Here is a 230,686-nt window from a genome sequence, read left to right as displayed (position 1 = left end):
CGCCAGGGTGTCGCGAACGGCATCGTTGTGAAAACGCCGTGCGATCAGCACGCGGGCCTCGGCGTCGGCGAGTTCGGCCACCAGTTGCGGGGGCAACGCGTTCGGTTCGACGACGGCCAGAGCCATAGACACCGCGTTCTCGGCCTCTTCGCGCTGCGACCGGTCTACGCGCTCGGCCCGATCGGCCAGTGCGGCAAGTTCTCTGCTCGACGGGGCCGAGTCTCGGGTGGCAGCGGACACCGCTCGCGCGACGACGGCACGGCGGGCGAGCGCTGCGTCGAGAGCCTGCCAGGCGAGGTCGGTGCGCACGTGGAGGCGGTCGAGTCGGTTCGCCGTTCCGTACGCCCACAGGCCGACGACGAGGATCAGTACCGCGACCAGCCCGAGTACCAGGATCGTAAGCGCCGAGAGGGTCATCAGTTCGCCGCCCGCACTTTCTGGCCCCCGAGGGTGACGGTTTCGTAGACGCGCAGGATTTGCTCGGCAACGACGGGCCAGTCGTAGGTGGCCACGGCCACCGAGGCGGCGTCGACCAGGCGCGCACGAACGGAGTCGTCGGAGAGGATCGAGGTCACTGCGGCGGCAACGGCATCGGAATCGTCGATCGGGACCAGCAGCCCGCAGGTGCCGTCCCGCAGAACTCGACGGAATGCGTCGAGTTCGCTCGCCACCACCGGAGTTCCGGCGGCCATGGCCTCGACGAGGACGATGCCGAAGCTCTCACCGCCGAGGTTGGGTGCACAGTAGACGTCGGCGCTGCGCATCGCGGATGCCTTGGTCGCGTCGTCCACCTGCCCCAGGAACGTCAGGTGCGACGCGAGTGCGCCTGCGTCCTTGCGTAGCTTGTCCTCGTCGCCGCGCCCGACGATGAGGATCTCGATGTCGGGATGGGATTCGACGAGCGTGGGAAGGGCACCGAGCAGGACGGCCATTCCCTTGCGCGGTTCGTCGAAACGGCCGAGGAAGAGCACCGTGCGACCGGCGCGTGGATAGCCTTCCAGCACAGGGGCATCGGCGAACGCGGGCACGTCGACTCCGTTGGGGATCTCGACGGCGTCGGAGCCGAGGGCCTCGACCTGCCAGCGTCGGGCGAGTTCGGACACGGCGATTCGGCCGCTGATCTTCTCGTGGTACGGACGGAGCACACCCTGAAAGGTGCTGAGCACCAAGGACTTCGTCGTCGAGGTGTGGAAGGTTGCCACGATCGGGCCGTCGGCGGCCTTGAGCGCCAACATCGACAGGCTCGGCGCGTTCGGTTCGTGGATGTGCAGCACGTCGAAATCGTTGTCGGAGATCCACTTACGGATTCGAGAATAAGTGACCGGTCCGAATCGCAGGCGCGCGACGGATCCGTTGTACGGAATGGCGAGTGCCTCGCCCGCCGACACCACGAAGTCCGGCAACTCGACGTCCTCCGACGCCGGAGCCAGCACGCTGACGCGATGTCCGCGTTCGATGAATACCTCGGCCAACTGCTGAACGTGCGCCTGCACTCCACCGGGAACGTCGAACGAGTACGGGCACACCATGCCGATCTTCACGCGCCCTCGATTCGGGCGCGTCGCTCGGCCGACCAGTCGCTCATCCACAGGGGTTGCAGCATGTGCCAGTCCGCCGGATGGGCTCGGATTCCGGCAGCGAAATGGTCGGCCAACGTCTGGGTGGCGGGCCCGACTCCGGCCGAGACGTCCACGGCGGGCGAGATGTCGAAGCCCCAGCCGTCGCCGTCGAAATAGCCGTGCACCGGCAGCAAAGCCGCTCCGGTGTCGATCGCGAGTTTCGCGGCGCCCGCGGGCATCCGGGTCGGTTCGCCGAAGAAGGTGACCGGTACTCCGTGCTTGGCGAGGTCTCGCTCGCCGAGCAGGCAGACGACCTTGTTCTGGCGCAGCCTTTCGGACAGCGCGAGAAGAGGCGGCTGCTCACCGCCGCTGAGTGGAAAGATCTCGAAGCCCAGGCTCTCCCGATAGGCGACGAATCGCTGGTACAGGGACTCCGGCTTCAGCCGTTCGGCAACGGTCGAGAGCCCACCGTGCGTGCGCACCAGCCACATTCCGGCCATGTCCCAGTTGCCGCTGTGCGGCAGCGCCAGCACCACTCCCTTACCGGCTGCGAGCGCACCCTCGAGATGTTCCTTGCCGTTCACGCACCGATCGATGACGGCGGCCTGCGCAGCCAGATCCATCGACGGCAACCGAAACGCCTCACGCCAGTACCGGGCGTAGGAGCGAACACTGTCGCGTATCAGCTCGTCGGGCACCTCGGCTGGAGTGGTCCCGAGGACACGAGCGAGATTGCGGCGCAATTGGTCCGGTCCACCGTTTCGGGTGGACGCAAAATCCGCGCCTCGATCGAAGAGACTTCTCGCCACACCCTCGGGCAGCGATCGGACAAGTCGCCACCCGGCTGCGTACCCGAGGTCGCTGGCTCTTTCCGAGACGTTCACGACGCGGCCACGTCGCCGTCGTCGGATGCCGGTGCCACCGGAGGCACGATGATGTCGCGAGCACCCTCGGATCCACGGACTGCCAGAACGCGCTGGAACACGGTCACGATGCTCAGGGCGGCGAGAATCCACATCGCCGGGTAGATCACGCTGTCCAGCCACGGGATGTCGAAATGCCGTCCGACGCCGGTGAATCCGGCACCGACGAGAACGATGACCAAGCGATCCGGGCGTTCTATCCAACCCCCGTCGGCCGAGAGTCCGCTGGCCTCGGCGCGCGCCTTGGCGTAGGAGATCACCTGGGAGGTGACCAGGCAGATCAGGGTGGCAACGAGCAGTAGCTTGTCCTGCTCGGAGTACACCGCCCACCAGGCCAGGCCGCCGAAGATCGCACCGTCGGCCACTCGATCGCACGTCGCATCGAGGACGGCACCGTACTTCGTGCCACCGCCCCGAGCCCGCGCCATGGCACCGTCGAGCATGTCGAACAACACGAACAGGGTGATGACGACCGAACCCCACCACAGGTAGCCGGCGGGGTACATCGTGACCGCGGCCGTGATGGTGACGACGGTGCCGATGATCGTCACGGAGTTGGGGGTCAGCCCGGTGCTGTTGAGGGCACGCCCGAGCGGGGCGGTCACCTTCGAGACCGGCGCACGGCCGAAAATGCTCAGCACGGCGCGTGCTCCTCTCGCCTGTGGTTCATTCGTTCCAGGCCGACGCGAGCAGGGCCCGAGTGTCGCGGAGCAACTGCGGCATGACTTTTGCGCCGCTGATCACGGTGATGAAGTTCGCGTCGCCGCCCCACCGGGGCACGATGTGCTGATGCAGGTGCTCGGCCAACGACCCGCCCGCGGCTGCGCCGAGGTTGAGTCCCACGTTGAAACCGTGCGGACGTGACACCCGCTTGATGACGCGAATCATCTGCTGCGTGAATGCCATCAACTCGGCGCTCTCTGCGGGCGTGAGGTCTTCCAGTGCTGCGACGCGGCGATACGGCACGATCATCGCGTGGCCGGGGTTGTAGGGGTACAGGTTGAGGACCGCGTACACCGACTCGCCTCGTGCGACGACGAGACCGTCCTCGTCGCTCATCTTCGGAATGTCGGTGAAGGGCTCGTTCGACTTCGCCGACCCCTGGGGAGCCTCGGCGATGTAGGACATCCGGTGCGGTGTCCACAGTCGCTGCAGCCGATCGGGCTCACCGGCTCCGGTGACGACGATCGACTCGTCCTGTTCCGACATGATCAGCTCACTCCTGCGGGTTCGGTCTGCACGAGCTCGGCGGTCGGTGATGCGTTGTTGCGCTGGGAGATCCAGTCGGTGACGAGAGTGATGGCCTGTGCCACGGGGACGCCGTTGACCTGAGTGCCGTCCCGGAATCGGAAGCTCACGGCACCGGCTTCGACGTCCCGTTCGCCGGCGAGCAGCATGAAGGGGACCTTCTGGGCGGTCTGGTTGAAGATCTTCTTCTGCATCCGGTCGTCACTGGCATCGACCTCGGCGCGCACTCCGCGCTTCTTGAGCTCGTTCACCACCGCGAACAAGTGGTCCTGGTAGACCTCGGCAACCGGGATTCCGACGACCTGGACCGGTGCGAGCCAGGCCGGGAAGGCACCCGCGTAATGCTCGGTGAGCACTCCGAAGAAGCGCTCGATGGAACCGAACAGCGCGCGGTGAATCATCACCGGGCGTTCCTTGGTTCCGCCCGAGCCGGTGTATTCGAGCTCGAAGCGTTCGGGCAGGTTGAAGTCGAGCTGAATGGTCGACATCTGCCAGGTGCGCCCCAGAGCATCCTTGGCCTGCACCGAGATCTTCGGTCCGTAGAACGCGGCACCACCCGGATCGGGCACCAGGTTCAGGCCCGACGCCGCCGCTACCTCGGCGAGGGTGTTGGTCGCTTCTTCCCAGACCTCGTCGCTGCCGACCGACTTCTCCGGGTTGCGAGTGGAGAGTTCGAGGTAGAAATCGTCGAGGCCGTAGTCCTTGAGCAGCCCGAGAACGAATTCGAGGGTGCTGGTGAGCTCGCCGCGCATCTGCTCACGGGTGCAGAAGATGTGCGCGTCGTCCTGGGTCATGCCGCGCACGCGGGTCAGACCGTGGATAACGCCGGACTTCTCGTAGCGGTAGACCGAGCCGAACTCGAACAGGCGCAACGGCAATTCGCGGTACGAGCGGCCGCGGGAACGGAAGATCAGGTTGTGCATCGGGCAGTTCATCGGCTTGAGGTAGTAATCCTGGCCGGGCTTGCGCACGTCGCCGTTCTCGTCGACTTCGGCGTCCAGGTGCATCGCCGGGAACATGCCGTCCCGGTACCAGTCGAGGTGACCGGAGACCTCGTAGAGATGGCCCTTGGTGATGTGCGGGGTGTTGACGAACTCGTAGCCCTCTTCGATGTGCCGCTGGCGCGAGTAGTTCTCCAGCTCGTTGCGGATCACGCCACCCTTGGGATGGAACACCGGAAGACCGGAGCCCAGTTCGTCGGGGAAGCTGAACAGGTCCAGCTCGGATCCGAGCTTGCGGTGATCGCGACGTTCCGCCTCCGCCAGCAGTTCGAGATGAGCGTCGAGTGCTTCGGCGGACTCCCACGCAGTTCCGTAGATGCGCTGCAGTCCGGCGTTGGCCTGATTGCCACGCCAGTACGCAGCCGAACTGCGGGTGAGCTTGAACGCGGGCACGTATTTGGTGGTGGGGATGTGCGGTCCGCGGCACAGATCGCCCCAGATGCGCTCGCCGGTCCGGGGATTGAGGTTGTCGTAGGCGGTCAGCTCTCCCCCACCGACCTCCATGACCTCGGGATCGTCGATGCCGGACTTGTCGTCGATCAGTTCGAGCTTGTACGGCTCATTCGCCAACTCCTCGCGGGCCTGCTCCACCGACTCGTACACCCGACGCGAGAAACGCTGTCCGGCTTTGACGATCTGCTTCATCTTCTTCTCGAGTGCCGTCAGATCCTCGGGAGTGAATGGCTGCTTCACGTCGAAGTCGTAGTAGAAGCCGTCCTTGATGAACGGTCCGATGCCCAGCTTGGCGTCGGGGAAGAGCTCTTGAACGGCCTGCGCAAGCACGTGCGCAGCCGAGTGCCTGATGACGCTTCGTCCGTCCTCGGTGTTCGCCGGAACGGGCTCGGCCTCGGTGTCGTCCTCCGGTGCCCAGGACAGGTCACGGAGCTTGCCGTCGGGATCGCGCACGACGACGATCGCGTCGGGTCCCTTGTTCGGCAGGCCGGTGTCGCGGAGCGCCGTACCTGCCGTGGTTCCGGCCGGCACCATGATGCGGGCGGGCGAAACAGCGGCGACAACGGGCATGCTCACAGCGATGTACTCCTCGATCGGTTCTTCTGGCCAGGAAGGCCTCCGACAGCCTATCGGCAACAGTCCACTCGATTGGCCTCAGCGCGACGAGTGACGTCAGATCGGGCTTTCGAGCCACGTCCAGTCGAGCCCGATCCAGCCCCCGACCAACGCGAACGTGCCCAGCAACCACAGCGTTGCCAGCACGACGACGGTGGTGAACAGCACGCCGAGACCCTTCACGAACATGGACTGCTTCGAGAACCACGCCATGAAGGCGTCGTATCTCTTGCGGACGAACCGCAGCGCACTCTTGGCCCACGCGAATTCCGAGGCCAGGATGCCCAGTCCTGCGAACACGATCAGCCAGCCGGGCCCCGGGTACGGAATGGCGAGTACGCCCAGCACCAACACGACTGTTCCGACCACGCCGACCGTTATTCGGTACGCGAGATCGAGGGACTTGTTCTCGGCGATGCGCGCCCGGAAACGCCGGTGCTTCACCTTGGCTGTGTCCATCGGACCCTGGTCGGCGACGGCCCGGGGCTTCGACTGTTCGGTGCTCACCGGCTCAGGTTACCGGCCTCGAACGAAAGAAGGCCCGCACCGACTGGCGGTGCGGGCCTTCTTTTCTGTGGTCCCGGCTGGGATCGAACCAGTCGTGCAGCTGATCTGGCACGACCCGTACGCTGGCGATATTCCGACAACACTGCACGTAGATGCGGGTATTAACCTATTCAATCACTAGGCGTTGATGGGGTTGGGTGGGGTACTATTTTGCACGGAACTTGCACGAATCCATCCACGGTCGACCGATAGGACCCCAGGTCATGGCACGTAAGCCGAAAAGGACCCGCCGCGCGTTCGGCCAGCTCAGGCAGCTACCGTCCGGCCGCTGGCAAGCCGGGTACACCGGTCCCGACGGACTCACCACGCATCGAGCACCTACGACGTTCGATGCGAAGGACTACGCCGAGGGTTGGCTTGCCACCGAGCGGAAGAAGATCGAGCTGGGCACGTGGACGCCGCCGCGGGAGGCCGCGAAGCAGAAAGCGGTGAGAGCTGCGACATTCGCGGACTACGCCGCATCCTGGCTGGAGCACCGCTCGATCCGACCCCGGACACGGGAGAACTACCGCTACCTGCTCGACAGCTTGATCCTGCCCGTCCTGGGCGGGCTCGTGCTGACCGAGATCACGACCGCCGACGTCCGGGCATGGCACCACGGCCTCGGCACACAGTTCGCCACTCGGAATGCACGGGCCTACGGCGTCGTCACAGCGGTGTTCAACAGTGCCGTGGACGACGAGCTGCTCGACCGCTCCCCTGCTCGTATCAAGGGCGCGGGTCAGGTGAAGCACCGCCGAGAGATCGACGTGCTGACTCCAGCGGAACTGGTCCGGCTGGCCGACGCAATGCCCGACGAGCTAAAGCTGAGCGTCCTGCTTTCGGCGTGGTGCGGGCTGCGCCGTGGTGAGACGTTCGAGCTGCGCCGCAAGGATCTGCTGGCCAACAATGCGGTCCTGAGCATCACGCGCGGCGTCACCTACCGCGACCGCGAGTTCGTCGTCGGACCACCGAAAACGAAAGAGTCGATCCGCAAGGTGACGATCCCGCCGCACCTGCGACCCGAGATCGAGCGCCACCTGACCGAGCACGTCGGACCCGGCCGTGACGATCTCCTGTTTCCTGATCCGACAGGTGGCCACATGCGCGAGTGGACCTACCGCCGACAGTTCGACGCCGCCAAGGCGAAGCTGGGCCGCGACGATCTGCACGTGCACGACCTCCGCCACTTCGGTGGCGTGATGGCCGCGCACACGGGAGCGACCACGAAGGAAGTCATGGACCGACTCGGGCACGTCACATCGTCGGCCGCGATGCGATACCAGCACACCGCCTCGGGCCGCGCTGAGCTGGTCGCTGACAAACTATCGGCGCTGGCTGCGCAGTAACCGGTCACCTCACGAGGGCCGTCCTGGGATCACCGGGACGGCCCTTTTTCATGCGTTCGATATGCGTTCATTGAGCCTGCGGAGGGTAGCCGAAAGTACCCGCTATCGCGTGTAATCTGTTGTGTTGCAATGGATTAGCACGTGGACAAGCGCTCGATGCTGGTCTAGCGTTCCACACACCAACCCATCAAAATGGAAAGGGACGCACCAATGCCGACCCGAACGAACACCGCCGACAAACCACTGCTGAGTGTTGCCGATGCCGCTGAACGCCTCGGGGTATCCACCGACATGATCCGAGCGCGTATCGCTGACGGGCAGCTCCCGGCCTACCGGCTGGGCGCGACGACCCGCTCGGCTATTCGCATCAAGGTTGCCGACGTCGATGCGCTACTGCGACCAATCGCCGCGGGCGGGGCCTGATCCGGCGTAATCACCAGCGCTCGAACAAGTTTCACTGACTTAACACAACCATCCACGGCGACCACTCCGACAATCGAGAGCAGGAAGCCAATGCACGCCCCAGAAACGCGGAAACCCTGGTCGCGACAAGACGACCAGGGCAACGGCAACTTCCACGTAGCCATCCGAACCGAGACCATCGTATCGCGGTGGACCCGTTGAGCACCACGGTGACAGACCCGTTCGCTGCCAGCAATGTGCGAGCGACCGAGAAGCACAGGCGCGAAGAGGATAAACGGCTGCAACGCCTGGCTTCCGTTGTTCACGGACTCGACGCCCGGCGCGCAGTCAGTGCGCATCGTGAGTCACTTGGAGTGCCCGACCCAGTGGTGATCTCCGACGCCCGCCTGGAGTCGGTCCTGGGTTCCGAGGGATACACCGCGTATGTCGCCTACTGCACGGTGAACGGTCTGGCCTTGGCCGAAACTTTCGGGGAAGCCGAGGCGATGCCAGTCACGGCACTGAGCACAGCTGCGCCGGGTTTCACCCCGACCGTGGGCGATGTCGCAGCGTTCTGCACGGACCACGGCCTGACCGATCCGCACATAGCTGTCTCGGTGGCGAACTCAGCCAAGCGACGGAGCAAACAGCGTGTGGTAGAAGAACGACCACGCCTGTGGGCCGCTGCCGACCTGCACCCGTCGCAGCAACGCGAGTGGTTGGCAACCGGGTTCGTCCCCAAAGCTGCGGTGACGTTGCTCGTCGGCGACGAGGGCGTCGGGAAGTCGTTGCTCTGGGTCTGGCTTGCCCGACACGTCACCACCGGCAAGCCAGCACCCGAGTACGGGATTCCGGCCCGTGATCCTGCCGACGTCATCGTCGTCGCCACCGAGGACGGGTGGAGCGACACCGTGCGGCCCCGGCTCGAAGTGGCAGGCGTCGACCTCGATCACGTTCACGTCATCGCCACCGAGGCGGACGGCAGCGGGTCACCGACCTTCCCGGACCACATGGACCTACTGGAAAACGCGGCCGTCACGCCCGCACTGATCGTGGTCGACGCCTGGCTCGACACCGTGCCCGCGGGCCTGTCAGTCCGTGATCCGCAGCAAGCACGGCAAGCCCTCCACCCGTGGAAGGAACTGGCGACGACCAAGGGTGCAGCTGTGTTGCTGCTGACCCACACCAATCGAGTCGCCACAGCCAACGCACGCGACAAGTACGGAGCCACAGCGGAACTCCGTAAGAAAGCCCGCATGACCCTGTTCGCCCAAGCCGACCCGGAGAACGCCGAGTGCATGATCGTTGGCCCGGAGAAGTCGAACATCGCCCGGACACGAGAGGCGTCACGGTTCCGCATCACGGCGGTGCAGCACTTCCCACCGACCGACGAGGACGACGGAATGGTGCCGCTGCTCGCCTACGCCGGGTCGGCGGGGAAGTCGTCGCGGGAGCTGATAGCCGAGACATTCCACGGCGACGGTGACGACTCCTCGGCCACCACCGAGGCCGTCGCATGGCTGACGGACTACCTCAGCACCGGCAGCGTGCCGAGCAAGACGGCGAAGGATGACGCGGCGAAAAAGGCGGGCATCACCGAACGCACGTTGGTTCGAGCGTCGAAAGTCATCGGCGTGGTGTCGACCTCCGAGGGGTTTCCTCGGACGACATCGTGGGCTCTGCCGGGTACGCAGCTCGACCCTCTCGGTGACCCATCGATGGCTGCGAAGTGAGCACCGCACAGTCGGGCCGTCGACCCGTGTCTCAAAACGTGGCCTCACTGGGCGTCACTGGCGCTACTGGGCTTGACCAGCGGGAATGCCGTGTCTGTTCCTGGCTTCACTGCTACGCAGAGTCACGCCTTGGCGTCACTGTTGGCGTGACTGTTGGCTCAACTGAAACACAGCCCTCTGACCTGCATAAACGGAAGTCGATGTTTCTCGAAGCGCTCCAGTGGAGCCAAGCTGCGCGATACGGGGTAGCTGTGGCCCCACTGTGTCGAGCCGAAACCGAGGGGGCTGCGTCATGACGTGACCCTCTGGCCGCTGCCTGCTGACGCCTCAGGCAGGCAGCGGTGCCTGCCCATCGAATCCACGAACAACATCCGAATGAATCGAGGCACCACCATGACCGCACCGACCACTCACCACGACGCCGATCAGATCGAGTTCTGCAAGAGCTGCGCCAAGGCTGCGCGGATCCGCTCAGACGCCCGCTGGAGCGTCGGACCGACCTATCGGTGCCCGACATGCGACGTCCGCTTCACGTGGCACTACCGGCCCGATCCGGCCGACGACGCGGTGCTCACAAGCATCTGCACGACCCTCTGATCCCGTCAACACAACGACCCGCAACACCACCGAGAAGGAGAACATCATGGGAACACCAGGACCGGCCGCGAAGGCAACACCCGAGGAACGCCTGCGAGCACAGAAATGCCTGGACCGTCGAATCGCCGGGGAGAGCTGGCAGGCCATCGCGGACGCCGAGGGCTACAGCGACCGTTCGGGGCCGTTCCGAGCGGTGGAGAGCTTGCTGAGCCGCGTCGAACACGCATCGGTCGATCAGTACCGGGTGATCGAGCTTGCGCGCCTGGACGAGCTACAGGCCGGACTCTGGAAAGCCGCCATTGGCGGTGACGTCAAAGCAGTGAACGCTGTGCTGGGGGTCGTTGACCGCCGAGTGAAACTGCTGGGCCTCAACATGCCCGATCGGCTTGTGGTCGCACAACACACGGTCTCCAGCGAGGAGTTCGCGGTGGAGGCGGCGAAGCTGATGACCGAGATCGGTCTCGCGCGGGCTGATCACGCGGACGGCCGGGACTACGCGGCCGACCCTTGGGTCTGATCGAATCCCTTTGAGGTGCAACGTCGTTACGGCGTCACGACGCTACGTCGTAACGGCGTTGCACCCTGACTTTGTAGCGTTCGCAGCATGAACCCATCACGAACAGCCGCCAGTTGGTCCGGCACCTTGGCCGGACTGAAAGGCCGCGGTGTCTCCGACAGCGACCCGCGGGTCGTCGAGGCACGCAGAGAACTGGCCCTTCACCGGTTACGGCGGGCCGTCGACGCTGAGCGCGATGTGCTCGACGCCGATGCCATTCGTGCAGCAGTGCTCGACACCGAGGAGGTGCCCGCGTGAAATTCACACGCCGTCGGAGCTATTCGTTCGACCCGCTGCCGAAGGTCGACCAGGACGAGCAACGTCGTCGTCGTCGCGCCTGGCTCCCGAACGTCCTCGGTGCCGAGTTCGACCTGACCGCCGAGGTCGAGGCCATCACTGCGCCGCTCGCCGCCCGTGTTGCCGCCGACCCGGTGCCGAGGGTGCTCGCAGGGAATGTCGCGGACCTGGCTGACGCGGTGGCCGCGTGCCTGAACGAACTCAACACCCTGGTCGGAGCTGACGGCGACGGTGCCCGTATCCGACACCTGAGCAGCGAGGAGGACCGCCAGCGCGCCCTCCAACTACTCCGGTCCCGCCGAGCTGCAACAGCGCCCCAGTTCGACGCTGCCGCTCTCGGAGCGGGCACCTGGGCCGTGGCCCTGGTCGAGATGACAGGGCGATCGTCGGAGCCGCTGTCCCGATTCCTCGGACGGTCCCGACCGGACTCGATCCCGACGGCGACCGAGGTTGTCGAGGCAAGTTTGCGCGGAATCGACCGGGCCGCGCTCTCGTTGGACCGGCGTCTCGACCGCCGCGCCGCCGACCGCGAACAGTTCGCATCCACCCGTACCCCGGCCCCGACCGTCGAGGCCGAACTCGAATCACTGGGAGTCACGCTGTGAAGAACGCGAACGGCAGTCTCGGAAACTACACGCGCGCAAAGCAATCAGATGTGCAGCTCGGTCTCAAGGCTCGAAGGCCGCGCCCGAAGACCGATCTCGGTGGGGATTACGTACGCCCGGTGCAAAGCGGACGGCAGACCTGGTCCCCGAACCTCGTGGGCTCCGACGAGCCGACGCCGTGATCGTGCAGTGCGGCCTGTGTCCGATGACGACGAGCAATCCTGACGCCGTGGAGCCCTGGAAGTGCCCGGCCTGCACGGGCGTCACCGGACGCCTGGCGAAGCGCCGTCGGGCCTCGATGCGCCGCAGGCGAAAACTGCAATGCGAGAGCAGCGCGACACCGGGTCTCGCTGCCCACTGAGGCGTCGGGACCGGTGGCCTGGCTGTGGGCCGCACCGGTCCCGACGTTTTCGTTCCCACCACCGCCTATCGAAGGACAGCACACGTGAAGCTCAGTGAACTATCGCCCGCCGAACACCGCCGTATCGAGGTCGCGGTGCACGAGGCCGGACACGCCGTCCAGGCAGTGCTCGCTGGGGGTCGGATCGTCGAGGTCACGCTCAACGACGGCGACCTCGAAACGCCAGGCCATTGCGCGCATACCGGAGTGCCGGAAGGCCGCGAGCGAGAAGTCTCGTATGCCGGGCCGTGGGCCGAATCGCGGTGGCGACATGGGGAAAGACCACGGCTCCAGCACGTCCTGGCGTTGCTGGCGTCGAACGCTTCGGATTGCGACGACGTTGTTAGGAGCGACCGAGGTCTGCCGCGTGAGATCGAGCAGCAGCTCGAAACCTGCTGGTCTGCGATCACGAAGCTGGCGGGCGCGTTGTTCGTGGACGGGCGATTGGACGACGAGACCGTTCGCGCCGCGCTCGGAATGGACGGCGACGAGCGCCACGATCGGATGGTCCGCGCGGCGATCCGATGCGGTGATGCGCCGGAATCGTTCACCGTGCACCTGCCCTACGACTGACTAGCTCAGCCTCACCGCCGATACTTGCCCACAGGCGGTAGTGGCGTCCAGTCGGATTCACCCAGGACGACCGTTCCACTGGGTTCGACTGAATTCGTTCTCCACCCAGCGGTTCCGTTCGCAAATCGCGCCGAGTGCGCTCGTGCCCTGTTGCGACGGATCGAACCAGGCACTGGCATACCGTCATCGCCCCAATCCGGCGTTGCCATTTCCTCGGCTAACCAGAGGGCGAACTCGTTGCTCTTGGCGTGATACTCGTCAACATCTGCGCGGACGGAATCCTTCACCTGATCCCAGAACCACCCGTAGAACGTCCTGGCTCGTGATTGGTACTTCTCTATCAGGGGTAGGAACTCGACGCCGTCGACCTGAGTCGCGAGGAAGCGCTTCGCCGGGCCTCCCCACTTCGCGAACTTGTCCAGCTCGGCGCGTTGCAGTTCGACGTTGTTCGACCACACGGGCGGCTTCGGTGGTTCGTGAGTGAGTGTCGTCCCGATCGACATGACGGGCACCGCGTAGTGCACGGTGAAGTTACGGAGGTCGAACAAAAACTTGATGTCGTCGTCACCGAATAGTTCGGTGACCTTCGGCTCGTAGTTTTCGACCTCCCACACTGTTCGGGAATCGTTCTTGTCACGACGCAACGACTCAGCGATTCGAGTGGGCCAGAGCTTCCGGTGAGTGGTGCGCTGGACATCTCGCAACGTCGTAACCGATGCGAGGTAGTTGTGGAATAGGCGCACTGCCTCGTGCTCGAACTCCTCGGGCAGATCTCGCACGTGCTGGAGTGTGCCGACGAACTTGGAGATGTGACGCAGGAGTTCCTCGCCGTTGGCACCGAACAGCCGCGATGTCCGGTTCAGACCCTCGAACCGTTCGTGGTGGTACTTGCCGGGCAGGGAATCGAGCTGCGCTATTCGGCGCTCACGCTCAACGGCCCACGCGAATTTGCGTGATCGGCCAGTAGTCACAGGCCCGCCCACTTCCGCTAGAACGGAGGGGCCTAGTTGCACGTTATTTGCACGAGAATAAGCAAACAACGTGCAATCAGGCCTCTGACCTGCGCTAACCTCTGTGGTCCCGGCTGGGATCGAACCAGCGACCTTCCGCGTGTGAAGCGGACGCTCTCCCACTGAGCCACGGGACCGAACGAGGCAAAACATTAACACGAGGTGCCGCGGCGAACCGAATCGCCTGTCCGATCGCCGAACACGTCGACGGACTGCCTCCGCAGGGCTGCTCTCGCCTCTGCTTTCACACCTTTCACACGCGCCGATCTACCGAATTCGATGCCTGACCACGAGATTTGTGAGTTTCACTCCCGTTGGGTTAATGTTTTCCCCGCACCACGGAGACAACAACTGCCCAGCAGTGAGCGCCTCCGGGGTATGCGGATGTGGCGCAGTGGTAGCGCATCACCTTGCCAAGGTGAGGGTCGCGGGTTCGAATCCCGTCATCCGCTCGAGGGTCTCGACCCATGGTGGAGTGGCCGAGTGGTGAGGCAACGGCCTGCAAAGCCGTGCACACGGGTTCGATTCCCGTCTCCACCTCGCTAGTGCATCGGTTGCAAGATCGATGCGAGGACACGCGCGATTAGCTCAGCGGGAGAGCGCTTCCCTGACACGGAAGAGGTCACTGGTTCAATCCCAGTATCGCGCACCACAGCAAGACAATGAAGACCCCCTTTCGAGGGGGTCTTTTTTGTGCCTCACGAATCAATTGTGGTGATTCACGCCATAGAAGTGCACAGTAGAGATGACGCACACACTTCGATGGAAGGACACTCACGTGTCGGACGATGCTCAGAGCGAACCCACAGTCGACGACGCCACCCTGGAGGAAGCGAAGAAGTCCGTCGAGGGCCTCGACGACCGGTATCGCCCCGGTGCCCGGCCCACCGTGGCCCTTCCGGGAACCAACGGCACCGTCGCCGGGACCGCCTTCGCCGACATGGTCGACGACAACGGTGAGATGGTGGACGCCGATGACCAGGACTCCACCGACTCCGACAGCCCTACTGACACGGATCACGCCGACACCCAGGAAAAGGTAACGTCCTCGAACGATGCCTGAACTCGATGGTCCCGACGCCCCCGCCGACATCGATCTCGGCGGGGGCGTCGCCTTTCTGCACACCCCCTCGATGCCGTCACGGGGCGGCCTCGCTCTCACGCACGGTGCGGGCGGCAACTGCGAGTCGCTTCTGCTGCAGCGCATGGCGTCGGTATGGACAGCAGCCGGCTTCACGGTGCTGCGTTTCGACCTTCCTTTCCGAGTACGCAAGCCCAAGGGGCCGCCGCACCCGTCCCGGTCGGCCGAGGACCGGCTGGGCATCGCCGCTGCCGTCGACCGACTTCGCGCCGAGACCGGCGGATTCATCGCATTCGGTGGGCATTCCTACGGTGGCAGACAAGGGTCGATGATCGCGGCCGAGCAACCAGGTCTCGTCGACGGACTCGTTCTGACCTCCTATCCCCTGCACCCGCCGGGCAAGCCGGAGAAAGCTCGTACCCAGCACCTGCCCGAACTGCGAACACCGACGGTGATGGTGCACGGCACGAAGGATCCGTTCGGCACCACTGCCGAATCGATCGCTGCGCTCGCGCTCGTCCCGGCCCCCACACTGCTTGTCGACATCGAGGGTGCAGGCCACGACCTTGCTCCGATCAAGTACGACGCAGCCACGAAGACCCTTGCCGGTGCCTCCTCGTTGTTCGGTGGCCCGACGTCCGATTCGTCGGTTGTCGTCCCGCTCTTCGACCCGTCGCGCTGAAGTGGTCTACTAAGGCATGCCGACCTGGGGATGGTTCATCGTGGCGTTGGTCCTCGTCGACGCCGCAGTGCTGGCAGCGTGGCTGCTGGCCCGCAAGAAGCCCGGCACGTCCCCGGCGGGCTCGCACACCATCGGGCTCGTCGGTCTCGACGAGGGTGCCCGCGCAGATATTCATCGGCTGCTTACCGCGAACAAGAAGATCCAGGCCATCAAGGTCTTTCGTCAACGAACAGGTGCCGGTCTCCTCGACGCGAAGAACGCGATCGAAAGCGTCCAACGCGGCGAGCCCTTTCCGTCCTCGGCCACCATCGTCGACGCCGCTCACTCCAGTCCGACACCCTGGGACGATCTGATCCCGCGATTGCAGTCACTGAAGTCGGAGGGCAAAGCGATCTCGGCGATCAAGCTCCTTCGTGACCGAACCGGTCTGTCGTTGAGCGATGCCAAGAACGCGGTGGATCTGCTGTGACCGTGCGCGTGGCAGCACTCGCCGATGCACATCGCGTCGCCGAGGTGGCCGCGTCGACTTTTCCGCTCGCCTGCCCGCCGGGAACCCGGCCCGAGGACATCGAGCAGTTCATCTCCACCGTGTTGTCGGCCGAGCACTTCGAGAACTACATCGCCGACGCGACCAGGACGGTCCTCGTCGACGAAACCGTCGATGCCGACGTCGTTGGCTACGCGATGCTCGTGTCGGGAACTCCTGCGGACCCGGACATTCGCGCGACCCTCTCGCACCATCCGACCACGGAGATCAGCAAACTCTATGTGCGGCCGACCCAGCACGGCAGCGGAGCAGCAGGGCGATTGATGACGTCATCGCTCGTCCATGCACGTGACTCCGGTTGTGCGACAGCATGGTTGGGCGTCAATCAGCAGAACGTGCGGGCCCAGAAGTTCTACGCCAAACACGGCTTCGAGATCGTGGGCACCAAGACGTTCGTCGTCGGGGTCCAGACGCACGACGACTACGTCATGCAGGTGCGGCTGTGACGACAGCTCAGCCGACTGCAGCGAAACGGGACAACGCGAGCAGACGCGAGGTGGCGCGCAGGTACTTCTTGCGGTAGCCGCCGGCCAACATCTCCTCGGTGAAGATCTCGTCGAGCTTGCCGCCCGAGGCCGTCACCGGGATGCCCGCGTCGTACAGGCGGTCGGCGAGAACGACCAGGCGCAGGGCGATGGCCTGATCCGATGCCGGGTGCACGTTCTTGAGGAACACCGCAGGAATGCCGTCGAGCAACTTGCCGTAGCGCGAGGGGTGCAGAGTGCTCAGATGCGCCAGCAGCTCGTCGAAATCGTCCAAGGTTGCGCCCTCGACAGTATCGGCGCGGTCGATCAGCTCGGACTCGGACGTGGGCTCGGGAGCCGGGGGCAGATCGCGGTGGCGGTAGTCGGGGCCGTCGACCCGGATGGACTCGAAGATCGAACCGAGCTTCTTGATCTCCCGCATGAAGTCCTCGGCAGCGAAGCGACCCTCACCGAGCTGCCCGGGCAAGGTGTTCGAGGTCGCGACGATGGACACTCCGCGCTGCGAGAGCTCGGAGAGCAACCGCGAGACCAACATCGTGTCGCCGGGATCGTCCAGCTCGAACTCGTCGATGCACAACACGCTGTGGTTCGAGAGTTCTTCGAGTGCCTTGTTGAAGCCGAGGGCACCGACCACGTGGGTGAGCTCGACGAACGTGCCGAACGCCTTGGGTTCGGGAACGCTGTGGTAGATCGAGGCGAGCAAGTGGGTCTTGCCGACGCCGAAGCCACCGTCGAGGTACAGGCCTGCGCCGATGGCCGGGGTCTTCTTGCCGAAGAGGCCGCGCTTGCCCTTGCCGCGGATCTTCTGCACCTTGTTCGCGAACTCCTCGGCCTTCGCGACCGCAGCAGCCTGCGTCGGCTCCTTGGGGTCGGGAATGTACGAGGCAAAACTGACGTCGTCGAACATCGCCGGCGGGACCATCTGCGCGATCAGCTGATCGGAGGGGACCACGGGATTTCGGTCGACAAGGCGTGCGGGCATTTGTCGAGCGTAACGACGTGGTCTGATCTCTCTCATGCAGCTTCTCCATATTGGGACCTACTTCACATCGGAGCAGGCAACCGAGTCCGTGCTCACCGTCGGATCGACACTCGACGACGATGCCGTCCGCGCCCTGCACGCGTACCCGGCCGACCTCGACCGACCGTGGATCCGCACGAACTTCGTCGCCAGCATCGACGGATCGGTCACCGCGAACGGCAAGTCGGCGGGCCTGGGAACCCCCGCGGATGCCCGACTGTTCGGCATTCTCCGAGAAATGTGCGACGCCGTCCTGGTCGGGGCAGGTACCGCGCGCGCCGAGAACTACGGCGGCGTCTCGCTGTCCGCCGAAGCAAAGGCACGGCGGGTGGCGGGCGGACTGGCACCGGTTCCGACGATCGTGGTGGTCACCGCCTCCGGGTCGATCGACGCAGATTCTCGATTGATCACCGACACCGAGGTGCAGCCGGTGGTGCTGACCTCGGCCGCGGCGGACGGCTCGAAAGTGGCCGCGCTCCGTTCGGCGGGTGCGACGGTGATCGAGGTGTCCGGCGAATCGGTGTCGACCGGCGACATCGTTGCGACGCTCACCGACCTCGGGTTCCGCCGCATCCTGTGCGAGGGCGGACCGGGACTGTTCGGGCAACTGGTCTCCGACGGAGCGGCGGACGATCTGTGTCTGACGATCTCGCCGATGCTCGTCGCCGGAGAAGCGGGCCGTATCGCGCACGCAGGCGACGCGTCCGACACGCCGATGCACCGGGCACACGTTCTGGGTGATGAGGACGGAACGCTGCTCACGCGCTGGGTGCGTCGGCCATGAGCAGCGCGCCGTCCGGCATCGATCGAAAAGTCGATAGCCTCGCACGGTGACGCAGAAACGAACGTTGCTCGCCGCGGTCCTCGTCCTCGCCACGATGTGCGCTGCCTGTGGCGCCGGCCCGTCGATCCGACCCGACGTCGCGGTCGAACAACGCTCCCCCGGTCAGCCGGCCGAGCCCTCGTCGGACGCGCCACCGGAACCGGTCGCACTCGCCGTGCCGACCACCGATCTCGCCTGGGCCGACTGCACCGCAGCCACACTCGGCACGTTCGGACTGACCTCCACCACTCCCGGCCTGATACTCGAATGCGCAGAGTACGAAGCCGATGTGGATGCCAGCGGGCAGATGTTCGGCACCTTCGCCGTCGGCGCACTGCGAGCCCGACTCGACAGAACACCCGCCGATGCGGGACCGCTGGTGTTCACGTCCGGTTCGGATCGGTCCTCGATCGGCACGTTGGCCACGATGGCCGCAGGCCCGCTGGCGACGCTGCTCGAGGCGCATCCCATCGTCGCGGTGGATCGACGCGGCATCGGCCGATCCACCGCCGTCGTCTGCATCGACGCGACGACCAAAACGGACGTCGACGCGCTGGGGCAGTTCACCAGATCCGATGCCGACGCAGTCGACCGCGCTGTCGACGCCGGTCGTGACGCCACGATCGAGTGCACCGACACGTTGCAACCGCAGGAGCTCGCGTTCGGAACCACCTACGCCGCCGACGATCTGGAGCGCCTACGACAACTCTGGGGTGTGGAACAGATAGGCCTGATCGGCTCGGGCAACGGCGCGCTCACCGCATTGGCCTACGCGGCGAAGTTTCCGGCCAACATCTCGCGCCTGATCCTCGATTCGCCGACCGGTGTCGGCACCGATCAGATCACGTTGGCCGAGCAGCGGACGCAGGGCAAGGAAGCAGCCTTCAGAGCGTTCGCGCAGCGATGCGTCGCGCTGAACTGCTCCCTCGGTAGCGATCCGACGGCCGCCGTCGACCAGCTGCTCCGACGCGCCGCCGGTGGCGAATTCTCACCGCTGTCCACCCACGAGATTCTCGACGGGATCACCTTCGCCCTGGCATCGACAGCGGGCGACGCGTCGTCTCGGGCCACGGGGCTCTCCACAGCCCTGTCCTCGGCTGCCGATTCCGACACCACCGCGCTGGCGGCGCTCGCCGAACGCGGCCGAAACGCCTACAGCACCGACGGTCAGTTCGTGTCTCGGTGCACGGACGGGCAGCAGTGGCCGTCGCCGCAGGGCGTTCGTGACCTGTCGTCGCAGTGGAACGACCGCTACCCGATCTACGGTACCGACGCCGCTCTGACGGCGCTGCTGTGCTCGTCGTGGCCGACGGCCCCGTCCACACCGCTGCCCACTTCCCTGGAGGTTCCGGTGTTGGTCCTGTCCAATGCAGGCGACCCGATCGTGGGCAACGGCGGTTTGTCCTCGGTCACGGGGTTGGTCGGGGCGACCGGTGCAGGCGTCGCGTCGGCCGCGTGGCAGGGCAGCGGGCATCCGAGCCTCGGCGGATCGCAGTGTCTACAGAGCGCTGCGGTGAACTACGCACGCGACACCGCACTTCCGACCGACGGCACCGTCTGCCCCGCCTGAGTCGGGCGCCCATCGCGGGGTGTCCTTCGCCGGTGCGGTCCCCGCCTCGGGTACCGTTCCCGGGTGTCACTTAGCTTTCTGGAGCCGCGGTCAGGGCGGACGACCGCCGAGGTAATCAAGTACGCCCTGTGGCCGATCGCCATCATGACCGTCATCCAGCGGGTGGTGATCAAGGCGGTCAACGGAGACATCACCAACGATTTCAACCCGGTGTACAGCGCCGCCCTGGCATTCCTCAACCGCCAGCCGGTGTACACGGCGAATTTCGACTCGGTCGATCCGCACTACCTGTATCAGCCGAGCGCGACGATGCTGCTCTCCCCCATTGCCGTCATCGATCCCGAGCGATCCCGCTGGCTGTTCATCATCGCCAGCACGATCGCGATATTGCTGGCGCTGTACATCCTGTTGCGCATCTTCGGATTCCGCCTCGATTCGGTTGCAGCCCCCGCACTCCTGCTGGCCGCCTTCGTCAGCGAAACGGTGACCAACACCTTGGTGTTCACCAACTTCAACGGCTTCGTGCTTCTCGGAGAGGTCGCCTTCCTCGGATTCCTCCTCCAGCGCAAGGACCTGTCGGCCGGCGTTGCCATGGGTCTGACTCTGGCGATCAAGCCCATGCTTGCGCCGCTGCTGCTGCTTCCCCTGATGACGCGTCAGTGGAAGGTGTTCATCACCTCGATCGCGATCCCCGTGGTCATGATGGCCATCGCCTGGCCGCTGTCGGTAGACCCGATGAACTTCATCGACAGGACGCTGCCGTATCTGCTGCAGACTCGCGACTACTTCAACAGTGCTGTCGTGGGTAACGGGCGCTACTACGGTGTTCCCGAACTGCTCACTCTCGGCATCCGCGCGGTCCTGGGAATCATGGTTCTGATCTCGCTGTGGCTGCTCTACCGGTACTGCCGCGAGGACCGACTGTTCTTCTTCGCGACCACCTCGGGCTTGATCCTCACCGCGCATTGGCTGTTGGGCTCGCTCGGCCAGATGTACTACTCGATGATGCTGTTCCCGCTGCTCATGACCGTCGTGTTGAAGAATTCGCTGCTGCGAAACTGGCCTGCCTGGCTCGCGATCTACGGGTTCATGAACTACGACCGATGGCTCTCGGGGCGATGGATCGAAACCGGGCGCGCGCTGGACTATCTCCGCACCACTTTCGGCTGGGCCCTGCTGATCGTCGTCATCTTCGGCGTGCTCGTAGGACGCTGGTTCGCCGCCCGAAGCGAAGGGCGACTCGACGACGGAATCGAACCGAGCTACCTGTTGCCGAGCGCTCCACCAGCGAAAACGGCATAGCCCGACAAATCGTATTAGCGTGTAAGCATGAGTTCAGCTACCGACAAAAACTCCGCCCCGGCCGTCCAGCTCACCGACGCGCAGTGGCGCGAGAAGCTGACCCCCGAGGAATACGCGGTGCTCCGCCAGGCAGGCACCGAACGTCCCGGCGTAGGCGAATACACCGATACCACCACCGAAGGCATCTACGAATGCCGCGCCTGCGGAGCCGAACTGTTCCGCAGCACCGAGAAGTTCGAATCGCACTGCGGCTGGCCGTCCTTCTTCGACCCGGCCGACAGCGACGCCGTCATCCTGAAGGAAGACACCACACTGGGAATGCGCCGCGTCGAGGTCGTCTGCCGCACCTGCCACAGCCACCTCGGGCACGTCTTCGAGGGCGAGGGCTACCCCACCCCGACCGATCAGCGGTACTGCATCAACTCGATCTCGTTGACACTCAAGCCTGCATCCTGATCGACCAGGAAATCCCGGAGATCGCCGCGCAGTACCGCGCGTCATGAGCTGCAGATCCGTCGAAACAGAGCCCAGAACTCGGTAGATTTACCTTTGATTACCTATGCATAAGGTAAATTTACGGTCATGGCCACGTCGATCAAAACTTTCTGGTGGCGTCAGGTAAAACTCACCGGCGTCAAACCCAATTTCGGCGACGAATTGACGCCCGGACTGGTGAGATCACTGTTCGGGCTGAAGTGTTCCTGGCGTCGTGCGAAGCGGAGCGACATGATCGGGGCGGGTTCCACCCTCGAAAAGGTCCAGCTCATGGAGGCACGGAAGAGCCTGAAGGTCTGGGGTTCAGGATTCATGCTCAGCGACACTGCCCACGAAAAAGACTTCAGCTACCCCGACTTCGATTTCTATGCTGTGCGCGGACATCTGTCGCTGAGTCGTATCGAGTCCGACCGCGAGGTCGCGGTCGGGGACCCCGGGCTCTTGGCGAACAGGGTCTACTCACGCTCTCCGCGCGTACCCGGTCGAATCGGCCTTGTCTACCACTGGGTGCACAAGAAGGATCCCGTAGTGCAAGCCCTCGCGCGAGAGAAGAACGTGACGTTGATCGACCCGTCCAGACATCCCGCAGCTGTCATCGCGGACATCACTGCATGTGAGTTCGTGATGTCGACGAGTCTGCACGGCTTGATCGTCGCAGACTCGTACGGAGTCCCCAACGCGTGGATAAAGCTGGCGCAGGACATCGGCGGCAACGGATACAAATTCGACGACTACTACTCCGCTTTCGACCGACAAGCACTCCAGCATTCGTCGGACCTTGCGCGGGATCACGAGAAAATCGCGCAACTTCGGAAGGACTATCGCCCGATTCCGAATCTGACGGAAATCCAAGACGATCTGATTGCCGCTTTTCCGTTCGCTCCGCGCTGCGCGGCCTGAATTCCGCAGGCCGAGAACAGAGCCGAACTTCGTTCACCCACTCATTCGCCCTCGAGCGTCCTGCTGCGAAAGTGCATACTGTGAGCATGCGCACTTTCACCTCACCAGAGCAGATCAAAGCGGCCGTCGGCGAAGACCTCGGCACCAGTGACTGGCTGCAGATCACCCAAGAACGGGTGAACACCTTCGCCGACGCCACCGGCGATCATCAGTGGATCCACGTCGACGTCGAGCGGGCGAAGAAGGAAAGCCCGTTCGGCGCACCCATCGCCCACGGATTTCTGAGCCTGTCCCTGGTGTCGATGCTCAACTGGCAGATCTACACCATCGAGAACACCAAGCTCGGAATCAACTACGGCTCCAACAAGGTTCGCTTCATCAACCCGGTAAAGGTCGGTGCCCACGTGCGCCTGCAGACCACCCTCGTCTCCGTCGAAGAGGTATCCGGCGGGGCACTGCAGATGGTGACGGCGGGAACGTTGCAGATCGAGGGCGAGGACAAGCCGGCGCTGGTCGCCGAAATCATCTCTCGCGTCGTGTTCTGACCTCGGACCGAACAGGTGGATCGAACGCTGTGATCGGCGGCAACGGCTCGTCGTAGCGTTCGATCTCCACCAACACGTGCTGGCCGGTGCAGCCGCGCGCAAGCGCCGACGAGCCCTCGTCCGCGGTGAGCACATTCACGCTGCCGTGTACGCACATCGAATCGGGATCTGCCGGATCGAGCGGGTCGTACCAGGCTCCGGTGGACAACTGCACGACCGATTCCAGCATCGCGTCGTCGAGAACCACACCGGCCAGGCACGAACCGCGGTCGTTGAACACCCGTACGACGTCGCCGTCCGACACTCCCCTGACCCCGGCCGCCGACGGGTGCATTCGTATCGGCTCCCGGCCCTGAACCTTCGAGTTACGGCTCACCGCACCGTGATCGAGCTGACTGTGCAGCCTGGTGCGTGGCTGATTGGCGATCAGGTGCAACGGGAACTGCTGGGCTCGGAGTCCACCGAGCCATTCCTGCGGCTCGAACCACATCGGATGCCCACGGCAGTCCTCGTAGTCGAACCCCGCCACCGTCGACGAGAAGATTTCGATCTTGCCGCTCGGGGTGCGCAGCGCGTTGCCCACCGGGTCGCGTCGAAAGTCCTCGAAGAACGTCAGATCGTCCTCGGTCTTCATCCGAAACGAGCCCGCACGCACGAAATCGTCGTATTCGGGAGTATCGACGCCCCCGGCGCGTAGATATCCGCGCCACTGCTCGTACAGGTGCTCGACCCACTGGTGCGAGCTACGCCCCTCGGTGAACTGCTCGCCCACACCGAGTTTCGTCGCCAGCTCGGCGAACGTGTCGTAGTCGTCGCGGGAATCGGCGAACCGTGCGGCGGCCGGGGCCATCGCGACGAGCAAGGGATCGTTGCGCGTGCAGCTCAGATCCGACCTCTCCAACGATGTGGTCGACGGGACGACGATGTCGGCGTGCTTGGCCATCGGTGTCCAGTACGGGTCGTGCACCACGACGGTGTCGGTTCTCCCGAGAGCGCGACGTAGCCGCCCCAGATCCTGGTGGTGGTGGAAAGGGTTTCCGCCGGCCCAGTAGACGATCTTGATATCGGGATAGGTCAATCGTCTACCGTCGTAGTCGAATTCACCACCGGGATTCAGAAGCATGTCCGAGACAGCAGCGACCGGAATCAGATCGGGAACGGGATTGATTCCCTGGGGCAGAGTCGGCAACGGATACGGCACCGGGGCCAGGCCCGGCTCGTTCATCGACCCGTAACCGTGCCCGAATCCGCCACCAGGAACGCCGATCCCACCGAGCATCGACGCCAACGTGACGCCCATCCACGGAGCCTGCTCGCCGTGTCGCGTCCGCTGCAGTGACCAGGTGACCGTCACCATCGTGCGTTTCGACGCCATCTCCCGGGCCAGATCCGCGATCTCCGCGGCCTCGATGCCGCAGATCGCCGAGGCCCACTGCGGGGTCTTGGGTGTGCCGTCCGTGATGCCGAGCAGATATCGCTCGAACTCCGGATAGCCCTGGCAGTACGTGTCGAGAAATGCTGTGTCGTGCAGCTTTTCGTCGGCGAGCACGTATGCGAGCGCCAGCATCATCGCCACGTCGGTACCGGGCCGCGGAGAGATCCAGCGCGCGTCGCCGTTCATGTCGCTGCGAAGCGGACTCACGGTGACGATCTGCCCACCGCGGGCGCGCATCGCGTCGAGCGAATCGACGGTTGGGTGGTCCGACGTACCGCCGTGATTGATGCCGGTGTTCTTCACCGGAACTCCGCCGAACGCCACCAGCAATTCGGTATGTGCGGCGATCACGTTCCAGGAGGTGGAGCGCGAGAACATCTTCCAATGCGCACCGAGGACGTGCGGCATGATGACGCCGGTCGCACCCAGTGAGTAGCTGTGCACCGATCGCGTGTAACCGCCGATGCAGTTGAGAAAGCGATGCACCTGACTCTGCGCGTGATGGAAGCGTCCGGCACTCGCCCACCCGTACGACCCGCCGTACACGGCGTTGTTACCGAATGTGTCGATCACTCTGCGTAGTTCGTTGGACAGCAGGTCGGTCAACTCGTCCCACGAGACCTCGACGAACTCGTCGCTGCCACGCTTGTCGGTCGGCCCCGGCCCGTGCTCGAGCCAGCCCTTGCGCACCGCCGGTGCGGTGACGCGGGATCGATGGGTCACCGACCCGACGAGGTTGCCCAACACCGGGGAGGGATTGCTGTCCGTCACCTGGGGATGAATCGCGGTGACATCGTGCCCGTCCGACTCGGCACGAAACATACCCCAGTGGCCCATGTGTTGAACGCCGGCCACCCCGGTCATCGAATTCCGAACTCGCGCAACGCCTTCAGTAGAGCATCGGGCCGCTGCGACGTCGGCACCGGATCGACGAGAGCGAAGCGACACCCGATCTCTCGAGCGGCACCGTCGGCCTCGGCGCTGTCGCCCACCATCAGTGTCACCGAGGGATCGACTCCCAAGGCCGCTACCGCGTGCCGGAAGATCTCGGGCTGCGGTTTGACGTGACCCACCTCGAACGAGAGCACGAATTCGTCGACGAATCTGTCGAGACCGCGATCGACGAAGGCAGGACGGATGTCGAACGCGATGTTGCTCAATACACCGGTCCGAATCGATTCGGCCGCAAGCATTTTCAGAGCCGGCTCGGTATCCGGGTACGGCGTCCAGGAATCCGCATCGATCACACGACCGTAAACGGACTCTGCGTGCGCCGGATCGGTGACACCGGACTGCGCGAGCACATGCAGATAGGCCTGACGGTGCAGCGCCGGATCGAGATCTCGGTTTCGCCACGCATGACGCGTCGCGTCGTCGAACTCGACCGTCTCCCCCACCGGTGCCGTCATGCGTCGCATCAGTTCCGCGGCTCCCGCACCGTCGACGGGGGTGCCATCGGCATCGTGAATCCCGTCGAACCAGGAGGGGTGCTCCTCGAGCCTGAACAGCGTGCCCGAGAAGTCGAACAGGACGGCCTCGATCGCGGGTGTGCCCGTCGTCGTCACGGCAGAGATTCGACGAGCGCGTCCACCTCGACCCGAGGGCCGGTGAAGAACGGGGTCTCCTCGCGCACGTGACGCCTCGCCTCGGTGGCGCGCAGGTCACGCATCAGGTCCACGATGCGATCGAGTTCGGGAGCCTCGAAGGCGAGGATCCACTCGTAGTCGCCGAGTGCGAACGACGGCACGGTGTTCGCGCGCACGTCCTTGTAGTCGCGTGCGGCCTTGCCGTGGTCGGCGAGCATCGTGCGACGCTCGTCGTCGGGCAGCAGGTACCAATCGATCGAACGGACGAACGGGTAGACGCAGATGTACGCGCCCGGATCCTCACCTGCGATGAACGCCGGGACGTGACTCTTGTTGAACTCGGCCGGGCGGTGCAGCGCGGTGTTGCTCCACACCGGAGTACTCGCCCTGCCCAGCGCGGTGGTGCGGCGGAAATCGGAGTACGTGGCCTGGAGATCCTCGATGCGCTCGGCGTGCGTCCACAACATGAAGTCGGCGTCGGCGCGCATACCGGCGATGTCGTAGACCCCTCGCACCGCGACGCCCTTGTCTTCACGACCTTCGAAGAACACCTTCGCTTCCTTGGCAGCCGCGGCCCGATCCTCGCCGAGAACGCCGGGCGTGACCTTGTAGACCGAGAACATCAAGTAGCGAAGAGTCGAGTTGAGCGCTGAGTAATCGAGGCGTGCCATGGCCCTATCGTGCCACTTCGATCAGACGGGCGGCAGCGGTGGTGGCGGACGCAATACACGCGGGCACTCCGACGCCGCGCTGCCAGGCCCCGGTGACCTCGAGGCCGGGTAGGTCGGCCACTCCGGCCTCGATGGTGGCGACGCGATCGAGGTGCCCCGGGGCGTACTGCGGCAGACCTCCCGGCCAGCGCTGCACGGTGGCGGCGAGCGGCTGCGCATCGATGTTCGCCACCGCCGCGAGGTCCGCGCGTGCCGTCTCGATCGACTCCGCGTCGGATCGGTCCGATGCCGTGGTGTCGCCGAAGCGGCCGAGCGAGGCCCGCAGCAGTACCGCGTCACGCTCCTCCAGGTGCGGCCACTTACGACTCGACAACGTGAATGCCTTGACGTCCAAGCCTGCGTCCGTGGCCACCAGGATTCCGGAATTCTGCGGTAGCTGCGTCGTCTTGGGGAACGCGAGCGCGACGACGACCGAGGACGCGAGTTCGATATCCCGCGCGGCCTGCGCCGCCGCGGGTGCCACCTCGGCGATGAGTCGACCGAGAATCGGCGCCGGGACCGCCAGCACCACGCCGTCGACGAGTCCGACGCCCTCGACGAACCACCCGCCGGCGTCGCGGCGAATCTCACCGACGCCTGCTCCGACGACCGTGTGGGCATCGGTCGCAGCGACGAGAGCATCGAGCAGCACCGCATAACCGTCGCGCAGTCCGCCGAAGACCGGTCCCGGCGACGGAGTGGGCAGTGCTGCCAGCACTGCCTCGGTCAGGTTCGCCGCTCCGCCGTCCAACGCGGCAGCCAACGTGGGCAGAGCCGCGCGGACGCCGATGGAGCTCGCCGAGCCGGAATACACGCCGCCGAGCAGCGGGTCCACCGAACGGCTCACGACCTGGGAGCCGAACCTGGTGCCCACGAGATCTGCCACACTCACGTCCGAACCCGAGGTCCAGGCGAAGGGCCGCGCGGTCTCGGTCTCGATGAGGCGCAGGTCTTCACCGTCCACCAGATCCCGTACCGAATCGGCCGAGGACGGTATCCCCATCAAGGTGCCGAGCGGGAGGGGATGCGTCCGACCGCCGGAGTAGACCAGTGGACGCGCCGACGACGGGTGCACCAGCTGATCCGACAGGCCGAGTTCGGCGAGCAGAGCCGGCACTTCCGGACGACGACCGATGAAGGCCTCCGCACCGACGTCCAACGAGTCCGTGCCGACTGCCGTGGTGCGCAGCGTGCCACCGATGCGCGACGAGGCCTCGACCAGAGTGATCTCAGCATCCGGTCCGCAGGACTGTCGGAGGCGATACGCCGCGACGAGGCCGGAGATTCCGCCGCCGACCACGGCGTACCGCCGCACCGTCACAACGAATGCACCAGCGACACCACGCGGGTCAGAATCTCGGGATCGGTATCGGGGAGCACTCCGTGTCCGAGGTTGAACACATGTCCGCGCGCACCGGCCGCCACCGCGCGGTCCGCTTCGGCGGCGATACGGCGAACTTCGGCCTCGACGGCATCCCAGCCGGCGAACAGCACCGCGGGATCGAGATTTCCTTGCAGCACCTTGCCGCCGCCGACCCGGTGCACGGCGTCGTCGAGCGGAATACGCCAGTCGACACCGACCACGTCGGCACCGGCCTCACCCATCGCCCCGAGCAGTTCTCCGGTTCCGACACCGAAATGGATCTTGGGTACACCGGCCGAGGACACGGCGTCGAACACTCGCGTCGAGTGCGGCAACACGTACTCGCGGTAGTCGGCCAGGGACAGCGCACCCGCCCAGGAGTCGAACACCTGCACTGCGTCGACGCCTGCGGCGAGCTGAGCCTGCAGGAAGGTGATCGTCGTGGTGGCCAGTGCGTCGAGCAGGGCGTGCCAGGTCGCCGGATCGGACCGCATGAGTGCCTTGGTCTTCTCGTGATTGCGGCTCGGGCCACCCTCGACCAGATACGACGCGAGGGTGAACGGTGCGCCCGCGAAACCGATGAGCGGCGTACCGGCCAGTTCACGGGTGAGGATCCGCACCGCATCGGCCACCGGCTCCACCTGATCGGCGGTCAGGATCGGCAGTGCGGCGACATCGGCAGCCGACCGCACCGGCTGCGCGACGACCGGTCCGGTGCCTGCGACGATGTCGAGATCGATACCGGCAGCCTTGAGCGGAACGACGATGTCCGAGAACAGGATTGCCGCGTCCACGTCGTGCCGACGAACAGGCTGGAGGGTGATCTCGGCCACGAGGTCGGGCCGGAAGCACGAATCCAGCATGCCGATGCCGGCGCGAATCTTGCGGTACTCGGGCAGCGACCTACCGGCCTGGCGCATGAACCACACCGGCCGACGCGAGGGAGCTCGACCCGCGATCGCGGCCAGGAACGGCGCGTCCGGGAGTTCTCGACGGGCGGGGGCTGTGGCGTGCGGTTCGGCGTTCATCGCCTTCCATGCTGCCACGCGGGAGAAAAGCTCCTGCCACCAAGGGCGACACACCCACTTCGGTTCCATCACGGCTCGGCGCGCCTCCGCCTGAGCGCAACGTGACGCGTCTAACGTCCGGTGACGTGACCGAATCCCAATCCACCGCCGAACCTGCGCCGTTCCGCGCCGCCATCGACGCGATGCATCGGGCTCAGGTACACCCGGCGATCGAAATCGGTCCGATCCGGCCGCCGCAGCGTCTCGCCCCCTACAGCTATGCGATCGGGGCCGAGGTCAAGCATCCCGATTCCGACCAGGTCGACGAACAGAGTGACGGTGACGCCTTCGGCCGCCTGATCCTGCTGTACGACCCCGACGGTGCCGAGGCATGGAACGGCACCCTTCGACTGGTCGCGTACATCCAGGCGGACGTCGACGAATCCCTCGCCGACGATCCCCTGCTCCCCGAGGTCGGGTGGAGTTGGCTGGTCGACGCGCTGGAGTCACGGTCCGAGCCGCTCAACGCACTCGGCGGCACTGTCACCTCGACCAGTTCGGTGCGCTACGGCGACATCGCCGGGCCGCCCAAGGCCCACCAGCTCGAACTGCGCGCCTCGTGGACGGCCACGTCCGAGGACCTCTCGACGCACGTCGAAGCGTTCTGTGAGGTGCTCGCCTACGCGGCCGGTTTGCCTCCCGCGGGCATCACCACCCTCGGTCAGCGCAGTTCCAGCCGGACATAGTGGGCGGCCCTTCCACCCGTAGGGCTTAGAGTCACTGTCCATGTCAGCCGAGAGTTCCCCCGACACCACGTCGGACGACGCCACGTCGGACGCGCCGGTCAACGAGCCGGTCGCCGTTCCGTTGCTCGCCCCGGCTGACGGTGTACCCGATGTCGTCGACACACCGGATGCCGTCCTCGTGGCCGCGACGCTCCTCGCAGCGGGCCACGGGCCTCTCGCCGTCGACGCCGAACGCGCGTCGGGCTTTCGGTACTCCCAGCGTGCCTACCTTCTGCAGTTCCGTCGGCGTGGCGCAGGGACCGTTCTGCTCGATCCGATCCCCGTCACCGGCGACCTCGCTCCACTCGCCGAGGTGATCAACCCGCTCGAATGGGTGTTGCACTCCGCCGATCAGGACCTACCCGGGCTCGCCGAACTCGGCCTGGTACCCGCGACGCTCTACGACACCGAACTCGCAGGCCGCCTCGCCGGATTCGACCGCGTCGGCCTCGGCGCCATTGTCGAACGCACTCTCGGACTGGCGCTGCAGAAGGGTCACGGAGCTGCCGACTGGTCCACCCGTCCTCTGCCCGACACCTGGCTCAACTACGCCGCACTCGACGTCGAAGTTCTGCTCGAGCTTCGCGACGAGATGGCCGCGGAGCTCGAACGACAAGGCAAAACGGACTGGGCGGCACAGGAATTCGCCCACATCCTCTCTCTGGGACCGCCCAAACCCAAGACCGACAGATGGCGTCGGACATCGGGGATCCATGCGATCAAATCTCCCCGCACCCTCGCTGCCGTCCGCGAATTGTGGGCCACCCGAGACGAATTGGCGGCCAAGCGTGATGTGGCACCGAGCCGGGTGTTGCCCGACTCGGCGATCGTCGCAGCCGCAACGGCGGACCCGAAGTCCTCGCGGGAGCTCGAGCAACTGCCGGTATTCGGCGGTCCGCGTCAGCGCAGATCGTCCCGACTGTGGGCCTCCGCCCTGACCCGTGCGCGAGCGCTTCCGCCGTCCGAACTGCCCTCGATGGCAGCGTCTTTCGACGGTCCGCCCCCGGTCAATCGGTGGGCTCGACGCGATCCCGATGCCGCTGCGCGACTCGCCGACGTACGGGCCGCGATGACCGAGCTCAGCGAATCGGTTGCAGTGCCGGTCGAGAATCTGTTGATGCCGGATCTGCTGCGCCGCCTGGTGTGGGATTGGCAGAATCCGGCCGATCCCGACGTCGACCCGGCCGAGCTGATCGAGGCCCGACTGGCCGACGGCGGGGCCCGACCCTGGCAGCGGACACTGGTGGTGCCGGTACTGACGAAGGCACTGCACCCTTCCCAAGTTACCGACGGGTAATACCCGCTACAGTAGGGGTCGCGTCCGGGTACCCGGGCGAGTCGTCCGCATCTGTCGGGAGGATCGAAAAGCGTGTCTGTACCCGCGTCCACCAGCTCACAGAGGAATGTTGTCTTCGTCGACGGCATCCGTACCCCGTTCGGCAAAGCAGGCCCCAAGGGCATGTACGCCGACACTCGCGCAGACGACCTGGTCGTCAAGGCAATCCGCGAACTCCTTCGCAAGAACCCCAACCTCCCTCCCGAGCGCATCGACGAGGTCGCGCTCGCCGCGACCACGCAGACCGGTGACCAGGGCCTGACCATCGGCCGTACGTCCGCACTGCTCGCCGGTCTCCCCCGCAGCGTCCCCGGATTCGCGATCGACCGCATGTGTGCAGGCGCAATGACCTCGGTCACCACCACCGGATCGGGCATCGGCTTCGGCCAGTACGACGTCGTGATCGCCGGTGGCGTCGAGCACATGGGCCGCCACCCGATGGGTGAAGGCGTCGACCCCAACCCGCGTTTCCTCGCCGACAAGCTCGTCGATCCCAGCGCACTGGTCATGGGCAACACCGCCGAGAATCTGCACGACCGGTTCCCGAGCATCACCAAGGACCGCACCGACGCGTACGCCGTCGCCAGTCAGAACAAGTACGACGCGGCCAAGAAGGCCGGCTTCATCGCCGACACTCTCGTGCCCGTAGCCACCAAGTCCGCCGCCGGGTGGGGCCTGGCCACCGAGGACGAGCCGCCTCGCCCCGGCACCACCGTCGAGGACCTCGCCAAGCTCAAGACGCCGTTCCGTCCTGCCGGTCGCGTCACCGCAGGCAACGCTGCGGGACTCAACGACGGTGCGACCGCCGCGATCCTCGCCGGCGAGGACACCGCGCACGAGCTCGGCCTGAACATCGGCATGCGCATGGTCGGCTTCAGCTTCGCAGGCGTCGACCCGGCCGTCATGGGCATCGGCCCGGTTCCTGCCACCGAAAAGCTGCTCGGCCGAACCGGATTAAAAATCGAAGACATCGGCCTGTTCGAGATCAACGAGGCCTTCGCCATCCAGGTACTCGCCTTCCTCGAGCACTACGGCATCGCCGACGACGATCCCCGCGTCAACCAGTGGGGCGGTGCCATCGCGTGTGGCCACCCTCTCGCGTCCTCAGGCGTGCGCCTGATGACCCAGCTGAGCCGCCAGTTCGCTCAGCAGCCCGACGTCCGCTACGGCCTGACGACCATGTGCATCGGTCTCGGCATGGGCGGCACCGTCATCTGGGAGAACCCCAACCACGCTGACTACTCGGGAGCAGCCAAATGAGTGACATCACCACAGCGTTCGAAGACGAGGTAGTCACGAACGCCTTCACCAAGATCGTCTCCGTACCGGGACTCGACGGCTCCATCGCCCTCGTCACGCTCGACAACGGTTTCGATCACACCAAGCCGTCGACCTTCGGTCCCGGCGGACTCGCCAAGTTCGACGCCGCACTCGACGAGGCCTTCGCAGCGAACCCGGTGGCCATCGCCGTCACCGGCAAGCCGTTCATCTTCGCCGTCGGTGCCGACCTCAACGGTGTGCCGAACATCAAGACCAAGGACGAGGCGCTGCAGATCGGGCAACTCGGCCACAAGGTCTTCCGTCGCCTGCGCGAAAGCACGATTCCGACGTTCGCCTTCATCAACGGTGCCGCACTCGGCGGTGGTCTCGAAGTGGGACTGCACTCGCACTACCGGACCGTCGCGGAGAACGCTGCCGCGCTCGGACTACCCGAGGCCTTCCTCGGGCTGGTACCGGGATGGGGCGGAACTCAGTTGCTGCCGAACATCATCGGAGCCTCGAACGCGGTCACCGTCGTCATCGAGAACGCACTGAACCAGAACCGCGTCCTCAAGCCGCAGCAGGCACTCGACCTCGGTATCGCAGACGCTCTCTTCGGCGGAGCCGACTTCCTCGAGCAGTCCCTCGCGTGGGCTGCTCAGGTCATCAAGGGCGAGATCACCCCTGCCCGTCCGGAGATCGACCGCGGGCAGGCCTGGGACGACGCCATCGCCCGCGCCAAGGGAATCGTGGCGGGCAAGACCAACAACTTCGCCCCCGGCCCCGTCGCCGCGGTGGAGCTGCTCGAGCTCGCCAAGAACACCGACATCACCGACTCGGCCTCGCTCGACAAAGCCTTCGCGGCCGAGGACGAGGCCCTGTCCACGTTGCTGGTCAAGGACGAATTGCGTGCCGGGCTGTACGCCTTCGATCTGGTGCAGAAGCGCGCGAAGCGTCCCGCCGGTGCACCCGACAAGTCGTTGGCGCGCAAGATCTCCGGTGTCGGCATCGTCGGTGCCGGTCTGATGGCCAGCCAGCTCGCACTGCTGTTCGTGCGGCAGCTGAAGGTACCGGTGATCCTCACCGACATCGATCAGGAGCGCATCGACAAGGGTGTCGGCTACGTCCACGGCGAGATCGACAAGCTGCTCGGCAAGAAGCGCCTGTCCCCCGACGCCGCGAATCGGTTGAAGGCGTTGGTGTCCGGCTCGATCGACAAGTCTGCGTTCGCCAACACCGACTTCGTCATCGAGGCCGTGTTCGAGAACCTCGACGTCAAGAAGAAGGTGTTCGCCGAGGTCGAGGAATTCGTTTCTGCCGAAACGATTCTCGCGACCAACACCTCCTCGTTGTCGATCACCAAGATGGCGGCCGATCTGAAGCACCCCGAGCGCGTTGTCGGCTTCCACTTCTTCAACCCCGTTGCGGTCCTGCCACTGCTCGAGGTCGTCAAGGGCGAGAAGACCGACGATGCCACCCTCGCAACGGCATTCGCGACGGCCAAGACCCTGAAGAAGTCGGCAGTATTGTCGGCGGATCTCCCCGGATTCGTCTTCAACCGTCTCGTCACCCGCGCGTCGAACGAGATCATCAGCGCGATCGACGAGGGCACCCCGTTCGAGGTCGCCGACGGCGCAGTGGGCGAACTCGGCATGCCGATGAGTCCGCTGACCCTGCTGGCACTCGTCGGACCGGCCGTCGCTCTGCACACCGCGGAGACGCTTGCCGAGGCGTACCCGGATCGATTCAAGGACTCCCCCGGATTCCGTGCACTCGTCGAGGCGAAGAAGCCGGGTGTGTGGACCTACGGCCCCGAGGGCCAGGTCGTCGACCCCGAGGTGGCCGCACTGTGGCCGCAAGGTGATTCGCCGTCGACCGCCGAGCAAGTGCTCGAACGCACCCGCAACGCGATCGCCGACGAGATCAAGATCATGCTCGACGAGGGCGTCGTGGCAGCAGCCGAGGACATCGACCTCTGCCTGCTGCTCGGCGGCGGCTTCGGCTTCTGGAACGGCGGCATCACCCCGTACCTGGACCGCAGCGGGGCCTCCGAGGCCGCAACCGGTCAGCGCTTCCTCGCTCCGGGCGTAGCCAGCGTCTAGCATTGCCCGCCGAGTTCGAGGTTGTGGACGGAATTCTCCGGATTTTCGTCCATCACCTCGAACTCGGCATCGTTGTGTCGCGATAAGGTCTGACGCCATGAACGAGGAACGCGGTCGGCTGATCGGTATCGCCTATCGCATGCTTGGTTCCTACTGCGACGCCGAAGACGCTGCGTCCGAGGCTCTCGTTCGGTGGTACCGACTCACCGACGCCGAACGCGACGCCGTCGACGTCCCTGCTGCGTGGCTCACCCGGGTGGTCGGCCGCATCTGCCTCGACCTGCTCGGATCGGCCCGCGTCCGCCGCGAGAAGTACGTCGGCCAATGGTTGCCGGAACCCGTCTGCGGCCTGCACTCGGTGAACTCGACGGCCGCCGACCCGGCTGATCGAGTCGCACAACAGGATTCGGTGACTCTCGCCTTGCTCGTCGTTCTCGAATCGCTCGGTCCTGCGCAGCGAGTCGCATTCGTGCTGCACGATGCCTTCGCCGTTCCGTTCGACGACATCGCGGCCGTGCTCGACCGCTCCCCTGCCGCATGCCGCCAGCTCGCGTCTGTCGCCCGAAAACACGTGCACGGCCGCCAACTCACCTCTGCCGACCCCCTCGAGCACGATCGCGTCGTGCGCGCCTTCGCGATGGCCTCGGGAGACGGAGACCTTGCGACGCTCGTCTCGTTGCTCGCCCCCGATGTCACCCTGATCAGCGACGGAGGCGGGCAGGTCTCGGCGGCCCGCAACCCTGTTGTGGGCTCCGACCGAGTCGCTCGTTTCGTTCGCGGCATCACCGCCAAGTCCACGGACCTCAGTTGGTCCATCGAGGCCGTCAACAGCCTGTCCGGCATCGTGATCCGACGCGGCGGAGAGGTGTTCAGCGTCATCGGGTTCGACACAGCGGACGGGGTGGTGGCCGACATCTGGATCGTGCTCAATCCGGACAAACTCCGACATTGGCCCTGACACTCGCCATACATTCGGCACGGCTGTGTCGTCAGAGAGTGGAGGGCCGCGCCGTGCGGTCCGCATCAGCTCTCGAGAATCAGGTGGATACGCGATGAAGCTAGCCGTAGCCGGTGGAACCGGAACCGTTGGAGTGCATGTCGTCGAGGTCGCCCGTCAACGCGGACACGAGGTGGTCGTTCTGTCGCGATCTGCGGGTGTGGATCTCGTCAGCGGGTCGGGTCTGTCCGACGCCCTGGCCGGAGTCGACGCGGTGGTCGACGTCGCGTCGACGCAGACAATCTCGGCGAAGGAGTCGATGTCGTTCTTCGCCGCTGTCACGCGAAACCTGCTGACGGCAGAGGGCGCGGCCGGTGTCGGCCATCACGTGGCGCTGTCGATCGTGGGGATAGACAGGGCTCCACACTCGTACTACGCCGGAAAGGTCGAGCAGGAGAGAATCATTCGAGCCGGCACAGTGCCGTGGACAATTCTTCGAGCCACCCAGTTCCACGAGTTCGCCGGCCAGATTCGCGCACGATCCTCGTTCGGTCCGGTGAGCATCATCCCGAAGATGGTCTCGCAACCGATCGCCGCCCGCGAGGTCGCCGAACGACTGATCGACCTGGCGGAGCGGCCCCCGGCCGGCCGAGTCGCAGACCTGGGTGGACCGCGTGAAGAACGCATGGCCGAGATGGTGCGGCGCTACGCACGGGCCATCGGTACTCGCGGCCTGGTGCTCGAAGTCCCGATTCCCGGCGCATACGGTCGCGCGATGCGAGACGGAACGCTGGTCACCACGACCGATGCGGATCACGGTCTCCAGACCTTCGGTCAGTGGGCGGCCGCCCAGGCGCGATAGCCACCTGCCGCCGAACTCGAAGCCATGGACGACTTTCGGCAGTTTTCCGTCCGCAACTTCGAGTTCGACAGGCGCAATATCGGACAATTCACCTTTTTCGGTGAGCGGATTGCCGCACGCCTCGAATATCGAGTCGATTTCGCTCCCAATCCGCCGGTGCGAGGACGATGATGGCGATCGACCACCAAGGATGCTGGTTCACCTCGAAAGCTGGGTCACGTGATGACGCAATCCACCGATCGGCACACTGCCAAAGTCATCGGAGTCACGATTGCCGCCGCTGTCGGCGGCTTCTTGTTCGGGTTCGATTCGTCCGTCGTCAACGGCGCGGTGGACTCCATCCAGGAGAACTTCGCACTGTCGTCGTTCGTCACCGGCTTCGCCGTGGCCATCGCGCTTCTCGGTTGTGCGGTCGGTGCCTGGTTCGCCGGCCGGCTCGCCGACAGCTGGGGCCGAAAGAAGGTGATGCTGCTCGGTTCCGCACTGTTCACCATCTCGTCGGTGGGATCCGGGTTCGCGTTCAGCGTCCCGGATCTCATGCTGTGGCGTGTACTCGGCGGCCTCGGCATCGGCATCGCATCGGTCATCGCGCCCGCCTACATCTCGGAGATTGCCCCGGCGCGCTATCGAGGTGGATTGGCCTCGCTGCAGCAGCTGGCCATCACCATCGGAATTTTCGCCGCCCTGCTGTCGGACGCGGTGCTGCAGAACGCGGCAGGTGGGCCGTCGAACGACCTGTGGTTCGGGCTCGAAGCCTGGCGATGGATGTTCCTGGTCGGCGTGGCACCGGCACTCGTCTACGGTTTTCTCGCCACGCTGATTCCCGAGTCGCCCAGATACCTCGTCGGAAAACATCTCGACGAGGAAGCGGCTCGCATTCTGGGAGACATCACCGGGGAGGTGAACCCGAACGAAAGGGTCAAAGAGATCCGACTGACCTTGCGTCGGGAATCGAAATCGTCCTTCGCCGATATCCGTGGACCCAAGTTCGGTCTGCAACCGATCGTCTGGGTCGGCATCACGATGGCGATTCTGCAGCAGTTCGTCGGCATCAACGCGATCTTCTACTACTCGACGACCCTGTGGAAATCCGTCGGTTTCAGCGAGAACCAATCTTTCGTCACCTCGGTGATCACCTCTGTCATCAATGTCTCGATGACATTCGTCGCCATCTTGTTCGTCGACCGATTCGGTCGACGGAATCTGCTCATGATCGGCTCGATAGGTATGTTCGTCGGCCTCGTACTGGCCGCCGTTTCGTTCACTCAGGCAGTGGGCAGCGGGGACCAACTCGAATTGCCGTCCCCGTGGGGACCGGTCGCTCTCGTCGGAGCGAACCTCTTCGTGGTCTTCTTCGCCGCAACCTGGGGACCGATCATGTGGGTCATGCTCGGGGAGATGTTCCCCAACCGAATGCGAGCCGTCGCTCTCGGTATCAGTACTGCCGCGAACTGGATTGCCAACTTCGCCATCACACTCGCATTTCCGCCGCTGTCCGACACCATCGGACTCGGATTCATCTATTCGTTCTTTGCGTTCTTTGCGATCCTGTCTTTCTTCTTCGTCAAGTACAAGATCACGGAAACCAAAGGAATGGAGCTCGAGGACATGGAGATCTGACATGCCGATGTTCGTCGTCGAATACGCGTACACCCCCGAAACATCCTCGGGCCGTGACGATCACCGCACCGACCACCGCGCCTGGCTGCGCGAACTCGAGCGCCGCAAGATCCTCCGATCGTCGAGCCCACTCGCCGATCACAGTGGTGCCACGATGATCGTCGACGGCACCGACAAGGCGAGTGTGGAGCGGATGTTCGCACACGATCCCTTCGCCCTGGCCCATCTGATAGATCGCGTTCAGATCGAAGAGTGGGTGGCAGGGACGTAGCGGACAGTCGAGTCCTTCCGCAGTCCTATCGCCGCTACCACCAGAACGATCACGTAGACAACGCAATACGCGTTCCGCAGTCCTCCGTCGAGGATCGGCGATAAGGACTGCATGAACGTGCCGATCACCACCACGTCGGCCTGAGTGCGATACCAGGCCACGAAAGGAGCTGTGGCGGCGAGCAATCCGAGGATGCGCAGCGTGCGGCCGCGCACGCTCGTCCGCGAGCTCGCACACGCATCGAGTCCGATCACCAACAGCGGAACGCACCACACCCAATGATGGCCCCAGGAGAACGGCGACACCATCGGCGCCGTGAGACCGCACAGCGTCATCGCCAGCAGTGTTCTCCCCGCACGGTGAGCTCGATACGACACCCACATCCCCGCAGCAAGGACGATCAAGGCCGCAGGCAACCACACGATCACAGGCGGATGCTCGGTTCCCCACGCCCGCGCCACCACCCCCCGAACCGACTGGTTCGCGGGAGACGTGGTCGACCCCACTCGGTCCGAGGCGAGGATCGCGGAGGTCCAATAGCGCCACGCGTCGGAGAACACGACCACAAATCCGATCAGCACCGTCACCAGACCGGTGACGGCCGCAGTCCATGCCGCTCGCCATTGCTTCTGCGCGATCGACATGACGATGAACAGGCCGGGTGTCAGCTTCAGACCTGCCGCGATTCCGACGCCGACCCCGCGAAGCCGACTGCCCTCGGGCCGGCCGAGATCCCACAGCACCAACACGAGCAACAACAGATTGATCTGGCCCAACCACAGCGACATGCGCACCGGCTCCAGCCACGAGCAACCCACCGCCAGACCCACACTCACCACTTTGGTCCGCGTGCAATTCTCGTATCCGAGTCGTCGCCAGCTGAGATGGACCACGCCGTAGAGCAACACGACATTGGATACGTTCACCAGCAATCCGGTCGCCGTATCGGAGAGCAAGCCCAGGGGTGCGAACAGCACAGCAGCGAACGGCGGATACGTGAACGGCAGCGTGCCGAACAACGAAAACGAGTACAGCTCTTCGCTACCGAGTACGGTTGCGCCGCCGTGTCGGTAGACGAGAGCGTCGACACCGTTGCCGAACAACCCGTACAACGAGTCGAACGACAGCAGACGATCGTGTGCTGCGAATGCCACCACACCGATCACTGCCGACATCGCCACGAACCATCGCGAATGCCGTCGCTCGATCCCGTCGTTCCGGGAATCCCGCGGAGGGGTGCCATCCACGGACTCGACGGCAGCCCAGTCGGAGTCACCGTCGCCGAGAGCCGGATCGCTTCGGCTGTCCGAGACGTCGGTTCTACCGTCGAAGACGAGGGTCATGGACAAAACATGCCAGTCGTCACGGTTTGGACAACAACGACACACCAGCCACGCAGGTCACATATTCGCAAAGAAAATGATCGACACTCGGCGTGAATCGGCTCGATGTCACGACGCGATCGATTCCGTACTCCTCGCTGCATTCGTCGATCACTCGTTCGTGAAATCCGAGAGTTCGGTGTTGCTCTCGGTACCGAACCTGCAGCCAGGTCGAGAAGGTTCTCACATGACCGGTAGTGCATTGTGAGGGATAGAAACAATCCGTCGACCGGACGCCGAAAGCAGGCCATGAAGTCCCGAACCGTGTTCGCTGTGTTCACCGTCGTGGTCTTCGGTCTCGGACTGCGTCTGCTGTTCGGCAGCACCTCGGCTCTCACCTCGAATATTGCGGCGTTCTACTCTGCCGGTTCCGTCTCGATGACGCTGTTGACGACGGGACCGGTGATCTTCCTCGGTGTGTGCGCTGCCGCTGCAGGTTCTTTGCTGCGTCGCGCGCGGGTCACAGCCGTGCTCGTCGGGTGCTTGATTCTCGTTGCGGTCGGCACCGCGGTGCGCGCGGTGCCGTCCTGGCCGGTGCTGGTGGCGGGAACCCTCGCGGCGGCTGCGGGTATTGCGGTGGCGAACGTGTTGGGTCCGGTACTGGTTCGCGTGATCGTGCAGGAGTGGAGCCTGCGGGAACGACCGGAGAGTCCGGCGGTGTCGGCTCGCCGGCTGGGGTTGTTGACCGGTGTGTTGACTGCCGTGATCAGCGCCAGTGCCGGTGTGGCGTCGGGGGTCTCGGTTCCGTTGACGGAGTCGCTCGACGGCGCGTGGCGGTGGGTGCTCGGGTTGTGGGCGGTCCCGGTGGTGATCGCGGCGTTGTGTATGGCACTGCTGTCCCGGATGTTCGCGAGGACGGGGTCGTCGCCGGCGGTGTCCGGTTCCGTGGGATCGCAGGGCAGTTCGGGCGTGCTGCGCTCCCCCGTCGCGTGGGCGGTGACGGCGTTCATGGGTGTGCAGTCACTCATGGCGTATTCGTTGATCGCGTGGTTGCCCACGATCTACCAGGATCGAGGTGTGGACGCCGCCGCGGCCGGATTGCTGTTGACGGCTCTGTCGGTCAGCAGTGTCGTGACGGCGCTGACGGTGCCGAACGTGGCCACCGGATTATCGCGGCAGAGCGTTCTGGCCGCCGCGGTGGTGTTGCCCAGGGTTGCCGGCTTGCTGGGAGTGCTGTCCTCGGCCGATTCATGGGCGCTGCTGTGGGCCGTGTTGCTCGGACTCGGCCAAGGTGGGCAGTTGTCCTTGGCGATGACGCTGATGAATCTGCGGGCCGCGACGGCACGTGATGCTGCATCGCTGAGTTCGATGGCACAGACGGTCGGCTACATGCTGGCAGCCTGCGGCCCGGTGGTGTGCGGCGCAGTACATTCGGCAACGCAACGGTGGGAACCGTCGGTGCTCTTCCTGCTCGTGATGACGGCTCCGATGGCAGTCGCGGGCGCGGTGGCCGGACGCCGCGCGTTCTACGGCGGCGACGTCCGGCAGGAGACCGGCGTCAGAGGCTCTTGACCCAGTGCGAGACCCGCTGTACGACGTCCTCGCAGGTGAGACCAAGTTCGTGGTGCAGCTGTTCGCGTGATGCGTGATCCAGGAATCGTTGTGGCACACCGAGATCACGACACGGAGTATCGACGCCTGCCGCGCGAAGAGCCGCGGACAGGGTCGAGCCGACACCACCGTGCAGGCCACTGTCTTCGAGGGTGACCACCATCCGATAGTCCTCCGCCAATTTCAGCAGCGCCTGCGGGATGGGCAGCACCCACCTGGGGTCGACCACAGCCGCCGAGATGCCGTCCTGTCGGAGTTTCTCCGCGGCGTGCACGGCCAGCGGACCGAACACTCCGACGGCCACGATCAGCACATCGCCCGTGGCACCGGACGGCTCGGTCAGTACGTCGACGATTCCGTCGAGTCTGCGCACTGCGGGCACGGTTTCGGTCACCGCGCCCTTCGGAAAGCGCAGCGCGGTGGGTCCGTCGGACGTTGCGATCGCCTCGGCCAGCTCTTCTCGCAGTGTCTCGGCATCTCGTGGCGCCGCCACCCTCATGCCGGGGATGATGCCGAGCAGGGACATGTCCCACATGCCGTTGTGGCTGGCACCGTCGGCCCCCGTGACACCGGCGCGGTCGAGCACCACGGTGACCGGCAGTCCGAGCAGCGCCACGTCCATCAGCAATTGATCGAACGCTCGATTGAGGAAGGTGGAGTAGATCGCGACCACCGGATGCATGCCGCCCAGTGCGAGACCGGCAGCCGACGTCATCGCGTGCTGCTCGGCGATTCCGACGTCGAACAGCCGGTCGGGGAAGCGAACTCCGAACGCGGCGAGACCGGTGGGCGCGGCCATCGCAGCGGTGATCGCCACGACGTCCTCGTTCTGTTCGCCCTGCTCGATCAGTGCCGCTGAGAACACCGAGGTCCAGTCCGGTGCCGACTTCGACCGCGCCAGTCCCGTCAACGGATCGATGATCCCGGTGGCGTGCATCTGATCTGCGACGTCGTTCTCGGCGTGAACGTAACCCATGCCTTTGCGCGTCACCGCGTGGACGATGACCGGGCCGCCGTATGCCTTGGCTCGACGCAGAGCCGATTCCATCGCGTGCTGGTCGTGGCCGTCGACCGGACCCAGGTATTTGATTCCGAGATCGGTGAACATCACCTGCGGGCTGATGGCGTCCTTCACTCCGGCCTTCATGCCGTGCAACATCGCGTAGGCCGTGGGCCCGACGATCGGAATGCGACGAACGATGCGGCGACCATTGTCCAGCACCTTCTCGTACCCGGGCTGGAGCCGTAGGGCAGCCAGATGATCGGCCAAGCCCCCGATGGTCGGGGCGTACGAGCGACCGTTGTCGTTGACGACGATCACCAGGGATCGTTCGCGGCCTGCGGCGATGTTGTTGAGGGCCTCCCAACACATTCCGCCGGTGAGCGCACCGTCGCCGACCACAGCGACCACGTGCCGGTCGGATTCGCCTTTCAGGGCGAACGCTTTGGCCAGGCCGTCGGCGTAGGAGAGGGATGCCGACGCGTGCGAGGACTCGACCCAGTCGTGTTCGCTCTCGACCCGTGACGGGTAGCCCGACAGGCCGCCCTGCTTACGCAGCGTGTCGAACAGACCGGTGCGCCCGGTCAGCATCTTGTGTACGTACGCCTGATGACCGGTGTCGAAGATGACGGGATCACGCGGGGAATCGAAGATGCGATGAATCGCCAATGTCAGTTCCACCACACCGAGATTGGGACCGAGGTGGCCGCCGGTAGCGGACACCTTCTCGACGAGGAACGCACGGATCTCGCGAGCCAGTTCGGCCAGCTCCGCACTGCCGAGGTCGCGCAAGTCCTCGGGCGTCTGAATTCGAGCTAGGACACCCAACGAGATCGCTCCCTCCGGCCGGAAAACACAATGAAATTTCAGTCTACGGAGTTACCGTGCACTGCTGCTCCGCCCAGCATCGTCACGCCGACAGTACCGTCGAACATCGAGGTGCCCTGGGCCAGCCGCCCCTAACCTCGGCGGAGACGAATCGGACATCACACATACAGTGTGGCCTATGAGCAACGTGGTCGATGCCATCCTGCGCCGAGTTCACGAATTATGCCGAGACGACACGTCCGGGCAGGTGGCGGACTACATTCCCGAACTGGCCGCCGTCACGCCGGACGGGTTCGGTATTGCGCTGACGACCACGGACGGTTACGTCTACGAGGTCGGCGACACTCGACTCCCCTTCACGATTCAATCCATCTCCAAGCCGTTCACCTATGCACTGGCGTTGGCCGACCGGGGACTGGACGTCGTCGCGAGCAAGGTCGACGTCGAACCGTCCGGTGAGCCGTTCAACGAGATCAGTCTCGACCCCGTCACCGAGCGACCGCGCAACCCGATGATCAACGCCGGTGCCATCACGTCGGCGTCGCTGATCACCGGGCGAAGTGCCGAGGATAAATTCGAGCGCATTCGAGCCTCGTACTCGCGGTATGCAGGGAGGACTCTGACGTTCAACGACGCCGTCTACCGGTCGGAGGCCCGCACCGGCAATCGCAACCGAGCAATCGGGTACATGCTTCGTTCGTTCGACATCATCGACCACGATCCCGACGCCGCCGTCGATCTGTACTTCCGCCAGTGCTCTATCGACGTCACCGCCGCGGACCTCGCCATGATGGCGGCCACGATGGCCAACAACGGCGTCAACCCGCGCACCCGTGAACGTGCACTTGCACCGGCTCTGGTCGAACGAGTGCTGTCGGTCATGACGACATGTGGGATGTACGACGGCGCGGGCGACTGGGTCGCGAGGGTCGGCCTGCCGGCCAAGAGCGGGGTCGGAGGCGGGATCCTCGCGGTACTCCCGGGACAGATGGGCATTGCCGTCTACTCCCCGCGGCTCGATTCGCACGGAAACAGCGTCCGTGGAGTCGCCGCTTGCCGAGAACTCTCGAAACGCCTCGAACTGCACTTCCTGCACGTCACCCGAGCTGCGAAGTCCTCGATCCGGCGCCGATACGTGGTCACCGAGGCACCGTCACGCAAACGGCGATCCGACGTGGAACAGGACACCTTGGCTACCGTGGGCGATCGAGCCCGCGTGTACGAACTACACGGGGATCTGCTGTTCTCCGGTGCCGAGACTGCCGTCCGTGAGATCGGCGACCTCGATCGGGAACTGGATGCCCTCGTCATCGATGTGCGAGGCGTCGACGAGGTCAGTGACATCGCCCGGACCATGTTCGAGGATCTCCGTCAGGATCTCGCGGAGCACGGCTGTGTGGTGGGTCTGGTGGATCCGAGAGCGATCATGGGTCACACGACGTCGAGTCTCGACCCGGCCGACCCCGCGGGCCGAACCTACTCGAGCCTGGGTGCGGCCATCCAGTGGGCCGAGAATCTGTTGCTCGATCGCCATTGCGCGGGTGTGCGACAGCCGACGGTCGTCACCACGGCCGAGCATCCGTTGCTGGCCGGGCTGTCCGCCGCACAGTTCGAGGCCGTCACTCCGTATCTGGAGAAGCGGCACTACGCGCGCGGAGACGTGATCGTTCGCCAGGGTGATGCGGCTGCGGGCCTGTTCCTGATGCTGCGTGGTGAGGTGACGTCCACGGCCGTCGCCGCCGACGGCGGCAAGCACCGCATCACGACGCTCTCCCCCGGCATGAGCTTCGGTGAGATGCCCCTGCTGATGTCGGTACCGTTCCTGCTCGACATGGTCGCCGACACACCGGTCGATCTCGTGGTGGTGTCGGCGGCGCACTTCCAGGCGCTCACGCGCGATGCACCGGAGATCAAGCTGGCGCTGCTGGAAAATCTCGCCACCGGAGCCTACGGCCAGATGGCCGCGGTGATCAGAACGCTCGGGCGGTTCGACATCGGCATCTGACCGAACGTCGAACCGCCCGAGGCGACTGTGCGTGTGCTGCTCTCAGGCGCCCAACGTCAGCATCGTGAGCACCTCTGTCGGCTGCGCCGACCCGCCTGCGGGTTCGAGTGAGAACGCGAAGTTCGTCGACGCCCCGAGACCGTCGATCACCGTGCCGTCCTCGGAGGAAAGCTGATCCTCGGTCACCACACCGGCAGAGCGAGGCGAACCGTCCACGAACCACATCTGGTAGACGCGGCCCGGCGGTGGCTGCGGAACTCCATCGAGATCGACGACGACCGCGTTCCGGGCCAGCGAGTACGCCACGGTCGCCGAGCCGCCACCGGGGAACTCCGCCGTCACCTGTCGTGAATCGGGCGCGGCCACGATCTGGTCCGCCTGAGACGGCTGCGCATCGGTGCCCATGGTCTGACTGACGACCACAACGCCGCCGACGGCGACGACCACCGCGGCCGCAGCCGAGACCATCGAGTACCGCCAGGCCTTCGAGCGTTCGCGCCGATGCCTGTGCAGCGGTGTGACGTTCGGTGGCAGCTTGTGGACCGTGGGCTCCTGATCGCTGACGGCAACCTGGTCGAGCACCCGTTGCCGAAGGGACTCGGGCGCGGGAGAGGCGTCGGACGCCGCTGCCAGGGCCAGCGTCTCGTGGATCTCGCCCACCAGGACGTCGAACTGGGCGCGTGCGGTGTCGTCGACGCGCAACCGTTCTGTCTCGATGTCGCGTCGTTCGGCTTCGGTGGTCGCGTGCAGGGCATAGACCTCCGCGTCGTCGAGCAGTCGTTGTCGTGACGATTCGTTCATTGCGGGATCACCCCCAGGCATGTCTTCAATTTGATCAATCCGTCTCGTATGCGCGATTTGATGGTAGGAACCGCGACCCCGAGCCGCTCCGCAACTTCGCGATAGGTGTAACCGCTGTAATAAGCCATTCGGACCGACTCGCTCTGCGTATCGGTCAAGGTGTCGAGACAGGCGACCACGGCTTCCGATTCGAGCCGCTGCGTCACCGTCTCGAGCACTTCGTCGTGCTCCGGTGTGTGACTGACTGCGCCGTACGCGGCCTCACGGTCGGTACCCGACTGCTCGCTCCGAACGCGATCGACGGCTCGACGGTGCGCCAGCGTCATGATCCAGGCCAGTGGACTGCCCTGGTTCGGGTCGTAGTTCGGTGCCGCACGCCAGATCTGGAGAAACACCTCCTGCGCGGTCTCCTCGCTGTACCCCGGGTCACGAAGCACCCGCAGCACCATGCCGTAGACCCGCGACGAGGTCGCGTCGTACAACTCGGCGAATGCCGCCCGATCGCCCTGCGCGATCGACGCCATCAACCGACGGAGACGATCCGCTTCGTCGGCACGGAGGTTCTTGAGCTGTGGACTGGGAACAGCACACACCGCATCCTCTGCCGCGTAGTTCTCCGAGGCATCGGATGTCGTCCGGTCACGGCCGGCATCCGACGGTCCGGACGCACCCGACAACGGCGCGCTCATCGGAAAGTCGTCCCAACAGACGGGTTCATGATCGAGTTCATCGATCACGACACTAGTGGTCATATCGCTCTCATATCGAAACCTCCGCGTTTTCCCGCCGCAGTACATATTCGGAACAAACCGACCGGAGGATGGTTCGGGACGAAAATTCGTTTGCGTAGATGTGGACCGCGTTTCATCCTTGGTGGAGAATCGGACAATCGTGGGGAATCGGGCAACCGGCCCACCGGAGGAAACGAGAGACATGGCGGCGATCGAGACACACGGTCTGGTCAAACGTTTCGGCACGAACATCGCTGTCGACGGAGTCGACCTCTCGATCCCGTCCGGTGGTGTCTACGGCGTACTCGGGCCGAACGGCGCAGGGAAGACGACGACCATCCGGATGTTGGCCACCCTCCTTCCGATCGACGGAGGCAGTGCCCGGGTCCTGGGTCACGACGTGGCGAGCGAACCGGAGGCCGTACGGCAGAAAGTCGCTCTGACAGGACAATTCGCCTCTCTGGACGAGGATCTCACCGGTACGGAGAATCTGGTGCTGCTCGCTCGACTGCTCGGCTACTCTCGGCCCGCCGCCCGATCACGAGCCGAGCAGTTGCTGACGGCGTTCGACATCGCCGACGCCGGCCCCCGACAGGTCAAGACCTACTCCGGCGGCATGCGCCGTCGCATCGACATCGCCGCCAGCATCATCGTCACTCCCGAACTGATCTTCCTCGACGAGCCCACCACCGGGCTCGACCCCCGCAGCCGAAACCACGTATGGGAGATCGTCCGTGCGTTGGTCGCGGGCGGAACGACGGTGTTACTGACGACACAGTATCTGGACGAGGCCGATCAGCTGGCCGGGCGTGTCGCGGTCATCGATCGCGGCAAGGTGATCGCGGAGGGGACGACGGGTGAGCTGAAAGCGTCGGTGGGATCGAACTCACTGCACCTGCGAGTTCTCGAGGCGTCCCAGCGAACGGCCGCCGCGCAGATCCTGCGAGAGCTGGTCGGCGGCAACGTCACCGAGGATCCGGATCCGTCGACCGTCACCGCACGGTTGGACAACCCGGCACAGGCCGCACCCGTGCTGCCTGCACTCGAGACCGCAGGCATCCCCATCGCGTCGTTCACGCTGGGACAACCGAGCTTGGACGAGGTGTTTCTCGCCCTCACCGGGCATGGGGCGGGAGTGGAGCCTGCGGGAACGACCCATCAGGTCGGCACCACAATCGATTCCGAGAAGGAGGTTGCGTCATGACCGCGGAAGCCCAGCAGTCGACGCCACAGGCGTCGACCATCATCGATGTGCTCGGCGCGGCCGGGCCGCGGCCGCCGCGTCCGTCGTCGTTGTCGACGTCGCTGAGCTTCGGGTGGCGAGCGCTGCTCAAGATCAAGCACGTTCCCGAGCAGTTGTTCGACGTGACGGCCTTTCCCATCATGTTCACGTTGCTGTTCACTTACCTGTTCGGTGGCGCATTGGCCGGGTCGACCCAGGCGTACATCCAGTTCCTGCTCCCCGGCATCCTCGTGCAGACCGTGGTGATGATCACGATGTACACCGGCGTGACCATGAACAAGGACATCGAGAAGGGCGTGTTCGACCGATTCCGTTCGCTGCCCATCTGGCGTCCGTCTCCCCTGGTCGGTGCGCTGCTCGGTGACGTCGTTCGCTACACGCTGGCCTCGGTGATCGTGCTGATCCTCGGGTTGGTCCTCGGCTTCAGGCCGCAGGGTGGCGTCGTCGGCGTCGTGGCCTCCATCGCTCTGCTGCTGGTGTTCTCGTTCTGCCTGTCCTGGATCTGGACCATGATCGCGATGATCGTGCGCACCGAGGCTGCGGTGATGGGCGTGTCGATGTTCATCCTGTTTCCGCTCACGTTCGCGAGCAACATCTTCGTCGACCCCAGCACGATGCCCGGTTGGCTGCGCGCGTTCGTCGACGTCAACCCGGTCAGTTTCCTGGTCACGTCACTGCGCGGCCTGATGCAGGGTGATGTCGACACAGGTCACCTGGGAGTGACACTGGTGATGTGTGCGGTCTTGCTGGCGGTGTTCGGACCGATAACCATGCGCCTGTACAACCGAAAGTCCTAGCGGACACGGTGCGCATCGCCTCGATCACGAGGCTGCGCGTGCTCGATGTCTGCGTACCGCGTCGCGATTGGAGCACACCGTTCCGCAGTATCGCTGTCTACCGGTTCTCGAGGTGTCGGCGAACGCGAGTGTGCAGTCGGCGGCGGCGCAGCGATCGAGGCGGGACATTCCGCGTCCGGTCAGATGCAACGCTGTGCCGACGCTCACCAGGGCCCTGATGACGCCGCCGAGTTCGATGTTGGGGTCGCGGTAGTGCATGTGCCAGCCGTCGTCGGCGTGGTTGGTCAACCGCGGGTAGGCCGACGCCTGTGCCAGCAGAGCATTGAGCTCGTCGGCCCGGTCGTTTTCGGTTGTCGCGTCCACCACCCGCGCCCAGTCGCGCAGGAACTGGAGGGTGTCGAGAAGATCGGCATCGGTTGCGGTCCAGTCCGGCACGAGGCCGGCGTCCACGCATCGGGCACCCAGTTCGGTCGCCGACGTGGGCGGTGAATTGAGCAGGTCGATACCGAGTTTCACCGCATATTCGCCGTAAGGGTTGATGTGCACAAGACCATTACATCACGATGGTGACATGCACACCGAACACACCACACACACCTGGACCACCCACTCCACCCACAACACGAGCGAGGGACTCGTCGGCTATCAGGGCTGCCGGTGCGGGGCCCAGCGCATCGTGACCGTTCCCACGCACACCTTCGCCCCGGTCGCCGAAGTTGCGCACCGGGCCTGATCGGTCGTGGCAGCCGTTACCGACGAACGAAACGGCCGATGCATTCGACGTGACTGGTCAGGGGAAACGCATCGAACGCGCGCATGTCGTCGAGCTCGTATCCCGCAGCTCGATACACGCTCACATCCCGCGCGAACGAGGCCGGATCGCATCCGATGTGCACCACCGAGCGGGGAGACCTGACGACGAGGGCGTCGATCACGTCCCGGCCTGCCCCCGCCCGAGGTGGATCGAGCACCGCGACCGACACCGGGTCGGCCAACGCATCGATCGAACGCTCGACGCGTCCCGGCACGAACGACACCTGAGGCAAGTCGTGCAGAGCCGAGCGGCCGTCCTCGGCTGCACGCCGGGAGAACTCGACGCTGGTCACATGTCCGTCCGATCCGACACCGGCGGCGAGGGCCGCAGCGAACACACCGACACCGCCGTACAGATCCCATGCACCGTCACCGGGAGAGGCGTCCGCCCACTCCGACACCACATCGGTGTACACCTGCGGCGCACCGCGGTGGGCCTGCCAGAACCCGGTGGCGTCGAGGGTCCACGCCCTGTTCGAGACGTATTCGGTCGCGCGACCCGATCCGATCACGGCCTTCTCGGGCCGGGACCGCGACGACGCCGCCCGACGCGCGGACGCCCCACGACGACCCTGAGATCGGCGTCCGGTGGGCGAGAGTTGCGCCGGCGCGATCTCCACCACGTGCCGCTCACCGTCACCGTCGAGCACCACCTGCAGCTCGGCACCCGGCCGCCATTGCTGATCCGGCAGACCATCGAAGGCCGCGGAATCCATTTGCGGACAGGTCAGTTCGGTGACGATCGAGCTGCTGCGATAGCGGTGATAGCCCGGCCGTCCACCGGAGTCGACGGCGAGTCGCACTCGGGTTCGCCACCCGGTGCCGTCGCCGGACCCCGGTAGTTCCTCCACGCGCACCTCGCGCTCGAGTCCGGCGACGCGGCGAAGCTGTTCGGCGACGACGAAGGACTTCAGTCGCCGTCCGGCTTCGGCACTGGCGTGGGAGTAGTCGCAGCAGCCCGAGCCGCCGGGTCCGGAGATGGGACAGCGCGCGTCCACCCGGTCCGGAGACGCCGACAGGATCTCGACTGCATCGGCGCGACAGAACGACCCGCCCCGATCTTCGGTCACCTTGGCCACGACCCGTTCACCGGGCAATCCGTGACGCACGAACATCACCCGGCCGTCGTGGCGGGCCACACAGAACCCACCGTGCCCCGGCGCGCCCAGTTCGACCTCGAGCAGCAGCCCGAACCAACTCTCGCTCACTTGCCCGCCGGAGGCTCGTAGCCGCGTCGCGACGCACCGGGCGCGTTGCCGAGCACCTCACGCTTGGCCTTCTCGGACGACCGAAGCTGCCACGGCACGCTGGTGACCATCACGCCCGGCTGGAACAGCAGGCGAGACTTGAGTCGCAACGCGCTCTGATTGTGCAGAACCTGCTCCCACCAGTGACCGACCACGTACTCGGGAATGAAGACCGTGACGACGTCCCGAGGCGAGTCGCGTCGAACCCGTTTCACGTAGTCCAGGACAGGTTTGGTGACTTCTCGGTAGGGCGACTCGACGACCTTGAGCGGCACCGAGACGTCACTGGCTTCCCACTCCCGAACCAGTGCGCGAGTATCGGCTTCGTCGACGTTGACGGTCACGGCCTCGAGGGTGTCGGGCCTGGTTGCTCGGGCGTACGCCAACGCGCGCAGGGTCGGCATGTGCAGCTTCGAGACCAACACGATCGAATGTGTGCGGCTGGGCAGAACTCCGTCCCATTCCTCGTTCTCGAGCTCGCGCGCCACGGTGTCGTAGTGCTTTCTGATCATGCGCATCAGGACGAAGATCGCCACCATCGCCACGATCGCGATCCACGCGCCGGCGGCGAACTTGGTGATCAACACGATGACCAGCACCGTTCCGGTCATGCCGAGACCGACTCCGTTGACCACCCGTGAGCGGTGCATGCGCCGCCGTTGCTCGGGATCGGTCTCGGTGGCCAACAGCCGCGTCCAGTGCCGAACCATGCCGGTCTGACTGAGGGTGAACGAGACGAACACCCCGACGATGTAGAGCTGAATGAGCTTGGTGACCTCGGCACCGAAGGCGACGACGAAGACGATCGCAGCTCCGGACAGGAAAAGGATGCCGTTGCTGAAGGCAAGACGGTCGCCACGAGTGTGCAGCTGCCTCGGCAGGTACCGGTCCTGGGCCAGAACCGAACCGAGAACGGGGAAGCCGTTGAACGCGGTGTTGGCCGCAAGTACCAGGATGAGGGCCGTGACGGTCGTGATGAAGAAGAATCCAGCGGGGAATCCGCTGAACACCGCCTCCGCGAGCTGCGCGATCAACGTCTTCTGCTGGTACCCCTCCGGCGCGCCGATCAGCTGAATATCGGGATCGAGGGCGTACTTGATGCCGATCTTCTGTGCGAGCACGATGATGCCCATCAGCAATGTGATGCCGATGGCTCCGAGCAGCAACAGTGTGGTCGCGGCGTTACGCGACTTCGGCTTCTCGAATGCGGGTACCCCGTTGCTGATGGCCTCCACCCCGGTCAGCGCCGCACAACCGGAAGAGAAGGCGCGCGCGATGAGGAACGCGAATGCGATGCCGTACAGGTGCGAATCCTCTGCCTTCAGATCGAAGGTTGCCGATTCTGCGTGAATGTCGTCGCCGAGGACGTAGACCCGGAACAGGCCGTACGCCAACATCAGGAACATGCCACCCATGAAGGCATACGTCGGGATCGCGAACGCAGCCCCGGACTCGCGGATGCCCCGAAGATTGACGGAGGTGACCAGGACGATGGCCACGACGGCGAACAGCACCTTGTGCTGGGCCACGAACGGAACCGCAGATCCGATGTTCGACGCCGCCGCCGAGATCGACACCGCCACGGTCAACACGTAGTCGACCAACAGTGCGCTGCCGACCGTCAATCCGGCCGCGGGGCCCAGGTTGGTGGTCGCGACCTCGTAGTCGCCGCCGCCGGACGGATAAGCGTGCACGTTCTGTCGATAGCTGGCCACGACGACGGCCATCACCACGCAGACGGCGAGACCGATCCACGGGGTGAAGGCGACTGCCGAGATGCCCGCCACCGACAGCACCAGGAAGATCTCTTCCGGTGCATAGGCAACCGACGACATGGCGTCCGAGGCGAACACCGGCAACGCGATCCGCTTGGGAAGCAACGTATGACCGAGCTTGTCGCTGCGGAACGGCTTACCGAGCACTAGCCGCTTGGCGGCGGTCGAGACCTTGGACACGCACAGAAGCGTAGGCCGTCCTCCTGCGGACGTCTCAACCACGCGCCCGAAACTGCGTCGGAGCGCACCCTCGGTCGGTGCGGTGACCGATCCCCCGATACGTTGGTGCACGCCTGCCGGTCGTGGCAGTGTCGGTCGGCAGTGGTCGACCATCGAGATCGGGACGGAGCTGGGCGTTGTACGTAGTTGTGATGGGATGTGGCCGCGTCGGCGCATCGCTGGCCGGGGCGCTCGAACGCATCGGACACGAGGTCGCGATCATCGACCGCGACGAAACAGCTTTTCTGCGCCTGGACCCCGACTTCGCCGGGCATCGCGTCGTCGGCATGGGTTTCGACCGAGATGTGTTGGTGAGCGCGGGAATCGAGAAGGCCGAGGCCTTCGCGGCCGTGTCGTCCGGCGACAACTCCAACATCATCTCCGCCCGCGTCGCTCGAGAGACGTTCGGCGTCGACAAAGTGGTCGCAAGGATCTACGACGCCAAGCGCGCGGCCGTCTACGAACGCCTCGGCATCCCGACGGTCGCCACCGTCCCCTGGGCCACCGATCGTTTTCTGCACAACCTGTTGCGCGACGACCCCACCACCAAATGGCGCGATCCGTCGGGCAGCGTCGCCGTCGTCCTGCTCGACTTCCACGACGCCTGGATCGGCAAGAAGCTCTCGGTACTCGAAGAGGCCACCAACTCGAGGGCCGCGTTCGTCATCCGGTTCGGCAGCGGACTGCTACCGGACAAGCGAACCGTGATCCAAGCCGGTGACGAGGTGTACGTCGCCGCGGTCTCGGGAACCGTCGCCGAAGCCATTGCGCTGGCCGGCAACCCGCCGCCCTCGGACGACTGATGCACGAGCGCACGTTCCCCACCTCCCCCATCGACCCGAACGGGAAGCCATGAAAGTCGCTATCGCCGGAGCCGGCGCAGTCGGCAGATCCATCGCACGCGAGCTGATCCGCAGCGAACACGATGTGATGCTCCTCGAACGCAAACTCGATCACGTCGATCAGGCCGCCATCCCGGAAGCGGAATGGGTGTTGGCCGACGCGTGCGAGTTGAGTCTGCTCGAAGCCGCGCACCTAGAGGAGTACGACGTGGTGATCGCTGCCACCGGAGACGACAAGGCCAACCTGGTGCTCAGCCTGCTGGCCAAGACCGAGTTCGGCGTCAACCGCGTGGTGGCCCGGGTCAACGATCCGCGCAACGAATGGCTGTTCGACGCTGCCTGGGGTGTCGATGTCGCAGTGTCGACGCCGCGAATGCTCGCATCCCTGGTCGAGGAGGCCGTATCGGTGGGCGACCTCGTTCACCTGATGACGTTCCGCAAGGGTCAGGCCAACCTCGTCGAGATCACGCTGCCGGAGAACACTCCCCTGGCCGGCAAGCCGGTCCGCAAGCTCCAGTTGCCAAGGGACGCAGCGCTGGTGACGATTCTGCGCGGCGGTCGAGTGATCGTTCCCCAGCACGACGATCCGCTCGAGGGCGGCGACGAACTGCTGTTCGTCGCGGCGAAAGAGGTGGAGAACGAACTACGCTCCGCTGTCGGACTGATCTGACGGCAGCTGATTCCGGCTGCGGTCCGCGCTCGATGCTGCGTCGAGCGCGCGATCGGCCGCACGCACGGCCCAGAGCGTGACCAACAGTGCCACTCCCGTCAGCGGCCAGCCCATGCCGATACGGGCTACGGCGAGCCAGCCCGTCTGGTCGGAGTCGTAGAGCTGTGACTGAACGATGTATCGCGCACCGAACACCGACGCCCAGGCGATCGTGGCCACGTCGTAGTAGCGCACGGCCGACCTCTCCCTGCGCCACGACGTCCCGGTGCCGTTGAGGTACCCCCAGATGATGCCGACCAACGGCCAACGCGCGAGTACCGACAACACGAACGCTGCGCCGTAGGCGAGCGACGTGTAGATGCCGAACAGGAAGTAGCCCTTGGCATCTCCCGTCCGGTATGCGATGAACGCGCAGATCCCGACCCCGAAGAATCCCGAGATGGCCGGCTGAATCGGGCTGCGACGAACCAACCGCCACACCAACACGCCGGCGGCGACTCCCAGCGCGGACCACAGGGCGACGGCCAGGTTGACGTAACTGTTCACCGGAACGAAAACGAGGACGGGCAAGGTCGAGTAGACGAGCCCGCTCAGACCGCCGAGCTGTTCGAGGACGGTGGGAGCCACCTTCTCGGCGCCGGCCGTGGTCGACGCGTCGGTGGTGGGTTCCGGCGTGTTCGATGTCGGCGGGGGCGGCACGGAATCGTCGCTGTTGGTCACGACAACGAGAGTGCCATACCGGGGACGATCAGCTGTCGTCGCGCAGTTCGTAGTAGGGGTTGTAGACGATCTTGCGTCCGTTGCGTTCGCCGACGCGTCCGCGAACGAGCAGAGTCTTGCCGGGCTCGATTCCGGCGATCTTGCGGCGCCCGATCCAGAGCAGCGTCACCGTGTCGGTGCCGTCGAAGAACTCGGCCTCGATGTTGGCATTGGCCGCCTTGGAGCAGGCTTCGACGCTGCGCAAACGACCGAGCATCGTGACTTCCTCGCCTCGCGAGCAGTCGCACGCCCGGCGAGCTCCGGAGGCTTCGGAGGTTTCGGCCATCTCCTCGGCATCGAGTTGATCGATGTCCTCTGTCAACTTCCGCGTCAAACGGCGAAAGTATCCTGCGGCAGCGGGTGCCATTGTGCGCTCCAGAGATGTGGGTCGTTCCCTCGTCGGGTGGGTACTTCGCCACTGTAGACCCGAAGTGTCACGCAAACCAACCGCTGCTACCGCGGTGTCGGAGGGCGTGCACAATCGTGTCGTGCACAGCCGATTCGACACTCGCACCGCGATCGTTCTACCGGGGACGGGGTCCGATGCCCGGTTCGCCGCCGACGCGTTCTCGGCTGCGTTCGACAGTGTGGGATTGACCACCATCGCGGTCGAACCCGACCCGGCCGATGTGATCGAGAGCTACCTGTCCGCCCTCGACGAAGCGGCCGATCGACACGGACGCCTCGTGGTCGCAGGGATATCCCTCGGTGCCGCCGTCGCGGTTCGATGGGCCGCCGACCACGCATCGAACACCGCAGCTCTTGCACTCGCGCTGCCGGCGTGGACCGGAGACCCGGCCGGTTCCCCCGCGGCCCTGAGCGCGGAGTTCACCGCCCGAAGCCTGCGTGAACAGGGGCTCGACTCCGTCACCGCGGCAATGGCAGCGTCGAGCCCGCCGTGGCTCGCGCGCACTCTGCAGAGGTCGTGGGCCGCCCAATGGCCCGACCTTCCCGATGCGCTGGACGAGGCCGCTCGCCATCACAGCCTCGGACTCGACGAGCTCGCTCGAATACAGCTGCCCGCCGTTGTCGTGGGAGCAGTGGACGACGCCGTCCATCCGATCGAGGTGGCTCGACAGTGGGCACGGGCGCTGCCGAACTGCGCGCTGCGCACCGTGACCCTGGACGGCATCGGGAGCGACCCGGGATGCCTCGGCCGAGCGGCCGTCGACGGTCTCGATCAGCGGTCGGCTCAGCCGCCCAGCTGCTGAATCGCCGATCCCGACGCGCCCCGACGCGGTGCTCGATCACGCTCGGCAGCGGTCGGCTGCGGAGTCGAATCCTGTTGCGGTGCAACAGGTTCCACAGCGGGTGCCGCAGCCTGGGGCTGCGCAGCCTGTTGCGGTGCGCTCTGCTGAGCCGCCGCCTGTTGCTGCGCAGCTGCCTGCTGCTGTGCAGCTGCAGCAAGTTGTTCGGCCAGAACCTGCGGCAACACCACCGGTAGCGGCGTCCGAACGGGATGCGGGTCGGTGCCTCGATCCACCACGGTCTGCCGAAGGATCGTGTGTGCCAGTTGGACGAGCGGTTGACCCTCGCCCACCGCACCCGACGGACCCGCCAGCACGCAACGGACCATCCAGCGATAGCCATCGATGCCGATGAAGCGCAGGTCGGCGTTGGCCGTGACACCGAGCAGTTCGCGTCCCCACGGACCCGTCTCGACCGTCGTCTCGGCCTTGTCGTTGCGCAGAGACGTCGCCAGATCGGTTGCCACCTCGCGCCACTGACCGGGCGATTTCGGTGCCGCGTAGGCAGCGATGGTGATACGTCCGAATTGCGTGACGATGTGCACTGCCTGTGGGCTGCCTGCCTGCGACATCTCGACCTGGAGTTGTCCGCCCTCCGGCAGTGGAATCAGCACCGAACCGAGGTCGAGTCGCGTCTTGGCGACGGCCTCGCGATCGTCGTCGAGGTCCGCGAGATCGTGGGGCCCGTCGGCGGTCGTGTCCGCGGCCTCGACATCGTCGTCTTCGTCTTCGACGCTGTCGACGAATGGCTCCGCACCGGGCGCGGAGGCACTGCCGGCGTCGTTCTTCTTACGCCGTCCGAACATGTTCAGCTCTCTTCTTCTCGGTTGCTTCCACTGTGCCTGCCACCGGCGAACGTCGTGGCGGAACTCACTGCTTCAGACTCGCATGGCCACCGGTCGAACCGTGACCACCGGCCCCTCGAACGGTTTCGTCCAACTCGTCGACCTCGACGAACGTCACCAGTTCGACTCGCTGCACGATCAATTGGGCAACGCGGTCGCCTCGCTCGAGCTCGATCGGAGTGTGCAGGTCGTGGTTGATCAGACAGACCTTGATCTCGCCGCGATAGCCGGCATCGATCGTGCCAGGGGTGTTGACCACCGACAGGCCCGACTTCGCTGCCAGACCCGAACGCGGATGCACCAGCCCGACGGTTCCCAACGGGAGAGCGATCGCAATTCCGGTGCCCACCAGTACGCGTTCGCCCGGCGCAATCGTCACCGGAGCCATGATTCGCAGATCCACGCCGGCGTCACCCTCGTGCGCACGCGTCGGCACCGGAAGCTCGGGGTCGAGTCGGCGCACCCGGACCTCGGACAACGGATCGGAGGGCCCGCGCGGGGCGGGGGGTCTGTCGACGGACGGTTCGTTGCCGGACTCGGTGACTTCGTCGCTCACGTCGAACGAGACTACGCTGGCCGGCTTCCGTCTCGGTGTGGCGACTACCCTGGGACCCGTGACTGCAGATCGACAGGCCGAACACGCGTCGGAGTCCGGCGACTCCACTCCCCACACGAGTTCCACAGCACCCGCGAACTCGGTGCTGTACTCCGAGCGACTCTGGGTGCCGATCTGGTGGTGGGCGGCCGGCGCGGCCGTGGCGGTGTTGCTGGCTGCGGAGATCCACATGGGTGCGCCCGGCATCCGTGCCTGGCTCCCCTACGTCGTGCTGCTCCCGCTGATCGCGTGGGCATTGTTCGCCTTCAGCAGGCTGCGCGTCGAGGTGGTCGCCGGTACCACCGGTGCCGAGTTACGCGTCGGGTCTGCTCATCTGCCACTCGACGTGGCATCCAAGGCTGCCGTCGTTCCCGCGACAGCAAAAAGTGCGGCGCTGGGAAGGCAGCTCGATCCGCTGGCCTTCGTGCAGCACCGCACCTGGGTGAAGCAGATGGTGATCGTGGTCCTCGACGACGTGAACGACCCGACGCCCTATTGGCTGGTCAGCACCAAACACCCCGAGGAGCTGTTGGCGGTGCTGACCGCGCACGGCGTCGAAGCGCGCTGACCTACCGCTCGGTCGACGGTCGAAACCGTCGACACAGACCTGACGCGATCGATCAGGTCTGTGCGGAGAAGGTCACGCCGCGCAGTCGCGGCACATCAGTACACCGTTGGCGTCACTGGCCAGTCGGCTGCGGTGATGGACCAGGAAACAGCTGGAGCAGGTGAACTCGTCGGCCTGCTTGGGAACCACTCGAACAGAGAGCTCCTCGCCGGACAGATCTGCACCCGGGAGCTCGAAGGACTCCGCGGTGTCGGATTCGTCCACGTCCACCACGGCGGACTGGGCCTCGTTGCGTCGGGCCTTCAATTCTTCCAGCGAGTCCTCCGACACGTCGTCGGATTCTGTTCTTCTCGGTGCGTCGTAGTCGGTTGCCATTGTCTTCGTACCCCTCATCTTCGTGCGTGTGTGTGGTGGAAGCTGCCGGTGTGGTCGGCTTGTGGCCGTCGGCTGTGAAGAGGGCGCTTGCTCGCTCCCACCGAGTTCGTATCTGTTCGAAAATCGTTCGTCGTCGCGCGGTGCCCGAAACTACACCGGGTAGTTCCCAGAACTCGCCGGTTGAAACCCGATCGAGACCTCGCTCACCAGATCGATTGATGCACCGGCGTCCTATTCTCGAAGCACCGCGGCCGCCAGACAATAGCCGAAGCCGGTCGCAAAGCAGAAACCGAATCGCCGACACGTCCATCACCTGGGTGCACGCCGCATCAACACCGCGATGGTCGGCTTCATTCCGCGCGTCACCGAACAATTCTCGCCGCCGGTTTCGGGCTCCGAATCGGGCATCGCGCACTCGATCGAAGAAGGGTCCGGCCGAGTGTGCCGCCCCCGCGCACCGCGGCCATCTACAGTAGGCACCGCGTCGGTGTGAACCGACTCTGTGGACCGGTCTCGGCGACTGCCGACGGAAAGGCGAAGATCAACTGTGGTTTCTCTGATCACCGAAGGCCATTCGGTCGACGGTCGAGGTCGTCCGTTCCGTCGCCGCCGCGCGTTTCCGATCATCGCTGTCTTCTCGGTGCTGGCTCTGCTCGGAGTGCTGGTGTGGGTCAAGGTGTTCACCACCTCCGAGGCCACCTCGGCAACGGCCGAATGCAATGTGCCCACCACCACCGCCGCGACAGACGGTACGCAGCCCGTAGCGCTCGGCGAGGAAGTGGACCCGACGACGCTGCTCGACGTCGAGCCTGCTGCCCTGTCCGCAACGAAGGTGCGTGTCTTCAACGCGAACGGTGAGCGCGGACAGGCGGCTCTGGTCGCGGCCCAGCTCATCGACTACGGCTTCGCCAGCGCACCGGACGTCCAGGTCGGCAACGATCCGGTCTACGTCGATCAGAACATGCAGTGCCAGGGCCAGATTCGGTTCGGCCCGGCCGGCCTGGCGGCAGCGAGTGCGGTGTCACTGGTCGCGCCATGCGCCGAACTCATCCAAGATGCCCGCACCGACGACTCGGTCGATCTGGCACTCGGTACCTACTTCAGCGAGATCCAGCCCAACGACGACGCCGAGGAAGTGTTGCGCACGCTCGCCGGAGCCGCACCCGGTGCCGCGCCTGCGCCACTCGATGCCGATCTGCTCTCGGCAGCCCGCGAATCGCGTTGCTGACGCAGTAGCTCCGCGTCAGCCCGGAATCGGATCCAGGGCACCCGCGCTGCGCAGTACGGCCACGAAGGCGTCCGCGACCCCCGGGGCAGTTGCCACCGTCACCGCACCCTGCGCACTGGTGCTGTTGGCAGCAGGCAGCCTGATCACTGCGCCTGCCTCGGCCGCGATCAGCGCACCCGCCGCCCAATCCCACGGACTGAGCCCGTGCTCGAAGTGAGCGTCGACCACTCCGGACGCGACCATGCACAGATCGAGAGCGGCCGAACCGATCCGGCGGATGTCGCGCACCTGAGGCAGCAGTTCGGAGATGATCGCGCCCTGCACCGCGCGACGCCCGGATCCGTAGCCGAATCCGGTGGCCAACAACGTCATCGACACATCGGTGACACCGGAACAGTGCAGCTGCTCCTGGGTACCGTCCGCCCGCTCCACCGTCGCCCCACGTCCCAGAGCGGCCGAGTAGACGAGCTCGCGGGCGACATCGATCACGGCCCCGGCAACACTGACACCGTCGATCTGGACCGCGACCGAGACCGCGTACGCCGGGATTCCGTACATGAAGTTCACGGTTCCGTCGATCGGGTCCAACACCCATCGCACGCCGTCGAGCGAGTCGTTTTCGCTGCCTTCCTCTTCTCCGAGAATCGCATCCTCGGGCCGCAGCTGCGCCAGCATCTCGCGTAGGACACGCTCGGTTTCGGTGTCCACGACGGTCACCGGATCGGTCGGCGTGCTCTTGGACTGCACCGCGCCGTCACCCTCGCTCGAATCGCCGCCGAAGACCTCCGGGCGACGTCGCCTGACATGCTCGGCAGCTCGCGTCGCGACCCGTACGGCGACCTCGCGCAGCACGTCCACCTCGCGTGTGGTCGATCCCTGTGCTGCCACCGGCTCTTCCGGCAATTGTGTACTGGCGGTGTCGGTCTGCGATCCATCTGGTTTCGGCACGCGTACATCGCAACACACACCGGCGTCCGAGCACCACCGCAGCGACCGACGGTGACGTCACCGTCGCGCAAACGCCGAAACGCACTATTGTTCGGAAGCGACGGCACCACACGGATTCGATCACGCCAGGAGCGGCATCCACATGACACAGGCAGGTTCGGACAACACCACCGCAGCGGCAGCGCGCCACGGGTTCGGCGTCGATGTCGGCGGCAGCGGCATCAAGGGCGGAATCGTGGACTTGAGCACCGGAGAGCTCGTCGGCGACCGCCACAAGATCGAGACGCCGCAGCCGTCGACCCCCGCTGCCGTCGCGCGCACCGTGGCCGAGATCGTCGCGCACTTCGAGTGGACCGGCCCGGTGGGCGTCACACTGCCTGCCGTGGTGACCAACGGTGTCGCTCGCTCGGCCGCCAACATCGACAAGTCCTGGATCGACACCGACGCCCGCGCGCTGTTCGCCGAGGCCATCGGCACCGAGAACGTCACCGTGCTCAACGACGCGGATGCGGCCGGAGTCGCCGAGGACAAGTACGGCGGCGGCAAGGGCAAGGACGGCGTCGTCGTGCTGTTGACGTTCGGCACCGGGATCGGTTCTGCCGTGCTGCACAACGGAGTTCTGCTTCCCAACACCGAATTCGGTCACATGGAGATCGGCGGCAAGGAAGCCGAGCATCGTGCGGCATCGTCGGTGAAGGAGAACCAGGGGCTGTCCTACAAGGAGTGGGCCAAGGAGGTCTCGAAGGTTCTCGAGACGTTCGAGGCGCTGCTGTGGCCGGATCTTTTCATCGCAGGCGGCGGCATCAGCCGCAAGAGCGAGAAGTGGATTCCACACCTGACCAATCGCACCCCCGTGGTTCCGGCAACCCTGCTGAACACTGCCGGGATCGTCGGTGCCGCACTCGCAGCGGACTCCGCCGTGCCCTCCGCCGAGACCGGTACGTCCGCGGGATCGAGGGACTGACACGCGGCTTGCCACCTGCGTATGGCGAGGGTCGGTAACAAACTCCTGAGAGGTCGTTACAATGGTGTGTGCCGGTACGCAGCCGGCCGAATCCGAAGACCTCTCCGCCGGAAACAACTCTGGCGTGACGCCGCACGACTTCGTCACGAAAGGGCGTACGTGGCAGCCACCGATATCCGTCAGACCGTAGATTCCGAAACCGAGTCTGCGACACCTGCACCTGCTGTCAAGGCACCCGCTGCGAAGGCACCGGCAAAGAAGGCACCGGCCAAGCGCGCCGCGGCCAAGAAGGCACCGGCGAAGAAGGCCGCAGCCAAGAAGACAGCAGCAACACCGGCGTCCGGGGACGATGCCGACGAGAGCACTCCCGGGATCGAAGACATCGACATCTCCGAGGGCGACCTCGCCGCTGCCGCGAACGATGTCGTCGAGGTGGTCGCCGCAGGTGACGACACCGAGGAAGACGCCACCGCCGAGCCGACTGCCGAGGACAAGGCGTCCGGCGATTTCGTCTGGGACGAAGAGGAATCCGAGGCGCTCCGCCAGGCCCGCAAGGATGCCGAGCTCACCGCGTCCGCCGACTCCGTCCGCGCGTACCTGAAGCAGATCGGCAAGGTCGCCCTCCTCAACGCCGAAGAGGAAGTCGAACTGGCCAAGCGCATCGAGGCAGGCCTTTTCGCGGTCGAGAAGATGCGCGAGTCCGCGGAGAAGGGCGAAAAGCTCCCCGTGGCGCAGCGTCGCGACATGACGTGGATCTGCCGTGACGGCAACCGCGCCAAGAACCACCTCCTCGAAGCGAACCTTCGACTCGTCGTCTCCCTGGCCAAGCGCTACACCGGCCGTGGCATGGCGTTCCTGGACCTCATCCAGGAGGGCAACCTCGGTCTGATTCGCGCCGTCGAGAAGTTCGACTACACCAAGGGCTACAAGTTCTCCACGTACGCCACGTGGTGGATCCGTCAGGCGATCACCCGGGCCATGGCCGACCAGGCTCGCACCATCCGTATCCCGGTGCACATGGTCGAGGTCATCAACAAACTCGGACGCATCCAGCGTGAGCTGCTCCAGGATCTGGGTCGCGAACCCACCCCCGAAGAGCTCGCGAAGGAAATGGACATCACGCCGGAGAAGGTGCTGGAGATCCAGCAGTACGCGCGTGAGCCCATCTCGCTCGACCAGACCATCGGCGACGAGGGCGACAGCCAGCTCGGTGACTTCATCGAGGACTCCGAGGCAGTCGTCGCCGTGGACGCCGTGTCGTTCACGCTGCTTCAGGATCAGCTGCAGTCGGTACTCGAGACGCTGTCCGAGCGCGAGGCGGGCGTGGTTCGTCTGCGATTCGGCCTCACCGACGGTCAGCCCCGCACCCTCGACGAGATCGGTCAGGTCTACGGTGTGACGCGCGAGCGAATCCGTCAGATCGAGTCCAAGACCATGTCCAAGCTGCGTCACCCGTCGCGTTCTCAGGTACTGCGCGACTACCTGGACTGATTCGTTCGCTCCATCTCGAACAACGACCGCCGATCACAGTGATCGGCGGTCGTTGTTCTGTGCTTCGTCGATGCCGTCACACCTGCGGCACCCCGAACGTTCCGTCCGGCCCCGGCCGATAGTCGAGGACCGCGGTGACGGCCGCGATCGGCAGCGGTCCGTACAGATGTGGGAAGAGCATGGACTCCGGATCGGTCGGCACCCCGGGCTCCCACCGAACGGGTGCGGTCAGACGAGCCGGATCCACGCGCAGCAACACCAGATCGGTGCGGCCGGAGAAGAGCCGATTCGCGGGCAAGTGCACTTGCTCGGGTGTGGACAGGTGCACGAACCCCACGGAATCGTACGAGTCGGGGGTGTAGTCGGCCCGACCACGCATCGCGAGCCACTCCCCTGCCGTACAGATGTGAACGAGGTCGTCCTGCTTGCTGGTCACAGTTCCATTCTGCAGTGTCGAGTGCGCGTCAGGGCGGTGGAATGTCGGCAACGCCGCGATCTCTGCGCGCCGGCAGGCCGCCGACCACCACGGCCGCGATGACGGCCACGATTCCGAGAGCCTCGAGGGCCGTCGGAATCTGGGTCAGCACCACGGCACCGACCACCGTCGCCGTCGCCGGGAGCAGAGCCAGCAGCAACGCGAAGCGGGCCCGGCCCACTCGCACCAGGACGTACTGATCGAGAACGTAGGGAACCACACTCGACAACAGCCCGACGCCCAATCCGAGAACCCAGATCCGCCAGTCTCCCAATGCATCCGAGTGCGCGGCCGCGAACGGTCCGAACAGCGGAACGGCCAGTAGAACGGACGCGATTGCGAACCCGGCAGCCATGTCGTCGAGCCCCTGGCCTGCGTCTGCAACGGACTTACCCAGGACGATGTAGGCGGCCCACAAGGCCGCCGAGCCCAGCGCGAATGCGATTCCTACGAGGCCCACCTCGCCGCCCTCGAACTGCGCGGAAGCGATGGCACCGACGCCGGCCACCACCAGGAGCAGCGCGCACACATCGGCAGGCTTTCTGGACCCGGCAGCAGCGACCGCGATCGGCCCGAGAAACTCGATGGCCACCGCCGCGCCGAGTGGCAGCCTGGCGATCGCCTCGTAGAACATCGCGTTCATACCGATGGTCGCACCGCCGAACGCGGCAGCCGTGATCACCCGTCGCACGGTCCACGCGCCGCCCGCACCGGCGCGGTGCCGCCACGGCCGTCGCCAGAGCACCAACACCAGCGCCGCACCGAACCCGCGCAGCCACGCCACCGCGGCCGGATCGACGGTGTCGAACAAGAACACACCGATCGCCGCACCGACGTACATGCACACCGCGCCGATCACGAACAGCGACGGAATACCCAGCTTCGATGCGCCGGAGAGCGAAGTAGAAGTCGAAGCCACACAGGGAACCCTACTGCCGCGACTCACGGCGAACCGTGTCTGCTCTCAGCGAACAGATTTCACGACGTTCCAGCTCGTGAGGCATGTTTCGTGTTAGTGACAACACAAAGAAACGCGCTCGGGAACAACGCGTGACCGCCATACGTCTGACAGAGTGAACGAACCGCGCCATACCGACGCGGCGGACCGGCCCCAGGCGAACGGGACAACCCGCAAGCCAGTACGGAGGAGTCATGCCCGGAACATTGACCAGCCCACAATTGACAGCAGCGGACCGGTGCGACCGGTGCGGTGCAGGGGCTCGCGCGCGTGTCGTGCTCTCGACCGGTGGAGAACTTCTCTTCTGCGGTCACCACGCCACCGAGCACGAAGCCCGTTTGCGTGAAGTGAACGCAACGGTGATGACCGAATCGGACTCCACGGTGTAGCCCACCTTTCGGGTCGGGGGAAACAGGTTCGCCGCGATCGACGAACAACACGAAGAAGACGGACGGTCACCAGACCGTCCGTCTTTTTCGTGCCCGGATCCGCTCCGCGATCTCTACATCTTGCGCAACTGCGCGATTCGCTCACCCAACTGATCGGCCGACGCCATCGCCGTCGGTGGGCCACCGCAGATACGTCGCAGATCGCCGTGAATCACCCCGTGCGGCTTCCCGGTGCGGTGGTGGTACACCGCGACCAAACTGTTCAATTCACGCCTCAGGCCGGCCAGCTGGCCCGCACTGGTGGCCCTGTCGTTGACGACTGCAGGTGCCGGAACCGCCGGGCCTGCAGGCGGTTTGTCGATCTGCTCCTGCTGGCGTTGGCGGAGCAGGTCGCGCATCTGCGTCGCGTCGAGCAAGCCGGGCAGACCGAGATAGTCGGCTTCCTCGTCGCTGCCCGAGAACGTCGCGGTACCGAACGAGGAACCGTCGTAGATCACCTGGTCCAGTTCTGCATCCGCACCCAGCGAGGTGTACGCCTTCTCTTCCTCGCCCAGTTCGTCCTTCTGCTTGTTGGAGTCGGCCAACAACTCGTCGTCGAAGCCGTCTTTCTCCCGGTGCGGCTTGCCGAGGATGTGGTCGCGCTGCGCCTCGAGCTGCGACGCCAGATCCAACAGCACCGGTACCGACGGCAGGAAGACGCTCGCCGTCTCACCCTTGCGCCGGGACCGCACGAAGCGGCCGATGGCCTGCGCGAAGTACAGCGGGGTCGACGCACTCGTCGCGTAGACCCCGACGGCCAGACGCGGAACGTCGACGCCCTCGGACACCATGCGAACGGCAACCATCCAACGCTGATCGCTCTTGCCGAACTCGGCGATCCGAGCCGAGGACGTGGGGTCGTCCGACAGCACGATCGCCGGCGTCTCCCCCGTGATCACCTCGATCAACTTCGCGTAGGCCCGAGCCACCGTCTGATCGGTTGCGATCACCAGACCGCCGGCATCGGGCATGCCGCCTGCACGCAGCTGAGCGAGCCGCGTGTTGGCGGCCAGCAGCACTGCGGGCATCCAGTCACCCTGCGGATCCAGTGCGGTGCGCCATGCCCGCGCGGTCTGTTCGGCACTGAGCGGCTCACCCAGCCGAGCCGTGTACTCCTCACCGGCACTGTCTCGCCAGCGCGCTTCACCGGAATAGGCGAGGAACACGACCGGACGGACGACGCCGTCCGCAAGAGCGTCGGAGTAGCCGTACGCGTGATCGGCCTTGGACCGCATCAACCCGTCCTGATCCGGTTCGTAGTTGACGAACGGAATGGGACTGTCGTCGCTGCGGAACGGCGTACCGGTCAGTGCGAGACGTCGGGTGGCGTCTCCGAACGCCTCGCGAATTCCCTCACCCCAGCTCTTCGCGTCACCGCCGTGGTGAATCTCGTCGAGAATCACGAGGGTCTTGCGCGATTCGGTGCGCACCCGATGCTTGAACGGGTGCGAGGCGATCTGCGCATACGTCACGACCACGCCGTGATAGTCGCTCGAGGTCTGACCGGTCGAGTTCGAGAAGCGCGAGTCCAACGCGATGCCGACCCTGGCCGCCGACTCCGCCCACTGGTGCTTGAGGTGTTCGGTGGGCGCGACGACGGTGACCTGATCGACAGTCCGATGGGCGAGCAGTTCTGCGGCCACCCGCAGCGCGAAGGTCGTCTTGCCTGCGCCGGGCGTCGCGACCGCGAGGAAGTCCTTGGGCGAGGCGACGAGGTACTTCGTCAGCGCCCGTCGCTGCCATGCGCGCAGCGGTGCTCCCCCGCTCGCGGGAGCGGGGGTCTGCTCGGTGGATGGTGGTGTCGGATCGAACATGTCAGCGCTCACTGGCCGCCGGTTCCTGGCATCGATGTAAATTCCTCGCGCTCTCGGTAGCCCTGCAGTGTCCGCGGAGGAGCCTATCGCTCCGCACCGACCGATCCCGCATCGCTGGGGTGAGTCGGATGCGACACGGCGAGTCGGCTGTTAGGCGAAGTCGCCTTTCGTCAGGAATGCTGGAGGAACCATGAGCGAGTCTGCAGGCGGAACTCCACCACCGGAACGGTTGTCGGCGAGAAGGCCGCTACACGCGGTGTGGAAAGTGACTCTGCGCACTCTGAGCAAAGCGTGGGACGACTCGATCTTCAGCAAGGCAGCAACCGCCGCGTTCTGGCAGACGCTGTCGCTGCCACCACTGCTGCTCGGTGTGCTGGGCAGTCTGGGACTCGTCGGCGGTTGGTTCGGTCCCAACACCGTCGAGATCATCGAGTCCAAGATCATCACCTTCAGCAACACCCTGTTCAGCGGCAGCGTCGTGGACCAGATCATCGCTCCGACGGTCAAGGACGTACTCGCCCAGGGCAGCGGCGAGATCGTGTCCGTGGGATTTCTGCTCTCGTTGTGGGCCGGGTCGTCTGCGATCTCGACGTTCGTCGACTCCATCGTCGAAGCGCACGGGCAGGCCGACGCTCGACATCCCGTCTGGCAGAGGTTCTTCGCGCTGCTGCTCTACGTGGGTTTCCTGGTAATCGCCGTCTTCGTGCTTCCGCTCGTCGCACTCGGCCCGGTGTACGTCCAGCAGATTCTGCCGGATTCGTGGATCACCGTCGGCAGCGAAGTCGTCGACTTCTTCTACTACCCGGCCGTCGGGCTGTTGCTGATCGTCGGTTTGACCACGTTGTACAAGGTGGCCTTGCACACCTCGCTGCCGTGGCATCGCCTGCTCGGTGGAGCTCTGCTGGCCGGGGTGTTCTTCATGATCGCGAGCGCGGTGCTGCGCCGGTACCTCGGTTGGGTGACGAGCACCGGGTACACCTACGGCGCGCTGGCGACGCCGATCGCGTTTCTGCTGTTCACGTTCTTTCTCGGCTTCGCCATCGTTCTCGGTGCCGAGTTCAACGCGACGATCCAGGAGTTCTCGCCCGCTCGGGCCACACGACTGGACCAGATGCGGGAGTGGATCGCGGCGCAGGCCGCCACCGACGACAAGCGTCGGGGCCGGTGACCGCTGTTGCCCGGCGGCTCGCCACGGGGCCGATCAAACTGTCCGGCGACCGAGCCCGTTCGGATCACCCGGAACCGACCCCCGACCGACACCAGGGAGACGGCGGTCAGTCGCCTTTCTTCAGGCCCTCGTAGACCTTCTTGCAGTCCGGGCACACCGGTGATCCGGGCTTCGCGGATTTGGTGACCGGAAACACCTCGCCGCACAGTGCGACGACGTGCGTACCCATCACCGCGCTCTCGGCGATCTTGTTCTTCTTCACGTAGTGGAAGAACTTCGGCCGGTCGTCCTCGGTGGTTTCGTCCGGTGCAATTTCGGGACGGTCCTTCGTCTGAGTGCTCATGAACACAGATTAATCCGAACATCCACAGCGAGGGGTAACCGGTTCCACAGCTCGTCGTATGCATTCTGTGAGCAGTAGTGCCACAGTGGAGGTATGACGAGAACCCCAGGGTTCGACGGAAGCGCGTACAGCGACTCGCCGGATGGGCCCGTCCTGATCACCGAGGCGCAACAGTCGGTCGAGGAGCAGCACAAAGCTCGCGTCCGCAAATACATGTTCATCATGTCGTTCCGCATCCCGGCGTTGGTGTTGGCTGCCATCGCGTACGGAATGTGGATGAATCCGTGGATCTCCATGGCGATAGTCGGAGCGTCCATCCCACTGCCATGGATGGCGGTGCTGATCGCCAACGATCGGCCGCCCCGCACCAAGGACGAGATGAGTCGATACGACTACCGAACCGTGGACAGGCCGCAGCTGGAATCGAGCAACCACCGGGTGATCGAACCGGGCGACGACTGACCCCGTGGATGTCGCCGATGCGACACTTGCGTCGTGACTGCACCCGATTCCACGTCCCCGCTCGTCGTCGCCTGCTCCGCTCTTCGTGAAGCCTTCGAGCGGGCGGGGTACGACGCCGACGGTGTACTGACACTGCTCGGCGACGACGCCCACGCTGCCCTGGGTCGCAGCGAGCCGGTGCCGGTACGCAACGCCAGTAGGGACGGGGGTGCGCTGGGCGTACTGGTACGCCTGTTCCTCCTCGTCGACGACTGCCCCGAATCCGATGTCGCCGACGCCATCGCGCCCCTGTCGGTGGCCGACGCCGTCGCAGCCGGGATTCTCACCCGGTCGGAATCGACAGTACGGACGCTGCTCGACATTCGACCGCTCGACGCCGGGCACGGAACCAGGTGGATCGTCTCGGATCCGGACGGCAGCATGCGCGCCGCCGAGACTGCTCCCGACCACGTGCTCGGCGTCGGGCAGGCCTCGTTGTCGCTGTTGCGCGGAACACCCACGTCCCCGGTGACCAGCGTTCTCGACGTCGGTACCGGCTGCGGTGTCCAGGCCGTCCACGCCTGCGGCTACGCGGCGCAGGTGACCGCTACCGACATCAGTCCGCGATCGATGGACCTCGCGGCGGCGACGATGGCGCTCAACGGCCTCGACGTCGAGTTGCTGCACGGTTCGTGGTTCGAGCCGGTTGCCGGGCGTCGATTCGATCGCATCGTCGCGAACCCGCCGTTCGTCGTCGGCCGCGCCGAAGTGTTGCACTCCTACCGCGATTCCGGGCTCGATCTCGATGGAGCGAGCGCTCTGATGATCGGCGGGGCCCCGGACCACCTGACGCTCGGCGGCACCGCTGCCATCCTGGCGTCGTGGGTGCACGTCAGCGGTGAGGACTGGCGCGCGCGGGTGGCGTCGTGGCTTCCCGCGCACGGAGTCGACGCCTGGGTCGTCGAGCGTGACGTGGCCGATCCCGCTCTCTACGTGGGCACATGGATGCGCGACGGCGGACTCGATCCCCGCGATCCCGACGCGGCCGCGGTGGCACAGTCCTGGCTCGACCACTTCGCCGCCGCAGACGTGGAGGGAATCGGCTTCGGGTTCGTCTATCTCCGCAGAACGGATGCGCCGACCGATCTTCTCGCCGAGGAGCTCACACACGGCTTCTCCGACCCCCTGGGCAACGAATCGATTGGGTACTTCGAGCGGCTCGACTGGCTGCGGGAGCACGACATCCTCGACTCGATGCTCACTCTCGACCCGAACACCGCACTCGAACGCGTCTACCTACCCGGCGACGAGGGCTGGGCTCCGGTGGCGGTACGAGTTCATCGCGGGAACGGCCCGCAGTGGCAGCACGACGTCGATGAACTCGGTGCGGCTCTGCTCGCCGGGCTCCGACCCGATGGCCTGCCGGTCGGTGAACTGGTGGAGTTGCTCGCTGCAGCGCACGACGAGGACGCCGAGGAACTGGCAATGCATGCGGTGACGATGATGCAGGGTCTCGTCCGGCACGGCTTGGTTCTGCCGGCCCGATGAGTCCCCGACATCGCCCCACGAGAGCGACCGTTCCCGGCGGCTTCACTTCTCAGCAACTTCTCAGGACGAACATGACGTAATCGCTGGTCACGCGGGTATCTCCAGGATCGGCGTGGGAACTTATCGGAGTCTCCCGAGCGTTGAACCCTGTGAGACACCACCGACCAGGAGGCAAGTCATGACCAGCCCCAGCACCACGATTCGTCCACGGCCGACCGATGCCGATCTGGACGCCCAGAGCCCAGCAGCCGATCTCGTTCGCGTGTACCTCAACGGCATCGGCCGCACCGCGTTGCTGACGGCTGCCGAAGAGGTCGATCTGGCCAAGAGAATCGAGGCTGGTCTCTACGCGAAGCAGGTTCTCGAGAACACGAAGCGGCTGAGTGCGGTCAAGAAGCGCAATCTCGCCATCATCGTTCGCGACGGCAGTGCGGCGCGCAGCCACCTGCTCGAAGCGAACCTTCGCCTGGTCGTCTCTCTCGCCAAGCGCTACACCGGTCGCGGGATGCCCCTGCTCGATCTGATCCAGGAGGGCAACCTCGGGCTCATCCGCGCGATGGAGAAGTTCGACTACGCCAAGGGCTTCAAGTTCTCGACCTACGCGACGTGGTGGATTCGTCAGGCCATCACCCGCGGTATGGCAGATCAGAGCCGCACGATCCGGCTGCCCGTCCACCTGGTCGAACAGGTCAACAAGCTGGCTCGGATCAAGCGTGAGTTGCATCAGCAGCTCGGCCGCGAGGCCACGGACGAGGAGCTGTCGAGCGAATCGGGTATTGCGGTGGAGAAGATCGCCGATCTGCTCGACCACAGCCGCGACCCGGTCAGCCTGGACATGCCGGTGGGCAGCGACGAGGAAGCACCTCTCGGAGACTTCATCGAGGATTCCGAGGCGACATCCGCCGAGAATGCCGTCATCGCCGGTCTGCTGCACAGCGACGTCCGCGTCGTCCTCGGCACTCTCGACGAGCGGGAGCAGCAGGTCATCCGTCTCCGCTACGGCTTGGACGACGGACAGCCCCGCACCCTCGATCAGATCGGCAAGCTCTTCGGGCTCTCCCGCGAGCGTGTTCGTCAGATCGAGCGCGAGGTGATGGTCAAGCTTCGGCAGGGCGACCGCGCCGAGAAGCTGCGGTCCTACGCCAGCTGAGTACAGCCACCGACCGGTGGAGCAGCAGTGACCATCCCTGTTCGCGCCACCTCACGCGGTAGCCGAGCCGACGTTCTCTCCCCCTCGGGACGTCGACTCGGCTGCCGCATTTCTGCATCCGGTCCGATGCGGGCTCAGCGCAAGCGCCGTGGACCCAGGTCGGCTTTGGTCGGTTCGGGCCCGATGCGCACCCGCGCATCGGTGATCTGTGCTCCGTGGGCGGACGCCAGAACCGGCTCGCACGAGATCTCGCGAATGTCCGCAATGTCTTCTGCCAGTGCGGAAATCCGCTGAACCAGGTCGATCAGGGCATTCTTGTTGACGGGCACTGCGTTGCGATACCCGGACAGCAGCGGAGCCGCCTTCGGCGCGTCGATCAGCTGCGCGGCCTCGTCCTCGGTCAGCGGCAGCACCCGGTAGGCACGATCGCCCAACAAGTCCGAGATCACCCCGGCCAGACCGAACGAGATGAGCGATCCGAACGACGGATCGTCCTGCACGCGTACGACGCAGCCGATTCCCTTGACCGCCATGCGTTGTACGTGCAGTAGCGGCTCGCCCGAGTCCGCCGCCAGATTCCGATACGCCACCCGCACCGCGGACGCGTCGGCCATGTCCAGGCGTACTCCGCCGAGATCCGGCCGGTGCCGCCACCGTTCGCCGGTCGCCTTCACCGCCACCGGATAGCCCAGTTCGTCTGCTGCGGCGACGGCCTCGTCCTCGTCGGTCACGGTCCGGAAGGCCACCACGTCGAGGCCGTAGCAGCCCAGCAATTCTGCGGTCTCGAAGTCCGACAGCCACCGTCCGTGACTGCCGGTCGAACGCCATCCCTCGACCAACTGCTTGGCGCGGTCGGAGTCGATGCTCTTGGGACGGACGAGATTCGACACCGGCCGCGAACGCCACGACGAGTAACGCCACGCCGCGGCGAGTGCCGCAACGGCACGCTCCGGACTCGAGTACGACGGCACCGAACCACGGACGGGATGTCCCCCCGGTCCGCGGACCGCCAGGACGTCCGGAATGCCCTCGGTAGCGAGGAACGTCGACAGTACGGGCTTGTCGGATCCTCGGACGGCGTTGCCGAGCGCGGCCGCGAACGGTTCGACCTCGACCGCGACCGGTGGCACGAACACGACGATGACGGCGTCGATGTCGGACGCGGCCAGCGCCGACGACACGGCTGCGGCGAATTCCTCGGGTCCCGCCTGCGGGCCGACATCGGTCGGATTGCTCGCATGCAGGCCCTTGGCTCGCGCCGCGTCCACTGCCAGCACACCCAGAGCCGTCGAATTTCCCACCACGGCAACCCTCGGGCCGACCGGAAGAGGCTGATTTCCGAACAGGACGGCGCAGTCGAACAGTTCGGAGATGGTGTCGACCTGGATGACCCCGGCCTGCGCGAACAGTGCGCGCACGATCGAGTCGTCGATGTCGGCACCGATCGCGTGTGCGGGCGGCACGGCCCCACGGCCGCTCTTGACCGCGATGATGGGCTTGGTGCGCGCCACCCGTCGGGCGATCCTGGTGAACTTCCTGGGATTACCGAAGCTCTCGAGGTACAGCAGAATGACCTCGGTGGCCGGGTCCGAATCCCAGTACTGCAGTAGGTCGTTTCCTGACACGTCCGCGCGGTTACCGGCCGAGACGAACGTCGACAGCCCGAGCCTACGGTTGGCGGCCTCGTCCAGAATGGCGATGCCGAGGGCACCGGACTGACAGAAGAATCCGACGTTGCCCGGAGTGGGCAGATGCGGAGCCAGCGTGGCGTTCAGGCCGAACTCGGGATCGGTGTTCGCCACACCGAGCGCGTTGGGCCCGATCAACCGCATACCGTGCGCCCTCGCGGCGAGCACCAGCCTGCGCTCGCTCTCCTGACCCGCGGGTCCGGTCTCACCGAACCCACCCGACACCACCAGCAGCGCTTTGACGCCCTTGTCGAGGCAGTCGTCGAGTACCGCGTCGATCGCATCGGCCGGTACCGCGGCGATCGCCAGATCGACCGGATCCGGGATGTCGTGCACCGTGGCGTAGGCGCGGACCCCGCGGACGGAACGATGGTCGGCGTTGACGGGATAGACCGGGCCGGTGAAGTTGCCGGCCAGCAAATTCGCGAGAACCGCGTTGCCCACCTTCGAGCTGTCCGTCGATGCACCGATCACGGCCACCGATCGTGGGCTGAGCACGTTGCGCACACTGCGGGCCTCGGCGGCACGCTCTCGCGAATTGCGTACCGACAGCAGAGCTTCGCTCGGGTCGATGGCGAACTCCAGTCGCAGCACGCCACCCTCGAAGGACCTGCTGACCTGATACCCCGCTTCACGGAAGACGGTGACCATGTTCCGGTTCTCGGCGAGCACCTCGGCGACGAACATGTTCACCCCGTTCTCGGCGGCCGCTCCCGCAAGGTGTTCGAGCAGGATCGGCCCCAGACCGCGGCCCTGGTGCGCGTCGGCGACGACGAAGGCCACCTCGGCGGAGTTGCCGTCCCCCTCCGGCAGTCGTTCGTATCGGCCGACCGCGATGATGTCGTCACCGAGCACCGCAACGAACGCCACCCGGTCGTGGTGGTCGACGGTGGTGAAGTTGAGCACGTCGCGCTGGGGCATCGTGGGGTAGGGACCGAAATATCGCAGGTATCTCGTGCGCTCGGACAGCCTGCCGTGGAACGCGACGATGCGCTCGGAGTCCGACGGGACGATGGGGCGTAGGTGCACCACACCGCCGTCGGAGGTCAGGACGTCGGCAACCCAGTGCCGCGGAAAGGATGTCTCGGCTCGCTCTCGGGCCAGGTCCTTGTCGGTCGGGTCCGACGCCGCGACGGCCGGCTCTTCGGCCGAGGGGCTGTCGGTCGGATCAGTCACGCGGGTCCTCCGGATCGAGTCCGAGCAGTGGAAACACTGCTCGACGGGTGGCGATGATCGCCGAGTCGACGCGTTCGAGCGCCCTGTCGGTGCCGTCGGTCCCGGCGAGAGATCCTCCGGGTCCGTCCCAGGCGGGATAGTCGACGTCTCCCCCGTCACCCATGGTCTGCGGCAGGTCGACACTCGGCGCCATGGTCCTTACTCGCTCGCGCCACGTGTCCGGCAGCGCCGACATCGGGTCGATGTCGCGACCGAGAGCGGCAGCGATGAGGTGCGTCCACGACCGTGGAACGACGCGCACCAAGCCGTACCCGCCACCGCCGACGGCCAACCACCGACCTTCGGAATGTTGGTCCGCCAGATCACGCATGGCCAGGAACGCAGCGTTCTGGCCGTCGACGGTCAGCGCCAGATCCGCGAGAGGATCCTCGCGGTGGCTGTCGACACCGCATTGACTGACGATGATCTGCGGCCTGAACGCGCCGATCGCGCCGGGCACGATCGCGTGGAACGCGCGCAACCACAACCGATCTGCGGTGCCGGGAAGCAGCGGAACGTTGATGGAGGTTCCCTCACCGCGTTCGGTTCCCACCTCGGTCGACCATCCGGTGTTCGGCCACAGCGTTGCCGGATGTTGGTGCAACGAGACGGTGAGCACTCTCGGGTCACCGAGAAAGGCCGCTTGAACGCCGTCACCGTGGTGAGCGTCGACGTCGATGTAGGCGATGCGGTCGAACCCGTTGTCCAGCAACCACGAGATGGCGATCGCGGCGTCGTTGTAGACGCAGAAGCCCGAGGCCCAGTCGGCCATCGCGTGGTGCATGCCGCCACCGATGCTCACCGCCCGTCGGGCACGACCCGACGCGATTTCGCGAGCGGCGGCCAGCGAGCCACCGGCGAGCATGGCGCTCGCCTCGTGCATCTGCGGAAACACCGGGTTGTCGTCGGAACCGAGTCCGTGGACGACGGCGTCGGGATCGCGCAGGGCCGGGCCCTGGGACGGTGCCTGTTTGACTGCCTCGATGTAGGCGCTGGTGTGAAACCGGAGGAGCTCGGAATCCGGTGCAGCGGCAGGCTCGACCAATTCGATGCCCTCGAGCAGGCCGATGTCGGTGGCGAGCGCCATCGTCAGATCGAGTCGAGTCGGGTTCATCGGGTGGTCGTCGCTCCACCGGTAGCCGAGGTAGTCCGCGCTCCACACGACGATGTCCTCGGGGCGGTTCGGGATGGACGCGGCGGCGCGTGTCGCCTGATCAGACATAGGGACAAAACTACGTTGTCGGGCGGGATGGTGTTGCCGGGTTCCGGTGTTGTCCCGAGAGTCCCCTTGTGAGAAGCCATGGGAAACGACGTCCACCGTTGTGGTGCGCCGCGCCCGCTGCGTCTGGGTGCAGCGCCTATTTCGGGGCGCTGACGGTAGGATCGAACCCGACGAAGGGGTTGAGTGTGAAGGATCTGGTCGACACCACGGAGATGTACCTCCGGACGATCTACGATTTGGAAGAAGAGGGCGTGATTCCGCTCCGCGCGCGAATCGCCGAACGACTGGAACAAAGTGGTCCCACCGTCAGCCAGACCGTTGCTCGGATGGAGCGCGACGGGCTGTTGTCCGTCGCGGGCGACCGACACCTGGAGCTGACAGAGAAGGGCCGAAGCCTGGCGGTTGCGGTCATGCGCAAGCACCGCTTGGCCGAGCGTCTGCTCGTGGACATCATCGGTCTGCGTTGGGAAGACGTGCACGCCGAAGCATGCCGCTGGGAACACGTGATGAGCGAGGAAGTCGAGCGGCGTCTGGTCACCGTGCTGAACAACCCGACCACCTCGCCGTACGGCAACCCGATCCCCGGTCTCGAGGAACTCGGTCTCGGCCGGTCGACTCTGGCACCGGAGGCTCTCATCCGCCTCACCGATGTGCCTGTGGGCCAGCCGACTGCGGTGGTCGTGCGACGCCTCGCCGAGCACGTTCAGTCCGACCCCGAGGTCATCGCGCAGCTTCGCGAAGCGGGCGTGGTCCCCGATGCTCGGGTTACAGTCGAGGCCAAGCCCGGATCGGTCACGATCACGGTGCCAGGACACAGCGGTGTCGACATATCCGAAGAAATGGCGCACGCCGTCCAGGTGAAGAAGGTCTGACCTCACACCGACGACGGCGTTGGACGCGTGTGAGGGAGAACGAACAGTGAAGCTTCTGGTTACCGGTGGTGCGGGATACGTCGGCAGCGTCTGCGCGGCCGTGCTCGTCGAGCGTGGTCACGAGGTCGTCGTCGTGGACAACCTGTCCACCGGTAACCGGGACGCCGTGCCCGGTGGTGCCACCTTCGTCGAAGGTGACATCAAGGACGTGGCCGCGGACGTGCTGATCGGCGGCGGCTTCGACGCCGTCCTGCACTTCGCCGCGCAATCTCTCGTGGGCGAGTCGGTGGTCTCGCCCGACAAGTACTGGAGCGGAAACGTCGTCACCTCGCTGGCGTTGCTCGATGCCATCCGAGCATCCGGCACCGCGAAGCTGGTGTTCTCCTCGACCGCCGCCACGTACGGCGAGCCGGAGAAGACTCCCATCACCGAGGACGCGCCCACCCGCCCCACCAATCCCTACGGCGCCACCAAACTCGCGATCGATCATGCGATCACGTCGTACGCCGCCGCCTACGGCCTGGCCGCCACCAGCCTCCGGTACTTCAACGTCGCCGGTGCCTACAACGGTTTCGGCGAGAATCGCGTCGTCGAGACCCACCTGATTCCGCTCGTGCTTCAGGTCGCTCTCGGACAGCGCGAGAAGATCTCGGTGTTCGGTACCGACTGGCCCACTCCGGACGGTACGGCTGTGCGCGACTACATCCACGTCGCCGACCTCGCCGAGGCGCACATCCTCGCCGTCGACGCGGCACAACCGGGCGAGCACACCATCTACAACCTCGGCAGCGGCACCGGATTCTCCGTCCACGAGGTCATTTCGTCCTGCGAGCGCGTCACCGGCCTGCCCATCGCCGTCGAACACGCACCCCGTCGCGCCGGGGATCCGGCCGTCCTGATCGCCTCCAGCGCGCGAGCGAGGGAGGAACTGAAGTGGTCGCCGGAGCTGACCGATCTCGATCGGATCGTGGCCGACGCGTGGGCATTCCTCCAGCACCTCGGCGATCGGTCGCACGCAGCGCGCTGACCCACGTCTGCGGCCGATCATCATTGCTGCGAACGGGCCGTCACCGTCGACCGAACGGGTCGCCGGGCAGCCGAACTCCGCAGGCACGTGCACATGCGAAGCCGCTCTCGGCCACTTCGCGAACGAGTTCGGGACCTGCGCCTGCGCTGAGCGATCTGTCCAGCAGTCGCGCCAACGAGTAGGTCTCGTCGGCTTCCAGTGCCGCATCGATCGCGATACGGGCCATCGGCCCATCTCCGCGCACGTAGGCACTGAAGGCCAGAAGTGTTGCGGCGATGGCGCGTTCGCACTTCGGCAGGACGCGGGACATCGTCGCCCAGAACTCTTCGACGAATCCCGCGTCGTCGCCGAGGGTCAGAGCCAGCAGTGCGTCACGCACCTGGACGTGGCCGATCGCGAGCGCGATCCGAGCGATGTCGGTCGGGTCCAATTCGGTGTCGTACGGTCCCCGCGCGACGTACGACAGCACCGACGTCAGCTCGTCGCCACGAGACCGGCCGCCGTCCCGTCGTAGTCGCGAGATCTCGGCCGCAACGGCCCGCACGGTCGCGTCGGGGCCCGGCGCTACGGTCTCGGCCAGCTCGCACCTGGACCGTCGGACGGAGTAGCCGTCGAGCACGCGGGCGACGGTCATCGGCGACGCCGACGGATCCGATATCAGGCCGTGCCGCTGCGGTCCGCGCAACGACCACCAGTCGGCGGCATCGGCGATCTCCGATGCCGCGAGGGCCTCGCTGAGCTGCACTCCGAACGATGCGAGTGTGGCGTCGAGTTCGATCACCAACGCTTCCACGTCGAGCAGATGCGGCGTTCTGACGGTTCGATCGAGCCTGTCGTCGACGAACACCGCCATGACCGCGGGGATGTTCTCCGTAGCGCAGTACCCGGCCAGGTAGCCGATGACGTCGAGCATCTCCGGGGTCGCGCGGGTGTGACCGCCGGCGCGCCGATCGACGTGTTCGCCTGCCAGGACGAGGTCGTGACGCATCGTGGGTCCCACGCTGGCACCGCCGTCCTTGACCGCGATGAGCACCATCGATCGATGCGGGTGGAACCCGAGCATGGCCGGTACGGCTGCCATCAGGTCGCTCGCGTGGCCGAGGCGCACGCGATGGCGCGAGTCGAAGTTGTCGTGAGAATTCGTCGGTGTGTACATACCGAAGAATCCTGGCCGGGGTTCCGACGACCGATCGCGTCTCGACCTGGGCTTTCGTACTGCCCTGTGGAGAACCGCCGTGCTGTGGATCGATCGTGTCGCCGGAGCTGTGGACGACCGATTCGCGTCGGTGCCGTCTGCTAGAGCCGCGTCAGCTCTGGCCGACCTTCTGGACTGCCGCGGTGAACAGCTCGTCGAGGGTCATTGCATCGGGCGTGCCCGAGCCGAACGACATGAACGTGGCCGACACGCGCACTCCGTCGATCTGGGCCATCAACGTCAGCATCGACTGCGTGACGGCGTCGCCGCCGGCCCCCGATGCAACGGTCTGCCGGACGGCCAAGGTGTCGTCCGCATCGATGGGCGGTGCAGGCGTCAGAGTGGAGGTCACCGTCGAGGTCGCGCCGGACTTGGTTGCGGTCACCTCGCCGCACTGTTCGAGCTGCTCCTTGCGCGCCGAGAGCGGTTCGTCCACTGCGGTCAATTCGATCGAGATGGTCGACCGACTGTCGTTGTCGGTTCCGACGATCATGGCCGTGCCCGTCGGGCCGAAATCCTGATCGGCGGGTTTGCAGCCCGCCGGGCTGACCTCGGCACCGGCAGGTATTCCGCTGAGATCGGGTGCGGCCTGCGAGATCGCCTGCTGGGGCAGCACCAGGGCGTCGTACGGGGCCGGGAAGCTGGACGGGTCGATCAGCAACGTGTTCAGATCCACGCCGGACTGCGACGGCGAAGTGGGGGTACCCGCGCTGGGCTCGGGAGTGCCGGTGACCGTGGAACTGCAGCCGACCAGCACGAGAGCTGCGATCGCTGCCGAGGTCGCGGCGATGGACAGGCGGGTTCTGCGTGCGGCGGGGCTCACAAGACGTCCTCTTCGGGTCGGTGGGACGCCGCAGCACACGCTCCGGCGTCCCACCACTGTCTCATTCCGACCACCTCGAACGCGGCAGGCGACCCGCCGCGGTGTCGTGAATTCAGCTGCCGCGGGCGATCCACTCCTCGAGGTGCGGTGCTTCGTCGCCGATGCGGGTCCCGTCACCGTGGCCGGTGTTGACTCGGGTGTCGGCGGGAAGGGCGAAGAGCCGGTCGCGGATGGACCCGATGATGGTCGGGAAATCCGAGTACGACCGTCCGGTGGCGCCTGGGCCGCCGGAGAAGAGGGTGTCGCCGCTGAACAACTCCCCCGCTTCCGGCAGGTACAGGCACGTCGATCCCGGTGAGTGTCCCGGCGTGTGCAGCGCCAGGATGTCGGTTCCGGCGACGGTGATGCGCTGACCGTCCTCGAGCGCCGAGTGCCCGACGCCCGGGTGCGTCTGCTGCCACAGCATGTCGTCGGCGGGGTGCAGCAGAATCGGCGCGTCGAGGGTGTCCGAGAGTTCGGGGGCGACGGTCACGTGATCGTTGTGTCCGTGGGTGCAGACGATCGCCGTGACGGTGCGGCCGGCGACCGCGTCGACGATCGGGGCCGCGGTGTGCGCTGCGTCGACGATGACCACCTCGTCGTCGTCACCGATCAGCCAGATGTTGTTGTCGACGTCCCAGGTGCCACCGTCGAGGCTGAACGTGCCCGAGGTGACGACGTTCTGGACGCGGAACTTCCCACTCACAGGACCACCACCGAACGCAGGACGGTGCCCTGATGCATCTTCTCGAAGGCGGCTTCGACGTCGTCGATGGTGATGCGTTCGGTGACGAACTTCTCGAGCGGCAGACGGCCCTGCTGGTACAGATCCACCAACTGCGGGAAGTCGCGCTCGGGCAGGCAGTCTCCGTACCAGGACGATTTCAGCGATCCGCCACGGGAGAAGAAGTCGATCAGCGGCATCTCGAGGGTCATCTCGGGTGTCGGCACGCCGACGAGCACCACGGTTCCGGCGAGGTCGCGGGCGTAGAACGCCTGCTTCCAGGTCTCCGGACGGCCGACTGCATCGATGACCACGTCGGCACCGAAGCCTCCGGTGAGCTCCTGGACGGCCTCGACGGCGTCGACCTGCGAGGAGTCGACGGTGTGGGTGGCTCCGAGGCCGAGTGCCCATTCGAGCTTGCCCGGGTCACGGTCGACCGCGATGATCGTCGATGCGCCGGCCAGGCGTGCTCCGGCGATCGCGGCATCACCGACGCCACCGCAGCCGATCACGGCCACCGAATCTCCGCGTGAGACGTGGCCGGTGTTCATCGCTGCGCCCAGCCCGGCCATCACACCGCAGCCGAGCAGTCCGACGACAGCGGGATCGGCGTCTGCGGCGACCTTGGTGCACTGGCCCTCGTGCACCAGGGTCTTCTCGGCGAAGGCTCCGATGCCCAGCGCCGGTGTCAGCTCGGTGCCGTCCTCCAGGGTCATCTTCTGTGCTGCGTTGTGGGTGTCGAAGCAGTACCACGGGGTGCCGCGCTTGCAGGCTCGACATTCGCCGCACACTGCGCGCCAGTTCAGCACGACGAAGTCTCCGACCTCGACGTGCTCGACGCGGTCGCCGATGGTCTCGACGATTCCGGCTGCCTCGTGTCCGAGCAGGAACGGGAATTCGTCGTTGATGCCGCCCTCGCGGTAGTGCAGGTCGGTGTGACACACCCCGCAGGCCTGGATCTTCACGACGACTTCGTTGGGCCCGGGATCGGGGATGGTGATCGTCTCGATGGAGACGGGCTCGCCCTTGCTCTTGGCGACGACGGCGCGGACCTGCTGCGGCATGTGTTCCTCCACTGTAAATCGGGTGTTTCGTGCTCTGTTCAGCCTTGCACAACGCATCAGCACGTGGCGACATCTGCATGGGTTCGATGCACCGAATCGCGGAGTTCACAAGGTTGTGACCGGGCGGGCACGCAGTCTTTGCGTACGAGCGGTACCTATGACGAATGTCTGAACCCATGGAGTACGACCTGGTGGTCATCGGCTCCGGCCCCGGTGGCCAGAAGGCGGCCATTGCGGCTGCGAAGCTCGGCAAGCGGGTGGCGATCGTGGAGAAGGGCCACATGCTCGGCGGGGTCTGCGTCAACACCGGCACCATTCCGTCCAAGACGCTGCGCGAGGCCGTTCTGTATCTCACGGGTATGAATCAACGTGAGCTGTACGGGGCGAGTTACCGAGTGAAGGCCGATATCACTCCGGCCGATCTGCTGGCCCGAACCCAGCACGTGATCGGCAAGGAGATCGAGGTGGTGCGTTCGCAACTGCTGCGCAACCGCATCGAGTTGATCACCGGCGTCGGCAAGTTCCTCGACGCGCACACCATCGTGATCGAAGACGAGATGCGGGGAGAACGCATCACGGTCAAGGCCGCCAACGTGGTGATCGCCACCGGCACCGCTCCCGCCCGTCCGGCCGACATCGCGTTCGACGACTATCGAGTGCTCGACTCGGACGGAATCCTCAACCTCGAGTTCATTCCGGCATCCATGGTGGTCGTGGGGGCCGGTGTCATCGGAATCGAGTACGCATCGATGTTCGCTGCCCTGGGCACGAAGGTCACCGTCGTCGAGAAGCGTGATTCGATGCTCGACTTCTGCGATCGCGAGATCATCGAATCGTTGCAGTTCCACCTCCGCGATCTCGCGGTGACGTTCCGATTCGGGGAGGCGGTGACCGCTGTCGACGTCGGCCCGAACGGAACGGTGACGACGCTTGCCAGTGGCAAGCGGATCCCGGCGGAGACGGTGATGTACTCGGCCGGGCGTCAGGGGTTGACGACTGCACTCGATCTCGAGAACGCCGGTCTCGAGGCCGACGCGCGAGGCCGCATCTTCGTCGACGAGCATTTCCAGACCAAGGTCGATCACATCTACGCGGTCGGCGACGTCATCGGCTTTCCGGCGTTGGCCGCGACGTCGATGGACCAGGGCAGGTTGGCGGCGTACCACGCGTTCGGCGAGTCCAGCGCCAAACTGACCGACGTGCAGCCCATCGGCATCTACTCCATTCCCGAGGTCTCGTACGTCGGAGCCACGGAGGTCGACCTGACGAAGGGATCGGTCCCCTACGAGGTCGGGGTGTCGAGGTACCGCGAACTCGCCAGGGGTCAGATCGCCGGCGACTCGTACGGAATGTTGAAGTTGCTCGTCTCCACCGAGGACCGCTCGATACTGGGCGTGCACATCTTCGGGTCGGGTGCGACGGACCTGGTGCACATCGGTCAGGCGGTGATGGGGTGCGGCGGCACCGTCGACTATCTCGTCGATGCCGTGTTCAACTACCCGACGCTGTCCGAGGCCTACAAGGTCGCAGCTCTCGACGTCACCAACAAGATCCGCGCGCTGGCGAACTTCGACCGCTGATCGTCTCGGTGTCACCGAGCAGCGACGCGACGGCAGCTCGAACGACCGTCGGGGAATGAACCGCGGGCAACCGGTTGTTCTTCTCGGGTAGTGATTCGCCACGTTCGACGTCGGCGCGTACACGGCGCGAGCCGAGGGTCGGCGTATTCTGGCTCGAATCTCGCGTCGAGGTACCGACGAGTCGATCCGAAAGGGGCCCGGCCATGACCGAACAGTCGAAGATGTACGAGCTGGAGTTTCCGGCACCGCAAACGTTCTCCGACGACGGCGTCGGACCCGTCCTCGTGCACGGCCTGGAGGGCTTCTCCGACGCAGGTCACGCGGTCAAGTTGGCGACAACTCATCTGCGCGAGAGCCTGGAATCGGAGCTGGTCGCGTCGTTCGACGTCGACGAGTTGATCGACTACCGGTCCCGACGGCCCACGATGACGTTCAAGTCCGACCATTTCTCGGACTACGACGCTCCCGAGCTGAACCTCTATGCCGTCAAGGACCGAACCGGCACCCCGTTCCTGTTGCTGGCCGGTATGGAGCCGGATCTGCGGTGGGAGAAGTTCACCACCGCTGTGCGCCTGCTGGCCGAGCAGCTCGGCGTCCGTCGGACCATCGGCCTCGGCTCGATCCCGATGGCCATTCCGCACACCCGGCCACTCGGTGTGACGGCCCACGCCAGCGACAAGGAGCTGGTCAAAGAGGGCAACAGCTGGGCAGGCGACTTGCAGGTTCCCGGCAGCGCCTCCTCCCTGCTCGAGCTTCGGATGGCGCAGCACGGTCACGAGTCGATGGGCTTCTCGGTGCACGTCCCGCACTACCTGGCCCAGACGGACTACCCCGGTGCAGCCGAGACGTTGCTCGAGAACGTCAGTGAGGCCGCCGAGTTGGATCTCCCGCTGGCCGCGTTGGGTGAGGCCGCGGCGCGAGTCCGGGAACAGGTGAACGAGCACATCACCGGAAACGAGGAAGTGCAGTCGGTGGTGCAGGCGCTCGAGCGTCAGTACGACACCTACGTCGCCGCGCAGGAGCAGCAGTCGACGTTGCTGGCCAGTGACGAACCACTGCCCAGCGGCGACGAGCTCGGCGCAGAGTTCGAGCGCTTCCTCGCCGAGCAGGCAGGTCTCGACGAGGGAGAGGACACCACCGAGCGGTAACAGTGTGAGTGGTCACAGAACTCGATCGCGTCGGCGGGCACATCGGACAGCCCGGGCCGATCGAAACATACCTGTAACCGCAAATACGCTCGATGTTCTGCCCCGAGCGCGATCTCGTGCAAGAGTCGTAGCAACACGTACTCCGGTACGTACGTCTACACACTCGTGCACGGCGTCGCCGTTCTGTACCGCCGCGCGCGGTGCACCAGGGAATTTCAGGAGGCGCAGGTGAGCACCAATCCGCGCAGTCGCAAGCTCCGCCCGGTTCCCGACGAAGAACCACGGCTGATCTTCCGGACCATTCACGGATACCGGCGGGCATTCCGCATGGCCGGCGAAGGTCCCGTTCTGCTGTTGATCCACGGCATCGGCGACAACTCCGAGACATGGAACGAAGTCATCCCACACCTGGCGAAGAACTACACCGTCATCGCTCCGGATCTGCTGGGGCACGGTCGCTCGGACAAGCCGCGTGCGGATTACTCCGTCGCCGCGTATGCCAACGGCATGCGTGACCTGCTGTCGGTGCTGGGCATCGAGCACGTCACCGTCGTCGGGCACTCACTGGGCGGCGGCGTCGCCATGCAGTTCGCCTACCAGTTCCCGGGCATGGTCGACAGGTTGGCTCTGGTGTCCTCCGGTGGCGTCACCAAGGACGTACATCCCATTCTTCGACTGGCATCCATGCCGTTCCTGAGCGAGGCCGTCAAACTGCTCCGCCTGCCCGGCGCCATCCCCGCGGTGAAGTTGGCAGGCGGCCTCCTGAGCAAACTGCACAGCTCTCCCCTGCGACCCGGTTCGCTTCTGCACGACACTCCGGATCTGATCCGAGTGCTGAGCGAGCTCCCGGCCCCGACGACGTACGAGGCGTATCTGCGGACCCTGCGCGCCGTCGTGGACTGGCGTGGCCAGGTGGTCACGATGCTGGATCGGTGTTATCTCACCGAGAACCTTCCTGTCCTGCTCGTCTGGGGTGATCAGGACTCGGTGATTCCGGTCAGTCATGCGCGCCTCGCGCACTCGGCCATGCCCGGTTCCACGTTGGAGGTGTTCGAGAATTCCGGACACTTCCCGTTCCGGGACGATCCGATGCGCTTCCTGCAGGTCGTCGAGGACTTCATCGATTCCACACCGTCGCTTACCTTCGACGAGGTGCGGTGGCGCAACCTGCTCATCACCGGTGTCGGTGAGGACATGATCACCGGAAGTGCCAGTACCCGGATGGCCGTTCTCGGTGCGATGGGTTCGGACGAGCGCAGCGCCACCTGACGCGTCGACTCGGCACCGGACGCTCGGTGTCGATGCGGGTCCGGCCGTCCGTTCCACATAGCCTGTAGAGGTGCTTCTCACCGAACTGATTCCCGATGCCTCCGCCGATCGGTCCGACGGCGTGGACCCGGATGTCCTGTTCGACACGTTCACCACCTGGACTGCCGATCGCGGTCTCACCCTGTATCCCGCACAGGAGGAAGCTCTCATCGAGCTGGTCTCCGGCTCCAACGTCATCCTGGCGACGCCGACGGGATCGGGCAAGTCGATGGTGGCCATCGGAGCCCATTACGCCGCGATGGCCGCAGGCATTCGTAGTTTCTACACCGCGCCGATCAAGGCACTCGTCAGCGAGAAGTTCTTCGCCCTGTGCGAGATCTTCGGTGCGCAGAACGTCGGCATGATGACCGGCGACGCGTCGGTCAATTCCGGTGCCCCGATCATCTGCGCCACCGCCGAGATCGTCGCGAACCTCGCCCTGCGTCAGGGTGCCGGCTCCGACATCGGCCAGGTGATCATGGACGAGTTCCACTACTACTCCGAGCCCGATCGAGGGTGGGCCTGGCAGGTGCCGTTGATCGAGCTGCCACACGCCCAGTTCCTGTTGATGTCTGCGACCCTGGGCGATGTCTCGTTCTTCCGGGACGATCTGACCCGACGAACCGGACGGACGACCACTGTCGTCTCGGGCACCGAGCGTCCGGTTCCGCTGATGTTCTCGTATGTCACCACTCCGATCAGCGAGACCATCGAAGAACTGGTGGAAACGCATCTCGCGCCGGTGTACGTCGTGCATTTCACGCAGGCCGCGGCACTCGAACGAGCGCAGGCGCTGACGAGCGTCAACGTCGCGTCCAAGCAGGAGAAGGCCGAGATAGCCGAGGCCATCGGCAACTTCCGCTTCACCACCGGTTTCGGAAAGACGCTGTCGAGGTTGGTTCGGCACGGCATCGGCGTGCACCACGCGGGCATGCTGCCCAAATATCGACGGTTGGTGGAGAAGCTGGCGCAGGACGGACTGCTGAAGGTGATCTGTGGAACGGACACCCTCGGCGTGGGAATCAACGTCCCGATTCGCACCGTGCTGTTCACCGGACTGACCAAGTACGACGGCATTCGCACTCGCAAGCTACGGGCCCGCGAGTTCCATCAGATCGCCGGTCGTGCGGGACGGGCCGGCTACGACACCCTCGGGACCGTGGTGGTCGAGGCCCCCGAACACGACATCGAGAACGCGCGTCTGGTGGCCAAGGCCGGGGACGATCCGAAGAAGCTCAAGCGCGTGCAGCGCAAGAAGGCACCCGACGGTTTCGTCTCGTGGGGCGAGCCGACGTTCGAGCGGATCATCGCCGCGAGTCCGGAGCCGCTCACGTCCCGATTCTCGGTGAGCAACACCATGCTGCTCAATGTCATTGCCCGGCCCGGCAATTGCTTCCATGCCATGCGCCACCTGCTCGAGGACAACCACGAGACCCGGCCCGCTCAGCGCAAGCACATCCTGCGAGCACTCTCGCTCTACCGCGGTCTCGTCGATGCGGGCATCGTCGAGCAACTCGACGAGCCGGACGCCGACGGTCGACATGCTCGACTGACGGTGGACCTGCAACCGGACTTCGCGCTCAATCAGCCGCTGTCGACGTTCGCGGTCGCGTCCTTCGATCTGCTCGACGCCGAATCACCGACCCATGCCCTCGATGTGGTGTCGATCATCGAGTCGACCCTCGACGATCCGCGTCAGATCCTGATGGCGCAGCAGCACGCCGCGCGCGGCGAAGCGGTCTCGCAGATGAAGGCCGACGGCATCGAGTACGACGAGAGAATGGAATTGCTCGAGGAGGTCACGTGGCCGAAACCTCTTGCAGAGCTGCTCGTTCCGGCGTTCGAGATCTATCGTGGCACCCATCCGTGGCTCTCCGAGGTCGGCCTCTCCCCCAAGTCCGTGGTACGAGACATGGTCGAGCGCGCGATGACCTTCGCAGAGTTGATCAGCCACTACGGCCTGATGCGGTCCGAGGGACTCGTCCTGCGTTATCTCGCCGACGCCTATCGCACACTGCGCCAGACGGTTCCGCCCGAGTCTCGAACCGAAGAGGTACAGGACATCACCGAGTGGCTGGGTGAACTCGTCCGGCAGGTGGATTCGAGCCTGCTCGACGAGTGGGAGAACCTGACGGACCCCGGTGCCGAGCCGGAAGCGCTCGTGGAGGCGTACGGATCCGATGTGCCACGTCCGATCTCGGCCAACCCGCGGGCCTTCCGAATTCTCGCGCGCAACGCGATCTTCCGCCGGGTGGACCTGGCGGCGCGCCGACAGTGGAATACTCTCGACGACCTCGACGACGGCCCCGACTGGGAGGCGGAACTGGAACCGTTCTTCGCCGAGTACGGCTCGATCGGAACGGGCCCGTCGGCCCGGGGCCCTGCGTTGTTCACCCTGAGCGTCGGTGCGGAGTCCACCACGGTGCGTCAGGTGTTGGAGGATCCCGACGGTGACCACGGCTGGTCGCTCGACGCCGTCGTCGATGTGCCGGAGTCCGACGCGGCAGGCGAGATCGTGTTCGACGAGATCGTGATCACGCCCGGCTGAGGCCACCTGCGTTGTCGGTGAGAACCTCTGCGGCGAGAAGACTTGCCAGCGCACTGTATTCGGCCGAGCGCGCACTCGAGGCTCGGTACACGAGACCGATGGTGCGGCCGGGAGCAGGGTGTGCGAACTCGGCGGTGGACAGGCCCGCGCGAGCGACCTCGACATCGACGGCGCGGCGCGGCAGCAACGTCAGGCCCAGCCCTCCTGCAACGCACTGCACCACCGTGGTCAACGACGTTGCCCGCGTATCGCTCGCATCGGGCGCGATGTCGACCGACCGGCAAAGGTCCAGGGTCTGCTCGCGCAGGCAGTGCCCCTCGTCGAGCAGGAGCAGAGGGAGGCCGCGGAGGTCGGCGACCGTCAGATCCCGGCGCCCCGAGAGGGGATGCTCGGCAGGTAGTGCGAGCACGAAGTCCTCGGTGTACATGGATATTTCGATCATGCCCGGATCGGCGATGGGGAGAGCGAGAACGGCGACGTCGATCGCACCGGACCGGAGTGCGTCGAGCAGTCTGGCCGTGTGATCCTCGACGATTCGGGGCACGAGGTCCGGAAACTCGGCCCGCATGGCAGGAAGCACCGTCGGCAACACGTACGGTGCCACCGTCGGAATGATCCCGAGCCGCAGGCCACCGGTCAGACGGCCGCCCAATCCCGCTGCGGCAGCGACCAATCCGTCCACGGCGTCGAGTGCCGCAGTCGCACGACCGAGCAACTGACTGCCGGCCGACGTCAGCAACACCCTGCGGGTGCTGCGTTCGATCAACTGCACCCCCAGCCCCTGCTCGAGCGCAGCCAGGGCCTGCGACAGAGACGGCTGACTGATGTTCGATCGTGTTGCCGCAGTGCCGAAATGGCGATGTTGCGCGATCGCCACGAAGGCTCGCAGATGCGACAGGGTCGGCTGATAGCTTCGATCGGTCACGCCTATCAGTCTAGTGCCACTCATCACGTTTACCTTTCACGACATTTTTGGCACACTCGTACCGGTCGGCCGGGCCCGCGCGGCTGTTCACACGCCACCGGACCGCCCACATACGAAACCGACACGGTCATTCGACACGAGGAGAACACATGGCACTGCTGACAATTGGCGATCAGTTCCCTTCATACAACCTCACCGCCGTCATCGGCGGAGATCTGTCCAAGGTGAACGCACAGCAGCCCGACGACTACTTCACCACCGTCACCAGTGACGATCACGCAGGCAAGTGGCGCATCGTCTTCTTCTGGCCCAAGGACTTCACGTTCGTCTGCCCCACCGAGATCGCCGCGTTCGGCAAGCTGAACGAGGAGTTCGAGGACCGCGATGCACAGGTCCTCGGCGCGTCCGTCGACAACGAGTTCGTTCACTTCCAGTGGCGGGCACAGCACGACGAGCTCAAGACGCTCCCCTTCCCCATGCTGTCCGATCTCAAGCGCGAATTGGCTGCCGCCACGGGCGTTCTCAATGCCGACGGCGTTGCCGATCGCGCCACGTTCATCGTCGACCCCAACAACGAGATCCAGTTCGTGTCGGTCACGGCAGGATCGGTGGGGCGCAACGTGGACGAGGTCCTGCGAGTTCTCGATGCCCTGCAGTCCGACGAGCTGTGCGCCTGCAACTGGAAGAAGGGTGATCCCACCATCGACGCAGGCGAACTGCTGACGGCGAGCGTCTGACATGACGATCGACAACCTGAAGAACGCCGTACCCGAGTACGCCAAGGACCTCAAGCTCAATCTCGGTTCCATCGCCCGTTCCACGGTGCTCAGCGAGCAGCAGCTGTGGGGCACCCTGCTGTCGGTGGCCGCAGCGTCGAAGTCCGCGACGACGTTGAAGGAGATCGCCGAGGACGCAGCCGATTCGCTGTCGGCCGAGGCGTACAACGCGGCCCTCGGTGCCGCGTCGATCATGGGCATGAACAACGTCTTCTACCGAACCAAGGGATACCTGGACGGCAAGTACGACGACATTCGCGCCGGTCTGCGCATGAACATCATCGGCAACCCCGGTGTGGACAAGGCCGACTTCGAGCTGTGGTCGCTCGCGGTGTCGGCCGTCAACGGGTGCAACCACTGCTTGGAGGCACACGAGAAGACTCTGCGCGCCGAGGGCGTCGACCGCGAGAAGATCTTCGAGGCCATCCGCGCCGCGTCGATCGTCGCGGGTGTCGCGCAGGCGATCGAAGCAGGACGAATCCTCGACGGTGCCGCCGTCTGAGCGTCGACTCGACCTGTACGTCGAACGAGGGATTCGCGGTCGCGGGTCCCTCGTTCGGCGTTTGGTAGCGTCCGGGCATGGCTACCGACGTGTCCGTCGTCCGAGTGTTCACCGATGCCGAAGGCAGATTCGGCAACCCCCTCGGCATCGTGACCGCGGATGACGTCGACGAGGCGGACAGGCAGCAGTTCGCCGCCGAGCTCGGCTTCAGCGAGACGGTGTTCGTCGATCGCAGCGAATCCGGTACGGCCTCGGCATCCATCTACACCCCCGCCGTCGAGCTGCCCTTCGCCGGGCATCCCACGGTCGGACTCTCGTGGTGGCTGCGCGAGCAGGGACACCCGGTCGATGTCCTCACCGTCCCTGCCGCACCGCTGGACATCCGCTACGACGAGGACCACACCTGGGTTCGCGCCCGTGCGGAGTGGACTCCGCACTTCACCTTCCATCAGGTCCGCGATGCGGCCGAGGTGGCGGCAGCAGACCCGAGTGCCTACGACAGCGGGCACCACTACGTCTGGGCCTGGACCGACGAAGAGCACGGCGCGCTGCGATCGCGCATGTTCGCGCCGATGATGGGTATCGTCGAGGACGAAGCGACCGGTGCTGCCGCCGTCCGGCTGACCGGCGAACTCGGTCGGAGCCTGAACATCATGCAGGGAGCCGGATCTCGATTGCGCACCACCATCGACGGCGACTGGGTGGAATTGGGCGGACGCACCGCGGCGGACGCGTCGATCAGCGTGTGACGGGCACGTCCACTTCGATTTCCTCGCCCAGACGAACACCGGCGGCGAGTGGGAGTCGGTCGCCGCTCCAGAACTTTCCCGGGTCGAACCAGTTGGCCTTCTTGTTGCCGGTGAGCAGACCCATCGCGTCGTAGGTCATGGCGACCACCTCAGCGCAGTAGGCGGTTTCGAGGGCTGCTTCCTCGCGTTCGCTGCGCCGCAGTGCGGGGACTCGGCCCCGGAACCATCGACCGGCGAGCGCCGCCGTCGTCGGAAAGGCTGTTCCGTCCACGCGGGCGATGGTGCGCAGCAAGGCGTCTTCCTGCTCCTTCGTCACTGCCGGAGCGGAGCCTGCGGAACGATCCAGGTCTCCGCCCAATTGCCGCAGCCAACAACGCTGTTGGTACTTCGTGGACCACTGGGTGACGGCCGCACGCAGGTCGTGGAGCTGCACGCCGCGCTGGAAGTTTCCGGTCCACATGTCCTGCAACGACTTTCCCAGTTCGGCGTGCCACATCAGCGGCGGCAGGTCGTCGATCACGACGGCCATTCCGACGTGATTGACAGGACTGTTGGTCAGTGCCTGGATTGCCCGATCGGAGCTCGACTGGCCGCGGAAGATCCAGATGTCGCCCGTTCTGGTGGCCTCGACTGCGGTATCGAGGCTGATTCGCGACGGATTCATGGTCCACACCCTAGATCTCGTGACGGTACGGTGGCCGGATGAACGTGTGGAAGGCTCTCGGTCTCGCCGGGATGGTCGGTGTCGCGGCCACCGGGGCGTTGGTGGTTCGATCCGAGCGCAAGCGTCGTGCCTATGCGCCCGAGGAAGTCCGCGAGCAGTTGCATCGACGTTTCGCAGCCGTCTCCGACGAGCCCGTACCGGCACCTGCTCCCCCGCCCTCGCGGGGGAAGCAGCTGCTCGGCAGACTTCGGTTCAGCCGAGCGCGCTGAGGATCCGCGCGGCCAGCTCTTCGATCTCGGCGTCCGTCATGACGAATGCCGGCGAGATCTGCATCGCACCCTGACCGGCCGCGCGGCCGGAGACCCCGTGTGCTCGCAGCGTTTTGACGAAGGGCAGTGCCTCGGCCGGATCGGCGAGCTGCACGGCGGCAACAGCACCGATCCCGCTGCGGATCTCCGACACTCGTTCGTGTGCGGCCAGTGGCGCGAGGTGGGTGTGCAACGCCGCTTCGATGCGCTTGGAGTGAGAGAGCAACTCCTCGCGCTCGATGATGTCGAGGTTTGCCATCGCCGCGGCGGCCGCGCCTGCGTGACCGCCGTAGGTGTATCCGTGCCGCCACCAGACGCCGCCCGCGAAGAAGGGCTCGGCGATCTTCGGGGCGATGAAGACAGCACCCATCGGTACATACCCGGACGTCAGCCCCTTGGCGGTCGTCATCAGGTCGGGTTCGAGCTCGAATCGGGTGGAGGCGAACCAGCTGCCGCCGATGCGGCCGAATCCGGTGACGACCTCGTCCGCGACGAACAGCACGTCGTTGTCGCGGCAGATCTGCCGAACCTCGCGCAGGTAGCCCTCCGGCGGCAAGTAGATTCCGCCTGCTCCGATCACCGGCTCGCAGAAGAAGGCAGCCACGTTCTCTGCACCGACCTCCTCGATCAGCGCCAGCAGTGACTTCGCGTCGTCCCATGCCACTGTCCTGGCGTCGGGCATCAGCTCGCCGTAGTTCTCCTTGTTCACCGGGATACCGGCCAGCGCGGTGCCGGCGACGTGCATGCCGTGGTAGGCCTTCTGCCGGCCGACGATCATCTTCTTGGCCGGTTGTCCCATTTCGACCCAGTAGCGGCGCGCGAGCTTCGCGGCGGTGTCGATGGAGTCCGAACCACCCGAGGTGAAGAAGATCTTGCTGCCCGGCACCGGCGCGATGGCGGCGAGACGATCGGCCAAGGCCAGCGTGGTCTCGGGAACGAAGTCGCCGAAGTTCGAGTAGTGGGCGAGCGAGCTCAGCTGTGTGGCAACGGCATCGGCGATCTCGCGGCGGCCGTGACCGACGTTGGTGAACCACAGACCGGCGGTCGCGTCGAGATACTTCGTTCCCTCGTTGTCGAAGATGTACGCGCCCTCGCCTCGCGAAACGACGAACGGCCCGCTGGCGGTGACGGCGCCCATGTCGGCGAAGCCGTGCCACAGCGCGGAGGAGTGTGTGGTGGCGGCTGGATCCAGGTCGGAAGACATGCGCTACACAGTAGTGGAGTCCGATTCGATCGAGTCCGATCCGTACCTCCACCGTCCTGCAAGCCGTCCGAGAGCGTTGACTGCCAGCGCCATCAGCGCGAAAGCGACGGTCAGCACGACCAGACCGATGACGAGCGCGAGGTATCCCTGCGAACGTGGATCGAGGAACGGGTAGGGGTACCAGTCGACGACGGGTCCGCGAATCAGGGTGTAGGTCCCGTAGAGCAGTGGGAAGAGCAACCACGTCAGGCTGCGCGACTCCGAGATGTGCCGCCGCGGTGGAGCGAGGATCCAGTCGAGCAGAAGGACCACGGGCATGATGCGATGCACCACGTTGTTGGTCCACGGATCCGCCACACCGACATCGATGTTCGAGAGCAACACCGCGTAGATGATCCCGGTGATCACCATGTAGAGCATCACCGCTCCACGGAAGAGTTGCCATCCCGAAGACCGCGGATCGATCACGCCGCCGATCGCGAGCACGAGCACCGTCAGGACGTTGCTGATCACGGTGAAGTAGCTGAAGTAGTTGACCAACGAGAACGTCGGGGTGGCAAGTCCGTCCACGACGATCGAGACGAGCGCCGCGGCGGTGAGCGCAGCGAACAGCACCCGCAGCGTCCTGATCGGTACCGGCGTACGCGGTTCGACAGTGACATCGTGCGAGATGCTCATTCGCCGATCCTGGCACAGTCGCGGCCGGCATTCACGACGGTTGCGTCGATACGGATATCCTGATGTGAGTATGTCTACCTCGAATCCGTCCGGTCAGCGAAAATCTCTCGCCACACGTCTGGCAGACGTCACCATCCGCGACGAGAACCGGCTGCGGCGTCGATTGGACAAGGCCCGCACCGACGACGCGTTCGCCGCCCTCGAACGCGATGTCGCCCGCGCCGAGACGGTTGTGGCCAACCGCCGGGCCGCGGTGCCGACCCTCGAGTTTCCCGAGTCGCTTCCGGTCAGTCTCCGCAGGGACGACATCGCTGCCGCCATCGCCGAACATCAGGTCGTCATCGTCGCCGGTGAGACCGGCTCGGGTAAGACCACTCAGATTCCGAAGATCTGTCTCGCACTCGGTCGCGGAATTCGCGGGTCGATCGGTCACACCCAACCGCGCCGGCTCGCAGCGCGCACGGTGGCCGAGCGCATCGCCGAGGAGGTCGGCGAGCCCCTGGGTGAATCCATCGGCTACAAGGTGAGATTCACCGATCAGTCGTCGGATTCGACGCTCGTCAAGCTGATGACCGACGGCATCCTGCTGGCGGAGATCCAGCGAGACAGACTGCTGCGCCAGTACGACACCCTGATCATCGACGAGGCCCACGAGCGCAGCCTCAACATCGATTTCATCCTGGGCTACCTCGCGCAGCTTCTCCCCCGACGTCCTGACCTGAAGATCGTCATCACCTCGGCGACGATCGATCCCGAACGGTTCGCCCAACATTTCGCGCGGGACGGCGTGCCCGCGCCGATCATCGAGGTCTCGGGCCGCACGTTCCCGGTCGAAATGCGCTATCGACCACTGACCGTCGACGCCGGGGACACGACGATCGATCTCGACCCCGTCGACGCAACCTGTCAGGCGGTCGACGAACTCATGGCCGAGGGCGACGGGGACATTCTGGTGTTCCTGTCCGGTGAACGCGAGATTCGCGACACCGCCGATGCTCTGAGCGACCGCAACCTCCGCAACACCGAGATCGTTCCGCTGTACGCGAGACTCTCTGCGGCCGAACAGCATCGAGTGTTCTCACCACACTCGGGCCGACGCGTGGTGCTCTCGACGAACGTTGCGGAAACATCGCTGACGGTCCCCGGCATCCGCTACGTGGTGGACCCGGGTACGGCCCGAATCTCGCGATACTCGTTGCGCACCAAGGTTCAACGCCTCCCCATCGAGCCGATCTCACAGGCATCGGCGCGGCAGCGGGCCGGCCGCTGTGGCCGCGTCGCCGACGGCATCTGCATCCGGTTGTATTCCGAGGAGGATTTCGAGTCGCGGCCGCAGTTCACCGAGCCGGAGATTCTGCGTACCAACCTGGCGTCGGTCATCCTGCAGATGACCGCCCTCGGGCTGGGCAAGATCGACGCGTTCCCGTTCGTCGAACCGCCCGATCCGCGCAGCATCAGAGACGGCATCGGGCTGCTCGAAGAACTCGGGGCGCTGAAGCCGGCCACCAAGGAGGGCACTGCAGAACTGACCCCGATCGGCCGGGAGCTCTCGGCGCTGCCGGTCGATCCTCGGATGGCTCGGATGCTGGTCGAGGCCAACGGCAACGGCTCTCTTCGCGACGCGCTGGTGGTCGTGGCGGCGCTGTCCATTCAGGATGTTCGGGAGCGACCCGCCGAGCATCAGCAGGCGGCGGATGAAAAGCATGCGCGTTTCGCCGTGGAGAACTCGGACTTCCTCGCGTACTTGAAGTTGTGGACCTATCTGCGCGAGCAACGAAACGAGTTGTCCTCCAACCAGTTCCGACGCATGTGCCGCACCGAGTTCCTGCACTATCTACGAATTCGCGAGTGGCAGGATCTGCACGGCCAACTGCGTCAGATCACCCGTGGACTCGGGTGGACGGTGCCCGATGCCGACTCCACCGAGACCGCCCTGCATCAGTCGCTGCTGTCCGGATTGCTCTCGCACGTCGGGCTCAGGGAGGGTGACAAGCGAGAGTTCCTCGGCGCGCGCGGAGCGCACTTCGCGATCTTCCCGGGCTCGGGTCTGTTCAAGAAGCCGCCGCGCTGGGTCATGGCCGCCGAACTGGTCGAGACCGGACGCCTGTGGGGCCGCATGGCCGCCCGCATCGAACCGGAATGGGCCGAACGACTCGCACCCCACCTGGTCAAGCGGACCTACTCGGAACCGCATTGGTCGATCAAGCGTGAATCGGCGATGGCCTACGAACGAGTGACGCTGTACGGCATTCCCCTGGTGACGCAACGCCCGGTGAATTACCACCGCATCGACCCCGAGGCGTCGCGGGAGTTGTTCATCAGACACGCGCTGGTGGAGGGCGAATGGAAGACCCAGCATGCCTTCTTCCACAAGAACCGGGCACTGCTCGACGACGTCGGCGAACTCGAGCATCGCGCTCGACGGCGCGACATCGTCGTCGACGACGACGCTCTGTTCGACTTCTACGACGCCCGCATCGCCCCGGAAGCGGTCTCGGCACGGCACTTCGACACGTGGTGGAAGAAGGCCCGCAGACAGGACCCGCACCTGCTCGACTTCACCACCGACACCGTCGTCAACTCCGACGCGGCCTCCGTCCTCACCGGTGCATATCCCGACGCATGGCGACAGGGCGAGATCCAATTCCCACTGACCTATCAGTTCGAGCCCGGCACTGCGGCCGACGGTGTCACCGCACGGATTCCGATTGCCCTCCTCGCTCAGGTACAGCCGGTGGGCTTCGACTGGCTGGTTCCCGGGATGCGACTGGAGCTGGTCACGGCACTGATCAAGACACTGCCGAAAGCCTTGCGGCGCAATGTCGTTCCGGCACCGGACTTCGCCGCCGCGGCGTTGGCCGCCATGAAGCCACGCGCGGAAACCCTGATGACGGCCCTGGCACGTGAACTCTCGCGGGCTGCGCAGTGCCACATCACTGCGAAGGACTTCGATGGTGCGGCACTGCCCGAGCACCTGAAGATGACGTTCGCGGCCGTCGATCCGTCCGGAAAGGTGTTGGGCAGCAACAAAGATCTCGCTGCTCTACGCACCGGATTGTCCGGGGAGGTCGGTCGCCAGGTCGCGAGCGCGGTCGGTGACGCGGAGCGTGCGCCGTCCCTGGCATGGACCTCGAGCACTCTGGGGCGGTTGGAGTCGACCGTCACCCGTGATGTGGGCGGACAGAAGGTCACCGGGTACCCGGCGTTGGTGCCGGAAGGACCGGGCGTCGCGGTTCGAGTCCTGAGCACCCCCGCCCAACAGCGAGCAGCGATGAGGTCGGGAACCAGAGCTCTGCTGCTGTCGACGGCACCGAAGGGAACCAAGGCACTGCTGGCCGGGCTGCCGACCGCCGAACGTCTTGCCCTCGGCCAGAATCCGTACGGCGGAGTCGATCCGCTCCTCGAGGAATGCCGGATTCTCGCGGTCGAGGAGGCAATGGATGCGCACGGTGGACCGGTTCGAGATCCCGAGGCTTTCGACAAGCTCAGGGCGCTCGTCCACGCGGAGGTTCCGCAGCGCACCGCCGCGGTGCTGGCCCTGGTTCGCCCTGTGCTGACCGCTGCCCTGGCACTGTCCGCGCAACTCCAGTCCTCCTCGGGTGAGCCGGCCGACGATGTTCGGGAACAGCTCGACGGCTTGATCTTTCGCGGGTTCGTCACCGAGTTCGGCTCTCGCAGATTGGCAGACGTACCGCGCTACCTCGCGGCTGCGACGAAGCGGTTGGCAACCCTGCCGAGCAGCGCGGGCCGTGATGCGGCGGCGATGGATGTACTCGATCGGGTGTACGCGTCGTACGGACGACTGTTGGATTCGCTTCCGGAAAGCAGAAAGAACAGTTCCGGGGTACAGGAACTGTTCTGGATGATCGAGGAGTTGCGGGTGGGATTGTTCGCCCAAGGGATTCGTACGGCGTATCCGGTCTCGGAGAAGCGCATCGAGAAGGCGATCTCGGACCAGAGTCGCTGACGGGCGGATCTGTCAGTCGATGTCGGCGGACTCGCGGTGCTTGCGCAGTTCGTGGATCTCTTTCTCGAAGTCCTCGGCCGAACTGAACGAGCGGTAGACCGAAGCAAAGCGCAGGTAGGCCACTTCGTCGAGATCACGGAGCGGACCGAGAATGGCCAACCCCACTTCGTTGCTGGGGATCTCCGCGGATCCCGCGGCACGGATGGCGTCCTCGACCTGCTGCGCCAGCAGGTTCAGCGCATCGTTGTCGACATCTCTGCCCTGGCAGGCGCGTCGGACTCCCTTGACGACCTTCTCGCGACTGAACGGCTCGGTCACGCCGCTGCGCTTCACGACCGCGAGCACTGCGGCCTCGACGGTGGTGAATCGACGGCCGCACTCCGGGCAGGAGCGACGACGCCGGATTGCTTGGCCCTCGTCCATCTCACGCGAGTCGACCACGCGTGAGTCGGGATGCCTGCAGAACGGGCAATGCATGAGGGGTCCTCCGTCGTAGCCGATGCTCCGACGACGAGCACGCACATCGGGGCAGTCTGTCGAGGATACTCAGTCCTCGCGAACGCGACGGGGCCGGTGGTCATCTGCCGGGCGTGTACTCGACGAGAGCTCCGTCGTGCACTTCGACCACACCGACCGGCTGCGCACCTGCATCGGGAGCAGCCGCCCGCAGGTTCGCGATGCCGATCAGGCCACCTGCGACGACCAGGACCGCCAACACCGTCAGCACGAGCGATCGCAGCCGAACCGGCTGGCCCGCGAAGTGCGCGGAGGTCGCGTCGAACTCACGATCGGCCTCCTCGCGATCGGTGACATCGGACCACGACGGATCGAGGACCGGAAGGCACGGTGCGCTCTGTGTACGGGGTGCCGTGACGCCGTGCATCCCGATGGGACTCTGCAGAACGGGACGCGCCCGGCGACGACGCTCGACGACAGTGGACCGGGCACGGACACCGGCGGCGGTGGGGCGATCGGTGATGATGGTCATCGGAACCTCGACTTCGCTCGTTGGATCGATTGTTCGATCAGGCGTTCGATGGACGCTTGTTCGAAGTTCTATCACGAGCCTCCGACAAAGTCTGCAGAAAACGCGACACGAGTCGAACAGATGTTTGATTCAACAGCTGATACACGCTAGATTCGTGTCAGAAACCACACGCCACACGAGTCGACACCATCAACTCCAGTCCGCGCAGACCTACCACGCAGACCGGATCCCAGGACACCAGCAGGAGGCCGACAGCATGAAGGACGAGACCTCGACGAGGTCGACCACGCGTTCCACGACGACGGGTTCCAGGACGACCGGAGCCAAGGCCACCGCCACCAAGGCCGCGGCGGGAAAGCCGGCCGCGGAACCGACCTCCAAGGCCATGGAGGTCGGCACCGATATCAGTGCGGGTCTGACCGAGCGGCAGCGGAAGGTACTCGAGGTCATTCGCGCGTCGGTCACCGAGCGCGGCTACCCGCCGAGCATCCGGGAGATCGGAGACGCGGTCGGTCTGACCTCGACCTCCTCCGTTGCCCACCAGCTGCGCACCCTCGAACGCAAGGGCTTCCTCAGGCGCGACGCCAACCGTCCCCGAGCCGTCGACGTCCGCGGTCTCGACGAGGTGCAGGCCGATCAGGCTGCCGCCGCGGTCGACGGTTCGTCGGCGTCCGAGGAACAGGATCGGTTGCCGACCCCGACGTTCGTTCCGGTACTGGGCCGGATCGCCGCAGGCGGTCCCATCCTGGCCGAGGAAGCCGTCGAGGACGTGTTCCCACTCCCCCGCGAGCTGGTCGGTCAGGGTTCGCTGTTTCTGCTGAAGGTGGTCGGCGAGTCGATGATCGATGCGGCCATCTGCGACGGTGACTGGGTGGTGGTTCGTCAGCAGTCCGTGGCCGACAACGGCGACATCGTAGCTGCGATGATCGACGGCGAGGCCACCGTCAAGACGTTCAAGCGGTCCAAGGGCGAGGTGTGGCTGCTGCCGCACAACCCGCTGTTCGAGCCGATTCCGGGCAACAACGCCGCGATCCTCGGCAAGGTCGTCACCGTGATGCGCAAGCTGTAGGGATCGTCACCGAAGACAAACGCGAAGGGCCGCAGCACAGTGTGCTGCGGCCCTTCGCGTGTTCTTCGGATCAGCGGATCACAGATTCAATCCGCGGCCGATGATCTCCTTCATGATTTCTGTGGTGCCGCCGTAGATGGTCTGCACACGAGAATCCATGTACGCCTTGGCGATCGGATATTCCTTCATGTAGCCGTAGCCGCCGTGCAGCTGCAGGCACCGGTCGATCAGTTTGACCTGATTCTCGGTGGTCCACCATTTCGCCATCGCGGCTTCCTGGACGGTCAGGGTGCCCGCGTTGAGCAGTTCGATGAACTTGTCCACCATGATGCGGGTGGCGGTGGTCTCGGTCGCCAACTCCGCCAACACGAATCGGGTGTTCTGGAACTTGCCGATCGACTTTCCGAAGGCCTTGCGATCGCGGCAGTACTGGATCGTCATGTCCAGCGCAGATTCCATGGCCGCAGCGGCGACAACAGCGATCGAGAGCCGTTCCTGAGGAAGATTCTGCATGAGGTAGATGAAGCCCATGCCTTCTTCACCGAGCAGGTTGGCCGCGGGCACGCGAACGTCGGTGAAGCTGAGTTCGGCTGTGTCCTGGGCCTTCATACCGATCTTGTCGAGATTGCGGCCACGCTCGAAACCGGGCATGTCGCGCTCGACGACCAGCAGGCTGAAGCCCTGGGCACCCTTCTCGGGGTCGGTGCAGGCTACGACGATGATCAGATCGGCGTTGATTCCGTTGGTGATGAACGTCTTCGAGCCGTTCAATACCCAGTCGTCGCCGTCGCGAACGGCCTTGGTCTTGATGCCCTGCAGGTCGCTTCCGGTACCCGGCTCGGTCATGGCGATCGCGGTGATCAGCTCACCCGAACAGAATCCGGGGAGCCAACGCTGCTTCTGCTCGTCGTTGGCCAGCTCGATCAAGTACGGCGCGACGACGTCGTTGTGCAGGGTGAAGCCGATGCCGCTGTAGCCGCCGCGAGTGGTTTCCTCGGTGACGATGGCGTTGTAGCGAAAGTCCTTGACTCCGCCGCCGCCGAATTCCTCGGGCGCTGCCGTTCCGAGGAAGCCCTGCTTACCGGCCTCGACCCAGACACCGCGATCGACGATGTTCTGCTCTTCCCACTTCGCGTGGTTCGGTGCCACGTGCTGATCGAGAAATTTCCGGTACGACTCCCGGAACAGCTCGTGCTCGGGCTCGAAAAGTGTGCGTTCCACGAATGTCTCCTTGTTCGGTGCATACCGACAGCGACCACGCGAAATCTCTACGGATCTCGGTCGCCGGTACGACTGACGTCACAGGCAAACACTACGTCCGCGGTGTCGAGGCGGTCGATGACCAAAACGCGCGCGATCCGTGACCGACCCCGCTAACGACCTCGTTTGCCTGCACTCCTCGCGAGCGCCGAGACGATCGGGTAGCCGACGAGGATGCCGACCGAACCCCACGCGATACCGCCGAGCTCGACCGATCCGACAGCCAGTGTCAGGTCACCGATGCCGGCGACGAGCGCCGCAGCGACCACCATGAGATTGACCGGATCGGTGAAGTCGACCTTCGCGTCGGTCCAGATACGAACGCCCAGTAGCCCGATGAGTCCGTACAGCACCAGGGTTGCTCCCCCGATGACGCCGTCGGGCACGGTGAAGATCAGGGCTCCGAACTTGGGCGAGAACGCGAGCACTATCGCAGTGATGGCCGCGACCCAGTACGCGGCCGTCGAATAGACGCGGGTGGCGGCCATGACCCCGATGTTCTCGGCGTACGTGGTGGTGCCCGAGCCACCGGCGGCTCCGGCCAGGGTGGTCGCCAACCCGTCGGCGATCAGTGCGTCACCGGCCACGTCGTCGAGGTTCTTGCCGGTCATCGCCGCGACGGCCTTGACGTGTCCGACGTTCTCGGCGACCAGGACGATCACCACCGGTAGCGCCACCAGGATCACCGACAGCTCGAACGACGGTCCACGGAACTCGGGCAGGCCGATCCAGCTCGCCGCGCTCAGCGCGTCGAGGCGTGGTTGCGCGATTCCGCCGGTGACAGCGGCGAACACCCAACCGACGACGACACCGACCAGAATTCCCAGTCGCCCGAGCAGTCCGGGTCCGATCGCCGTGGCCAACAGGATGGCGACCAGCGTGACTGCGGCGATGAGCGGCTGCGCCTCGAACGACGTCGTCGCGGCCGGGGCCAGATTCAACCCGATCAAGACGACCACGGCACCGGTCACCACGGGCGGCATGGCGGCGTCGAGTACGCGCCGACCGGCGATCTTGACCATGACGCCGATGGCCGCGAGCACGAGACCGACGCACAGAACGGCACCGAGCTGCGCGGCCGGGCCGTTCGCCTGGGTGGCACCGAGCGGAGCCAGGAATGCGAAGGACGATCCGAGGTAGCTCGGCACCCGCCCCCGGGTGATGATCAGGAACAGCACCGTTCCGATGCCCGAGAACAGCAGTGTCGTCGACACCGGGAAGCCGGTGATCGTCGGAACGAGCAACGTGGCACCGAACATGGCGACGACGTGCTGCATCCCGATGCCGACGGTGCGCGGCCACGTCAATCGCTCGTCCGGTGCCACCACCGCTCCGGCCTCGACGGTCTTTCCGTTTCCGTGCAGCGTCCAACCCAGATTTCTCATGATGGGAAAAAGACTATTGCGTCAGCCGAGGATCGCGCTCACTGCCTCACGGGCAGCGGCGGTGCTGTCCGTTTTCAGCGCGGCGGCGGCCGCTTCCTTGCACTGAGCAAGCGTGACCGTGGCCAATTTGGAACCCACATGCGCGACGGCGGCCGACGCTGCAGACAGAGAGGTGATGCCGAGCCCGACCAACACACAGGCCAGCAGTGGATCGGCAGCGGCCTCGCCGCAGACTCCGACCGGCTTGCCTGCCTTGGCACCCGCGGCAGCGGTGTGGGCCACCAGTGCCAGCACGGCCGGCTGCCACGGATCGGTGAGACCGGCGAGCTGTGCAGACATGCGGTCGGCGGCCATCGTGTACTGCGCCAGGTCGTTGGTGCCGATGGACAGGAAGTCCACGTGCTCGAGGATGTGCTCGGCGAGGAGCGCGGCTGCGGGCACCTCGATCATGACGCCGGGCGTCAGTCCTCGTTCACGGACGTCGGCGGCGAAATCCTTCGCCTCCAGCGCGGTTGCGATCATCGGAGCCATCACCCACGGGGAGGAATCGGTCGCCTTCGCGGCTGCTGTGATGCCGTCGAGTTGGCGGTACAGAATCCCGCGGTCGGCCTCGGCGATACGGATGCCGCGAATGCCGAGGGCCGGATTGGCCTCGTCGGGATGGGTGGCGAACCTCAGCGGCTTGTCCGAGCCGGCGTCGAGAGTCCGCACGACGACCTTCTTGCCTGCGAACGCGTCGAGTACCTGGGCATAGATCTCGGCCTGCTCGTCGACGGTGGGTTCGGAGTCGCGGTCGAGGAAGCACAGTTCGGTACGAAACAGTCCGACGCCGTCCGCTGCGCTGGACCGCGCTGCGCGAGCACCGGCACCGTCCTGGACGTTGGCGAGAATGTCGACTGCATGGCCGTCGGCGGTGGTACCGGGACCGACCCACTGCGATACCCGGTCGAGCTCGTCGCGGGCAGACACGACGGCAGCGCGGGCCGAGTCGGCATCGGGTTCGAGGTCGATGCGGCCGCTGGTTCCGTCGACCGATGCGTTCGTACCGGCAGCGATGTCGTCGAGCCCTGCCACGGCGACGATGCACGGGATGCCGAGCTTGCGGGCGATGATCGCGGTGTGGCTGGTCGGACCTCCGAGCGAGGTCGCCAGTCCGACGATCAGGGTGGGGTCGAGGCCCGCGGTGTCGGCCGGCGCAAGGTCGTCCGCGAACAGGATCGACGGTGCGTCCGGCACGGGAACACCGGGCTCCGGTACACCCAGGATCTCGGCGATGACGCGGTCGCGGATGTCGCGTAGGTCTGTCACTCGCTCGGCCATCAGACCGCCGAGCTGGGTGAACATGGCAGCGAATTTTTCGGTGGCCGCAGCGGTTGCGGTGACGGCAGAACTGCCCTTGGCGATCGAGGAGCGAGCGGCACCGAGCCACCCGCGATCGGTTGCCATCGCGGCGTTGGCGGACAGAACCTCCGAAGCAGCGCCGGTCGCGAGTTCTGCTCGGCCGCGCAATCGGGTGGCGACGGCGTTTGCCGCGGCATCGAACACAGCCTTCTCCGACTCCCGATCGGCCTCGGCAACCTCGCCGGTATCGGCGGGAATGGACGGACGGGCACCGGGACGAATGACGGGACCGTATCCGACACCGGGCACGACGGGCGTGCCGCGCAGTGTCGTCTGCGCTGATCCGGTCCCGGCAGCGTCGACTGTCTTGTCTGCGTGTCCGGTCGACGCGGTGCTAACCGATCCCGTCATGTGGTCCTCCTCGAATCCTGCGTGAACAAAAGGTCATCGCATCTGTTCTGCGAGCTGTGGCGCACTCAATTGCTTGCCTGTGTTGTGACCGAGATTACTCCAAAGCCTTGACATGTCAACACACACGGGCGTAAAACAACATAAAGCAACATCAACCGGGAAGGAGACGCAGGTGTACGCCGAAGAACGACAGCACGCGATTGCCGAACTGATCAGTACGCACGGCCGCGTCTCCGTCAACGATCTGTCCGCCACGTACGGCGTCACCACCGAAACCGTGCGGCGCGACCTCGCCACTCTCGACCGAATGGGAGTCGTCCGTCGCGTCCACGGTGGAGCAGTACCCGCATCCGCACTGACCACACTCGAGCCCGGCGTCTCTGAGCGAGAGTTCACCCGCGCGGATCAGAAGGACGCGATCGCAGCCGCGGCGTTGTCCTTCCTGCCTCCCATCGGCGGTAGCGCCGTGTTCGATGCCGGCACCACAACGGGCAGGCTCGCCGGTTTGCTTCCCCACGATCGTGAGCTGACGTTGGTGACGAACTCGGTCCCGATCGCCGCTCGCGCCGCGACGATGTCGAACGTCAGCCTGCGATTGCTCGGCGGGCGTGTACGCGGTACCACCCAGGCCGCCGTCGGCGACGAAGCTCTGAGCGCCCTCGAATGGCTCCGCGTGGACGTGGCGTTCATCGGCACCAATGCCATCAGCGTCGGACACGGATTGTCCACACCCGACAGTGACGAGGCAGCTGTCAAACGTGCCATGGTCGAAGCGGCCAACCATGTTGTGGTGCTCGCAGATTCGTCGAAGATCGGACGCGAGCATCTGGTGAGCTTCGCCCGAGTTGGATCCATCGACGTCATCGTCACCGACAGCGACATCTCGACAAACGACCGTAAGAATCTCAGCGACAAAGGAATCGAGGTGGTGATCGCATGATGGTCACACTCACGGCCAACCCGAGCATGGACCGCACGGTCACACTCGACGCACCGCTCGTCCGCGGTGGAGTACACCGCGCATCGACGTCGGCCACCGATCCGGGCGGCAAGGGCGTCAACGTCGCTCGCGTCCTCGGTGGATCGGGAGTCGAGGCGTTGGCCGTTCTCCCTGCCAACGTCGGCGACCCCCTGCTCGACGCGATGGCCGCGAAGGGAGTGCGGTATTCCGCGGTTCCGACGTCGGGGCCGGCACGGACCAACATCACGGTGAGCGAGGTCGGTGGCACCACCACCAAGATCAACGAGCCCGGTGCGACGGTGTCGGAACAGACCCGCGCCGAGCTGCGGGAGCGAATCCTTTCTCTCGCAGTCGATGCCGAATGGGTGGTGCTCTCCGGTTCGCTTCCGCCCGGTCTGCCCCTCGACTGGTACGCCGAGCTCGTCGTTGCACTGCGGGCCACCTCTGCGAAGGTCGCCGTCGACACCTCCGACGAGCCGCTCCTCGCTCTCGCGGCGGCGTTCCCGGCATCTGCTCCGGACTTGATAAAACCCAATTCCGAGGAACTTGCCCAACTGACCGGCTACGATTCCGAGGAGCTGGAAAGCGCTGCAGCACAGGGTGACCCCACTGCCGCAATCGCCGCCAGCACAATCCTTCTCGGCCGAGGCGTCGGCGCGGTACTGGCCACTCTCGGCAGTGCCGGAGCCGTACTGGTCACCGAGGACGGTTCCTGGTACGCCAGCCCGCCCCCGATCACCGCGGTCAGCACGGTCGGCGCAGGCGATTCCTCGCTCGCCGGCTACATCCTCGCCGATGCCGAGAACTGCTCCGACGCAGACAAACTTCGCCGCGCCGTCGCCTACGGAACGGCAGCCACCGCGCTTCCAGGCACCACGCTTCCACTGCCCGAGCAGACCCACCCGAATTCGGTGACGGTCCGTGCGCTCGACATCCCCACGTCCGTCACCCCATCCACGCTCTCCCCTTCTTCGAATCGTCTCTAGGAGTCTGCAATGTCCACCCCCACCGAAGATCAGCAGATCATCGCCGAGGATCTGATCCTCCTCGACGCCGATCTCGGCGAATCCAAGGAAGCCGTCATCGAACGCCTCGCAGGCGTTCTGGCTTCCGCGGGTCGCGCAACCGAGACCGATGCTCTGCGCGACGCCGCTCTGGCCCGCGAAGCGCAGTCGGCAACAGGCCTGCCCGGCGGCATCGCCATCCCGCACTGCCGCTCCGAAGCGGTCACGAGCGCTTCGCTCGGCTTCGCCCGCCTGAACCCCAAGGTCGATTTCGGTGCCCCCGACGGCCCCGCCGACCTCGTCTTCCTCATCGCAGCGCCGGCCGGTGCCGGTTCGGCCCACATGAAGCTGCTCTCGAGCCTGGCGCGCGCACTGGTCAAGCCGGAGTTCGTCACCTCGCTGCGCAACGCGTCCTCGGCAGCCGAGATCGTCTCGCTCGTCGACGGCGTCATCAACCCCGCTGCAAAGCCCGCCGCGGCGGCTCCGGCAGCAGCAGCCCCTGTGTCCACCGCCAAGCACAGCGCTGCCGCCACCCCGGCCGAGGCGTCGGCGTCGACTGCCCCCAAGCACATCGTCGCAGTCACCGCCTGCCCCACCGGAATTGCGCACACCTACATGGCTGCCGACTCGCTCGTCGCCGCAGGCGAGCGCGCCGGAGTCACCGTTCACGTCGAGACCCAGGGCTCGAGCGGCAGCACGCCGCTGGACCCCTCGATCATCGCCGGAGCCGAAGCAGTCATCTTCGCCACCGACGTGGGCGTCAAGGGCCGCGAGCGTTTCGCCGGCAAGCCCGTGATCTCCTCCGGCGTCAAGCGCGCCATCAACGAGCCCGACGTCATGCTCACCGAAGCCCTGCGCGCTGCACTGAACCCGGACGCCGCTCGCGTCGGAGGTACCGCAGTGGCCGCCGGCTCGAACGACTCCGCAGGTGAACTCGGCTGGGGCACTCGCATCCGCCAGATCCTGCTCACCGGCGTCAGCTACATGATCCCGTTCGTCGCTGCCGGTGGTCTGCTGATCGCTCTCGGCTTCCTGCTCGGCGGATACGAGATCTCCGGAGTTGCCGAGGACATCGTCGTCAACAACTCCATCACCTCGCTGCCCGAAGGTGGAATCGCCGCCTACCTCGGTGCCGTGCTCTTCCAGATCGGCGCGCTGTCCTTCAGCTTCCTGGTGCCCGCACTGGCCGGCTACATCTCCTACGCCATTGCCGACAGACCGGGTCTGGCACCAGGATTCACCGCAGGAGCGGTGGCCGTACTCGTGGGTGCAGGCTTCATCGGCGGTCTCGTCGGTGGTCTGATCGCCGGCTTCGTCGCACTCTGGATCAGCAAGTGGAAGATCCCCGCAGTTCTGCGCGGCCTCATGCCGGTCGTCATCATTCCGCTGTTCGCCACACTCATCGTCGGCGCAATCATGTTCCTGCTGCTCGGCAAGCCACTCGCCGCGATCACCAGTGGACTCACCGACTGGCTCAACGGCCTCAGCGGTTCCTCGGTCATCATCCTCGGCATCATTCTCGGCCTGATGATGTGCTTCGACCTCGGCGGACCGGTCAACAAGGCAGCCTACGCATTCGCAACGGCGGGCCTGTCGGTCACCGACACCGCATCGCTCCGCATCATGGCAGCGGTCATGGCCGCAGGAATGGTGCCGCCACTGGCCATGGCACTCGCCTCGACCGTTCGCGCACGCCTGTTCACCGAAGCCGAGCGCGAGAACGGCAAGGCTGCATGGTTCCTGGGAGCTGCATTCATCTCCGAGGGCGCAATCCCGTTCGCCGCGGCCGATCCGTTCCGCGTCATCCCCTCGATGATGGCCGGCGGCGCCGTGACCGGCGCGATGATCATGGCGTTCGACGTCACCCTCAGCGCACCCCACGGCGGTATCTTCGTGTTCTTCGCGATCGGCAACATCCTGTGGTTCGTCCTTTCGCTGGCAGCGGGCACCATCGTCTCCGCGTTCCTGGTCGTCTCGGCCAAGCAGTTCGTCAAGGGTAAGAACGCCCCGTCGGACGCCGAACTCGATCCCGCACTCGCCACCGTCTGACACTCGCTACGATCGCAACAACCCCACTACGAAGGAGCACCATGCCCAGCACCACAGTCGCCGTCGGATCCTCGATCGGTCTGCACGCCCGCCCCGCAGCACTGATCGCCGACGCCGTCGCCGAAGCCGGAGTAGACGTCACCCTCGCAGTGGCCGACTCGGAGCCGGTGGATGCAGGTTCGGCCCTGATGATCATGACGCTCGGAGCCACCAAGGGCACCGAAGTCACGGTCACCAGCGACGACCAGGCAGCACTCGACAAGGTGGTCGCACTCGTCGAAGCAGACTTGGACGCCTAACGAGAACGCATCGATCGCCGGACGGTGAATCCCACCGCTCCGACGATCAGCACCACCCCGGCAGCGACGGCCGCTCGGAATCCCCATTCCGAGTAGTCCGTCGCTGTCGGCGTCTGCGCCGGCTGTTCGGGAACGACGGTCGGCGATACCGGAACCACGGCAACGGGTTCGGGGGCGGACATATCGAGTGCTACCGCGTCGGGGATCCTCAGAATGGGCGGAAGCGCAGCCTCTGTGGGGCCGAATCCTGCCTCGGATGCGATCAGCAAGGAACCGTCGTCGGTGAACACCATTGCCTCGCCCTGCGGCTGATCGGGCAGTGGCACCACGGCACGAGACGCTGTCGGATCGACCAATGCCGATGCGATGTCCCCGTCCGACGGGCGGAACAGGTAGGCGTCGGTGTAGGTGCGCACTGCGGCGACGGTGCCGTCGGCGCTCACCGCTCCCCCGGTCGCCAGGATCGAGCCGACCACGAACGGCGGCCCACCGACCGTGTCCGTTGCGGTGAACGCCAGATTTCCGACCTTGCGCATCGGCGTCGGCCCGGGGCTGTCCAGATCGGCGACGGACTCGTCGCCGGCAGGTACGTACACCCCGCTCACGCCCGAGAGCTCCTTGGTGACGATCACCGGCCTACCACCGGGCTCGATCAGTATCGTCTCAGCGTCGTGCGGGCCGTCGGGGTAGGTCAGTCGGTACAGCTCGCCCGCACCCGATGCCGGGTCCATCCGCGTCAGTGCCACTGTGTCGCGGCGCATCTGATTGTCGCCGATGTCGGCCAACCACAGCGAGCCGTCGTACGAAGTCAGGTCCTCCACGTCGTACGGGTCGACGGGAACGTCGATCCATCGCTCGACGGCGCAGTCGGCACCGAGCACAGCGACCCGATCATCGGCTCCGCTGTCTCCGATTGCGTAGAGGACCTCGTCGATCGAGGTCAGCCCCGACAACTCGGCAAGGCCAGGATCGGTTGGTCGACAGTACGTTTCGGTCTCGATCGGCGCAGCGAAGGCAGTTCCCGAGAACGCGATCGTCGTAGCGACCGCAGCCGCGGCCGCTCCGCACACCACCAGCCGTGGCCCCACCGAGTTCAGACGCTGGGAACGGTCGCCGTGAACTCGACGAGCGCTGCCGCAAGCGATTGCGGCACACGAGCTTCCACGCGCGTGCCCTCTTCCTCATGGGTCGATTTCACGATCCGGCCGTCGGTGTGGATTCGCGCGACCAGATCACCACGCGTGTAGGGCACGAGGACGTCGACCAGCACGTCCGGCTCGGAGAGGATCTCGGCCAAGTGATCGCGCAGGGCGTCGATGCCCTCGCCGGTCTTGGCCGAGACGAACCGCGCGCCGTCGAGCAGTCCGCGCAGCTGGGTCAGCTGCACCGGATCGGCAGCGTCGATCTTGTTGACCACCAACAACTCCGGCGGCATCTTCGCATCCTGCTCGCGAACCACCTCGGTGATCACCTCGCGCACGGCCTTGATCTGATCGATAGGAAGAGGATCCGATCCGTCGACCACGTGCAGCAGTAGATCTGCATCGGTGACTTCCTCGAGCGTCGAGCGGAACGCTTCGACCAACTGAGTCGGCAGATGCCGAACGAAGCCGACGGTGTCGGTCAGCACGATCTCGCGGCCGTCTTCGAGCGTCGACTTGCGCGTGGTGGGATCGAGGGTGGCGAACAATGCGTTCTGAACCAACACACCGGATCCGGTCAGCGCATTCAACAGACTCGACTTGCCTGCGTTCGTGTATCCCACGATCGCGATGGACGGCACCGTACCGCTCAGGCGCTGTTCGCGTTTGGTGTCGCGGGCCTGCTTCATGCCCTTGATCTCGCGGCGCAGCTTAGCCATTCGCTCACGGATGCGTCGACGGTCGGTCTCGATCTTCGTCTCACCCGGTCCGCGCAGACCCACACCACCGTTGCTGCCTGCGCGTCCACCGGCCTGCCGCGACATGGATTCGCCCCAGCCGCGAAGCCTGGGCAACATGTATTCCATCTGCGCGAAGGCGACCTGCGCCTTGCCTTCTCGCGAGGTCGCGTGCTGGGCGAAGATGTCGAGGATCAGCGCGGTGCGGTCGATGACCTTGACCTTGACCACCTTCTCCAGCGCATTGAGCTGAGCAGGCGTCAGTTCACCGTCGCAGATCACCGTGTCGGCACCGGTCGCGAGGACGATGTCGCGTACCTCCTTGGCCTTACCGGAACCGATGTACGTCGCGGCATCGGGCTTGTCGCGTCGCTGCATCAGCGCTTCGAGTACCTCCGAGCCGGCGGTCTCGGCCAGAGCAGCCAGTTCGGTCATGCTGGACTCGGCCTGCGCGGCCGTGCCGGTGGTCCAGACTCCGACCAACACGACGCGTTCGAGGCGCAACTGCCGGTACTCGACCTCGGTGACGTCGGTGAGCTCGGTGGACAGTCCGGCCACTCGACGTAGCGCGGTGCGGTCTTCGAGCTGCATGTCGCCGGAGGATGGCGAGTTCTCGTCGTTCAGCGGAGACCGAGCCAGTCGCCTCGACCACGCGTCGGACTCTTCGCGAGTCCAGGCGGATTCGGTATCGGGAGCACCGTCGACCTCGTCGCGACTGTCGTCGACCGGTTCGCCCGCAGGGGATGTTTCATGTGAGGTCGTCATACGAGCTCCATGATCCACGAAAACCCCAGCGTATGCACGCGGGTTTCGGTCCACGCCGAGACCGAGGTCCGTGCGATCGTCAGGACTGCGCCTTCAGCCACCGGTCGTCGATCTCACCGCGGGCCAGCAGCACCGATGGTCCGCGCAGGGTGGCGCCGACGTGATCGATGTTCACACGTACCCGACCGCCGAGCACACCGACACTCACCTCACCGGTCTCGAGGCCCTCGAAGGACAGCGCGGCCGCGGCCGCCGCCACGGTTCCGGTGCCACACGATCGCGTCTCCCCGACACCGCGCTCGAACACGCGCATCTCGACGCCGCCGTCGTCGAGCCTGGTCAGGATCTCGACGTTTGCACCGTGGGGAAAGAACTCGGAGTCCAGTGTCGGCGGCGCGGACAAGTCGAGAGCGCGGAGAGATTCGCGCGTCAACGCACCGTCGACACAGGCCAGATGAGGATTCCCGACGTCGATTCCGACGCCCTCGTACGTTCCGCCTGCAAGCGTCACCGAGCTCGAGCCCATCAGCGTGACGTCGCCCATCGCCACGGTGACATCGGCGTCGGTGTCGTCGAACGAGTGGACGGTCACAGCGCGTGCGCCGGCCCGTGAACCCACCACGAACTGGTCGCGTTGTTCGAGATCGTGCACCCGAAGGTAGTGCGCGAACACACGGACACCGTTACCGCACATCTCGGCAATGGTGCCGTCGCCGTTGCGGTAGTCCATGAACCAGTCGTCGGGCTCGACACCCGACGGAATTCGATCGAGTACGCCTGCATCTCGGAGCACACCGGCCCGCGCGACGCGCAGAATGCCGTCGGCACCGAGACCCTGGCGTCGATCGCACAACACCGAGACCGCCGACCTGGTGAGTTCGAGCTCGGCTGCCGGATCCGGCAGTACGACGAAGTCGTTCTGAGTTCCGTGGCCTTTGGCGAATTCCATGGCCGCGAGTCTACGTGGGCTCGACTACGAGGGGTCGATCGCGGACAGGGCGTCCGACATCAGCGTGGGCGAGGTGCCGTCGAGCCAACGGACGCGTTCGTCGCGGCGAAACCACGATCGTTGGCGTCGCACGTAGCGTCTGGTTCCGATGAACGTCCGTTCGCGAGCGAACTCGACGTCGTACTCCCCCGCCAGCACATCGAGAGCCTGCGCGTACCCGATCGCGCGCGACGCGGTGACGCCCTCACGCAGTCCCAGGGCGAGCAGCCCGTCCACCTCGTCGAGCAGTCCGGTCTCGAACATCAGCCGAGTGCGCTCGGCGATCCGCTCGTCCAGTTCGACGGTGTCGCGATCGACACCCAATATCACTGTGCCCCAACGCGGTTCACCGATCTTCGGTGCCGACGCCGCGAACGGTTGCCCCGTCAGCTCCACCACCTCCAGCGCGCGGACCATGCGACGACCGTCGGTGGGCAGAATGGACGCGGCGGCTTCGGGGTCGGCCGCCGTCAACGCGCGATGGATCTCCTCGACACCGTCGCGTTCGAGGACTGCTTCCCATTTCGCTCGGACGACGGGGTCGGTGGCCGGAAATGCCCACTCGTCGAGCAGCGATTGCACGTACATCATCGATCCGCCGACGACGATCGGTCGCAATCCGCGCGATCTGATGTCCTCGACGTCGGCGACCGCAGCTTCTTGATACCGCGCGACGGTCGCGATGTCGGTGACCTCGAGCACATCGAGTTGATGGTGCGGAATTCCTCGCCGCTCCGCGACGGGCAGTTTCGCGGTGCCGATGTCCATCCCCCGGTACTGCTGCATCGCGTCGATGTTGACGATTTCGCCGCCGAATTCCTCGGCCAGATCGAGAGCCAGATCGGATTTTCCCGTGGCCGTCGGCCCGATGATCGCGATCGGAGTCGTGGCACGATCGCTCGCCCCGTCAGTCACGAGACCAGGTCCCCACGAAGTATCCGACCCCGAAGGGCGCACCGCGGTAGAGCTCGGTCGTCGTGGTCGCACCGGTTCCGGCGAGCGCTGCCAGCACCTGCCACGCCGCTCGGCCGCCGACACCGAGCGATGCGCACAGGTCCACATCCAGACCCGCCAGAGTATCGACGTCGGCCGTCGCGAGGGCATCGTCGATGCTGCGCTGGAGCTCCTCCGCGCGCTCGTCGAACGATCCGGGGGCCTTCGGAGTCAGGGTGTTCGCCCCGTCTGCCAGCACCAGAACGCCCCAGCTCTCCGCCGATGCGTCGAGCTCTCGGCGCAGCTCCTCGCCGAACTCGGCGCACCACCCGGTACTCGCATCGGCCGGGATCGTGCGGACCTCGACCGCATCGTCGGGCGCAGCCACTCCTCGTAGCCACCCGGCGATCAGAACGGCCAGCGGCAGATCCGGGTCTGCTGCAGTCCGCGCTGTGCCGCCCGACAGTCCCACCACCACGTCGACTCCGAAGCCCCGCAACGTGCCGATCGTGCCCTCGCCGTACGTGGAGGACGTGCGATCGACGCCGACTGCCATCCAGCGGTCGACCGTCGACGCCAGGTGTGTCGTCGCGCCGACGGCGGCGGTCCGAAGATCGGCTGTTTCGGCCGCCCTCGCGCCCATCAATTCGGGGACCAGCAACGGTGGAGAGGGCACCAGGGCCGCGACACGAAACACGAGCACCACGCTAGTCGGTGACGCGACTTGGCCGGACGAGTCCACCTCGAGTCGTCTGAGCTGTTTCAATGGTCCGATCGGTCGTCACCTAGTTCAATGGTGTCCAGATCGCGATTGAGGCAGCCGTGACGCGCGGCAGAGATGAGGAACAATGACCGACCCGAACGCCGGCACCCCCACCACCCCCGAGGCTGCACCCTCGGACGCACCCGCCCAGAACCCCGGTGCCACCGCGCCCGATGCGGTGAGCCACGGCGGACCAAGGCCCGGAGGTGGACCCAAGCCGGGCGGTGGACCGAAGCCAGGTGGTGGACCCAAGCCCGGCGGCCCTGGTGCAGGCGCTCCGCGTCCCGGTGGTTCGGCCGGTGCCAAACCTCACCCGACCCCCTCCCACGTCCCCACCGCGATCCCGACGGTCGCCCCGGCGAGTGATCCCAGCAAGTTCGGCCGAGTCGACGACGACGGCACCGCGTGGGTGACCAGCTCCGACGGCGAACGGCAGATCGGGTCCTGGCAGGCCGGAGACGCAGCGGAAGGACTCGCGCATTTCGGTCGGCGCTACGACGATCTGGCCACCGAGGTCGGTCTGCTCGAAGCCCGATTGACCTCCGGTACGGGCGATGCCAAGAAGACCAAGGCCGCAGCGTCCGCACTCCTCGAGAGCCTGCCCACTGCGGCGGTGATCGGCGACCTCGATCTGCTCGCCAGGCGACTCGACGCGGTCGTCGAGCACTCGGACGCTGCAGCAGCGGTGGCCAAGCACGAGAAGGAGCTCGAACGCGCCGAGCACACTGCACGCAAGGAAGCACTTGCAGTCGAAGCCGAGCAGATCGGCAGCGAATCGACCCAGTGGAAGCACGCGGGAGATCGACTGCGCGAAATCCTCGACGAGTGGAAGACGATCCGCGGGGTCGACCGCAAGATCGACGACGCTCTGTGGAAGCGCTACTCCAAGGCACGGGAGAACTTCAACCGTCGCCGCGGCGCACACTTCGCCGATCTCGATCGTGAGCGCGGTGCGGCCAAGACCCGCAAGGAAGAACTGGTCGAGCGGGCCAAAGCCTTGTCGTCGTCCACGGATTGGGGTCCCACCGCAGCCGCGTTCCGCGATCTACTGGTGGAGTGGAAGGCATCCGGTCGCGCCCCACGCGATGCCGACGACGCTCTGTGGAAGAACTTCAAGGCCGCGCAGGACGTGTTCTTCGCTGCCCGCAACGCTGCGGCGTCCGAGCGGGACGCCGAGTTCGAGTCCAACGCCGAGGCCAAGGAAGCCCTGCTGGCCAAGACTCACATCGATCCGAGCAAGGACCTCGATGCTGCTCGTTCGGCACTGCGCGACCTGCAGGACAAGTGGGATGCCATCGGCAAGGTTCCGCGCGAGAAGATGCAGGAACTCGAAGGCAAGCTGAGGGCGATCGAGAAGTCCGTCCACGACGCGGTGGAGTCGCAGTGGCGTCGTTCCGACCCCGAGGCCGTCGCCCGCGCCGCGCAGTTCCGCGAGCGGGTGGCTCAGTTCGAGGATCAGGCCGCGAAGGCGACTGCAGCAGGCAAGACAAAGGACGCCGAGCGTGCGCTTGCACAGGCGCAGCAGTGGCGCGAGTGGGCCGACGCAGCCGAGAGCGCCGTCGACGAGTTGTGATTCGCCGGTCGCGCTCGATTCGGCCGGAGTCGTTTCGCTGACTCCACTCCTGGCCGGGGGCGGCCGTTCGGGCCTACGGGGCCGAGTGGCCGTCCCACAGCCGCAACTTCTGCTCACCCGACGCGGCGGCGATGCGCCGCTGCTCCTGAGCGGCGAGCTGGGCGTTCGTCTTGTTCCACACGGCCTTGAGCCAGTGGAACGTCAGTGCGATGACGGCGATCCACGCGATGATCAGGCCGATCCCCGGTCCGGCACCTTGCAGGTTGTCCGGCACGGTCTGCCGCGTCCAGATCGAGAACATTCCGTACACCGACGACACCGCACACCCAGCGAGGGCGGCCCAGGCCAGCGCCCATATACGGGTGACGAGCGCGAGCACCGACATCACCACGCCGAACGTCAGCACCAGCATCACGAAGACGCGCGACGGCAGCGCGATGGATTCCGCTACTGCGGCATCGCTGCCCGTGAGCACGTCGAACCCGCTGGCCGATCCGGTGTGCGGCAACGCGAACGTGACCAGCAGGACCAGCACCAGCCCGGCCACGACCATGGCCCGGGCTCCCGGGTCCAGCTCGGTCATCACCGCTCTTTCCGTTCGTCCGAGTTCCTCTGCGGATCGAGAGGGTACGACGCGATCGGGTCCGTCTGTGTTGGTCATGCGGTGCATCCTGTCTCTACCGGTAGCGGCGCCGGTGCGCCGATCGAGGGAAGTCCGAGGCCGACGCCGATCGGTGCCGTCTTGGGCATCACTCCGCGTTCGTGGGCGTCTCCAGCTGCCGTACGGCGATGGGTGAGCACGCCGGCATCGGCGATGAGGTGGTACGGAGCGGCGGCCGTCAGCGTGGTCGTGACGACGTCACCCGGGCGAATCCCGCTCGCCCTGTCGGCGTCGACGGCGAAGTGTACGAGTCGACCGTCCCGTGCTCGGCCGCTCATCCGATGCGTTGCCGCGTTCTTCCGGCCTTCACCGGTGGCGACGAGCAGTTCGACCTCGGTACCGATCAGCGCCTGGTTGGCAGCGAGAACGATCTCTTCCTGCAACGCGATCAGGCGTAGATACCGTTCCTGCACAACCTCTTTGGGTACCTGGTCGGGCATGTCGGCGGCCGGGGTGCCCGGACGCTTGGAGTACTGGAAGGTGTAGGCGTTGGCGAACTCGGCCCGGCGCACCACATCGAGGGTCTGCTGGAAATCCTCTTCGGTCTCACCCGGAAAACCGACGATGATGTCGGTGGTGACAGCCGCGTGGGGCATGGCCTCGCGGACCTTGTCGATGATGCCCATGAACTTGCTCTGCCGGTAGGACCTGCGCATCGCCTTGAGGATTCGGTCCGATCCGGACTGCAGCGGCATGTGCAGGGTGGGGCAGATGTTCGGGGTCGACGCCATCGCCTCGATGACGTCGTCGGTGAACTCGGCCGGGTGCGGAGACGTGAAGCGCACGCGCTCGAGCCCTTCGATCGAACCGCATGCGGTCAGCAGCGAGGCGAACGCGCCGCGATCACGGGGCATGTCCGGATCGGCGAACGAGGCACCGTATGCATTGACGTTCTGGCCGAGCAGCGTCACCTCGAGCACGCCCTGATCCACCAATGCCTGTACCTCGGCCAGGATGTCGCCCGGCCTGCGGTCGATTTCCTTGCCGCGCAGGGCCGGAACGATACAGAACGTGCAGGTGTTGTTGCAGCCCACCGAGATCGACACCCAACCCGCGTATGTCGATTCTCGTTTCGCGGGCAGGGTGGACGGGAAGGCCTCGAGGGATTCGAGAATCTCGACCTGCGCCTGTTCGTTGTGTCGGGCGCGCTCGAGCAGTACCGGCAGCGACCCGATGTTGTGGGTACCGAAGACGACGTCGACCCACGGTGCCTTCTCCACGACGGTGTTGCGGTCCTTCTGCGCCAGGCAACCGCCCACGGCGATCTGCATGTTGGGGTTCCGCGTTTTCGCAGGCCGCAACATACCGAGGTTGCCGTACAGCTTGTTGTCGGCGTTCTCGCGCACCGCGCACGTGTTGAACACGACCAGATCTGCGTCGGTCCCTGCGTCCGCAGGAACGTAGCCGGCTTCCTCGAGCAACCCGGACAACCGCTCCGAATCGTGGACGTTCATCTGGCAACCGTGCGTACGCACCTCGTAGCTGCGGGGACTCGTCGCCGACCCGTCGGTGAACGGTACGGGCTCGGACACCCCGTGCTCGGTCACGTCCACGGTCGGAAAAACACTCGTTTGCACCCCTCCAGGGTACGTCCATCGCACCGACCGACACGCCGGGGTCGAGAGCCCCACCGGAGACTGTCCAGGGCCGATGCAGACCGTCAGTAAAGTTTCCATTACATAATCGAAGATGACGGGCGAAAACACCGGTCAGCGAGGAAACTACGCATAGGGTTTCGATCTATGACGCACGCCACCGACGCGCCGGCATCGACACCCCCGCCGGGCGCACCCTCGATGATCTCGCTCAAATCCGTCGACAAACATTTCGGTGATCTGCACGTCCTCAAGGACATCAACCTGGAAGTGCCGGCCGGACAGGTCGTCATCGTCGTTGGTCCTTCCGGATCGGGCAAGTCGACCCTGTGCCGGACGATCAACCGGTTGGAGCCGATCGACTCCGGTGCCATCGAAGTCGACGGAGACCTGCTCCCCGCCGAGGGCAAGGCCCTGGCCGCACTGCGTGCCGACGTGGGCATGGTGTTCCAGTCGTTCAACCTGTTCGCGCACAAGACCATTCTGCAGAACGTCATGCTCGCGCCGATGAAGGTGCGCAAGCAGAAGAAGGACGAGGCAGAGAAGAGCGCCCTGGCACTCCTCGAGCGCGTGGGCATCGCCAACCAGGCAGACAAGTATCCCGCTCAGCTGTCCGGTGGTCAGCAGCAGCGTGTCGCCATCGCACGATCACTCGCCATGAATCCCAAGGTGATGCTCTTCGACGAGCCCACCTCGGCACTCGACCCCGAAATGGTCAACGAGGTACTCGACGTGATGACCTCGCTCGCCAAGGAGGGCATGACGATGCTCGTCGTCACCCACGAGATGGGCTTCGCCCGCAAGGCAGGCGACCGCGTCATCTTCATGGCCGACGGAGCCGTCGTCGAGGACACCGATCCGGAGACGTTCTTCAAATCCCCCAAGTCCGAGCGAGCCAAGGACTTCCTGGGCAAGATCCTCGGCCACTGACCCGATTCACCGCTCGTCCCCGCACGCACGACTCAACCGAAGGACATCCACTGTGAGAATCACCCGACCGCTTCGCTTCGGTGTCGCCATCGCCGCTCTCTCCATCGTCGCCACTGCCTGCGGCGGCGGCGAGGAAGCACGCACCATCTCGACCAGCGCCGAATCCGGCAACCTCATCGTCGGCATCAAGTTCGACCAGCCCGGCCTCGGTCTCCGTAATCCGGACGGCACGTTCAGCGGATTCGACGTCGAGGTGGCCAAGTACGTCGCCGGCAAGCTCGGTGTCGACGAGGCCAACATCGAATTCAAGGAGTCTCCCTCGGCTCAGCGCGAGACCCTGATCGAAAACGGTGAGGTCGACTACATCGTCGCCACCTACTCGATCACCGACACCCGCAAGGAGAAGGTCGGCTTCGCCGGCCCGTACTTCGTCGCAGGACAATCGCTGCTCGTACGAGAAGACAACACCGACATCACCGGTGCCGATTCGCTCAACGACGGCAAGCGACTGTGCTCGGTCACCGGCTCCACCCCGGCCCAGAACATCGCCGACGAGTACCCGGGCGTCCAGCTCCAGCCGTTCGACACCTACTCCGCCTGCGTCGAGGCACTGCGCAACGGCACCGTCGACGCCGTCACCACGGACGACATCATCCTCGCGGGCTACGCCGCACAGTCACCCGGACAGTTCAAGGTGGTCGGTGAGCCGTTCACCACCGAGAACTACGGCATCGGCCTGAACAAGGACGACACCGACGGACGCAACCAGATCAACGACGCCATCGAAGAGATGGTCTCGAGCGGTGCCTGGGAGCAGGCGTTCAACGACACCGTGGGCGCATCGGGCTACCCGCTGCCGACCCCGCCCACCGTCGACCGCTACTGATCGACCCTGTCGTCGTGTTCCGCGTGCGCGTGCACGCGGAACACGACGGTTCGATCTCGCCGAGCCGTGAGGATCAACAAGCACCGTGAACCTATTGAGCAAGTACGGCGATCAATTGATCGACGCGTTCCTCTCGACCATCTACCTGACGTTGGCCTCCCTCGTCGGCGCGCTGGTCATCGGAACGATCATTGCCGCGATGCGGGTGTCTCCCATCCCGATCGCACGTGGCATAGCCGCGACGTACGTCACCATCTTTCGTAACACCCCGTTGACCCTGATCATCCTGTTCACCTCGTTCGGCCTCTACCAGACCATGGGTGTCTCCCTCGCGTCGGAGTCGTCGTCGACATTCCTCGACGACAACAACTTTCGCTTGGCGATCCTCGGTCTGAGTGTCTACACCGCGTCGTTCGTCGCCGAATCTCTACGGTCGGGAATCAACACCGTCCCGGTCGGGCAGGCCGAAGCGGGCCGATCGCTGGGCATGACGTTCACCCAGAACATCTCCATAGTCGTTCTCCCACAAGCATTCCGAGCCGTGGTAGGACCTCTCGGCAGCGTCGTGATCGCGCTGACCAAGAACACGACCATCGCGTCGGTCATCGGCGTCGCCGAGGCGTCGTTCCTGATGAAGAACATGATCGAGAACGAGGCCGCGATCTTCGTGGTCGGCGGCATCTTCGCGCTCGGTTTCATGATCCTGACGCTCCCGACCGGGTTGCTGTTCGGCTACATCAGCAAGCGATTGGCGGTGTCATGATGAGTGATGCAGTAGCAGTTCTGTACGACGTTCCAGGCCCGAAAGCGGTGCTGCGGTACCGCATCCTGACCGTGGTCGTTGCAGTCGTCTCACTGGGAATCGCGTTTCTGATCTACCGGGCACTGGACTCCAAGGGGCAGTTGACCGCGGAGAAGTGGGATCCGTTCCTCGAATCGACCACGTGGACAACGTATCTGTTGCCCGGCATTCAGGGCACGCTGGTGGCAGCGGCCCTGTCGATCGTCTTCGCCCTGATTCTCGGTGCCGTACTCGGTATCGGCAGGTTGTCCGATCACCGGGTGGTACGGATGATCAGCGGCGCATTCGTCGAGGTGTTCCGCGCAGTTCCGGTTCTGATCTTGATGATCTTCCTGTACGCGGTGTACGCCGATTACGAGGTCTTCAAGGTCAAGTACTTGGCCTTGGCTGCAGTGGTCACTGGCCTGACGCTGTACAACGGTTCCGTCATCGCAGAGATCGTGCGTGCCGGTGTCAATTCGTTGCCCAAGGGTCAGCGGGAAGCAGCATCGGCTCTCGGAATGCGCAAGAGCCAGGTCATGTTGCTGGTTCTGCTCCCCCAGGCCGTCACCGCGATGTTGCCTGCGATCATCTCGCAGATGGTGGTCGCGCTGAAGGACTCGGCGTTGGGCTACGTGATCGGTTACGTCGAAGTGGTGCGCTCGGGTCAACAGGTCGGTGCGTTCTACAGCAACTACCTGCCGTCGCTGATCATCGTCGCCGTGATCATGATCATCATCAACTCTGGGTTGACGAAGCTTGCCACCGTGGTCGAACGTCGCCTGCGTTCTCGTAAGCGCAAGGCGGGGGCGACTGCTGTTGTGCCGGCTCTCGACGGTGGTCAGGCAGCCTGACCTCGCGTCGGCGGCAACTGAGTAAGCCCTCGACAAGTAAGGCCCGCCACACCGATGGTGTTGCGGGCCTTACTGTTTCTCGACGGCACCGGCTCGAAGTGGACGATCACATCGTGTCGGGGCCGTCGAAGTCTTCGGTGTCTGCACCTGCGCGGTCGAGTTCTTCTTTGACCACCGCAAATGCCATTCCTTGCGAGTAGCCACGGCGCGCGAGCATACCGACCAATTTTCGGACCACCTTGTCCCGCTCGGCGCGGGCATCCGGCCCACTCGGGTCCGGCAGCTGCAGCGTGCGGAATCGCTTGCGTACCAGTTCACCTGCACGGTGGCGCTCGTCGTCGGCATCGATCAGATCGAGTGCGTGCACTGCAAGTTCGTTGCTGACTCCCTTGTTGCGGAGCTCCATGCTCAGTGCACGTTTTCCCTTGCCGGAGTACTTGTGCCGAGATTGGACCCACTGCTGCGCGAACGACTCGTCGTCGACCAATTTGGCCTTCTCGAGCCGGTCGAGAACGGCGTTCGCGATCTCGGTGGTGAATCCCTTCTTGGCCAGGCTGGCTTCGAGTTCGTGCCTGCTACGCGCTCGGTCGGTCAGCAACCGAAGGCAGACATCTTTCGCCTGCGCCTCGGTGCCGCCGCCTTCGTCTCGCTGCTGCACAGCGACGACAGGCTAGAAGTCGACCGGAGCAGCTGCGGGATCCTCTGCGGTGACGTCCGCGCCGATCTGCAGCTTCTCCATGATCTTCTTCTCGATCTCGTCCCGCACATCGGGGTTCTCGAGCATGAACTTGCGGGCGTTCTCCTTGCCCTGGCCGAGCTGGTCACCTTCGTAGGTGAACCACGAACCGGACTTACGGATGAAGCCGTGCTCGACACCCATGTCGATCAACGAGCCTTCACGGCTGATGCCCTTGCCGTAGATGATGTCGAACTCGGCCTGCTTGAACGGCGGCGCGACCTTGTTCTTGACCACCTTGACACGGGTGCGGTTACCGATGGCATCGGTTCCGTCCTTCAGGGTCTCGATGCGGCGGATGTCGAGGCGAACCGAGGCGTAGAACTTCAATGCCTTACCACCGGTGGTGGTTTCGGGAGAGCCGAACATCACGCCGATCTTCTCGCGCAGCTGGTTGATGAAGATCACGGTGGTACCGGAGTTGCTCATCGCGCCGGTGATCTTGCGCAGCGCCTGGCTCATCAGGCGAGCCTGCAAACCCACGTGACTGTCGCCCATCTCGCCTTCGATCTCGGCGCGCGGTACGAGTGCGGCCACCGAGTCGATCACGAGGATATCGAGTGCGCCCGAACGGATCAGCATGTCGGCAATTTCGAGGGCTTGCTCGCCGGTATCGGGCTGTGAGACCAGCAGTGCATCGGTGTCGACACCGAGCTTCTTCGCGTAATCCGGATCCAGTGCGTGCTCCGCGTCGATGAAGGCAGCGATGCCGCCCGCCCGCTGAGCACTGGCCACCGCATGCAACGCAACGGTGGTCTTACCCGAGGACTCCGGGCCGTAGACCTCGATGACACGTCCACGCGGCAACCCTCCGATGCCGAGTGCCACATCGAGCGCGATCGATCCTGTGGGGATGACGGCGATGGGCTGGCGGACCTCGTCACCGAGGCGCATCACCGAACCCTTGCCGAAGTTCTTGTCGATCTGCGCGAGTGCGAGATCGAGCGCTTTGTCGCGATCGTATGCAGCCATCGTGAGCTCCCTGTGTCGTGTCGTTCAGCTGTGTCGTGTCGATCAGCTTTGTCGTCGGTAACGCTAGAACGGGGTACCGACAAGAAGTTTCTCTGGACCGCTCAGCAACCGTTGACACCAGCATAGGGGAACACGTGTTCGAGTCAACTACCGCGACGTTCGACACGCCGATCGAACTCGATCCGACCTACGGAGCTACCAGCGTTCTTTCGGAACGTCGAACTCGTAGCAGATCGAGCGCCACACTTCTCTCGGGTCGACGCCCTCCTCGATGGCCTGAGCCCCGGTCCGTCCGATCCCGGACAGCACATGATCGGTCAGCAAGGAATTGCCTCGAACGGAGCCGAACTCCTCGGTGAGCAGTTCACGAAATTCGGTCAGACGCACAACGACAACCCTAACGCCCGCGCCGTGGAGTGCTGCGGGCGAGCACCCGATGACAGACGGACACCGGATCCTCGACGGACTTCGCCCCGTCCGCCGCCGTCGCCGCCGCCCGGGAGAAGCGCGGATCGGACAGTACGGTGGCCACCGCGTCGGCGATCGAGGTCGGCGTCGGGGGCCGCACGATGACGGCACTCCCCTGCCGGGCAGCCCGATTCGCCAGCTCCCACTGATCACCACCGCCGGGTACGGTCACCACCGGAACACCGTGAATGAGCGCCTTGGCCAGCATGCCGTGACCACCGCCGCACACCACCACATCGGCACGGCGCAGCAGTTCGTCCTGCCGGCCCAGACCTGCGTTCGCCCAGCTCGGGAGTACGTCGGGGCCGCCGTCGAGAACGGAGGCAACGACCCGGACTCCCCTGCCGTCCAACCCTTTCAGCGCCATCTCGAGCATTCCTTCCGCTCCGGTGAACGCTGTCGACGGCGCGACCATCACCAGCGGTGACGAGCCGTCCGGAGTATCGAGCAGGTCGTCCGTCGGTTCCCACAGCAGAGGGCCGACCACGTGAGCGTCCTTCGGCCAGTCGGGGCGGTGCACCTCGAGCGCCGGGATCGTGGCGACGAGCCGAGCCGCCGGGCCCGGATCCTCGGCAGGCAGCCCGATGCTCGTCCGCGCTGTGGACCGCTGAGCTCGCCCCTGAGCGATCGAGCGTGCCGTCAACGCACGCATCACGGTATCGCGCAGCCTGCCACGAACACCGGTACCCGGAGCCAGGCCACTTCCGATGGGAGGCAACCCTTTCGAGGGCGAATACAGTGGATGGGGCGAGAGCTCGACCCAGGGGATACCGAGCCGCTCGGCCGCCATGCCGCCCCCTGCGGTCAGGATGTCGGACACGACGAGATCGACGTTCTCCCGCTCGAGGTCGGGCAGCAACTCGGTCGAGACGAACGCCGCCCGTGAGTGGATACGTTGTCCGGCATCGAGATCGTCGTCTTCCGGCCGCGGCGCAAGACCACCCAAAGGAAGCGCACGTAGCCCCGCGGCGTGCGCGTCGGGTACCCACCGGCTACCGGTGAAGAGGATCGGTTCGTCGCCCGCCGCACGGAAGAGCAGAGACAGCGCGATTGCCGGAAAGGCATGCCCCGGATCGGGCCCGGCCACCACTGCTATTCGCACGAACCCAGCGTGCCACACTCGAGCCGTCCTGCTCGACGTGTGCCGAGATCAGGTCGACGCAGCCTCGTTCACGCAGTCTCGGGCCGGAGGTAACTGTCCACTGCATACGCCACCTGGCGGGTCACCTCGCTACCGGAGACGCGCTCGGACACCATCTCCGCGGACTGCACCGCGGACTGCACCATCAGGAGCACCAGCGTGGCCAGGGTGGTGGGATCCCCCGCACGGATCGAGGAATCACGTTGTCCGGCAACGACCAAGGAAGACAGTGCGTCGATGATCAGCGCCTGACTGGTTCCGAGTCGATGCAGAATGTAGGTGGCGAGTACGTCGGAATCGGAACGCAGAATCTTGACGAACAGCGGATGGAGCCGAATGCGGTCGGCTACTTCACCGACGGCAGTCACGAGCTGATCGCGAGCCGACGCGGTGGCGTCGAAACTCGGGATCAGGGCACCGATCTCACGAGTGAGCAGGCTCGACACCACTGCTCGTGTATCGGCCCATCTCCGGTACACGGTGGGCCTGCTGACCTTGGCGCGACGCGCGATCTCCGCCAAGGTCGTGCGCTTCACTCCGTGTTCGAGGATGCAGGACTTGGCCGCGTCGAGAACGGTGTCTTCGACCGATTTCTCGGGAGCATCGGTTCGGGAAGACGATTGGGGGGGCTCGGACGAGGCAAGACTCGACACCGGCTGCTCGATCACGTGCCACCCTTCGCAATTCGGACAAAAGTACTGAACTTCAAGCGACAACAGTCTCTTTCGTTACAGTACCTCACGGTTACACGCACATTCGGCCCGAAAGTCACCGATATCACGCATGCGCGATGCACGCCGGAGGCATTCGGCCACGAATCGCCTCGGTCACCACCACGGCAATCGTCAACCCTGGCAAGCTGATCGATGTGACAGACGAATCGGTGCGGCCATGACCCGATCGGTGACGGTGTTGACCAATCCGATGGCCGGCGGTGGGCGGGCAGGGCACGCCGGACGGAGCGCCGTGGCGCGACTGCGGGAGCGGGAACTGCACGTGACGGCCATCGAGGGCCGCACCCCCGGGGACGCGTTGACATTGCTGGAGAAGGCCGTCGGCAGCGGTACGGAGGCCGTGGTCGCGGTCGGCGGCGACGGGCTCGTCAATCTCGTCGTTCAAGTGCTCGCCGACACCGATGTCCCGATGGGCCTGATCCCGGCCGGCACCGGCAACGATCTGGCACGAACCCTGGGACTGCCTCTCGACGATCCTGCTCGCGCAGCCGACATCGTCGCCGACAATGTCACGCGCGCAATCGATCTCGGACGAATAGGCGAGCGCTGGTTCGCCACCGTTCTCTCCAGTGGTTTCGACTCACTGGTCACCGAGAGGGCCATTCGACTGCGCTGGCCGCGTGGACCTCTCCGGTACAACGCGGCCATGATGCTGCAGCTGGCGTCACTCCGAAAGCTCCCGTACGTCATCGAACTGGACGATGCCGAGCTTCGTCTGGACGCCACCTTGGTGGCGGTCGGAAACGGCAGGAGTTACGGAGGCGGCATGGTCGTGTGCCCTGCCGCGCGGGTGGATGACGGTTTGCTCGATGTCACCGTCGTTCGCGGGGTGAGTCGGACGCGACTGCTCACTCTGTCGCCGACTCTCTATCGGGGAACACACATCGACCTGCCCGAGGTCGATACATACACCTCGACGCAGGTCACCCTGCGGTGCGACGGAATCATCGCCTACGCGGACGGTGAGCGCGTCGCGGAACTACCGGTCACCGCTCGCTGCGTACCGCGGGCACTTCGAGTGTTCGTCGATCGGGGTTCTGCACCTCGAGGGTGAACCTGTCCGCTGGGTCAGAACTTCAGCGACGAACGGTCGTCGTTCGAGGAGATCGCCTTGTACAGCCACACCAGCCCCAACACGATCGCGCCTGCAACTACGAGCCAGAAGACACCTTTGATGATGGTGCCCAGAAGCGCAAGCGCAATCCAGATCAGAACGATGAATCCCAGTACTTTCCAGAACATGAGTGCTCCTACCGTGTCGCCGCGCACCGTGTCGTATCGCGTACTTCGATACTGGCACCCGAGCGCGACGAGCACATCGGGGTGAACCCTGAATTGTCTCAGCGGTGTCGGGCCCGGATAGCGTCGATCTCGGTGAGCGCCTCGGCCCATCCCTGCAATCGATCCGTCGCCGACAGCAGCTCGCGTCGATGCGATTCCACGACCGTCGCCGACACCGATCCAGCTGGTCCGGTCATCCGCGCGGCCGCAGCGACGAGCTGCTCGTACTGATCGACCCCGGTAGCGAGTTCGGCTGCAGCCGAGGCTATTCCGCCGCGCAGATGCTCGCGGGTCACAGCGCTCGCTGCCCCCGCACGTTCCAGAGCGGCGATGTCCACGGCCACTCCTTCGAGACCGCGGGCTGCATCGGACGTCACACCGATCATCTCCTCGACGTCGTCGGCACCGATCGTCTCGGACCTCGCCAGGATCCCCAACAACTCGAACAGACTCTGCTCGGCACCGGCCAGTCGAGTCATCGACTCGTACGCGGCGGATCCGCGCTGCGGCGACACACGCTTGGTCGGTAGGCCAACGGGGACCGGTTGGGCTCGAAGACGCCGCAACCGCGTCACCGCGAATGCCGCCGGTACGGCCATCAGGGCAGCGCTACCGCCGCCCACGAACAATGTCCACTCCGGGGCCGACAGCACGGCCATCCCCGCAGTTCCCACCGCGGTCGTCGTGGACGCGGCACCGAACCTGATTCCGCGTCGTCTGGCGCGGCGAATCTTCTTCAGATGCTTGACGCGCGGGTCTCTTCGACGTCCGGCGGCGTCGAGAATCGAGGTACCGACACTACGAGCGGATTCCGCCAGAGACCTCACCACCGCGCCGGACTCGGTGACGGCTGAGGTCACGGCCTCTCGATCGAGCGAAACGGCCGGCCGCTTACGCGACCGGCCGGATTCGTGTTCTCTTCTACCCATGTCGACGCTCTTGTCGGACGCCCGAGCTGTTCGTCAGGTCGATCTACGCCTGAGCCGGAGGCTCGGGCGTCGCGTCCGGGGACTTGGCAATCGAGGGCTTCGCCGCGGCGTTGCCGGACGGCAGCGAGTCGCCTGCCATCGAAGCGCGGATCTGCTCCAGGCGGCTGTGGCCCGCCATCTGCACGGAAGCCTGCTGGACCTCCATCATGCGACCGGAGACCGAGTTCTGAGCCAGCTCCGCCGATCCAAGGGCGTCGGCGTAGCGACGCTCGATCTTGTCGCGTACGGCGTCGAGGCTCGGGGTGTTTCCGGGCGCGGACAGGGTGCTGTCCATCGACCGCAGGGACTCGCTGACCTTCTCTTGCATCTTCGCCTGCTCGAGCTGGCTGAGCAGCTTGGTGCGTTCTGCGACCTTCGACTGCAGAGCCATGGCGTTCTGCTCGACGGCCTTCTTGGCCTGAGTGGCCGCCTGAAGAGACTGGTCGTGCAGGACCTTCAGGTCCTCGACGCTCTGCTCGGCGGTGACCAACTGCGCGGCGAAGGCCTCGGCTGCGTTCGTGTACTGCGTGGCCTTTTCGATGTCGCCCGCGGTGGCGGCCTGATCGGCCAGCGTCACCGCTTGCCGTGCGTTGGCGTTGAGCTTCTCGACCTCGTCCAGCTGCCTGCTGAGCTTCATCTCGAGCTGGCGCTGATTGCCGATGACGGACGCGGCCTGCTGGGACAGTGCCTGATGCTGCCGCTGCGCGTCTTCGATCGCCTGCTGAATCTGAACTTTGGGGTCGGCCTTCTCGTCGATCTTGGAATTGAAGAGCGCCATCATGTACTTCCAGGCTTTGACGAAAGGATTAGCCATGGGGTGGTCCTGCCTCCATCTGTTGCGCCGCGGTGGCCGCGTACGGGTCGGCTGCTCTCGCAGTGACCGAAATGAACCTGTCCGTGCTGTGAAAGTCGGGTGCGTGGTCTGGGTCAGGAGTGGAAACTGAGTACTTTTCCGATCTTAGGCGGCGGCGAGAGCTCTGGCAGCAGGTGCCGGAATCACGACGCGAGTATCGCCGTCGATGCGGGTAGCGACCGCCGCCTCGTCGAGCCGCGCGGCGGCGGTGGAGGCGTCGGACAGTGTCACACTGACATCGCTCATGACGTCCGAGAGCGGGACGGCGAGGGCGTCGCAGATCGCGGCGAGGAGTTCACTCGACGCCTCCTTGCGACCGCGTTCCACCTCGGAGAGGTATCCGAGGCTGACGCGTGCGGTGTTCGAGACTTCACGCAGGGTTCGGCTCTGTGCGACGCGAGTACGCCGCAAACTGTCGCCGAGTGCTTCACGCAATAGCAGCGCCATCTCGCTCCTCCTCGTTGGTGTTCGTGCCGACGTCTGTGCCGTCGAGACGACAACGTTCATATCTCGTTCGTCCGGAGCCGTCACGATGTTCAACGTCCCAGCCGGTCCGATTGGTTCCCGACCCTATATGCCCGTTCACTCCAACACGCGCCGAAGTTGCTCCGACACGGCTGCCAAGACTGTATCTCGCCGAATCGTCGGCCTGCTCGCTCCCGTTCGACATGGCCGCTGTCGAGGTCACGTCGGGACGATTCACGTCGAGGTCACGCCTCGGCGCAGGCGAACGGCCTGCACCACGTAGTCCAGGCCGGTGTACACCGTGAGCAGTACCGCCAGCGCCATCAACGCAACCGCCACCGGGTCCACGACGCTCGGCAGCGGGCACAGGTACACCCCTATCGCGAACGTCTGCACCAGAGTCTTCACCTTGCCGCCGCGGCCTGCGGGGATGACGCCGTGCCGGATGACGGCGAACCGCACGGCGGTGATACCGATCTCCCGCACCCCGATGATCACCGTCACCCACCACGACAGATCGCCCAGCATCGACAGTCCGACGAGCGCGGCACCGATCAGCGCCTTGTCCGCGATGGGGTCGGCCATCTTCCCGAAATCGGTGACGAGACCGTACTTGCGGGCCAACTGACCGTCGATCCGGTCGGTGATGGCAGCAGCGGCGAAGATCGCGGTTGCCGCCAGTCGCCACGACGTGTCCTGGCCGTCGCCGACGAACAGCGCTGCGAGAAAAACCGGAACCAGTGCGATTCGGAGAACCGTGAGAACGTTCGCGATGTTGAGCAACGGCACTTCGTCCGGTCCACCGGAGACGGCATTACCGTGGGGCAGCCCCGACTTGCGCGGAGTCTCCCCTGTGCCGGAGGCGCGATCGTTCGGGATCTCACCACTGGATGGAACGCCGTGACCAGGCGCAACCGGCCCACTCATCGGCACACCCGCGAACCGTCGAAGACGTACCGGTCGATGTGTCGGCTTTTGCGCAGCACCGATCCGCCGAGACGGGGACACAGCTCACGAAGCGACACACGAAAAGTTTATCGGTTGAGGTACTGACTACTGTTCACCCCATGACTTCTGGGCCGAATCGGGCGAGTCGCGACATCGCAGACCCCGAATCCGACGTGCATTCCGACATCGCGGACCGTGGCTCCGCCGGCGACGGCACCCTCGTCGTGCGTCGCGCCAGGACCTCCGACATCCCCGAGATCAAGCGTTTGATCGACATCTACGCCGGACGCATTCTGCTCGAGAAGAATCTCGTCACCCTGTACGAGGCGGTGCAGGAGTTCTGGATCGCCGAGCGTGACGGCGAGATCATCGGCTGCGGTGCGTTGCACGTGCTGTGGGCCGATCTCGGCGAGGTTCGCACGGTCGCGGTCGATCCCGCCGCGAAGGGGCACGGTGCAGGCCACCTGATCGTCGCCAAACTGATCGAGGTCGCTCGTGATCTGGCGCTGCAGAAGGTGTTCGTGCTGACGTTCGAGGTGGACTTCTTCTCCCGACACGGGTTTGCCGAGATCGACGGAACCCCCGTGACGGCCGAGGTCTACGCGGAGATGTGCCGTTCGTACGACACCGGCGTGGCGGAGTTCCTCGACCTGAGTTACGTCAAACCGAACACTCTGGGCAACACGCGGATGCTGCTGTCGCTCTGACAGAATTCTTGGATCACCCCTCGAATCCGGAAGAGAGCTCCATGCCCCTGATCGCCGTCAGCTACACCTACTCACCCGCCACCACGGACGGACGCGACACCCATCGCGCAGCCCACCGCGCCTGGCTGGCCGATCTGCTCGAGCAGAAGACCCTGGTGTCGAGCGGACCGTACGCCGATGGCAGCGGGGCGCTGCTGCTGGTGGACGGCCCGGATGCCGCCACCGTCGAAACGCTGTTCGCACAGGACCCGTTCGCGGTGGAGAACCTGATCGAGTCGGCGACGTTCCACGAGTGGACGCCCGTCATGGGCACCTTCACGTCCTGATCTTCCCGCTCACCCGGTTCGCGTGAATGGACCACTGCACCGCCGAGACGGCTGCAATGGTCCATTCACCCCGACCGGGAGCGTCAGAACTCGTCCGACGCGGGCTGCTCGTCCGGGTCGCCGCCCTTGATCGACCACAGCAGACCGTCGAGCTCGTCCGGTTTGACGAGCACCTCGCGGGCCTTCGATCCCTCACTCGGGCCGACGACTCCGCGATTCTCCATCAGGTCCATCAATCGCCCGGCCTTGGCGAAGCCGACTCGAAGCTTGCGCTGCAGCATCGACGTCGAACCGAACTGGCTCGTCACGACCAGCTCGACCGCCTGCAACAGCACGTCGAGGTCGTCGCCGATGTCGGGGTCGACGTCCTTCTTGTCCGAGACCTTCGCTGCGGTGACGGTGTCGTTGTACTCGGGCTCGGCCTGGTTCTTGGCGAAGTCGACGACGGCGGCGATTTCCTCGTCGGTGATGAACGCACCCTGCAGACGCGTCGGCTTACCGGCACCCATCGGCAGGAAGAGCGCGTCGCCCATGCCGATCAGCTTCTCCGCGCCCGGCTGGTCCAGGATGACGCGGGAGTCGGTCAGCGACGAGGTGGCGAAGGCCAGACGCGACGGCACGTTCGTCTTGATCAGACCGGTGACGACGTCGACGGAGGGACGCTGGGTGGCGAGCACCAGGTGGATGCCGGCTGCGCGCGCCTTCTGCGTGATGCGCACGATGGCTTCCTCGACGTCCCGAGGAGCGGTCATCATGAGATCGGCCAGCTCGTCGACGATCGCGAGGATGTACGGGTACGGCCGATACACACGTTCGCTGCCCAGGGGTGCGGTGATCTCGCCGGAGCGCACCTTCTTGTTGAAGTCGTCGATGTGACGGACCTTGTTGATCTGCATGTCCTGGTAGCGCTGCTCCATCTCCTCGACGAGCCACGCCAGCGCCGCGGCAGCCTTCTTGGGCTGCGTGATGATCGGGGTGATGAGGTGGGGAATGCCCTCGTAGGGCGTCAGCTCCACCATCTTCGGGTCGATCAGGATCATCCGAACCTCGTCCGGCGTCGCCCGTGCGAGCAGCGAGACGAGCATCGAGTTCACGAAGCTGGACTTACCGGAACCGGTGGATCCGGCCACCAGCAAGTGAGGCATCTTCGCGAGGTTGGCACTGACGAAGTCGCCCTCGATGTCCTTACCGAGTCCGATCACCAACGGATGGTGATCCTTTCGCGTCGACGGCGCAGTCAGCACGTCCGCCAGGCGGACCATCTCACGGTCCGAGTTGGGCACCTCGATACCGACCGCAGACTTCCCCGGGATCGGTGCCAACAGGCGCACGTTGTCGGTCGCGACCGCATAGGCGATGTTGCGTGCGAGTGCGGTGATCTTCTCGACCTTGACGCCGGGACCCAGCTCCACCTCGTAGCGAGTGACCGTGGGCCCGCGGGTGAAACCGGTGACCGCGGCATCGATCTTGAACTGCTCGAGTACCTCGGAGATGGCCTCGATCATGGCGTCGTTGGCCTGGCTGCGGGTCTTGGGCGGGTCGCCGTCGATCAGTAGCGACAGCGACGGAAGCGTGTAATCCCCGTCGACGACGCGATCGACGACGATCTTGTCGTCCTCGGTTGCCTGTTTCGGTTCGGCTGCCTTCACGATGGGCTTCGGCTTGGGCCGCGGGGGCGCGACCGGCTCGGGGGCAGGTGTGGGAACGGCGGCGGCAGGCGTGATGACCTCGGTGGCGGCCTCGGGCGGCGGGGTCTTGCGCGCGCGTGGCGGCTTGGCGACCGGGATGTATTCCTCGGTCGGATAGTTGTCGTACGGGTCCGCGCCGCCGTGGACCGGATAGCCGTCGGCGTCGAAGTTGCTGTCGTAGTCGCCGTAGCCCTCGTCACCGAACTCGGAACCGAAGTCGGCCGGGTCGTACTCGTCGTATTCGTCGCCGCGACTGTCGGTGCCGAACAGTGCACGCATCCTATCGGGTACGTCGCGGACGGTGGTGCCGGTGAGCAGGAGTACTCCGAACAGCCCGGCGAGCAGCAACAACGGCACGGCCAGCCATACGGTGAGGCCGTCGGCGATGGGCCCACCCGCCACGTATCCGACGAAGCCTGCGCCCTCGGATCGGCCGGCGGCATCGGTCGGTGAACCAGCGGCCATGTGCCACAGCCCGAGGATCGGCAGGCCGAGCAGAATCGATCCCAGGACCAGGCGCGGCCGTACCTCGGGATGTGGTTCGGAGCGCATCAGAACGACAGCGATTGCGACACCGAGCACGGGCGCGACGTAACCGGCTTCACCGATGACGGCGCGGATGCCCACCTCGATCCATTCGCCGACCGGTCCCCCGGCGCTCAGCCACACACTCGCGGCGACGACAACACTGACGGCGATGAGTCCGAGGGCGATTCCGTCCCGCCGGTGGCCGTGTTCGATGTCGGCGGCCTTGCTCACCGTCCGGGTCGTGGCACCGACTCCGCGAGCCGCCATCGACCAGGTGGACGCGATGCCCCGCCCGATCGCGTCGAGGGCACCGCGTGACTTCTTCTTCGCCGCAGGCCGCCGAGCCGTCGACGCGCCCCTGGCGGGGGCCTTGCCACGCGAGGATGCGTTCGCGCGGGACGTCGCCGGGTTGCGCGGCGCGGTGGGCTTCTTCGGCGTCGTGACGGTGCGCGCGGTACGGCCGCCACCGGATTTACGGGCGGTGCCGGACGCGCGCGCGGAGCCGGATCCGCTGGACCCGGCCCTGGCGGTGGAGGTGCTGGTCTTTCCTGCCATGCCCCCAGGCTAGTCGCAACAGCCCCGTCGAAACCATCCGCAACACCAGTAACAGCGGAGGTGAATGTGTCAGAAGCTCAGATCGAGCGCCTTCACAGCAGCGACGTCGTCTGCCGAACCCTCGTACAGCACCTCGATTCGGTCGCGACCGAACGCGTAGAGCAGTAGTTCCGACGGCTCCCCCACCACGGTCACGCCGGGGCCCGAGCCGCCCTTGAACGTGGCCCGTCGGCCATCGGGAGTGCGCACGTGGACAGGTACGGGCGAGGAGCGGTGACCGCCCCGACCCACCAGACGAACCTGTGGCCAGAGCCGGGTCTCCACCGCACTGGGCAACACTCGCCGAGTCCAGTTCTCGCCTGCCCGGCGCAGATCCTCGTGATGAACGAACATCTCGCCGAGATTGATCAGCGGATCCAGCAGTGCGAACGGCGACCAGATAGGCGGCCCCGTCCGCACGTCCTCCACCACTGTCGTGAACGGCTTGTTCGCCACGGAACGCTGGACGCGTTCCGTGTACCCCGCGAGCGGAGAAAGAAAAATGCCAGGCGATGCGTCCAGGCGTCGCTCGCGGACGACGAGATGCGCTGCGAGATCTGCCGCTGTCCACTCACCGCACAGCGTCGGCGCATCGGGACCCACGTCGAGAAGGGTCTGGACCAGCTGAGAACGTTCATCCTGGGCAAGGCTCACACCGACCACGGTACGTCCCGAGCCGACCGACGGCATCCCGCCGGCCCCACACTCCCCGATGTTCGACGCGCCCGAGGCGTCGGTAGCCTCCCAACAGTGCCGGTATCGGAAATTCTCGTCATCCTGCTCGCCGGACTCGGAGCCGGAGCAATCAACGCCGTCGTCGGTTCCGGGACGCTGATCACGTTTCCGACGTTGGTCGCATTCGGCTACCCCCCGGTGGTCGCCACCATGTCCAACGCGGTGGGACTGGTCGCGGGGAGCATCTCGGGCACGTGGGGCTATCGCCGCGAACTGCGCGGGCAGTGGCATCGACTGCGGTGGCAGTTGCCCGCCTCGTTCTTCGGAGCCCTCGGCGGGGCCTGGCTGCTGTTGCATCTACCCGAAACCGTCTTCGCCGCAGTGGTCCCGGTGTTGCTCATCGGTGCGCTGATTCTCGTTGTCGCACAACCGAGAATCCAGGCCTGGGCCAAGCGGCGATCGGAGGCCGCCGGCAAGGCCGCAAACCACATCAGCCGGACCAGGATGGCCTTGGTCACCGGCGGCACTCTGCTGGTGGGAATCTACGGCGGCTATTTCACTGCGGCACAGGGCATTCTGCTCATCGGAGTGATGGGTGCACTGCTCCCCGAAACCATGCAACGGATGAACGCAGCCAAGAATCTGTTGTCGCTGGTCGTCAATGTCGTTGCAGCGGTGACGTACACGATCTTTCGATTCGACGACATCAGCTGGCAGGCAGCCGGACTGATCGCGGTCGGCTCCCTGATCGGTGGAGCCGTCGGAGCACGCTACGGCCGCCGGCTCTCGCCGGCGGCCCTGCGTGGTGCCATCGTCGTTCTCGGTCTGATCGGACTCTGGCGACTACTCGTCTAGACGATCGCGTCCAGTTCGGCTGCGGGCGCGCCTAGTTCGACTGCGGTTGCGGCTTGACCGCGATGATCGTCGGAACGATCATCGGCTTGCGGCGATACTTGTCCGCCACCCACCGACCGACGACACGACGCACTGCCTGTGCGATGCGGTGCGTATCGGACACGCCGTCGGACGCCAGACGCTGCAACTCCGACTCGACGAGCTGACCGGCTTCCTTGAGTGCGGCCGGATCGTCGGAGAATCCGCGACCGGACACCTCGGGTGCGGTCACTGCACGTCCGGTGGCCGAATCGACGGCGACGCTGATCGCGATGAATCCGCCCTCGCCCAGTACGAGTCGATCGGACAGCGTCGAATCGCCGACGTCACCGACCGAGAGGCCGTCGACGTACACATGCCCCACGGGCACCTGTCCGACGATCTCGGCGAGACCGTCGACCATGTCGACGACCACGCCGTCCTCGGCCAGCACCACACGCTCCTCGGGGACACCCGTCGCCTTGGCCAGTGCCGCGTTGGCGCGCAGGTGACGCCACTCGCCGTGTACCGGCATGGCATTGGTGGGTCGAACCGCGTTGTACAGGTACAGCAGCTCACCGGCCGAGGCATGGCCCGAGACGTGAACCTTCGCATTCTGCTGCGTCACGACAGTCGCACCACGCTTGGCGAGGCCGTTCACCACCGCGAACACCGAGTTCTCGTTGCCGGGGATGAGCGAGGACGCCAGCACCACGAGATCGTTCGCCTTGACGTTGATCTGGCGATGCTCGCCGCGAGCCATCCGGGACAGCGCCGACAGCGGCTCGCCCTGCGAACCGGTGGAAATCAGTACCAACCGGTCGTCGGGAAGCGTTGCGGCAGTGTCGACATTGACCTCGAGGCCGTCGGGCACACGCAGATAGCCGAGATCCTGAGCGATCTGCATGTTGCGGACCATCGACCGACCGACGAATGCCACCCGACGGTTGTACCGCTCGGCGACATCGATGACCTGCTGGATGCGATGCACGTGACTGGCGAACGACGCGACGATGACGCGCTGCTTCGCCTTGCCGATGACGGTGTCGAGCACTCCGCCGATCTCACGTTCGGGCGTGACGAATCCGGGCACCTCGGCATTGGTGGAGTCGACCAGAAACAGGTCGACTCCCTCGTCGCCGAGCCGCGAGAAGCCGGCCAGGTCCGTCAGGCGGCCGTCGAGTGGCAGTTGATCGAGCTTGATGTCACCCGTGTGCAGCACCAGACCGGCGTCGGTTCTGATGGCAATGGCGAGCGCGTCGGGAATCGAGTGGTTCACCGCGAAGTACTCGCAGTCGAACGGTCCGTGCTGCGTGTGCTGACCTTCGATGACCTCGACGAGGTTCGGCCGCAACCGGTGCTCACGGCACTTCGCCGCGACGAGCGCGAGGGTGAACTTGGATCCGACGACGGGCAGGTCGGGACGCAGGCGAAGCAGGAACGGGACAGCACCGATGTGGTCCTCGTGACCGTGTGTCAGAACCACGGCCTCGACGTCGGCCATGCGGTTCTCGATGTGCCGGAAGTCGGGCAGGATCAGGTCGACACCCGGCTGCTGGTCCTCGGGGAAGAGCACGCCGCAGTCGATGATCAGCATTTTGCCCTGATGCTCGAACACCGTCATGTTGCGACCGATTTCGCCGATACCGCCGAGCGCGACCACTCGCAGGCCCTTGAACGGGGCCTTCGGAGGTGTGCCCAGACGCTCCGTGGGGTCGAATTCACGACGTTTGTCGGGACGCTGAGTGCGCGCCGAGTTCTGCACCATCGGCTTGCCCTGCCTGGCCCCTGCCGGTTGGCCCTGCTTCGGGGCCGGACGCTCGGAGGGGGGTCCGGCGTTTCGGGTTGCGCGTCCGCGCGATCTGTTCGGTCGTGTCATACAAGAACTCCTGCCGCCCGCAGCTCTGCTGCGAGCAATTCGATGTGGTCGATGCTCGGTGGCACCTGGGGAAGTCGTGGTTCGCCGACATCGATTCCGATGAGGCGGAGGCCGGCCTTCGAGGCGCTGACGCCGCCGAGGCGTGCGACCGAGCGAATGACCGGAATGAGGCTGACGTTGATCGCCTGCGCCCGCGCGATGTCACCCATCATGAAGGCGGTGTGCAGCTCACGGAGGCGAGAGGGAACGAGGTGGCCGATGACACTGACGAAGCCCGTCGCCCCGACCGAGAGCCAGGGAAGGTTCAGTGGATCGTCGCCGGAATAGAACTGCAGGCCTGTCGAGGCGATCAGTTCCGCGCCTGCGTTCAGATCTCCCTTGGCGTCCTTGACCGCGAGGATCCGGGGGTGCTCGGCCAGCCGACGCAACGTCTCGGTCTCGATGGGGACCACCGACCGCGGCGGAATGTCGTAGAGCATCACGGGCAGGTCGGTGGCGTTCGCGACCGCGGTGAAGTGTGCGTACAAGCCGGCCTGTGGTGGCCGAGAGTAGTACGGGGTGACGACCAGAAGACCGTGTGCGCCTGCACGGGCGGCGTCACGAGCGAGTTCGACGCTGTGCGCGGTGTCGTTGCTGCCTGCCCCGGCGATGATGCGAGCTCGATGGCCGACCGCAGCGATTACCGCGCGGAGCAGTTCGAGCTTCTCGTTCTCGGTGGTGGTGGGCGATTCGCCCGTCGTTCCGGCCAGAACCAGGCCGTCGTTGCCCTGCTCGACGAGATGATGTGCCAGCCGAACGCCCGCATCGATATCCAACTTACCGTCCGCTGTGAACGGGGTCACCATGGCGGTGAGCACCGTACCGAACACAGGCGCAACGGAAGGAGCGGCGTCACCGTAGGTCATGGCAGCAGATTACCCGGTGCTTTACCCACTCTCGCGCAGCGGGACTCCCCGCCGACACTCGCCACGTGTACCCGGTCTCGGCCGCAACCGAACCTCGCCGTCAGACCTCGGTCACGAACGGGCTGCGGGCCACTTCCGTGCCGTCCGGCAGCGTCGAGATCTCGAAGTCGCCGAACACGTCCGGAGCCACTCCCACGAGCTTACGCAGACATTCGACGGCAACACGGCGAATTTCCACGTCTGCGTGCTCCGAGGCACGCATCGACACGAAATGCCGCCATGCACGGTAGTTTCCGCTCACCACCACGCGCGTCTCGGTCGCGTTCGGCAACACCGACCGGGCCGCCTGCCGCGCCTGTTTGCCCCGCAGGGCGGCATTGGTGACCGATTCCAGCTTTCCCTCCAGCGCACCGAGCAGCTCGGTGTACGCCGCCCGGCTCGCCTCGGTCGCCGACGCGAACAACGCCTCGAGCTCGGGATCACCCTCGACAGCCGGCGGAAGTACCACGTTGGCGTCGTGCTCGGGAACGAATCGCTGCGAGAGCTGCGAGTAGGAGAAGTGCCGGTGCCTGATCAGCTCGTGCGTGCACGATCGCGAGATTCCGGTGATGTAGAAGCTCACGCTCGCGTGTTCGAGAACCGAGAGGTGTCCGACGTCGAGCAGATGACGCAGATACGAGGCATTGGTCGCGGTCCGGGGATTGGGCTTGGACCAGCTCTGATAGCAGGCACGTCCGGCGAACTCGACCAACGCCTGCCCACCGTCCGCATCGGTTTCCCAGGGAATGTCGACCGGCGGAACGAACTCGGTTCGGGCAACCAGTTGCACTCTCAGCGCAACCGTCCGCGGCACAGCTCTACCTTCGTTTTCTGCTGACACCGCACAACCCTAAACGCGGCACCGATGCCCGGCGAACGATGACGTCATGACGCTGCCGCATGACGTCACCAGGGGTGCTTGACCGACGTCAACTATGACGCCACACTGGCGTCATGGAACTGGACAAGTACACCGCGTCTCTACGCACGGATCTACTCGCGGCGGCCGCTCTGGGAGACGAGCACACCCGTACGACGGCCGAAGCACTCGGCAAGACGGCGGAAGCCTCGGCCAGATTGATGCTGCTCACGGCGCTGTCGGACTTCGCAGCAGAGGTATCGAACGACCTGGACGGACATACGGTCACCGTTCGCCTCGACGGTACGCAGGCGCACGCGGATGTTCGACGCGAAAGCCCCGTTCCCGGCCTGCACGACGGCGATCCGGCGGAGCCCGTCACCGACGACTACCCGACCATGGACGACGTGTCCGGTGAGGTCCGACGGGTGACGCTGCGACTGGTCGAACAGATCAAGGAACGTGCCGAGGACGCCGCGAACAACAGCGGAGTGTCACTCAATTCGTGGTTGTCGCAAGCGGTTCAGGGCGCACTGCGCGATCAGATGCGCAAGGATCGCGGCTGGAACAACTGATCGGCCCTACTTCTTCTCGCGCCACTCCCGCTCGAACGGCAACCGCCATGCGTGTGGAGCGATGAGTTGATGAATGGCGTTGGGCCCCCACGAGCCCGGTGCATACAGGCGAACCGGGGGCGGGTCGGCGAGCAGCGGTTCGGACACTTTCCACAGCCGCTCGATGCCCTCGGCCGTGGTGAACAGCGTGTGGTCGCCGTACATGGCGTCGAGAATCAGCCGTTCGTACGCTTCGAGGACGTCGCCGACTCGTTCGGTTTCGTGAACTGCGAACTGCATGCTGAGTTTGTCCAGGCGCATTCCGGGACCGGGGCGCTTACCGTAGAACGACAGTGACACCTTCGAGGCGTCCGCAAGGTCGAAGGTCAGGTGGTCGGGACCTTGCGCACCCACGCCCGAGCCGACGGGGAACATGCTCTTCGGTGGTTCCCTGAAGGCGATCGAGATGATGCGTTGCCCCTCGGCGAGGCGTTTTCCGCTGCGCAGGTAGAAGGGCACTCCGGCCCAGCGCCAATTGTCGATCTCGCACTTGAGTGCCACGAAGGTGTCGGTGTCGGAATCGGCAGCCACCCCCTCCTCCGAGCGATAGCCCGTGTACTGGCCTCGCACAACGTTTTTCGGGTCCAGCGGCATCATGGATCGGAAGACCTTGTTCTTCTCCTCGCTGATGGCGCGGGGTTCGAGCGCCGTCGGCGGTTCCATCGCCATGAACGCCAGCACCTGGAACAGGTGGGTGACCACCATGTCCCTGTACGCACCGGTGGATTCGTAGAATCCGGCGCGCCCGTCCAGGGCGAGCTTCTCCGGGATGTCGATCTGGACGTGATCGATGAAGTTTCGGTTCCAGATCGGCTCGAACAACCCGTTGGCGAAGCGGAAGGCCAGGATGTTCTGCGCGGGTTCCTTGCCGAGAAAGTGATCGATTCGGAAGATCTGATCCTCGTCGAACGTTTCGTGAACCCGGGCGTTCAGTGCGATCGCGCTCTCGAGGTCGGTGCCGAACGGCTTCTCCATGATGATCCGGGAGCGCTTCACCAGATCTGCCGACGCGAGCGTATCCACCACTGCCAGAGCAGCTCTCGGGGGAACCGACAAGTAATGCAGCCGTTTGGCGCTTCCTCCGAGCTCGATCTCGGCCTCGGCAACGGCCTCCCCCAGCGCCGCCGGTCCTGCCTTCTGCGACACGTAGGTCAGTCGCGAGGCGAAACGACTCCATTGCTCGTCGCCGACCTTGCGACTCGAGTGGGTGTTGATCGATTCGCGAGCGAGAGCGCGGAATTCGTCGGTCGACAGCTCTTCCAGCGATGTGCCGACGACCCGGATGTTCGGCGCGAGATCGGACAGCGCCAGATGCATCATCCCGGACAGCAGTTTTCGCTTGGCCAGGTCTCCTGTCGCCCCGAACAGGACGACGACCTGGGGTGGGAGTTCCGTGGCGGTGTCCGTCCGGCGTGAAGTCACGGTTCGAATAGTGGCACCGATCCTGCCCGAGTGCACTTCGGCAGGATTCGACCCGGCCGGCAGGCGTCAACGCAATGCCGCGACGAGGTCTCCCCGGTCCCCCACCACCACGCGTTCGAGTTCGAGCCAATCCGCCATCTCCCGCAGCACCTCTCGTAGTCGAGGCGCGATGTCACCGGCGTTGCGGTCGCCCTCGACGTACGCCGCGATCACGTGCAGTTCGGACTGCGCCCGCACTGCCTTGAGATCGACGCGGGCCACCAGATGCCCGTCGAGCAGAAAGGGAAACACGTAGTAGCCGTGAACTCGCTTGTGCTGTGGGGTGTATATCTCGATTCGGTAGTGGAAATCGAAAATTCGCTGCACCCGCGGCCGGTAGAAGATCATCGGATCGAACGGGCACAGCAGTGCGGCGGCGGTGGCCGTTCGCGGTGTCCTCGCCTCGCGGTGCAGGTATGCCGGTGCGTTCCAGCCTCGGACGGTCACCTGGTCGAGCACACCGTCCTCGACCAGTTCGCCGATCGCCGCCTTCGCCTGCTTCTGCGAGAGCCGGTAGTAGTCCCTCAGATCCGGCTCGGTACCGATTCCCAGTGCCCGCGAGGACTTTTCGATGAGCCGACGTATCGCCTCCGGTTCGTCGACGCGCCTGTGCAGAACGTTCTCCGGGATCACTCGTTCACGGAGCTCGTACCGGCGCACGAATCCCGTCCGTGCCGGCACGGTCACCACGCCTGCCGCGAACAGCTGTTCGCAGACGACCTTGACATCGCTGCGATCCCACCAGGGCCCTTTACGACCGGGTGTGTCCACCTCGAGGTGCTTCTCGATCTCACCGGCGCTGGCCGCACCGTTGTCGCCGATCACCGCGAGGACGTCGTCGACGAGAGTCGGTTCGCGATCGAGAATGTGGGCGGCTCCGCCCCACCGCCCGTGTCGATACAACTCCATTCGCCACCGCATCAGCGGCCAGTCCTCGACGGGCAGCAGTGCGGCCTCGTGGGCCCAGTACTCCACCAATCGACGAGGCCGACGCGCGGTGTCGGTCCATGCGGCGTCGTCGACGATCGTGTGGTCGTAGGCACCGACGCGACTGAACACCGGTGCGTAGTGCGCGCGCACCACCACCGACACCGAGTCGATCTGCAACAACCCGGTGGTGTCGATGGCTGCGTGAACCGCGGTCTTGCTCGCCGGCCGAGTACGCGACCGTCTCGATGCCAGCCCTTGGGCGGCCAGCGCGGTACGACGAGCGGCGGCGGCACTCATCTCCTGCATCGGATCAGCCTGTCACGGCCCACCGACACATCGACTCAGGTGCTGAACAGGTTCGCCGCCTTGAGGATCAATTCGTACAGCCCGTAGGCGAACGGCACGGCAACCCAGGCCCATGCGACCGCCATCGTGACCTGCCTCTGTCCGCCGCTCATGCCTTCGCTCCTGTTGTCGTCGCGGCCTTCGCCGGATCGGCTTCGTGGTACTTCGATGCAACCGGCTTGATGGCTTCGTTGGCCAGGAACCCGACCACCAGCAGACCGATCATCACGTAGAACGCCGGCAGGTATCGGCCGGTGGTGCCGGGCTCTCCGGCGTCGGCGATGGCATTGACGATCAGCGGCCCCAGCACACCGGCCACCGACCATGCGGTGAGGAGTCGTCCGTGGATCGCGCCCACCTGATACGTACCGAAGAGGTCCTTGAGGTAGGCCGGAACCGTCGCGAAACCCGCACCGTAGAACGAGAGAATCAGCAGGGCCGAGACCATGAACAGGATCTTGTTGGTGTTGGTGAACAAGGCGATGTAGAGGTACAGCAGTGCACCGATACCGAGGTACATCCGATAGATGTTCTTACGCCCCACCACATCGGATACCGAGGACCAGACGAACCGTCCGATCATGTTGGTCAGGGAGAGGAACGCGACGAAACCGGCCGCAGCCGCGGCGAGCGATTCGGGCGAGGTGGCGTCGGGAAAGAAGTCCTGATAGATGCCCGATCCACGTTCGAGAATGCCGATTCCGGCAGTGACGTTGAAGCACAGGACGACCCACAGCAGCCAGAACTGCGGTGTCTTCACTGCGTTCGCGGCCGAGACGTTGTGCGTCGAGATCATCGACGACGACGCGGGCGGGGTCCACCCTGCCGGTGTCCACCCCTCGGCGGGCACTCGAATGAGAACGACTCCCAGCGCCATGAACACCGCGTATCCGACGCCCAGCGTGAGGAACGTCTTGGCGATGGAACCGTCGGTGAAACCGCCGAAGTTCACCATCAGCTGGCTGGTGAGCGGGGACGCGATGAGTGCGCCGCCGCCGAATCCCATGATGGCGATACCGGTGGCCATTCCCGGCCTGTCCGGGAACCATTTCATCAAGGTCGAGACGGGTGAGATGTAGCCGATTCCGAGGCCGATACCGCCGACGAATCCGTAGCCGAAGATCACCAGCCAGAACTGTCCGAGGGCCATGCCGAGCGCGGACAGCAGCAGTCCCGAGACGAAGAAGACCAGAGAGACGGCCATGGCCCATCGTGGGCCGTTCTTCTCGACGCGGGTCCCGAAGATCGCCGCGGACAGGCCGAGCATCACGATGGCGAGCTGGAACGGAATGGCGGTGACGGTGCCGCTGAGCCCGAGTGCGTCGGGCTGCGAGATGGCGTTCTTGAACACGCTCCACGCGTAGGCGGACCCGATCGCGAGGTGAATGGACAGCGCGGCCGGTGGTATCAACCAGCGGCTCCACTCTGGTGTCGCGACAATGGCAGAGCGGTCGAGAATGCGGAGGGTCATCGAAATCCCTTGCGATAGAATTCGGTACAAAATTGCACTATCCCCTGCAGTCAAACACGGCCACCGCTCTACTCGCTCACAACCGCGAATAGTTTCTTCACCGAACTCACATTCTGACCCGCGTATCCTCGAGGCAGTGGATATCGAGCGGTGGCGCAGCAGATTGCCGGTGAGACGAGCCTCCGACGGCGAGGTGATCGGGTGGACCGTCGGGCACGGCACGAGTGCACAGGACGAGTACGACGACGGCTATGTGGTCGATGCCGTCAATCCCGCCGGAATCACCGTTGCGCAGGGCGTTCCGATCGAGACCGCCATCGCGCACCTCGAGGATCGCGGTCTGGCATCGCTGTCGGCTCCACACTGGACGAAGGCACCCCTGCCATTGGAATCCGAGACCGATCTGTCTGCACCGCAGGAGTATTGGCCGTGGCGGCGGGTGCTGATGACGCAACTCGACGACAACCGGGTGTGGATTCGGCCCGCATATCCGAGTTGGCCGGAACGCCTGCTCGAAATTCCGCTACCGATCCCGGCCGATGACATTCTGCGCCCGGACTCCCCCGAGAGTTCCGATTGAGTCAGTAGCGTCCCAGAACGGACCTCATGGTGTCGGCAAGTTGGGTCAGCCCGGGTTCCTCGACGGGCAGGTGACCGCACCCGTCGAGCATGACGATCTCGGTGTCGGCCCGAATGCGTTCCAGGAAGCGGATACTGACCTCCGGTGGCGTCCACCGGTCGTCGGCGGGGTGGGTCAGCAGTATCGGCGGACCGTCGTAGTCCTCGGGTCGGGTGTGCGAGTAGCCGAAGAAGCTCGCGAGGAAGCCGATCGGAACACGCACTCCGCCGCCTCTGGGGTCACGTGCACACAGGCCGGACAGCTCCGCGTCCAGGCTCATGTTCGCCATGTCGGCCATCCATCTGACGGGTATGCGTGCTCGGCTCGCGACGGCGGCGAGCAGCCGAAGCAGCTGTGGTGCGGGCCCGCCGAGCACGTCGAATCTCGCCGCAGCACGGCGGGCGCCGGGATCGGCCGGGTCGAGCAGACAGGTGGCGATCACCCTGTTCACCAGCCCCGTTCGGTGCGCTACCTCGTACGCGAGCATGCCTCCCATGCTTGCGCCCAACAGGACGAGAGGACGGCCGTCGCGAGACTTCTCGGCAACCACGAGCTCGCACAGCAGATCGATCCAGTCGCGGTAGCGAACGGACGCGGGGTCCGAGACGACGGTGTCTCCGTAGAGTGGCAGGTCGGGGCACATCACCTCGACGCCCTCTCGAACGGCGACAGCGGCGTACGGCCACAGCAGACCGGAGTAACCCCCGGCACCGTGCAGGGCCATGACACGGACCTTCGATTCGGGCCGCGCAGCGCGGGCGATGTGAACGCGCGTGTCGCGCCACATCCAGAACGTCGACTCGGGCTTCTCCCCTGGTACCGGCCGATACTGCTCGGGCAGGAATCGGGCATATCGGTCGACGTCCACGGACACACGGTATCCGTCAGACCGACAGCCCCGCTGCGACAGTTCCGCCGAGTTCGTAGCAGCGTTCACGTGCGGGCTTGCCGCTCTCGGCGAGGTGCACGGTGCCGAAGACCTTCTCGAGGCCCCAACCCGTCGCGACCTTCTCGATGGCCCGTCCGGCGCCCACGGTGTCGTCGTTGCCGTGAACCCAAGCGGCGTAGGGCTTTCCGGCAACGGCACCGAGGCACGGGTAGTACACGGTGTCGAAGAAGTGTTTCAGAGCTCCGCTCATGTATCCGAAATTCGCCGGTGTTCCGAACAGAAACCCATCTGCGGCAAGCACATCGGGAACGGTAGCGCCGAGTGCAGGCACACTGCGCACGTCCACGCCGGTGATCTCGGGGTCGTGCGCGCCGTCGAGAACTGCCTCGAGCAGCTCACGAGTGAGCGGGCTCGGGGTGTGATGAACGACCAGAAGGGTGCGCGTCACCGGTGTCAGTTCTCTGCGCGTTCCAGTGCCACAGCACGTTTCATCGTCTCGCGGGCCCGCCCGCGGTCACCGGCGTAATCGTAGGCACGAGCCAGACGATAGGAGTTTCGCCAGTTGTCCGGATCCTTCTCCCATTCGGTCTTGACCTGTTGGAACAACTCGTCTGCGGCATCGCGTTCGATCCGTCCCGACGGCCTACGCGGAAGATCCGCGACGTCGAGTTCGAGGCCCTCCTCGTGGATGCGCGAGGCCAGCCTCTGGTGGTCGAAGCCGGCTTTGAGGGTGGCCCACACGATCCACAACCCGAGTATCGGCAGCAGCAGGACCCCGATCCCCAAGGAGATACTGGCCACGCCGCCGTTCTGGATCAGCGTCACACCGCGCTGGCCGAGCAGGAAGAAGTAGAAGCCGAGAATCAGCACCATCACCGTGATGATGGCGAGCACCTTCGTCGTTTTGTTCACCGTCGATCAGCTCACAGATCCAGCAGCGGATCGAGACCGACGGTCAACCCGGGTCGCCCGGCGATCTCGCGAACTCCGAGAAGGACTCCGGGCGCGAAGGACGTGCGATCGAGCGAGTCGTGCCGAATACTCAGCGTCTCCCCCTGGGTGCCCAGCAGAACCTCTTGATGCGCAACGAGTCCCGCGAGCCGGATCGAGTGCACACGCACTCCGTCCACGTCGGCACCACGTGCGCCGTCGAGTTCGGTCGTCGTCGCGTCGGGGCTCGGCGGAGTGCCTGCGGCGGCGCGTGCCTCGGCAATCAACGCGGCAGTCCGGTACGCCGTTCCCGACGGCGCATCGGCCTTGTTGGGGTGGTGCAGTTCGATCACCTCGACCGAGTCGAAGAACCGAGCTGCCTGCTGCGCGAATCGCATCGACAGCACCGCGCCGATGGCGAAGTTCGGCGCGATCAACACACCCGTCTGCGGCGATCCCGCCAGCCATTCGCGAACCTGCTCGAGGCGCTGCTCATCGAATCCGGTGGTGCCGACCACGGCATGGATGCCCTGCTCGATCAAGAACTGCAGGTTGTCCATCACCACGTCGGGGTGAGTGAAGTCCACGACCACCTGGGCGTTCGCGTCGACGAAGTTCGCCAGCGGATCGCCCTGGTCGACGGTCGCCACGAGCTCGAGATCGTCGGCTGCCTCGACGGCGGCACAGATGGCCTGACCTACCTTGCCGCGTGACCCCAGTACCCCTACTCGAACAGGTGCCGTTGCACTCACGTCGTACCCACACTCGTTTCGTCGTCGTCTTGTCGCTTCTACCGACTTCAGAGCCTACTTCTCCACGGTCCGCCCCGGCCGCTACGGTCGTCCGGTGACATCCAGCGTCCTGTTCGCCGACCGAGTCGATCTCGTCCGCGGTGGCCGATACCTGCTCAGTGATGCAACGCTGCGGGTCGAGGAGGGCGAGCACTGGGTTTTGCTCGGCGCCAACGGCGCGGGCAAATCCACCCTGCTCAGCTTGCTCGGCGCGCTCGTTCATCCCACTCACGGTTCCGTGCACGTTCTGGGCCATCGCCTCGGGCGTGTGGACATGCGCGAGTTGCGGACGCACATCGGCCACGTCGATCCACGACTGAGGGTCGAGGCTCCGCTGACGCTCTTCCAGGTCGTGTTGACCGGACTGACCAACACACCGGATCTGATCCCGAGATGGTCGGCCACCGAGGACCAGATTGCGCGCGCTCACCGACTCGTCGAGTCCCTCGGTGTCGCCCATCGACTCGACGCGTCGTGGCACACGCTCTCGCAGGGCGAGCGGGGCCGAGCGCTCATCGCGCGCGCTCTACTTCCCGACCCGGCGCTGCTGCTGCTCGACGAGCCCGCCACCGGGCTCGATCTCGCTGCCCGCGAACAACTCCTGAGTGCACTCGACTCGCTGCGCGCCGAACACCCGACTTTGGCCAGCATTCTGGTGACTCATCACCTCGAGGAAATCCCGACCTCGACCACCCACGCCCTGCTCATCCGTGACGGAAGAGTGCAGACGCAGGGAGCCGTCGACGCGGTGCTGACCACAGAGAACATCAGTGAGTGTTTCGACCATCCCATCGAGATCTCGAAGCAACGCGGCCGGTGGGTCGCCACGGCGGCCCACCGCTGATGCTCGGTCGAAGACAGCTGAAACTCAGTCGAAGACGATGACCTGACGGATCGCGTTACCGTCGGCCAATTCGTCCATGCCGCGGTTGATCTCGTCCAACGTGATTCTCGACGAGATCAGCTTCTCGACGGGAAGCCGTCCCTCACGCCACATCTGGGCGTACGTCGGGATGTCGCGTGCAGGCACCGCCGAGCCGAGGTAGCTGCCGATGATCGTGCGCGCCTCCGCCACCAGGCCCAGCGGCGAGATGGATGATCGGGCGTCGGGTGCGGGGAGACCGACGGTGATGGTCTTGCCGCCGGGAGCCGTTGCAGCGACGGCAGTTTCGAAGGCTCGGGCGTTGCCGGCGGCCTCGATGACGATATCGGCCTTGATTCCCTTCTCGGCGAGCTCGGCGGGCGAATATACCTGCGTTGCACCCAGATCGGTTGCGGTGGAAAGCTTGTCCGGGACCCCGTCGACTCCGATCACCTCACCGGCACCCACCGATACGGCCGTAAGAACAGCTGCCATGCCGACGCCGCCGAGGCCCACCACCATCACCGACTGCCCGGGCTTCGGAGTACCGGCGTTGAGCACCGCGCCGCCGCCGGTCAGTACCGCACAACCGAGGACTGCTGCGATGTCGGCCGGGATGTCGTCCTCGACCGGCACCACCGACTTTCGGCTGACCACCGCGTGGGTGGCGAATCCGGAGACTCCGAGGTGATGCTTGACCTCTTCCCCGTCACGGTGCAACTTGATGCCGCCGCCGAGCAGTGTCCCGGCATTGTTCGACGCACTGCCGGTGATGCAGGGCATCTGGCCGTCGGTGGCGCACCCGGCGCATTCGCCGCAGCGCGGGAGGAACGTCATGACGACACGAGTGCCGACCGCGATGTCGTCGACACCGGGGCCGACTTCCTCGACGCGGCCTGCGGCCTCGTGGCCGAGCAGCATCGGGACCGGACGAACTCGATTGCCGTCGACCACCGACAGATCCGAGTGACACAGCCCCGCGGCTTCGATCCGGATCAGCAGTTCGCCGTCTCCGGGCGAGCCGAGCTCGAGGTCGGAGACGGTGATGGGATGCGAGTCCGCAAAGGGACGAGATCGGCCGATTTCTTCGAGTACTGCGCCGCGAATCTTCATCCCGCCAGACTATGCGGCTCCGCTGCAGTGGTGTGGAAAAGTGCCGTGGGGGGCACTCAACCGCACCACTGCGCGTAGCGCACTACAGCGGCAGACGCGGCCTGAGCAGGTGCGCAACCAGTGCCGTCCACCCGGTTTGGTGCGTGGCCCCGAGTCCCTCGCCGGTGTCCCCATCGAAGTACTCGTTGAAACTGGGATGCCTGCTCCACAGTGGGTCGAGGCTGGATTCGATGCGCTCGCCGTCCGCGGGTCTCTTGCCGTCGACCGGTCGGAACAGTCCGGCGAGACCGTTGTCGATCAGATCGGCGGCGTCGGTGAGGGTGCGGTGGTTGCCCGAGCCGGTGGGGATCTCGATGGTGAACGAGTCGCCGTAGTACCGGCCGTAGGCGCGGAGCTTGTCGGCGAGCAGCACGTTCACCGGGAACCACACCGGCCCGCGCCAGTTGGAGTTGCCGCCGAACATGCCGGTGCGCGACTCCCCCGGCTCGTATTCGATGGACAGGCTACGGCCGTCGACGTCGAACGTGACCGGTTCTCGGTACGAGGCCGAGAGCGAACGAATCCCGAAGTGCGACAAGAACTCCTCGGAGTCGAACATGCGGGCCAGGATGCGCTTGAGCCGCTCGGGCTGGACGAGCGTCAGCAGCATGCGCACCTCGCCACCCTCACGCCGAGCCAGCAGCGGGCTGACCATCTCCGGCCGTCGACGCTGAATCCAACGCAGGCGGGCGGTGAGGTCCGGGCATTCCTCCTCGACCCACGGCGGGATCTCGGTCGCCCCGAGAATCGGAAGCAGACCCACCATCGACCGAACCCGCATCGGTACCGCATCGCCCTCGGGTTGCACGAGGACGTCGTAGAAGAAGCCGTCCTCCTCGTGCCACAGCGAAATGTGTTGAGAACCGAACGAATTGACCGCCTTCGCGATCGAGAGGAAGTGCGAGAAGAACTTGGTCGCGACGTCGTCCCAGGCGCTGTCGTGCCGCGCGAGTTCCAGTGCGATCTTGAACATCTGCTGGCAGTAGAACGCCATCCAACTCGTCGCGTCGGACTGCTCGAGCCGGAAGCCGGGAGGCAGCGGTGCCGATCGGTTGAACAACCCGATGTTGTCCATACCGAGGAATCCACCCTCGAAGATGTTCGAGCCCTCCGAGTCCTTGCGGTTGACCCACCAGGCGAAGTTGAGCAGCAGCTTGGTGAACACCCGCACCAGGAACTCGCGATCCCGGTAGCCGTCGATGCGGTAGACGTGCCATGCCGCCCATGCGTGCACGGGTGGGTTGACGTCACCGAACTCCCACTCGTACGCGGGCAGCTGGCCGTTGGGGTGCATGGCCCATTCCCGGCACATGAGCACCAACTGCTCCTTCGCGAAATCGGCATCCACGTGCGCCAACGGAATCGCATGAAAGGCCAGGTCCCAGGCCGCGAACCACGGGTACTCCCACTCGTCGGGCATCGAGATGACGTCGGCCAACGCCAGGTGACGCCAGTGCGCATTGCGCCCACCCGGGTTCTGCCTCGAGTCCGGTGCCGGAGCACCGACCTTGTCGCCCTCGATCCATTCCTCCACGTCGTATCGATAGAGCTGTTTGGTCCACAGCAAGCCCGCGTAGGCGCGCCGCGCCACGTGCCGGTCGACGTCGGTGAGGTCGGAGCCGATCACGGCGCCGTAGAACTCGTTGGCCTCGGTCTCGCGATCGACGTTGACGGCATCGAATCCGGCACCGAACGTCTGCTCGTCCGGTCGGTTGGGCGACAACCGCAGTCGGACCGATTCCGTTGCACCGGAGGCGATGTCGTCGAAGCGGTACCAGAACGCAGCCTTCGTACCGGTCTGCTCGGGGTTGACCGCATCGAGCTCCCCGTCGACGACTCGGCGGCCGATGCCGTCCTTGGGGTAGGCCGAGATGTTCTCCTGCCCCCACAGTGCTTCGGCATTGGTTTCGTTGTCGCAGAACAGAACTGCCGGCGTTCCTTCGGCGCTGAGGTAGTAGCGACCGAGAAATCCGTGGTCGACGGCGATGGCTTCGAGTCCACCTGCCATGAGGTCCGGCGGGCTCAGCTGCGCCAGTGTTCCGCCCCGCTCGTCGCGTCCCCAGGACCAGGTGTTGCGCAACCACAGGTGCGGCAGAAGGTCGACCGACGCCGCCTCGGGGCCGTGGTTGGTGATCGAGATGGTGATGCAGATGTCGTCGGGTGAGGCCTTGGCGTACGTGACCTGGACGTCGAAGAATCTGTTCTCGTCGAGAATACCGGTGTCGGCCAGCTCGTATTCGCGGTCGTCACGCCCGCGCCGGGCATTCTCTTCTCGCAGGTGAGCGTAGGGATACTCCGCGTGCGGATAGCGGTAGAGCCATTGCATCCAGCTGTGCGTCGGCGTTCCGTCGACCGCCCAGAAGTACTCCTTGACGTCCTCGCCGTGATTGCCCTCTTCGTTGGCGAGACCGAACAACCGTTCCTTGAGGATCGGATCCTTGCGATTCCACAGTGCGAACGAAAAATTCAGGAACCCGAAGCGGTCGCAGATTCCCCCGATACCGTCCTCGCCCCAGCGGTATGCCCGTTTGTGTGCCTGATCGAACGGGAACGACGCCCAGGCGTTTCCGTCTTCCGAGTAGTCCTCGCGCACTGTGCCCCACTGCCGTCCCGCCAGGTACGGACCCCACTGACGCCACGGGCCGCTGACTCCGGGCGATTCGGCCAACCGATTGTGTTCGACGGTCGACGGGGTGGGAACGCTCACGGGATTGGTGGTCACAGCACACAGTCTGGTCGTTGGCGGTCAGCGATGCACGCCGACATTGGCCGCAAGGTATCCGACGCGGCGCTGCACCGCGGCGATCTCGCGGATCCCGTCGGTGAGCAGACTCCGTTCCAGCGGCGACAGATCGGCCATGATCAGCACGTCGCCGGGGCGGTGGCCCGCTGTGATCTGGTCGATCTGATGCGACAGTCGGAGCCGCTGCAACAGGGCGAACACTTCGGTCAGTGTGGCGACATCGCGTTCGGAGAGCATGCCGTTGCCCGACGCCGCGGCGAGCCGCGCGGGGGTGGAGGACGAGGCGATGCCGACCGACAACCCACCCCACCGAGCGAGGTTGACGATGGGAGTCAGTGCATGGGCCTTGAGGTCGAACGTCCCGCCTCGCCGAGCCAGCACGTCTCGCAGCGAACGCAATCGGGCGCGGCCGGCGAGCGCGTCACGCAGTTGCAACCGCAATGCGTCGGGGTGATCGAGCAGGAGTCGACGGTAGGCCTCGGGGACGGTGTGCAGTTCCCTCGGGCCCCACACCACTCTGCCGTCGATCATCAGCGAGGACATGATGAGGCCCGAGTCCTCTGCCGGATTGCCACGTTCACCGAAGGGGTTGCTGAGCCAGTGGGCCGCGGCCCTTTCCCACTGACCGGCAGAGCGTGCGAATCGGGGCGAGCTCGCAACCGCGCCGTTGCTGTCCGACGGTAGTCCGGCAGCGTCGAGGCTCACGTGGACGCGAGTGGCCAAGTCCATCAGCGCCTCGTCGCGGGTCCACGACACCGCGTTCGATTTTCCTCGGACATCCGGGTCGGCGGTGGCATCCGCCCAGGTCAATGCACTGTCGACGTCCGAGGAGGGCATGGCTTCTCGACGTGCCACGCTGCCGAGAGTGATCCAGGCGAAGTGGTCACGCGGCACGTCCGGACGTGCGGTCCATTCGATCTCGACGGCCCGGCGGACGAGGCTGTCGACCACGACGGAGAGAATCGCGCTGACCGCCATCGCATCGGTTCCGCCCTTGAACAGATCCACCACCAGGCGGGGCACGAGTCTGCCTGCGTCGGCGAGTTCGGCGGGGGTCGACGCCGATGCCACAGCTCGGCGGACCACAAAACTGCGTCGGGTGGATGCGGCATGCAGATCCGAATCCTCGACGACGCCGAGTACCTCACCGCGGGTCGACACCACCGGCATGTGCCGCAAGCCTCGCTCGAGCATGTCCATCAGCACGGTCCCGGCCAACCGGTCCGCCGTGACGGTCTCGGCGGGCGACGTCATGACCTGCTCGATCGGAGTATCGATGCCGATACCGGCGGCCACCACACGAATTCGGAGGTCGCGGTCGGTGAAGATGCCGTGGCGCGATCCCCGGAGCGGAATCAGAACGTACGAGCTGCCCTGCTCGGTCATGTGCCGGACGGCATCTCGGACCGTGGTTCCGACGGGCGTGAACACCGCAGGCGCAGAGACCAATTCACCGACGGTCCGGCCGGCACTGCCCTCCACCGGTCCCCCACGGTATGCAGAGGAGGAGTTGACGGCATCGGCCAGGAACGCCAGACCGGTGGGCGTTGCGAACAACGGCCGAACCAGCGCACCGGGCAACTGCAGGACGACAGTCGGTTCGGTTGCCCGCGCGCAGAATTCGACGGTTCCACCCGAGAGCAGCGCCGAGAATCCGAACACCCCACCGGGACCTATCGTGTCGATGGGAACGTCGGTGCGCGAGGTGTCGTCCGGGTGCGTGATCACCACGCGTCCGGTACGCACCACCCACACGGTGTCGGCATCGGCCGAGGCGTCCATCTGTGGACGGTCCACAACCCATGCGCCACTGCCGTACTCGCGTTCGACGGCTGCTGCGGCCATCTCGGCCAGCACTACCGGTGGCGCGCCCTGAAACGGTGGATGCGCGCCGAGAAAATCGGCCGTCTCCTGTCTATCCGCCACGGATCAGGTCGGCGCATCTCTCCGCCATGGTCATCACCGTGATGTTGGGATTGACGTACGGCAGCTTCGGCATCGCCGACGCGTCGACCACTCGTAGGTTCGAGATGCCCTTGACGCGCAACTCGGGATCCAGCACGGCCATGGTGTCGTCCACCGAGCCCATCCGGGCAGTGCCTGCCGGGTGATAGACCGTGTTGTGCGTCTTGTGCACGTAGTCGAGCAGGTCGTCGTCGGTGACGGCCTCGGGTCCGGGGGCGAGTTCGTGTTCGATCCACTCGGCCATCGGTCCGTCGGCTGCTATTCGACGAGCCAGCTTCAGACCGGCAAGCATCACCGCGTCGTCGTGGCCGTCGGCGTCGGTGAAGTAGCGCGGGTCCACCTTCGCCCGATCACGAAAGTCCCTGCTGCGCAGACGAACAGTGCCACGCGAGCGCCCCTGGGTCACGTTGGGCGTCAGGCAGAATCCGTTGTCTGTGGTCGGGTAGCCCCATCGGAGGGTATTCATGTCGAACGGCACACTGCCGTAATGCATCATGACGTCGGGATAGTTCAGTGAGGAGTCGGTCTGCGCGAACACACCGATTTCCCACCATTGCGAGGACGTGGTGACCATGGGCTTGCTCGCCTCCCAGAACACCAGCCCTTCGACGTGGTCGTCGAGGTTCTCACCCACTCCGGGCGAGTCGACTCGCACCGTGATGCCCATCTCGCGGAGCTGGTCTGCCGGTCCGATTCCGGAGAGCATCAACAGCTTCGGCGTGTCGATGGCTCCGGCGGTCACGATCACCTCGCGGCGCGCGGACACCGTGTCGTAGCCGGTGAGATCGGGACGTTGGTACCGAACTCCGGTCGCAGTCAGCGATTCGTCGATCAGAATCTCGCTGATCCAGCAGTCGGTACGCACCTCCAGGTTCGGGCGCGAGCCGATGATCGGGTGCAGGTACGCATGCGAGGTCGACATCCGCGAGCCGTCCTCACCCGCATTGATCTGGAACCAACCGGCACCGTTGAGTACAGGCGTTCCGCGGTTGAATGCGACCGTGGGAAGACCTATCCCGGCGGCCGATTCGAGCACTGCCGCACCGCACGGATCGTTCGGTGGCACGTCGCGGATTCGCACGGGGCCGTCGTGGCCACGGCCGGTGTCGTTGTTCTCCACTCGCGCGACGAACGGCAGGATGTCCGACGCGCCCCACCCCGTCGCGCCCGCAGCGGCCCAGTCGTCGAGGGTTTCCGCAGGCGGGTGAAAGGCGATGCAGGAGTTGTGCGAGGAGCAGCCACCGAGCACTTTCGCCCGCGCGTGCCGCATGAAGCTGTTGCCGCGCTCCTGCGGTTCGACGGGATAGTCCCAGTCGTAGCCGGAGTCGAGCAGATGCATCCACTCCACCAGTTCGAGAATTGCCTTGTCGCCGACGTCGGTCGGACCTGCTTCGACGAGGCAGACACTGACGGAGGGGTCCTCGCTCAGCCGCGCAGCGAGGACACACCCCGCCGTCCCGCCACCTGCGACGACGTAATCGAACTGGGTGTCTGTCACTGCACGCTCCTTCTAGTCGCCCGTGGAGGCATGTGATTTCAGAGTGCCGATGTGCTTGCGTCCCTTGACTGCGTACCACAGCAGGCCTACCCCCAGGATGCCGCCGATGTAGACGAACGCACCGAACGTGTTGTACCAGGGGGTTCCGTACACGGCCTCGCGTGGCCATGCGAGGTTGATCGCCATCCCTGCGCCCCACACCACTGCCGCGATGTTGACCGGCAGGCCCCACCTGCCCATCGTGAAGTACCCGCCGGGCTTCAGATCTGCCGGCGGCCACTCACCCTTGACTCGTTTGACCAACAGCGGCCCGGTGACCATCAGATACGCGAGGTAGATCATGATGATCGCGATCGAGGTGAGGACCGTGAAGATCTGCGGCTGACCGATGTTGACGACGAGAATGACGATGGCCAGCACGCCGATGGTCACTGCGGGGACCACCGGGGTCTGGGTCTTCGGGTTCACCTTGGCCAGACTCTCGCCGAAGGGCAACGCGTTGTCTCGCGCCATGGCGAACGTGAGCCGGATCGCCGCGGTGTGCACTGCCAGTGAGCAGACGAAGACCGCGATAACGATGCAGATGAGGAAGACGGTGCCCAGCGGGCCCCACATCACCGATTCGACGATGGACTGCAGGCTGCCGTCGGGGCTGCCGAGCGAAGGATCGTTCAGGTCCGGCGCGGCCATGACGGCGAACACCAGGATGGCTCCGCCGATGACGAACGACGCGAGGATGGCGCGAAAGATCGCTTTGGGGGCGGTGCGGCGAGGTTCGACGGTTTCTTCCCCGAGCGAGCTCGCGGTGTCGAATCCGTACATGACGTAGCCCGACGCCAGAGACGCGACCAGGAAGGCACCCAGGTAGCCGCCGCTCTCACCGGCACCGTAGCCGTTGGAGGAGAAGAACACCTCGGGCCCGCGAGTGATGTTGGCCGCGAGCAGGATCGCGATGAGGACGGCCGCAATGAGTTCGATGAACACACCCGCACTGTTGATCATCGCCATCAGTCGAACGCCGAGCGCGTTGATCGTGGTGGTGATGGCGATCAGGATCGCACCGAGCAGCACTGCGTTGGCCGCGAAGTCGGTGGCACCCGAGCCGTCACCGATGATCTGGAATCCGCTCCAGATGCGTGGCAGATTCAGCTGTAGAGCGAGGGCAACGGCGGCCAGTGTCACGATCGATGCCGTGAGCATCAACCAGCCCGCCGACCAACCGACGATCCTGCGGCCCAACAGCTTCGCCCAGTTGTACACCGATCCCGCCACCGGGTATTTCGCGGCCAGCTCCATGAAGCACAGTGCCACGCAGAGCTGACCGACGAAGACCGCAGGCCACGACCACAGGTACGCCGGCCCGGCGGTCCCGAAACCGAAGTAGAACAGCTGGAACGTGCCGGTGAGAATGGAGATGTAGCTGACGCCCGCGGCGAAGCTGGCGAATTTGCCGAGACTTCGATCGAGAGACTCCTTGTAGCCGAAATCGTCCATCCCGCTCGAGTTGTCGTTCAGTATTGCCATGCCTGTGGCCTTTCCCATCGTGCTCTATCGGGTACCGAACCACCCCGCCGCCGTGGGTGAGGTGTTGTGCCAAATATGCTTCGCTTCTTGATATTCGGACATTCCGGACGGGCCGAGCTCGCGTCCGTTCCCGGACTGTTTGAAGCCGCCCCATTCCGCGGCCGCCGTGTAAACACCGAAGTCGTTGAGCCACACCGTGCCATGGCGCAGCCCACGTACCATTCTTTCGCCTCGTGCGGCGTCGGATGTCCGAACTCCCGCGGCGAGACCGTAATTCGTATCGTTGCCCAACAGCAGTGCTTCGGCCTCCGTGTCGAAGCGCTCCACAGTGAGTATGGGCCCGAATGTCTCCTCCTGCACGATATTCATGGACCGATTGCAGTGGTCGAAAATCGTCGGTAGGAAATAGCTACCCTCGTCCAGAGCCGAATTGTCCGGTTTCGTTCCGCCGATGACCAGTGTTGCGCCCTCCTCGATGCCGCCCGCGACGAAAGCTTCGATCTTCTCGCGCTGCGCCTGCGACACCAGTGGACCGGTCTCGCTCGCCGGGTCCATCCCAGGACCGATCACGATGGTCTTCGCGCGTTCGGCCACGGCTGCGACGAAGCGGTCGGCGACCGATTCTTCGATGATGAGTCGAGTGCCGGCCGAACACACCTGACCCGAATGCAGAAAGACTCCGGTCAGGACGTTGTCGACGGAGTCTGCGAATGCCTGATCGTCGGCCACCGCGTCGGCGAACACGATGTGTGGATTCTTGCCACCGAGTTCGACGGCCACCTTGGTGACATTCTCGGCCGCAGCGGCCAAGATGTGCCGGCCCGTCGCCAGTCCGCCGGTGAACGAGATGAAGTCGACGTCACGGTTCCTGGTGAGCGCGTCCCCGAGAACCGCCCCGCTGCCCTGCAGCAAGTTGACCACACCGGCCGGCACTCCGGCTTCTTCCACCAGCTTGGTGAACGCGATGGTGCTCAGCGGAGTCACCTCGCTCGGCTTGAGCACCATCGTGCAGCCGGCCGCCAGAGCGGGGGCGATCTTCCACGAGATCTGCAGCAGCGGATAGTTCCACGGTGCGATCATCACGCACACGCCGATCGGCTCGTGGACCACGCGGCTGAGGATTTCGGGTCGATCGACGTCGATCAGGCGATCTGCCTGCACCACTGCGAGATCGGCGTAGAAGCGAAAGACCGACGTGACATCGTCGATGTCGATTTCGCTCTCGCCGAACGTCTTTCCGGTATCGAGAGTCTCGATACGCGCGAGCTCGGCCTTGTCCCTCTGGAGCAGATCTGCGATGCGGTTCAGCAGATCGCTGCGCTCGGTCACCGTCACCGAGCGCCACGGCCCGTCGTCGAACGCCGCCCGCGCCGAGGCCACCGCGCGCAGAGCGTCGTCCGGCGTGGCCTCGTCCACGACGGCAACCGTGCTGCCGTCCGCGGGGTTCACGATGTCTCGGGTTCCGCCGTCACCGGATCCCTGCCACTGCCCGTCGACGAACAACGACGGCCGTAGCGAGGTCGGGTCGAATACTGCATCGGAGTCGGTCACTGAAACTCCTTCTTCCGTCTGGGGGTCGGGTCGTGTGTCTACGCTATGCCCTCAGCGGCCGATGACTCCATCGATCCGTTCGCGGATGATGTCCGCGTGTCCGTTGTGTCGAGCATATTCGCCGATCATGTGCACGTAGACCATCCGCAGCGACATCGGCCCACCTCGCGAGTCGACCAGGTCGTCCAACGAGCGTCGGGCCGCAATCTCGTCCGCGGCACAGCACTCGGCAAAAAATTGCGCGAAGTCGGATTCGGCCCCGGCCTCGGTCGCTCCCAGAAGGTCCGAGTCCTTACCCAACTCCGCGTCGTACATCGGGTCGAACGACATCGCGCCCAACCGCTCTCGGAACCAGATGCGTTCGACCTTGGCGAGATGACGAACGAGTCCGAGCAGCGAGAGCGTCGACGGTGGGAACGGACGTCGTGCCAGCTGCTCCGAATTCGCGCCTGCGCAGATGTTGAGCAACGTCGCTCGATGCCACTGCAACGTCCCTTCGAGAATCGGCCGCTCGTCGCCGAAGAGCGGACCGTCGACCGGTTCCGGTGTGGGCGCTGTCCATGTCTTTCGCCGATCGGTCATGCTGCGATTGTCGAACATGCGACGGCACTGTGCAGCGCAGCGCATTACGGTGGGAAACATGACTATCGAAGATGTGGGCGGCAGACGAACGGTGACGGCGGACGAGCTTCTTCTCCTGGTGGGCGATCACCTGCTCATCGAAGAGGGCGTCGCGACCGGGTTCATCGAAAGCGCAGGCCAAGTTGCCGAGAGCGTAGCGGTGACGGTGACCGATGGCGTCGACGGAACCACGACGACCGAGCGGGTTTTCCTTCCCGATGCCGAGGTGACCATCGAACCCGCCGATCGCGGACGTGCCCCCGTCACTCTGTGACGACAGGAGAGTCCCTGCTCAGAAGTACATTCATGTAACTCGAACAACTCTGCTCACACCAGTCACACTGGCACCGAACTGAGCTAGGGTGGCGGAAACCCGTCACCGCTCGGAAGGACGTCAGTAGTGCGACAAGGCCGAGTACACCCGACCGTTCGCGGTGCTGTCGTAACCTGTGCCGCTGTGCTCGCTGTCGGTTTCGGCTCGATCACGGCGATGGCCGAGCCCGCGGCGTCGGCCCCGGTAACCGTCGCCGAGTCGGTCCGGTCGGCCGACGCAGAGCAGTACAACGACGCGCAGGATGCGTTGGTGAAGGGTCGCTACGACGACGGTTTCGCTGCCCTCGACGCGCTCGCTACCGCCGCCCCGGACGACGCCAATGTGGCAGCGCTGCAGACGTTCTATGCCAACGCGACCGCTGACACCGATGCCCGTGCGCAACACTCGGCTCGTCTACGCACCCTGTCTCCCACCCTCGCCGACGCAGTCGATCGAGCGATCGCAGTCATCGACGACGCCGCAACGGAGACAATCGATTTCGCACCGACCATCGACGGACCCCGCACTGCAATCGTGGTACTCGGTCTGGGCCTGAACGGCGACGGCAGTATGGCCCCGGAGTTGGTGGCACGTCTCCGCTCGGCCGTAGCCGCGGCGGAGCGCTCCCCCGAGTCCCCCATCATCGTCACCGGTGGGAACCCGCAGAGCGGCATCACCGAGGCCGACGCGATGCAGCAGTGGCTCGTCGACGACGGCATCGCGGCCGACCGCATTCACACCGAAACGACCGCGAATTCGACAGTGCAGAACGCACAGCGCACCACCGCGCTGGCAGCGGAGATCGACGTCGAGAATCTGGTTCTGGCCACGACTTCCAGTCACCTGCGGCGAGCGATCTCCGACTTCGAGATCGCCGGTGCCGACGTGATCGGTGCTGCCACATCCACTCCCGACGATCCCCCGGACCTACCTGCGCTCGCTCCGACAGCGCGGCTGGGTATGACGGTCGACGCCACCAAGATCCTCGGGATACCGCGCACCTACTGACGCGTCCACCCGCGTAGCACCGACTCCGTCCCGGCATCGAACATCGCCCGACGAATCTCGTCGTCGTTGTCGGTGGGCATCGCCAACTCCAGCGACACCAACCCGTGCACGATCGCCCAGAACGAGTGGCTGATCAACTCGACCGACGCCCCGGCCATGGTTCCCGTCGCGACTGCGCTCGCCACCGCTGACCGCAGCGGGTCCATCGCTGCGGAAGCACGTTGCGCCTCTTCGGATACATCGACCGAACCGAGCACACCGCCGAACATCACCGCGTACAGATGCGGATTACGTAGTGCCCAGTCTCGGTACGAGGCGGCGAGTTCCCGCAGATCGACCTCCGGATCGCCGCTGACCGGAACCCGGCGCTGCGCGTCCCCGAAACTCGCGAACGACGTGGAGAACAGAGCTACGAGCAACTCGGCACGTCCGCCGAACAGCGAGTAGATCGCTGTCGTCGAGGTGCCCTGCGCGGCCGCGAGTTTGCGCAGTGACAACGAGTCGACACCCTGGTGCGCAACGGTTTCGGCCGCGGCCTCGAGGAGCCGGGTGCGCAACTCCGCATCGTGAATTCTTGGTCTCGCCACTTGCGGAACCTACCACAACGGTGTTTTATAACAGTGTCATGTAAGTCTGTTCCCGCCCTCGAACCAGTAAGGACTCCCCATGCCACCCATCATCGACGGCCGCACCACGGTCGAGGCCGACCGCGACACCGTCACGGTTTTCCTCATCGGGATGCGCATCAACAATCCGGTGGCCGTTCGCTCCTGGCTACCCGCGGTGCGCGCGATGCCGCGGATGCTCGGCCATCTCGAGAGGGATCCCGCCTCCGGACTGCTCGGCTACCACTCGTGGCTGGGACGAACCACCATGCTGGTCAGCTATTGGCGCACTGCCGAGGACCTGACGCGATTCGCCTCCGATCCCGATGCACCACACGCACCGGCCTGGCGCGCCTTCAACCGATCGGTGGCTGCAACCCGCCATGTCGGCGTATGGCACGAGACCTACACCGCGACAGCGCGAAACAGTGAGGCGATCTACGTCAACATGCCTGCGTTCGGACTCGCAGGTGCCATCGGTGGACTCCCTGTCGGGACCGGCTCGCACACGTGGAAGCAGCGAATGAAGTCCGCGCAGTAACGGCTCGACGGCTACAGGAAATCTCCGGCTCGCGCAGCAAGGTCGAGAACGGGCTGCGGGAAGACTCCGAGAGCCACGGTGACCACCACCGAGACCCCGATCGCGCACGACACCGACGCCGTCGGGCGCACGATCGTGGCGGTCCGCTCTCCCGGATCGGTGAAGAACATCAGCACGATCACCCGTACGTAGAAGAACGCTGCGATCGCGCTGCACACCACCCCGACCACGACCAGCGCCGCTCCCCCGGCACCCGAGGCAGCGCTGAACACCGCGAACTTGCCGATGAACCCACTGGTGAGCGGAATGCCGGCGAACGAGAGCAGGAACAACCCGAACACCGCCGCCACCAGCGGTGACCGACGACCGATTCCGGCCCACCGTTCCAGATCGCTCACCTCGCCGCGTTCGTCTCTCGCCAACCCGATGATCGCGAACCCCCCGAGAGTGCTGAAGGCATACGCCAACAGATAGAACATCGTGGCCGACACACCCGAATCACCCACATCACCTGAACTACCCAGTGCCGTCACTCCGGTGAGGATGAATCCGGTGTGCGCAACGGACGAGTACGCCAGCATCCGTTTGACATCGGTCTGCGTCACCGCGACAACCGATCCCACCACCATCGTCGCGATGGCGACGACCCACAGCATCGGTCGCCAACTCGATTCGAGACCGGGCAGCGCCATCCCGAAGATGCGCAGAATCGCACCGAACGCCGCAACCTTGGTCACCGTGGCCATCAGTGCCGTCACCGGCGTAGGGGCACCCTGGTAGACATCGGGAATCCACGAATGGAACGGCACGGCACCGACCTTGAACAGCAGACCCACCGCGAGCAAGGCGGTTCCGATCAGCGCGAGCGATCTGCCCTGACCGTCAGCCGCGATGGCGTCGGCGATGCCCTCCAACCGAACGGTTCCGGCGTATCCGTACAGGAAGGCGACCCCGAACAGGAAGAACGCGGACGAGAACGCGCCCAGCAGAAAGTATTTGAGAGCTGCTTCCTGCGAGAGCAAGCGCCGTCGACGGGCCAGTCCGCAGAGCAGATACAGCGGCAAGGACAGCACTTCCAGCGCCACGAACATCGTCAGCAGATCCGTGGCCGCCGGAAACAGCAACATGCCACCGATCGCGAACATCGCGAGAGGAAACACCTCGGTCTGGGCGACGCCTGCGTCGATGGCCTCCTTCTCCGCCACGCTGCCCGGAGTGGTCGATGCCTGCGGGGTGAACGAATCGATGCGACGCTCGGCACCGGCCGAGGTGACTGCAACGGTGCGCTCGGCCATCAATGCGATGGCCGGAATCGACACCAGCACAATGGTTCCCTGTAGAAACAGGGTGGGCCCGTCGATCGCGACCGCGCCGGACATCGCCGACGCCTCGGTGCCGGCCAGACCGAGAATTGCCGCCAGTGCCGCCACCAGTCCCGCGAGAGCCAGGCCCAGATGCGTGATCCGGCGGGCCTGCAGCGGCACGAACGCCTCGACGAGAACACCGAGAACTGCGACCGAGAACACGATCAGCATCGGTGCCAGCAGACCGTACTGCACCTCGGGTGTGGTCATCGCTGACCTCCTGAACTGTCGACGATCGTGGATTGAACTGCCGGAGTGATGACATCGAGCGCGGGTTTCGGATACACCCCGAGCACGATCAGCAACGCGATCAACGGCACCACCACGGCCAGCTCGCGGCGAACGAGATCGGGCACCGTCTCGTTGCCCTCCCGGATCGGCCCGGTCATGACGCGCTGGTAGAGCCACAGTATGTAGATCGCCGACAGCACGAGGGCTCCAGCGGCCACGATCGCGGCGACTCCGTATCGACCGAACGTGCCGATCAGCACGAGGAATTCGCTCACGAACGGGGCGAGGCCGGGTAGCGAGAGCGTGGCAAGCCCCGAGATCAAGAACGTTCCGGCAAGTACCGGTGCCACCTTCTGCACACCGCCGTAGTCGGCGATCGCTCGTGACCCTCGACGCGACACGAGAAAGCCCGCGATCAAGAACAGTGCGGCCGTGGAGATTCCGTGATTGACCATGTACAGCGTGGCACCGGCCTGACTCTGACCGGTCATGGCGAAGATGCCGAGGATGATGAATCCGAAGTGCGAAATCGACGTGTAGGCAATCAGTCTCATCATGTCGGTCTGGCCGATCGCCAGTATGGCGCCGTAGACGATGCCGATGACCGCGAGAGTGATGATCCACGGCGCGAACGTCTGCGACGAGCCAGGAAAGAGTTCGAGACAGAACCGCAGCATCGCGAACGTACCGACCTTGTCCACCACCGACATCATCAGCACCGCAGTCGCGGGTGTGGACTGCACTGCGGCGTCGGGTAGCCACGAGTGGAACGGCCACAACGGTGCCTTGATCGCGAACGCGAACATGAAGCCGAGGAACAGTGCGTTCAGAACCATCGGATCCACACCGAGTCCGCCCGATGACGCCGCGTCGGCGATCGCGCGGAGATCGAACGTCCCGCCGTCGAACGGCCCGTCGGGTCGCGCGGTCACCACGTAGAGGCCGATGACGGCAGCCAACATGATCAGACCGCCGAACAGGTTGTACAACAGGAACTTCACCGCGGCGCGCGTGCGATGTACTCCCCCGAAGCCACCGATGAGGAAGTACATCGGAATCAGCATCGCCTCGAAGAAGATGTAGAACAACAACACGTCCAACGCGAGGAACGACACGAGCACCATCGACTCGACCACCAGAATCAACGCCATGTACGTGTGCGACACCCGACGGGAGCCGTAGTTCGCGACGCGACTGCCGTCGTACCAGCCCGCGACGAGCAGCAAGGGCGTGAGAACGGTGGTGAGCAACACCAGGACGAGGCCGATTCCGTCCAGACCGAGGGTGTACCGCGCACCGAAAGCCGCTATCCACGAATGGTCTTCGACGAACTGGTACCGATCACCACCGGAGTCGAACGACACCGCCAGTGCGACCGACACGGCCAAGGTCCCGGCAGCGAAGCCCACTGCGACACTGCGCGCGGCGGTCGGGCGAGCGGCGGGCACCAGGGCGACCACGATCGCACCGAGCATCGGGAGTACCCACAGGACGGTCAACCAGGGAGTCGTCACAAAGCCACCACCATCAGTACGACGAGAACGGCTCCCGCGAACATCGCCAACGCGTACGACCGCACGTAGCCCGTCTGCAGTCGCCGAGACCGCGTCGATGCGCCTCCGATCGAGCTCCCCACCCCGTCCACGACGGCGTCGATCCCGTTGTCGGCGTGCACCAATGCGCGCGTGAGTGTCTGTCCCGGCCGCATGAATGCGGCCTCGTTGACGGCATCTCCGTAGAGATCGGCACGTGCAGCTCGGGTCAGGGGCGACACATCCTCGGGTGGTGTCGGCGGAACCTCGTTCGCGATGTACTTACGGTAGGCGACGCTCGCGCCGACCAGCACGACCACCAGGACGGCGACGGTGACCACCCAGGCCGGAATCGCGTGCTCCTCGGGTGCCGACCCCACGACGGGTTCCAGCCACGTCTCGAGGCGTCCGCCCACCGCAAGGAAAGCTCCCGACGCCACCGAGCCGACGGCCAACACGATCATCGGGGCAGTCATCGTCGCCGACGCCTCGTGCGGATGTGCTTGCGCGGACCAGCGTTTCGGACCGAAGAAGGTCAACAGCATCACGCGAGTCATGTAGAAGGCCGTCAGGCCGGCACCGAGCAATGTCACGCAGCCGAGAATCGGACCTGCCACTCCTTCGGCGGCGAATGCGACCTCGATGATCGGGTCCTTGGCGAAGAAGCCGGAGAACGGCGGCAGTCCGATGATGGCGAGATAGCCGAGGCCGAATGTGACGAACGTGATCGGCATCGCGGCGCGGAGCCCACCGAACCGTCGCATGTCGGTCTCGTCGTTCATCGCGTGCATCACCGAGCCCGCGCCCAGGAACAAGCCCGCTTTGAAGAAGCCGTGCGAGATCAACAGCACGATGGCGTAGGCGTATCCGGAGGGGCCGAGCCCGGCCGCGAGCACCATGTACCCGATCTGACTCATCGTCGACGCCGCGAGCGCCTTCTTGATGTCGTCCTTCGCACAACCGATGACGGCACCGAACAGCAAGGTGACCGCCCCGACGGTGACGGTGGCCGCGCGGGCGGTGGGCGACGCCTCGAACACCGGTCCGGAGCGCACGATGAGGTACACCCCTGCCGTGACCATCGTGGCCGCGTGAATCAATGCCGACACCGGTGTCGGGCCCTCCATGGCGTCACCGAGCCAGGACTGCAGCGGCACCTGCGCCGACTTTCCACACGCCGCCAAAAGCAGCATCAGCGCCATGGCGGTGGCCACCGATTCGCTTGCCTCGCCGATTCCGGCGAACACGTCGTCGTACTGCACGGAGCCGAAGTTCACGAACATGATCATCAGCGCAACGGCCAGGCCGATGTCGCCGACTCGGTTGACCACGAACGCTTTTCGGGCAGCCGACGCAGCCGACGGCTTGTGCTGCCAGAAGCCGATGAGCAGATACGACGCCAGTCCGACACCCTCCCACCCCAGATACAAGCCCAGGAAGTTGTCGGCCAGGACCAGCAGCAGCATGGCTGCCAGAAACAGGTTGAGGTACGCGAAGAAGCGTCGCCGCTCGGCGTCGTGGCTCATGTAGCCGATGGAGTACACGTGAATGAGCGACCCGACCCCGGTGATCAGCAGGACGAAGCAGATCGACAATTGATCTGCGCGCAAGCCGAACTCGACCTGCAATTCGTCGACCGGAACCCATCGGAACAGGGTTTGGGTGAGGGCCCGGCCCGATTCTGCACGGCCCAGCATCGATGCGAACACCACCGCGGCCACCACGAACGAGGACACTGCCGCTGCCGTCGCGACGAGATGCCCCCACCCGTCGGTGCGCCTGCCGGCGAGCAGCAGGAACGCCGCACCGAACGCCGGCAGAGCCGGAAGAAGCCACAGTATCGACATCATTTCTGCGCCCCCGTCAATTCTTCATCAGGGAGTTCTCGTCCATCGAAATCGACCGACGAGAACGGAATATGGCCATGATGATGGCCAGGCCCACCACCACCTCGGCGGCGGCGACCACCATGGTGAAGAACGCGAACAACTGTCCGTCGAGATTGCCGTGCATGCGGGAGAAGGTGACGAACGCGAGATTGACTGCGTTGAGCATCAATTCGATGCACATGAACACGATGATGGCGTTGCGCCTGACGATGACGCCTGCCGCGCCTATCGTGAACAGCAGAACGGACAGGTAGAGATAGTTCTCCGGGTTCATCGCTCGTCACCCCCGTCCACCCTGTACTGGCTCCGTTGATCGGCGAACATGGCGTTGACGGACGACTCGGATTCGGTTCCGTCGGGCAACAGAGCGCGGCGATCGACCCCGTTGTGTCTGGCGTACACCCCTGGGCTCGGCAGAGGCGTCACCCTCGAACCGTCGCGGAATCGATCCTGCGCCATCTCTCGCTGACCCTTGACCGGCCCCAGAGCTTCCCGGTGCGCCAGGATCATCGCCCCGATGGTGGCAGTGATCAACAGTGCCCCGGTCAACTCGAACGCCCACACGTACTCGACGAAGATCAGCTCTGCCAGGCCCTCGACGTTTCCGGCGGAGTTGACGGCGTCGAGACCGGCGAAGTCGAGCCGACCACCCTGGGCCGCATCGCGAAGCAGTACCCCGATGATCAACAGTCCGAAGCCGATTCCGATGACGACGGCCGCGATGCGGTGCCCACGCAAGGTTTCGGTCAGCGACTCCGAGGTGTCGACTCCGACGAGCATCAGAACGAACAGGAACAGCATCATGACCGCGCCGGTGTAGACGACGATCTGCACGACACCGAGGAACAACGCACCCTGCGCCATGTAGAAGGTCGCCAGTACCACCATCGTGGCGGCGAGGAACAACGCCGAGTAGACGGCTTTGGTGCTCATCACCACGCCGAGCGCACCGATGACGGCAACGACACCCAGGGTCCAGAACTGCACGGCCTCACCGGTGGACGTGGCATCGAGGGCGAGGTGCACGGCGGCTTCCTGTGCCCTCATCGCACCGAACCGCCCTCGGGTTCGGCTGGGGACTCGGGTTCGGCTGGGGACTCGGCCGGTGACTCGTGGCCGGTGACGGTTCCGCGGTAGTAGTCCTCGGCCGCCAGGCCCGGTGCCATCGCGTGCGGCGGTGCCGTCATGTCCGGCTCCAGCGGTGCCAGCAGCGAGTCCTTCTCGTAGATCAGATCGGCACGGTTGTCACCGGCCAGCTCGTACTCGTTGGTCATCGTCAGAGCGCGTGTCGGACAGGCCTCCACACACAGGCCGCACCCGATGCACCGGAGGTAGTTGATCTGATAGACCCCGCCGTAGCGCTCGCCCGGAGAGAACCTCTCGGTCTCGGTGTTGTCGGCTCCTTCGACGTAGATGGCGTCGGCCGGGCAGGCCCACGCGCAGAGCTCGCAGCCGATGCACTTCTCGAGACCGTCGGCGTACCGATTGAGCTGATGACGACCGTGGTAGCGAACCTCGGTCGGCTTCTTCTCCTCCGGGTACAGCTCCGTCTCGGCCTTCTTGAACATCGTGGCGAACGTGACCCCGAAACCGGCTATGGGACCGAGAAATTCAGGCATCGGCGTTCTCCTTCGGTGACCTGGCGGCGGGTGAGCGCACACCGGCGTGCCGGCTCGGGTAAGTCGAGCCCTGCGTAGGGATTGGAGGTATCGGGAATCCGCCTGCCACAGCATCGAACTCGGCGACGGGCGCAGGAGGCGGCACGTTCCGTTCCCGTGCACGCCTGCGCACCATCAGCAGCAGTGCACCCAGCACGGCCACTGCGAAGATCATCGACACGCCGAACGTGACCAGCGGTACGTCGTACCGATCGGCCCCGAGTACCCGCACCGTCGCGATCACCATCACCCAGATCAGGGCAACCGGAATGAGAATCTTCCAGCCGAAGTTCATGAACTGGTCGTAGCGCAGCCTCGGCAGTGTGGAACGCAGCCAAATGAACACGAACAGGAACACCCAGACCTTGAGGGTGAACCACAGCACCGGCCACCACCCCGAATTGGCACCGCTCCACAGACTCAACGGAATCGGAGCCTGCCAGCCGCCGAGGAACAGCGTGGTCGCGAGTGCCGACACGGTGACCATGTTGATGTACTCGGCGAGCATGAACATGGCGAAACGAAGGGACGAGTACTCCGTGTGGAATCCGCCCACCAACTCGCCCTCCGCCTCGGGCAGATCGAACGGAGCGCGGTTGGTTTCGCCGACCATCGCCGTCACGTACACCAGGAACGAGGGCAGCAGCAGAAACACGTACCAGGTGTTCTGTTGCGCAGCAACGATTCCGGAGGTCGACATGGTCCCCGCGTACACGAAGACCGCCGCGAACGACAGGCCCATCGCGACCTCGTAGGAAATCACCTGCGCCGTCGAACGCAGCGCACCGAGCAGCGGGTACGTCGAGCCCGACGCCCACCCCGCCAACACGATCCCGTACACACCCACCGACGTGACCGCGAGAATGTACAGAACCCCCACCGGCAGGTCGGTCATCTGCAGCGGTGTCGTCGTACCGAACACCGACACCTCGGGACCGAACGGAATCACGGCGAAGGCCATGAACGCAGGAACCACCGAAATGATCGGAGCCAAAACGTAAATCGGCTTGTCGACGCCGGTCGGAGTGATCCCCTCCTTCAGTGCCAGCTTGATCCCGTCCATGAGCGACTGCAGCAGACCCCACGGGCCCACCCGGTTGGGCCCCACCCTCATCTGCATCCACGCCATGATCTTGCGTTCGGCGTAGATCGCGACCAGCGGCGTCAGCACCAGGAAGACGAAGACCGCCAAGGCCTTCCCGACGACCAACCACCACGGGTCGTTGCCGAACATCGACAGATCGGTCGGCGCGGCCACGATCATGACTGCCCACTTTCGGGTCGTTCCGCAGGCTCCACTCCTGAATTTTCGGGTCGTTCCGCAGGCTCCACTCCTGAATTTTCGGGTCGTTCCGCAGAACCACGACGAAGGCGCACAACCGCGCCCGACTGCACCCCCAGCGAGCGGTACACCGCCGAACCGGGCGAGTTCATCGGTATCCACACCACGGTGTCGGGCAGGTCGGTGATCGTCAGCGGCAACGTGATCGAACCTCGGTCGGTCACGACACTCACCAGGTCGCCGGTCTCCGCTCCGATGGACGAGGCCGTCGTCGCCGACAACCGAACCGTGGGCGTGCGGCCGGTCGCGGCGAGGTTGTCCTCGCCGTCCTGCATCCGTCCCGCATCGATGAGCATCCGCCACGTGGTCAGAATCGCCTCACCTGGCCCGAGGGTCGGAACTTCCGTGCGGTGTGCAACCCGGGCCACCGCGGTGCGCGGGCCGTTCCACACACCGAGGCGAGCCAGCTCGGCGCGTGCCGCCGCCGCGTCGGGCACGGCCAGTGCGACGCCCATCTGCGCGGCGATGGCGTCGAGGATGCGTTGATCCGGCATCACCGCGCCGGCACCGAGTGCAGTGTCGAACGCGCGAGGTCGTCCTTCCCAGTCGACGAAAGTTCCCGATTTGTCGACCACCGGTGCCACCGGGAACACCACGTCGGCCCGCTCGGTGACCGCACTGTGGCGCAGCTCGAGGCTCACCACGAACGCCGATTTGTCCACGGCGTCGAGCGCCTCCTGGGGGTCCGGAAGATCGTCGAGATCGATTCCGGCAGTGACCAGGGCGCGATTCGGTCCTGCGTCGGCGAGGATCGCAGCGGTGTCGCGGCCCACCTCCTCCGGTAGCTCGGGCACTCCCCATACCGCGGCCACCTCGGCGCGCGCAGCCGCATCGGCCACCGGACGCCCGCCGGGCAGAACGTTCGGCAGCGCCCCTGCGTCGAGCGCACCGCGTTCGCCGGCACGTCGCGGAATCCAGGCCAGGCTCGCCCCGGTGTCGTCCGCCAGTTTCGACGCCGCCGCCAGACCCCCGGGAACGGAGCCCAGCCGCTCACCGACGAGAACGATCGCACCGGGCTCTCGGAGGAGGTGTGCAATCGATTCGGTGCCACGATCGCCGACGTGCAACGCATCGAGCCACCCCGGCTCGTCACCGGGAATCGACTGCAGCAGGACGCCGTCGAGCTTTCGTAGGCCCCGAGTGGAGAACGGCGCGATCGAGGCCACCACCACTGCGCTCGTGCGGTGCGCCTTCCGAAGCCTCAGGAACACCAGTGGTGACTCTTCCTCGGGCTCGAAGCCGACGAGCACCACCACCGGGGCGTTCTCGAGGTCGGTGTAGGTGACCCCCAACCCGGTCGCCGCGATTCGACCGGCCAGGAAATCCGCTTCCTCGGCGCTGTGGCTGCGATTTCGGAAGTCGATATCGTTGGTGTGCAGCACTGTTCGAGCAAACTTGGCGTACGCGTAGGAGTCTTCGAGAGTCGATCGTCCGCCCACGAGTACCGCGGCGTGGCCGACCGATCCGGCCAGTCCGGCCGCCGCGGCAGCCAGCGCAGCCGACCACGACGTCTCGATCAACTTCCCCGATTCGTCGCGGATCATCGGCGCGGTGATGCGATCGGGTTCGGTGGCGTATTTGAACGCCCACCTTCCCTTGTCGCAGTTCCATTCCTCGTTGACCTGCGGGTCGTCCCCCGCCAGCCGGCGAAGGACCTTGCCGCGTCGATGGTCCGTGCGTTGAGCGCAGCCCCCTGCGCAGTGCTCGCACACGCTCGGCGACGAAGTGAGGTCGTACGGACGCGCCCGGAACCGATACTCGGTGTTGGTCAGCGCACCGACCGGACAGATCTGAACGGTGTTGCCCGAGAAGTAGGAGTCGAACGGCTCGTTACCGAAGATGCCGACCTGTTGAACGGCACCACGTTCTAGGAGGTCGATGGACGGGTCGCCGGCCACTTGGGCGGCGAAACGAGTGCATCGCGCACACAGGACGCACCGCTCGCGGTCGAGCAGAATCTCGGCCGACAAGGGAATCGGCTTGGGATACGTGCGCTTGGTCTCGACAAATCTGGATTCGGACCGACCCGCGGCCATCGCCTGGTTCTGCAGCGGACACTCACCGCCCTTGTCGCACACCGGGCAATCGAGCGGATGATTGATCAGCAGCAACTCCATGACGCCGCGTTGCGCCTTCTCCGCCGACTCCGATGTCACTTGAGTGCGCACGATCATGCCCCCGGCCACGGTCGTGGTACAGGACGCCAACGGCTTGCGTTGACCCTCGACATCGACGAGGCATTGCCGACACGCCCCCACCGGATCGAGCAACGGGTGATCGCAGAAGCGCGGAATCTGCACGCCCATCAGCTCGGCGGCTCGAATCACCAACGTGCCCTTCGGAACACTGATCTCGTGGTCGTCGATGGTCAGTGTCACCATGTCGACCGGAGTGACCGACTGTTCAGGGGCAGGAGTGGAGCCTGCGGAACGACCATCTGCTGGTGCCGTCATGCCGTCAGCTCCTTTGCCATCAGGGTCGATCGGTGTGGATCGAATGGGCATCCCTGTTCGGTGACATGTCGGATGTATTCGTCGCGGAAGTACTTCAGCGAGGACACGATCGGGCTTGCGGCTCCGTCTCCCAACGCGCAGAACGACTTTCCAGCGATGCCGTCTGCGATGTCGAGCAGTGTCGTGAGGTCCGCCTCGGTGCCGGTTCCGCCGTCGAGGCGGCGCAGTATCTGCACCAGCCAGTAGGTTCCTTCGCGGCACGGCGTGCATTTGCCGCAGGATTCGTGTGCGTAGAACTCCGTCCATCGCAGCACCGCTCGCACGACGCACGTCGTGTCGTCGAAGATCTGCAAGGCCTTGGTACCCAACATCGATCCGGCGGCGCCGACGCCCTCGTAGTCGAGTGGCACGTCCAGGTGCTCGCCGGTGAACATCGGCGTCGACGATCCTCCCGGTGTCCAGAATTTCAGCTCGTGGCCGGGACGGATGCCACCCGCGTAGCCCAGCAGCTCCCGCAGGGTGATGCCAAGCGGGGCCTCGTACTGGCCGGGCCGACATACGTGGCCGGACATCGAGTAGAGGGTGAAGCCGGGTGACTTCTCGCTTCCCATCGATCGGAACCATTCGATTCCCTTGCGCAGGATCACCGGGACGCTGGCTATCGATTCCACGTTGTTGACCACCGTTGGGCGCGCATACAGGCCTGCAACCGCGGGAAACGGTGGACGCAGTCGGGGTTGACCTCGTCGCCCTTCCAGCGAATCGAGTAGCGCCGTCTCCTCGCCGCAGATGTAGGCCCCGGCCCCGGCATGGATCACCAGCTCGAGGTCGAACCCCGATTCGAGGAGGTTCTTGCCCAGGTAGCCCGCGGAGTATGCCTCGGCAACCGCGGCCTGCAGTCTGCGCAGCACCGGTACCACTTCGCCGCGAACGTAGACGAATGCGCGCGATGCACGTATTGCGTAGGCCGCGATGATGATTCCTTCGATCAACGTGTGCGGGCTCGCCATCATCAAGGGCATGTCCTTGCAGGTGCCCGGCTCCGACTCGTCGGCGTTGACCACCAGATAGTGAGCTTTCCCGTCACCCTGAGGAATGAAGCTCCACTTCGTTCCGGTGGGGAATCCCGCGCCGCCACGGCCGCGCAGGCCGGAATCCTTGACGAATGCGATGAGATCGTCGGGGTCCATGGCAAGGGCCTTCTCGAGCCCCCGGTATCCGTCGTGACTGCGGTAGGTGTCGAGTGTCCACGAGTCCTTCTCGTCCCAGAACTCGCTCAGCACCGGCGTCAGGGCCATGTCACTTCCCCTTCGTCGATGGATCGGTTTCGGTGGTGTTCGGCTGCGGTGGAACGGTCGCAGAGGGAGCCGGAGCCGGTTTCTCGCGCACTGTCTCCGCCACGGCCTCGGCACCCAGGTCGGGATGCCCGTCCGGGGAGCCGGTGACGACCTGGGGAGCAGACATCGAGTGCTCTCGGGCGTACCGCAGGCCGACGAGACTGGCTTCGCCTGCGCTGCCGGACGATTCGAGTGCCCCGGGTCGGTCGTCGGCGAACCCGGCCAGAATGCGCTCGGTCTCGCGGAACGTGCACAACGGAGCGCCGCGGGTCGGGGTCACCTGCGCACCGGAACGAAGCGCGTCGACCAATTCCCGCGCCGACGCCGGTGTTCTGTTGTCGAAGAATTCCCAGTTCACCATCATCACCGGCGCGAAGTCGCACGCGGCGTTGCATTCGATGTGCTCGAGGGTGATGCTGCCGTCGGCGGTGGTCTCGCCGTGGTCGATCTCGAGGTGATCCCGCAGAGCGTCCATGATGGCGTCGCCGCCCATGACGGCGCACAGGGTGTTGGTGCACACTCCGACGCGGTAGTCGCCGGTGGGCTCGCGGCGGTACATCGAGTAGAAGGTCGCGACCGCGGTCACCTCTGCACCGGTGAGATCGAGTACGTCGGAACAGAATTCGATTCCGGCCGGCGTCAGATAGCCGTCCTCTGATTGCACCAGGTGCAGCAGCGGTAGCAACGCCGATCGGGCCTGCGGATAACGAGCGAGGACGATGTCGGCGTCGGCGCGTAGGCGGGCACGGACGTCGGCGGGATAGGACGCGCGTGCGTCGGGGCCGACAAGTTGTACGGCTTCCTCGGGGCGTGCTCCGAGTTGGACGAGCACCGGCTCCGAGCGTGGCGCGGTCATCGGTCCACCCCGCCCATCACCGGATCGATACTCGCGACGGCAGCGATGACGTCGGAGATCATGCCGCCCTCGCACATGGCGGCGACCGCCTGCAAGTTGGTGAAGGAGGGGTCTCTGAAGTGCACTCGGTACGGCCGGGTTCCGCCGTCGCTGACGATGTGCACACCCAGTTCGCCTCGCGGCGATTCCACCGTGGACAGCACTTGCCCTGCCGGTACCCGCATCCCCTCGGTCACCAACTTGAAGTGGTGGATCAACGACTCCATCGAGGTGTCCATGATGGTGCGCACGTGGTCCTGAGAATTGCCGAGACCATCGGGGCCGGAGACCAGTTCGGCCGGCCAGGCGATCTTCTTGTCGTCGATGACCACCGGTCCTGGCCGCAGACGATCGAGAGTCTGCTCGACGATCTTGAGCGATTCCTTCATCTCTTCGACGCGAATCAGATAGCGCCCGTAGCAGTCGCATCCGGTGTCGGTGACGACATCGAACTCGTAGTTCTCGTACCCGCAGTAGGGATCGGACCGGCGCAGATCGTAGGGAAGTCCGGTCGATCGAAGCACCGGCCCGGTGACGCCGAGGGCCATGCACCCGGTGAGGTCCAGGTAGCCGACGTTCTCGGTTCTGGCCTTCCAGATCGGGTTGTCGTTGAGCATGAGTTCGAGATCGCGTAGCCGTCCGGGAAGAACCCGCAGCAGCTCGCGGACCTTGTCGATCGCGTCGGCGGGCAGATCCTGAGACAAGCCACCGGGACGGATGTAGGCGTGGTTCATGCGAAGTCCGGTGATGGCCTCGAAGACGTCGAGTATCAGTTCGCGTTCCCGGAAGCCGAACAGCATCGCCGTCACGGCACCCAATTCCATTCCACCCGTGGCCAATGCCACGAGGTGCGACGAGATCCGATTGAGCTCCATCAACATCACCCGGACGACCGTCGCGCGCTCGGGAATGGCGTCGGTGATGTCGAGTAGCTTCTCCACCCCCAGGCAGTACGCGGTCTCGTTGAAGAAGGGCGACAGATAGTCCATCCGAGTGACGAACGTGACGCCCTGAGTCCAGTTGCGATACTCGAGATTCTTCTCGATTCCGGTGTGCAGGTAGCCGATTCCACATCGGGCCTCGGTGACGGTCTCGCCTTCGATCTCGAGAATCAACCGCAGCACACCATGGGTGGACGGGTGTTGCGGACCCATGTTGACCACGATGCGTTCCGTGGTCGACCCGCGCGCTAGTTCGACCACGTCGTCCCAGTCCTGGCCCGACACTGCATAGATCGTTTCGTCCGTTGCGCTCATCAGTTGTACGACCTGCGCTCGTTGGCAGGCGCGACCCGAGCGCCCTTGTACTCGATGGGAATTCCGCCCAGGGGATAGTCCTTGCGTTGCGGGTGACCGACCCAGTCGTCGGGCATCTCGATCCGCGTGAGTGCCGGATGACCGTCGAACACGATGCCGAAGAAGTCGTAGACCTCGCGCTCGTGCCAGTCGTTGGTCGGATACACCGCGCAGAGCGAGGGTGTGTGTGGATCTGCATCGGGTACAGCCACTTCGAGTCGGAGGCGGCGTCCGTGGGTGATGGACACCAGATGGTAGACCGCACGCAATTCCCGGCCGACCTGATCCGGATAGTGCACACCCGATGCCCCCGTGCACAATTCGAATCTCAGTTCCTCGTCGTCACGGAGAGCACGGGCCACGGCGGGCACGTGCTCCCGCGAGAGATGCAGCGTCAGTTCCCCACGAAAGATCACGGCACGCTCGACGGCGTCCTCGAACGGCACGGCCACGTCACCGGTGTCGAGAACCGTGGCCAATCGATCGACCAGGGCGTCGAAGTAGCTGCCGTAGGGCCGAACAGCCGTGTCCGCCGATGCCAACGGCGGCTGCAACCGGCCGTAGCCGGAGGTGTCACCGCTCCCCCGGACACCGAACATCCCACGGGTTCCGTCCGGTGTCATCGCAGCAGCCCCTTCAAGTCGATGGTCGGGGTGGAGGCCAGCGCTGCAGCCTCGGCAGCCGCGCGCACCTGTTCTCGATTGACACCCAGCGGCATCTCCTGAATCTTTTTGTGCAGCTCCAGGATCGCGTTGAGCAGCATCTCGGGTCGGGGTGGGCAACCGGGAAGGTAGATGTCGACCGGAACGATGTGATCGACACCCTGAACCACCGCGTAGTTGTTGAACATCCCGCCCGAGGACGCGCAGACTCCCATGGCCAGGACCCATTTCGGTTCCGCCATCTGGTCGTACACCTGCCGCAGTACGGGCCCCATCTTCTGGCTGACACGGCCTGCGACGATCATCAGATCCGCTTGGCGCGGAGACGCACGGAACGCTTCCATGCCGAATCGCGCGAGATCGAACCGGCCGGACGTGGTGGCCATCATCTCGATCGCGCAGCACGCGAGACCGAAGGTCGCGGGCCACAACGAACCCTTGCGGGCGTAGCCGGCCAGCCCCTCGACGGTGGTCAGCAGAAATCCACTGGGTAGCTTCTCTTCGAGTCCCATCGATCACACTCTTTCCGCATCCGCTGAAGGTGAGAACCGTGCATCGTGCCGTCGCCGATCAGTGTTCGGACGTCAATCCCATCCGAGCCCGCCTCGCCGCCACTCGTAGACGTAGGCCACCGACACGTTGACGACGAACAGCGCCATGGCAACCAGCCCGAACGCGCCGAGAACATCGAGATGGACGGCCCACGGATAGAGAAAGACGATCTCGATGTCGAAGATGATGAACAGCATGGCGGTCAGGTAGAACTTCACCGGAAATCGTTGGCCCGTAGGCGCATGCATCGTGGGCTCGATGCCGCACTCGTACGCGTCGAACTTGGCTCGGTTGTACCGCGCGGGTCCCACCATCGTTCCGACCATCACCGAGAACACCGCGAACACGACCGCAATGGCACCGAGAACGAGGATCGGAACGTAGGCGTTCATCCCGGCATCTGCTCCCTCGATCGACTACCGCGCCGGCGCGTAGTAAATGCGACGGCCGTACCAATGTGACCTGAACCACACAGTATGGGTTCGGTGTCGATCTCGCGGGATTTCGAGGAGTCCAGTTTCGTAATCCGTTGACGCGCATGGGGCACCCGATCCCGGCCACCCGGCCAACTGTGACTCAGATCACTCGATCGCCCCATACGCTCCGCTCCGGGGAAAACGACAAACCTCCCGACGATTCCGGCCGGCCGAACGAGGCCGCCGACATGAAACAGGAGAAATGATGAAGTCGATTTCCGTCTCGGCGCTCGCCGCCGAGGGACTGGGAACTGCCCTGCTCGTGATCTTCGGCGTCGGCACCGCCGTCATCGCGGGCGACACCGTCGGAACCCCGGGCATCGCCCTGGCATTCGGGCTCACACTGCTCGCCCTCGTCTACGCGATCGGCCCGATCTCGGGATGCCACATCAACCCGGCCGTGACGATCGGAGCCTTGATCGCGCGCGCGATCACCCCGATCAAGGCTGCGTTCTACATCGCCGCCCAGGCCGTCGGTGCCGTGATCGGCGCGCTGATCGTACTGTTCGTCGCGTCCGGCCGTCCCGGATACGACATCTCGTCGGACGGTCTGGGCACCAATGGATTCGGCAGCTCCTCGCCCGGAGAATACGGGCTGGTGTCGGTGGCGGTGTTCGAAACCATCGCGACCGGCTTGCTCGTCCTCGTCGTGCTGGCCACCACGGCCCCCACCCTTCACCCCGTCGTGGCGGCCGGCATCCCGATCGGCCTGACCCTGACTGTGGTTCACCTACTGGGCATCGGAATCGACTCGACCTCGGTCAACCCTGCCCGGTCCCTCGGCCCAGCCCTCGTCGCCGGCGGACCTGCACTGTCACAACTGTGGGTGTTCGTGGTGTTCCCCGTGCTCGGAGCTGTCATCGCCGGCTCGATCCACCGGTTCGTGCTGACGGTGCCCGCATCGGAGAAAACGGTCTGATCTACCGCGATCGAGTGACCCGGGCACCGACGCGTACCGAATGCTGCTTCAGCAGATCGACCACTGCGCGCCCGAGCCGGATCGGATCCAGCGGGTGCGGAACTGCAGCCTCGGCGCGCGACCATTCGGCCAACCAAGCGTCGTCCGGACGTCCGATGAGCACCAACACCGGTGGGCAGTGAAGGATCTCGTCCTTCAGCTGCTTCGCCAGGCCCAGCCCGCCTACGGGCGAGGACTCGCCGTCGAGAATTGCCAACGCGACACCGCCTGCATCCATGTGCTCGATGACGACGGCTGCCGTGGCGATGTCGACGTACTCGATGTCACCGAGTGCCGGATCCGGTCGAGTTCCCACCGCAGACCGAACCTGGGCGCGGGTCGCGGCATTGCTGCTGTAGACGAGCACGCGCACACGCCCGGATGGGCTCTCTCCCGCTGTGGCGTCGGACACATCGCGATGCTACCGCGGGTTCCCCGGTAAACGGATCGAAACAGCCACGGCCGAAGTGCATTCGACGTTCCAGCGCCGGTCAGGACTCGACGGTGACGATCACCGCGGCGGGTTCTTCGGTGGCGGTCACCGTGAACTCGGGTCGATCGGCCGCAACTCCGATGAAGGACTGTGAGATACCGCCGGGATCGGCCAGGAAATCGACCGAGGCGACAGCGGAATCAGCACCGCCTCGGACACGCTCGGGCCCGGCATACGGCGAGAATGTGTCGTCGGAGTCCGTCGACGTACCCGACAGGTCCACCTGCAACACGGATCTCCCCGGCACTGCCAGCGGTTCACTGGTGCCGTAGCGAATGGCCTCGTCCACATACCGGACCGTGAAGGACACCGGGCCGTTGCCTGCCAACCTGAATACGACCGTCGACGCCCCTTCGAGCACCACGTCGGTGACGCCGACCGGCGACCTGCTCGGGAACCGCGCACCGTCGAGACTCTCAGGGAGCTCCGGTACCACCGGCAGTACCGCAGTCGGCGCTTCGGTGGGCGTTCCCGGACCGGATAGAGGATCACCGACCACCAACGACCCCGTGACCGTGGTGTAGTTCGCGGCGGCCGGGACCTCGTCGACCCGGCCGCTGCCGTCCGCGCCGGAACAGCCCGCGAGCACACCGAACAGCAGTGATCCGACGACCGAGAGCGCGACTCGAGCTCTGCGGTAGCCGTCGTACATTGCGATACCGTACTGAAGAAACCGATCGGTTCGATAGTGCTGTCTCGACCCGATTCGGTCACGATTGCGCCGCCCTCCGATCCTGCTAGCGTCGGAGGGTATGGAGCCGAAGAGCTATTCGTCCGGTGAGCGTGTGTTCGGGCCGCCCAACGGGACTTTCGACGCGGACTGGGCTGCGACCGCATTGCGCTCGAACCGCCCCGAGTTGGACCATCCCACCTCGGTTCGCCTGGTCGAACAAGCCTGGGAGCTGCTCCGAACGCAGGGGCTGCGCGGAGATCGACTCACAGCCGCGCTGGACCTCGAGCCCGGTCTTGCCGCTGCCGTGTCGGCGGTCGCCACCGAGACTGCCGAGCTGTACCTGGATCCTCGGTAGCTCTCTCAGCTCGGACCGAACTGCGCGAATGCGAAACCGGCCACCAGCACCGCTGTACCGCCGATTTCGCCGACGATCAACGACACCATGAACAGGTGCGTCCCCCGGACGGGATTCACGAACTGGTTCTCGGTATCTCGACGAAACCCGTGCACGGTGTAGCTCACGATGGCAGCGACGAAGAACACCAGCACCACCGATGCGGCGATCAGATCCACCGTGACCGACCACGCGCTGAACTGCGCCAGCGCAGCGAGAACCAGGGCGGCGAACGAGTACATCAACGCTGCCCGATGAGCGATGTCGACATAACGATGCGCGGTGCCATCCGCCGACGTCGACATCTGGTGATACTTGACGACCCCCAACCCCAGTGCCCAGAGCAGCAGTAGACCGGCCACGAGGACGATCACCTTGGTGTCCGGCTCCAACTGCATGTCTCTCTCCCCCACTCGATCCCGCGCCGAAGGTATCACCGGCACCGGACTTGATACCGTTCCGCAATGCTGGCCGACCCCGTACTGTCCCAGAACGCATTCGGTCTCCGCTTCGACTGGGGCCTGTGTGGAGCCGACGCCATCGTCGACGGCGCAGACATCGCCGTCGTCGTGGACGTCCTGTCGTTCACGACGACTCTGACGGTTGCTGTGGACGCGGGCATCGACGTCATCCCCAGTCGGTGGCGCGACGACCGGGCCACGCAGTTGGCCGAGCAGTTCGACGCGGTTCTCGCCGTGGGGCGGTCGGCCGCGTCACCGGGCCTGATCAGCTTGTGCACGGCCACCGTACGGGCCGCGCCCGCCCCGGCACGGTTGGTGCTGCCGTCACCGAACGGGTCCACCATCGCCCACGATCTCGCGAGCACGGCCCCGCTGTGTGTGGGAGCGTCGCTGAGAAACGCATCCGCGGTAGCGCGGTGGATACGTGCCGACAACCGAAATGCCGTGACGACCGTCATAGCGGCCGGAGAACGGTGGCCGGACGGATCCCTCCGGCCTGCCGTCGAGGACCTGTGGGGCGCCGGTGCAATCATCGCCGCCCTCGTCGATGCCGGAGCTACCGATGCCTCCCCGGAGGCGAGAACGGCCGCGGCCGCGTGGCGAGCCGTCGAGCGAGACGTGGGCTCGGAGCTGCGGCAATGTGGCTCCGGTCGCGAACTGGCCGGGATGGGACACCCGGAAGACGTGGCCATTGCGGCCGAGGTCGATTCGAGCTCCTGCGTCCCGATTCTGCGCGACGGCATATTCGTCGACGCGACTCGGTCATGAGGCGACGGACGCTCGAAAACGACCCACGATGCCGACCCGACACGGCCGACCGTGTCCGATATTTGGATCGGAACCCCTAATCACGGATCATACGGTGGTGAGTACGGAACGAGTCGCCCCGAAGACCACCGTCGTTGTACCGACGTACAACGAACGTGAGAACCTCCCCAAGCTCGTCGAGCTGCTGGCCGGGTTGCAGGTGGAGGGGCTCGGTGTGTTGGTCGTCGACGACAATTCACCCGACGGCACCGGCGACGTCGCCGACAAGTTGGCCATCGACGGCCCCATCGACGTCAGCGTTCTGCACCGCACCGAGAAGAACGGGCTGGGACGCGCATACGTCGCAGGCATGACGCGAGCGCTCGACGAGGGTGCGGACATCGTCATTCAGATGGACGCCGATCTTTCGCACCCCACCGAGGTGATCCCGGCGATGATCGACAAGCTGAACACCACCGACGCGGCCGTGGTGCTCGGATCGCGATACGTACCCGGCGGAGCGGTCGCCGCCGATTGGCCCTGGCACCGCAAGGCCCTGTCCGCGTGGGCGAACTTCTACGTCAACACGATCCTGCGCCTCGGAGTCAAGGATGCGACAGCGGGATTCAAGGCGTGGCACGCGCGCACCCTGCGCACCATCGACGTGGCCTCGGTCGAGAGCAACGGGTACGCATTCCAGGTGGAGATGAACTACCGAACGGTCAAGCACGGCCTCACTCTCGCCGAAGTGCCGATCACCTTCGAGGAGCGCAGCGAGGGCGAATCCAAGATGAGCCTGTCGGTTCAGCTCGAGTCGGCATTGGTGCCCTGGAAGTTGTTGCTGAACAAGAAGAAGCTCTGACCGAGGCGCGCCACGCCGTGATCACGGCGTGAAGCGTCGGAATCCGCCTTCGGCGCCGATGACCTGACCGGTGATCGAGCCCGAATCGGGCGACAGCAACATCGCCACGACCGCTGCGGCCTCGTCCGGTGAGTTCCACCACGTTCGATCAGGGAATCGGCCACGGTCGGTGTGATCGCGGCGATGGCACCCTTGGTCACCGCATAGGGAATCTCGGTCGGCATCGGCCCCTCTCCCTGCCCGGACGTGAACAGCACGACGCGTCCGCCGTCAGGATGATCGACGTACCGTTGCGCGAATTCCTGCACCAGAAGCAACGACGCGCGCACGTTCACCGCCCACGTCAGGTCGAGGTTCTCTGCCGTCAGAGAACCCAGTTCGCCCAGCTGTGATCGCGCATGGTTGATCACCAACGAGTCGACGGCACCGAACCTGGATTCGACAGCATCGAACAGGGCGGCAGGCGCTTCGACATCGGAGAGATCGATGTCCAGATGCCCGAGTCTGCTTGGCGCAGTGGACAACTCGGCGAGAACCTGCACTGCTCCCGACGTCCCCGCTCCCCACGGTTCGCTCACGTCGTAGGCATCGCATGATTGCGCGAAGACGCGGGCGCGCTCGTCCTGCAGCAACCTGCGGGTGATGGCATAGCCGATACCGAGGCGTCGACCCACACCGGTGACGAGGACGGTACGCCCATCACTGTTCGTGCTGAATTGTCGACCGTACGGGCATGCACGTCGAACGTCGAATGCGCGGTCGGTGCCGTCGCGCCGGAGAATCCACAGTTCACCGCCCTGCGACTGTGGACCTCCGTGCACGGAATAGCGGCGCTCAACTCCACCCACGCATTCGAGCCGGTCACCGACCTGTCGGCGGTGACGGAGTTGACCCGCCGCGCAGTGCGCGACGTGATCGCCGACGCTACCGAACCAGGGACTTGACCGACGCCGGCAGCTGGCGGACGTTCTTGTAGGGGCCGACCACCGCGGCACCGAAAGGACGGTCGAGCAACACGGCAGCGACCTCGCGTACCTCGTCGTTGCCGACGCTGTCGATCCTCGCCAACGTATCGGTGATGTCGCGGTGATTGCCGTAGTTCAGTTCACTGCGACCGATCCGGTTCATCCGAGAGCCCGAATCTTCGAGTCCCAGAACCAAACCGCCACGCAACGAACCCTTGGCCCGCGCACACTCCGCGTCGGTGATCCCCTCGGCGGCAACCTTGGCCAGCACTTCCCTGATCACCGTGGTCACTTCGCCCAAGTTCTCCGGCTGACAACCCGCGTAAACGGAGAATGCACCACTGTCGGCAAACGTATCCACCGACGAGTACACCGAGTACGCCAGACCACGCTCTTCCCTGATCTCCTGGAACAGACGAGAACTGAGCCCGCCCCCCACTGCGGAGTTCAGCACGGACAACGCCCAGCGATGCCCTTCGTGTCGACCGAACGCCCGTACGCCCAGGCACAGATGCGCCTGCTCGCTGTCACGAGTGGTCAGGCTCAACGTGGGAGCATTGCGCAATCGCGCTGTGCCACCACGTCGTTCGGCCGGCCGTGCGCCCTTGACCAGATGGCCGGAGAACGCTCGACGCACGAGAGAGACGATCTGCTTGTGATCGACGTTGCCCGCGACGGCAACGACCATGCGCTGCGGCGTGTAGCGGCGAACGTGGAACGAGTGCAATTGCGCACGGGTCATCGACTCGATGGATTCGACGGAACCGATGATCGGGCGTCCGATCGGATGATCGCCGAACATGGCTTCCAGGAAGGCATCTCCGAGCAGATCCTCGGGATCGTCGTCGCGCATGGAGATCTCTTCGAGGACCACCTGTCGCTCGACGTCGACATCTGCCGAGCGGCACCGGCCACGAAGCACCACATCGGTGACGAGATCGATGGCGAGCGCCACGTCCTCGTCGAGCACGTGCGCGTAGAAGCAGGTGCTCTCCTTCGAGGTGAACGCGTTCAGCTCTCCCCCGACACCGTCCATCACCTGGGCGATCTCGAGCGCGCTGCGCGTAGGAGTCGACTTGAACAGCAGATGTTCGAGGAAGTGTGCGGCACCGGCAACACTGGGTTGCTCGTCCCGTGAACCGACCCCGACCCACACGCCGACCGAAGCCGAGCGAACGCCGGGCACGAACTCGGTGACGATCCGAAGACCGCCGGGAAGAGTGGTGCGTTGCACGCCCGTGTCGATGCCGGTGCTCTCTGGAACGGCCGAACGGTACGTCCCGAGGGGACGTACCGTTCGGCTCGGTTGCTTCTTACTCAGCGCTGGCCTCGGCGGGAGCCTCGGGAGCGTCGGCGGGAGCAGCAGCGTTGTCGTCTTCGACGGGAACGAGGCTGATCTTGCCGCGGTTGTCGATATCGGCGATCTCGACGCGCAACTTGGATCCGACGCTGACGACGTCCTCCACCTTGTTGATGCGCTTGCCGTTACCGAGCTTGGAGATGTGCACCAGTCCGTCGCGGCCCGGGAGCAGCGAGACGAATGCACCGAAAGCCGTTGTCTTGACGACGGTTCCGAGGAATCGCTCGCCGACCTTCGGCAGCTGCGGGTTGGCAATGGCGTTGATCATGTCGATCGCGGCCTGTGCGGACGGGCCGTCCGCTGCACCGACGTAGACAGTGCCGTCATCTTCGATCGAGATGTTGGCACCGGTCTGCTCGGTGATGGAGTTGATCATCTTGCCCTTGGGCCCGATGACCTCGCCGATCTTGTCGACCGGCACCTTGATCGCGGTGACGCGAGGTGCGTACGGGCTCATCTCGTCCGGGGTGTCGATGGCCTCGGCCATGACCTCGAGGATCGTCGTGCGAGCATCCTTGGCCTGCGACAGCGCGCCGGCGAGCACCTTGGAGGGGATGCCGTCGAGCTTGGTGTCGAGCTGCAGCGCCGTGACGAAGTCCTTGGTTCCGGCGACCTTGAAGTCCATGTCGCCGAACGCGTCCTCGGCACCGAGGATGTCGGTGAGTGCGACGTAACGGGTCTCGCCGTCGACCTCGTCGGACACGAGGCCCATCGCGATACCGGCAACCGGGGCACGCAGCGGCACACCGGCATTGAGCAGCGACAGAGTCGATGCGCAGACCGAGCCCATCGAGGTCGAGCCGTTGGAGCTCAGTGCCTCGGAGACCTGACGGATGGCGTACGGGAACTCGGCCTGGCTCGGCAGCACCGGCAGCAGGGCGCGCTCGGCGAGTGCGCCGTGCCCGATCTCGCGACGCTTTGGCGAACCGACGCGGCCGGTCTCACCGGTCGAGTACGGCGGGAAGTTGTAATGGTGCATGTAGCGCTTGGACGTCTCGGGCCCGAGCGAGTCGACCTGCTGCGCCATCTTGACCATGTCGAGGGTGGTGACGCCCAGGATCTGGGTCTCGCCGCGCTCGAACAGGGCCGATCCGTGGGTACGGGGGATGATCGCGACCTCTGCGGACAGCGACCGGATGTCGGTGATGCCACGGCCGTCGATGCGGAAGTGATCGGTGAGGATGCGCTGGCGAACCGACTTCTTGGTGAGTGCGCGGAATGCGGCACCGATCTCCTTCTCGCGGCCGGCGAAGCTGTCTCCGACCGACGTGAGGACCTGAGCCTTGACCTCGTCGAGCTTGCTCTCACGCTCGGCCTTGCCTGCGATGGTCAGTGCCTCGTTCAGCGGGATCTTCGCGGCGTTCTCGACGGCCTCGAAGACATCCGACTGGTACGCCGGGAAGACCGGGTAGTCGCCGGTCGGCTTGGCGGCCTTGGACGCGAGCTCCTGCTGTGCGGTGCACAGGGCTGCGATGAACGGCTTCGAAGCCTCGAGGCCCTCGGCGACGACCGACTCGTTGGGGGCGGTTGCACCACCCTCGATGAGCTCGATGACGTTCTCGGTGGCCTCGGCTTCGACCATCATGATCGCGACGTCTGCGTCGGCACCGGAGCCGGAGACGATGCGGCCGGCGACGACCATGTTGAACACGGCCTTCTCGAGCTGCTCGTTGGTCGGGAACGCGACCCACTGCTTGTCGATCAGTGCGACGCGGACGCCGCCGATCGGGCCGGAGAACGGCAGTCCGGCGATCTGCGTCGAGGCCGATGCCGCGTTGATCGCGACGACGTCGTACAGATCGGCCGGGTTGAGGCTCATCACCGTGATGACGACCTGGATCTCGTTGCGCAGTCCGTCGACGAACGTCGGACGCAACGGCCGGTCGATCAGGCGGCAGGTGAGGATGGCGTCGGTGGACGGACGGCCCTCGCGGCGGAAGAACGATCCGGGGATACGGCCCGCGGCGTACATGCGCTCTTCGACGTCGACCGTCAGCGGGAAGAAATCGAATCCCTCACGGGGGTGCTTACCTGCGGTCGTTGCCGACAGCAGCATGGTGTCCTCGTCGAGGTACGCGGCGACTGCGCCTGCGGCCTGCTGTGCGAGGCGGCCGGTCTCGAAGCGGATGGTCCGCTTGCCGAACGTGCCGTTGTCGATGATCGCAGTTGCTTCGTAGACGCCTTCTTCGACGTCCACGGTCGTTGTCTCTGTCATAGGTTCTCTTCTCGTCCTCTCGTCTTTGCCGTGCCCGCGCGGACACACCACGAGCCCTCCTGGCTGTGGCGGCATACCTGTGCCGTCCATCCGACGAGAGCTTCTCTCGGGACGCGGCTGCGCGGAGGCGGCCATCGATCGAAGCCCATCGGATCTCGTATCCGAAAGGCCACTACCGAAGACCGTCACCACGGCGTGACAGGCATACACGGCGGTGTGCGGATGCCGTGCATCCGCTTTCTCGTGCTGACGTAACTGTTCTTGCGGTACAAACACAGATAGCCAACGAGGAACAGTCTAAGCACTGCCTCGTTGGCTACTGCACTATTGCTGCGAGTCGGGTGCGCACCGGCGCGTCGAACCCTGCATCGGTGACATCCTCGCGTCGATGCGAATTATCGACGCAGACCCAGACGCTCGATGAGCGAGCGGTAGCGGGTGACGTCGACCTTCGCGATGTACTTGAGCAGGCGACGACGACGTCCTACCAGCAGCAGCAGGCCGCGGCGGGAGTGGTGGTCGTGCTTGTGCATCTTGAGGTGCTCGGTCAAGTCGACGATGCGCTTGGTGAGCATTGCAACCTGCGCCTCGGGCGAGCCCGTGTCGGTGGGGTGCAAGCCGTACTCGCCGAGAACGGCCTTCTTCTGTTCGGTGGTCAATGCCACTGGTACTACTCCTGATCAATGACGTCCGCGTGAAAGGAAGCAACGCACTCTGTGGTCGAGACCACGGAATCGAAGCCGGTACAGCCGCCACGGACCGCAGCGAGCACCGAGGGGCCAGCCTATCAGGCCGTGCTCGCCGCCAGAATCGAGCGGGCCCGCTCGGCGTCGCGCCCCATTTCCTCCACGAGTGCTTCCATCGAGTCGAATTTCTCCATGCCGCGCAGTCGGTCGACGAAGTCGACTGCCACGTGCTGCCCGTACAGGTCGGCCTCACCGTCGAGGACAAACGCCTCGACGGTTCTGGTACGACCCGAGAACGTGGGATTGGTGCCCACCGACACAGCAGCCGGATGCCGCTCCCCCGGAGTGACCGTCCCCATGATCGGACCCGGCCCGAGCACGGTGAACCATGCCGCGTACACACCGTCGGCGGGGATGGCCGAGTACATGGGCGGCGCGACATTGGCTGTGGGATAACCCATTTGGCGACCTCGACCGTCTCCGTGCACAACGACACCCTCGACACGGTGCGGTCGCCCGAGCGCGGCGGTGGCCGCAGCGACGTCGCCTGCGTCCACGCACGATCTGATGTACGTCGAGGAGAACGTCACGGCATGCTCGGCGAGCAGGTTGACCCCGTCGACTGCGAATCCGGACCGCTCGCCGATCTTGCGCAGCATGGGCACGGTGCCGAGCGCCTTCTTCCCGTAGGTGAAGTTCTCGCCGACGACGACCTCGGCGACGTGCAGGCGTTCGATCAGGATCTCGTGCACGTATCGCTCGGGAGTGAGCTTCATCAGCTCGGGCGTGAACGGCATCACGCAGAAGACGTCGATTCCCAGTTCCTCGGCGAGTTCGGCTCGCCTCGTCAGGGTCGTCAGCTGAGCAGGGTGGCTGCCCGGCCGCACGACCTCCATCGGATGGGGATCGAACGTCATGAGCACACTGGGGACGCCGCGCTTCTTCGCAGCGGCCACCGCTCTCCCGATCAGTTGTGCGTGTCCGCGATGAACGCCGTCGAAGACGCCGATCGTGAGCACGCACCGACCCCAGTCGGCAGGTACATCGTCGAGACCTCGCCATCTCTGCACACCGCGAAGCCTACGGCCCGACGGCCGCTCGGTCACTCTCGGCCAGGCGTGTCGCGCGCGGCAGGTATGGACAAAAAGGTATCCCCACGGTAAATATTTCGGGGTGCCTAACTTATTTCTTCGCCAGCGCGGATCTCGCGCTCGGCGGATTCTCGCGAGCTGGGCCGTGGTGGGACTACTGGTAGCAGCGTCGACCGGCTGCGCGCGGGCTGTCGGAGAGGACGATCCGACTGTGCTCGACGACGGCAGACCCCTGGTTCTGACGACCTTCACCGTCCTCGCCGACATGGCAGCCAATGTCGCCGGTGACCACCTTCGAGTGGAATCGATCACAAAAGCCGGAGCCGAGATCCACGGCTACGAGCCGACACCCGGAGACCTGCGCACCGCAGAGCAGGCCGAGTTGATCCTGGACAACGGGCTGGGGCTGGAGGCCTGGTTCGAGAAGTTCGTCGAGCGCATCCCCGCACCGCACGCCGTGGTGAGTGCGAACGTGGACCCGATCTACATCCGTGACGACGCCTACGCGGGGAAAGCGAACCCCCATGCATGGATGTCCCCCGTCGTGGCCGAGACGTACGTGGAGAACATCGCCGAGGCGTTCGTCGCACTCGACCCCGTCAACACCGACGACTATCGCGCGAACGCAGCCGCGTACATCGAACAACTCCGTGAGGTCGGAGCCGAACTGGCCACAGATCTCTCCGGACTGCCCGCTCGTCAACGTGCGCTCGTCACCTGCGAAGGCGCATTCGGTTATCTGGCCCGCGACTTCGACCTGCAGGAGGCCTACCTGTGGCCGGTCAACGCCGAGCAGGAGGGAACTCCCAAGCAAGTGGTACGCACCATCGATTTCGTTCGTGACAACGACGTGCCCGCCGTGTTCTGCGAGTCGACCGTCTCGGACAAGGCCCAGCTCCAGGTCGCCGAGGACACCGGAGCTCGGTTCGGCGGACAGCTCTACGTCGATTCACTGAGCGATGCGGCCGGACCCGTCCCCACGTACCTGGATCTACTGCGCTACGACGCACGGTTGATCGCCGACGCACTGGTAGGAGAACGATGACCCGGAAGACTGGGACCCAGCACCACAGGGCCCCGCACGAGAACGGGGCGGCGCTGACGGTCGATACCGTCAATGTCCGCTACCGCGATGTCGTGGCCCTCACCGATGCCAGCCTGACCCTCGCACCCGGCCGGGTGTGCGGGTTGGTCGGCATGAACGGATCGGGCAAGTCGACGCTGTTCAAGGCCGTCATGGGAGTGGTCAAGCCCAACTCCGGCTCGATCACCGTGTTCGGCGGCGACCCGGCGCAGGCGCGCAAGGCCGGCACGGTCAGCTACGTACCCCAGGCGGAATCCGTCGACTGGACATTCCCGATCAGCGTGCGCGACGTGGTCATGATGGGCCGATACGGGAAGCAGAATTTTCTCCGCACTCCACGGGCAGCCGATCGACTGGCCGTCGACGAGGCTCTGCAGCGCGTCGACCTCACCGAACTCGCGAACCGACAGATCGGCCAGCTCTCCGGCGGTCAACGCAAGCGCGCGTTCGTCGCCCGCGCCATCGCCCAGGAGGCGTCACTGCTGTTGCTCGACGAGCCCTTCGCCGGTGTGGACAAGAAGACCGAAGCGACCATCACCCGGTTGCTCCGCGAACTCGCAGCACACGGCGCCTCGGTTCTCGTGTCCACGCACGATCTCCATGCCCTACCGGAGCTGTGCGACGAGGCGATCCTGCTGCAGCAACGGGTGCTCATGCACGGCAGTCCGGCCGAAGTACTGCGCCCGGAGAACCTGGCGCTGGCCTTCGGTATCGACCCGTCGAAGGTCGACCAACTCGGTGCGGGCACCCGAACTCCGGCCACCCGAACCACGGAAGCGAGCTGAACCGTGTATCTGATCGATTTTCTGGTGGACCCACTCGAATACACCTTCATGCAGCGAGCCCTCCTGGTGACCGTCACCGCCTCGATCGTGTGCGCGGTCCTGAGCTGCTGGCTCGTCCTCATCGGGTGGTCACTGATGGGCGACGCCGTCTCGCACGCAGTTCTTCCAGGCGTCGCGCTGTCTTACCTGTTCGGGGCACCGTTCGCGATCGGAGCACTGCTGTTCGCCCTCATCGCGGTCGGTGCCATCGGAGTCGTCCGCAACACCACCATCGTCAAGGAGGACGCCGCCATCGGAGTCGTCTTCACCACGTTGTTCGCGCTCGGCGTCGTCCTGATCTCCAAGTTTCCGAGCCAGATCGACCTCAACCACATCCTGTTCGGCAACCTGCTCGGAGTCTCGCAGGCCGACATGGTCCAGGTGTTCGTCCTCGGTGGCATCGCGCTGGCCGTCATGATCGTCAAGCGTCGCGACTTCACTCTCTTCGCGTTCGACCGCACCCAGGCCCGCGCCGTCGGCATCAATCCGACGGTGATCTCGGCCGTGATGCTGACTCTGCTCGCCCTGACGACCGTGGTCGCACTCCAGGCCGTCGGCGTCATCCTCGTGGTGGCGATGCTCATCACTCCCGGTGCGTCCGCCTATCTGCTCACGCACAGCTTCGGCCGCATGCTCGTGCTGGCACCGATCGTCTCGGTGGGTTGCGCCCTGGTCGGTATCTATGCCAGCTTCTACCTCGACGTGTCCTCCGGCGGCAGCGTGGTACTCACCCAGGGACTCGTCTTCGTCCTTGCCTACCTCTTCAGCCCGTCACAGGGCATCGTCGTCCGCGCCCTGCGGCAACGCGGACAGGTGCCGGTGGCTCCGGCCGGGTGAGATGTCTTTTTCCATTGGATTGCCTAAGCTCGGCGACGTGGCGCAACAAAAAACCGATTCCGCACCGGCCGACGAGGGCGTCCAGCTGTCCGCGGTTGCGCAGGACTACCTCAAGGTCATCTGGACGGCCAGTGAATGGAGCGAGGACTCCGTCAGCACGAAGATGCTCTCCGAACGCATCGGTGTCTCCGCCTCGACGGTGTCCGAGGCGATTCGCAAGCTCGCCGACCAGGGCATGGTCGACCACGCCCGCTACGGGGCCATCTCACTGACCGAGAAGGGTCGCCTGGCTGCCATCGGCATGGTTCGTCGGCACCGACTGATCGAGACCTATCTGGTCCGCGAGCTGGGTTACGGCTGGGACGAAGTGCACGACGAGGCAGAGATCCTCGAACACGCCGTCTCGGATCTGATGATGGATCGCATCGACGCCAAACTGGGCCATCCCGAACGCGATCCGCACGGCGACCCGATTCCGTCGGTCGACGGTGCGATCGAGACTCCGTCCGCGACCCGCCTGAGCGAGTACCTCGACGGACAGTCCGGCCGAGTCGCCAGAATTTCCGACTCCGACCCGGCGATGCTCCGCTACTTCGATTCCGTCGGAATCACGCTGGACCTGCCGATCACCGTGGTCGAACGACGCGACTACGCCGGCACCGTCGCCATCGAGCTGGCCCGCACCGACGCCACCGATTCCATCGACCTCGGCCACCGCGCCGCCGAGGCGATCTGGATGGTTCCGGCTACCTGATCGCCGGGATCGCTTCAGTGCCCTCGCAAGGTCGCGGGCCGTACGACCATGACCGAACTGGCGCGCTTGCCCTTCTCCTGGAGCAGCGCAATGGTGTGACCGGTGGGATCGACCGCCGCGTACACCCCGTCGATCCCGACCGGATCCAGCCACCGTCCCTGGCTCAACGATTCCGCTTCACCCGCGTCGATCTGCCGGTGCGGAAAGGCCGTTCGCGCCGCCTGGTCGATGTCCAGGCTCACGGCCGGATCCTCGGCCAGATCTTCGAGTGTCCGCGCATGGTCGAGGGTGAAGGGTCCGACACGAGTGCGGCGCAGCACGGTCAGATGGCCGCCGACGCCGAGCGCCACGCCGAGGTCCCGAGCCAGGGCTCGCACGTACGTCCCCGACGTGCAGTCCACCTCGACATCGAGGTCGACGAACGCGGATTCGTTCTCCACCACATCGCGCCTGGCCGTCACGTCGAATCGGGTGACGCTGACCTTGCGGGCGGCGAGTGTGAACTCCTCACCTGCGCGGGACAATTTGTGGGCACGTTGCCCGTCGACCTTGATGGCGCTGACACTGGCGGGCACCTGCTCGATGTCGCCGGTCAGGGCGGCGATCGCGGTCGAGATCTCGGGGTCGGAGACATGCGCGGCCGAGACATCGGCCAGAACGTCACCCTCGGCGTCGTCGGTCGTCGTGCTCCGGCCGAGCCGGATGGTTGCGGTGTACGACTTGGTGGTCAGCGAGAGCAATCCGAGCATCTTGGTCGCACGCTCCACGCCGAGCACGAGCACGCCGGTCGCCATGGGATCCAGAGTCCCCGCATGGCCGACCTTTCTGGTGCGCAACAGTTTTCGGCACGACGCCACCACATCGTGGCTCGTCACTCCCGGCCCCTTGTCGACCACAAGCAGGCCGGCACCGACGAGACCGGACGAAATCTTTTCGCGAGCACTCACGAGAGAGCATTGTGCCAGGCTCGCGGAACGGGTCGTCACATCACCGAGATCGCGGTCATCACCAAGCCTCCCGCAACCATCCATCGACCGTCGAAGGCCCGCAACGGCGGTCCGGACACCGTGTCTCCTGGCACCAGCAGCTCGGAATGGAACGTTCCCGAAATGTCGTCACCGGAGCCGGTGCGTTCGAAGGTGATGTGTGCGTCCTCGAAGCCGAGCCAGCGTCCCGTCAACGGCTCCCAGGCCTTGTACGTCGCTTCCTTGGCGCAGAACAAGACTCGATCCCAGTGCACGTCTTCACGGCCCACGGTCGCGAGCCACTCGCGTTCGGCCTCCAGGCTCACTGCCCCGAGTACTCCATCGGGCAAGGGCCCGTGCGGCTCCGCGTCGATTCCCACCGAACGCACCTGCATCGAATAGGCCAACACCGCACCGCGATAGCCGTCGCAGTGCGTCAACGATCCGACCACACCCTTCGGCCACTGCGGGGCACCGGACTTACCGCGCATGATCGGTGCCGGCTCCACACCCAGCTTCTCCATCGCCACCCGCGCGCAGTGTCGAGCCGAGGTGAACTCACGCTTGCGCTTGTCCACCGCCTTGGCCACCAGCGGGGCTTCGAGCGGATGCGGCGTCAGACCCGGTGGGTCCGCGAACAATTCGGCCGAGACGACGCCGTTGGGAAGTATGGATTCGATCACTTGCCTGCCCTCATCTTCTCTACCTCTGCCTCCATCTCGGGCGTCACCGTGAAGTGCCCGCCCCACTTGTTCAACGCGCCCGGCGGGTACTCGGGGACCGGAAGAATCTGGCGCAGAACGTTCTTCGGCAGGCCGCGGCGCTGCCATTCACGCGGGTAGCCCACCGACACCTCCTCGAAGCGAACGCCGTCGTAATAGGTCGTCCGCGGGATGTGCAGGTGCCCGTATACCGAGCAGATCGCGTTGTACCGCGTGTGCCAATCCGCCGTCAGAGTGGACCCGCACCACAGCGCGAACTCCGGGTAGAACAGCACCTCGGTGGGCTGCCGGACCATCGGGAAGTGGTTGATCAACACGGTCGGAACGGAGGTGTCCAACGCATCGAGACGCTCCCGGGTGGCGTCGATCCGCGCGTGGCACCAGGCATCTCGCGTCGCGTACGGCTGCGAGGACAGCAGGAACTCGTCGGTGGCAACGACGTTCTTCTCGCGTGCGATCGCCAGTCCGTGTTCTTTGTCTCTCGCTCCCTGCGGCAGGAACGTGTAGTCGTAGAGCAGGAACATCGGCACGATCGTGGCCGGGCCTCCCTCCCCCTCCCACCGCAGATACGGGTCCTCCGGGGTGACGACGTCGATCTCGCGGCACAGGTTCACCAGGTACTCGTATCGAGCAGCACCGTGGATCTGCACGGGATCTTTCACCGTCGTCCACAGCTCGTGGTTTCCGGGAACCCAGATGACTTTTGCGAAACGGCTACGGAGCAATTCGAGCGCCCACTTGATGTCGTCGGTCTTCTCCGACACGTCACCGGCGACGATCAGCCAGTCGTCGGGCGATTCGGGGAAGATGTCCTCGGTCACGGGCCGGTTGCCCCGATGTCCGACGTGAATGTCGCTCACTGCCCACAGCTTCGCTGCCACTGAAAATTCCTTCCGATGCGCTCGGCCGCCGGCGTCGAATCGCCAGAACCGTCCGAGAACGTACCAACGTCCAATACTCCATGCAGATTCCGCGACATATCCGGGCGGGGTGAAGTGGCACCGAGGTCGACGGTGGGACGGTACGGCTCACCGAAAACAGGATTGGGTCGAAACACCCGCAGATTCGGGTATATGGTGCCGTTCATGACTTGTTTGCGGATGATTGCTCGGGTGGCATCTCGATGACGGTGCCCCCGGTCCGCGTTCGAGATGCCGCGGCACTCCTCGGTGTCAGTGACGACACCGTGCGCAGATGGATCGACAGCGGAGCGCTCCCGGCGCTCGAGGACGAGACCGGGCGCAAGGTCATCGCCGGCCGCGACCTCGCCGACTATGCACGCGAACACGCCGTCCCCCCACCGGAGATCTCGCCGGGCGGCAGCTCGGCCCGCAACCGACTCGTGGGGTTGGTCACCGAGGTCGTCTCGGACGCGGTGATGAGCGAGGTGAGCATGCAGTGCGGGCCGTTCACGATCGTCTCGCTGATGAGCACCCGATCGGTTCGTGAACTGGGGCTCGAGCCCGGCAAGGTCACCACCGCCGTCGTCAAGGCCACGACCGTCATCGTCGAGACACCCTAGAACGCAGGAGATGTTCGTGAAGACAGTGCACTCGGTATCCGCGCTCGTGATTGCAGCCACCCTGATTCTGGTCGGGTGCAGTGCGCAGTCCGATTCGACCGCGCCCGATGGACCCTCGGACGGTAGCGCGGTCCGAGGAGAGATCACGGTCTTCGCCGCGGCATCGCTTCGCGCGACGTTCACCGATCTCGGTACTCGATTCGAGGCCGAACACCCCGGCACCTCGGTGGAGTTCAGCTTCGCGGGCTCATCCGATCTGGCCGCGCAGCTGATCTCCGGCGCTCCTGCCGACGTCTTCGCCTCCGCGGATACCAAGAACATGACCGAGACGGTCGACGAGGGCCTGGTTGCGGGCGATCCCGTCGACTTCGCGTCGAACACTCTGACCATCGTGACCGCCCCCGGAAACCCGGACGGCATCACATCGTTCGCCGATCTCGCGAATCCCGACCTTCTCACGGTGATCTGCGCACCCCAAGTGCCGTGCGGCGCGGCGACGGCCTCGGTCGAAACTGCAACGGGCACTTCCGTCCCGGCCGTGAGCGAAGAATCCTCGGTCACCGACGTGCTGGGCAAGGTCACCTCGGGGCAGGCCGATGCCGGGCTGGTCTACGTCACCGACGCTGCCGGGGCAGGCGAGACCGTGACCGCGGTGCCCTTCGAGGAGTCGAGCGAGGCCGTCAACACCTACCCGATCGCGACACTGAGCGGTTCCGGCAACCCGGACACAGCTCGCGCCTTCACCGAGTTCGTCACCGGACCCGCCGGACGGGACGTACTCGGTCGAGCCGGCTTCGCCGCACCGTGACCGCTCGAGTCGCCAAAGGCGGAAGGTCCTCGGCCGGGCCCCGTCCGACCGTCGGAGTACCACTGTGGATATTCGCACCGGCCGCCGTGGGCGCACTACTCGTGGTGTTGCCGCCGGCCGCGATGTTCACCCGCATCGATTGGTCGAATTTTCTCGGCCTCGTCACCTCCGAATCCGCTGTCGCGGCGCTGGTTCTCAGCCTGAAGACGGCGACGGCAAGCACCGTGGTGTGCGTGCTTCTCGGCGTGCCGATGGCCGTCGTGCTCTCACGCAGCTCGATCAGAGGGCTCTCGATCCTTCGCTCGCTCGTCGTACTGCCCTTGGTCCTGCCCCCGGTGGTCGGCGGCATCGCGCTCCTCTACACCTTCGGACGCCAAGGGCTGCTCGGCGAACATCTCGATTCGTTCGGGATTCGGATTGCGTTCACCACCTCGGCCGTCGTGTTGGCGCAGGTGTTCGTGTCGTTGCCGTTCCTCGTCGTCAGTGTCGAGGGCGCGTTGCGCACGGCCGGTGACCGCTACGACGTGGTGGCTGCAACCCTGGGTGCCACCCCCACCACCGTCCTACGGCGGGTCACCGTTCCGCTGATACTTCCCGGACTGATATCAGGAACCGTTCTCGCCTTCGCTCGCGCACTCGGAGAATTCGGAGCGACGTTGACCTTCGCCGGCTCCCTGGAGGGCGTGACCAGGACGCTGCCGCTGGAGATCTATCTGCAGCGCGAGAGCGACCCCGATGCCGCCGTGGCGCTGTCGATGGTTCTGATTCTCGTCGCGGCACTCGTCGTCGTGACCGCGCGCGGCACTCGATCGTCGGGAACGCTGTGAACTCGCTGTACCTCCGGGCCACCCTCGGCGTCCGCGGAATCGATCTCGAACTCGACGCCAGGGAGGGAGAGACGGTCGCGGTCCTCGGGCCGAACGGGGCAGGCAAATCGACACTGCTGCAGATCGTCGCCGGCGTGGTGACACCCGACGACGGAATCGTCCGACTCGGCGAGGACGTGTTGACCGACACCGCCTCGAACACCGTCGTGCCCATTCATGCCAGGGGCGTCGCGACCCTGGCTCAGGAAGCTCTGTTGTTTCCTCATATGGACGCTCGCGCGAACGTGGCCTTCGCACCACGGAGCACCGGCGCGAACCGCGCCACCGCGCGAGCCGTGGCCGATACCTGGCTCGACGCGGTCGGAGCCTCCCACCTGGCCGATCGCCGCCCTGCGCAGTTGTCCGGCGGTCAGGCTCAACGTATCGCCATCGCGCGTGCTCTTGCGGCCGATCCACGACTGCTGTTGCTCGACGAACCCCTGGCTGCACTGGACGTCGATACGGCACCGGGCATTCGGCGAGTGCTGCGCACGGTGCTGCGCGAGAGCGGGCGTACGGCCTTGATCGTGACCCACGATCTGCTCGACGTCGTCGCACTCGCCGATTCCGTCGTGGTCGTCGACGGTGGACGCGTCGTCGAGCGCGGGTCGGTCACCAAGGTCCTGACCGCGCCTCGCAGCGAATTCGGTGCCCGCATCGCCGGGGTGAACCTGCTCTCGGGACGGGCTGTCGACGCCGACGACTCGACCTGCCTGAATACGAATTGGGGAGTGACGGTCCACGGCTCCGGGCGGCACGCCACCGGAACTCCACTGGTGGCGGTCTTCTCCCCCGCCGCCGTGTCGGTACACCCGACTGCCCCACACGCCAGCCCCCGCAACGTGTTCGAGGTGGTGATCGAGGAGATGGAGGTACAGGGCTCCGGCATCCGTGTCAGGTCACGTCCGCAACCCGACGGGTCTCCCGGCATGGCCGCCGACATCACCCCTGCAGCGGTATCGGATCTCGGACTCGAGCCCGGACGCCGGGTGTTCTTCGTCGTCAAGAGCCACGAGGTGGCACTGCACCCCGCGTTGCCGTCCCAGCCCGACCGATAGTCAGTGGCGTAGTTGGCGGTCGCTGCCGATCACGAGCCACTTACCGGACAGCACCCGGCCCGCGACGGCGAGCATGCGCAGGGCAACGAAGACGCCGAGCCCTGTCCAGATCCCGACCAACCCCCAGTCGAACACCAGAGACGACCAGATGAACGGCAGAAAACCCACGACGGCGCATGCCATGGTGGCGTTCCTCAGAAAAGCAGCGTCACCACTGCCGAGCAGCACACCGTCCAACGCGAACACCACCCCGGCGATGGGGATGATCGCGACGAAGATCCACCAGATCGCGTGCATCTCGTCGATGACCGACGCGTCGGTGGTTAACAGCTCCGGGACGAACGATCGCCCGACGGCGAACACGCAGGCGAGGACGACCGCGAACACCGTCGACCATGCCGTCAATCGCCACGCCAGGGCGCGCGCATCCTCGATCCTGCTCGCGCCGAGGGCCGCTCCGACCAGGGTCTGAGCGGCGATTGCCAGCGAATCGAGCATCAACGACACCAGGTTCCACATGTGCAGTACCACCTGGTTGGCGGCGACCGAGGCCGCGCCGAACCTCGACGCCACCGCAGCAGCGGACAGAAAGCAGGCCTGAAACGCCAGACTCCGCACGATCAGGTCGCGGCCCAGCACCAGTTGCGCGCGCATCACCGACCAGCGCGGTCGCAATTCGGTGCTCGCCCGCACGACTGCGACGACGAACAACGCACCGGCGACGCCCTGACCGATCACGTTCGCCACAGCCGATCCCACCAGCCCCAGCCGTGGGAATCCGAGCAACCCATGAACCAGAAGTGGGCACAACACCGCCGACACTGCGAAGCCGAACACGACGAAACGCAGTGGTGTCACCGTGTTCTGGACTCCGCGCATCCATCCGTTTCCGGCCAGCGACACCAGAATGAACGGCACACCGACCAGAGCCACCCGCAGCCACGCGACGGCCTCGGCGGCGATGTCACCGCCGCCGGTCAGTACCGACACCACGGGCTCGGCCGCGAGCTGCACCGCCGCGACGATGACGATGCCGATCGCGAAGGCCAACCAGGTTGCCTGCACACCCTCACCGACGGCATCACGTTCGCGACCGGCACCGTGCATACGAGCCGCACGGGCGGTCGTGCCGTAGGACAGAAAAGTGAGCTGGGTGCTGACCTGGGCCAGAACGAGTCCGCCTATCGCCAGACCCGCGAGCGCCAAGGCACCGAGCCTTCCGACCACGGCGGCGTCGAACAACAGGTAGAGGGGTTCGGCGGCAAGGACGCCGAGGGAGGGCAGCGACAGGCCGAGAATCTTTCGAGCGGTGACCGGAGTGGAGCTCACGACGCCGAGAGTGCCCCGCGCAGCGCCTCGATCACGTCGGGCAGATCGCCGGTCGCGGTGTAGCCGGCCGCGTTGCGGTGCCCGCCGCCGCCGAGTTCGCATGCCACCGCCGAAACGTCGACCTCGGTCTTCGAGCGCAGGGAGACCACCCAGACCGAGCCGAAGTCCTGCTGCTTGAGCACTGCGGCCACCTCTGCTTCGGAGGTGGTACGCACGATGTCGATCACGCTCTCGATTTCCTCGGACCGCAGTCCGGCGGAATCCTCGCTCCGGATGACGGCGTACACCAGCCCTCGTCCGCCGGCTGCGTCGGGAATCAAGGATGCCGAACCGAGCACGGACCCGAGCATCGGCAGCCAGTCGAACGGGTGGGTGTCGAGCAGCTTGCGGGCGATGTGAGCGCCGTCGATCCCCGTGGCCAACAGTCTCTCGGCCAGCAGATGAGAACCCGGGCGAACCCAGCGGAACGAACCGGTGTCGGTGACCAAGCCAGCGAACAGCAGGTGGGCGAGATCGGCGTCGATCTCGACGCCCCACCGGTCGAGCAGACGCGCGATCACGGCGGTGGTGGACTCGGCGGATGCATGCACCACGTTCAGCGTTCCGAAGCGAGTGTTGCTGCGGTGGTGATCGATGACGAGGCTGGCCGACGCCGTATCGAGCCGGTCGCCCAACGAACCCAACCGACCCCGACTTCCGGCGTCGACCGTGACCACCAGGTCGACGGTCTCGGTGACCCGGTCGGCGTCGACCAGAAGATGCCTACCGGGCAACTCGTCCATCGACTCCGGCAGGGACGCCGGTGCAGCGAACGCCACCTGGACGGTCGCGCCGCGACGTTCGAGCACCGAACCGAGCGCGAGCCCACTGCCGATCGTGTCGGCATCGGGCTGGACGTGACACAGCACGGTCACCGAGGATGCACGTTCGAGCATCTCGATCGCCTGCGCCAAATCCTCGTCGGTCTCCGGCACCGACCCCGAACCATCGGACATGTCAGTCGGCTTCGGCGGGCTCGACGTCTGCAGGAGTGGAGCCTGCGGAATGACCATCCAGTGCAGGAGTGGAGCCTGCGGAATGACCATCCAGTGCAGGAGTGGAGCCTGCGGAATGACCATCCAGTGCAGGAGTGGAGCCTGCGGAATGACCATCTGTGTCTGCGACTTCGCGCGGAGCCTTGTACGGGTCCGGATCCCCGGCGGGCTTGGCGTTCGCACGGGCGCGGGCCAGTTCCTCGTCGGCCACGCGGGCACGCTCGAGAAGGTCTTCCATGTGGCGCGCGGTGTCGGGCACCGTGTCGGTCACGAACGTCAAGGTCGGTGTGTACCGCACACCCGTCCCGGCTCCGACCTTCGAGCGCAGCACGCCCTTGGCCTTCTCGAGTCCTGCCGCGGCCGCCTGAAGATCGGGCGGCGTATCGAGGTCTTCACCCATCACGGTGTAGTACACCGTGGCGTCGTGCAGGTCGGCCGTCACCTTGGTGTCGGTGATGGTCACGAATGCCAGCCGTGGATCCTTGATCTCGTGATCGATCGCCGTTGCAACGATTGCGGCGATTCGCTTGGACAACTTACGAGCCCTGGCCTGATCCACCACGACAATCACACTCCTCTTTCATGGCCGAACGTCGATTTCGATACGACGTAGCGGCGGTTGTGCACTTCACGTCTGCCGAGCAGTGCTCGGCGGACATCCCGGATCAATCCTCGGGTCCGAAGATTCTCCGGCGTACTGCCAACAGTTCCAGATCGTGGCGTTCGGCGACATGCCGTTCGCACTCGTCCAGTTTGTCGTGCAACAGGTCGACATCGGTACCGGCCGCGGCAACCCCCAGTAGGGATCGCCGAATACGTTCTCGCTCACCCGTTTCGGCAGCGGAGACACCCAGCCGTTGCAGATCACCGAGGACCGGTTCCATCATCGACCGCTTCTCGGCGAGCGAACGCACATCCCCCAACAACACGTCCAACTCCAGAGCACCCAGATACACGCTGACGTCCTTCGATCAGCTTCGACAACAAAGCCGGTGGTGGTACATACGTCGTACCACCACCGGCTCGAAAGTCGGAGCGCAGTGTCACTCCCCTGGCTTCACCACCGAGCCGACGCGACCGGATGCGGAGCCGAGTGGCTCCGCACCTGTTCTAGTCGCGCGGCTTTTCACGGAGTTCGTACGCCTCGATGACATCGCCCACCTTGATGTCGGAGTACGTCACCGTCAAACCACACTCGTAGCCCTCACGGACCTCCGTCGCGTCGTCCTTCTCGCGGCGGAGCGAGGAGATCGTGACGGTTTCCGCAACAACGGCACTGTCTCGGATGAGTCGTGCCTTGGCGTTGCGACGGATCGTACCGGAGGTGACGAGGCAACCGGCAATGTTTCCGACCTTGGAGGAACGGAACAGCGCGCGGATCTCGGCCTGCCCGAGGGCAACCTCCTCGTACACCGGCTTGAGCATGCCCTTGAGGGCCTTCTCGATCTCGTCGATGGCCTGGTAGATCACCGAGTAGTACCGGATGTCGACGCCTTCACGGTTGGCCAACTCGGTGGCCTTGCCCTCCGCTCGAACGTTGAAGCCGATGATGATCGCGTTGGATGCCGACGCCAGGTTGACGTTGGTCTCCGTCACGCCGCCGACACCGCGGTCGATCACGCGCAGTTCGACCTCGTCGTCGATCTCGATACCGAGCAGCGCCTCTTCGAGCGCTTCCACGGTTCCCGAGTTGTCACCCTTGAGGATCAAGTTGAGCTGCGAAGTCTCCTTCAGAGCTGCATCGAGATCGTCGAGGCTGATGCGCTTGCGGCTCTTGGCTGCCAGAGCATTGCGCTTGCGCGCATTTCGACGGTCGGCGATCTGTCGAGCGATTCGGTCCTCGTCGACCACCAGAAGGTTGTCGCCTGCACCGGGCACCGACGTGAAGCCGATGACCTGCACGGGACGAGACGGCATCGCTTCGGTGACGTCCTCGCCGTGCTCGTCGACCATGCGACGGACACGTCCGTATGCATCGCCGGCGACGATCGAGTCACCGACGCGGAGTGTTCCGCGAGCGATGAGCACGGTCGCGACCGGGCCACGACCACGGTCGAGGTGCGCCTCGATGGCGACACCCTGAGCGTCCATGTCCGGGTTGGCGCGCAGGTCGAGCGACGCGTCGGCCGTCAGCAGCACCGCTTCGAGGAGGGCATCGATGTTGGTGCCCTGCTTGGCGGAGATGTCGACGAACATCGTCTCGCCGCCGTATTCCTCGGCGACCAGACCGTATTCGGTGAGCTGCTGCCGGATCTTGTCCGGGTTCGCGCCCTCCTTGTCGATCTTGTTCACCGCGACCACGATCGGCACGTCGGCTGCCTGGGCGTGGTTGATGGCCTCCACCGTCTGCGGCATGACGCCGTCGTCGGCTGCGACCACCAGGATCGCGAGGTCGGTGGCCTTGGCACCACGGGCACGCATGGCCGTGAAGGCCTCGTGACCGGGGGTGTCGATGAACGTGACGAGACGTTCGTTGCCTTCGAGCTCGGTCAGCACCTGGTAAGCACCGATGTGCTGCGTGATTCCGCCTGCCTCGCCTTCGCGCACCGTGGTGTTGCGAATCGAGTCGAGCAGTCGCGTCTTACCGTGATCGACGTGGCCCATGACGGTGACCACCGGGGGACGCTGTTCCAGATCGTCCTCGCCGCCGGCGTCCTCGCCGTAGGTGAGATCGAACGAGTCGAGCAGCTCACGGTCTTCGTCCTCGGGACTGACGACCTGAACGACGTAGTTCATCTCGCCGCCGAGAAGCTCCAGCGTCTCGTCGTTGACTGACTGCGTCGCGGTGACCATCTCACCGAGGTTGAACAGGGCCTGCACCAGTGCGGCCGGGTTCGCGTCGATCTTGTCCGCGAAGTCCGACAGCGATGCGCCGCGGGCGAGACGGATGGTCTCACCGTTGCCGCGGGGCAGCCTGACGCCGCCGACTGCGGGAGCCTGCATGCTCTCGTACTCGGCGCGTTTCGCCCGCTTCGACTTGCGGCCACGACGAACTGCTCCGCCGGGACGACCGAATGCACCTGCTGCTGCGCCGCGCTGACCGGGGCGTCCACCGCCGCCGGGACGACCGCGGAAACCACCTGCGGGAGCGCCGCCTGCGGGGGCACCACCGGGAGCGCCGGGAGCGCCGCCGCCGCGGTAGCCACCGCCACCGCCGCCGCCTGGGCGTCCACCCGGAGCGCCGCCGGGACGACCGGGACGACCTGCTGCGGGGCCGGGACGTGCCGAACGGGTCGGCATGGCACCGGGGTTGGGGCGAGGAGGCATAGAGCCGGGGCTCGGACGAGGTCCGGCCTGGCCCGGTGCGGGACGAGGCCCACCCTGACCGGGAGCCGGACGACTGCCACCGGACGGTGTTGCGGGACGAGGCCCACCCTGTCCGGGAGCGGGTCGTCCGCCACCGGGACGCGGAGCACCGGGAGCGGGCCGGGGAGCCGGTCGCTCCACGGGAGCCGAGGAGTACGGGTTGTTACCGACACGCGGAGCCTTCGGGCCGGGCTTGGGGCCGGGACCTGCGGGCTTGGGAGCTGCCGGGGCGGGTGCAGCGTCGCTGGTGGTGGCCGACGCGGCCGGAGCCTGTTCGACCGGAGCGGCCGGCGCTGCAGGCGCAGGGGTGGGCGCGGCCGGGGCCGGAGCCGGTGCGGCAGCCGGAGTTGCGGGTGCAGCCGGTGCTGCCTCCACGGGAGCTTGTGCTGCGGGTGCTTCCGGCTCTGCCGGACGCGGTACCGGCTTGGGGCCGGGACGGGGTCCGCCCGGTTTCGCTGCGCCCGGCTTCGCCGTGCTGCCTGCTGCGCGATCGGCCGCTGCGCGACCGTTCGGTGCAGCTGCGGCGGGTGCCGACGCGTCCGCGTTCTCGGACGGGAAGGATTCACGCAGTCGACGTGCCACGGGGGCTTCGACTGTGGATGATGCGGACTTGACGAACTCGCCTTGCTCTTTGAGCCGTGCGAGTAGTTCCTTACTGGTGACACCGAGTTCTTTTGCCAACTCGTGCACGCGGGCCTTGCCTGCCACTGCTCTCCTCACTGAGAGGCCGAGCGAGGCTTGGTGCCCGCACGACCTCGGGTTATCTCCGATGGACGTTCATCGTTGGTGCTTCACGGTGTGCTCATCAGTGCTGTTGCCTGTTCTTGTCGACGGGTGTTGCTCTTGTCGTGTCCTCGGCCTGCAGCTGTTCGTGCTCGTCGAGCACGGCTGTCACTGCGGACGATTCCACATTTCCCGATATCCGAAACGCGCGACCGAAGACTCGGCGTCGTTCCGCATTGTGCAGGCATTCTCGGCTGTAGTGCAACCACGCACCACGACCGGACATCGAATGCCGGATGTCGGGGACGAGAGCGAATTCGTGCGAACCAGCTTCTCGAACCACGATCCTCAACAGATCGGTGGCCGGCACTCGCTCCCTGCACCCGATGCATGTACGAATCGGCCGGCTTGTCACTACCGGATACTCGCGTTCATGCCTCTGAGCGAAGAGGTCGTTACCGAACCATCGACCACTCTACCGCTGTATTGCCCCGAACTCCGCATTCCGGCCCTACGCGCTGGTCGTCTCGGGTGCCGCCGCATCACTGCGGATGTCGATGCGCCAACCGGTCAACCGAGCGGCCAGTCGAGCGTTCTGCCCTTCCTTCCCGATGGCCAGAGAGAGCTGGTACTCGGGAACGACGACACGGGCCGCACGAGCAGCTGCGTCGACGACGGTCACCGACACAACCTTCGATGGGGACAGAGCATTCCCGACGAAGGTGGCCGGGTCCTCGTCGAAGTCGATGATGTCGATCTTCTCGCCTGCCAGTTCGCTCATCACGTTGCGCACGCGCTGCCCCATCGGTCCGATGCAGGCGCCCTTGGCGTTGAGACCGGACACGGTGGACGCGACGGCGATCTTGGAGCGGTGCCCCGACTCGCGGGCCACTGCCACGATGTCGACCGATCCGTCGGCGATCTCGGGCACTTCGAGGGCGAACAGCTTGCGCACCAGATTGGGGTGGGTGCGCGACAGCGTGATCTGCGGGCCCCGGTTGCCCCGGGCGACTCCGACGACGTAGCACTTGATGCGTTCGCCGTGCTCGTAGCTTTCACCCGGCACCTGCTCGGCGGGCGGCAGGAGGCCGTCGGCTCCGTTGGCGTCACTGCCGATGCGGACGATGACGGTGCCCTTGGCGTTGGCCCGCGTGTCGCGCTGGATGACACCGTTGACGATCTCACCCTCGTGGGTGGAGTACTCGCCGAACGATCGCTCGTGCTCGGCGTCGCGTAGGCGTTGCAGGATGACCTGACGCGCCGTGGTCGCCGCGATGCGTCCGAAGCCTTCCGGGGTGTCGTCCCACTCGGAGATCACATTGCCGTCGGCGTCGATTTCCTTGGCCATCACGCGAACGGAGCCGGTCTTGCGATCGACGTCGATCCACGCGTTGGACTGATGCCCCTCGGTGTGCCGGTAGGCCGTCAGCAATGCGGTCTGAATCGTCGAGATCACCATCTCGATCGGAATTCCCTTGTCCGCCTCGATGGCACGCAATGCGGCGATGTCGATATTCACTTGTCCGACCCTTCTTCCGGTGCTTCCACGTCCACGATCTCATCGGTGTTCGCGGGTGACGGCCTACTGCCGACCACGCCACCCGCCAGGTCCATCTCTTCGGCGCTGGGCCGCGAGAACTCCACCTGCACAACAGCTTTCACAACATCGGACAGTGCGACGGAGCGGGTCGACAGCACACCCTTCTCCTTGATCACCACGGTGACCGAATCGTCGTCGAGTACACCGACGCGACCGTCGAACTTGGCGTCGGCGAGTTCGATGCGCACCTTGCGTCCGCGGGCCCGACGCCAATGCCGTGCCTCGGTCAGTGGGCGGTCGATTCCGGGGGTGGTGACTTCCAACGTGTACGGAGCTTCCCCGAAATCCGTCACCGCATCGAAGGCGTCGGAGATCTCGCGGCTCAGTTCCGGGAGCGCGTCGAGGTCGATTCCCTCTTCGCGATCGACCATGATCCGCACTGCACTGTGCTTGCCTGCGGCGACGACGTTCACGTCTTCGAGGTCGTAGCCCCGTTCTCGAACGAGGTCGGCGAGCAGTTCGACAACCCTTTCCTTGGACGGAACAGGCATGTCGCGAACTCCTCGTGTGTAGTTGTGGGCGATCCGGCGTACGGCAGCCGAACTGCGTTTGGTGAACCAACAGCCTACCGCCCCGCAGACAGTGCTCGTGACCACGATCGGCCGACGCGACACGCGGGCACGGCACGTGCGAGCGCTGCGGTCTGGCACGATATCGGAGTGCCAACGCCGACCGTCCCCTTCGCGCTCAATCGCCGCGGGTTGTTCCGACTCGCCGGTGTCGCAGCTCTGTCCGCGGCCACCGTGTCGACTGTTGCGGCCTGCGGCCAGGAGACGATCTCGGGTCCTGCCCTCGACACCCTCACAGCGCAGTTGCGCGCTGCCCGCGCCGATGCCGCAGATGCCACCGCGGCCGCGACGGTGATCACCGACTACGCAGCCGCACTGGGGATCGTCGCGGCGCAGCGCACCGAGCACGCCGAAGCGCTCGACACCGAGATCGCACGCGCCACCGGCGCCTCGACCGAGACGTCGTCGGTTACGGCCACCACGACACCCGCTCCCACGACGCCGCCGCCCGATCTCGCCGCCGTACGGGAGATGTTGACTTCCTCCGCTCGCAGCGCAGCAGATGCCGCTCGTAACGAAAGCGGTTACCGGGCAGGCCTTCTCGGTTCCATCAGTGCCTCGTGCACGGTCTCGGCCCTGGTGGTTCTGGCATGAGCGATCTCGGCCCGGAACAGCAAGGCCTCGTCGATGCACTCCACGCCGAGTACGCGGCGGTGTTCGCCTACGGCGTCGTCGCGGCGTTCTCCAACCCCACGCGCGCCGACGTGGTGGCGTCGAACACTGCCGCTCACCGCGCACGCCGAGACGCGACCATCGATGCACTCCAGGCGGCGAGTGTCACAGTGCCGCTGCCCGATCCGGCATATGCGTCCCCGTTCCCGGTCACCGACGCGATCTCGGCTGCACAGTTGGCCGCGCAGGCCGAGATCGACACGAGCATCGCGTGGCGTTCGCTGATCGAACGCAGCCGGTCGGGAGCGACCCGCGACATGGGGGTGCAGGCGCTGACCGACGCCGCGGTTCGCCTCGCGACGTGGCAGCAGATTCTGGGCGTCAGTCCGTCGTCGACGGCATTTCCCGGCCAACCGTGAGCGCTTGTTCCGGTCCGACGGAACGCCCCGGCATGAACAGCGCCGCCACCAGTCCGATCGCCACTGCGCCAGCGCCGACGAGCAGAGCGGGTGCCAAGGCGTCGGTGTAACCGGTGGGTGTCAGTGATCCACCGGCTCCGATGAACACCGCTGTCAGTACCGCGATGCCGAGCGCGATACCCACCTCTCGCACAGTGGAGTTCGCACTGCTCGCGGTGGCGTGATCGTCGTCCCTCATGTCCCGCAGCACCGCGGTGGCGGACGGAGCGAACGTCAGCCCCATGCCCACGCCCGCCATCAGCAGGGCCGGGACCATCGACGAATACTCGGTGTCGGGTCCCAGAATCAGCGCCATCCACACGAGCGAGACCGACTGCAGCGACAGGCCGCCGACCAACAAGCCGCGCAGTCCGACGCGCTCGGCGAGCAGACCTGCGATCGGTGCGACCACCATCGGTGCTGCAGTCCACGGCAGCGTGCGTAGGCCTGCCTGGAACGGCGTGTAGTTCATCACGATCTGCAGGTATTGCGCGAGGAGGAACACCGCCCCGAACATGCCGAGCGAGAACGTGATTCCGATGATGTTGGCGAGGGTGAAGCTGCGCGAACGAAAGAGTGCGAGCGGCAGTACCGAGTGCCGGGTGCGCGAGGCGCGCAGGACGAACGCGACGAGCAGCACCGCCGAGCCGATGAAGCCGGCGAGCACCGTGGCCGACGCCCACCCGTCGTCGTTGCCGTGGACCACCGCCCACACCAGGAGGAAGACACCGCCGCCTGCGAGGACAACGCCGGGCAGATCGAGCGGTTGGATGCGCCCTGCTGTTTCCTTCAGCGCGACGTACGCCAGCGGAACTGCGACGAGGGCCACCGGAACGTTGATCCAGAAGATCGCCTGCCAGGAAATCCCGTCGACGACGGCTCCGCCGACCACCGGTCCCAGCGCGACGCCGAGTCCGGAGACTCCACCCCATATCCCGATCGCCATTGCGCGCTTACCCACCGGCACCACCGCGGCGAGCAACGCCAGGGACAACGGCATGATCGCGGCTGCACCGATTCCCTGCACGGCACGCGCCGCGATGAGCATCGCTGGACTCGCAGCGAGCGCGCTGGCCACGGAGGCGGCGGTGAAGACCGTGATCCCACCGAGGAACACCGTGCGTCTGCCCCATCTGTCGCCGAGCGTCGCCGCCGTCAGCATGAAGGTGGCGAAGCTGAGGGTGTACGCGTTGAGGAACCACTGCAGCTGTCCGACGGAGGCGTTCAGGTCCTGCTGGATGACCGGGAGTGCACTGGTCATCACCAGATTGTCGAGGGTTGCCATGAACATCGGCAGGGAAGCTGCGAGGATGCCGAGCCACACGGGAACGTTCCGAGTGGCGGGCTGCATTGCTGGTGGAGAGGCTGTGGCGGTCATTGCGGTCGTCCCGTCTCACGCTTGTAAGCATCGAATGATTACTTATCGGAGACCGTAAGTTATCGACTGATAACCTGTCAACATGTCCGACCCGTCAGCGCCCAAGCCCAGAGCCACCCGCATGGATGCGGCCGACCGCCGAGAGCTCGTCCTCGACGCGGCGATGCGCGCGTTCGCGCGCGGGGGTTACGCCGGCACCAGTACCGACGCCGTCGCGAAGGAAGCGGGCGTCTCTCAGCCGTACGTGGTCCGTATGTTCGGCACCAAGGTCGAGTTGTTTCGACTGGTGTTCCAACGCTCGGTCGACGGCATCATGGCCGCGTTCGATGCCGTGCTGGCGGCGGGCCCGCTCGACCCCGACGACGACGGCACCTGGGCAGATCTCGGTTCCGCCTACGCCGATCTGGTGGCCGATCGCGACCTGTTGATGGTCATGATGCACGGATTCGGCGCAGGCTCGGTACCCGAGATCGGACGGGCAGCCCGGGAGGGAATGGGTGCCATCTACAGCCGGATACGTGAGGGCACAGGTTGTTCCGAGGACCAGGCACGGCAGTTCATCGCGCACGGGATGTTGCTCAACGTCCTGATGTCGATGCAGGCGCTCGAGCATCCGAACGACAGCGCCGGGCTGCACGAGATGACGGTGTGCGCGTTCGGAACCAATCTGATTCCGGCCGATCCCGGCTGAGCGTCGGCGCTAGGGACGCATCTCGTACCGGCCGTCGTAGGAGGCGACCTCGTTCCACACCGCATCGAATCGACCCGCATCGACCACCGGCTTACGGATCGCGTCCAGGGCCCACTGCTGTTGCGCCGCAGACGACGACGGCTTTCCGTACAGCGCAACGGCATAGCCGGAGAAGTCTCGTATCTGGAAGTCGAAGATCTGGTCCATCATCTCGGCCGAGATCTCGTCGGCTTGCTCGAGCACGAGATGGCCGTAGACGACGAGTGAGAACAGGTGCCCCACCACGAGAAGGAAATCGAGATCCTTCTGCTGCGCTTCGTCGGGCGCACAGTCCTGGAGAAACGACTTGAACGCCTGTGCCTGCTCGTAGAACCGTCCCACGTTGGGAATCCCGGAATGCTTGCTGTACAGCGGGTTCCAGTCGTGGAACCGGACCGAGCTCGCACCACGGGCCGGCCCCTGCGCGAAGAAGAAGCTGTCGTCGACCGGCTCGGTTCGGGTACCGACGTCCGGGTGGTCGGTGGGCGAGAACATGTACGCAGGCATGAATTTGAGCATCAGCGCCACGTTGACGTGCACCGTGCCCTCCAGCTTGGGCAGTGTTCCGATCAGCTGGGCGGCTTCACGGAAGTAGGTGTTCTTCTCGTACCCTTTGGCCGCGATGACGTCGTGCAACAGACGGACGACCGTTTCGCCCTCGGAGGTCACCTTCGCCTTGGTCATCGGGTTGAACAGGAGGTAGCGCCGGTCTTCGGGTCCCGCGGCACGGAAATAGTCCAGCGCCCGCGCGCTGAACAGCTTCATGGCGATCAGCCGGGAGTATGCGTCGACGAACGCACTGCGGACGTGCGGGAAGTCGGTGACGCGATTGCCGTACAGGATCCTGTTGTTCGCGTGTGTGATCGCCTCGTAGAACGCGTGCTCACAGATGCCGATGGATCCGGTGCACAGGTTGAACTTCCCGACGTTGACCGTGTTGAGCGCAGCCGAGAATGCGTCGGCACCGGTGTGCAGGATGTCCTGTTGCCGGACGGGGTAGTTCTCGAGCGCGAACGTGCTGACGTACATCTGCCCGTGGACGACGCTCTCACGCAGCTGATACGCGGGGTGTGCACTGTCGGCCACGAAGAACACGTACGCATCGGGTCCGTCGACGTCGGTGCGTCGCCCGAACACCGAGACCATGTCGGCAAAGTTGCCGTTCCCGATGTAGTACTTCTCCCCCGACGCGGTGAACTCGAGCTCGGAGTCCTCGGGCGCGGGCGTCAGCAGCATGTCGGTGGAGTAGACGTCGGCTCCGTGTGCGCGCTCGGACAGTCCGAACGCCATCACACCGCCGCGATCCAGCTCGCGTGCTGCGCGGCGCTTGGCGTCGTCGTTGGCACTCATCCAGATGGGGCCGAGACCCAGCACGGTGACCTGCCAGGTGTACCAGTAGGCCAGACCGTAGAACCCGAGAACCTCGCTCAGCGCAGCATTACGAGCAGCGTCCCAGCGCGTGTTCGGCGATCCGTCCGCATAGGCAGCGGGCGTGGAGAAGGTTGCGAACAGCTTCTGCTCGGCGACGAACTCGATGAACTCCGCGGGCCAGACTGCATCGAGATCGTCCGCGAGCAGCCTGGCCTTGCCTCGATTCTCGAACCACTCGATCAAGGCGCGCAGCTGTCGACGAGAGTCGTCGTCGAGCTCGGCCGGATCGAACGTTGTTGGATCGAACAGCGCATAGTGAGACACGTGGTGACCTCTCTTAGTCGTTGACCCGAAGCTACCAGCGGGTAAACGACAGTGCAGAGAGATCGCGAGACTCCCCTACGGTGTGTGCCGCACAGCCTTCACGATCTCCTCGACCGCCGAGTCGATGTCGAGTTCGCGACTCTCACCGGTGAAACGATCGCGGATCTCGACCTTGCCGTCGGCCCAGCCGCGGCCGATGACGACCACCAGCGGAACACCGATCAGTTCCGAGTCCTTGAACTTCACTCCTGGCGAGGCCTTGCGATCGTCGAACAGAATCTCGATGCCCTGTGTATCGAGTTGCGTCGCAATCGATTCCGCGCCCGCGCGAGCAGCGTCGTCCTTGTTCGCGATCACCAGGTGGACATCGGCAGGTGCAACCTCCGACGGCCACCGCAGACCCTTGTCGTCGTGCATCTGCTCGGCGATCACGGCGACCAGACGCGAGACGCCGACACCGTAGGAACCCTGAGTCAGGCGAACCGGCTTGCCGGTCTCACCGAGGACGTCGACCGAGAACGCATCGGTGTACTTGTAACCGAGCTGGAAGATGTGCCCGATCTCGATTCCGCGCGCACTGACCAGCGGCCCGCGACCGTCGGGTGACATGTCGCCGTCACGCACCTCGGCTGCCTCGATGGTGCCGTCGGGAACGAAATCGCGACCGGCGACGAGGTTCACCACATGCTTGCCCTTGACATCGGCGCCGGTGATCCACGACGTACCGTCGACCACCCGCGGATCGACGAGATAGCGAACCCCGTTGGCCTGCAACGCGCGAGGCCCGATGTATCCCTTGACGAGGAAGGGATTGGCAGCGAAGTCCGCGTCGGTCAGCAGAGCGAACTCGGCAGGCTCGAGGGACGCCTCGAGGCGCTTCTCGTCGACCTCGCGGTCACCGGGCAGGCCGACGGCGAGCAGTTCCCACTCCCCTTCTGCGTTACGCACCTTGAGCAGAATGTTCTTCAGCGTGTCCGCGCCGGTGACGGTGCGTCCGAGATCCGCAGAGTTGGCCCACTCCACCAGAGTCGCGATGGTGGGGGTGTCGCCGGTCTCGTGATCGACGGCAGCGGGCTGTCCCTCGATGGGCAGCGGTGCAGGCGCCGGAGTGGTGACGGCCTCGACGTTGGCGGCGTATCCCGATTCGATGCAGCGCACGTAGGTGTCCTCACCGATGTCGCTCTCGGCCAGGAATTCCTCGGAGGCGCTGCCTCCCATGGCACCGGACGTCGCGGCGACGATGACGTAGCTGACACCGAGGCGGGCGAAGATGCGCTGGTACGCCTCGCGGTGGGCGGCGTAGGACTTCTTCAGTCCGTCCTCGTCCATGTCGAAGGAATACGAGTCCTTCATCACGAACTCGCGGCCGCGCAGAATGCCGGCCCGGGGACGCTCCTCGTCGCGGTACTTGGTCTGGATCTGGTACAGCGTGACCGGCAGGTCCTTGTACGAGTTGTATTCGGCCTTGACCGTCAGCGCGAACAGTTCCTCGTGGGTGGGACCGAGCAGCATGTCGTTGCCCTTGCGATCCTGCAACCGGAACAGCGCGTCGCCGTATTCGGTCCACCGATTGGTGGTCTCGTACGGCTCGCGCGGCAGCAGCGCGGGCAGAGATATCTCCTGCGCACCGATGGCGTTCATCTCCTCGCGCACGACACGCTCGACCTGCCGCAGCACCCGCAGACCCAGCGGCAACCAGGAGTAGACGCCCGGAGCGATACGACGAACGTAGCCGGCGCGGACCAACAGCTTGTGGCTGTCGACCTCGGCGTCGGCCGGGTCGTCGCGAAGGGTACGAAGGAACAACTGCGAAAGACGGGTGATCACGGGTTGTCAGACTAGTCGCTCCCACAGTGCCTGTGAGCAGGCGGCCGTACAGTGAGTAGCCTCGAGCCCGTGCTGATTCTGCTGCCTCCCTCCGAGACGAAGTCCGACGGCGGTTCCGGAGCACCTCTCGATCTGGACCGACTGTCGTTGCCCACGTTGACACCGCTCCGCCGAAAGCTCGCCGATGCGCTGGTGGAACTCTCCGGCGACGTCGACGCGTCGATCGCGGCGCTCGGCCTCGGCCCCACCCAGGTGGACGAGATCGAACGCAACGCTCGGTTGTGGACCTCACCCACCACACCTGCGCTGCAGCGCTACACCGGCGTGCTCTACGACGCCCTCGACGCGGCGTCGTTCACCCGGGCCGGTCGTGCCCGAGCGGACGCGAGGCTGTGGATCGGCTCGGCCCTGTTCGGGGCCGTCCGTGCCTCCGATCCGATTCCGTCCTACCGACTCTCCGGTGGATCGACCGTGCCGAACTTCGGGACGCTGCGATCACACTGGAAGCCCGAACTCTCCGACGCCATCGACGCCGAGGACGAGGGGATCGTCGTCGACCTCCGATCGGGCACCTATCAGCAGCTCGGGCCCGTCCCCGGCGCGATCACCGCAACGGTGCTCACCGAGAAGCCCGACGGCAGCCGATCGGTGGTGAGCCACTTCAACAAGCACCACAAGGGCCTGCTCGCGCGCGCGTTGACCCTGACCACCGCCGAGCCGAAGGACGTCAAAGCCGTTGCGCGCGTGGCATCCAAGGCCGGACTGCGCGTCGAAGTGGCGTCGAGCACCGAATTGATCGTGCTCACCGAATGAGCGAGATTCCGGGACTGCTCCGGCGCGGCTCCGACGCCTCGGTCGGCAAGACCAAGAGCCAACGCGTCGCCGACGACGTCGCAGATCGACTGGTCTCGCTCGACGCGACCGAACTCGGCTCTCGGGCGCTGACGAACATGATCGAGACGATGTACGAAAATGGTTGGCAGCCCATGGATCTCGTGCACGTCGTGCGGCGTCAGCACACGGTGGCCGTGGCCGATCTCGCTGCCGCGGCATTGCTGCATCAGGCCGATCTCACCGACGCCGCCTCTCGGGCCCCACAGGACTGGGTGGATCAGATGTCCACGGTCTGTGAGCAGTTCCCGAAGGTTGCGGCCCGGGTCGAGGCCACGCCCGATTTCCTGACCGCGTACCTGACGTCTTCCGGTAAGACCGATTACATCGCGGCCAGTGATCAGTGGCTCGACGTACTCACCCTGCTCGGTCGATGGCAGACACTCCCCCGGTGGCCTCAGCTCGGCCCCAAGCCGTCCCAGTGGCCGCGCACTCGCCCCACGGTGTCGGGTGTCGCCGGCTCCGACTCCCCGAACACCAAGATGCTGAGCAAGATTCGCGGTCTACTGGCCAAGGCCGACGCCACGGACTTCGAGGAGGAGGCCGAGACGCTCACGGCCAAGGCGCAGGAGTTGATGACGCGCTACTCCATCGACACCATGTTGCTCTCCCAGGGCCACATCGATATTCACGGCCGACGCGTTCATGTCGACGGCCCGCATGCCCCGGCCAAGGCGCAGCTGTTGCACGTGGTCGGAACCGCCAACCGCGTCAAGGCGATCTGGGATCCGGAGTTCGCCGTCGCCACCCTGGTCGGAGCTCCGGTGGACGTGGAACAGACCGAGTTGCTGTTCACCTCTCTGCTGGTTCAGGCAACGCGCGCCCTCGGACATTCGCCGCAGGCGAAGAAGCGCAAGAAGGCCGGATCGGCAGCGTTCGGCAAGGCATTCCTGTACGCGTACGCCATCCGTATCGGAGACCGTCTGACCGACGCCGACGCGCACGCGCTGGAGGAGGCGCGTCACGAATCCGGTGATCTGCTACCGATTCTCGCCGCGCAGACCGTCGCCGTCGAAGCCGAATTCGATCGATTGTTCCCGACGGCGAAGCCTATGCGCGGCCCACGCCTGGACGCCGAGGGATGGGATTCGGGCCAGGCCGCGGCGGATCGTGCGGATCTCTCGCGCTGAGGTATGTGAGTCGACCGCCCGTTCGCAAGGCAAAATGGTTCTGTGCCCGAAACTCTCGACGACATCATGACGCGAACGTCCGAACTCCTGACCGACCGTGACATGGCCGCACTGTCCACTCTGATGGCCGAGCTGTCGACGACCGATGCGGTGCGCGTGCTCGAGCGTGTCGACTCGTCTCGACGCGCGGTGTTGTTTCGCCTTCTGCCCAAGGACGAGGCGGTGGCGGTCTTCGAGCGGTTCGACGCCACCGTTCGCGGTGAGTTGTTCGAGAGTCTTCGCAGCTACGATGTGATCGCTCTGTTCGAGGAACTCGACCCGGACGACCGTGTCGAATTGCTCGACGAACTCCCCTCCAACGTCGCGCATCGACTGCTGGTGGGCTTGTCCCCCGACGAACGCGCACTCACCGCCCCCATGCTGGGATACGACCGCAGATCGGTCGGCCGCCGCATGAGTCCGGAGTTCGTTCGTCTACGGACCGCTGCGACCGCCGGCGACGCCCTCGATGCCGTGCGTCGTACCGGCTCGGAGGCCGAGTCGGTGTATCTGTTGCCGATCACCGACGATCACCGCACTCTGTTGGGGGTGGTGACGCTCGCCGATCTGGCGACAGCGGCACCGAGCACTCCGGTCGGCGATCTGTACTCGGATCATCCGGTGGTCGAGGCCGATTCGTCGGCGGAGGAGGCTGCACGGCTGTGCTTCGAGCACCGTAGTCCTGCGGTGGTGGTGGTCGATTCCGAGCAACGGCTGATCGGAATTCTCACGCTCGAGCAGTCCTCTCGAATCCTGGAAGAAGCCGAGGACGAGGACGCCGCTCGCGCGGGTGGCTCCGAGCCGCTGCGTCGGCCGTATCTGTCGACGCCGGTGCTGTCCATCGTTCGCTCTCGCGTGGTGTGGTTGCTGGTGCTCGCGCTGTCGGCCATCCTCACGGTGCAGGTTCTCGAGATCTTCGAGCACGCGCTCGCCGCAGTCGTCACTCTCGCGCTGTTCATTCCGCTGCTGACCGGAACCGGCGGCAACACCGGCTCGCAGGCCGCGACCACTGTCACGCGGGCGCTCGCGCTGGGTGACGTGCGACCGCGGGACATCGCCGCGGTGCTCTTTCGCGAGGTTCGGGTCGGAGCGACGATGGGTGCGATGCTCGGCACCTTGGGCTTCGTCATCGCCGGACTCGTCTACGACTGGCACCTCGGGGTCGTCATCGGAACGACGCTGCTGTCGATCTGCACGCTCGCGGCGACGGTCGGCGGCGCGATGCCGCTGATCGCGAAGAAGATCGGGGTGGACCCGGCGGTCTTCTCGACGCCCTTCATCTCCACCTTCTGCGATGCGACGGGGTTGATCGTCTACTTCCTCATCGCGAAGGCCGTACTGGGCGTGTGATCACCCCTGCTCGTCAGCCCTTCTGGGCGCTTTCCTGCGCAGCCTGGGCCTGAGCGACCTGCTGCGGGGTGAAACGAATGAACACCGCAGCGATTCCCGCGACCACGGCGCAGACGGCGCAGCAGAACAACGCGAACATGTAGCCCGAGCTCAACGCATCGAGCTGGGTGTCGTTCATCAGCGTCGCCGGTCCCGAGATGCCGCCCAGGGACAGGGTGCGCGAGGTCACCAGCGCGCCGATGACGGCCAGCGCGAGCGGCCCGCCGAGGGTCTGAGCAACCAGGGCGATAGCGGTCAACGGGCCGATCTCGGTGGGGCTCACTCCGGCGATGGCGCACAGCGGGAGTGGCACGACCGTCAGGCCGACGCCGAATCCGATGCCGATGACGGGGAAGAACAGTCCGGGGAAGTACGACGAATCCGCGTTCATCGTCGCGACCGACACCATCAGCCACCCGACCATGATCACGGCACCGCTCAGAATCAGCCACCGTGGGGCGATGCGGGTCACCAGCTGCGAGGCCAGGAATGCGGCGGCACCGAGCCCGAAGGCGAACGGCACGAACGCCAGGCCCGCGTGCAACGGGCTGTATCCCAGGATGTCCTGAACGAACAGTGCCACGTAGGCGGCGAGGCAGAACATCACCCCACCGGCGAAGAAGATGGCCACGAACGTCGCCACTCGGTCTCGGCTGCCGAACAGCGAGAACGGAAGCAACGGGTTGTCGGCGCGTCGCTCGACCATCAGGAACAGCCCGAGGAAGAGCAGGCCGGCGATCAGCGAGACGATGACGATCGGATTGGTCCAGCCCAGTTCGGTGCCCTCGCTCAATGCCAGCACCACGCCGGTGCAGCCGAGCGTCGCCAGAATCGCTCCCGGCACGTCGAGCGGTAGCTTCGCCCCCACCGTCTCCTGCAGCGACACGACCGCGAGCACCACGATGACGACACCGATCGGCACGTTGATCAGGAAGATCCACCGCCACGACACCTCGGTCAACGCACCGCCGATGATGAGCCCGGCGATGGAGCCGACACCGGTCATGGCCGCGTAGATCGCGATGGCCTGGTTTCGTACCGGGCCCGGCGCGAAGGTGGTCGCCACCAGCGCGAACGCCGTCGGCGACGCCACCGCGGCACCCACCCCCTGGAGCGCGCGCGCCGCTACCAACGTCGCCTCGTTGACCGCGAGCCCGCACAGCAGGGATGCGACGGTGAACAGAACAACGCCGGCCAGGAACATCTTCTTTCGACCGAAAGCGTCACCGAGTCTGCCGCCGAGGAGCATCAGCCCACCGAAAGCGAGGGCATACGACGTGAGCACCCAGTTGCGTCCGGCATCGGACAGACCAAGATCGGCCTGCAACGGTGCCAGAGCGAGGTTGGCGACCGTGCCGTCGAGCACCACCATCAACTGCAGGCCGCTCAGGACGATGATCGCCAACCCGAACGCTCGGGTCGTCACCGGGTACTTGACCTCGGTACTGGAGGTATCGGACATCGATGATTCAGGCACGGGCGTTCACGTTACCGGCGTGTACAGAGAAACCGGCAACGGTTCCGATGACCACGATCGCCGGAGGCCTGATCTCCGCATCGCGAACCGCATCGGCGACGGTGCTCAGAGTCGCGCGAACTTCACGCTGGGTGCGCATGGTGCCTTCCTGAACGACGATCACCGGAGTATCGGACGGCCGGCCACCGGCGATGAGAACGTCGGCGAACTTCCCGATGCGTTCGACGGCCATCAGCAACACGATGGTGCCCTTGAGCTTGGCGAGCGCGTTCCAGTCGACGAGCGAATCGGGATGGTCGGGTGCCACGTGGCCGCTGACGACGACGAACTCGTGAGTGACGGCGCGATGCGTCACCGGGATGCCTGCGGACGAGGGCACCGAGATAGCGCTGGTGATACCGGGCACCACGGTCACCGGGATTCCCTCGGCAGCCAGCGCTTCGAGCTCCTCGTATCCCCGACCGAACACGTAGGGATCGCCGCCCTTGAGCCGGACGACGAACTTGCCTGCTTTCGCGCCGTCGATCAGCGCCTGGTTGATCGCCTCCTGCGCCATCGCGCGGCCGTACGGAATCTTCGAGGCATCGATGACCTCCACGTGCGGGCCCAGTTCGGCCAACAGCTCGGGCGGTGCGAGCCGATCGGCCACCACGACGTCGGCGTAGGCGAGCAGCCTGCGCCCGCGGACCGTGATGAGGTCCGGATCGCCGGGTCCGCCACCGACCAGCGCGACGCCCGTCAACGGCGCATGGGCCGAGTCGGCGACCACACCGGACTGCAGGGCTTCGACGACAGCATTGCGTACCGCGGCCGATCGACGGTGTTCGCCGCCCGCGAGGACACCGAGGGTCAGCCCGTCCCATTCGGCCGACGCCGGGGTGACCGCGGTGCCGTCCTTGGCGATGTCGGCTCGCACGCAGAAGATCTTGGACGCGGTGGCCTCGGCGACGATGGCGATGTTGGTCTCGGCCTCGTCGGTGCACGCGACGGCGTACCAGGCGTCGGCGAGGTCGCCCTCGCGATAGTCACGCAACTCCATGCTCACCTGACCGGCCGTCGCCATCGCCTCCACAGCGGGCGTTGCCTCCCGGGTGATGACGTGTACCTCTGCACCGCAGGAGATCAGCAACGGCAATCGACGCTGCGCGACGGTGCCGCCACCGACCACGACGACGCGTCGACCTTCCAGATTGAGGCCGACCAGATAGGGAGAGTCAGTCGCGTTCACGAGAGGAAACGCTACCGCGCGCGCTGCACCCGCTTTTCGTCCCATACGGGCTCGTCGGATTCGTAGGCCTGACCGGTGCTGCCGAACACCAGGAATCGGTCGAAGCTGCGAGCGAACCACCGGTCGTGGGTCACGGCGATGACAGTGCCGTCGAACGCTGCGATCGCGTCTTCGAGTGCGTCTGCGGACATCAGGTCGAGGTTGTCGGTCGGCTCGTCGAGCAGCAACAGGGTGGCACCGGAGAGTTCGAGCAGCAGAATCTGCACGCGCGCCTGCTGGCCGCCGGAGAGATTGTCGTACGACTGTTCGGCGGCGCGGGCCAGACCGTAGCGGTCCAGTGCCCGGCCGGCAGCCTCTCGGCCCATGCCGTCGCGGTGTTCGTTGCCCATGTGCAAGATGTCGAGGAGCGTGTTGCCCGCGAGATCCGGCCGAGTGTGGGTCTGCGCGAACAGGCCGGGCCGAACACGAGCGCCGAGCACCGCGGTGCCGGTGTGTGGAACCGGATCGAGAGCCAGTTCCTGAACCGGCTCGTGTTCCTTCTCCGGATCCGTACCACCGTTGGCGAGCAACCGCAGGAAGTGCGATTTGCCGGAACCGTTGGAACCCAGCACCGCAACGCGGTCTCCGTACCAGATCTCGGTGTCGAAGGGCTTCATCAGTCCGGTCAGTTCCAGAGCCGTACACACCAATGCGCGCTTGGCTGTTCGGCCGCCACGCAGACGAACGGTGACGTGCTGCTTCAACGGCACCGCTTCCGGCGGTCCGGCCTCCTCGAACTTGGCCAACCGAGTCTGGGACGCGTGGTAGCGAGCAGCGACCCCGTCGTTGAACTTGGCCTTCTCCCGCAGGCGCAGCACCAGTGCCCGGAGTTTGACCAGTTCCTCGTCCCACCGCCGTCGCAGTTCGTCGAGCCGAGCATTCCGGTCCTCACGCGCAGCGTGATACGTCGCGAACCCGCCCCCGTGCACCCACGAGGTGGCACCGCTGACGCCCGGTTCCAGTGTCACGATCCGATTCGCTGCGTTGGCGATGAGCTCCCGGTCGTGGCTGATGAACAGGACGGACTTGTCGGAGTCGCGAATGGTCGCTTCGAGCCAACGCTTGCCAGGCACATCGAGGTAGTTGTCCGGCTCGTCGAGAAGCAACAGATTGTCGGTGCCGGCGAACAACGCTTCGAGTACGAGGCGTTTCTGCTCACCGCCGCTGAGCGTCGACGCAGCGCGCCACTTCGCGCGGTCGAACGGCATTCCGAGTGCTGCCGTGGTGACCTTGTCCCAGAACGGCTCGAGGTCGTAACCGCCGACATCGCCCCAATCCGACAGGGCCTGTGCGTATTTCATCTGGGTCTTCTCGTCGTCGACCTCGATCATCGTGTTCTCGGCTGCGTCCAATGCCGCCGCGGCCGTTCGCACGGCCGGGGACGCGACCGACAGCAACAGATCACGCACGGTCGAGTCGTCGCGCAGCTGGCCGACGAACTGCCGCATCACCCCGAGCGAACCGGAGCTCGACACCGACCCCTCGTCGGGGGTCTCGTCACCCGCGATGATCCGCGTCAGCGTCGTCTTGCCGGTTCCGTTGGGCCCGATCAGGGCGGTCTTGGCGCCGTCGCCGACCCGAAACCCGACACCGTTGAGCAGCTGCCGTCCGTCGGGCAGGAAGTAGACGATGTCGTTCAGTTCGAGGTGGGCCACAACGAACCAGCCAACCTCATCGGCCCGGCGATGGCCAATCGTTTACTCGATCACTAGGCGAGGGCCAGGGTCGACGTCTCGGTGAGCACCTGCTTGCCCGCATCGTCGACGTGGGCGTGGTGCACCCGCAACCGCGCGGAGTCGCCGTGCAGGGTCAGCAGCATGACGCCGTTGGCGAACCACGGACCTGCCTCGGCCTCCCATTCGACACCGGACGGGCCCACGTGGGCCGCGCGCGCGAGCTTCGACAGAATTCGGGCGGCGGGACGCTTGATGGCCAACTTGTTTACCGCACGAATCGGCAGATCGAGCGGATTGCGGAACGGCGACATGGTGAGCTGATACGTGGCCGGTACTGCGCGCCCGCCGACCCCGAAGTCCGCGTTCGCCACGTAGGAGCAGTGGACGTCGCCCGAGAGCCACATGATCGAGGCGGGTGTGTTCTCGCCGCGGGAGAGCTCACGCGTCAACGCCGCCATGTCGTTGAACGAGTTGGTGAAGGCAGCCCAGTGTTCGAGGTCGAGGCCGATCCGCATCTTCTCGGCCACCTTGGCCGGCATCGACCCCCAACTGCCCTGCGCCACAGCCTCGTTCCACTGTTCGAGGTAATGCAGGGCGGGCAGCATGAGGTAGGGCAACGACGACCCGAACAGCAGGTGCCGGGGGCTGGCTTCGAGTGCGCGGTCGCGTACCCACGCCCACTCCTTCTCGTCGACCATTTCTCTGTTGTCCGGATCGAGGTTTCGAGAGCAGCGGGAATCGATCATGATCAGCCGCGTGTCGCCGAAGTCGCGATAGAAGCTCCAGCGTCCGGTTTCGGGCTTGCGGTCGACCCGTATCGCGAAGTCGGACAACAACTTCTCTCGTTCGGCGTCGGTGTCGGCCGACCGAACCGCGGCGTACATCTCGTCCTGCGCCAACTCCTTGGGCGAGAGGTTGCCCAGGTGCTGGTACACCCAGTACGACGAATATGCGCCGACCACGCGATCGTTCCACCACGGCCGTGTCACGATGTCGCGACGCCACGAAGCGGACGAGTTCCAGTCGTCGCGCAGATCGTGGTCGTCGAGGATCATGCACGACGGGATACTCGCCATCAGGGTCCGTACCGGCTCGAGTCCCCACGATTCCCGGTACAGCCAGGAGTACTCCTCGAAATCGCAGATCTCGTTCTCGGCGTCGGTCCCGATCGCGCTGGAGGGACCCTCGCCCGAGCGTCGGCGCGCCTGGAGCCGTTCGACGATCTCCGGCGACGGGTCGTCGGCGTAGACCTGGTCACCGAGGAGCAGCAACGCCTGCGGCCACCGACTCGGATCCTGCTCGATCAGCGCGTTCCCCAGCCCGGCCAAGGCGTCGGCCCCGATCTGCTTCAAGGATTCGTCGCTGTAGTTGTCGCCCCGTCGACACGATCCGAAGGCGAGGGTGACAGGTCCCTCGGCGTCGACGGTGTGGATGGCGGCCGTCCGACCCTCCGGCGGCCACACGCGACGGTCCTCGACGAACACCTCGTAGGTCACCGTGGCGTTGGCCGGTAGTCCCTCGAGCGGCACCAGCGCGTAGTGGTGGCCGTGCACTCCCCACGTCCGCTCGGAACCCCGGACGCCGGCGTCGGTGACGACCGAAATCGTCGCCGATTCGGCCATCTCGAACCACAGGGTCGCCGTCTCGGTACCGACGTACCGAACGATCGGGCCGAGTAGGACGGTGCTGTCGGAAGTCATTGGTTCCACATTGCCCGCGTCGGCCCGCTTTCGCCAGTCAGTGGCGCGGATCGGTTATCACGAGCGGGCAGCGACGACGACCTTGCCCCGTACGTGCCCGGCCTCGACCAACCGATGCGCTTCGCGTAGCTGCTCGGCGTCGATCGGAGACAGAACCGTCGTGGCGGTGGTGCGCACCGAACCCGCATCGACGAGCTCGGCCACCCTGGTCAGCAGCTCGTGCTGGCGAATCAGATCCGGTGTGTCGTGCATCGGACGCGCGAACATGAACTCCCAGTGCCACGAGATCGCCTTCGTCTTCAGCGGGAGAACGTCGAGCGTCTCGGGATCGTCGATCGCGACTATCTGTCCGAACGGCGTCAACAGGTCGGCGTAGATCTCGGCCTGCCCGGAGGAATGGGCGGTGAACACGTAGTCGATGCCGTCCGGTGCCACTCGACGTACTTCGTCGCGAAGATCGCGGCGGTGATTCACGACGTCGGCTGCACCGAGAGAACGGACCCACTCCACGGCGTCCTCGTCCGCTGCCGTCGCGATCACGCGTACGCCGGGAACGAGGGTCCGAAGAAGCTGCAGCACAACAGATCCCACACCTCCGGTGGCTCCCACCATCAGTAATGTTCCGGTGGTCTCGGCAGTGATGCGGAGCTTGTCGAACAGTCCTTCCCAGGCGGTGATCACGGTGAGCGGCAACGCCGCGGCCTGTGCGAAATCGAGGGTCGTCGGCTTCTTCGCCACGATGCGTTCGTCCACCGCATGGAACTGCGAGTCGGTCCCGGGTCTGCCGATGTCTCCCGCGTAGTAGACCTCGTCCCCCGGTGCGAACATGGTGACGTCGGCACCGACGGCGCGCACCACACCAGCGGCGTCGAACCCGAGGACCTTCGGGACGCCCTGCGGGTCGCTGCCGGCACGGACCTTGACGTCCACCGGGTTCACCGACACCGCTCTCACGTCGACCAGCAGGTCTCGCGGCCCCGCGGTGGGCACGTCGATGACCACATCGGTGAGGCTGGCGGGATCGTCGATCGGAAGCGAGCGGGTGTAGGCAACGGCTTTCATCGTCTCGGTCATACCTACAGGATGTCCCGAACCCCCGGTCCACCGTCAAGGCAGAGCGCGACAACGGCAACGGTGACACCGTCCAGACCGAACCTGGGTACCGCCAACTCCGTCGAACGACCGGCCAGCAGCGCCGCTGCTTCGGCGACGCTGGCACTTCCGACGGCACGGAGAACCCGGACCGACACGGTGGGCGTGACGACGGTCGACAGTTCACTCGCCGAGTAGGTCACGCCCCGAACCCCCATGCTCGACGCCACCGCGGCCACCAGTTCTGCTTTTCGGTCGATCGAGGCGATGGCCTCGACATGCCAGTCCGGTTGCAGCACTGTGGAGATCGCGGCCACGACGTCGGCGGCATCGACGCCGGCTCGGGCACCTATTCCGACGACCACCCGCATTCTGGGCCGGCTCTACACGCGCGCGTAGTCGATGGCAGCGGAGACGAATCGGGTGATCGACTCGGGATTGCCCGCGGCATGGGTGTGCAGGTACGACGCGTGGACGCCGCCCTGTACGAAGCCCTCGCGCGCCGCGGTTCTGCCGTCGGGGCTCTGCTTGTGCCAGCCCCAGGCAGCCGACGCCGCCTCGCGCACTGCGACGAGCTTCGTTCGGTGGAACTCGTGGCCGGTGACGCGGGTGCCCGCGTCGAACAGTGTCGACGATTCGAGGGCAACCGCGTCGCGATATCCGAGGGTGAGGGTGTTCCCGAATTCCGCGTCCACGTCGACGACTCCGGCCATGGCATGACCGTCCAATCGCCGTGCCAGATACAGCAATCCGGCGCATTCGGCGTGGATCGGCAATCCCTGGGCCGCCGCTGCTCGAACGTCCGCGAGCAGTAGTTCGTTCGCCGACAGTGCGGCCGCATGCTCCTCCGGGAATCCACCGGGAAGAACGACTCCTGCTGTGCCGGGCGGCAATCCGTCACGCAGCGGATCGAACACGGCCACGTCGGCCCCGGCTGCGCGGAGCAGTTCGACGTGTTCGGTGTATCCGAAGGTGAATGCGGGGCCACCGGCAACCGCGACGACGGGCGATCCATCGGAGCTGTGTACCTCGTTCTCCGGGGACCACTGCGGTGCTGTCACCGACGATCGCGCTAGGGCACTCACTGCCTCGATGTCGACGAACCGGGAGACGAGGGCGCTCATCGCGTCGACGGCATCGGTTGCGGCACCACCGTGTTCGACTGCGGTGATCAGCCCCAGATGCCGTGACGGGACGACCAGTTCGCTCATGCGCGGCAACGCGCCGAGTACCGGAACACCCACCCGTTCGCACGCTTGGCGCAACACGTCCTCGTGCCGCTGACTGCCGACGCGATTGAGAATCACTCCGCCGATGCGGACGCTGGCGTCGAACGTCGAGAAGCCGTGCAGCACAGCGGCAAGCGATTGACTGTGTCCGCGGGCATCGACCACCAGGATCACCGGGGCACCGAGCATCGCGGCCACTCGTGCGGTCGATCCCTCGGCGGAGGCCTCCCCCGGTCCGGTCATGTCGATCTTGCCGTCGAACAGTCCCATGACGCCCTCGACGACCGCGATGTCGCATCCTCGACTGCCGTGTCGGAACAGGGGCCCGATGCGGTCGGCACCGACCATCACGGCGTCGAGGTTGCGGCCCGGGAGCCCGGCCGCGAGCGAGTGATATCCGGGGTCGATGTAGTCCGGCCCCACCTTGAACGGTGCGACGGTGCGACCGGCATTGCGCAGCGCACCCATCAGTCCGGTGGCCACCGTCGTCTTTCCGCTGCCCGACGCGGGGGCCGCGATCACCACTGCGGGACAGGACGCGTTCACCATTCGATGCCTCGCTGACCCTTGCGTCCCGCGTCCATCGGATGCTTGACCTTGGCCATCTCGGTGACCAGGTCGGCCGCCTCGATCAGTTCACGAGGTGCGTCGCGTCCGGTGATGACGACGTGCTGATTGCCCGGTCGGTGGGTCAGGACGTCGACCACCTCGGCGACGTCGACCCACCCCCACTTGAGTGGATAGGTGAACTCGTCCAGCACGTAGAACCGGTGCGACTGCTGCTCGATTCGACGGGCGATCTCCCGCCAGCCCTCTGCCGCAGCCTCGGCATGGTCGACGTCGCTGCCCTTCTTGCGAGTCCACGACCAGCCCTCGCCCATCTTGTGCCATTCGACGGCTCCGCCGACCCCGGTGCTCTCGTGCAGTTCGCCGAGGGTGCGAAATGCCGCTTCCTCGCCGACCTTCCACTTGGCACTCTTGACGAACTGGAACACTCCGACGTCGAAACCCTGATTCCAGGCCCGCAACGCCATGCCGAATGCGGCGGTCGATTTCCCCTTGCCCGGGCCGGTGTGCACGGCGAGCACGGGCAGATTGCGGCGCTGACGCGTTGTGAGGCCGTCCTGCGGAACGGTTCCGGGAGCCGGTACACCCTGAGGCATCGCGTACCCCCTACGCCGCTGCGCGAACGACGGCGGCGACCTGCTCCGCCGACAGATCCGCGAGGGCCACGTAACCGCCGCCGAGGCACGCCGCGAAGTCGGCAGCGAGTCCGAGGCGGACCACTCCCGATTCGCAGTCGACGACGACGGAGGCGATCTTGTCCGACGCGATGCGTCCCGCGGCGATCCGGGCCCGGCCGACAGGGTCGGTACCTCCGGTGGCCCGTCCGTCGGTCAGCGCGACCACCAGCGCGCGCCGCAGCGGGTCCCGAACACGCTCTCGCAGAACGAGTTCACGTGCCTGCAGAAAGCCCTGCGCCAGTGGCGATCTGCCACCGGTCTTCATCTTCCGCAATCGCGTCACGGCCACGTCAACCGAGGACGTCGGCGGCAATACCGTCTCGGCTTCCGTGCCGCGCACGGTGATCACGGCGACCTTGTCGCGGCGCTGATACGCATCGCGCAGCAGCGACAGCACCGCACCGGTCACCGCGGACAGTCGATCTCGCGCAGCCATCGAACCCGAGGCGTCGACGACGAACACGATCAAGTTGCCCTCGCGCCCCTCCTTGATCGCACCCCGCAGATCCGCAGGCTCGAGCTTCAACCGGCCGGAGGTACGGCCGCGGACGACCTGCTGCTCGGCCGCGGCGAACAGAGTGCCCACCAGGTGCAGACCCTTACCTGCCTCGACGGTGGGCCGTACCGACCGCCCGTGCGAGGACCGTGACCGCGAGCGTCGACCCGGCGCGCCCTCGCCCACTCCGGGAACCTCGAGCAATCGCGCTCTGAACTGCGCTCCTGGAGTACCTGCCTGCTTCTCGCTGCCGGTCCCCGAGGACGGCGGTGGTTGCGCCGGCTCGTCGTGCGAATCGGAGGACTGTGTGTCGGAGGACGGGGACTGGGAGGCGTCGTCGGGAGCCTCGGGATCGGGCGCTCCCCCGCCGCCGTCGGGGTCGGGCTCCGGGTCGGGTTGTTGCTCGGCCTGCTCGGCCGCGTCCCGCATGGCCTCGTCCAACTGCTTGTCGTCGATGCCCGGCTCGTCGAAGGGATCGCGCCGACGCCGGTGCGGCAGAGCCAGTTCGGCGGCAACACGCACGTCTTCCTCGGTCACCTCGCTCGCGCCCCGCCACGCGGCGTGCGCGGAGGCGGTACGGGCCAGCACCAGATCGGCGCGCATACCGTCGACGTCGAACGACGCACAAAGCGCAGCGATACGCCGAAGTTCCTTGTCGCTCAACACCACGTCGTCGAGAATTTTCCGGGCGGCCAGAATCTGCTCGGCCACGGCGATATCGTCGTCGCGGAACCGGGCGGCGAACGCATGCGGATCACGCTCGTAGTTCATCCGGCGGCGCACGACGTTCATGCGGACGTCCACATCGCGGGACGCCGTCACCTCCACTGCGAGACCGAACCGGTCGAGCAGCTGCGGACGAAGCTCGCCCTCCTCGGGATTCATCGTGCCGACCAAGACGAATTGCGCTGGGTGTGAATGCGATACACCGTCACGCTCGACGTGAACTCGACCCATCGCGGCCGCGTCGAGCAGCACGTCGACCAGATGATCGTGCAGCAGGTTCACTTCGTCGACGTAGAGAACACCACGGTGCGCAGCGGCGAGAAGACCGGGTTGAAACGCACGTTCGCCGTCGCGCAGAACCTTCTCGAGGTCGATGGACCCCACCACTCGATCCTCGGTTGCCCCCACCGGGAGTTCGACGAGCTTCGCCGGGCGCGACCCGTCCTCGTCCTCCACGGCGGGCAGCAGTGTCGCGAGGGCACGCACCACCGTAGATTTCGCGGTGCCCTTTTCCCCTCGCACCAGTACACCGCCGATACCGGGGTGCACGGCACACAGGATCAACGACAACCTCAGCTGATCCTGACCGACGATCGCACTGAACGGATATCCCGGTTCGGGAACACTCCCACTTCGCTGCACAGCCAATTCCCTTCGTGCCCGGAGTTCCGCGCCGGACGTTCGGTCGAGATACGCGAAGCCGAGCGGCGATCTGGCTGACAGGGGAATCTTCTGCTCGAAGAATCCCCTGAACACAGTGGCGGGACCGCGCCTGATTGACACAGGACTTCTCCGCGACCGACTTCGAACCGAACACTACCGCCGAACGAACGAATGCCACACACGGTATGGACCGGGTGTGGCATTCGTCGATCGAGTACTGCGGAAGGTCAGGCCTCGCTCCAGGCAGTGCCGCCGCCCCGACGCATCGGCGTGTGCGGAATGCCGTCCTCGAGAACTTCTTCGCCGTCGGGCAGGAAGCCGTGCTTGGCGTACATGTCGACGAGGTAGCTCTGAGCGTTGATCCGACACGGAGCCGAACCGACCTCGGCAAGCGCGGCTCGCAGAATCCGCGTGGTGTGGCCCTGTCCCCTGGCCGAGCGCTGCGTGCAGAGCCTGCCGATACGGAACGCCTTCTCACCGTCGTCGTGCTCCTCGAGCAGGCGGAGTGTGCACACCACTTCGCCGTCCCGTTCGAGCCAGAAGTGCCGTGTCTCGGTCAGCAGGTCACGCCCGTCCAACTCCGGGTACGCACACGCCTGCTCGACCACGAACACCTCGACACGCAGCTTCAACAGGTCGTACAACGTGCTGTTGGACAGGTCTAGTGCCCATGATCGTTTGAGAGCTGCTGCTTGCGTATTCATACCTTTTGCTATCACACACCCGTGGGCTGTGCGAGCTCACGAGCATTTTCGAGTTCCAGAGTCTTGGACGTCCAGCCCCAGACCTCGTCGAACAACGAGCTGTTCTGAGCCAGCTTGACCCCGAGCGACGGGACCATTTCCTTGAGCTTGGGCTGCCAGGCGTCGTACTTGTCTCCGAAGCACCGCTGCAGCACGTCCAGCATGGCCGGAACGGCGGTGGATGCGCCGGGAGAGGCACCGAGCAGACCTGCGATCGTGCCGTCCGCAGCATTGACCACGGCTGTACCGAACTCGAGCACGCCGCCGCGACCCTTCTTGCGGATCACCTGGACGCGCTGACCCGCGGTGACGAGCTCCCAGTTCTCGCCGAGCACCGAGGGCGCGAACTCGCGCAGCGTCTCGACACGATCCGCCTGCGACTGAGCCAGCTCACTGACCAGATACTTGACGAGTCCGAGCTCGGTCACGCCGACTCCGAGCATCGACATCAGGTTGCCGGGCTTGACCGAGGAGGGCAGGTCGGTGATCTTGCCCTGCTTGAGGAACTTGGGCGACCAGCCTGCGTACGGGCCGAACAACAGACCCTGCTGGCCGTTGATCACGCGGGTGTCGAGGTGCGGCACCGACATGGGAGGAGCGCCGACAGATGCCTTGCCGTAGACCTTGGCCGAGTGCTGCTCGATCAGTGCGGGATCGGTGCACCGCAACCACTCGCCGCTGACCGGGAAGCCGCCGAATCCCTTGATCTCCGCGATCCCCGACTTCTGCAGCAGGTGCAGTGCGCCGCCGCCTGCGCCGACGAACACGAACTTGGCGTTGACGGTCTTCTTGACGCCGGTGCGCTGGTTGGCAACCTTGACGTCCCAGCTGCCGTCGGACTGTTTGGTGATGTTGCGCACATCGTGTCCGAAGTGCACGGTGCCGCCCGCGGACGACAGGTAGTTCAGCAGCTGCTTGGTGAGCGCACCGAAGTCGACGTCGGTGCCCTCCTGACTCCAGTTCAGTGCCACGGGGTCGGAGAAGTCACGGCCCTTGGCCATCAACGGCAGTCGCGCCGAGAACTCGTCCTTGGAGTCGATGTACTCCATGCCTGCGAACAGTGGGTTGCCCACGAGCGCTTCGTACCGCGCCCGCAGGTACTTCACGTTCTCGGCCCCGTGCACGTAGCTCACGTGCGGAATGGGGTTGATGAAGTTCTTGGCGTCGGAGAGCACGCCGGTCTCGATGCCGTGTGCCCAGAACTGACGCGAGACCTGGAACTGCTCGTTGACGTTGAGCGCCTTGGCGATATCGACGCTGCCGTCCTTGTTCTGCGGCGTGTAGTTCAGTTCGCACAGTGCCGAGTGGCCGGTGCCCGCGTTGTTCCACGCGTCGCTGCTCTCGGCCGCGGCCGCATCGAGCCGCTCGTAGACGTCGATCGACCAGTTCGGTTCGAGCTGACGGAGCAGCGCACCGAGGGTGGCGCTCATGATTCCGGCACCGACCAGAACGACGTCGGTCTTGATCCGCTTACCCTGCTCATCTTTGGACACTGGAGAATCGACTTCCTTGTCTGTGGAGGTCTCGGCCGGTGGCGGTATCGACCGGAGAACTCTGCTGTAGAGGGCTACTCACCCGATGCGGTCAGGTTACTAGCTGGGCCTACCCCATCGGACACCACGTCAACCCGGTCTCGATTGTGCTCCTCGGACGCCGTCCGCGGCGCCCACTACAGTTGTGATCTGTGACTACCTGGGTGCCCGATGTCCTCGGCGACGGCTACGAACAGACGACCATTCCACTCGGTGACGATCCGGACGGCGAGGGGCAGGTCGAGGCCACTCTCGTGCGATATCAACCGTCGGGCGCCGCGAACTTCGAGCGCGCGGTGATCTACGTCCACGGTTTCACCGACTACTTCTTCCAGCGACACATCGCCGAGCACTTCGCCGCGAAGGGGTACGCGTTCTACGCGCTGGACCTGCGCAAGTGCGGACGCTCGCGCCGCGAAGGTCAGACCGCGCACTTCGTGACCGATCTGGCGATGTACGACACCGAGCTGAACGAGGCTCTCGCCCTCGTCCGCGCAGAACGCGCAGGTGCCCCGGTGCTGCTCATGGCGCACTCGACCGGCGGTCTCGTGTTGCCGCTGTGGCTCAACCGTCTCAACCGCCGGGA

224 protein-coding genes, 4 tRNA genes and 1 pseudogene (2 of these 229 running past the window's edge) are annotated in these 230,686 nt (G+C 65.4%); 97 read left to right on the top strand and 132 right to left on the bottom strand.

The genetic code is table 11. The features are described 5' to 3' along the window. The 7 genes from CH271_RS17505 to CH271_RS17475 all read right to left on the bottom strand — a co-directional run. Positions 1 to 417, bottom strand: partial view of an NUDIX hydrolase gene (locus tag CH271_RS17505; RefSeq protein ID WP_037189433.1) — the 5' portion only. The gene continues 609 nt to the left of window position 1, outside the view; the window shows 417 of its 1,026 coding nt (coding positions 1-417); its start codon is at positions 415 to 417; its stop codon lies beyond the left edge, outside the window. Beyond that, positions 417 to 1,541: a glycosyltransferase family 4 protein gene (locus tag CH271_RS17500; RefSeq protein ID WP_094634337.1), complete on the bottom strand. Its 1,125-nt coding sequence runs from the start codon at positions 1,539 to 1,541 to the stop codon at positions 417 to 419. Before CH271_RS17500 ends, CH271_RS17505 begins: the two co-directional genes overlap by 1 nt. Continuing rightward, positions 1,538 to 2,443 (bottom strand): phosphatidylinositol mannoside acyltransferase, encoded by a 906-nt coding sequence (locus tag CH271_RS17495; protein ID WP_094634336.1) that lies wholly within the window; start codon positions 2,441 to 2,443, stop codon positions 1,538 to 1,540. Before CH271_RS17495 ends, CH271_RS17500 begins: the two co-directional genes overlap by 4 nt. Continuing rightward, positions 2,440 to 3,123 carry a phosphatidylinositol phosphate synthase gene (gene pgsA, locus CH271_RS17490; protein ID WP_037189436.1) on the bottom strand — a complete coding sequence of 228 codons (684 nt, stop codon included), beginning with the start codon at positions 3,121 to 3,123 and terminating at the stop codon, positions 2,440 to 2,442. The genes CH271_RS17495 and pgsA (CH271_RS17490) overlap by 4 nt, the downstream gene beginning before the upstream one ends. 25 nt (positions 3,124 to 3,148) lie before the next feature. Beyond that, entirely contained in the window at positions 3,149 to 3,691 is a 543-nt protein-coding gene (locus CH271_RS17485) for an HIT family protein (RefSeq protein WP_037189437.1), read from the bottom strand. A gap of 2 nt (positions 3,692 to 3,693) precedes the next feature. After that, on the bottom strand, positions 3,694 to 5,754 hold the full coding sequence (thrS, locus tag CH271_RS17480; RefSeq protein ID WP_094634335.1) for a threonine--tRNA ligase: 2,061 nt from the start codon (positions 5,752 to 5,754) through the stop codon (positions 3,694 to 3,696). Positions 5,755 to 5,856: 102 nt separating this feature from the next. Beyond that, a complete protein-coding gene (locus CH271_RS17475) occupies positions 5,857 to 6,258 on the bottom strand; it encodes a TIGR02611 family protein (RefSeq protein ID WP_037190070.1) in 402 nt (133 codons plus the stop codon). Positions 6,259 to 6,569: 311 nt separating this feature from the next. On the opposite strand from CH271_RS17475, the gene CH271_RS17470 reads away from it, so the two are divergent. The 8 genes from CH271_RS17470 (at position 6,570) to CH271_RS17430 (ending at position 12,857) form a co-directional block, all read left to right on the top strand. Next, the gene (locus tag CH271_RS17470; RefSeq protein ID WP_094634334.1) at positions 6,570 to 7,694 is read left to right on the top strand and encodes a tyrosine-type recombinase/integrase; all 1,125 of its coding nucleotides are present in this window, start codon (positions 6,570 to 6,572) and stop codon (positions 7,692 to 7,694) included. 210 nt (positions 7,695 to 7,904) lie between these two features. Further along, on the top strand, positions 7,905 to 8,117 hold the full coding sequence (locus CH271_RS17465; RefSeq protein ID WP_094634333.1) for a helix-turn-helix domain-containing protein: 213 nt from the start codon (positions 7,905 to 7,907) through the stop codon (positions 8,115 to 8,117). A gap of 353 nt (positions 8,118 to 8,470) precedes the next feature. Then, positions 8,471 to 9,829 (top strand): AAA family ATPase, encoded by a 1,359-nt coding sequence (locus CH271_RS17460; RefSeq protein WP_256986434.1) that lies wholly within the window; start codon positions 8,471 to 8,473, stop codon positions 9,827 to 9,829. 393 nt (positions 9,830 to 10,222) lie between these two features. Next, entirely contained in the window at positions 10,223 to 10,426 is a 204-nt protein-coding gene (locus CH271_RS17455) for a hypothetical protein (protein ID WP_143546067.1), read from the top strand. A gap of 46 nt (positions 10,427 to 10,472) precedes the next feature. Beyond that, positions 10,473 to 10,943 (top strand): hypothetical protein, encoded by a 471-nt coding sequence (locus CH271_RS17450; RefSeq protein ID WP_094634331.1) that lies wholly within the window; start codon positions 10,473 to 10,475, stop codon positions 10,941 to 10,943. Positions 10,944 to 11,030: 87 nt separating this feature from the next. After that, a complete protein-coding gene (locus CH271_RS17445) occupies positions 11,031 to 11,240 on the top strand; it encodes a hypothetical protein (RefSeq protein WP_094634330.1) in 210 nt (69 codons plus the stop codon). Beyond that, entirely contained in the window at positions 11,237 to 11,884 is a 648-nt protein-coding gene (locus CH271_RS17440) for a hypothetical protein (protein WP_094634329.1), read from the top strand. The genes CH271_RS17445 and CH271_RS17440 overlap by 4 nt, the downstream gene beginning before the upstream one ends. Positions 11,885 to 12,329: 445 nt before the next feature. Continuing rightward, positions 12,330 to 12,857, top strand: coding sequence for a M50 family metallopeptidase (locus CH271_RS17430; protein WP_094634327.1), 528 nt, complete (start codon positions 12,330 to 12,332; stop codon positions 12,855 to 12,857). Between the two features lie 11 nt (positions 12,858 to 12,868). On the opposite strand, the gene CH271_RS17425 is transcribed toward CH271_RS17430, so the two are convergent. Beyond that, complete coding sequence (locus CH271_RS17425) at positions 12,869 to 13,828, bottom strand: hypothetical protein (RefSeq protein WP_143546065.1); 960 nt, start codon at positions 13,826 to 13,828, stop codon at positions 12,869 to 12,871. Between the two features lie 104 nt (positions 13,829 to 13,932). Continuing rightward, a tRNA-Val gene (locus CH271_RS17415) sits at positions 13,933 to 14,004 on the bottom strand. 243 nt (positions 14,005 to 14,247) lie between these two features. Here CH271_RS17415 and CH271_RS17410 point away from each other — a divergent pair. From CH271_RS17410 to CH271_RS17380, 7 genes are all read left to right on the top strand, one after another. Next, positions 14,248 to 14,319: transfer RNA gene (locus CH271_RS17410), tRNA-Gly, on the top strand. A 17-nt stretch (positions 14,320 to 14,336) separates the two neighbouring features. Beyond that, positions 14,337 to 14,407 (top strand) — tRNA-Cys (locus CH271_RS17405). A 37-nt stretch (positions 14,408 to 14,444) separates the two neighbouring features. Further along, a tRNA-Val gene (locus tag CH271_RS17400) sits at positions 14,445 to 14,519 on the top strand. Positions 14,520 to 14,645: 126 nt separating this feature from the next. Next, complete coding sequence (locus CH271_RS17395; protein WP_230596216.1) at positions 14,646 to 14,930, top strand: hypothetical protein; 285 nt, start codon at positions 14,646 to 14,648, stop codon at positions 14,928 to 14,930. Further along, positions 14,923 to 15,630: an alpha/beta hydrolase family protein gene (locus CH271_RS17390; RefSeq protein WP_037189439.1), complete on the top strand. Its 708-nt coding sequence runs from the start codon at positions 14,923 to 14,925 to the stop codon at positions 15,628 to 15,630. Before CH271_RS17395 ends, CH271_RS17390 begins: the two co-directional genes overlap by 8 nt. A 16-nt stretch (positions 15,631 to 15,646) precedes the next feature. Beyond that, complete coding sequence (locus tag CH271_RS28465) at positions 15,647 to 16,099, top strand: hypothetical protein (RefSeq protein WP_143546064.1); 453 nt, start codon at positions 15,647 to 15,649, stop codon at positions 16,097 to 16,099. Continuing rightward, positions 16,096 to 16,623 (top strand): GNAT family N-acetyltransferase, encoded by a 528-nt coding sequence (locus CH271_RS17380; RefSeq protein ID WP_094634324.1) that lies wholly within the window; start codon positions 16,096 to 16,098, stop codon positions 16,621 to 16,623. Before CH271_RS28465 ends, CH271_RS17380 begins: the two co-directional genes overlap by 4 nt. 7 nt (positions 16,624 to 16,630) lie before the next feature. On the opposite strand, the gene zapE is transcribed toward CH271_RS17380, so the two are convergent. Further along, a complete protein-coding gene (gene zapE / locus CH271_RS17375) occupies positions 16,631 to 17,644 on the bottom strand; it encodes a cell division protein ZapE (RefSeq protein WP_037189441.1) in 1,014 nt (337 codons plus the stop codon). A 34-nt stretch (positions 17,645 to 17,678) separates the two neighbouring features. On the opposite strand from zapE, the gene CH271_RS17370 reads away from it, so the two are divergent. The 6 genes from CH271_RS17370 to CH271_RS17345 all read left to right on the top strand — a co-directional run bounded on the left by CH271_RS17370 (position 17,679) and on the right by CH271_RS17345 (position 23,318). After that, positions 17,679 to 18,467, top strand: a complete 789-nt coding sequence (locus CH271_RS17370) for a pyrimidine reductase family protein (protein ID WP_094634323.1) — start codon at positions 17,679 to 17,681, stop codon at positions 18,465 to 18,467. Positions 18,468 to 18,513: 46 nt separating this feature from the next. Continuing rightward, on the top strand, positions 18,514 to 20,076 hold the full coding sequence (locus tag CH271_RS17365) for an alpha/beta fold hydrolase (protein ID WP_094634322.1): 1,563 nt from the start codon (positions 18,514 to 18,516) through the stop codon (positions 20,074 to 20,076). Positions 20,077 to 20,139: 63 nt separating this feature from the next. After that, positions 20,140 to 21,378 carry a glycosyltransferase family 87 protein gene (locus CH271_RS17360; protein WP_037189446.1) on the top strand — a complete coding sequence of 413 codons (1,239 nt, stop codon included), beginning with the start codon at positions 20,140 to 20,142 and terminating at the stop codon, positions 21,376 to 21,378. Positions 21,379 to 21,405: 27 nt separating this feature from the next. Beyond that, positions 21,406 to 21,834, top strand: a complete 429-nt coding sequence (msrB, locus tag CH271_RS17355) for a peptide-methionine (R)-S-oxide reductase MsrB (protein ID WP_037189448.1) — start codon at positions 21,406 to 21,408, stop codon at positions 21,832 to 21,834. Positions 21,835 to 21,960: 126 nt separating this feature from the next. After that, a complete protein-coding gene (locus CH271_RS17350) occupies positions 21,961 to 22,773 on the top strand; it encodes a polysaccharide pyruvyl transferase family protein (protein ID WP_094634321.1) in 813 nt (270 codons plus the stop codon). Positions 22,774 to 22,859: 86 nt separating this feature from the next. Beyond that, positions 22,860 to 23,318: a MaoC family dehydratase gene (locus tag CH271_RS17345; protein WP_045195371.1), complete on the top strand. Its 459-nt coding sequence runs from the start codon at positions 22,860 to 22,862 to the stop codon at positions 23,316 to 23,318. Here CH271_RS17345 and CH271_RS17340 read toward each other — a convergent pair. Genes CH271_RS17340 through hemE form a run of 5 tightly spaced genes read right to left on the bottom strand, consistent with a single transcriptional unit; the run spans position 23,296 to position 29,440 of the window. Then, positions 23,296 to 25,617, bottom strand: coding sequence for a molybdopterin-dependent oxidoreductase (locus CH271_RS17340; protein WP_179274661.1), 2,322 nt, complete (start codon positions 25,615 to 25,617; stop codon positions 23,296 to 23,298). The two genes, CH271_RS17345 and CH271_RS17340, sit on opposite strands and share 23 nt — an antisense overlap. Beyond that, positions 25,614 to 26,318 (bottom strand): HAD family hydrolase, encoded by a 705-nt coding sequence (locus tag CH271_RS17335; protein ID WP_179274660.1) that lies wholly within the window; start codon positions 26,316 to 26,318, stop codon positions 25,614 to 25,616. Before CH271_RS17335 ends, CH271_RS17340 begins: the two co-directional genes overlap by 4 nt. Beyond that, a complete protein-coding gene (gene hemQ / locus CH271_RS17330) occupies positions 26,315 to 27,010 on the bottom strand; it encodes a hydrogen peroxide-dependent heme synthase (RefSeq protein WP_094634320.1) in 696 nt (231 codons plus the stop codon). Before hemQ ends, CH271_RS17335 begins: the two co-directional genes overlap by 4 nt. A gap of 4 nt (positions 27,011 to 27,014) precedes the next feature. Next, positions 27,015 to 28,370 (bottom strand): protoporphyrinogen oxidase, encoded by a 1,356-nt coding sequence (locus CH271_RS17325; RefSeq protein WP_094634319.1) that lies wholly within the window; start codon positions 28,368 to 28,370, stop codon positions 27,015 to 27,017. Beyond that, positions 28,367 to 29,440, bottom strand: coding sequence for a uroporphyrinogen decarboxylase (gene hemE / locus CH271_RS17320; protein ID WP_037190079.1), 1,074 nt, complete (start codon positions 29,438 to 29,440; stop codon positions 28,367 to 28,369). The genes CH271_RS17325 and hemE overlap by 4 nt, the downstream gene beginning before the upstream one ends. Before the next feature lie 125 nt (positions 29,441 to 29,565). Here hemE and CH271_RS17315 point away from each other — a divergent pair, with 125 nt between their 5' ends. The 8 genes from CH271_RS17315 (at position 29,566) to CH271_RS17280 (ending at position 38,592) form a co-directional block, all read left to right on the top strand. After that, a complete protein-coding gene (locus CH271_RS17315; RefSeq protein WP_037189453.1) occupies positions 29,566 to 30,165 on the top strand; it encodes a DUF3000 domain-containing protein in 600 nt (199 codons plus the stop codon). A gap of 40 nt (positions 30,166 to 30,205) precedes the next feature. Beyond that, on the top strand, positions 30,206 to 31,501 hold the full coding sequence (locus CH271_RS17310) for an HRDC domain-containing protein (protein WP_179274659.1): 1,296 nt from the start codon (positions 30,206 to 30,208) through the stop codon (positions 31,499 to 31,501). A gap of 72 nt (positions 31,502 to 31,573) precedes the next feature. After that, the gene (locus tag CH271_RS17305) at positions 31,574 to 32,800 is read left to right on the top strand and encodes a thiolase family protein (RefSeq protein WP_094634318.1); all 1,227 of its coding nucleotides are present in this window, start codon (positions 31,574 to 31,576) and stop codon (positions 32,798 to 32,800) included. Then, a complete protein-coding gene (locus CH271_RS17300; RefSeq protein WP_094634317.1) occupies positions 32,797 to 34,902 on the top strand; it encodes a 3-hydroxyacyl-CoA dehydrogenase NAD-binding domain-containing protein in 2,106 nt (701 codons plus the stop codon). Before CH271_RS17305 ends, CH271_RS17300 begins: the two co-directional genes overlap by 4 nt. 97 nt (positions 34,903 to 34,999) lie before the next feature. After that, entirely contained in the window at positions 35,000 to 35,860 is an 861-nt protein-coding gene (sigJ, locus tag CH271_RS17295; RefSeq protein WP_094634316.1) for an RNA polymerase sigma factor SigJ, read from the top strand. 94 nt (positions 35,861 to 35,954) lie between these two features. Continuing rightward, positions 35,955 to 36,701 (top strand): SDR family oxidoreductase, encoded by a 747-nt coding sequence (locus CH271_RS17290; RefSeq protein ID WP_094634315.1) that lies wholly within the window; start codon positions 35,955 to 35,957, stop codon positions 36,699 to 36,701. Positions 36,702 to 36,923: 222 nt separating this feature from the next. Next, positions 36,924 to 38,321: a sugar porter family MFS transporter gene (locus CH271_RS17285; protein ID WP_037189459.1), complete on the top strand. Its 1,398-nt coding sequence runs from the start codon at positions 36,924 to 36,926 to the stop codon at positions 38,319 to 38,321. Position 38,322: 1 nt separating this feature from the next. Continuing rightward, entirely contained in the window at positions 38,323 to 38,592 is a 270-nt protein-coding gene (locus tag CH271_RS17280) for a YciI family protein (protein WP_037189460.1), read from the top strand. Here CH271_RS17280 and CH271_RS17275 read toward each other — a convergent pair. Next, the gene (locus CH271_RS17275; protein WP_094634314.1) at positions 38,562 to 39,935 is read right to left on the bottom strand and encodes a glycosyltransferase 87 family protein; all 1,374 of its coding nucleotides are present in this window, start codon (positions 39,933 to 39,935) and stop codon (positions 38,562 to 38,564) included. The genes CH271_RS17280 and CH271_RS17275 overlap by 31 nt on opposite strands. A 288-nt stretch (positions 39,936 to 40,223) precedes the next feature. Here CH271_RS17275 and CH271_RS17270 point away from each other — a divergent pair, with 288 nt between their 5' ends. Then, on the top strand, positions 40,224 to 41,486 hold the full coding sequence (locus tag CH271_RS17270; RefSeq protein WP_094634313.1) for an MFS transporter: 1,263 nt from the start codon (positions 40,224 to 40,226) through the stop codon (positions 41,484 to 41,486). On the opposite strand, the gene dxs is transcribed toward CH271_RS17270, so the two are convergent. Next, positions 41,473 to 43,353 carry a 1-deoxy-D-xylulose-5-phosphate synthase gene (gene dxs, locus CH271_RS17265; protein ID WP_094634312.1) on the bottom strand — a complete coding sequence of 627 codons (1,881 nt, stop codon included), beginning with the start codon at positions 43,351 to 43,353 and terminating at the stop codon, positions 41,473 to 41,475. The two genes, CH271_RS17270 and dxs, sit on opposite strands and share 14 nt — an antisense overlap. A gap of 178 nt (positions 43,354 to 43,531) precedes the next feature. On the opposite strand from dxs, the gene glsA reads away from it, so the two are divergent. Further along, positions 43,532 to 45,358 carry a glutaminase A gene (gene glsA / locus CH271_RS17260; protein WP_094634311.1) on the top strand — a complete coding sequence of 609 codons (1,827 nt, stop codon included), beginning with the start codon at positions 43,532 to 43,534 and terminating at the stop codon, positions 45,356 to 45,358. Between the two features lie 42 nt (positions 45,359 to 45,400). Here glsA and CH271_RS17255 read toward each other — a convergent pair whose 3' ends face one another. After that, positions 45,401 to 46,159 carry an anti-sigma factor gene (locus CH271_RS17255; RefSeq protein ID WP_037189463.1) on the bottom strand — a complete coding sequence of 253 codons (759 nt, stop codon included), beginning with the start codon at positions 46,157 to 46,159 and terminating at the stop codon, positions 45,401 to 45,403. Further along, the gene (locus tag CH271_RS17250; RefSeq protein WP_094634310.1) at positions 46,156 to 46,911 is read right to left on the bottom strand and encodes a sigma-70 family RNA polymerase sigma factor; all 756 of its coding nucleotides are present in this window, start codon (positions 46,909 to 46,911) and stop codon (positions 46,156 to 46,158) included. Before CH271_RS17250 ends, CH271_RS17255 begins: the two co-directional genes overlap by 4 nt. 181 nt (positions 46,912 to 47,092) lie before the next feature. Here CH271_RS17250 and CH271_RS17245 point away from each other — a divergent pair, with 181 nt between their 5' ends. Together CH271_RS17245 and CH271_RS17240 are read left to right on the top strand one after the other, a co-directional pair. Continuing rightward, positions 47,093 to 48,094, top strand: a complete 1,002-nt coding sequence (locus CH271_RS17245; RefSeq protein WP_094634309.1) for an ATP-binding cassette domain-containing protein — start codon at positions 47,093 to 47,095, stop codon at positions 48,092 to 48,094. After that, positions 48,091 to 48,930 carry an ABC transporter permease gene (locus CH271_RS17240; RefSeq protein ID WP_094634308.1) on the top strand — a complete coding sequence of 280 codons (840 nt, stop codon included), beginning with the start codon at positions 48,091 to 48,093 and terminating at the stop codon, positions 48,928 to 48,930. Before CH271_RS17245 ends, CH271_RS17240 begins: the two co-directional genes overlap by 4 nt. A gap of 24 nt (positions 48,931 to 48,954) precedes the next feature. Here CH271_RS17240 and CH271_RS17235 read toward each other — a convergent pair whose 3' ends face one another. Next, entirely contained in the window at positions 48,955 to 49,476 is a 522-nt protein-coding gene (locus CH271_RS17235; RefSeq protein ID WP_170946029.1) for a CGNR zinc finger domain-containing protein, read from the bottom strand. Positions 49,477 to 49,501: 25 nt separating this feature from the next. Here CH271_RS17235 and CH271_RS28895 point away from each other — a divergent pair, with 25 nt between their 5' ends. Next, entirely contained in the window at positions 49,502 to 49,663 is a 162-nt protein-coding gene (locus tag CH271_RS28895; RefSeq protein WP_179274658.1) for a hypothetical protein, read from the top strand. Between the two features lie 16 nt (positions 49,664 to 49,679). Here CH271_RS28895 and CH271_RS17230 read toward each other — a convergent pair whose 3' ends face one another. Further along, positions 49,680 to 50,951, bottom strand: coding sequence for a class I SAM-dependent RNA methyltransferase (locus CH271_RS17230; protein WP_094634307.1), 1,272 nt, complete (start codon positions 50,949 to 50,951; stop codon positions 49,680 to 49,682). Next, entirely contained in the window at positions 50,948 to 52,945 is a 1,998-nt protein-coding gene (locus CH271_RS17225) for an APC family permease (protein ID WP_037190084.1), read from the bottom strand. The genes CH271_RS17230 and CH271_RS17225 overlap by 4 nt, the downstream gene beginning before the upstream one ends. 176 nt (positions 52,946 to 53,121) lie before the next feature. Here CH271_RS17225 and CH271_RS17220 point away from each other — a divergent pair, with 176 nt between their 5' ends. Both CH271_RS17220 and CH271_RS17215 read left to right on the top strand, forming a co-directional pair. Next, the gene (locus CH271_RS17220) at positions 53,122 to 53,787 is read left to right on the top strand and encodes a potassium channel family protein (protein WP_037190085.1); all 666 of its coding nucleotides are present in this window, start codon (positions 53,122 to 53,124) and stop codon (positions 53,785 to 53,787) included. A gap of 49 nt (positions 53,788 to 53,836) precedes the next feature. After that, positions 53,837 to 54,496: a potassium channel family protein gene (locus tag CH271_RS17215; RefSeq protein WP_037189469.1), complete on the top strand. Its 660-nt coding sequence runs from the start codon at positions 53,837 to 53,839 to the stop codon at positions 54,494 to 54,496. Here the strand turns inward: CH271_RS17215 and CH271_RS17210 are convergent. Together CH271_RS17210 and CH271_RS17205 are read right to left on the bottom strand one after the other, a co-directional pair. Beyond that, positions 54,470 to 55,123, bottom strand: coding sequence for a DUF3159 domain-containing protein (locus CH271_RS17210; protein ID WP_037190086.1), 654 nt, complete (start codon positions 55,121 to 55,123; stop codon positions 54,470 to 54,472). The two genes, CH271_RS17215 and CH271_RS17210, sit on opposite strands and share 27 nt — an antisense overlap. A 121-nt stretch (positions 55,124 to 55,244) precedes the next feature. Beyond that, positions 55,245 to 55,622, bottom strand: a complete 378-nt coding sequence (locus CH271_RS17205; protein WP_094634306.1) for an OB-fold nucleic acid binding domain-containing protein — start codon at positions 55,620 to 55,622, stop codon at positions 55,245 to 55,247. Between the two features lie 121 nt (positions 55,623 to 55,743). On the opposite strand from CH271_RS17205, the gene CH271_RS17200 reads away from it, so the two are divergent. Next, a complete protein-coding gene (locus tag CH271_RS17200) occupies positions 55,744 to 56,466 on the top strand; it encodes an alpha/beta fold hydrolase (protein ID WP_256986432.1) in 723 nt (240 codons plus the stop codon). Here CH271_RS17200 and CH271_RS17195 read toward each other — a convergent pair. Together CH271_RS17195 and dut are read right to left on the bottom strand one after the other, a co-directional pair. Continuing rightward, positions 56,448 to 57,308: a DUF3710 domain-containing protein gene (locus tag CH271_RS17195; RefSeq protein ID WP_094634305.1), complete on the bottom strand. Its 861-nt coding sequence runs from the start codon at positions 57,306 to 57,308 to the stop codon at positions 56,448 to 56,450. The genes CH271_RS17200 and CH271_RS17195 overlap by 19 nt on opposite strands. 64 nt (positions 57,309 to 57,372) lie before the next feature. Then, entirely contained in the window at positions 57,373 to 57,825 is a 453-nt protein-coding gene (gene dut / locus CH271_RS17190) for a dUTP diphosphatase (RefSeq protein WP_094634568.1), read from the bottom strand. 220 nt (positions 57,826 to 58,045) lie between these two features. Between dut and CH271_RS17185 the strand changes: the two genes are divergently transcribed. After that, positions 58,046 to 58,510: a DUF3093 domain-containing protein gene (locus CH271_RS17185; RefSeq protein WP_094634567.1), complete on the top strand. Its 465-nt coding sequence runs from the start codon at positions 58,046 to 58,048 to the stop codon at positions 58,508 to 58,510. A gap of 72 nt (positions 58,511 to 58,582) precedes the next feature. Here CH271_RS17185 and CH271_RS17180 read toward each other — a convergent pair whose 3' ends face one another. Further along, positions 58,583 to 58,885, bottom strand: a complete 303-nt coding sequence (locus CH271_RS17180; protein WP_027496891.1) for a DUF4193 domain-containing protein — start codon at positions 58,883 to 58,885, stop codon at positions 58,583 to 58,585. A 547-nt stretch (positions 58,886 to 59,432) separates the two neighbouring features. Here CH271_RS17180 and cei point away from each other — a divergent pair. Beyond that, positions 59,433 to 60,113, top strand: coding sequence for an envelope integrity protein Cei (gene cei / locus CH271_RS17175; protein ID WP_037189472.1), 681 nt, complete (start codon positions 59,433 to 59,435; stop codon positions 60,111 to 60,113). Positions 60,114 to 60,128: 15 nt separating this feature from the next. On the opposite strand, the gene CH271_RS17170 is transcribed toward cei, so the two are convergent. Then, on the bottom strand, positions 60,129 to 61,001 hold the full coding sequence (locus CH271_RS17170; protein WP_373453579.1) for an inositol monophosphatase family protein: 873 nt from the start codon (positions 60,999 to 61,001) through the stop codon (positions 60,129 to 60,131). Positions 61,002 to 61,203: 202 nt separating this feature from the next. Between CH271_RS17170 and ppgK the strand changes: the two genes are divergently transcribed. Together ppgK and CH271_RS17160 are read left to right on the top strand one after the other, a co-directional pair. Then, positions 61,204 to 62,025, top strand: a complete 822-nt coding sequence (ppgK, locus tag CH271_RS17165; RefSeq protein WP_037189473.1) for a polyphosphate--glucose phosphotransferase — start codon at positions 61,204 to 61,206, stop codon at positions 62,023 to 62,025. Between the two features lie 159 nt (positions 62,026 to 62,184). Further along, complete coding sequence (locus tag CH271_RS17160) at positions 62,185 to 63,516, top strand: RNA polymerase sigma factor (protein WP_037189474.1); 1,332 nt, start codon at positions 62,185 to 62,187, stop codon at positions 63,514 to 63,516. 76 nt (positions 63,517 to 63,592) lie between these two features. On the opposite strand, the gene CH271_RS17155 is transcribed toward CH271_RS17160, so the two are convergent. Further along, entirely contained in the window at positions 63,593 to 63,952 is a 360-nt protein-coding gene (locus CH271_RS17155; RefSeq protein WP_037189475.1) for a DUF952 domain-containing protein, read from the bottom strand. 28 nt (positions 63,953 to 63,980) lie between these two features. Next, the gene (locus CH271_RS17150; protein WP_037189476.1) at positions 63,981 to 64,910 is read right to left on the bottom strand and encodes an EamA family transporter; all 930 of its coding nucleotides are present in this window, start codon (positions 64,908 to 64,910) and stop codon (positions 63,981 to 63,983) included. A 233-nt stretch (positions 64,911 to 65,143) separates the two neighbouring features. Between CH271_RS17150 and CH271_RS17145 the strand changes: the two genes are divergently transcribed. Next, positions 65,144 to 65,338 (top strand): DUF7455 domain-containing protein, encoded by a 195-nt coding sequence (locus tag CH271_RS17145; RefSeq protein WP_027496884.1) that lies wholly within the window; start codon positions 65,144 to 65,146, stop codon positions 65,336 to 65,338. Positions 65,339 to 65,451: 113 nt separating this feature from the next. Here the strand turns inward: CH271_RS17145 and CH271_RS17140 are convergent, their stop codons facing one another. After that, positions 65,452 to 67,191: a DEAD/DEAH box helicase gene (locus CH271_RS17140; protein WP_094634304.1), complete on the bottom strand. Its 1,740-nt coding sequence runs from the start codon at positions 67,189 to 67,191 to the stop codon at positions 65,452 to 65,454. Between the two features lie 190 nt (positions 67,192 to 67,381). On the opposite strand from CH271_RS17140, the pseudogene CH271_RS17135 reads away from it, so the two are divergent. Next, a pseudogene (locus tag CH271_RS17135) lies at positions 67,382 to 68,493 on the top strand (YihY/virulence factor BrkB family protein). Here the strand turns inward: CH271_RS17135 and CH271_RS17130 are convergent. Continuing rightward, positions 68,466 to 68,702 (bottom strand): DUF3039 domain-containing protein, encoded by a 237-nt coding sequence (locus tag CH271_RS17130; protein ID WP_037189478.1) that lies wholly within the window; start codon positions 68,700 to 68,702, stop codon positions 68,466 to 68,468. The pseudogene CH271_RS17135 and the gene CH271_RS17130 sit on opposite strands and share 28 nt — an antisense overlap. Positions 68,703 to 68,795: 93 nt before the next feature. Here CH271_RS17130 and CH271_RS17125 point away from each other — a divergent pair, with 93 nt between their 5' ends. From CH271_RS17125 to CH271_RS17115, 3 genes are all read left to right on the top strand, one after another. After that, positions 68,796 to 69,164 (top strand): DUF3099 domain-containing protein, encoded by a 369-nt coding sequence (locus CH271_RS17125; RefSeq protein WP_032397916.1) that lies wholly within the window; start codon positions 68,796 to 68,798, stop codon positions 69,162 to 69,164. Positions 69,165 to 69,197: 33 nt separating this feature from the next. Beyond that, positions 69,198 to 70,691: a N5-glutamine methyltransferase family protein gene (locus CH271_RS17120; RefSeq protein WP_094634303.1), complete on the top strand. Its 1,494-nt coding sequence runs from the start codon at positions 69,198 to 69,200 to the stop codon at positions 70,689 to 70,691. A 178-nt stretch (positions 70,692 to 70,869) separates the two neighbouring features. Beyond that, the gene (locus tag CH271_RS17115) at positions 70,870 to 71,841 is read left to right on the top strand and encodes a sigma-70 family RNA polymerase sigma factor (protein ID WP_032377730.1); all 972 of its coding nucleotides are present in this window, start codon (positions 70,870 to 70,872) and stop codon (positions 71,839 to 71,841) included. A gap of 134 nt (positions 71,842 to 71,975) precedes the next feature. Here CH271_RS17115 and CH271_RS17110 read toward each other — a convergent pair whose 3' ends face one another. Next, positions 71,976 to 74,633, bottom strand: coding sequence for a bifunctional acetate--CoA ligase family protein/GNAT family N-acetyltransferase (locus CH271_RS17110; RefSeq protein WP_094634565.1), 2,658 nt, complete (start codon positions 74,631 to 74,633; stop codon positions 71,976 to 71,978). Between the two features lie 64 nt (positions 74,634 to 74,697). Further along, entirely contained in the window at positions 74,698 to 75,966 is a 1,269-nt protein-coding gene (locus CH271_RS17105; protein ID WP_052047503.1) for an acetoin utilization protein AcuC, read from the bottom strand. 185 nt (positions 75,967 to 76,151) lie between these two features. Between CH271_RS17105 and CH271_RS17100 the strand changes: the two genes are divergently transcribed. Further along, complete coding sequence (locus CH271_RS17100) at positions 76,152 to 76,838, top strand: metal-dependent transcriptional regulator (RefSeq protein WP_037189481.1); 687 nt, start codon at positions 76,152 to 76,154, stop codon at positions 76,836 to 76,838. 46 nt (positions 76,839 to 76,884) lie between these two features. Further along, positions 76,885 to 77,865 carry a UDP-glucose 4-epimerase GalE gene (galE, locus tag CH271_RS17095; RefSeq protein ID WP_094634302.1) on the top strand — a complete coding sequence of 327 codons (981 nt, stop codon included), beginning with the start codon at positions 76,885 to 76,887 and terminating at the stop codon, positions 77,863 to 77,865. 40 nt (positions 77,866 to 77,905) lie between these two features. Here galE and CH271_RS17090 read toward each other — a convergent pair whose 3' ends face one another. The 4 genes from CH271_RS17090 to CH271_RS17075 all read right to left on the bottom strand — a co-directional run bounded on the left by CH271_RS17090 (position 77,906) and on the right by CH271_RS17075 (position 81,710). Next, entirely contained in the window at positions 77,906 to 79,021 is a 1,116-nt protein-coding gene (locus CH271_RS17090) for a DUF4192 domain-containing protein (RefSeq protein ID WP_094634301.1), read from the bottom strand. 151 nt (positions 79,022 to 79,172) lie between these two features. Next, on the bottom strand, positions 79,173 to 79,883 hold the full coding sequence (locus CH271_RS17085; protein ID WP_141216606.1) for a DUF5642 family protein: 711 nt from the start codon (positions 79,881 to 79,883) through the stop codon (positions 79,173 to 79,175). 112 nt (positions 79,884 to 79,995) lie between these two features. After that, positions 79,996 to 80,628 (bottom strand): MBL fold metallo-hydrolase, encoded by a 633-nt coding sequence (locus CH271_RS17080; RefSeq protein WP_094634300.1) that lies wholly within the window; start codon positions 80,626 to 80,628, stop codon positions 79,996 to 79,998. Beyond that, positions 80,625 to 81,710, bottom strand: a complete 1,086-nt coding sequence (locus CH271_RS17075; protein ID WP_037190098.1) for an S-(hydroxymethyl)mycothiol dehydrogenase — start codon at positions 81,708 to 81,710, stop codon at positions 80,625 to 80,627. The genes CH271_RS17080 and CH271_RS17075 overlap by 4 nt, the downstream gene beginning before the upstream one ends. A 164-nt stretch (positions 81,711 to 81,874) precedes the next feature. Between CH271_RS17075 and sthA the strand changes: the two genes are divergently transcribed. The 4 genes from sthA (at position 81,875) to CH271_RS17050 (ending at position 88,294) form a co-directional block, all read left to right on the top strand. Beyond that, on the top strand, positions 81,875 to 83,290 hold the full coding sequence (sthA, locus tag CH271_RS17070) for a Si-specific NAD(P)(+) transhydrogenase (protein WP_037189486.1): 1,416 nt from the start codon (positions 81,875 to 81,877) through the stop codon (positions 83,288 to 83,290). Between the two features lie 203 nt (positions 83,291 to 83,493). Next, positions 83,494 to 84,438, top strand: coding sequence for a proteasome assembly chaperone family protein (locus tag CH271_RS17060; protein WP_037190100.1), 945 nt, complete (start codon positions 83,494 to 83,496; stop codon positions 84,436 to 84,438). 285 nt (positions 84,439 to 84,723) lie between these two features. Further along, a complete protein-coding gene (locus CH271_RS17055) occupies positions 84,724 to 85,707 on the top strand; it encodes an alpha/beta fold hydrolase (RefSeq protein WP_082323615.1) in 984 nt (327 codons plus the stop codon). A 70-nt stretch (positions 85,708 to 85,777) separates the two neighbouring features. Next, complete coding sequence (locus CH271_RS17050) at positions 85,778 to 88,294, top strand: DEAD/DEAH box helicase (protein ID WP_094634298.1); 2,517 nt, start codon at positions 85,778 to 85,780, stop codon at positions 88,292 to 88,294. Here the strand turns inward: CH271_RS17050 and CH271_RS17045 are convergent. After that, a complete protein-coding gene (locus CH271_RS17045) occupies positions 88,281 to 89,219 on the bottom strand; it encodes a hydrogen peroxide-inducible genes activator (protein ID WP_094634297.1) in 939 nt (312 codons plus the stop codon). The two genes, CH271_RS17050 and CH271_RS17045, sit on opposite strands and share 14 nt — an antisense overlap. A gap of 149 nt (positions 89,220 to 89,368) precedes the next feature. Between CH271_RS17045 and CH271_RS17040 the strand changes: the two genes are divergently transcribed. The 3 genes from CH271_RS17040 to CH271_RS17030 all read left to right on the top strand — a co-directional run bounded on the left by CH271_RS17040 (position 89,369) and on the right by CH271_RS17030 (position 91,246). After that, positions 89,369 to 89,956, top strand: a complete 588-nt coding sequence (locus tag CH271_RS17040) for a peroxiredoxin (RefSeq protein WP_032397906.1) — start codon at positions 89,369 to 89,371, stop codon at positions 89,954 to 89,956. A gap of 1 nt (position 89,957) precedes the next feature. Continuing rightward, the gene (locus tag CH271_RS17035; protein WP_094634296.1) at positions 89,958 to 90,497 is read left to right on the top strand and encodes a carboxymuconolactone decarboxylase family protein; all 540 of its coding nucleotides are present in this window, start codon (positions 89,958 to 89,960) and stop codon (positions 90,495 to 90,497) included. A 77-nt stretch (positions 90,498 to 90,574) separates the two neighbouring features. Then, positions 90,575 to 91,246: a PhzF family phenazine biosynthesis protein gene (locus tag CH271_RS17030; protein ID WP_094634295.1), complete on the top strand. Its 672-nt coding sequence runs from the start codon at positions 90,575 to 90,577 to the stop codon at positions 91,244 to 91,246. Here the strand turns inward: CH271_RS17030 and CH271_RS17025 are convergent. Further along, on the bottom strand, positions 91,236 to 91,910 hold the full coding sequence (locus CH271_RS17025) for a hypothetical protein (RefSeq protein ID WP_094634294.1): 675 nt from the start codon (positions 91,908 to 91,910) through the stop codon (positions 91,236 to 91,238). The two genes, CH271_RS17030 and CH271_RS17025, sit on opposite strands and share 11 nt — an antisense overlap. Before the next feature lie 38 nt (positions 91,911 to 91,948). On the opposite strand from CH271_RS17025, the gene CH271_RS17020 reads away from it, so the two are divergent. Beyond that, entirely contained in the window at positions 91,949 to 92,179 is a 231-nt protein-coding gene (locus CH271_RS17020) for a hypothetical protein (RefSeq protein WP_037189492.1), read from the top strand. On the opposite strand, the gene CH271_RS17015 is transcribed toward CH271_RS17020, so the two are convergent. Together CH271_RS17015 and CH271_RS17010 are read right to left on the bottom strand one after the other, a co-directional pair. After that, positions 92,163 to 93,422: an aminotransferase family protein gene (locus tag CH271_RS17015; RefSeq protein ID WP_094634293.1), complete on the bottom strand. Its 1,260-nt coding sequence runs from the start codon at positions 93,420 to 93,422 to the stop codon at positions 92,163 to 92,165. The two genes, CH271_RS17020 and CH271_RS17015, sit on opposite strands and share 17 nt — an antisense overlap. 3 nt (positions 93,423 to 93,425) lie before the next feature. Next, on the bottom strand, positions 93,426 to 94,100 hold the full coding sequence (locus tag CH271_RS17010) for a Pr6Pr family membrane protein (RefSeq protein WP_094634292.1): 675 nt from the start codon (positions 94,098 to 94,100) through the stop codon (positions 93,426 to 93,428). Positions 94,101 to 94,170: 70 nt separating this feature from the next. Here CH271_RS17010 and hrpA point away from each other — a divergent pair, with 70 nt between their 5' ends. Then, positions 94,171 to 98,067 (top strand): ATP-dependent RNA helicase HrpA, encoded by a 3,897-nt coding sequence (hrpA, locus tag CH271_RS17005; RefSeq protein ID WP_094634291.1) that lies wholly within the window; start codon positions 94,171 to 94,173, stop codon positions 98,065 to 98,067. Positions 98,068 to 98,079: 12 nt separating this feature from the next. On the opposite strand, the gene nrdR is transcribed toward hrpA, so the two are convergent. After that, entirely contained in the window at positions 98,080 to 98,544 is a 465-nt protein-coding gene (gene nrdR / locus CH271_RS17000; protein ID WP_008716872.1) for a transcriptional regulator NrdR, read from the bottom strand. A 100-nt stretch (positions 98,545 to 98,644) separates the two neighbouring features. Further along, positions 98,645 to 99,055, bottom strand: coding sequence for a hypothetical protein (locus CH271_RS16995; protein WP_094634290.1), 411 nt, complete (start codon positions 99,053 to 99,055; stop codon positions 98,645 to 98,647). A gap of 385 nt (positions 99,056 to 99,440) precedes the next feature. Between CH271_RS16995 and lexA the strand changes: the two genes are divergently transcribed. After that, positions 99,441 to 100,124 (top strand): transcriptional repressor LexA, encoded by a 684-nt coding sequence (gene lexA, locus CH271_RS16990; RefSeq protein WP_037189497.1) that lies wholly within the window; start codon positions 99,441 to 99,443, stop codon positions 100,122 to 100,124. Positions 100,125 to 100,202: 78 nt separating this feature from the next. Here the strand turns inward: lexA and CH271_RS16985 are convergent, their stop codons facing one another. The 3 genes from CH271_RS16985 to ptsP all read right to left on the bottom strand — a co-directional run bounded on the left by CH271_RS16985 (position 100,203) and on the right by ptsP (position 104,521). Continuing rightward, positions 100,203 to 101,345, bottom strand: coding sequence for an acyl-CoA dehydrogenase family protein (locus tag CH271_RS16985; RefSeq protein WP_037189498.1), 1,143 nt, complete (start codon positions 101,343 to 101,345; stop codon positions 100,203 to 100,205). 152 nt (positions 101,346 to 101,497) lie between these two features. Next, entirely contained in the window at positions 101,498 to 102,769 is a 1,272-nt protein-coding gene (locus CH271_RS16980; protein ID WP_179274657.1) for a uracil-xanthine permease family protein, read from the bottom strand. Between the two features lie 21 nt (positions 102,770 to 102,790). Continuing rightward, positions 102,791 to 104,521, bottom strand: a complete 1,731-nt coding sequence (ptsP, locus tag CH271_RS16975; RefSeq protein WP_094634288.1) for a phosphoenolpyruvate--protein phosphotransferase — start codon at positions 104,519 to 104,521, stop codon at positions 102,791 to 102,793. Between the two features lie 172 nt (positions 104,522 to 104,693). On the opposite strand from ptsP, the gene CH271_RS16970 reads away from it, so the two are divergent. The 4 genes from CH271_RS16970 to CH271_RS16955 are packed head-to-tail and all read left to right on the top strand — an operon-like array spanning position 104,694 to position 108,834. Further along, entirely contained in the window at positions 104,694 to 105,461 is a 768-nt protein-coding gene (locus CH271_RS16970; RefSeq protein WP_094634287.1) for a DeoR/GlpR family DNA-binding transcription regulator, read from the top strand. Next, entirely contained in the window at positions 105,458 to 106,468 is a 1,011-nt protein-coding gene (locus tag CH271_RS16965; RefSeq protein WP_094634286.1) for a 1-phosphofructokinase family hexose kinase, read from the top strand. The genes CH271_RS16970 and CH271_RS16965 overlap by 4 nt, the downstream gene beginning before the upstream one ends. A 9-nt stretch (positions 106,469 to 106,477) precedes the next feature. Next, positions 106,478 to 108,535, top strand: a complete 2,058-nt coding sequence (locus CH271_RS16960) for a PTS fructose transporter subunit IIABC (RefSeq protein ID WP_094634285.1) — start codon at positions 106,478 to 106,480, stop codon at positions 108,533 to 108,535. Positions 108,536 to 108,576: 41 nt separating this feature from the next. Next, positions 108,577 to 108,834 carry an HPr family phosphocarrier protein gene (locus tag CH271_RS16955; RefSeq protein WP_032377711.1) on the top strand — a complete coding sequence of 86 codons (258 nt, stop codon included), beginning with the start codon at positions 108,577 to 108,579 and terminating at the stop codon, positions 108,832 to 108,834. On the opposite strand, the gene CH271_RS16950 is transcribed toward CH271_RS16955, so the two are convergent. From CH271_RS16950 to CH271_RS16930, 5 genes are all read right to left on the bottom strand, one after another. Then, on the bottom strand, positions 108,831 to 109,922 hold the full coding sequence (locus CH271_RS16950; protein ID WP_094634284.1) for a hypothetical protein: 1,092 nt from the start codon (positions 109,920 to 109,922) through the stop codon (positions 108,831 to 108,833). The genes CH271_RS16955 and CH271_RS16950 overlap by 4 nt on opposite strands. A 5-nt stretch (positions 109,923 to 109,927) precedes the next feature. Further along, on the bottom strand, positions 109,928 to 111,478 hold the full coding sequence (gene hflX / locus CH271_RS16945; protein ID WP_094634283.1) for a GTPase HflX: 1,551 nt from the start codon (positions 111,476 to 111,478) through the stop codon (positions 109,928 to 109,930). Between the two features lie 79 nt (positions 111,479 to 111,557). Then, positions 111,558 to 112,427 carry a diaminopimelate epimerase gene (gene dapF / locus CH271_RS16940; protein ID WP_094634282.1) on the bottom strand — a complete coding sequence of 290 codons (870 nt, stop codon included), beginning with the start codon at positions 112,425 to 112,427 and terminating at the stop codon, positions 111,558 to 111,560. Positions 112,428 to 112,451: 24 nt separating this feature from the next. Then, positions 112,452 to 113,381, bottom strand: a complete 930-nt coding sequence (miaA, locus tag CH271_RS16935; RefSeq protein WP_037189517.1) for a tRNA (adenosine(37)-N6)-dimethylallyltransferase MiaA — start codon at positions 113,379 to 113,381, stop codon at positions 112,452 to 112,454. Beyond that, positions 113,374 to 114,096: a class III extradiol dioxygenase subunit B-like domain-containing protein gene (locus CH271_RS16930; protein ID WP_094634564.1), complete on the bottom strand. Its 723-nt coding sequence runs from the start codon at positions 114,094 to 114,096 to the stop codon at positions 113,374 to 113,376. Before CH271_RS16930 ends, miaA begins: the two co-directional genes overlap by 8 nt. 151 nt (positions 114,097 to 114,247) lie before the next feature. On the opposite strand from CH271_RS16930, the gene CH271_RS16925 reads away from it, so the two are divergent. Further along, complete coding sequence (locus CH271_RS16925; protein WP_256986430.1) at positions 114,248 to 115,735, top strand: DUF349 domain-containing protein; 1,488 nt, start codon at positions 114,248 to 114,250, stop codon at positions 115,733 to 115,735. A gap of 73 nt (positions 115,736 to 115,808) precedes the next feature. Here the strand turns inward: CH271_RS16925 and CH271_RS16920 are convergent, their stop codons facing one another. Together CH271_RS16920 and miaB are read right to left on the bottom strand one after the other, a co-directional pair. Next, entirely contained in the window at positions 115,809 to 116,396 is a 588-nt protein-coding gene (locus CH271_RS16920) for an Rv2732c family membrane protein (protein WP_037190114.1), read from the bottom strand. After that, on the bottom strand, positions 116,393 to 117,928 hold the full coding sequence (gene miaB / locus CH271_RS16915) for a tRNA (N6-isopentenyl adenosine(37)-C2)-methylthiotransferase MiaB (protein ID WP_094634562.1): 1,536 nt from the start codon (positions 117,926 to 117,928) through the stop codon (positions 116,393 to 116,395). Before miaB ends, CH271_RS16920 begins: the two co-directional genes overlap by 4 nt. A 264-nt stretch (positions 117,929 to 118,192) precedes the next feature. Here miaB and CH271_RS16910 point away from each other — a divergent pair, with 264 nt between their 5' ends. The 4 genes from CH271_RS16910 (at position 118,193) to CH271_RS16895 (ending at position 121,442) form a co-directional block, all read left to right on the top strand. Then, the gene (locus CH271_RS16910) at positions 118,193 to 118,921 is read left to right on the top strand and encodes an amino acid ABC transporter ATP-binding protein (protein ID WP_170944851.1); all 729 of its coding nucleotides are present in this window, start codon (positions 118,193 to 118,195) and stop codon (positions 118,919 to 118,921) included. A gap of 52 nt (positions 118,922 to 118,973) precedes the next feature. Continuing rightward, positions 118,974 to 119,807: a glutamate ABC transporter substrate-binding protein gene (locus tag CH271_RS16905; RefSeq protein WP_094634280.1), complete on the top strand. Its 834-nt coding sequence runs from the start codon at positions 118,974 to 118,976 to the stop codon at positions 119,805 to 119,807. Positions 119,808 to 119,892: 85 nt separating this feature from the next. Then, the gene (locus CH271_RS16900; RefSeq protein ID WP_032377154.1) at positions 119,893 to 120,570 is read left to right on the top strand and encodes an amino acid ABC transporter permease; all 678 of its coding nucleotides are present in this window, start codon (positions 119,893 to 119,895) and stop codon (positions 120,568 to 120,570) included. Further along, positions 120,570 to 121,442: an amino acid ABC transporter permease gene (locus tag CH271_RS16895; RefSeq protein WP_094634279.1), complete on the top strand. Its 873-nt coding sequence runs from the start codon at positions 120,570 to 120,572 to the stop codon at positions 121,440 to 121,442. The genes CH271_RS16900 and CH271_RS16895 overlap by 1 nt, the downstream gene beginning before the upstream one ends. Before the next feature lie 106 nt (positions 121,443 to 121,548). Here the strand turns inward: CH271_RS16895 and CH271_RS16890 are convergent, their stop codons facing one another. The 5 genes from CH271_RS16890 to CH271_RS16870 form a co-directional block, all read right to left on the bottom strand. Beyond that, entirely contained in the window at positions 121,549 to 122,100 is a 552-nt protein-coding gene (locus tag CH271_RS16890) for a regulatory protein RecX (RefSeq protein ID WP_094634278.1), read from the bottom strand. 12 nt (positions 122,101 to 122,112) lie between these two features. Next, a complete protein-coding gene (gene recA, locus CH271_RS16885) occupies positions 122,113 to 123,150 on the bottom strand; it encodes a recombinase RecA (protein ID WP_037189523.1) in 1,038 nt (345 codons plus the stop codon). Positions 123,151 to 123,345: 195 nt separating this feature from the next. Further along, entirely contained in the window at positions 123,346 to 123,537 is a 192-nt protein-coding gene (locus CH271_RS16880) for a DUF3046 domain-containing protein (RefSeq protein WP_037189524.1), read from the bottom strand. A 10-nt stretch (positions 123,538 to 123,547) separates the two neighbouring features. After that, entirely contained in the window at positions 123,548 to 124,720 is a 1,173-nt protein-coding gene (locus CH271_RS16875) for a glycosyltransferase (protein WP_179274656.1), read from the bottom strand. A 68-nt stretch (positions 124,721 to 124,788) separates the two neighbouring features. Then, entirely contained in the window at positions 124,789 to 125,427 is a 639-nt protein-coding gene (locus CH271_RS16870; protein ID WP_256986429.1) for a TetR/AcrR family transcriptional regulator, read from the bottom strand. A 223-nt stretch (positions 125,428 to 125,650) separates the two neighbouring features. Between CH271_RS16870 and CH271_RS16865 the strand changes: the two genes are divergently transcribed. Continuing rightward, a complete protein-coding gene (locus tag CH271_RS16865; protein WP_094634277.1) occupies positions 125,651 to 126,547 on the top strand; it encodes a diacylglycerol kinase in 897 nt (298 codons plus the stop codon). A gap of 14 nt (positions 126,548 to 126,561) precedes the next feature. On the opposite strand, the gene CH271_RS28890 is transcribed toward CH271_RS16865, so the two are convergent. The 5 genes from CH271_RS28890 to pgsA (CH271_RS16840) form a co-directional block, all read right to left on the bottom strand. Beyond that, positions 126,562 to 126,735 (bottom strand): hypothetical protein, encoded by a 174-nt coding sequence (locus CH271_RS28890; protein WP_037190120.1) that lies wholly within the window; start codon positions 126,733 to 126,735, stop codon positions 126,562 to 126,564. Positions 126,736 to 126,833: 98 nt separating this feature from the next. After that, a complete protein-coding gene (gene pspM / locus CH271_RS16855; RefSeq protein WP_179274655.1) occupies positions 126,834 to 127,634 on the bottom strand; it encodes a phage shock envelope stress response protein PspM in 801 nt (266 codons plus the stop codon). 112 nt (positions 127,635 to 127,746) lie between these two features. Continuing rightward, positions 127,747 to 128,556: a PspA/IM30 family protein gene (locus CH271_RS16850; RefSeq protein WP_037189526.1), complete on the bottom strand. Its 810-nt coding sequence runs from the start codon at positions 128,554 to 128,556 to the stop codon at positions 127,747 to 127,749. 144 nt (positions 128,557 to 128,700) lie between these two features. Continuing rightward, positions 128,701 to 129,042: a helix-turn-helix domain-containing protein gene (locus tag CH271_RS16845; protein ID WP_032397883.1), complete on the bottom strand. Its 342-nt coding sequence runs from the start codon at positions 129,040 to 129,042 to the stop codon at positions 128,701 to 128,703. Between the two features lie 252 nt (positions 129,043 to 129,294). Then, positions 129,295 to 129,987, bottom strand: a complete 693-nt coding sequence (pgsA, locus tag CH271_RS16840; protein ID WP_373453571.1) for a CDP-diacylglycerol--glycerol-3-phosphate 3-phosphatidyltransferase — start codon at positions 129,985 to 129,987, stop codon at positions 129,295 to 129,297. Between the two features lie 140 nt (positions 129,988 to 130,127). On the opposite strand from pgsA (CH271_RS16840), the gene CH271_RS16835 reads away from it, so the two are divergent. Then, complete coding sequence (locus tag CH271_RS16835; protein WP_230596219.1) at positions 130,128 to 130,715, top strand: amino-acid N-acetyltransferase; 588 nt, start codon at positions 130,128 to 130,130, stop codon at positions 130,713 to 130,715. A gap of 41 nt (positions 130,716 to 130,756) precedes the next feature. Beyond that, a complete protein-coding gene (locus tag CH271_RS16830; RefSeq protein ID WP_094634276.1) occupies positions 130,757 to 131,041 on the top strand; it encodes a YciI family protein in 285 nt (94 codons plus the stop codon). An 83-nt stretch (positions 131,042 to 131,124) separates the two neighbouring features. Here the strand turns inward: CH271_RS16830 and CH271_RS16825 are convergent, their stop codons facing one another. Together CH271_RS16825 and CH271_RS16815 are read right to left on the bottom strand one after the other, a co-directional pair. Beyond that, positions 131,125 to 133,812: a DNA translocase FtsK gene (locus CH271_RS16825; RefSeq protein ID WP_170946033.1), complete on the bottom strand. Its 2,688-nt coding sequence runs from the start codon at positions 133,810 to 133,812 to the stop codon at positions 131,125 to 131,127. Positions 133,813 to 133,881: 69 nt separating this feature from the next. Further along, positions 133,882 to 134,505: a TIGR03085 family metal-binding protein gene (locus tag CH271_RS16815; protein ID WP_037190125.1), complete on the bottom strand. Its 624-nt coding sequence runs from the start codon at positions 134,503 to 134,505 to the stop codon at positions 133,882 to 133,884. A gap of 96 nt (positions 134,506 to 134,601) precedes the next feature. On the opposite strand from CH271_RS16815, the gene CH271_RS16810 reads away from it, so the two are divergent. Beyond that, positions 134,602 to 135,381: a sulfite exporter TauE/SafE family protein gene (locus tag CH271_RS16810; protein WP_094634274.1), complete on the top strand. Its 780-nt coding sequence runs from the start codon at positions 134,602 to 134,604 to the stop codon at positions 135,379 to 135,381. Between the two features lie 31 nt (positions 135,382 to 135,412). Here CH271_RS16810 and CH271_RS16805 read toward each other — a convergent pair whose 3' ends face one another. The 3 genes from CH271_RS16805 to thyX all read right to left on the bottom strand — a co-directional run bounded on the left by CH271_RS16805 (position 135,413) and on the right by thyX (position 139,036). Beyond that, on the bottom strand, positions 135,413 to 137,167 hold the full coding sequence (locus tag CH271_RS16805; protein ID WP_037189531.1) for a ribonuclease J: 1,755 nt from the start codon (positions 137,165 to 137,167) through the stop codon (positions 135,413 to 135,415). Between the two features lie 107 nt (positions 137,168 to 137,274). Beyond that, the gene (dapA, locus tag CH271_RS16800) at positions 137,275 to 138,183 is read right to left on the bottom strand and encodes a 4-hydroxy-tetrahydrodipicolinate synthase (RefSeq protein ID WP_037189532.1); all 909 of its coding nucleotides are present in this window, start codon (positions 138,181 to 138,183) and stop codon (positions 137,275 to 137,277) included. A 100-nt stretch (positions 138,184 to 138,283) separates the two neighbouring features. Beyond that, the gene (gene thyX / locus CH271_RS16795) at positions 138,284 to 139,036 is read right to left on the bottom strand and encodes an FAD-dependent thymidylate synthase (RefSeq protein ID WP_037189533.1); all 753 of its coding nucleotides are present in this window, start codon (positions 139,034 to 139,036) and stop codon (positions 138,284 to 138,286) included. Positions 139,037 to 139,176: 140 nt separating this feature from the next. On the opposite strand from thyX, the gene CH271_RS16790 reads away from it, so the two are divergent. After that, positions 139,177 to 139,656 (top strand): hypothetical protein, encoded by a 480-nt coding sequence (locus CH271_RS16790; protein WP_094634273.1) that lies wholly within the window; start codon positions 139,177 to 139,179, stop codon positions 139,654 to 139,656. Positions 139,657 to 139,662: 6 nt separating this feature from the next. Here CH271_RS16790 and zwf read toward each other — a convergent pair whose 3' ends face one another. The 4 genes from zwf to CH271_RS16775 form a co-directional block, all read right to left on the bottom strand. Beyond that, on the bottom strand, positions 139,663 to 141,117 hold the full coding sequence (gene zwf, locus CH271_RS16785; protein WP_037190126.1) for a glucose-6-phosphate dehydrogenase: 1,455 nt from the start codon (positions 141,115 to 141,117) through the stop codon (positions 139,663 to 139,665). 66 nt (positions 141,118 to 141,183) lie between these two features. After that, positions 141,184 to 142,392, bottom strand: coding sequence for a winged helix-turn-helix domain-containing protein (locus CH271_RS16780; RefSeq protein WP_094634272.1), 1,209 nt, complete (start codon positions 142,390 to 142,392; stop codon positions 141,184 to 141,186). A gap of 35 nt (positions 142,393 to 142,427) precedes the next feature. Beyond that, a complete protein-coding gene (locus tag CH271_RS29710) occupies positions 142,428 to 142,544 on the bottom strand; it encodes an MFS transporter small subunit (RefSeq protein WP_441347073.1) in 117 nt (38 codons plus the stop codon). After that, the gene (locus CH271_RS16775) at positions 142,541 to 143,902 is read right to left on the bottom strand and encodes an OFA family MFS transporter (protein ID WP_037189540.1); all 1,362 of its coding nucleotides are present in this window, start codon (positions 143,900 to 143,902) and stop codon (positions 142,541 to 142,543) included. Before CH271_RS16775 ends, CH271_RS29710 begins: the two co-directional genes overlap by 4 nt. 136 nt (positions 143,903 to 144,038) lie before the next feature. On the opposite strand from CH271_RS16775, the gene CH271_RS16770 reads away from it, so the two are divergent. Then, positions 144,039 to 144,482: a hypothetical protein gene (locus CH271_RS16770; RefSeq protein WP_256986428.1), complete on the top strand. Its 444-nt coding sequence runs from the start codon at positions 144,039 to 144,041 to the stop codon at positions 144,480 to 144,482. Position 144,483: 1 nt separating this feature from the next. Here CH271_RS16770 and CH271_RS16765 read toward each other — a convergent pair whose 3' ends face one another. The 4 genes from CH271_RS16765 to dapB are packed head-to-tail and all read right to left on the bottom strand — an operon-like array spanning position 144,484 to position 147,092. Continuing rightward, positions 144,484 to 145,389, bottom strand: a complete 906-nt coding sequence (locus CH271_RS16765; RefSeq protein ID WP_094634557.1) for an alpha/beta hydrolase — start codon at positions 145,387 to 145,389, stop codon at positions 144,484 to 144,486. A 16-nt stretch (positions 145,390 to 145,405) separates the two neighbouring features. Further along, positions 145,406 to 145,858, bottom strand: coding sequence for a flavodoxin family protein (locus CH271_RS16760; RefSeq protein ID WP_094634271.1), 453 nt, complete (start codon positions 145,856 to 145,858; stop codon positions 145,406 to 145,408). A gap of 5 nt (positions 145,859 to 145,863) precedes the next feature. Beyond that, the gene (locus CH271_RS16755; RefSeq protein WP_052047573.1) at positions 145,864 to 146,283 is read right to left on the bottom strand and encodes a hypothetical protein; all 420 of its coding nucleotides are present in this window, start codon (positions 146,281 to 146,283) and stop codon (positions 145,864 to 145,866) included. A 50-nt stretch (positions 146,284 to 146,333) separates the two neighbouring features. Then, positions 146,334 to 147,092 carry a 4-hydroxy-tetrahydrodipicolinate reductase gene (dapB, locus tag CH271_RS16750; protein ID WP_037189548.1) on the bottom strand — a complete coding sequence of 253 codons (759 nt, stop codon included), beginning with the start codon at positions 147,090 to 147,092 and terminating at the stop codon, positions 146,334 to 146,336. Between the two features lie 94 nt (positions 147,093 to 147,186). On the opposite strand from dapB, the gene CH271_RS16745 reads away from it, so the two are divergent. Next, positions 147,187 to 147,975, top strand: a complete 789-nt coding sequence (locus CH271_RS16745; RefSeq protein WP_094634270.1) for an ABC transporter ATP-binding protein — start codon at positions 147,187 to 147,189, stop codon at positions 147,973 to 147,975. A 24-nt stretch (positions 147,976 to 147,999) separates the two neighbouring features. Here CH271_RS16745 and CH271_RS16740 read toward each other — a convergent pair whose 3' ends face one another. The 7 genes from CH271_RS16740 to CH271_RS16710 form a co-directional block, all read right to left on the bottom strand. Then, positions 148,000 to 149,106, bottom strand: a complete 1,107-nt coding sequence (locus CH271_RS16740; RefSeq protein ID WP_094634269.1) for an alcohol dehydrogenase catalytic domain-containing protein — start codon at positions 149,104 to 149,106, stop codon at positions 148,000 to 148,002. Between the two features lie 82 nt (positions 149,107 to 149,188). Then, positions 149,189 to 151,867, bottom strand: coding sequence for an MGH1-like glycoside hydrolase domain-containing protein (locus CH271_RS16735; protein ID WP_252342154.1), 2,679 nt, complete (start codon positions 151,865 to 151,867; stop codon positions 149,189 to 149,191). 24 nt (positions 151,868 to 151,891) lie between these two features. Continuing rightward, complete coding sequence (locus CH271_RS16730; protein ID WP_179274683.1) at positions 151,892 to 153,733, bottom strand: putative nucleotidyltransferase substrate binding domain-containing protein; 1,842 nt, start codon at positions 153,731 to 153,733, stop codon at positions 151,892 to 151,894. 70 nt (positions 153,734 to 153,803) lie between these two features. Beyond that, on the bottom strand, positions 153,804 to 155,351 hold the full coding sequence (locus CH271_RS16725; RefSeq protein ID WP_094634267.1) for a GMC family oxidoreductase: 1,548 nt from the start codon (positions 155,349 to 155,351) through the stop codon (positions 153,804 to 153,806). Between the two features lie 12 nt (positions 155,352 to 155,363). Continuing rightward, positions 155,364 to 156,875 (bottom strand): APC family permease, encoded by a 1,512-nt coding sequence (locus tag CH271_RS16720; RefSeq protein WP_037190132.1) that lies wholly within the window; start codon positions 156,873 to 156,875, stop codon positions 155,364 to 155,366. Positions 156,876 to 156,899: 24 nt separating this feature from the next. Continuing rightward, positions 156,900 to 158,378 (bottom strand): aldehyde dehydrogenase family protein, encoded by a 1,479-nt coding sequence (locus CH271_RS16715; RefSeq protein ID WP_371828437.1) that lies wholly within the window; start codon positions 158,376 to 158,378, stop codon positions 156,900 to 156,902. 99 nt (positions 158,379 to 158,477) lie between these two features. Next, a complete protein-coding gene (locus CH271_RS16710) occupies positions 158,478 to 159,008 on the bottom strand; it encodes a DinB family protein (protein WP_094634555.1) in 531 nt (176 codons plus the stop codon). A gap of 58 nt (positions 159,009 to 159,066) precedes the next feature. On the opposite strand from CH271_RS16710, the gene CH271_RS16705 reads away from it, so the two are divergent. Further along, positions 159,067 to 159,321 carry a hypothetical protein gene (locus CH271_RS16705; RefSeq protein ID WP_032378219.1) on the top strand — a complete coding sequence of 85 codons (255 nt, stop codon included), beginning with the start codon at positions 159,067 to 159,069 and terminating at the stop codon, positions 159,319 to 159,321. 183 nt (positions 159,322 to 159,504) lie between these two features. Beyond that, a complete protein-coding gene (locus CH271_RS16700) occupies positions 159,505 to 160,368 on the top strand; it encodes a YdcF family protein (protein ID WP_094634266.1) in 864 nt (287 codons plus the stop codon). On the opposite strand, the gene CH271_RS16695 is transcribed toward CH271_RS16700, so the two are convergent. Beyond that, positions 160,362 to 160,955 (bottom strand): TetR/AcrR family transcriptional regulator, encoded by a 594-nt coding sequence (locus tag CH271_RS16695; protein ID WP_094634265.1) that lies wholly within the window; start codon positions 160,953 to 160,955, stop codon positions 160,362 to 160,364. The genes CH271_RS16700 and CH271_RS16695 overlap by 7 nt on opposite strands. Positions 160,956 to 161,034: 79 nt before the next feature. On the opposite strand from CH271_RS16695, the gene CH271_RS16690 reads away from it, so the two are divergent. Beyond that, the gene (locus tag CH271_RS16690; RefSeq protein ID WP_094634264.1) at positions 161,035 to 161,514 is read left to right on the top strand and encodes a DUF4188 domain-containing protein; all 480 of its coding nucleotides are present in this window, start codon (positions 161,035 to 161,037) and stop codon (positions 161,512 to 161,514) included. Between the two features lie 11 nt (positions 161,515 to 161,525). On the opposite strand, the gene nuoN is transcribed toward CH271_RS16690, so the two are convergent. The 14 genes from nuoN to CH271_RS16620 form a co-directional block, all read right to left on the bottom strand. Continuing rightward, complete coding sequence (gene nuoN / locus CH271_RS16685) at positions 161,526 to 163,088, bottom strand: NADH-quinone oxidoreductase subunit NuoN (protein ID WP_094634263.1); 1,563 nt, start codon at positions 163,086 to 163,088, stop codon at positions 161,526 to 161,528. Continuing rightward, entirely contained in the window at positions 163,085 to 164,584 is a 1,500-nt protein-coding gene (locus CH271_RS16680) for an NADH-quinone oxidoreductase subunit M (protein ID WP_373453578.1), read from the bottom strand. Before CH271_RS16680 ends, nuoN begins: the two co-directional genes overlap by 4 nt. A 35-nt stretch (positions 164,585 to 164,619) precedes the next feature. After that, complete coding sequence (gene nuoL, locus CH271_RS16675) at positions 164,620 to 166,491, bottom strand: NADH-quinone oxidoreductase subunit L (RefSeq protein ID WP_179274654.1); 1,872 nt, start codon at positions 166,489 to 166,491, stop codon at positions 164,620 to 164,622. Positions 166,492 to 166,504: 13 nt separating this feature from the next. Next, a complete protein-coding gene (gene nuoK / locus CH271_RS16670) occupies positions 166,505 to 166,804 on the bottom strand; it encodes an NADH-quinone oxidoreductase subunit NuoK (RefSeq protein ID WP_008717020.1) in 300 nt (99 codons plus the stop codon). Continuing rightward, a complete protein-coding gene (locus CH271_RS16665; protein WP_094634261.1) occupies positions 166,801 to 167,577 on the bottom strand; it encodes an NADH-quinone oxidoreductase subunit J in 777 nt (258 codons plus the stop codon). Before CH271_RS16665 ends, nuoK begins: the two co-directional genes overlap by 4 nt. Next, entirely contained in the window at positions 167,574 to 168,149 is a 576-nt protein-coding gene (gene nuoI, locus CH271_RS16660; protein ID WP_094634260.1) for an NADH-quinone oxidoreductase subunit NuoI, read from the bottom strand. Before nuoI ends, CH271_RS16665 begins: the two co-directional genes overlap by 4 nt. Further along, positions 168,142 to 169,452 (bottom strand): NADH-quinone oxidoreductase subunit NuoH, encoded by a 1,311-nt coding sequence (nuoH, locus tag CH271_RS16655; protein ID WP_094634259.1) that lies wholly within the window; start codon positions 169,450 to 169,452, stop codon positions 168,142 to 168,144. Before nuoH ends, nuoI begins: the two co-directional genes overlap by 8 nt. Beyond that, complete coding sequence (locus tag CH271_RS16650; RefSeq protein ID WP_094634258.1) at positions 169,449 to 171,983, bottom strand: NADH-quinone oxidoreductase subunit G; 2,535 nt, start codon at positions 171,981 to 171,983, stop codon at positions 169,449 to 169,451. Before CH271_RS16650 ends, nuoH begins: the two co-directional genes overlap by 4 nt. Further along, complete coding sequence (gene nuoF / locus CH271_RS16645) at positions 171,980 to 173,281, bottom strand: NADH-quinone oxidoreductase subunit NuoF (protein ID WP_094634257.1); 1,302 nt, start codon at positions 173,279 to 173,281, stop codon at positions 171,980 to 171,982. The genes CH271_RS16650 and nuoF overlap by 4 nt, the downstream gene beginning before the upstream one ends. A 1-nt stretch (position 173,282) precedes the next feature. Further along, positions 173,283 to 174,176 carry an NADH-quinone oxidoreductase subunit NuoE gene (nuoE, locus tag CH271_RS16640; protein WP_094634256.1) on the bottom strand — a complete coding sequence of 298 codons (894 nt, stop codon included), beginning with the start codon at positions 174,174 to 174,176 and terminating at the stop codon, positions 173,283 to 173,285. After that, positions 174,173 to 175,471, bottom strand: coding sequence for an NADH dehydrogenase (quinone) subunit D (gene nuoD, locus CH271_RS16635; protein WP_094634255.1), 1,299 nt, complete (start codon positions 175,469 to 175,471; stop codon positions 174,173 to 174,175). Before nuoD ends, nuoE begins: the two co-directional genes overlap by 4 nt. Next, complete coding sequence (locus CH271_RS16630) at positions 175,471 to 176,133, bottom strand: NADH-quinone oxidoreductase subunit C (RefSeq protein ID WP_094634254.1); 663 nt, start codon at positions 176,131 to 176,133, stop codon at positions 175,471 to 175,473. The genes nuoD and CH271_RS16630 overlap by 1 nt, the downstream gene beginning before the upstream one ends. Beyond that, complete coding sequence (locus CH271_RS16625) at positions 176,130 to 176,684, bottom strand: NuoB/complex I 20 kDa subunit family protein (RefSeq protein ID WP_032397855.1); 555 nt, start codon at positions 176,682 to 176,684, stop codon at positions 176,130 to 176,132. The genes CH271_RS16630 and CH271_RS16625 overlap by 4 nt, the downstream gene beginning before the upstream one ends. 72 nt (positions 176,685 to 176,756) lie before the next feature. Beyond that, a complete protein-coding gene (locus CH271_RS16620; protein ID WP_032397854.1) occupies positions 176,757 to 177,116 on the bottom strand; it encodes an NADH-quinone oxidoreductase subunit A in 360 nt (119 codons plus the stop codon). A 289-nt stretch (positions 177,117 to 177,405) separates the two neighbouring features. On the opposite strand from CH271_RS16620, the gene CH271_RS16615 reads away from it, so the two are divergent. After that, positions 177,406 to 178,119 carry an aquaporin gene (locus CH271_RS16615; protein WP_094634553.1) on the top strand — a complete coding sequence of 238 codons (714 nt, stop codon included), beginning with the start codon at positions 177,406 to 177,408 and terminating at the stop codon, positions 178,117 to 178,119. Position 178,120: 1 nt separating this feature from the next. On the opposite strand, the gene CH271_RS16610 is transcribed toward CH271_RS16615, so the two are convergent. Together CH271_RS16610 and CH271_RS16605 are read right to left on the bottom strand one after the other, a co-directional pair. Further along, positions 178,121 to 178,570, bottom strand: coding sequence for a hypothetical protein (locus tag CH271_RS16610; RefSeq protein ID WP_094634253.1), 450 nt, complete (start codon positions 178,568 to 178,570; stop codon positions 178,121 to 178,123). Between the two features lie 79 nt (positions 178,571 to 178,649). Beyond that, positions 178,650 to 179,303 carry an AMIN-like domain-containing (lipo)protein gene (locus CH271_RS16605; RefSeq protein ID WP_094634252.1) on the bottom strand — a complete coding sequence of 218 codons (654 nt, stop codon included), beginning with the start codon at positions 179,301 to 179,303 and terminating at the stop codon, positions 178,650 to 178,652. Positions 179,304 to 179,403: 100 nt separating this feature from the next. On the opposite strand from CH271_RS16605, the gene CH271_RS16600 reads away from it, so the two are divergent. Further along, positions 179,404 to 179,679: a hypothetical protein gene (locus CH271_RS16600; RefSeq protein WP_037189568.1), complete on the top strand. Its 276-nt coding sequence runs from the start codon at positions 179,404 to 179,406 to the stop codon at positions 179,677 to 179,679. A 5-nt stretch (positions 179,680 to 179,684) separates the two neighbouring features. Here CH271_RS16600 and CH271_RS16595 read toward each other — a convergent pair whose 3' ends face one another. Next, complete coding sequence (locus CH271_RS16595) at positions 179,685 to 180,116, bottom strand: hypothetical protein (protein WP_037189569.1); 432 nt, start codon at positions 180,114 to 180,116, stop codon at positions 179,685 to 179,687. A 66-nt stretch (positions 180,117 to 180,182) separates the two neighbouring features. Between CH271_RS16595 and CH271_RS16590 the strand changes: the two genes are divergently transcribed. Both CH271_RS16590 and CH271_RS16585 read left to right on the top strand, forming a co-directional pair. Then, positions 180,183 to 180,947 carry a 2-phosphosulfolactate phosphatase gene (locus CH271_RS16590; protein WP_094634251.1) on the top strand — a complete coding sequence of 255 codons (765 nt, stop codon included), beginning with the start codon at positions 180,183 to 180,185 and terminating at the stop codon, positions 180,945 to 180,947. A 97-nt stretch (positions 180,948 to 181,044) separates the two neighbouring features. Further along, positions 181,045 to 181,788, top strand: coding sequence for a polyprenol monophosphomannose synthase (locus CH271_RS16585; protein WP_094634552.1), 744 nt, complete (start codon positions 181,045 to 181,047; stop codon positions 181,786 to 181,788). Here CH271_RS16585 and CH271_RS16580 read toward each other — a convergent pair. Further along, complete coding sequence (locus tag CH271_RS16580; RefSeq protein ID WP_218828505.1) at positions 181,731 to 182,462, bottom strand: SDR family NAD(P)-dependent oxidoreductase; 732 nt, start codon at positions 182,460 to 182,462, stop codon at positions 181,731 to 181,733. The genes CH271_RS16585 and CH271_RS16580 overlap by 58 nt on opposite strands. On the opposite strand from CH271_RS16580, the gene CH271_RS29115 reads away from it, so the two are divergent. After that, positions 182,385 to 182,732 carry a hypothetical protein gene (locus CH271_RS29115; protein WP_218828510.1) on the top strand — a complete coding sequence of 116 codons (348 nt, stop codon included), beginning with the start codon at positions 182,385 to 182,387 and terminating at the stop codon, positions 182,730 to 182,732. The two genes, CH271_RS16580 and CH271_RS29115, sit on opposite strands and share 78 nt — an antisense overlap. On the opposite strand, the gene CH271_RS16575 is transcribed toward CH271_RS29115, so the two are convergent. From CH271_RS16575 to CH271_RS16560, 4 genes are all read right to left on the bottom strand, one after another. Further along, positions 182,713 to 183,999, bottom strand: a complete 1,287-nt coding sequence (locus tag CH271_RS16575; protein WP_218828507.1) for a M16 family metallopeptidase — start codon at positions 183,997 to 183,999, stop codon at positions 182,713 to 182,715. The two genes, CH271_RS29115 and CH271_RS16575, sit on opposite strands and share 20 nt — an antisense overlap. Before the next feature lie 67 nt (positions 184,000 to 184,066). Beyond that, entirely contained in the window at positions 184,067 to 186,328 is a 2,262-nt protein-coding gene (locus tag CH271_RS16570) for a polyribonucleotide nucleotidyltransferase (protein ID WP_037189574.1), read from the bottom strand. A gap of 395 nt (positions 186,329 to 186,723) precedes the next feature. Further along, a complete protein-coding gene (gene rpsO, locus CH271_RS16565; RefSeq protein WP_027496764.1) occupies positions 186,724 to 186,993 on the bottom strand; it encodes a 30S ribosomal protein S15 in 270 nt (89 codons plus the stop codon). A gap of 122 nt (positions 186,994 to 187,115) precedes the next feature. Continuing rightward, on the bottom strand, positions 187,116 to 188,084 hold the full coding sequence (locus CH271_RS16560; RefSeq protein ID WP_170946035.1) for a bifunctional riboflavin kinase/FAD synthetase: 969 nt from the start codon (positions 188,082 to 188,084) through the stop codon (positions 187,116 to 187,118). Between the two features lie 103 nt (positions 188,085 to 188,187). Here CH271_RS16560 and CH271_RS16555 point away from each other — a divergent pair, with 103 nt between their 5' ends. Genes CH271_RS16555 through CH271_RS16540 form a run of 4 tightly spaced genes read left to right on the top strand, consistent with a single transcriptional unit; the run spans position 188,188 to position 191,604 of the window. Beyond that, positions 188,188 to 189,150 carry a metal ABC transporter substrate-binding protein gene (locus CH271_RS16555; RefSeq protein WP_373453570.1) on the top strand — a complete coding sequence of 321 codons (963 nt, stop codon included), beginning with the start codon at positions 188,188 to 188,190 and terminating at the stop codon, positions 189,148 to 189,150. Continuing rightward, complete coding sequence (locus tag CH271_RS16550) at positions 189,147 to 189,974, top strand: metal ABC transporter ATP-binding protein (RefSeq protein ID WP_094634250.1); 828 nt, start codon at positions 189,147 to 189,149, stop codon at positions 189,972 to 189,974. Before CH271_RS16555 ends, CH271_RS16550 begins: the two co-directional genes overlap by 4 nt. Before the next feature lie 3 nt (positions 189,975 to 189,977). Continuing rightward, positions 189,978 to 190,850, top strand: coding sequence for a metal ABC transporter permease (locus CH271_RS16545; protein WP_094634249.1), 873 nt, complete (start codon positions 189,978 to 189,980; stop codon positions 190,848 to 190,850). A gap of 1 nt (position 190,851) precedes the next feature. Then, positions 190,852 to 191,604 (top strand): metal-dependent transcriptional regulator, encoded by a 753-nt coding sequence (locus CH271_RS16540; protein WP_052047518.1) that lies wholly within the window; start codon positions 190,852 to 190,854, stop codon positions 191,602 to 191,604. A gap of 14 nt (positions 191,605 to 191,618) precedes the next feature. Here CH271_RS16540 and truB read toward each other — a convergent pair whose 3' ends face one another. From truB to CH271_RS16525, 3 genes are read right to left on the bottom strand one after another with little or no spacing between them, the layout of a single operon-like run. Next, positions 191,619 to 192,551, bottom strand: a complete 933-nt coding sequence (gene truB, locus CH271_RS16535; protein WP_094634247.1) for a tRNA pseudouridine(55) synthase TruB — start codon at positions 192,549 to 192,551, stop codon at positions 191,619 to 191,621. A 35-nt stretch (positions 192,552 to 192,586) separates the two neighbouring features. Then, entirely contained in the window at positions 192,587 to 193,252 is a 666-nt protein-coding gene (locus tag CH271_RS16530; protein ID WP_094634246.1) for a 4'-phosphopantetheinyl transferase family protein, read from the bottom strand. Next, positions 193,249 to 194,172, bottom strand: a complete 924-nt coding sequence (locus CH271_RS16525) for a metallophosphoesterase family protein (RefSeq protein ID WP_032397841.1) — start codon at positions 194,170 to 194,172, stop codon at positions 193,249 to 193,251. Before CH271_RS16525 ends, CH271_RS16530 begins: the two co-directional genes overlap by 4 nt. 242 nt (positions 194,173 to 194,414) lie before the next feature. Here CH271_RS16525 and CH271_RS16520 point away from each other — a divergent pair, with 242 nt between their 5' ends. Genes CH271_RS16520 through CH271_RS16505 form a run of 4 tightly spaced genes read left to right on the top strand, consistent with a single transcriptional unit; the run spans position 194,415 to position 197,545 of the window. Continuing rightward, positions 194,415 to 194,813, top strand: coding sequence for a TOBE domain-containing protein (locus CH271_RS16520; RefSeq protein ID WP_094634245.1), 399 nt, complete (start codon positions 194,415 to 194,417; stop codon positions 194,811 to 194,813). A gap of 10 nt (positions 194,814 to 194,823) precedes the next feature. After that, on the top strand, positions 194,824 to 195,621 hold the full coding sequence (gene modA / locus CH271_RS16515) for a molybdate ABC transporter substrate-binding protein (protein WP_094634244.1): 798 nt from the start codon (positions 194,824 to 194,826) through the stop codon (positions 195,619 to 195,621). After that, complete coding sequence (locus CH271_RS16510; RefSeq protein WP_094634243.1) at positions 195,618 to 196,448, top strand: ABC transporter permease; 831 nt, start codon at positions 195,618 to 195,620, stop codon at positions 196,446 to 196,448. The genes modA and CH271_RS16510 overlap by 4 nt, the downstream gene beginning before the upstream one ends. Further along, positions 196,445 to 197,545, top strand: coding sequence for a sulfate/molybdate ABC transporter ATP-binding protein (locus CH271_RS16505; protein ID WP_094634242.1), 1,101 nt, complete (start codon positions 196,445 to 196,447; stop codon positions 197,543 to 197,545). The genes CH271_RS16510 and CH271_RS16505 overlap by 4 nt, the downstream gene beginning before the upstream one ends. On the opposite strand, the gene CH271_RS16500 is transcribed toward CH271_RS16505, so the two are convergent. The 8 genes from CH271_RS16500 to rimP form a co-directional block, all read right to left on the bottom strand. Continuing rightward, entirely contained in the window at positions 197,546 to 198,874 is a 1,329-nt protein-coding gene (locus CH271_RS16500) for an MATE family efflux transporter (RefSeq protein WP_094634241.1), read from the bottom strand. Continuing rightward, the gene (locus CH271_RS16495) at positions 198,871 to 199,869 is read right to left on the bottom strand and encodes a DHH family phosphoesterase (RefSeq protein WP_094634240.1); all 999 of its coding nucleotides are present in this window, start codon (positions 199,867 to 199,869) and stop codon (positions 198,871 to 198,873) included. Before CH271_RS16495 ends, CH271_RS16500 begins: the two co-directional genes overlap by 4 nt. Position 199,870: 1 nt before the next feature. Then, on the bottom strand, positions 199,871 to 200,470 hold the full coding sequence (rbfA, locus tag CH271_RS16490; RefSeq protein ID WP_082323619.1) for a 30S ribosome-binding factor RbfA: 600 nt from the start codon (positions 200,468 to 200,470) through the stop codon (positions 199,871 to 199,873). A gap of 103 nt (positions 200,471 to 200,573) precedes the next feature. Beyond that, positions 200,574 to 200,864: a DUF503 domain-containing protein gene (locus CH271_RS16485; RefSeq protein ID WP_032377081.1), complete on the bottom strand. Its 291-nt coding sequence runs from the start codon at positions 200,862 to 200,864 to the stop codon at positions 200,574 to 200,576. Between the two features lie 154 nt (positions 200,865 to 201,018). Further along, complete coding sequence (gene infB / locus CH271_RS16480; RefSeq protein WP_094634239.1) at positions 201,019 to 203,922, bottom strand: translation initiation factor IF-2; 2,904 nt, start codon at positions 203,920 to 203,922, stop codon at positions 201,019 to 201,021. Positions 203,923 to 204,019: 97 nt separating this feature from the next. Next, complete coding sequence (locus CH271_RS16475; RefSeq protein WP_170946036.1) at positions 204,020 to 204,352, bottom strand: YlxR family protein; 333 nt, start codon at positions 204,350 to 204,352, stop codon at positions 204,020 to 204,022. Between the two features lie 96 nt (positions 204,353 to 204,448). Then, the gene (gene nusA / locus CH271_RS16470; RefSeq protein ID WP_037189588.1) at positions 204,449 to 205,456 is read right to left on the bottom strand and encodes a transcription termination factor NusA; all 1,008 of its coding nucleotides are present in this window, start codon (positions 205,454 to 205,456) and stop codon (positions 204,449 to 204,451) included. Then, positions 205,453 to 206,028, bottom strand: a complete 576-nt coding sequence (rimP, locus tag CH271_RS16465; RefSeq protein WP_037189589.1) for a ribosome maturation factor RimP — start codon at positions 206,026 to 206,028, stop codon at positions 205,453 to 205,455. Before rimP ends, nusA begins: the two co-directional genes overlap by 4 nt. 168 nt (positions 206,029 to 206,196) lie before the next feature. Here rimP and CH271_RS16460 point away from each other — a divergent pair, with 168 nt between their 5' ends. Together CH271_RS16460 and CH271_RS16455 are read left to right on the top strand one after the other, a co-directional pair. Beyond that, positions 206,197 to 206,700, top strand: a complete 504-nt coding sequence (locus CH271_RS16460) for a hypothetical protein (protein ID WP_094634238.1) — start codon at positions 206,197 to 206,199, stop codon at positions 206,698 to 206,700. Continuing rightward, on the top strand, positions 206,697 to 207,137 hold the full coding sequence (locus CH271_RS16455; RefSeq protein WP_037189590.1) for a ferritin-like domain-containing protein: 441 nt from the start codon (positions 206,697 to 206,699) through the stop codon (positions 207,135 to 207,137). The genes CH271_RS16460 and CH271_RS16455 overlap by 4 nt, the downstream gene beginning before the upstream one ends. Here CH271_RS16455 and CH271_RS16450 read toward each other — a convergent pair. Further along, a complete protein-coding gene (locus CH271_RS16450; protein WP_094634237.1) occupies positions 207,100 to 208,554 on the bottom strand; it encodes an MFS transporter in 1,455 nt (484 codons plus the stop codon). The genes CH271_RS16455 and CH271_RS16450 overlap by 38 nt on opposite strands. Before the next feature lie 82 nt (positions 208,555 to 208,636). On the opposite strand from CH271_RS16450, the gene CH271_RS16445 reads away from it, so the two are divergent. Next, positions 208,637 to 209,245, top strand: coding sequence for a TetR/AcrR family transcriptional regulator (locus CH271_RS16445; protein ID WP_256986427.1), 609 nt, complete (start codon positions 208,637 to 208,639; stop codon positions 209,243 to 209,245). 9 nt (positions 209,246 to 209,254) lie between these two features. Here the strand turns inward: CH271_RS16445 and CH271_RS16440 are convergent, their stop codons facing one another. Beyond that, positions 209,255 to 210,979 carry an acyl-CoA dehydrogenase family protein gene (locus tag CH271_RS16440; RefSeq protein WP_094634236.1) on the bottom strand — a complete coding sequence of 575 codons (1,725 nt, stop codon included), beginning with the start codon at positions 210,977 to 210,979 and terminating at the stop codon, positions 209,255 to 209,257. Positions 210,980 to 211,054: 75 nt separating this feature from the next. Beyond that, a complete protein-coding gene (locus CH271_RS16435; RefSeq protein ID WP_094634235.1) occupies positions 211,055 to 212,806 on the bottom strand; it encodes a proline--tRNA ligase in 1,752 nt (583 codons plus the stop codon). A 69-nt stretch (positions 212,807 to 212,875) separates the two neighbouring features. On the opposite strand from CH271_RS16435, the gene yaaA reads away from it, so the two are divergent. The 3 genes from yaaA to mgtE are packed head-to-tail and all read left to right on the top strand — an operon-like array spanning position 212,876 to position 216,216. After that, the gene (yaaA, locus tag CH271_RS16430) at positions 212,876 to 213,619 is read left to right on the top strand and encodes a peroxide stress protein YaaA (protein ID WP_037189594.1); all 744 of its coding nucleotides are present in this window, start codon (positions 212,876 to 212,878) and stop codon (positions 213,617 to 213,619) included. Beyond that, positions 213,616 to 214,827 carry a DUF2786 domain-containing protein gene (locus CH271_RS16425; protein ID WP_094634234.1) on the top strand — a complete coding sequence of 404 codons (1,212 nt, stop codon included), beginning with the start codon at positions 213,616 to 213,618 and terminating at the stop codon, positions 214,825 to 214,827. The genes yaaA and CH271_RS16425 overlap by 4 nt, the downstream gene beginning before the upstream one ends. Before the next feature lie 42 nt (positions 214,828 to 214,869). Next, entirely contained in the window at positions 214,870 to 216,216 is a 1,347-nt protein-coding gene (gene mgtE / locus CH271_RS16420) for a magnesium transporter (RefSeq protein WP_094634233.1), read from the top strand. A gap of 13 nt (positions 216,217 to 216,229) precedes the next feature. Here the strand turns inward: mgtE and CH271_RS16415 are convergent, their stop codons facing one another. The 11 genes from CH271_RS16415 to mqo form a co-directional block, all read right to left on the bottom strand. Continuing rightward, a complete protein-coding gene (locus tag CH271_RS16415; protein ID WP_037189596.1) occupies positions 216,230 to 217,717 on the bottom strand; it encodes an MFS transporter in 1,488 nt (495 codons plus the stop codon). Between the two features lie 7 nt (positions 217,718 to 217,724). Further along, on the bottom strand, positions 217,725 to 219,005 hold the full coding sequence (gene cobA / locus CH271_RS16410; RefSeq protein ID WP_052047519.1) for a uroporphyrinogen-III C-methyltransferase: 1,281 nt from the start codon (positions 219,003 to 219,005) through the stop codon (positions 217,725 to 217,727). Next, positions 218,972 to 220,654, bottom strand: coding sequence for an ATP-binding cassette domain-containing protein (locus tag CH271_RS16405; protein ID WP_094634232.1), 1,683 nt, complete (start codon positions 220,652 to 220,654; stop codon positions 218,972 to 218,974). Before CH271_RS16405 ends, cobA begins: the two co-directional genes overlap by 34 nt. A 53-nt stretch (positions 220,655 to 220,707) precedes the next feature. Then, on the bottom strand, positions 220,708 to 222,375 hold the full coding sequence (locus CH271_RS16400; RefSeq protein ID WP_037189599.1) for a DUF7800 domain-containing protein: 1,668 nt from the start codon (positions 222,373 to 222,375) through the stop codon (positions 220,708 to 220,710). A gap of 57 nt (positions 222,376 to 222,432) precedes the next feature. Beyond that, on the bottom strand, positions 222,433 to 223,449 hold the full coding sequence (locus tag CH271_RS16395; protein WP_094634230.1) for a zinc-binding alcohol dehydrogenase family protein: 1,017 nt from the start codon (positions 223,447 to 223,449) through the stop codon (positions 222,433 to 222,435). Between the two features lie 2 nt (positions 223,450 to 223,451). Further along, positions 223,452 to 223,838 carry a cobalamin biosynthesis protein gene (locus tag CH271_RS16390; protein WP_094634229.1) on the bottom strand — a complete coding sequence of 129 codons (387 nt, stop codon included), beginning with the start codon at positions 223,836 to 223,838 and terminating at the stop codon, positions 223,452 to 223,454. A gap of 12 nt (positions 223,839 to 223,850) precedes the next feature. Further along, positions 223,851 to 225,245 carry a cobyrinate a,c-diamide synthase gene (locus CH271_RS16385; protein ID WP_037189602.1) on the bottom strand — a complete coding sequence of 465 codons (1,395 nt, stop codon included), beginning with the start codon at positions 225,243 to 225,245 and terminating at the stop codon, positions 223,851 to 223,853. After that, the gene (gene cobO / locus CH271_RS16380; protein ID WP_037189604.1) at positions 225,239 to 225,859 is read right to left on the bottom strand and encodes a cob(I)yrinic acid a,c-diamide adenosyltransferase; all 621 of its coding nucleotides are present in this window, start codon (positions 225,857 to 225,859) and stop codon (positions 225,239 to 225,241) included. Before cobO ends, CH271_RS16385 begins: the two co-directional genes overlap by 7 nt. A gap of 10 nt (positions 225,860 to 225,869) precedes the next feature. Beyond that, the gene (locus CH271_RS16375; RefSeq protein ID WP_179274653.1) at positions 225,870 to 227,810 is read right to left on the bottom strand and encodes a magnesium chelatase subunit D family protein; all 1,941 of its coding nucleotides are present in this window, start codon (positions 227,808 to 227,810) and stop codon (positions 225,870 to 225,872) included. 242 nt (positions 227,811 to 228,052) lie between these two features. Continuing rightward, entirely contained in the window at positions 228,053 to 228,529 is a 477-nt protein-coding gene (locus CH271_RS16370; RefSeq protein WP_027496727.1) for a GNAT family N-acetyltransferase, read from the bottom strand. A gap of 11 nt (positions 228,530 to 228,540) precedes the next feature. Then, positions 228,541 to 230,061 (bottom strand): malate dehydrogenase (quinone), encoded by a 1,521-nt coding sequence (gene mqo, locus CH271_RS16365; protein WP_094634226.1) that lies wholly within the window; start codon positions 230,059 to 230,061, stop codon positions 228,541 to 228,543. Positions 230,062 to 230,252: 191 nt separating this feature from the next. Here mqo and CH271_RS16360 point away from each other — a divergent pair, with 191 nt between their 5' ends. Next, positions 230,253 to 230,686: the 5' portion of an alpha/beta hydrolase gene (locus tag CH271_RS16360; protein ID WP_179274652.1), read on the top strand. The gene runs 607 nt beyond the window's last position; only the first 434 of its 1,041 coding nucleotides appear in the window; the start codon lies at positions 230,253 to 230,255; its stop codon lies off the right edge, out of view.

The sequence above is a fragment of the Rhodococcus sp. 05-340-2 genome (assembly GCF_002258915.1).
In the GTDB taxonomy this organism is placed as follows: Bacteria; Actinomycetota; Actinomycetes; order Mycobacteriales; family Mycobacteriaceae; genus Rhodococcoides.
The sequence above is the reverse complement of the archived record's forward strand: the minus strand, read 5'-3'. Positions and strand labels throughout refer to the sequence as shown.

Excerpts from the sequence above, each read along its gene's own strand:
- glsA (WP_094634311.1), top strand. The coding sequence starts at position 43,532 with ATGAGCAACGTGGTCGATGCCATCCTGCGCCGAGTTCACGAATTATGC.
- CH271_RS17290 (WP_094634315.1), top strand. The coding sequence starts at position 35,955 with ATGAAGCTAGCCGTAGCCGGTGGAACCGGAACCGTTGGAGTGCATGTC.
- nuoD (WP_094634255.1), bottom strand. The coding sequence starts at position 175,471 with ATGAGCGCAACGGACGAAACGATCTATGCAGTGTCGGGCCAGGACTGG.
- CH271_RS16400 (WP_037189599.1), bottom strand. The coding sequence starts at position 222,375 with ATGACTTCCGACAGCACCGTCCTACTCGGCCCGATCGTTCGGTACGTC.
- CH271_RS16895 (WP_094634279.1), top strand. The coding sequence starts at position 120,570 with ATGAGTGATGCAGTAGCAGTTCTGTACGACGTTCCAGGCCCGAAAGCG.
- rimP (WP_037189589.1), bottom strand. The coding sequence starts at position 206,028 with ATGCCTGTTCCGTCCAAGGAAAGGGTTGTCGAACTGCTCGCCGACCTC.
- sigJ (WP_094634316.1), top strand. The coding sequence starts at position 35,000 with ATGAACGAGGAACGCGGTCGGCTGATCGGTATCGCCTATCGCATGCTT.
- CH271_RS17310 (WP_179274659.1), top strand. The coding sequence starts at position 30,206 with ATGTCAGCCGAGAGTTCCCCCGACACCACGTCGGACGACGCCACGTCG.
- CH271_RS16550 (WP_094634250.1), top strand. The coding sequence starts at position 189,147 with ATGACCCGGAAGACTGGGACCCAGCACCACAGGGCCCCGCACGAGAAC.
- CH271_RS16570 (WP_037189574.1), bottom strand. The coding sequence starts at position 186,328 with ATGACAGAGACAACGACCGTGGACGTCGAAGAAGGCGTCTACGAAGCA.
- hemQ (WP_094634320.1), bottom strand. The coding sequence starts at position 27,010 with ATGGCACGCCTCGATTACTCAGCGCTCAACTCGACTCTTCGCTACTTG.
- CH271_RS28465 (WP_143546064.1), top strand. The coding sequence starts at position 15,647 with ATGCCGACCTGGGGATGGTTCATCGTGGCGTTGGTCCTCGTCGACGCC.
- CH271_RS17465 (WP_094634333.1), top strand. The coding sequence starts at position 7,905 with ATGCCGACCCGAACGAACACCGCCGACAAACCACTGCTGAGTGTTGCC.
- CH271_RS17040 (WP_032397906.1), top strand. The coding sequence starts at position 89,369 with ATGGCACTGCTGACAATTGGCGATCAGTTCCCTTCATACAACCTCACC.
- CH271_RS17180 (WP_027496891.1), bottom strand. The coding sequence starts at position 58,885 with ATGGCAACCGACTACGACGCACCGAGAAGAACAGAATCCGACGACGTG.
- CH271_RS16850 (WP_037189526.1), bottom strand. The coding sequence starts at position 128,556 with ATGGCTAATCCTTTCGTCAAAGCCTGGAAGTACATGATGGCGCTCTTC.
- CH271_RS28895 (WP_179274658.1), top strand. The coding sequence starts at position 49,502 with ATGCACACCGAACACACCACACACACCTGGACCACCCACTCCACCCAC.
- CH271_RS16385 (WP_037189602.1), bottom strand. The coding sequence starts at position 225,245 with ATGGTGAACGCGTCCTGTCCCGCAGTGGTGATCGCGGCCCCCGCGTCG.
- CH271_RS17470 (WP_094634334.1), top strand. The coding sequence starts at position 6,570 with ATGGCACGTAAGCCGAAAAGGACCCGCCGCGCGTTCGGCCAGCTCAGG.
- CH271_RS16720 (WP_037190132.1), bottom strand. The coding sequence starts at position 156,875 with ATGGCAATACTGAACGACAACTCGAGCGGGATGGACGATTTCGGCTAC.
- CH271_RS16620 (WP_032397854.1), bottom strand. The coding sequence starts at position 177,116 with ATGAACGCCTACGTTCCGATCCTCGTTCTCGGTGCCATTGCGGTCGTG.
- CH271_RS16495 (WP_094634240.1), bottom strand. The coding sequence starts at position 199,869 with ATGTCCGATGGTTCGGGGTCGGTGCCGGAGACCGACGAGGATTTGGCG.
- CH271_RS17450 (WP_094634331.1), top strand. The coding sequence starts at position 10,473 with ATGGGAACACCAGGACCGGCCGCGAAGGCAACACCCGAGGAACGCCTG.
- CH271_RS17215 (WP_037189469.1), top strand. The coding sequence starts at position 53,837 with ATGAAAGTCGCTATCGCCGGAGCCGGCGCAGTCGGCAGATCCATCGCA.
- CH271_RS16920 (WP_037190114.1), bottom strand. The coding sequence starts at position 116,396 with ATGACCAACACAGACGGACCCGATCGCGTCGTACCCTCTCGATCCGCA.
- CH271_RS17475 (WP_037190070.1), bottom strand. The coding sequence starts at position 6,258 with ATGGACACAGCCAAGGTGAAGCACCGGCGTTTCCGGGCGCGCATCGCC.
- CH271_RS17075 (WP_037190098.1), bottom strand. The coding sequence starts at position 81,710 with ATGCCGCAGCAGGTCCGCGCCGTCGTCGCCAAGAGCAAGGGCGAGCCC.
- CH271_RS17115 (WP_032377730.1), top strand. The coding sequence starts at position 70,870 with ATGACCAGCCCCAGCACCACGATTCGTCCACGGCCGACCGATGCCGAT.
- CH271_RS16455 (WP_037189590.1), top strand. The coding sequence starts at position 206,697 with ATGAGCGATCTCGGCCCGGAACAGCAAGGCCTCGTCGATGCACTCCAC.
- CH271_RS16415 (WP_037189596.1), bottom strand. The coding sequence starts at position 217,717 with ATGTCCGATACCTCCAGTACCGAGGTCAAGTACCCGGTGACGACCCGA.
- CH271_RS17285 (WP_037189459.1), top strand. The coding sequence starts at position 36,924 with ATGACGCAATCCACCGATCGGCACACTGCCAAAGTCATCGGAGTCACG.
- hemE (WP_037190079.1), bottom strand. The coding sequence starts at position 29,440 with ATGAACGCCGAACCGCACGCCACAGCCCCCGCCCGTCGAGAACTCCCG.
- CH271_RS16825 (WP_170946033.1), bottom strand. The coding sequence starts at position 133,812 with ATGGCAGGAAAGACCAGCACCTCCACCGCCAGGGCCGGGTCCAGCGGA.
- CH271_RS17255 (WP_037189463.1), bottom strand. The coding sequence starts at position 46,159 with ATGAACGAATCGTCACGACAACGACTGCTCGACGACGCGGAGGTCTAT.
- modA (WP_094634244.1), top strand. The coding sequence starts at position 194,824 with ATGTTCGTGAAGACAGTGCACTCGGTATCCGCGCTCGTGATTGCAGCC.
- CH271_RS16625 (WP_032397855.1), bottom strand. The coding sequence starts at position 176,684 with ATGGGACTCGAAGAGAAGCTACCCAGTGGATTTCTGCTGACCACCGTC.
- CH271_RS17060 (WP_037190100.1), top strand. The coding sequence starts at position 83,494 with ATGACCGAACAGTCGAAGATGTACGAGCTGGAGTTTCCGGCACCGCAA.
- CH271_RS17250 (WP_094634310.1), bottom strand. The coding sequence starts at position 46,911 with ATGACCACTAGTGTCGTGATCGATGAACTCGATCATGAACCCGTCTGT.
- cobO (WP_037189604.1), bottom strand. The coding sequence starts at position 225,859 with ATGCCTCAGGGTGTACCGGCTCCCGGAACCGTTCCGCAGGACGGCCTC.
- CH271_RS16595 (WP_037189569.1), bottom strand. The coding sequence starts at position 180,116 with ATGCAGTTGGAGCCGGACACCAAGGTGATCGTCCTCGTGGCCGGTCTA.
- CH271_RS17195 (WP_094634305.1), bottom strand. The coding sequence starts at position 57,308 with ATGTTCGGACGGCGTAAGAAGAACGACGCCGGCAGTGCCTCCGCGCCC.
- CH271_RS16630 (WP_094634254.1), bottom strand. The coding sequence starts at position 176,133 with ATGACACCGGACGGAACCCGTGGGATGTTCGGTGTCCGGGGGAGCGGT.
- cobA (WP_052047519.1), bottom strand. The coding sequence starts at position 219,005 with ATGGGACGAAAAGCGGGTGCAGCGCGCGCGGTAGCGTTTCCTCTCGTG.
- CH271_RS16650 (WP_094634258.1), bottom strand. The coding sequence starts at position 171,983 with ATGACGGCACCAGCAGATGGTCGTTCCGCAGGCTCCACTCCTGCCCCT.
- nuoL (WP_179274654.1), bottom strand. The coding sequence starts at position 166,491 with ATGATGTCGATACTGTGGCTTCTTCCGGCTCTGCCGGCGTTCGGTGCG.
- CH271_RS16395 (WP_094634230.1), bottom strand. The coding sequence starts at position 223,449 with ATGACCGAGACGATGAAAGCCGTTGCCTACACCCGCTCGCTTCCGATC.
- CH271_RS17485 (WP_037189437.1), bottom strand. The coding sequence starts at position 3,691 with ATGTCGGAACAGGACGAGTCGATCGTCGTCACCGGAGCCGGTGAGCCC.
- CH271_RS17350 (WP_094634321.1), top strand. The coding sequence starts at position 21,961 with ATGGCCACGTCGATCAAAACTTTCTGGTGGCGTCAGGTAAAACTCACC.
- msrB (WP_037189448.1), top strand. The coding sequence starts at position 21,406 with ATGAGTTCAGCTACCGACAAAAACTCCGCCCCGGCCGTCCAGCTCACC.
- CH271_RS17205 (WP_094634306.1), bottom strand. The coding sequence starts at position 55,622 with ATGGCACCCGCTGCCGCAGGATACTTTCGCCGTTTGACGCGGAAGTTG.
- CH271_RS17245 (WP_094634309.1), top strand. The coding sequence starts at position 47,093 with ATGGCGGCGATCGAGACACACGGTCTGGTCAAACGTTTCGGCACGAAC.
- CH271_RS16605 (WP_094634252.1), bottom strand. The coding sequence starts at position 179,303 with ATGTACGACGGCTACCGCAGAGCTCGAGTCGCGCTCTCGGTCGTCGGA.
- CH271_RS16790 (WP_094634273.1), top strand. The coding sequence starts at position 139,177 with ATGGAACTGGACAAGTACACCGCGTCTCTACGCACGGATCTACTCGCG.
- CH271_RS16845 (WP_032397883.1), bottom strand. The coding sequence starts at position 129,042 with ATGGCGCTGCTATTGCGTGAAGCACTCGGCGACAGTTTGCGGCGTACT.
- CH271_RS16710 (WP_094634555.1), bottom strand. The coding sequence starts at position 159,008 with ATGACCGATCGGCGAAAGACATGGACAGCGCCCACACCGGAACCGGTC.
- CH271_RS17345 (WP_045195371.1), top strand. The coding sequence starts at position 22,860 with ATGCGCACTTTCACCTCACCAGAGCAGATCAAAGCGGCCGTCGGCGAA.
- CH271_RS16370 (WP_027496727.1), bottom strand. The coding sequence starts at position 228,529 with ATGAATACGCAAGCAGCAGCTCTCAAACGATCATGGGCACTAGACCTG.
- CH271_RS17275 (WP_094634314.1), bottom strand. The coding sequence starts at position 39,935 with ATGACCCTCGTCTTCGACGGTAGAACCGACGTCTCGGACAGCCGAAGC.
- CH271_RS16590 (WP_094634251.1), top strand. The coding sequence starts at position 180,183 with ATGCTGGCCGACCCCGTACTGTCCCAGAACGCATTCGGTCTCCGCTTC.
- CH271_RS17030 (WP_094634295.1), top strand. The coding sequence starts at position 90,575 with ATGGCTACCGACGTGTCCGTCGTCCGAGTGTTCACCGATGCCGAAGGC.
- thrS (WP_094634335.1), bottom strand. The coding sequence starts at position 5,754 with ATGCCCGTTGTCGCCGCTGTTTCGCCCGCCCGCATCATGGTGCCGGCC.
- CH271_RS16830 (WP_094634276.1), top strand. The coding sequence starts at position 130,757 with ATGCCCCTGATCGCCGTCAGCTACACCTACTCACCCGCCACCACGGAC.
- CH271_RS16705 (WP_032378219.1), top strand. The coding sequence starts at position 159,067 with ATGACTATCGAAGATGTGGGCGGCAGACGAACGGTGACGGCGGACGAG.
- CH271_RS16390 (WP_094634229.1), bottom strand. The coding sequence starts at position 223,838 with ATGCGGGTGGTCGTCGGAATAGGTGCCCGAGCCGGCGTCGATGCCGCC.
- CH271_RS17340 (WP_179274661.1), bottom strand. The coding sequence starts at position 25,617 with ATGACCGGGGTGGCCGGCGTTCAACACATGGGCCACTGGGGTATGTTT.
- CH271_RS16425 (WP_094634234.1), top strand. The coding sequence starts at position 213,616 with ATGAGCGAGATTCCGGGACTGCTCCGGCGCGGCTCCGACGCCTCGGTC.
- CH271_RS17130 (WP_037189478.1), bottom strand. The coding sequence starts at position 68,702 with ATGAGCACTCAGACGAAGGACCGTCCCGAAATTGCACCGGACGAAACC.
- CH271_RS17035 (WP_094634296.1), top strand. The coding sequence starts at position 89,958 with ATGACGATCGACAACCTGAAGAACGCCGTACCCGAGTACGCCAAGGAC.
- CH271_RS17300 (WP_094634317.1), top strand. The coding sequence starts at position 32,797 with ATGAGTGACATCACCACAGCGTTCGAAGACGAGGTAGTCACGAACGCC.
- CH271_RS16520 (WP_094634245.1), top strand. The coding sequence starts at position 194,415 with ATGACGGTGCCCCCGGTCCGCGTTCGAGATGCCGCGGCACTCCTCGGT.
- CH271_RS17455 (WP_143546067.1), top strand. The coding sequence starts at position 10,223 with ATGACCGCACCGACCACTCACCACGACGCCGATCAGATCGAGTTCTGC.
- CH271_RS16615 (WP_094634553.1), top strand. The coding sequence starts at position 177,406 with ATGAAGTCGATTTCCGTCTCGGCGCTCGCCGCCGAGGGACTGGGAACT.
- recA (WP_037189523.1), bottom strand. The coding sequence starts at position 123,150 with ATGGCTGCATACGATCGCGACAAAGCGCTCGATCTCGCACTCGCGCAG.
- CH271_RS29710 (WP_441347073.1), bottom strand. The coding sequence starts at position 142,544 with ATGAGCGGCGGACAGAGGCAGGTCACGATGGCGGTCGCATGGGCCTGG.
- CH271_RS16450 (WP_094634237.1), bottom strand. The coding sequence starts at position 208,554 with ATGACCGCCACAGCCTCTCCACCAGCAATGCAGCCCGCCACTCGGAAC.
- dapA (WP_037189532.1), bottom strand. The coding sequence starts at position 138,183 with ATGACCTACGGTGACGCCGCTCCTTCCGTTGCGCCTGTGTTCGGTACG.
- CH271_RS17020 (WP_037189492.1), top strand. The coding sequence starts at position 91,949 with ATGAACGTGTGGAAGGCTCTCGGTCTCGCCGGGATGGTCGGTGTCGCG.
- CH271_RS17105 (WP_052047503.1), bottom strand. The coding sequence starts at position 75,966 with ATGTCTGATCAGGCGACACGCGCCGCCGCGTCCATCCCGAACCGCCCC.
- hrpA (WP_094634291.1), top strand. The coding sequence starts at position 94,171 with ATGTCTACCTCGAATCCGTCCGGTCAGCGAAAATCTCTCGCCACACGT.
- CH271_RS17390 (WP_037189439.1), top strand. The coding sequence starts at position 14,923 with ATGCCTGAACTCGATGGTCCCGACGCCCCCGCCGACATCGATCTCGGC.
- CH271_RS16865 (WP_094634277.1), top strand. The coding sequence starts at position 125,651 with ATGACCCGATCGGTGACGGTGTTGACCAATCCGATGGCCGGCGGTGGG.
- CH271_RS16730 (WP_179274683.1), bottom strand. The coding sequence starts at position 153,733 with ATGGCCGCAGCAGCCGTCGAACGCGAGTACGGCAGTGGCGCATGGGTT.
- CH271_RS17445 (WP_094634330.1), top strand. The coding sequence starts at position 11,031 with ATGAACCCATCACGAACAGCCGCCAGTTGGTCCGGCACCTTGGCCGGA.
- CH271_RS16775 (WP_037189540.1), bottom strand. The coding sequence starts at position 143,902 with ATGACCCTCCGCATTCTCGACCGCTCTGCCATTGTCGCGACACCAGAG.
- CH271_RS16910 (WP_170944851.1), top strand. The coding sequence starts at position 118,193 with ATGATCTCGCTCAAATCCGTCGACAAACATTTCGGTGATCTGCACGTC.
- CH271_RS17025 (WP_094634294.1), bottom strand. The coding sequence starts at position 91,910 with ATGAATCCGTCGCGAATCAGCCTCGATACCGCAGTCGAGGCCACCAGA.
- CH271_RS17125 (WP_032397916.1), top strand. The coding sequence starts at position 68,796 with ATGACGAGAACCCCAGGGTTCGACGGAAGCGCGTACAGCGACTCGCCG.
- CH271_RS17145 (WP_027496884.1), top strand. The coding sequence starts at position 65,144 with ATGCCCGGAACATTGACCAGCCCACAATTGACAGCAGCGGACCGGTGC.
- CH271_RS16540 (WP_052047518.1), top strand. The coding sequence starts at position 190,852 with ATGTCTTTTTCCATTGGATTGCCTAAGCTCGGCGACGTGGCGCAACAA.
- hflX (WP_094634283.1), bottom strand. The coding sequence starts at position 111,478 with ATGACGACCTCACATGAAACATCCCCTGCGGGCGAACCGGTCGACGAC.
- nuoK (WP_008717020.1), bottom strand. The coding sequence starts at position 166,804 with ATGAACCCGGAGAACTATCTCTACCTGTCCGTTCTGCTGTTCACGATA.
- CH271_RS16955 (WP_032377711.1), top strand. The coding sequence starts at position 108,577 with ATGCCCAGCACCACAGTCGCCGTCGGATCCTCGATCGGTCTGCACGCC.
- CH271_RS17010 (WP_094634292.1), bottom strand. The coding sequence starts at position 94,100 with ATGAGCATCTCGCACGATGTCACTGTCGAACCGCGTACGCCGGTACCG.
- lexA (WP_037189497.1), top strand. The coding sequence starts at position 99,441 with ATGGAGGTCGGCACCGATATCAGTGCGGGTCTGACCGAGCGGCAGCGG.
- CH271_RS17270 (WP_094634313.1), top strand. The coding sequence starts at position 40,224 with ATGAAGTCCCGAACCGTGTTCGCTGTGTTCACCGTCGTGGTCTTCGGT.
- CH271_RS16445 (WP_256986427.1), top strand. The coding sequence starts at position 208,637 with ATGTCCGACCCGTCAGCGCCCAAGCCCAGAGCCACCCGCATGGATGCG.
- CH271_RS17370 (WP_094634323.1), top strand. The coding sequence starts at position 17,679 with ATGCAGCTTCTCCATATTGGGACCTACTTCACATCGGAGCAGGCAACC.
- nuoH (WP_094634259.1), bottom strand. The coding sequence starts at position 169,452 with ATGATCGTGGCCGCGCCGACCGATCTGTCGATGTTCGGCAACGACCCG.
- sthA (WP_037189486.1), top strand. The coding sequence starts at position 81,875 with ATGTCTGAACCCATGGAGTACGACCTGGTGGTCATCGGCTCCGGCCCC.
- pgsA (WP_373453571.1), bottom strand. The coding sequence starts at position 129,987 with ATGAGTGGGCCGGTTGCGCCTGGTCACGGCGTTCCATCCAGTGGTGAG.
- nuoE (WP_094634256.1), bottom strand. The coding sequence starts at position 174,176 with ATGACCGCGCCACGCTCGGAGCCGGTGCTCGTCCAACTCGGAGCACGC.
- CH271_RS16740 (WP_094634269.1), bottom strand. The coding sequence starts at position 149,106 with ATGAAGATTCGCGGCGCAGTACTCGAAGAAATCGGCCGATCTCGTCCC.
- CH271_RS28890 (WP_037190120.1), bottom strand. The coding sequence starts at position 126,735 with ATGTTCTGGAAAGTACTGGGATTCATCGTTCTGATCTGGATTGCGCTT.
- CH271_RS17280 (WP_037189460.1), top strand. The coding sequence starts at position 38,323 with ATGCCGATGTTCGTCGTCGAATACGCGTACACCCCCGAAACATCCTCG.
- CH271_RS16980 (WP_179274657.1), bottom strand. The coding sequence starts at position 102,769 with ATGAGAAATCTGGGTTGGACGCTGCACGGAAACGGAAAGACCGTCGAG.
- CH271_RS17090 (WP_094634301.1), bottom strand. The coding sequence starts at position 79,021 with ATGTACACACCGACGAATTCTCACGACAACTTCGACTCGCGCCATCGC.
- nuoF (WP_094634257.1), bottom strand. The coding sequence starts at position 173,281 with ATGGCCCTGACGCCGGTGCTGAGCGAGTTCTGGGACGAGAAGGACTCG.
- zapE (WP_037189441.1), bottom strand. The coding sequence starts at position 17,644 with ATGCCCGCACGCCTTGTCGACCGAAATCCCGTGGTCCCCTCCGATCAG.
- CH271_RS17140 (WP_094634304.1), bottom strand. The coding sequence starts at position 67,191 with ATGTTCGATCCGACACCACCATCCACCGAGCAGACCCCCGCTCCCGCG.
- dapF (WP_094634282.1), bottom strand. The coding sequence starts at position 112,427 with ATGGAATTCGCCAAAGGCCACGGAACTCAGAACGACTTCGTCGTACTG.
- CH271_RS16780 (WP_094634272.1), bottom strand. The coding sequence starts at position 142,392 with ATGCAGGAGATGAGTGCCGCCGCCGCTCGTCGTACCGCGCTGGCCGCC.
- CH271_RS16960 (WP_094634285.1), top strand. The coding sequence starts at position 106,478 with ATGTCCACCCCCACCGAAGATCAGCAGATCATCGCCGAGGATCTGATC.
- CH271_RS16995 (WP_094634290.1), bottom strand. The coding sequence starts at position 99,055 with ATGACCATCATCACCGATCGCCCCACCGCCGCCGGTGTCCGTGCCCGG.
- CH271_RS16665 (WP_094634261.1), bottom strand. The coding sequence starts at position 167,577 with ATGAGGGCACAGGAAGCCGCCGTGCACCTCGCCCTCGATGCCACGTCC.
- CH271_RS16680 (WP_373453578.1), bottom strand. The coding sequence starts at position 164,584 with ATGCTCGGTGCGATCGTGGTCGCCCTGGTGCCCGCCGCTCGCCCGACC.
- ptsP (WP_094634288.1), bottom strand. The coding sequence starts at position 104,521 with ATGACGGGATCGGTTAGCACCGCGTCGACCGGACACGCAGACAAGACA.
- CH271_RS16755 (WP_052047573.1), bottom strand. The coding sequence starts at position 146,283 with ATGGTGCTGATTCTCGGCTTCTACTTCTTCCTGCTCGGCCAGCGCGGT.
- nuoI (WP_094634260.1), bottom strand. The coding sequence starts at position 168,149 with ATGCCTGAATTTCTCGGTCCCATAGCCGGTTTCGGGGTCACGTTCGCC.
- CH271_RS16805 (WP_037189531.1), bottom strand. The coding sequence starts at position 137,167 with ATGGTGCAGAACTCGGCGCGCACTCAGCGTCCCGACAAACGTCGTGAA.
- CH271_RS16835 (WP_230596219.1), top strand. The coding sequence starts at position 130,128 with ATGACTTCTGGGCCGAATCGGGCGAGTCGCGACATCGCAGACCCCGAA.
- CH271_RS16965 (WP_094634286.1), top strand. The coding sequence starts at position 105,458 with ATGATGGTCACACTCACGGCCAACCCGAGCATGGACCGCACGGTCACA.
- CH271_RS17240 (WP_094634308.1), top strand. The coding sequence starts at position 48,091 with ATGACCGCGGAAGCCCAGCAGTCGACGCCACAGGCGTCGACCATCATC.
- CH271_RS16600 (WP_037189568.1), top strand. The coding sequence starts at position 179,404 with ATGGAGCCGAAGAGCTATTCGTCCGGTGAGCGTGTGTTCGGGCCGCCC.
- nuoN (WP_094634263.1), bottom strand. The coding sequence starts at position 163,088 with ATGACCACACCCGAGGTGCAGTACGGTCTGCTGGCACCGATGCTGATC.
- nrdR (WP_008716872.1), bottom strand. The coding sequence starts at position 98,544 with ATGCATTGCCCGTTCTGCAGGCATCCCGACTCACGCGTGGTCGACTCG.
- CH271_RS16690 (WP_094634264.1), top strand. The coding sequence starts at position 161,035 with ATGCCACCCATCATCGACGGCCGCACCACGGTCGAGGCCGACCGCGAC.
- CH271_RS17015 (WP_094634293.1), bottom strand. The coding sequence starts at position 93,422 with ATGTCTTCCGACCTGGATCCAGCCGCCACCACACACTCCTCCGCGCTG.
- ppgK (WP_037189473.1), top strand. The coding sequence starts at position 61,204 with ATGACACAGGCAGGTTCGGACAACACCACCGCAGCGGCAGCGCGCCAC.
- CH271_RS16925 (WP_256986430.1), top strand. The coding sequence starts at position 114,248 with ATGACCGACCCGAACGCCGGCACCCCCACCACCCCCGAGGCTGCACCC.